The organism is Pseudonocardia sp. DSM 110487 (assembly GCF_019468565.1).
Classification (GTDB): Bacteria; Actinomycetota; Actinomycetes; order Mycobacteriales; family Pseudonocardiaceae; genus Pseudonocardia.
In genome coordinates, this window is sequence record NZ_CP080521.1 from 2,835,851 (window position 1) to 3,062,722 (window position 226,872).

Genomic DNA, 226,872 nt, shown 5'->3' on the forward strand with positions numbered 1-226,872 from the left:
TGGGTCGAGCTGCCGCACCGCGACCTCGCCTACCTGCCGGAGGGCATCGACGAGTTCTGGCACTACATCCGCGAGCTGCGCTGGGCGCAGCGCTTCGCGCTGGAGAACCGCGCCGAGATGCTCGACCGGATCGTCGGCTGCATCGCCGAGTGGGCCGGCCGGGAGATCGAGCGCGCCGAGGACGTCCAGTGCCACCACAACTACACCGAGCAGGAGCGGCACTTCGGCACCGACGTCTGGCTCACGCGGAAGGGCGCGATCGATGCTTCCGAGGGGCGGCGCGGGCTGATACCGGGCTCGATGGGCACGCGCTCGTACGTGGTGACGGGGCTGGGCAATCCGGCCTCGTTCAACTCGGCGCCGCACGGGGCGGGGCGCAACTTCTCCCGGCGGGCCGCGCGCGCGAAGTTCACGGTGGAGCAGCTCGCCGAGGCGATGGCCGGCATCGAGTGGCGGGCCACGAACGCCGAGGCGTTCCTCGACGAGATCCCGGATGCCTACAAGTCCATCGACGTCGTGATGGAGGACGCGAAGGACCTGGTCGCGGTGGATCACACCCTGCGCCAGGTCCTGAACGTGAAGGGCGACTGATGGCTTGACCTTGACACGGATGTCAGCCCTTACGTTCGGGATATGAGCAATTTCGTCGTCCACCGCAACGGCCGCCCGGCCACCACAGAGGACCTGGCCCCGCTCGCATTCGCGGGCTACGCGCACTTCACCGCCGCTCAGGTGCGCGGGGGCCGGGTCCGCGCGCTCGACCTGCACCTCGAGCGCCTGCACACCGCGTCGGTGGAGCTGTTCGGCCGGGCGCTGCCCGACGACCAGGTGCGGTCCTACCTGCGGGCCGCCGTCGAGGCGGGCCCGGCGGACGCGTCCTTGCTGGCCACCGTGTACCAGCCGGCGGGGGAGTTCACCGCAGGTGGGAGCGACCTCGACGTGCTGGTCCGCACGGGGCCACCCGCGTCCGGTCCCGAGGGGCCGCTGGCCCTCACGGCCGTGGAGCACGAGCGCGACCTCCCGGCCGTGAAGCACGTCGGAGAGGTGGCCAAGACCTACCTGCTGCGCCAGGCCGTCGCGCAGGGATTCGACGACGCCGCGTTCGTCGACCGCGGGGGCCGGCTCAGCGAGGCGACGATCTGGAACCTGGCGTTCTGGGACGGCGCCGCCGTGGTGTGGCCCGTCGCGGACGTGCTCCGGGGCATCACGATGGGCATCCTGCGGCGGCAGCTGGACCGCCTCGGTGTGCCACAGCGGGAGAAGGAGGTCACGCTCGGCGACCTGCCGACGCTGCGCGGCGCCGTCGTCATGAACTCGTGGACGCCGGGGGTCGCGGTGCGCCGGATCGGCCCGGTACCGGTGCCGGATGCGCCCGACTTCATCCAGCTCCTCCACCGGGCCTACGACGCGGAACCGCTCGTCGCGCCCTGACTACTGGGTCGCGGACTACTGGGTCGCGGACTACTGGGTCGCGGACTACTGGGTCGCCGGCCGCAGCGCGGCGGCCTGCGAGTAGCGGCAGTTGGGGTCCCACAGGATGAACGAGCGGATGCCGTTGGCCTCCGCTGCCTGGATCTGCGCGCGTACCTCGGCCGGCCCGTAGGCCACCTTGAGGCTGAACGCCTGCAGCCACGGGATCACCGAGGTCGGCGTGCCGTGCGTGAGTTTCACGAAGTCGGCGAGCGAGCGGGCCGTGATGTCGTAGGGCGCCGACTCCGGGCTGGCCACACCGTATTCGCCGCGACCCCAGTGCGACGGGTACACCATCGGCGCCACGTAGTCGGTGTACGGCGCCATCAGCGTGATGTCCTGCGCGATTTGGGTGGGGCGAGTGGCCGCTATCCCGAAAACGGACGCGCCGAGCAGGGTGCCGTGCTTGCGCACCTCCGGGCGGGTCTCCGCGAGGAAGTCGGCAATCGACTGCTCCGGGGTGGTCGTGAGCCCTTCGAAATGCATTCCGCTGACGGGACCGTCGGGCCGGCGGACGTAGTCGTAGAGGATCTCGTCGAACCCGAGGGCGGCTGCTTCCTCGGCGAGCGCCACGTTGTAGGCGCGTACCTCGGGATTGGCGAAGTTCGTGAACGAGTACTGACCGTAACCACTCGTATAGGGGGTGCCGTTGGCGTTCTGCACGAGCCGTTCGTGCTTCCCGCCGCGCCACGAGGCCGCCCCGAGCACCGGGTCGCGGAACGCCACGATCCGACCGACTACGCGAATTCCGGCCGCGTGCAGCTGGTCGAGGACGGCGCGGGGGTCGTAGTAGCCCTTGACCGCCCCGATCTCCACGGCGAGCGGCACCTGGGAGGCGTAGCCGACCTCACCACTCTCGTCCTTGATGTCCAGCTGGATCGTGTCGATCGCGCCGTCCTTCGCCAGCTGCAGCACCGGCTCGCGCAGCGACGGTGCGCTCCACGCCTGCCCGGTCATGTGCACCGCGCGCATGCCCGGGTGCAGGACCGGGATCGGTACCTTCTGCGCCGTCGTGTTGCCGGCGGCGTCCCGCGCGAGCAGGTCGACGTCGGCGGCACCTGCCGGCTCCGTCACGGAGAAGGCGCCGTCATCGTCCAGTTCGTACGGCGTGCCGTTGACGAGGAGCTCGTCGGCGCCCTCGACCCTGCCCTTGACCTCGGCGGACGCGTCGAGCGCCGTCGGCGGCACCGGGTCGACGAACAGGGCGGGCGCGGTGGCGTCCACCGTGAAGTCGATGTTCGTGCCGAGCCCCGGCAGCGGCATGGCCGCGTCGGGGGAGCTGACGGCGAGGGTGTGCTCGCCCTCCGGGAGCGCGGACGCGTCGAGCACGAAGCGGGGCCCGTCGCGGCGCACCGGGGCCGGGGCGCCGTCGAGCAGCACCTCGACCTCGGACGGGTCGGCGAGCGCGGTGATCTGGACGTCACGCAGGGCCGCGGGGGTGAAGGACCCGCCGTCGGCCACGCCGCTCACGGTGACGTCCGGCTGCAGCCATGCCACGACCAGAACCAGCATGCCGGCGACGATCAGCGCGATCGCACCTGGCACGAGGAACCGGTGGGGGGCGGACACCGGACGATCCATCGGAACTCCTTCGACACGGTGGAAGGTGATCACTCTCGCAGTACCCGGACCGTCCGTGTGCCGGAACAACACCATGGTGTGATCAAGTAATGATCCGGGTGGTCCGCTGGGTAGCGTTTCCGCATGCCTCGGTTGCGTATCGTTGCGGCGTCGGTCGCCGTGCTTCTCGCCGCCGGTTGCGGAACGGATTCCGGCAGCACTCGATCCGTTTCCGCGACCCCGGCCCCGGCTCCTGCGCCGGTCGATCCCGCGCAGGTTCAGGCCAACGAGCTCGGCCGCATTCCCGTGCTCATGTACCACCGGGTCATCGCCACAACCACATCGGTCTACGACCGCACGCCGGACGATTTCCGGGCCGAGCTGGAACGCCTCGCGCGCGAGAACTACGTGCCCGTCACCACGGCCGATTTCGCCGCGGGGCGCATCGACATCCCGGCCGGCACGCACCCCGTGGTGCTGACGTTCGACGACGGCGACCCGACCCAGATCACGCTCGGCCCGGATGGCAGGCCCGCGCCGGGTACCGCGGTGCGCACGCTGCTCGACGTCGCCGCAGCGCATCCCGGGTTCCGGCCGGTGGCGAGCATGTACGTCAACGCGGAGCCGTTCGGCGGCGGCCCGGGAGGCGCGGCGGCCCTGCGCTGGCTGCGCGACAACGGCTTCGAGATCGGCAACCACACCTTCGGCCACACCAACCTGCGCACGGCGTCGGCGGAGAAGGCGCGGCAGGACATCGTCCGGGGTGACCAGGCGATCCGGCAGGCGGTGCCCGGTTACCAGCCCGCGACGCTCGCGCTCCCGTTCGGCGCGCGGCCGCGGGACCCGGAGCTGCCGGCACGCGGAGACGGGTACGACTACTCGGGCGTGCTGCTCGTGGGCGCGAACCCGGCCCCGTCGCCGTTCGCCGAGGAGTTCGCGCCGCGGGCCATCCCGCGGATCCGCTCGCAGGGCCCGACCGGGAGCGAGGCCGAGTTCGGGTCGTCGGTGTGGCTCGACAAGATGGCGGCGAGTGCAGGCACCCGCTACACGTCCGACGGCAACCCGGCCGTGATCTCCTACCCGACGGGCAAGGCCGCCCCGGCCGCCCAGTACGCGGCGGCCGCCTCTCCCTACTGAGCGGCCTGTCGCGCCAGCCCGGACCGCAGCGGGGCGAACTTCGCGATGCTGTCGTCCAGCCCGCCGGGGCGGGCGCTGAGCAGCCAGCACACCCGCTGCTCGACGAGCAGCGCGTCGAGGCGGTGCAGCAGTTCGGTGGCTGCCGCCGGCGTCAGCCGGTCGACCCCGCCCGCGGCGATGAGCGCCGCCGAGAACCGGGCGAGCGCGATGGCCTGGGCGGTCTCCCGCACCGCGACATCCCCGTCGGCGGCGGCCGGCCGGGCTCGCGCGAGCGCATCGGCCGCGGCCGAGAGCACCCGCTCGGCCTCGGCCACCGCATCAGGGGCCACCGCGGGCGCGGTCCCGAACAGCCCGGCGAAGAGCACGGAGCCGTTGAGGAGCGGCGCGTCGACCAGGTCGGCGACCGAGCCCGCCGCGGTGAGCACCGCACCGATCCCGGGCCCGTCGAAGACCACGCGGTCGAGCGCCGCGGCGAGGTCGATGTCCCGGTTGCTGTCGAGGCACCAGCTCACGGCGGCCCCGAACAGCAGCCCTGGGTAGGTCACGGTCGGCGGTTCGAGGTGGCCGTGGTCGCCCCACGACGTCACCACGTAGCCGCCGGCACCGTGCTCGCGGCCGATCTCGGCGGCGTCGAGGAGGTTCTCCACCGCGTTGTCGAGCCGCCCGACGATCGAGTTCCACGCCGCGGTGCCCGGCGCGACCCAGAACGGCCGACCGGCCGAGGTGAGCGACTTCGCCCGCGCCCGGAAGCCGCCTGCGAGCGCCTCCATGTCGAATCCGTCGGCCGCCCACTGCCGGTGCTGCGGCGGGGTCGCTCGGTCGAGGGCCGCGCGGGCGTGCGAGGGACCGTCGTACTGCCACACCACCGGGATGAGACCGGCCGTCGGCAGCGCCTCGGCGACCTCGGGATGGTCGGCCAGGACGTCGGCCCAGAACAGGACCTCGTAGCCGTCCTCGAGCAGCGGGGTGGCCACGCGCAGCAGGTGGTCGAGGTACACCTGGCCGAGGCCGCGCTCGGCGGCGTCGTCAGCGCTCCGTCCCTTCCCCAGCTCCCACGGCTCGTCGGCGCCGATGTTCACGCGGCGGGAGCGGACGGTGGCGGCGAGCTCCCGCACCAGCTCGACGGCGAACGCGGCGTTCTCGGGCGTCGGCGCCAGCGTGCTGGGCCTGCGGAGCCGGCCGTGGATCGTGAAGCCCTCCGGCTTCTCGGCGCGCTCCCGGTACGGCTCGTGGGCGAGCCAGCGCTCCATGTGCCCGAGCGTGTTCTGGTTCGCCACCAACGTGATCCCGTGCGCGGCGCACAGTGCGTCGAGCCAGCGCATGTCGTCGGCGGTGAGCGGGCTTGCCCCCGCCCACACCGTCGAATGGTCGGCGTAGGCGAACGTGTGCTCGGTGTAGAGCTCCAGCTGGTTCATCCGCGCGGCGGCGAGGAGCTCGACGTAGCGGCGCAGGGTGCGGCGCGTGGGCACCCGGTCGCGGCTGACGTCGAGCATGAAGCCGCGCACGGGGAAGTCCGGCCAGTCCCGCACCCGCACGGCGTGGCCTGCCAGGCCGGGGTCGGCGCGCACCTGATCGAGGGTCTGGCGGGCGTAGCGCAGCCCGGCGTCGTCGCGGTAGCCGATCCGCGTGCCGTCGCGGTCGCGCACGAGGCTGTAGCCCTGCTCTGGCAGGTCCGGGTCCTGGCGCACCTCGACCGGGGCGTTCGGCCCCGGTCCGGGCCCGGCGAGCACCTCCAGCGAGCGGGGGACGGGGAACAGGGGAGCGGTCGACGGCAGCACCCGATCATGGTGCCTTGTGGGGAGCCGGGCGGGCCGAGGCTCGGCGGAAACGTCGATCTGTCGGGTGGCGCCGGCCGGATCGCGGAGGCCCGGGTGGGGCGGGTGCGGTGCTGCGGTAGCGGTGCCCGGTTACCCGATCAAGGCTCCGTGACAAGCCACTGGCCCGATCTCATCATTTCGGTGGAGCGGTAGACGACCTGAGGGCGATGCCGTCCGCTGGCTCGGCGCGCAGCCTGATGCACATGCCACGCGTGGACACGCAGCCCGAAGCCACAACGTCACGCGCCTGGTGGTGCAGCCCTTCGGCGTGGGGCGTGCTGTTCGCGGTCGGTGTCTGGCATGCGCGCCGATCACCGGGCCGCCCCGCATCGTCTCGGCGCGGCACGCTCCCGCCCGGACAGCGACGAGTGGACGGCTTTCCGCGCTTCGGCACGCACCTGTCCGATCCACCGCCTGTGGTCCCGCCGACCCCGACCATCGACGTCACCGGTGCCATCCAGGCCCCGCTCACCGTCGCGCTGACCGACCTCGACGATCTGCCGCCGGTCGATCAGGTCTCCGACTTCCACTGTGTCGCGGGCTGGTCGGCCACCGGACTGCGTTGGGAGGGCGTCTCCTTCTCCACCTTCTACCGCACCCTGATCGCGCCCCGGCTGACGCCCGGAACGACCGTCACGCATCTCGTCTTTCGTGGGTTGGACGGCTTCGCGTCGGTCGTCCAGCTCGACGACGCGCTGGCCGACGACGTGCTGATCGCCACCCGACTCGACGGGCGGCCGCTCAGCGGTGCACATGGTGCGCCGGTCCGGCTGGTGAGCCCGAGACAGTACGGATACATCAACACGAAGCATCTGTGTTCGATCGAGGTTCATCCGAGCGAGCCGCGTCTCGAGCACCCGCTCAGCCGGTTCCAACTGATCGCGTCGCACCCACGTGGCCGGGTGTGGATGGAGGAACGTCACCCGACGTACCCGATCGCTGTCATCGGGCCGATCTACCGCGCGATCGGCCGTGCCGGGCTATGGCTGATCGCCCGCCGCGCGCGCTGAGGGTCGCGGCGACAGCAGCGAGCCCGGGGCTCGGCGGCGACCACCTCGGCGTCGGCGTCGTGGTCGGCTACTGCGTACGGCGCGCAGAGCACCTCGCGCTGCCGTAGAACGACGACAGCGCATCCCTGCACGTGCTCGAACCGTCGCCGGCCGTGGTTGGCCGAGCCGGGAGCGGCGCGCGACCGGACAATCCTCCCCTCCGGGGTGACAGTGGCAGTGATCGATGTCACGCTTTCCGGCATGACCGCGGAGAGCGAGCGCGTTCGCACCGACGTCGACAAGGCCCTGCTCGGGCACGCCACCTATCGCAGCCTCGGTGAGCAGAAGCTCTCGCCCGCCGAGGAGCGGTTCGAGAAGGGGCGCCGCACCATCGGGCTCTTCCTCGCACCGCTCGTCACGATCGTCTTCCTGCTGTTGCCGCTTCCCCTCGAACCGGCGCAGAAGACGCTCGCGGCGGTGCTGCTCGGCGTCGTCATCCTGTGGGTCACCGAGGCGGTGCCGATCCCGATCGGCGGCCTCCTCGGGGTGGCGGTGGTCGTGTTCCTGCAGGTCGAGCCGGCCGACGACGTCCTTGCGCGGTTCGGCTCGTCCACGGTGTTCACGTTCATCGGGGCGTTCATCCTCGCGCAGGCGATGCTCAAGCACGGCGTGGCGCGGCGGTTCGCGTTCTTCATCCTGGCTCTGCCCAGGGTCGGGCGCTCCACTGCCGGGGTGATCATCGCGTTCGGCGCCATCACCTGCGTGCTGTCGGCGTTCGTGTCGAACACCGCCACCGTCGCGATGCTGCTGCCCACGGCACTGGGCATCCTCGCCGTGATCGCCAAGATGCTGCAGGACCGCGGCATGGTGGCCGTCGACTTCGACCCGCTCCGGTTGCGCGTCGGGGCCGCGATCATGTTGATGCTGGCCTACGGCGCGAGCGTCGGCGGCCTGCTCACGCCGGTGGGTAGCCCGCCCAACCTGATCGGCCGTGGGCTGATCGAGGAGGCCACCGGGCAGCGCATCAGCTTCGCGGCCTGGATGGGCATGGCGATACCGGTGTGCGTGCTGATGTTCGTGGCGCTCGCGGTGGTGCTGCTCCTGCTCAACAAGCCGGAGATCAAGCAGATCGAGGGCGTCGAGGAGTACGTCGCCCAGCAGCGCGCCGAGATGGGGCCGTTGTCGCGCGCGGAGAAGAACACGCTGATCGCGTTCGGCATCACGGTCCTGTTGTGGATCTTCCCCGGCATCGTGGCGCTCGTCGCCGGTACCGAGTCCGACTTCTACGGCGCGGTGTCCGACCGGCTCGACGAGGGCATGGTCGCCGTGCTCGGCGCCTCGTTGCTCTACCTGCTGCCCGTCGACTGGCAGGCCCGCGAGTTCACGCTGCGCTGGCGGGACGCCGCCGAGATCGACTGGGGCACGATCGTGCTGTTCGGCACCGGCATCATCTTCGGCGGGCTGCTGTCGTCCACCGGGCTCGCCGAGACGATCGGCAACGGGGTGTCGAGCGGGTTGGGGCTCACCAGCATCATCCCGATCACGATCTTCGCCGTGCTGCTGGCGATCATCGTCTCGGAGACCACGAGCAACACGGCGTCGGCCGCCGTGGTGGTGCCGATCGTCATCCCGGTGGCGATCGCGGCGGGCGTCAACCCGTTCGTTCCCGCGCTGGCGGCCACGTTCGCGGCCTCGTTCGGCTTCATGCTGCCGGTGTCGACTCCGCAGAACGCCGTGGTCTACGGCTCGGGCGCGGTGCCGATCACCACGATGATCCGGTCCGGGTTCTCGTTCGACATCCTCGGGGCGATCCTCATCATAGTGATCCTGCCGCTGATGGTCGCCGTGATGGGATTCGGTATGTGAGCAGCATTGCCGTGATCCCCGGGGACGGGATCGGAACCGAAGTCATCGAGGCCGCCCGCACCGTGCTCGACGCCGCCTGCGCGCGGCACGGCGTCACGCTCTCCTACACCGAGTTCGACTGGTCCTGCCAGCGCTACGAGCAGGAGGGCGCGATGATGCCGGCCGACGGCATCGAGACGCTGCGCGGGTTCGACGCGATCCTGCTCGGCGCCGTCGGCTGGCCGGGCGTGCCCGACCACGTCTCGCTGTGGGGCCTGCTCATCCCGATCCGGCGCGCGTTCCGCCAGTACGTCAACCTGCGCCCGATCCGGGTGTTCGAGGGCGTGCAGAGCCCGCTGCGGGTCGCCGACGACGTCGACTTCGTGGTCGTGCGGGAGAACAACGAGGGCGAGTACTCCGAGGTCGGTGGCCGGGTGAACCGCGGCTTCCCGGACGAGCTCGCGGTGCAGGAGTCGATCTTCACTCGGGTCGGGGTGAGCCGGATCGCCGACTACGCGTTCGAGCTGGCGAAGGCCCGGCGCGGCTACGTCACGTCGGCCACCAAGTCGAACGGGATCGTGCACACCCTCCCGTTCTGGGACGAGGTCGTGGCCGAGCGCGCGGCGCTGCATCCGGACGTGCGGTTCGACAGCGAGCACATCGACGCACTCGCGGCGAAGTTCGTGCTGCAGCCGCGGCGGTTCGACGTGGTGGTGGGATCCAACCTGTTCGGCGACATCCTCTCCGACCTCGCCGCCGCCGTCGCCGGCTCGATCGGCATCGCCCCGTCGGGCAACTTGAACCCGGAGAAGGAGTTCCCGTCCATGTTCGAGCCGGTGCACGGCTCGGCGCCGGACATCGCAGGGCAGGGCATCGCCAACCCCGTCGGCGCGGTGTGGTCGGCCGCGATGATGCTGGAGCACCTGGGCCACGGCGCGGCGGCCGCCGACATCCTGCGCGCGATGGAGACGACCCTGGCCAAGCCGGAGACCCGCACGAGGGACCTGGGCGGCACGGCAACCACGACGGAGGCGACCCAGGCCCTGGTGGCTGCGCTGGGCTGACGCCTGAACTCACCCGGAGGCGAGGACCTTGCCAGGGTTCAGGATGCCCAGCGGGTCGAACGCTTCCTTGATCTTGCGGTGCAGGCCGAGGCTCAGCTCGCCCAGTTCCGTCTCCAGCCAGTCGCGCTTCAGGACGCCAACGCCGTGCTCGCCGGTGATCGTGCCGCCCAGCGCCAGGCCGAGCCGCATGATCGCGTCGAACGCCTTCTGGGCCCGCTCGACGGCGGCGGGGTCGCCGCGGTCGAAGATCACGGTGGGGTGCATGTTGCCGTCGCCGACGTGGCCGGGGCAGGACACGAGGACGTCGTGCTCGACGGCGATCGCCGTGATGCCGTCGAGCAGCTCCACCAGCCTCGCGCGGGGCACGGCCACGTCGTCGATGAGCGTGGAGCCGAGCTTCTCCACCGCGAAGTGGACGATCCGGCGCGCCTGCATGAGCATCTCCGACTCCGTGGCGTCGGAGGCCACGGCGACGTCGAGCGCGCCCAGCTCGGTGCAGATCGCGCCCATCGCCTCGACGTCCTCGGCCGCGCGGGGGCCGCGGTCGGACTGGGTGAGCAGCAGCGCGCCGGCGCCGGTGGGCAGGCCCATGTCGCGGTAGTCCTGGATCGCGCGCACCGTGACGCGGTCGAGGAACTCGCACAGCGACGGCTGCAGGCCCGCGGCCATGATCCGCGTGACGGCCGCGAGCGCGTCGGCGGCCGACGCGAACGCCGCCGCCATGGTGAGGGCCGCCTCGGGCGCGGGACGAAGGCCGAGCGTCGCTCGAGTGATCACGCCGAGCGTGCCCTCGGAGCCCACGATCAGTTTGGTGAGGTCGTAGCCCGCCACGCCCTTTGCGGTGCGCCGCCCGGTGCGCAACAGCTCCCCGGACGCGGTGACGACCTCGAGGCCGCGCACGAAGTCGGCCGTCACCCCGTACTTCACGCAGCACAGCCCGCCGGCGTTGGTGGCGAGGTTGCCGCCGATCGTCGACATCTCCCACGACGACGGGTCGGGCGGGTAGTACATGTCCTGCTCCAGCACCGCGCGCGACAGCACGGCGTTGAGCACGCCCGGCTCGACGACGGCCACCTGGTCGACCGGGTCGATCTCCAGGATCCGGTCCATCCGGGTCAGCGAGAGCACGATGCCGCCGTCCACGGCGTTGGCGGCGCCGGACAGGCCCGACCGCGCACCCTGCGGCACCACCGGCACCCGGTGCGCCGACGCGACCCGCAGCACGTGCTGCACCTGTTCCGTCTCCGTAGGACGCACGACCGCGAGCGGGGCACCCGCCGCGCAGAAGCTCGCCTCGTCGAAGCGGTAGGCGTCGGTGCTCGTGGAGTCGGTGATCAGCGCTTCGGCCGGAAGGCCTGCGGCCAGCTCATCGAGAACCGTCATGGGTCTCCTCCCTGAGACGGGCGTGTGACAGCTCCAGGTGTTCCCGCATCGCCTCCGCCGCAGCCGCAGGATCGCAGGCGAGCACGGCGTCGGCGACCCGCCGGTGCTCGGCGAGCGCCTGGGGGCCGATGCCGCGGTGGTAGTACTGCCGGTAGATGTGCAGGTGCCAGTTCGTGCGCTGGAACGCCTCCCGCACCTGGTCGCTCCCCGCGAGCTCGGCGAGCAGCAGGTGGAAGCGGGCGTCGTGAGCGGAGAACGCGCGGTAGGCGGCGTAGGTGTCCGACTCGGGGGCGTCGGCGGTGGCGAGCTCGGCCTTGAGCCGGGCGCGGCCGGCCGGGGTGGCTCGCTCCGCGGCGGTGGCCGCCGCCCACGGCTCGATGAGCAGCCGGAACCGGTAGAGGTCGGCCAGCTGGTCGGCCGTGAGCAGCGGCGTGGTGCGGTAGCCGCGCAGCGGTTCCTTCACGACGAGCTGCGCCGACTCCAGTCTCGCGAGGGCCTCCCTCACCGGGGTGGGGGAGACGCCCAGTTCGCGGGCCAGCCCGTCGATGGACACGCGAGCGCCCGGCGCGATCGCGTGATCCATGATCCGCGCCTTGATGGTCTCGTGGACGTCCTCGACCAGTCGCCCTGGCAACACCGGCAAGATCCTATAGGATCCGGGAGCAGCACTGACGCGACGGACAGGAGCCGGTGGAGAACATGGAGATCGTCCGCTACGTCGAGCAAGGGGCAGCGCAGCCGCGGGTGGGGGTGCGCCGGGACGGGAAGATCGCCCCGGTCCGCTTCGGCTCGGTGGCCGAGCTCCTGCGCGAGCCGCTCGACGCCCTGCGCGCCGGGCTCGAGCCCTCCGGAGCGGAGGTGGACGTCACCACCGTCACCTACCTGCCGCCGGTCGACGGGCGCACCGAGGTGTGGGCGTCCGGCGTCACCTACGAGCGCTCGCGCGAGGGCCGGGTGGAGGAGAGCGTCCAGGCCTCGGTCTACGAGCTGGTCTACGACGCGCCGCGCCCCGAGCTCTTCCTCAAGGCGGTGGCCTGGCGGGTCGTCACCGACGGCGAGCCGGTGGGGGTGCGCGCCGACTCCGAGATCGACGTCCCCGAGCCGGAGCTCGCGGTCGTCGCCAACAGCCGCGGCGAGATCGTCGGCTACACGGTCTGCAACGACGTGAGCTCGCGCTCCATCGAGGGCGTGAACCCGCTCTACATCCCGCAGGCGAAGGTCTTCAACGGTTCCTGCGCGCTGGCCACGGGTATCCGGCCCGCGTGGGAGGTCGACACCTCCGACCTCGCGATCACCATGAAGGTCGTGCGCGGCGGCGCCGTCGTGTTCGAGGGCGAGACGAGCACCGCCCGCCTGCACCGCACGCTCGAGGAGTTGGTGGAGGTGCTCTACGCCCCCAGCGACTTCCCCGACGGCGCGATCTTGTCCACCGGCACGGGTATCGTCCCCGAACTGAGCTTCTCGCTCACCGAGGGCGACCGCGTCGACATCGAGATCGCGCAGGTCGGAACCCTGTCCAACCCCGTCGTACGGGGCCGCGAACCGTTGTCATGGCTGGTGGACGCCCTCGAGCGTCCGGCGGCCAGGAGGAAGGGCCAGCAGTGACCGTCACCGATACCACCCCCGAGGAGCTCGAGCGCGTGCTCGCCGCGGCGGCGCAGGCCGCGGGACCGCTCGCCGCGCTGCGTCCCGCCGAGCGCGCCCGGCTGCTGCGCGCGGCCGCCGACGCGCTCGACGCGGCGGCAGGCGAGCTCGTGCCGATCGCGATCGAGGAGTCGGCCCTGCCGGAGGGGCGGCTCACCGGCGAGGTCGCGCGCTCCAGTGGCCAGCTGCGGCTCTTCGCCGACGCCCTGGACGAGGGCTCCTACCTCGAGGTGATCCTCGACTCCGCAGACCAGGACGCGAAGCCGGTGCCGCGCCCTGACCTGCGCCGGATGCTCGTGCCGGTCGGCCCGGTGCTGGTGTTCTCCGCGAGCAACTTCCCGTTCGCGTTCAGCGTGCCCGGCGGCGACACCGCCTCGGCGCTGGCCGCGGGCAGCCCGGTCGTCGTCAAGGCGCACCCCGGTCACCCCCGGCTCTCGCAGCGCACCGGTGAGGTGCTGGTCGAAGCGCTGCGCGCGGCAGGCGCCCCGGAGGGCACGTTCGCCGTGGTGCACGGCATGGAGGCCGGCACGACCGCGCTCACCGACCCGCGGATCAAGGCGGGCGCCTTCACCGGCTCGGTGAAGGGCGGGCTCGCACTGCTGGAGATCGCCACCCGCCGCGAGGAGCCCATCCCGTTCTACGGCGAGCTGGGCAGCCTCAACCCGGTGTTCGTCACGCCCGCGGCGGTCTCGGCCCGCGGTGCCGACATCGCCGACGGCTACGTCGGCTCGTTCACACTCGGCACCGGCCAGTTCTGCACCAAGCCCGGCCTGCTGTTCCTTCCCGAGGGCCACGGCCTGGAGGAGCGGCTCGTCGAGGCGGTCCGCGGCACCGCGCCCGCCGGCATGCTCAACGACCGGATCCGCTCCGGGCACGCGCACGAGCGTGACCGGCTCGAGGGCCTCGGCCCGCTGCGCACCCTCGTGCACGGCGCCGACAGCGACTCCGGCGTGGCGCCCACGCTGCTCGCCACCACGGCCAAGGAGCTCCTCGCCGACCCGGACCCGATCCTGCAGGAGTGCTTCGGGCCCACGTCGATCATCGTCGAGTACGCCGACGGCGACGAGATGCTCGCCGCGGCCGAGACGTTCGGCGGCAACCTCACCGCCACCGTGCACGCCGAGGAGGCCGACGCCGCCACGCTGCCGCCGCTGGTCGACGTGCTGCGCGACCGCGCGGGCCGGCTGGTCTACAACGGCTGGCCCACCGGTGTGGCCGTCGCCCACGCGATGCACCACGGCGGCCCCTTCCCGTCGACGACGGCGTCGATCCACACGAGCGTCGGCACCACGGCGATCCGCCGCTTCCTGCGCCCGGTGTGCTACCAGAACACCCCGCAGGCCCTGTTGCCCGAGGCGCTGCAGGACGGGAACCCGCTGGGCCTGCCCAGGAGGGTCGACGGCGTCCTCACCGGAGCCTGATCCGTTCCGACGAACGGCGCTGTCGGTCGGACAGGTTCCGACGCCATGCATGTCTGAGGGCTGCGCGCGCTGCGGAGCAAGCGCGGAGCCCTCAGTGGCACGACAGCGCCGCTCGTCGGATTCGGGACGGGGCAGTAGGTTCGAAAGCGGAGACCGCCCCCATCCGGGCGGACCGCCGTCCCGCTGGAGCCTGCATGACCACGATCGAGCCCCGCTCGACGAAACCCGTTCTGATGACGGTCGACGACGACCCGGGTGTGAGCCGCGCCGTGGCTCGCGACCTGCGCCGCCGCTACGGCCAGGACCACCGGATCGTCCGCGCCGAGTCCGGCCGCGACGCGCTCGACGCGCTGCGCGAGCTCACCCTGCGCGGCGAGCCGGTGGCGGCGATCCTCGCCGATTACCGGATGCCGGAGATGAACGGCATCGAGTTCCTCGAGCAGGCCATGGACATCGCCCCGCACGCGCGCCGCGCCCTGCTCACCGCCTACGCCGACACCGACGCGGCGATCCAGGCGATCAACCTGGTCGACGTCGACCACTACCTGCTCAAGCCGTGGGACCCGCCGGAGGAGAAGCTCTACCCCGTCGTCGACGCACTGGTCGAGACGTGGCGGGCGGTGGGCCAGCGCCCGGTCGACGAGATCCGGATCGTCGGCCACCGCTGGTCGGCCGAGTGCTTCTCGGCCCGCGACTTCCTCGCCCGCAACTCCGTGCCCTACCGCTACTACTCGATCGACGAGCCGGAAGGCGCGCGCCTGCTGGAGGCTGCAGGCGCAGGCCCGGAGGACGTCCCGGTGCTGATCACCGCCGACGGCACGGCGCTGCGCTCGCCCACCGATGCCGAGATCGCCGCCGCGTGCGGGCTCACCACCGACCCGGTCTCCGACTTCTACGACCTGATCGTGGTCGGCGGCGGCCCGGCAGGACTGGGCTCGGCCGTGTACGGCGCGTCGGAGGGCCTGCGCACGGTGCTCGTCGAACGCCAGGCCACCGGCGGTCAGGCCGGGCAGAGCTCCCGGATCGAGAACTACCTCGGCTTCCCCGACGGCGTGTCCGGCGCGCAGCTCACGGATCGCGCCCGGCGGCAGGCCGCCAAGTTCGGCGCCGAGGTGCTCACCGCCCGCGACGTCGTCGGGCTGGAGGCGCGCGGCTCGGCGCGCGTCGTGAAGTTCGGCGACGGCAGCGAGATCGCCGCGCACGCCGTGGTGCTGGCCACCGGCGTCGCCTACCGCAGCCTTGACGCGCCCGGGGTCAACGAGCTCACCGGCCGCGGTGTGTTCTACGGCTCGGCCGCCACCGAGGCGCCTGCCTGCCGCGGCGAGGACGTCTACATCGTCGGAGGCGCCAACTCCGCTGGTCAGGCGGCCGTGTTCTTCTCCAAGCACGCCGCCACCGTCACGCTGGTGGTGCGGGGGCCGAGCCTCGAGGCGTCCATGTCGACGTACCTGATCAAGCAGATCGAGGCCATCGACAATGTCTCCGTGCGCACCCGCTGCCAGGTCGTGGAGGCACACGGCGACGACCACCTGCAGTCGATCACGCTCTGCGAGGGTGACACGCGGGAATCGGTGAAGGCCGGTTCGATGTTCGTATTCATCGGCGCGGCACCGCGCACGGACTGGCTCGACGGCTTCGTCCAGCGCGACGCCCGCGGTTTCATCCCCACCGGTCCCGACCTCGTCGTCGACGGGCAGCGCCCGCCGGGGTGGACGCTGGACCGGGATCCTTACCACCTGGAGGCGAGCGTGCCCGGAGTGTTCGTGGCGGGAGACGTGCGGTCCGACTCCGTGAAGCGCGTCGCGTCCGCCGTCGGGGAGGGTGCCATGGCCGTGACCCTCGTCCACCGCTATCTGGCGGAGCAGTGATGACCACACTCGACGAAACCACTCCCGCCCGGCTCACGCCGGAGGAGCTGCGCACGCTGTTCCTGTTCGCCGACCTCGAGGACCACCAGGCCGCCTGGGTGATCGAGAACGGCGATGTCGTTCCCTTCCCGGCGGGGGAGAACATCGTCAGCGAGGGCGAGCCTGCGCGCTGCTTCTACGTGCTGCTGTCCGGCGCGATCTCGATGTTCAAGCTGGTCAGCGGCGACCCGGTGGAGACCACCCGCACCGAGCAGCGGGGCGTGTACTTCGGCGCCACGCAGTTCTACCTCGACGACGACACCGCTCTGACCTACCCGGCGTCGGTGCGCGCGGTCACCGACTGCACGGTGCTCGCCCTCCCCGCGAAGGAGTTCGCGCGCGCGTTCGCGTCGTGGTTCCCGATGGCGGTGCACCTGCTCGAGGGCATGTTGATGGGGTTGCGCCGCGGCAACGCGCAGGTGGCCGAGCGGGAACGGCTGCTCGCGCTCGGCAAGCTGTCCGCGGGGCTCACCCACGAGCTGAACAACCCGGCTGCCGCCGCGGGCCGCGCGGCCGACGCGCTGCGCGACAAGGTGTCCGGCATGCGGGCGAAGCTCGCCATGATCGCCGACGGGAAGATCGCGGGCGACCAGCTGAAGAAGCTGGTGATGGCGCAGGACGAGTTCGTGAAGAAGGTCCGCTACGCGCCGACGCTGTCGCCGCTCGAGGCCACCGACCGCGAGGACGAGCTCGGCGACTGGCTCGACGACCACGGCATCGGCGGCGGGTGGGACCTCGCCCCGGTGTTCGTGGCCGGTGGGCTCGGCGTCGAGGACCTGGACGCGGTGGACGCGGCCGCGGGCGAGACCACGCTCGAGGGCGCGATCCGCTGGCTCGCCTACACCGTGGAGACCGAGAGCCTGCTGCGGGAGATCCTCGACGCCACCACCCGGATCTCCGACCTGGTGCTCGCCGCCAAGCAGTACTCGCAGCTCGACCGCGCGCCGCACCGCTTCATCGACGTGCACGAGGGCCTCGACGCCACCCTCGTCATGTTCGGTCGCAAGCTCGCGCCCCCGGAGTCCGGTGCGGAGGCCGGCATCGCGATCGTCAAGGAGTACGACCGGACGCTGCCCCAGATCCCGGCCTACCCCGCCGAGCTCAACCAGGTCTGGACGAACATCATCGACAACGCGATCGACGCCATGGGCGGCACGGGGACGCTCACCGTCCGCACCGGCCGCATCGACGACGACTGCATCTTCGTGGAGATCGGCGACACCGGGCCGGGCATACCGCCCGACGTCCGGCGGCGGATCTTCGAGCCGTTCTTCACGACGAAGCCGGTCGGGCGCGGCACCGGCCTCGGGCTGGACGTGAGCTACCGGGTCGTGGTCAACCGGCACCGGGGCGACATCACCGTCACGTCCGAGCCGGGCGACACCCGCTTCCGGGTGCGCCTGCCGATCACGGAGGAGCCCGCCACGTGACGATGCAGATCCCGCTCGCGTCGGCCGGCGCCGTCCTCGCGTCCGACGCAGGCCGGGCCGTCGGCCTGAAGCTGGGGCCGCACGAGGTCACCTCCGATCACGCCACCTCCGGGGCGGGTGCCGGTCCGACCCCGCTCGAGCTCATGACCGGCGCGCTCGCGGCGTGCAGCGCGATGTCGGCGCGCACCCATCTCGAGCGCGACGGCGATCCGGGGGACATCGAGGTGATCGTCACCCTCGACGCGGGCCCGCCCACGTTGCTCTACCGGCGGGTGCTGCTCGGGTTCCGGCTCGACCGCGACGAGGCGCATCGCCTCGCCGACGCGCTCGAGCGCACCGAGGTGACGATGATGCTCAAGCCCGCGTTTTCCATCCGGACGCAGATCGAGCATGCCGGGGAGCCGCTCGCGTAAATTCCATTGAATTAGGGCATGCTGGCCGGCATGGGTGTTCTCTATGTCGGTTCCGGTCCCTATTGCTACGCGAATTCTCTCGCGATGGTCCTCGGTGTGGACGGCCCGCCGCCGTCGGCGATCGAGGTGCTCAGCGGCTCGCCGTTCGGGTTCCACCCCGGCGGCGGGCTGGCGTGGTTCGACCCGCTGGGCTGGGATCCGGACCGAGGCGTCGACACGGCCCTCGACCTGCTGGGATGGACCTGCGAGCGGGCATCGGGTGGCTCGGCGGCCGACGCCGTGGAGCGGTTGCGGGCCGCCGACGGCCCGGTGTTCGTCGGACCGGTGGAGTTCGGCCTACTACTGCACCACCCGGGATCCGGGCAGGTCCTCGACTCCGACCACTTCATGGTCGTCACCGCCGTGACCGACGGTGTCGTCCATTTTCACGACCCGCACGGATTTCCGTTCGCCACGCTACCCGTCGACGAATTCGTGGCGGCCTGGGAATCGGTCACGTTCGAATATCCCGCCGAGCCGTTCACGATGCGCTCGCGGTTCCGTCGCGTCCGGGAGGTCCCCGTCACCGACGCGCTGCGCGCATCCCTGCCCAATGCGCGACGCCTGCTCGACGACGGGAGCGCAGGCGCGGCCGTCGAGCGGTTTGCCTGCCTCGTCGCCGCCGGGCTGAGCCCGCGGCACGAGGCGCACCTCGTCCACTTCGCGGTCCGGGTCGGCGCCCGCCGCCTCGCCGACGCAGCGGTGTGGCTCGGCCGGCTCGGCCTCGCCGGTGCGGCGGTTGTCGCGGAGGAGCAGGCGCGGCTCGTCGGCGGCCTGCAGTACCCGCTGGTACGGGGCGACCGGGAGCGCGTGATGGAACTGCTCGGTCTCCTCGCACCAACCTACGCCGCGCTGTGCGCGGAGCTCGCGGTCGCCGACGGCGTGACCACATAGGGCTCGCCGAGCGCGGTCGTCACTCGTGCGAGATCGGTAGGGCGTCGGACAACGGGGTACGAGGCCGGAACGCGCGCCGAGTGGCGATGGAGAAGGGGATGGGTCGGATGGTCGAGATCACGGGGAGTGCAGCGATCGAGCGGGATTCGACCGAGCGGCTCGAGCGGAGCCTGCGGGAGCTGCTCGCCACGCTGATCGACCGCGCGTTCGGGCTCGCCCTGGACGCCGTGGAGGGCCTCGCCCGCCAGCTGGACGAGGTTGCCGCCCGGGGAGGGCTCCCACTGAACGCACTGCTCGGCGGGGCCGTAGCCCTCTTCGAGGGGCGTAGCCCGCTCTGGGGCGCGGTCAGGGGCGCGTTCGCGGCGATGAGCCCGGCGGCGAAGGGTGCTTCGATCGCCGCCCTGATCCTCGCGCTGCTCCTGGTGCCGCTGACCGTCGTTCTCCTGCTGCTCGCCCTGATCGGCCTCGCCGTGTGGGGCGCGATCAGGGCTGCCCGGCGGTGATCCTCTCTCCTCCATTCAGCCGGATTTGCCGCAGCATTCGGAGCAAGAGTTGCCGACCAGCGGGCGCTCAGCGTGAGCTGTCACCGAGCGGTCCAGGAGTCGGACGCACAAGCTCGCGGCGCTCGGGCCGATGATCATTGCCGCTCGCATCCAGGGAGCGGTCGAGACGAACCGATGGCCCCCCAGCCTGCTCCGAACGGCCTAATTTTCCGACGATCCCGACGGCGGCGCGTGTGAGATCAGTGCCCGGGGTAATCGCTGGACGCGGCCGTCGGGGACGTGCATTGCGAGAACCACATGGTTTTTGCGATCGCGGAACGGTCGAGCGCCCGACAACCGAAAAAGGAGTTCCAGTGAAGTGTGGGGCACGAGTGGCCCTCGGCGTTGCCGGCGGCTATTTACTCGGACGAACGAAGAAGATGAAGCTCGCATTGATGCTGGGTGGGATGGCCGCGGGTCGACGGGCCGGAGGACCGGGCGAACTCCTGAGCCGAGGTACCAAGCTCATCGACGCCTCGCCGGAGTTGTCACGCCTCGTGGGCGAGGTGCGAGGGCGGCTCCTGGAGGCGGGCAAGGGTGCTGTCGTCGCTGTGGCCACCCGGCAGGTGGAGTCCCTCACCGACCGCGTCGGCAAGCGGGTCGAGGCGCTCGGCGAGACCGGCGATCTGCGGCGGCGCCGGACCGAGAAGCCCGGTCGTGACGAGCCGGAGCACGCCGAGGAGCAGGCGGACGTCGAGGAAGGCGATGCCGAGGAGGCAGAGGCCGAGGAGAGGGACACCGAGGACAAGGACACCGAGGACAAGGACACCGAGGAGAGGGCCACCGAGGACAAGAACGCGGCGCCGCGGGACACCGAGCGCGCTCGCGCCACCGACGGCCGGGAGGAGCAGGGAGCCCGCCGCGCGAGCCGCGCCCCCGCGGCGAATTCTTCGCGCGGTCGCGGCGGCCGGAGCACGTCGGGGACCGCTACCGTCCGGCGCACCGCCTCCGGTGCCGGGAGCCGCAAGCCGCGCGCTCGGCGGGGTGAGGGCGATGGCTGAAACGACGACCAAGAAGGTCAAGGAGGCCGCGCCGACCGACGCGCTGCGCGATGCCGGGCAGCAGTTGCTGGCGCTGCTGGTACAGCGGGCGGCCGAGGCCGCGACGGAGCGCGTGACCGGTCTGTCGGAGCGCCTGAGCGGGGTTGCGGAACAGGGCCTGGGGTTGCGCGAGGCGCTGAACTCCAACGGGAACAACCGCGGTGGCGGCGGTGGCTCCGTCGCCGGGCTGCTGTCCCGCGGGGTCGGTGCGGTCGCGGACCTCGGTGCCCGGAAGGGGCTCGGGGCACTCAAGGAGAAGGTGCAGAGTGCGGTCGGGTCCGTCGGCGGCGCGGGCCAGAAGCTCAAGGTCACGGTGATCAGCGAGGATCTGGAAGTCGGCCTGCCGCTGCGCACCACCTACGACCTGTGGACGCGGTTCGCCGACTTCCCCAGCTTCATGAAGAAGGTGGAAAGGGTCGAGCAGACCGACGACGTGACGACCACATGGACGGCGCAGGTGCTGTGGTCGCACCGCACCTGGGAGTCGACCATCGTCGAGCAGGTGCCGGATTCGCACATCGTGTGGCGGTCGGAGGGGGCGAAGGGGCGCGTCGACGGCGCGGTGACCTTCACCGAGCTCGGACCCAACCTCACCCGGGTGCTGCTGGTGCTCGAGTACCACCCGCAGGGGCTGTTCGAGCACACCGGAAACCTCTGGCGGGCCCAGGGTAGGCGGGCCCGGCTGGAGTTCCAGCACTTCCGCAGGCACGCGATGAGGCACGTGTTGATCCATCAGGACGACGTCGAGGGTTGGCGTGGCGAGATCCGCGACGGTGAAGTGGTCAGGACTCACGAGGAGGCGATCGAGGAAGAGCGCCGCGAGCAGGAGGAATACGAGGAATACGACGAGGCCGAAGAGCCCGACGAATCCGACGAGGTCCAGTCCGACGATGAGGGGCCGGACGACGAGTATTACGCCGACGACGAATTCACCGATGAGGAGAAATCCGCCGACGAGGAGCTCGAAGAGCCGGTACCGGCTTCACGAGCACGTCGGCCGGCCGCGGCGAATTCGACGGAACGGGGGAAGTAGGCGATGACCACATCCGTACCGGCAGGAGGCGGCGGTGGCGTCGAGCGACCGTCGCCCACTGGTCTGGCCGACGTCATCGACACGATTCTCGACAAGGGCCTGGTGATCGATGCCTACGTGCGTGTCTCGCTGGTCGGGATCGAGCTGCTGACGATCGACGCAAGGATCGTCGTGGCGAGTGTCGATACCTACCTGCGTTTCGCGGATGCGGTGAACCGGCTCGACATCTCGGAGACGGAGCACAAGGGCCTCCCTGAGCTCATGGAGGACGTCAACCGCACGGGATCGCGGAGCAAGGCGAAGGGGGCCATCGAGGCGGCCGGTGACGCGCTGCGCGATTTCCTCGGTGAGGACGAGCGGGAGCCGGCGCGCCGGCGGGGGGAGGGACGCTGATGTCTGCCGGGCTCGGTCACCGCGAGGAACAGAACGTGCAGCAGGGCGAGAAGGTCGTGTACGTGTACGGCATCGTCCCGGCCGACGTCGAGGTCGAGCCGGACGTACGCGGCGTGGGCGATCCCCCTGACGAGGTCACGATCATCCGAAAGGGACAGATCGCGGCACTGGTGAGCTGTGTGTCACCGGACAAGCCGCTGGGCACGCCGGAGGACCTGGCAGCGCACGCGCAGCTCCTCGACGCGACAGCGGCGGACGCACCGGTCCTCCCTCTGCGGTTCGGGGCGGTGCTCACGGACGAGCGGGCTGTCCAGGAAGAGCTCCTCGGCGAGCACCACGACGCGTTCAAGAGCGCGCTGGATCAGCTCGAGGGACGCGCCGAGTTCATCGTCAAGGGGCGCTACGAACACGACGCGGTTCTGCGCGAGGTCGTGGACGAATCCGACGACCTGGCGCAGCTGCGCGAGCAGATCGGCGGCCAGCCGGAGGAGGCGACCCGGAACGCCCGGATCGCGCTCGGCGAGGCCGTGTACAACGCGATCGAGGCGAAACGCGAGCGCGACACGGCGAAGCTGACGAACGCTCTCACGGGGACCGTCGTGGAGGTCAACGTGCGTCCAGCGACGCACGAGGAGGACGCCGTCCACCTCGCCTGCCTTGTCGAAACCGATCGCCAGGGCGAATTCCAGAGCGCGGTCGACGAGATCGCTCGGGAGTGGGATGGCCGAATCGAGATGCGCGTGCGCGGGCCCCTCGCTCCCTACGACTTCGTGGTCACGCAGACGCCCGGGGAGTGAGGAATGGGTTTGCTGTCGTTCGTGTTCGGTCTGCCGTTCGCGCCGGTCCGTGCGCTGATCTCGCTGGCAGAGGTCATTCAGGAGCGGGTCGAGCAGGAGCTGCACGACCCGGCCGTCGCCCGGCGAGAGCTCGAGCAGGTCGAGGAGGCGAGCGCGCGTGGCGAGCTCTCGCCGGACGCGGTCGCCGAGGCCGAGTACCGGGTGACCGGTCGGATGACACAGCAAAGTACGGCCGGCGCGATGGCGGCGGAGAGCGAACATGAACGCTGAGCGGAGCTGGCGGAGCGACGATGAAGGCTGAGCGGAGCAGGAGTCAGGATCGCGATGACCGGCCGAGCCGGGTTCGGTCCGAGGAGTCGGAGCCGGCGCTCGCAGCCAACGAGATCGGTGCCATCGCGCTGGGGCGCGTGCGCGAACTGATCTCGAGGGAGCCGGTCGCCGCCACGGCCGTCGAACCGTCCGACGACGGGTGGGTGGTCGACGTGGAGGTGATCGAGGAACGGCGGATCCCGTCGTCGTCGGACATGCTCGCGTTGTACGAGGTCGAGCTCGACCCCGGCGGCGAGCTGATCGCTTACCGCAGGACGAAGCGGTACGCGCGGGGCAGCGCGATCAACGGACGAAACGGGGCATCGTGACATCCGCGTCGGGCCCACCCGGAAATGCGGTCATGAGCCAGCCGCACGGCTCGCCCGGGCATCAACCCGCCAACGTCGGCGACATCCTCGAACGGGTCCTGGACAAGGGACTGGTCATCGCCGGCGATATCCAGGTGAACCTGCTGGACATCGAGCTGCTCACGATCAAGCTCCGGCTGGTTGTCGCGTCCCTCGAGACGGCGCGTGAAGTCGGGATCGACTGGTGGGAGCACGACCCGTGGCTCACCGGCAGGGACGGGAAACTCGAGCGCGAGAACCGCGAGCTGCGCGCCCGTGTGGCGGAGCTCGAGCAGAGCACCCGATCGGATCGCTCACTCGAGGCAGGCGAACCGAGCGGGGCGAGCGATGACGCCTGACGAGCAGGCGGTGTGGGCCTACGCGGTGACCCGGTCTTCCGGGTCCGGTGACCTCGCCCGTGACCTTCGGGGACTCACCGGGGTGGACGGAGAGCCCGTACGGATGGTGCATCAAGGAGATCTGGCCGCGATCGTCGGTTCCGTCGACGGTGAGGTGTTCGCGGCGCAGGCGCTGCACCGCAACTTCGAGGACCTCGACTGGCTCGCGGGAACGGCGCGGGCGCACGACGCGGTCGTGTCCGCGGTCGCCCGCCACGGTGCCATGGTTCCCCTGCGGCTGGCCACGATCTTCCGGGACGACGAGCGGGTCCGCGACATGCTCGCCGACCGTTGGCCGGACTTCGATTTCGCGCTGCTCCAGGTGACAGGGCGGACCGAATGGGGGGTGAAGGCGTACGGCGACCGCGCCGTTCTCGCGGGTCCGGCCGAGCCGGAGCCCGCCGCGGCCGGCGCAGGAACCGCGTACCTCATGCGGCGCAAGGCCCAGCTGTCGGCGGACGTGGAGACCGAACGCCGTGCCGTCGGCGTTGCGGAGCACATCCACGCGACCCTCGCCGGTGTCGCGACCGCGGCGCGGCGGCATCGGCCGCAGGACCCGCGCCTGTCCGGACGGTGCGAGTGGATGCTGCTCAACGGTGCCTACCTCGTCGACGACGACCGGACCGACGATTTCGCCGACGTCGTCGCTGCCCAGGACGGTGCCCACCGCGGCATCCGCCTCGAGCTGACCGGCCCGTGGCCCCCGTACTCGTTCGCGGCGACGGAGGCGGACGGATGACCCGGCAGCCCGCCCGGTACGACGATCGGCGGGTCGCGCTCGTGGATCTGCTCGATCGGGTGCTGGCCGGTGGTGTGGTCATCGCGGGGGACGTGACGATCGGGATCGCGGATGTCGACCTGGTGCGCGTCTCCCTGCGCGCGCTCATCTGTTCGGTGAGCGGTGACGAGAGGAGATCTCCGTGAGTCGGCCGGTGCCGGAGCATGCCGAAGGCGATCCGTCGGACCGGCGCCTTCGGCTTCCCGAGCGGATCGACGCCGACCCCGAATCCGTGGAACGGGACCTGGCGTGCCTGGTGCTCACGATCGTCGAGCTCGTGCGCCAGCTGATGGAACGGCAGGCGCTGCGTCGGGTGGACGAGGGTGATCTCACCGACGAGCAGATCGAGCGCATCGGCGCAACGCTGATGGCCCTCGACCGGAGGATGACCGAACTGCGTGCCCACTTCGGGTTGGACCCCGAAGACCTTGACATCGATCTGGGACCGCTGGGACACCTGGTCTCGACGGACTGAGCGTCGAGCGCGGGGCAGAGGAGGCGCCGACGTGCACGTCGACGACTACAGGACCGCGACCGCGACGGCGGCCGGCGCCGGATTGACCATGAGGCTCGCTCGGCACGGGCAGGCCAGGGTGCTGCGCATGCGGGGAGCGCTCACCTGCGACTCCGCCGCCGCTGCGCGGGACGCGGTCATCGAGCAGCTGGCGCTGGTCCCGGCCGTCCTCGTCCTCGACCTGTCCGGGCTCACGTTCGTCGACCGGGCCGGCGCGGAGAGCCTGTGGTGCGTGGGAGAGCGCGCGGAGCGGGCGGACATCGACCTGCGGTTCGTCGCTTCCGGCCTGGCGTGGATGCATCTGTCGACCGCCGCGGTGCACGCGCTCGGACCGGTGTACGCGACCGTCGAGGAGGCGCTCGACCGGTCGGACCGGTGAGAAAAGGGTGCGTCCGGGCCGTACGCGACCCGGACGCACGCTCGGCGTGGTCAGCCCCTGAGACCGAACCGGGATCGACGCCGTCCGTACATGCCTGCCACCAGAGCCACGCCGATGGCCGCGACCACCACCTGCACGATGAGCTCCAGCCAGTCGATCCCGCCCGTCACCGTCGGGATGCCGAGCGCCCTGGCGATGGCGGTGCCGATGAACGCCGCCACGATCCCGACCACGATCGTGAGCCAGATCGGAATGTGCTGCTTGCCCGGTACGACCAGCCGGCCGAGTGCGCCGATGACGATTCCGACGAGTAGTGCACTGATGATGCCGGTGATGGTCATTTTTCCTCCAACCATCAACTGCCGGATGATTTGTCGGAATACCCGGGCGCGAACCTTCTCAAGCGTTGTCGGAGTGGAATTCACCCCACCCGCTCGGCGCCCGCGGACGGCTCGGTGGCGCGGATGTCCGGTTCGCGGTAGCCGGCCGACGCGAACGCCGCCCGTACCGCTCCCGACACCGTGTCGGCGCCGTCCGCCGGCACGAGTGCGATGGCGGAGCCGCCGAACCCGCCGCCGGTCATCCGGGCGCCGAGGGCGCCCGCGGCCCTGGCCGTGGAGCAGGCCAGGTCGAGCTCGGTGCAGGACACCTCGTAGTCCCCGGCGAGCGAGGCGTGGGAGGCGTCGAGCAGCGGGCCGATCTCGGCGAGCCGGCCGGCATCCAGCAATGCGACCGTGCGGCGCACCCGGTCGATCTCGGTGACGATGTGCCGGGCGCGGGGGAGCAGGTCGGCGTCGAGTGCGGCGAGGTCCTCGAGGGTGGCCTCACGCAGACTGGGCCTGCCGAGCGCGTCCGCAGCCTTCTCCACGGAGGCGCGGCGGGCGCCGTACTCGTTGTCGGCGTGGCTGTGCCGCACCTTGGTGTCGATGACGAGCAGGGTGAGCCCGTACTCCGCCGGGGCGAACGGGACCTGGCGCGTCGACTCGTCGTGGGTGTCGAGCAGCAGCGCGTGCCCCGCCGTCCCGAGCAGCGACGCCGCCTGGTCCATGCCGCCGGTCTGGGCGCCGACCACATCGTTCTCCGCGCGGCGGCACGCGTCGACGAGCACCTTCCGGCCATCGGCCGAGCTGCCGAGGCCCAGCCCGAACAGGTCGTCGACGGCGAGGGCCGCCCCGCACTCGAGCGCCGCGGACGAGGAGAGCCCCGATCCGAGCGGCACGCTGTCGGTGACCAGCAGGTCGATCCCGCCGACCGCGTGGCCGGCCTGCCGCAGCGCCCACAGCACCCCGGCGACGTAGCCCGACCAGCCGTCGGGCCGGCCCGGCCCGACGTCGGTGAGCTCGCCGTCGAACCCGCCTTCCTCCGAGAGGCTGCGCAGCCGGAGCCGGTCGTCGTCCCGCTTCGCGACCTCGACGATGGTGCGCTGCGCGATCGCGAACGGCAGGCACAGGCCGTCGGCGTAGTCGACGTGCTCGCCGATCAGGTTGACCCGGCCCGGTCCGGCCCAGCGGCCGTCCGGCTCGCGTCCGAAGAGCTCCGCGAACGTACTCACGATCCGACCTCCCGCAGCCGCTGGGCGATCCGCTCCGGCAGCGCGTCGTTGATCCAGGCGCCGGCCCCCGACTCCGAACCGGCGAGGTACTTGAGCTTCCCGGGCGCGCGGCGCAGCGAGAACAGCCGCAGGTGCAGCCGGGTGAGATCGCGCCCGGTGTGCACGGGCGCCTGGTGCCAGCCCGCGATGTACGGCGGGTGCGGCGCCTCGTCGAAGTACACCTCGAACCGGTGCAGCAGGTCGCGGTACAGCTCCGCCAGCTCGGCGCGCTCCTCATCGGCGAGGTCGGCGAAGTCGCGGACGGGCCGGTGCGGCACGAGGTGCGCCTCCACCGGCCAGCGCGCCGCGGCGGGCACGAAGACCGTGAAATGCGTGCTCTCGCGGACGACGCGGGTGCCGGCCTTGCGCTCGGCGGCCAGCACGTCGTCGTGAAGGTCCCGGCCGGTGCGCTGGCGGTGCTCGGCCGCCCGGTTCAGCAGCTGGGCGGTGCGCGGGGTGACGAACGGGTAGGCGTAGATCTGCCCGTGCGGGTGCTCGAGGGTCACGCCGATCTCGGTGCCGCGGTTCTCGAACGGGAACACCTGCTCCACGCCGGGCATCGCCGACAGCGCGGCCGTGCGGTCGGCCCACGCCTCGATCACCGTGCGCACCCGCTCCACGGGCAGCGCGCCGAACGAGGAGTTGTGGTCGCTGGTGAAGCAGACGACCTCGCACCGCCCGACCGCAGGGCGCTGCGGCCACAGGGGGTCACCGTCCACCTCGGGCGGAACGTCGGTGGCGACGTCCTGGGCGAACGACGGGAAGCGGTTCTCGAACACCACCACGTCGTAGTCCGATGCCGGGATCTCCGACGGCGCGCGGCCGGGCCGAGTCGGGCACAGCGGGCACGCGTCGGCAGGCGGGAGGAACGTGCGGTCCTGGCGGTGCGCCGCGATCGCCACCCACTCGCCGGTCAGGACGTCGTAACGCATGATCGACCCCGTCTGCACCTTCGGCAGGTCACGGGTGTCGGGTGGCGGCACGCGGTCGGGCGTGACGTCGTCGAAGTAGATCAGCTCGCGCCCGTCGGCCATCAGGGCGGTCGTCCGCCGGATGTTCATGCGGCCAGCACCAGCCGTCCGCAGCTCTGCTCCAGGACCTGGCGGGCCTCCGGATCGAGGCCGTCGTCGCTCACGACGACGTCGGCCTCGTCGAGGGTCGCGATCGTGCTCAACCCCACTACTCCCCATTTCGAGTTGTCGGCCACCACGGCCACCTGCCGGGCACTGTCGAGCAGCGCCCGGTTCGTCTCCGCCTCCGCCAGGTTCGGGCTGGTGAAGCCCGCACCGACGTCCATCCCGTGCACCCCCATCAGCAACCAGTCGACGTGCAGCCCGCGCAGGGCCGCCACCGCGACCGGCCCGACCAGCGCGTCCGACGGGGTGCGCTCACCGCCGGTGAGCACGACCGTGAGGTCGGGGCGCGGCGCCGCGTGCAGCACCTCGGCCACCCGCAGCGAGTTCGTGACGACCGTGAGCCGCGGGATCCCCAGCAGCACCGACGCGACCGCATGCGTCGTCGTACCCGCCGACAGCGCCACCGACGCCCCCGGCTCGATGAGCGCGGCGGCCGCCTCGGCGATGGCCTGTTTCGCGGCCATGTGCAGCGTCGACTTGGCCGCGAAGCCGGGTTCCTCGACGCTACCGCCCGTTGCGGTGGCGCCACCGTGCACGCGGGTGACGAGCCCACGCCGGGCGAGCTCGTCGATGTCGCGGCGCACCGTCATGTCCGAGACGTCGAGCCGGTCGACCAGCTCCGACACCCGCACACCGCCCGTGGCACGCACGGCGTCGAGTATCAGCTCCTGGCGCTGGCGGGCCAGCATCAGCCCTCGTCAGACTCGACGACGGCCGCGGTGCCCGCCGCCACGCGCACCTCGCCGTCGGCGCGGTCACCGGTGAGCAGGTCGACGCCGGTGGCCGGGACGCTCGCCGGCAGGTCGCCGCGGTTGAGCACGAACACGTACCGGCCGCGGCGCACCACCTCCAGGCCCGGCTGCGGCGCCTCCAGCCGCGTGACGCCCGCCTCGCGGGTGAGCCGGTCGGCGAGCGCGGCCGTGGCCTCGTCGTCCAGCCACGTGGCGAGATACCAGGCCGCGCCATCGCCGACGGCACGCCGGGTGAGCGCGGGCGTACCGGGCAGCGGCCCGTCGGTGTAGCTCGCGACGACCTCCGCGTCGCGCGCTTCGAGGAGCTCGGTCCAGACGTCGGCGGTGCTCCCGTCGTCGAGTGCGACGGTGACCCCTGGCATGAGCGGCGCGAACTCCTCGGTGCGCACGCCGAGCAGGTCGCGGAACGCTCCCGGGTAGCCGCCGAGCCGGACGTGGTCGTGCTCGTCGACGATCCCGGAGAAGTACGTGACAAGGACGTGCCCCCCGTCATCGACGTACGCCCGCAGCGCGGCCGCCGTCTCGTCCGTGCACAGGTACAGCGTCGGGACGATCACCAGCTTGTAGCCCGACAGGTCGACCGAGGGGTGCACGACGTCGGCCGTGGCGCCCAGCTCGGTGACCGCGCGGTGCCAGCGCAGCGCCGCGTCCATGTAGCGGACCTTGCAGCTGGGGTGGGAGCCCAGGTCGCAGGCCCACCAAGCCTCCCAGTCGACGAGGAGCGCGACGTCGGCCTCCACCCGGCTCCCGGCCACGTCGCCGAGCTTCCGCAGCGCCGCGCCGAGCTCCACGACCTCGCGGAAGCGCGCCGAGTCCGGCCCGGCGTGCGGCACCAGTGCCGAGTGGTACTTCTCGGCGCCCGCCTTCGACGCGCGCCACTGGAAGAACCCGACGGTGTCAGCGCCGCGGGCGACGTGGCGCAGCGAGTCGAGCAGCAGCTCACCCTGCTTCTTCGCCGGGTTCACCGGCTGCCAGTTCACCGCGCTCGTGGCCGACTCCATGAGCATCCACGGCTCGCCGCCCGCCACGCCCCGCGTGAGGTCGTCGCTGAACGCCTGCTCGGCCCGGGGGCGGGGCAGCCGGGTGTCGATGTAGTGGTCCTGCGAGACGAGGTCGAGCTGCGGCGCCCAGCTGAAGTAGTCGGTGCCCGACTGCCGCGGGTTGACCATCAGGTTCGTGGTGACGGGCACGTCCGGCGAGAGCTGGCGCAGGACGTCGCGCTCCGCGCGGTAGTAGTCCAGCAGCGCGTCGGACGAGAAGCGGGAGAAGTCGAGCTCGTGGCTCGGATTGGTGATCGTGGGCGTGAGCCGGGGCGGCAGCACCTCGTCGAACGAGGAGTAGCGCTGCGACCAGAACGCCGTGCCCCACGCGTCGTTCAGCTTCTCGATCGAGCCGTAGCGGCCCACGAGCCAGCGCCGGAACGCCGCGGCGCTCACGTCGCAGTAGCACCTGACGACGTGGCACCCCAGCTCGTTGCTGACGTGCCACAGCTTCACGGCCGGGTGGCTGCCGTACCGGCGGGCGAGCTCGCCGACGAGCTGGAGCGCGTGGTCGCGGAACACCGGGGAGCTCGGACACCAGGACTGCCGGCTGCCCTGCCACAGTGTGCGCCCCTCGGCGTCGACCGGCAGCACCTCCGGGTGCCGCATCGTGAGCCACGGCGGCGGCGAGGCGGTGGCCGTGGCCAGGTCGACGGCGATCCCGTTCGCGTGCAGCAGCTCGAGGACCTCGTCGAACCGCTCGAAGTCGTACTCGTCGGGTGCGGGCTCGAGCCATGCCCACGAGAACACCCCGAGCGTGACGAACCCGACCCCGGCTTCCTTCATCAGCGCCACGTCCTCGCGCCACACCGAGGGGTCCCACTGCTCGGGGTTGTAGTCGCATCCCATCGCGATGCCGGGGAAGGGGAGCACGTCGTCCTCTCGTCGGGTGACTCGCACACAAGACAACACTTCCGAACAGAAACCCAAGCGACCCTGGTGTGATGTCCGTCAGGTGTCAAGACCGGACGGGTTCCGCCCGCCCGCTGCGCCGAACGTACCCATCAGCGATCGTCCGGTTTCGACGCTCCCGGCTGGGGCACCATGTTCGGACGGGGGACGGCTCGATCCGGGGAGACGAGATGGTGAAGTTCCTGCTGGGTGCCGCCGTCGGTTACGTGCTGGGCGCCCGCGCCGGCCACGAACGCTACGAGCAGCTGCGCCGCACCTACCAGCGCATCGCCGACCACCCCGCCGTCCAGGGCGCCGCGGGCGTCGTCCGCGCCCGCGTGGAGGAGGCGGTGAACGGGCACAAGCACGAGGAGGGCCATGGGGAGGGGGTTCGCAGGCGCGCGGCGGCCGTGCGCTAAGGTTTCTCCTGCCAGCGGGGGCAGCGCCCCCGCACCCGTACGGTCCTCCGTAGCTCAATTGGCAGAGCATGCGACTGTTAATCGCAGGGTTGTTGGTTCGAGTCCAACCGGAGGAGCATCATCCCAGGTCAGCCGCCTGACTGGGACTCCGAATCAAGATCATCCCCCGCTTTACCCCCACTTTTCAGGGCGACTGAGTTGCGATCGAAGATCGCCAGAACCTCGGCTGCGCCCGTCCGAGCGGCCTTCCGGCCCAAGTAGTTGTCCTGCGTCATCGACACCTTCGCGTGCCCGAGCTGGTCGGCTGCCTGACGTGCGCTCAGCCCCAGGCGACGGGCGGCGTAGCCGGTCGGGTGTCGAAGAACCAGGCCATCGTTCTCTCACTGGACTCCGCGCAGTTGGATCAGTCATGCGCAGGGCAGCGGAACCACGGTGATGGAGGATGCCGTGTTTGCACCCGTATGCCTCGCGCTCGGCGCCGTAGCAGGTGTGGTCATCAGTACCTGCCCTGGCAACTGCGGGGTTGTCATGAGGGTCTCGGAGGAAAGTCCGTGGGCTCCCAGGCCGGCAGAGTTGGCCGTCGCACCGGCAGCGGCCCGCTCCGCCCCTGCTCCTGGTGGGTGAGGGGATTTATTAAGGACCGTCGGATGACGGCCGGAAGGGAACGCTAGGCGCTCGTTGGGTTCGTCACCCCAGTCCTGAGATCCGCGTCGCGCCGGAGCGTGGTCCTCAGCTTCAACCAGTCGTGCGCTGGTCGAGCTGAGGGCCGTTGAGGATCCGCTCTCTCGACCAGGAGGAAGCGGAGGGGTCTCAGAACGGTGAGCTACTTTCTTGCTGTTGGCGGTTCCGTCGCGGTAATCGTGGGTGTGATCACAGGGCTGAGTCGGATTGTCGTCGTCTGGCTTGCATTGCGTGGCTCTGAACCGCAGGATCGTCCTGCAATCCTGCGGGCAGTTGCTGACGTGTTCACCACAAGGCATACGGGTCGGCTTGGCAGGCGAGACCGCTGATGTGCTCTTGGTTGGCTGCGGGTGGCCTGCCCGGGCCGGTTGCTCGTCGGGCAGGGCTTGCGCGCGATCTCGTGCGCAGTGCCACGTCCCCGTCAGGTGGCTGTGCGTGCCGAGGACCGTAGTCAGGACGCGAGGGTGGGCGCCCCTGCTTTACCCCCACCTTTCAATAGCAGATGTCGGCAACAGACGCACATGAACGGGCGATCGCGCCCGAATTCCTGCCCAGCTCATAGGGAACACCGGCACATAACCAGCACCTACGAACGTAGTGGATCGTGTTTCGCAGGGTTGTTGGTTCGAGTCCAACCGGAGGAGCCCACCCCGGGTCAATTGCTTGACCTGGTCGGACGGCGTGTCCTTGGGTGTCTGTGTTCAGCGTCCCCTTCCTTGTTCAAGGCGGCGCCGCGGCCGGGCGGCGCCGCGGCCGGGCGGCGTCGAATGCCGGGTGCCATGCGGCGCCGGGGCGTGCGGCCTGGCCGCCGGTTCCCGTCGCCGCGCGCCCGGCAGGAAGGGCGGACCCGGCCGCGGCACCGCGAACAGCAGCGCGCGCACGCGGACATGAGTAGGTGGGCCGGGAGAGGGCGTGGCATCCCGTCGACCTCCACAAGGGCTATCACGCCGCGGACGGAGGGCAAGGCTGGCATCGTGGTCGGGGGTACGGTGGCTGATCTTCGCGGGATGTTGGCCTCCGTCCGCGGCGTGATCGGGCTACGCCAGGTCGACGGGATGCCACACCAAGCCCCCTCGTTACGGAATGCGCGCGGTGGTTACTACGACGCGGGACGGGCGCTCACGTGAAGATACCCGCAACGTTGACCAGGACAGCCGGCCCGCGAATGTTTAGGTCTTCTGCGCTGACGGTTCGATTGGCGATCTGTGGAGCGCCGCTGATCATCTTCTCAAGGCCATCAGCGCCCATCATTCGCCGCATTGAGCGGTTCAGGCCAGGCACCAAGAACTTCTCCAGCGAGTAACTGGAGCCTTCGCGAATGATGCGCTCTGCGAGTCCGAAGATGGCCATGTCGCCAACGAGATCATCGCTCGACGAGTCCAGGTAGTGATCCGCCTTGAGGATCATGTAGAAGTCACTGGAAGCGCCCTCTACCTCCGCCTTCATCACCTGCGGCACTGACTCGTGTGAACCATGGAAGAACTGCTGGGCCAGCTGCTCGTTCGAAGGCCGAAAGTCCGTCTGCCCGCGAGCCAGCGCGTCGAGCATCAAGGGTAGGAACTTCCCAAGTAGCTCGCCGATCTCACTTGCTGGCGCGAGTTCCAGTTCGCCCTCGAAAAGAACCGGGGAGCGGTGGATTAGCTGCTGTCCCGGATCCTGCGTCAGATCGCAAGCCCGGCCACTGACTACCAGCTCATCGATGATGTCATTGAACAGCTTGACCGGCCGCAATTCGGACTGGTAAATCTCAGTCACTTCTTCGCTCGCCGTGCGGTCACGATGCCCTTTAGCGACCTTATCGAACCCGACGCCGCGATCAGTTGATTCTACGACCTTGCGCGTAATCTGCGCGTCATGCGGAACGGGGATATCGTAGTAGTCCGCCATCGTGCGAAGAAGCGGGACGTCCAGGTACTTCGGGGAGCGCATCGCTGGACCTCCTCTAGGAGGGCGCTGAAGAAAGCCGATCTCGATGGGTGCGGGACGGGCAGGGTCTCTCAATGGGCCGTCGTTGCGGCGTTGGAGTCGAGCGCCCGTGGGCGTGACTACGAGCTCACCCTGCCCGTCGCGGGTCAGCGTGGAGGGCTGGGCGGGGCTGGTCAAGCCCGGTTCGGGTTAGGCGATCGCCCAGGCCCCGTCGGTGCGGGTGAGGCCGAGGGTGAGCAGGCGGCGCAGGTTGAGCGCGGCGAGGCGGTGGTGCAGCCACAGGTCGTTGAGCGCGGTTCCGCGGAACCGCAGTCGCCGGTTCCCGCCGGCGACCAGCCAGGCGATCGAGCGTTCGACCATCGGCCGGTGCTGGCGGTAGCTCGCCTGGAACTCGGGGTCTTGGGCGCGTTGTCGATGCGTGCGTTGGAGCGCGTCGTGAGGATGGAGCCGAAGTGTTCTTCCCGATGCCGAGGTGGTGCAGCGGGCGCGTAGCGGGCAGTCCCGGCAGGCCGCCCCGAAGATCACGTTCCGGGTGCGGGTCATCGAGCGGGTGATGCCGTTGGGGCAGGTCACGGTGCCGGCGTGCTCGTCGACGGTGAAGTCGTCGAGGGTGAACCCGCCCTCGACCGCGGGGCGCAGCGGCCACGGCTTGATGATCGGGGTGTGCCCGCCCTGCTGCGCGGCGTCGAGCATCTCCCCGCTGCCGTAGGCGGAATCGGCCAGCACCTCGGCCGGGTCGTCGGTGCCGGCGAGCAGATCGATCCCGACCGCGGCGTCGCTGTTCTCGGGCCCCGAGGCTGGGGTCAGCGCGGCGTCGGTGACGATCCCCGTCTCGGGTTCGACCACCAGATGCGCCTTGTAGCCGTCCTGGCGCCGCGAGCGGGTCTTATGCGCATGCCGCGCCTCGGGATCGACGGTGGAGATCACCCGATCCGGGGCCACCCGACGGGCGATCCGCCACCGCCCGTCGGTGCCGTCCGAGTCCTCGACCGGCTCCACGTCTTGCCCGGCGACCAGCGCCAACAACGCCACCGCCTCCGCCGCCTTCGCACCGAGTTCCTGCTCGGGCAGATGCCCCAACAGTCGGTGCGCATCGCCGACCAGGGCGTCGACCAGCTGCTCACGGGCAGCCGGGTCGTCCCAGGCGATCGACGGCTTCCCCGGCCGCGTGTAGTCGTGGGCCCGGCACTGCTGCGCGATCACGGCGGCGGCGCCGGGCACCTCCCGGGCGACCCGACGGACCGCGGCGATCAACTGGGTGATGGTGTCCTGGGTGGCCACCGCGTCATCCAGCACGGTGGAGTCCAACGCCCGCCGAGTCTTCCCGGTCAACGTCCCGGTCTCGGCCACCACCTGCCGGACCGCGTCGAAGATCCGATTCGGCCGATCCGAGCGCGCGAGCCGGCGCCGCCAGTAGGTCAACGACGTCGGGTGGAACGCCTTCCCCGTCACCGCCAGCCCACACGCGGCCTTCCACCGCAGATCAAACGTCAGCGCCTCCGCGGCCTCCCCGTCCGAGAGCCCGTGCAGGGTCTGCAACACGATCGCCGCCGCGATCACATCCGCCGGGATCGACGGCCGCCCCCGACCGGAGGCGAACAGGTCGACGAACATCTCGTCCGGGAACAACTCGCGGCGGTGCGCGGCCAGGAACGCGAACACCCCACCCTGCGGCAGCAGATGCCCCGCGACCGACTCCACATCCAAGATCTCACGCTGCGGATCAGCCCGTCCCTGCACCAACCGATCGTCCCAACCCGATCACGAACCCAGCGGGACCGACACCGCGATTTTTCAGGGGTCTCCTAGGGCGGCCCGCGGGGTCGAGCCGCATTCAACTTCAACGCTCCGCGTCGACACGAGAGGTTTCCACCGAGGTATGCGGTTCCGCGCCGAACGGACTACGGCAGTAGGCGAACGGCTGTTCGAGCTGTCGCGACCAGTCGCATCCGATCCGGCTGAGACGGTCGGGACGAGTCGCAGCAGCTCGTGATGCTCCCGCCGGTACTCCTGAGACACCGGGACGGCCTCCGCCTGACTCTCATAACCCAGAGACGGTGGCGGTGATCTGGCTCCCCGGGCGGGGCCGTCCGGGCGGTCACTGGGCCGTGGGAAGTTGCCCAACAACGAGAAACCAGTCGATCTTGCTTCGCAGAGTTGTTGGTTCGAGTCCGATCTAACCGGAGGAGTAGAACGCAGGTCAGTCGCCTGACTGGTAATGCGAGCCAATATCGGCCCCCGGGTTGGCCTTCTTGGCTGCGCGCTCGATCTTCGCGCGATGGTTGGCCCGGAAGTCTGCGTCTCGCTCATGAAGGTTCGGCCTCTCGGCATCCGTTCGTATTGCGCCGTCAAGTTGTTCGCGCAGGATGTCGGCGTGGCCGGCGTGCCGGTTGGTCTCGGTGAGCACGTGAATCGGAATGTTGAACAGCTGCACCTCGGGGCGGGCCACCAGGGCACATGGCCGGGTGAGTCGATGTCGAGGTCGGCGATCGTCGAGTCCGCGTGCTCCCATATAGGCCGACACCGGTCAGGTCAGGCCGGTGACGTGCTGGCCCGCCTGAGGCCTCGATGATCGCCGGAACTGGGACATAACCCCCACATATGAGCGTTATGTCCCAGTTCTGCTGATCATGGGCGTCGGTGCGGATGTCGGGACTGGCTCATCGGCGCTCGGGTGGCGTTCCGCCCAGCTTCGCGGCCGCTTTGTGCCGCCAGAGACAGGGTGCACGGAGACTTCATCCGTCCGGACGACGGCGCTCCAGCTGGACAGCGTGGGCAGCGGCCGTCCTGCGCCGCAGCGTGTTCGGCGAGGATCTTCACGGCGGAACCGGGCGGCGCTCTGGGAGCGCCTGTGGGTGGTGGCCGCGCATGGAAACGAAGCCGCGGAGTTGATCCGCCGACTCGGTGCGCCGACTTGAGTTGAGCCTGGAGTGCCTCGCTGCAGATGCAGCCTGAAGGCCGTGTGCGTGAGGTTCCCGGCTCCTGCGTCAGTCCCGTCCGCCGAGCCGGTCGACCGTCTCCTTGGCCTCCCGCAGATCTGCGCCGGTGGCCTCGCGGTAGGCCTTGATCGCCTGGATGGTTTTGCCCTGCCCCAGCAGGACCTCGACCTGCTCCATATGCGGCTCGGGCACCTCGACGCCGAGGTGGTCGAGCACCGCGTCCAGCTTCCGCTCGACGAGGGCCAGCCGCCGCATCTGCCGGCGCTCCGCCTCCCGCCGGCCGGTCGAGGCGGTCACGGCCACCAGCGCGATGACGGCGACCCCCAGCCCGAGGAGCGTGTAGTCCACGCCCGCACCCTATCCGCGGGTCAGCCGGCGGCGGTCACCGTGAGCTCTACGCTGCCTCGGTTGTTCCAGTAGTACCCCCACGCCTCGTTCGCGAAGGCGTACAGGTAGCCGGGCCGGTCGATCCGCTGGGTCGTCCCGGCGCCGATCGGGATGCGCTCGTGCCCGCACCCGGGCCGGATCCGCCCCGACTTGTCGCGCATCTCGTTGGCCACGTACCCGACCAGCGACATCCACGGCAGGTCGTGCTCCCTGCGGCCACCGATGACGCTCGGCGAGTCGTTCTTCACCACCGACCGGATCAGCCCTTCCACCCGGCCGATCGCCGAGCCGATCAGGTTGACGGGGGTGCGCGGCCGGGTGCCGCCGGCAGGGCCCACCGACGTCCCCGCACTGCTCCAGCTCCCCGCGGCCGTGAACGTGTAGGTGCCGGGCTCGAGCCACAGACCCGTCGCCGCCCAGCCGCCGGTGGCCGGCACGTCGACCGTCGCCGAACCACCTGGGGCGAGTGTCCGCGTCGGACGGTACGGCCCGCCGGGCAACGACGTGGCGGCCTGTCGCGCGTATGCGGATGCGTGGACGTTCGGGTCGGGCTCGTCGGCGCGGACCGGTGGAGTGGCTCGGGGCCACGGTTGGAACCCGAACTCGGTGAGCGGCGAGGTGAGCGTCTCCGCGTAGCGCAACAGGTGCGGCGATACGGCGAGCGGTTCTGCCCGGAACCGCTCACGCATCCGGCTGTCGAACTCGATTCCGACAGTCGACTCGGCCTCGTCCATCATCCAGAGCAGCGCCCCGTCGCTGAGGCCCTTCGGGTACCAGCCGCCGCCGACGTCGAGGTGACCGCCGGGAAACCACACCTGCTCGACGTCCTGGCCGGGAGCCGGGTCGGACCAGAGCGTCGGCGCGAACGTGCCGCGCAACTCGTCCAGCGCGACCGCGTGCCGGGCGTGCCGGATCTGCGGATCCAGCGCCACGTCGTGGAACTCGTGGTAGTCGCGGTCGAGTCCGTCGAACAGGTCGAGGTGATCCGGTATGCCGAGCGCACCGACCGTGTCCCAGACCCCGATGAAGTGGACGGGGATCGGGTCCGGGCCGTCGGGCTCGTAGACGAAGGACAGGCCGGTGTGCCACGTGACGTCGTCCGGGTCGTTCACCCGCTCGCGGTAGCGGCGGTAGACGCGGGCCACGCGGGTCTTGACCTCGGTCGGCCCGGTGGCTTCGAGCAGTCCGCAACGGCCGATCATCCCCGCGAGACTGCGCGCCGTGTAGGCCCCCCGGCTGAACCCGAACAACGCGACGAGGTCTCCCGGTCGGTACACCTGAACCAGCCACTCGTACGCGGCCATGATGTTCGACGAGAGGCCTGCTCCGGCCAGGCCACCGGGCAGCCAAGACGCGACGCTCGTGCCCACCCCTTGGATGTACCGGCACTTCTGCTCGACGCCGGTCCGGGTCGTCGCGGCGAGTGCCCTGTGCAGCCGGGCGACGTTGCTGTCGCTCGCGGCAGCCTGCCAGGTGCCGTCGCAGCAGATGATCAGATGCCGCACTTCTCCTCCCACCAGCCCGTTCCACGAGGTGTACCAGTCTCTCGGATCGCGGATTGACGTGCCCGAATTCGGCGGGATGATCTGACGATGATGACCGGCGACGAGATCGTGCTCGGCCCGCTGCCCAAGGGCATCACCCTCGCCAAGGAGGGGATGCGCAAGAAGGTGTGGAACATTCTCGGCCACACGTACTGGATGAAGGCGGCGAGCGACTCCAGCTTCGCCTTCGAGACCTACGACCCGCCGGGCACCGGCGTGCCGCCGCACGTCCACCCGCTCCAGGACGAGCACATCTACATCCTGGAAGGCGTGTTCACGCTCTACCTGGACGGCGAGTGGACGACGGCGGGGCCGGGCGACACCGTGCTCATGCCGCGCAACCTCCCGCACGCCTACTACAACCGCAGCGAGGCGCCCACCCGCGGCCTGTTCTGGGTGAGCCCGGCCGGAAAGCTCGCGGCGCTGTTCGACCACCTGCACAACCTCACCGACCCCGAGGAGGTCGTGCGCCTCTCCGCCGAGCACGACGTCGACTTCCTTCCGCCCGGTTCCGTGGAGGGCGCCTGACCCGCGCAGCGAACGGACCCGGCCAGTAAGAACCCTTCCGTCGTGAGCGGAGCCCGTTGACGACGCAGGCGGCATGGGGAGAGCGTGGTCTCCCACCGACGGCAGGGAGACCCATGGTCGAGCAGACGGTCGTGCGAACGCGACGCGGCGCGGTGCGCGGGGTGCAGGCGGGCGGCGTCGCGGCGTTCCGCGGCATCCCGTTCGCGGCACCTCCGGTCGGCGCGCTGCGGTTCCAGGCGCCGCGGCCGGCCGAGGCGTGGGACGGGGTGCGCGAGGCCGACGTGTTCGGGCCGCCACCTCCGCAGGCCCCGCTGGCCCCGCCGCCGCCGATGCCCGTGCCGACCGGCCCGATCCGGCACGACCCCACCGACTGGCTCACCCTCAACGTCTGGACGCCCGACCCGGGCGCGGCGGGGCTTCCGGTGCTGGTCTGGATCCATGGCGGCGCCTACCGCATGGGCTCGTCCGCCGACCCGGGTTACGACGGCTCGGTGCTGGCCGGCACCGGTGCCGTCGTCGTGACGGCGAACCACCGCGTCGGCATCGAGGGGTACGCCCAGCTCGACGGCGCGCCCGCCAACCGCGGTCTGCTCGACGTCGTCGCGATACTGCGCTGGGTCCGGGAGGAGATCGCGGCGTTCGGCGGGGACCCCGGTCAGGTGACCGTGTTCGGTGAGTCCGCGGGGGCGGGGGCGATCGCCGCGCTACTGGTCATGCCGGCGGCCGATGGCCTCGTCGATCGGGCGATCGCGCAGAGCGTGCCCGGCACGTTCTTCGCCCCGGCGCTGGCCCGTGACGTCAGCGCCGAGATCGTCGCGCCGCTGGGGCTCGCACCGACCGCGGCCGCGCTCGCCGATGTCCCGCCCGAGCGGCTGATCGGCGCGCTGGGCGATCTGGACCGGCGGATGCCGACGATCGACCGCTGGGGCCTCGTCGCCCACACACCCACCCCGTTCTCGCCGGTCGTGGACGGTGAGGTGCTGCCCACGAGCCCGTGGGCCGGGCTTGCGGCCGGCGCCGGGCGGGACGTGCCGCTGATCGTCGGGCACAACCGCGACGAGTGGCGGCTGTTCCTCGTCCCCGGCGAGGCGATCAGCGAGGAGATGGCGGCGAGGGCGATGCGGGCGTTCGGGCCCGGCCCGGGCGCCGAGGAGCGGATCCGGGCGGCGTTCCCGGACGCGGGTGCCGAGGAGCTGCTCGTGGTCTCCTGCTCGGACCGGATGTTCCGCATGCCGAGCGTGCACCTCGCCGAGGCCCACACCGCGGGCGGTGGGCGGAGTCACCTCTACGAGCTGACCTGGCCCACCCCCGCCCTCGACGGCGCGTTCGGTGCCTGCCACTTCCTCGACGTGCCGCTCGTCTTCGGGGTGTTCGACAGCGGTCTGCCGCTCCAGTTGCTGGGTGCCCCGCCCCCACCGGAGGCCGGCGAGGTGTCGGCCGAGATGCAGGGCGCGTGGACCGCGTTCGCCCGTGACGGCGACCCCGGGTGGGCGCCCTACGACGGGCGGCAGCTCACCCGCGTGTTCGACGTGGGCGATCGCGGTGGCGTGCGGCCCTACCCCGAGGAGGCCTCGTGGAAGCTGTGGGCCGACGCGCCACCCGAGGTGCTCGACCTGCGTTGATCATCCGCGGGCTGCCGCCAGGTGGTCCCGGGCCGCCTGTTCGAGGTGCACCAGGTCGCACGCGACGCTCACGTAGGTGAAACCCTGTGCCAGCCGGCGGGCGGCGGTGGCGCCGTCGGGGCAGTGGATGCCCGCGACGATGCCGGCGTCCGCCGCTGCGGCGAGCACGGTGGTGAGGGCCACGTCGAACTCGGCGTCGAGGTCGGGGTCGGTCGAGGTCTTCCCGCCGAGGGCGAGGCGCAGGTCCGACGGGCCCACGTACAGGCCGTCGAGGCCGGGGACGGCGGCGATCTCCTTGACGTTGCGCAGGCCGTCGGGCGTCTCGATCATCACGAGGCAGGCGATCTCGGCGTCGGCCTCGGCCGGGGTGGGGCCCACCCGCAGCTGGGAGCGCATCGGGCCGTAGCTGCGGCGGCCCACCGGGGGGTAGCGGCACGCGGCGACGGCGGCCTCGGCGTCGGCGACGGTGTCGACCATCGGCACGATCACACCGCGGGCGCCCGCGTCGAGGGCCTGGCCGATCCAGAACTGGTCGTTCGCCTGCACGCGCACCAGCGTCGGGACGTCGTAGGTGTCGATCGCGGTGGTAGCGGCGAGGATCGCGCGGTACTCGGTGAGGCCGTGCTGGGCGTCGATGCAGACGTAGTCGTAGCCGGTGCGGGCGATCCGCTCGGTGCCGACGGGGTTATCCAGCACGACCCAGTAGCCGATCGTGCGCTGCCCGTCGCGGAGCCGTTGGGCGAAGCCGGTGGCGGTCATCTCTTCCCTCCGGGGATCAGCGGTTGTAGGCGGGGACGGGGCCGCGCAGGTCGGCCCACACCTCGTCGCAGCGCGCGACGACGTCCGCGTCGAGGGCGCCGCGTTCGGCGGCGGCGATGTTGCGCTGCAGCTGCTCGACGCTCGACGCCCCGACCAGGACGGCGCCGACGGTCTCCCGCGTGAGCAGCCAGCGCAGCGCGAGCTCGGGCAGGGGGAGCCCGGCCTGGTCGGCGATGGCGGCGAGCCGCTCGACGGCGTCGAAGAGCTCGGCGTTCCAGTAGCGGTCCCGGTACATGGTGGCGAGCTTCGAGCTGCCGAACCGGCCGTCGGTGGGGACGTCGTCGAAGCGGTGGCGGCCGGTCAGCAGGCCGCCGCCGAGGGGGTTGTAGACGATGTCGAAGAGCCCGGCGTGGGCGCTGAACTCGACGTACTCCTCCTCGACGCGGCGCGCGAGCAGGTTGTAGAGCGGCTGGGAGAACACCGGCGTCGGCGCGCCGGTCTCCGCGGCGACGCGGCGCAGCTCGGCGATCTGCCACGCGGCGAAGTTGGAGACGCCGAGCGAGCCGATGGTTCCCGCCGCCACCAACTCGGCGATCGCGGAGAGGGTCTCCTCGAACGGGGTGGCCCGGTCGGGCTGGTGCAGGTAGTAGATGTCGACGCGGTGCATGCCGAGCCGGGAGAGGCTGCCCTGGATGCAGGCCTGGATCGCCTTGGCGGAGAGCGGCGGCGCACCGCCCGCGTCCGGGTGCGGGATGCCGACCTTGGTCGCGACGCCGAACCGCTCGGGGCGCAGCGTCCCGAGGATCTCCTCGCAGCGCGACCCCGCGTAGCCGTTGGCGGTGTCGAGCATGGTGATACCGGCTTCCGCGGCAGCGTCGAGCATGCGGGCCGCGGTGTCGGCCTCGACCGTGTCGCCGATGTTCATCGTGCCCAGTACCAGCCGGGACACCGCGAGGCCTGCGACCTCCGTGCTCTCCATGACTCTCCTTCTCATGCCCTGACGGGATTGTGCGGGCGCTCGCCACGCAGCACCCGGGCGATGTCGCGGACGACGGTGGTGCCCATCGCCGCGTTGGCATCGTCGCTGAACGCGCCCATGTGCGGCGTGAGCACGACGTTCGGTGCGGTGAGCAGTGGGCTCCCGCTCGGCGGTTCGGTGGCGAACGCGTCGAGCCCCGCGCCCGCGAGCCGGCCCGACGTGAGCGCGTCGGCCAGGGCACGCTCGTCGATGAGGTCGCCGCGCGCGGTGTTCACCAGGTAGGCGCCCGGCTTCAGCAGCGCGATCCGCTCGGCATCGAGCAGGGGAGCGCCGCCGGTGCCGGGCACGTGCAGGGTGACGGCGTCGGCCCGGCGCAGGCATTCGTCGAGGGGGAGGGGGTGCCCGCCGAGCTGGGCGATCCGCTCGTCGGGCACGAACGGGTCGTGCGCCACGACGGTCATGTCGAAGCCCGCGGCCCGCCGCGCAACGGCCTGGCCGATCCGGCCGAACCCGATCACCGCAAGGGTCCGGCCGGCGAGCTCGGGGCCGTAGAGGCGCTCCCAGCGCCCGGCTGCCGTGGCGGTGTGCGCGGGGACGATGTGGCGGACCGTTGCGAGCAGGAGCGCGAACGCGAGGTCGGCGACCGCGCCGGTGTTGCTGCCGGGGGCGTTGAGAACGGTGACGCCGCGTGCCGCGGCGGCGGCCACGTCGATGTTGTCGACACCGACCCCGTGCTTCGCGACCGCTCGCAGCGACGGCGCCGCTGCGAGGACCCTCGCATCGACCCGATCGAGCCCGACGATGAGCGCGTCGGCGTCACCGACGACCTCGGCGAGGTCGGCAGCGGAGAGTGGATGGCGCTCGGTGTCGGTGCGCACCACCAGGCCTTCCTCCTCGAGCGTTGCCCACGGCGCGTTCGACCGGGCGCCGAAGCTGGGCGTGCTGACCAGCACGGTGCCCGTCATCCGCCGACCTCGATTCCGAAGACGTTCAGGACCGAGTACACGGCGAGCGCGGCGACGGCGACGCTGCTGAATACCAGTGCCGCCGTGAGGGACGGGTTGGCCCGGAACCGGCGGTCGACCTCCACCGTGCGCAGGTACCACACGGCGATCACCACCGCGGCCAGGAAGACCCCGCCCGCGATCCCGCCGATCTGCACCATCAGGACCGGCGACTGGATCAGCAGGAACCCGAGCGCCCACACCGGCGGCATCGCGAAGGTCAGGATGCGAATCATCCGCTCGCGGGAGGCCTGGTCGGCCCAGTCGAGCGCGCCGAGCAGCCCGAGCGTGTGCGTCCAGAGACGCGGGACGGCCGCGGCAGAGGCGACGAACGTGGAGTAGAGCACGGCGACGGCGCCGATCAGGAACGCGTACTGCGCCCATGACCCGAGCGTATCCGTGTACATCCGCGACAGCGTGGTGATCATCGCGTTGCCCGAGGGTACGAGGCCCTGCGGATGCAGGACGGCCGCGCCGATCACGTAGAACGAGAGCGTGCAGAGCGTGCACACGACCCACGAGACCAGCACGTCGAGCCGCATCACCGTGAGCCAGCCCTCGGCGCGCCGCGCGCGCTCCTCGGTGCCGTCGTCCGGGCCGGTCCAGCGGGCGTAGCCCTTCTCGAGGCACCAGTACGTGTAGGTCGTCATCTCGTCGGCGCCCACGCCGGTGATGCCGAACATCGCGACGGCGAACCCGATCGTGCCGGCGGGGATGGCGAACGTCAGCCCGGATGCCAGGTCGTCGCCGCCGTAGGCGAACGGGGTGAGCGGCAGCCCGAGCGCGAGCCCCACCGTGGCGAGCGTGAACAGCACCACCGCGACGAAGCACGCCTTCTCGACGACGCCGTAGCCGTTGGTGCGCAGCATGAACAGGACGCTGGCGACGAGGAGCACCGTCCACACGACCATCGACGGCATCGACAGCGGTTCACCGACGATCGGGAACAGGATGCTGAACGCCGCCGCGGTGCCGCCGATGATGCCGCCGCGCTGCAGGATTTTCGCGCCGTCCATGAGGATCCACAGGACGTTGATCCAGCTGAGGCGGCCGATCCGCGGCGGGACGTGTGCGAAGCCCTCGAGGGCTGGTTTGCCGGTGAGGATCGCCCAGCGGGCCAACTCCATCTGCACCCAGACCTTCACCCCGGTGCTGACGATCACGAGCCACAGCAGGACGAACCCGGCCTTCGAGCCCAGCGCGGTCGTGGTGATCAGCTCCCCGGACCCGACGACGGCGGCGGAGAGGATCAGCCCGGGGCCGAGGCAGCGCAGCCTGCCCCGCAGGGTCGTGGGCGGGGTGCGGACGTCCGCGGGGTCCAGGGCGTACGGGTCGCCCGTCGCAGCGCTTCGGACAGTCGTCATCGACACCTCACCTTTTCGACCGGACGCGTGGGGCGCGCAGTAACGTCGCACATCTGCGCGGTACGCGCAACGGCAAGGATCACGTCGCGCGGATCGCGCAAGTAGCGCATGATGGACCCAGCCACGGAGGGGAGGAACGGTGCCGACCGAGCTGTTCGTCATCGCCGACGACCTGTCCGGCGCCGCGGAGACCGCTGCCGTGCTGGGCCCTACCGCGCTGGGCGCTGCCGCGCGTGTCGTGCTCGCCGGTGGTGGGCGTCCGCCGCGCGTGGCTCCCGGCCTGACGGTGGTCGATCTCGACAGTCGGAGTGCCACGCCCGCCGACGCGGCCCGCGCCGTGCGCGACGCCATCGCGGCCGCGCCCCCGGGGGCCCGGATCGTCAAGAAGATCGACTCGCTGCTGCGCGGCAACCTCGCGGCCGAGATCGGGGCGCTGGCGGCCGCCCGGCCCGTCGTGCTCGCCCTCGCCCTGCCGGTGGCCGAGCGCACCGTCCGGGACGGGGTCGTGCACCTGTCCGGGATCCCGCTGCACGAGACGAACGCGTGGCGGATCGAACCGGTACCCGCCCCGTCGAGCGTCGCGGCGGCCCTGGCGCCCCTGCGCACCACCGTGCTCGGCCTCGACGCGGTGCGGGGTGACGTCGCCGGGGCACTGGCGACGGCATTGCGGCAGGCGCCGGTCGTGATCTGTGACGCCACGACCGACGCCGACCTGGACGCACTGGCCGCGGCCGCGCTCGCCCGCCCCGACGTGGTTCTCGCCGGGTCGGGCGGGTTCGCCGCGGCCATCGGAAGACACCTCGTGAGCGGATACGCACGCGATGGCTCGCGTATCCGCTCACGACACTCCTCGGTGCTCGTCGTGGTCGGGTCGGCCGCCGAGATCGCCGCCCGGCAGGTGGAGCGGCTGCTCGCCGACGGGGCGCGCGAGATCCGGCTGCCCCTCGGCGGGGAGCGCCTCGAACCGGGGGTGACCGTCCTGCGGCCGGCCGCGGTCACCGGCGCGGATCCGCGGGTCGTCGTGGCCGAACTGGCCCGCGCCGTCGCCGACCTCGATCCCGGACCAGACGGCGCCGACCTCGTTCTCACCGGTGGCGAGACCGCGCGTCGGGTACTCGACGAGCTGGGGATCGACGAGCTCGAACCGCTCGCCCAGATCGGGCACGGCGCCGTCCGCAGCCGCACGGCGGACGGGCGCCACGTCGTCACCCGGCCGGGCAGCTTCGGCGGGGTCGATTCATTGCGCGACATCGTCGCGGAGCTGCTGCCACACCCGCCCGAAGATCAGGAAGGCGCTATGACCATCACCGCAGGGACCGCATCGACCGACGCCCGGCCCCTCGTCGCTGTCACGATGGGCGACGGCGCGGGAGTCGGGCCAGAGGTGATCGTCCCGGCCGTCGTGCACCCCGACACCCTCGCCCGCTGCCGGCCCGTCGTGATCGGCGACGCCGCCAGGCTCCGCAAGGCCGCCGGGATCCTCGGACAGCACGTGGAGATCGTCGCGATCGACGAGCCGGCGCAGGCCGAGTTCGGCGCGAACCGGATCAACGTGATCGACCTCGGGCTGCTCCCGGATGACCTGCCGTGGGGCGCGGTGTCGCCGGTGGCGGGGGAGGCCGCGTACCAGTACATCCGCGTGGCGGCGGAGCTCGCGGTCGCGGGCGCCGTGCAGGGGATCTGCACCGCGCCGCTGAACAAGGAGGCGCTGCACGCCGCGGGGCACCGATTCCCGGGCCACACCGAGCTGCTCGCGCACCTCACCGGCACCGAAGAGGTGTCGATGATGCTCACCACCCCGAAGGTCAAGGTCATCCACGTCACCACGCACATCGGGCTGATCGACGCCGTGGCCCGGATCGAGCCGGGGCTCGTCGAGCGGACGGTGCGGCGCGGGCACGAGGCGCTGGTGCGCGCCGGGATCGCCGAACCGAAGATCGGGGTCTGCGGCATCAACCCCCACGCGGGCGAGAACGGCCTCTTCGGCTACGGCGAGGAGGAGGAGAAGATCGTCCCCGCGCTGAAGGTGCTGCAGGCCGACGGCATCGACGCCCGCGGCCCGCTGCCGGCCGACACCGCGTTCTTCCTGGCAGGGCGCGGCGACTACGACCTGATCGTCGCGATGTACCACGACCAGGGGCACGGGCCGGTCAAGGTGCTCGGCATCGAGTCCGGCGTCAACATCACCGTCGGGCTGCCGGTCATCCGCACCTCGGTCGACCACGGCACGGCGTTCGACATCGCCGGAAAGGGTGTCGCCGAGCCCGGCAGCATGGTCGAGGCGCTGCGTCAGGCCGCCGAGCTGTCGTCGCGGCCGGTAGCCTGACCCAGCCCACCGGAAGACGCAGCCCATCCCGACGAACCTGGAGACGCGCCGATGCCGGCACGCGGATCGCAGCGGCGGCGTGACGAGATCGTGCGGCTCGCCACCACGTCGGGGCTGGCCAGCGTCGACGAGCTGTCCGAGACGTTCGGGGTCACCGCCTCGACGATCCGGCGCGACCTGGCGCTGCTGACCACACAGGGCCGGCTCGCCCGCACCTACGGCGGCGCGATGGCGCTCACGGCGCACCCGGAGACGTCGCTGCGCCAGCGGATCGGGGAGGCGTTCGGGGCCAAGCGCGCGATCGCGCGGGTGGCCGCGGCCGAGGTCGGCCCGGGGGAGACCGTGCTGCTGGACGCGGGCTCGACGGTCGGGGCGCTCGCCCACGAGCTGCGGTCGGTACCCGGCCTCACGGCCGTCACGGTAGGCCTGACCGCCCTGCAGGAGCTCAGCGACGCCGAGGGGGTCACCGTCCACTGCCTCGGCGGCACGCTGCGGCCGCTGAGCCAGGGCTTCGTCGGCCCCCTCGCGGAGGCGGCGCTGGAGCGGGTGACGTTCGACCGGGCCTTCCTCGGCGCCGACGGCGTCACGGCCGAGGGCCTGTGCGAGGCCGACCTCGCCCAGACCCGGCTCAAGGAGCTCATGGCCCGCCGGGCCACGGACGTCTACGTGCTCGCCCACGGCGCGAAGCTGGGGCGGTCCCCGTTCCACGCGTGGGCCCGGCTCGAGCCCGGATGGACGCTGATCACGGATGCGAGCGCGGAACCCGCGAGCGTCGGACGGCTCCGCGGCGCGGGGATCACGGTGGTGGTCGCCGGGGTGGCCGAGGGCGTCGAGTCGTCCGCCTGATCTCGCTCCACCTCGGCGCTCAGCTTGATCGTTTCATCCGAGCGGAGCAAGAAATGCAGACGTCGGGCACTCGCTGTAACAGTCGCAGGCAAGTGGTCGAGTCCCAGTCGGCTGTTCGCGTGATGCATGGCCAGTTGATCGCTGTCCTTGCTAACGTGTCGTCACCCCCGGTTACAGCTCCCTGCAATTCGACCAAATGCCAGCGTGTTTCGGCTCGCCGTATGCTCCGCCGTGTCATCCAGCGGACCAGCGGGCGTGCCGGGTGTCGCGCTGCGCTGGAGGATGCGCATGCGTCGCTCGATCTGGGCTTCCCTCGCCGGTCTGTTACCTCACGGCTATCAGCTGGCCGACGCCGACTGGCAACGACGGCACCGGCTCCTGCAATGGGTGCTGCTGCTGCACGTGCCCGGGCTCTACCTGTTCGGCCTGTTCCTGCGCACGCCGCCGGAGGGCGTGCTGTTCGCGGTGACGGTCCCGGCTGCGTGCCTGCTCCTCGGCTGGCTGCTGACAGAGCACCGGCGGGTGGCGGCGTCGTTCGTCACCTTGGGGCTCGTCTACAGCTCGGCGGCGCTGGTCGCGCTGACCGGGGGCACGATCGAGGCCCACTTCCACTTCTTCATCATCATCGGGTTCATCGCCCTCTACCAGGACTGGGTCCCGTTCCTGCTCAACGTGATCTTCACTGTGATCAGCCATGGGGTGGGATCGGCGTGGCCGCAAACGCTGATCTTCAACCACCCGGCGGCCCAGGGGAATCCGTGGCTGTGGTCGTTGATCCACGGCGTCGCGGTGCTGTTCGCCTGCGTGGGGATGGCCCTGTTCTGGCGGATCACCGAGGACTCCCAGCGGGAGAAGGACATTCTCCAGCACCGGCTGGCCCAAGCCGAGATCAATCGGCGGCAGTTCACCTCCGACCTGCTGGTGAACCTGGCCCGGCGCAACCAGAGCATGTTCTACCGGCAGCTGGAGATCATCAACCAGCTGGAGGAGTCGGAGCAGGACCCGGACGCGCTCGCCGAACTGTTCAAGCTCGACCACCTCGCCACCAGGGTGCAGCGCAACGCCGAGAGCCTGCTCGTGTTGTCCGGCGAGCAGCAGCCGCGGGTCTGGCGGGAACCGGTCGCGCTGCGCGACGTGGTGCGCGCGGCCATCGCCGAGACCGAGGACCTCGACCGGGTGTCGACGCTCGTCGACGAGCGCCCGGCCATCGCCGGGCACAGCGTCGCCGACGCCACGCACCTGCTCGCCGAGCTCATCGAGAACGCGGTGCGGTTCTCCCCGCCCGACAGCCGGGTACGCATCAGCCTGATGCCCGACCGGCGCCACGCCGGCGGGCAGCTCCTCACCATCGAGGACTGGGGTATCGGGATGAACGCCGAGGACCTCGCCACGGCCAATTTCATCCTGGCCGAGGCCCCCGACATCGACCTGGCCGTTGCGCAGCGTCTCGGGTTCCATGTCGTCGCCCGGCTCAGCGCCCGGCACGGCATCCGGGTTTCGCTGTCCCCGACACCCGGCTCGGGCACGACGGCCGTGGTCGCCTTACCCGTCGAACTCTTCGACGGCAACCCGAACCACGATCCGAACCGCGACGCGCCGAGCGGGACGACACCCGGGGCCACCGGGAACACGCAGCGCCTCCTGCACCGCGGCGCGACCCCGCCCACAGGAAATCGCACCGACACCGCCCAGCCGGTGATGATGGCGCCCACCAGCGGCGGCGGAGCCCATCGAATCCGGTTGGCGGCCGATGACACCCTCCCCAGTTGGTGGACAGAGGCCAAGGTCATCGCCACCGACCAGCTGGTGCCGGCGCAGCGTTCCGCGCCGGTGGACGACGTGGAAGACGGGGAAGACGGAAAGGCCGAGGTTGCCGGGCTGCGTCACCGGGTCCCGCTGGCCCACATGGCGCCGGAGCTGAGGACGCCGAACCAGGCCGACACCGGCCACACCGCGGTCTCGCCCACTCGGGCGGACGGGGCGGCGATCGCGCGCTTCCACACCGGCCGTCCCGACGCGCCCATCGTCGACAGCGGTCAACCTGACGTGCCGCCGGACAGCCCCAACTCAGAAATCCCCGAGCCCGATGTCGGCGTGAGCGCCTGGTTCGAGCCGACCATCCAGCCCGACCCCGACCCCGACCCCGACCCCGACGTCGAACCCGAGGCGGGGCAGCGGTGAGTACCCAGGCGTACCGATGAACGAAGCGGAGCCACCCCGGCATGCCGCCAACGGTCCGTCGCCCCGGCGGCTCGTTCCGATCTACGCCGTCACCGGCGGGCGCACCCGGTCGGCGGGCCGTGAGCTGCCGATGGAGTCACTCGTGAGCGTGACCGAACGGGCCCGCTGGGCCGGGCACCGGCTCGAGAACGAGTACCGCACGATCCTCGAGCTGGCGCGCCGACCGGTGGCGCTGGTCGAGATCGGCGCCGCGCTCAACGTGCCGGTGACCGTGGCACGCGTCCTCGTCAGCGACCTCGTCGGCGACGGCTACCTCGACGTCCACGCCCCACCACCGGTGTTCGCCGACGGCCGCCCAACCTCCGCCGTGCTCACCCAGCTCCTGGCGGGTCTGCGGGCACGCTGAGGATCACTCGACCGAGCTCGGCACCGACGGGTGCCGGGCTTCAGGTGAGGTGGTCGAAGTCGCCCCGCACCCAGCCGATGTACCGGTCGGCCGACCGGCGGGTGGCCGCGCGGGCGTCCGTGTCGACGGTCTTGCCGAAGTTGTCGTAGAGCCGGTCGAACTCGAGCACCTCGACCGCGCGGGTGATCCGATCCACCACGGCCGCGGAGAGGGGGATGCGGTTCGGGTAGCTGCGCATGAAGGTGGTGGTCGCCCGGTCCGGGTTGGCCTGGATCGTGTCGCCGCCCAGTAGCACCCCGTTGCCGCCTGCGCCGGCCGCCCAGTGGGCCACCGCGCTGCCGGGGAAGTGGCCGCCCAGCTGCAGGAGCCTGACCCCGGGCACCACGTCGAGGCTGCCCGACCACGTGCGGATCACCGGGTCGGGCCGCGCCACCCACTTCTGGTCCGCGTCGGAGACCAGCACCGGCGCATCGCCCAGCGCCCGGCTCCACTCCACCTGCACGCCGTACATGTGCGGGTGGCTGGCCACGATCGCGGCCACCTCACCCAGCTCCCTGACCTGGCGGGCGGCATCCTCGTCGACGTAGCCCACCATGTCCCAGATGACGTTGCCCGCGGGCGTGCGCACGAGGTGGGCCTGCTGGCCGATGCCGAGCTTCGGCTCGACGGTGATGCCGAACAGGTCCGGCTCGAGCTCCCGCACCCGCACCTTGTGCCCTGCCGCGGCCAGCTCGTCCAGGTTGGTCCACTGCTGCCCGTCCGCGGGCACCCATTGCCGCTCGTCGGAGCAGATGGCACACACCTCGACCGCTTGTTCGTGCTCCACCGCGCAGGTGCTGCAGATGTACACGTTCTACCGCCTTGATCTTGTACTATCGTTTGTACAGCCACTGAACAGCAGTGCGCACGGTCGCGTCAAGGGGTGCCGGTGCCAGCAGTGCCACCCCGCCGGGTCACCTTGAAGGACATCGCGCGGGACTCGGGCGTCTCCGTGACGACCGCCTCCCGCGCCCTCCACGGCGCGACCGGCGGGGCGCGGGCGCCGTCGGAGGACACGGCCGCGCGGGTACGGGCGGCCGCGACCCGGCTCGGCTACTCCCGCGACCAGCTGGCCAGCGGCCTGCGCACCCGCCGCAGCTGGCTGCTCGGGATGCTCGTCCCACGCCTGTCCGATTACGTGCTGGCCACGATCTACGAGGGGGTCGAGGAGGCCGCGCGGCTCGCGGGGTACGGCGCCGTCGTCGCGAACACCTACGACGACCCGGACGAGCAGCGGGCCCGCGCCGAGGTCGTGCTCGACCACCGCGTCGAGGGACTGATCATCGGCGACGCCTCCGAGCGCGGCAACCTGCTCGACGACCTCGAGCGAAGGGGCGTCCCGTTCGTGCTCGTCAGCCGGCGGACCGGCAGCCACCCCGCGGTGACCGGGGATGACCTCACGGGCGGTCGTCTCGTCGCGGAACACCTCCTCGACCGGGGCCACGTCCGGGTCGCGGTCCTCGCGGGCGAGGCCTACGCCAGCACCGGCAGGGACCGGACGAGGGGGTTCCTGGAGCGCTGGTCGGCAGCGGGGCGGACCGTGCCGGCGGATCGGGTGGTCCACGGGCCCTTCGACGCGGCCGGTGGGCGCGAGGCGATGCAGCGAGTCCTGGACACTCCCGGGCCGCCGCCGACCGCGGTATTCGCCGTGAACGACTTCGCGGCGATCGGGGCGATGGGCGCCCTGCGCGACGCCGGGCTGCGCGTCGGCCGGGACGTCGCGCTCGTCGGCTACAACGACGTGTCCCTCGCCGCGGAGCTGCCGATCCCGCTGAGCACGGTCGCCACCCCGAACCTCGAGATGGGGCGCAGAGGGGTGGAACTCCTCGTCGAGATCCTGGACGGCGGGCGGCCCGGCTCCGTCCTGCTGCCGCCGGAGCTGCGCATCCGGGCGTCGAGCGGCCCGGGTTGACCCCGCTGGCTGGGGGATCGCGGTGGGAAGGGGTGGTGATCACCCGAGCAGGTGGGCCGCCTGGACGCGGTGCAGGTGGATCAGGATGTCGTGGGTCCTTCCGAGCGCGATCGGACGGTCTGGCTGAGGCCATGCGGTGCCGATGGAGCGGGTCGCCCGAGGCTCCGCCAACCAGGCACGCGCCGCGGCCGGCGCGCTACGCAGGTCGAGCAGGTAGTCGCGCAGCGCCACCTCGTCCAACACGTACTCGTTGCTGCCCGCGCCGGCTGGACTTACCGCGAAGGTGCCGAGCTGGTCGTTCTCGTCCTCGGCGTTGAACGACCCGTGGTGGAACGTGAAGCCGACACTGACGTAGCCCGCGCCCAGCCGGTCGCGCAGGAAGGCGCCCTGCATCCTGGGGTACTGCTCGGGTTCGTGGGACTCGTAGCCGACGTGTCCGTTGTGGGCGGACACGAGGATCTTCGCTCCGGTCTGCTCGTGCCACCAGGCGGTGTTTTCGGCCATGACCTGGTCCCGGTAGAGCATGGCGTCCCGGACCTTCGCGGGGTCGTCCAGGTCGAACGAGTACAGCGTGGCGACCTGTGCGATGGCGCGCGCGTGCTGGACCGTCCACGTGAACTCCTCGCTGGTGGCATGCGTCGCCGCCAGCGCATCCATGGCCTGCTGAGCCGTCCTGGCGACCGCTTGCCGTTGGCCGATCGGTAGCCCCGGATAGGTGGACATCCAGGTGCCGGCGTCCGTGGTCGGGCGCAGGTCCCGGTACGCCTCCATGAACTGCGCCAACAGCGTGGGGTGGTGCGCGCGGACGTACCCGGTCACCCGGTCGAGCAGCTCGGGGCCGGCGTAGCCGAGGTCGTTGCCCATGAACTGGACCTGCGTGGCGTGCCGGGAGTTGTAGTCGCGCATCCACTCGATGAAGTCCCGGTACTCGGTGGTGCGCCAGAACCGGTACGAGTCCTGCAACTCTTCCTGCATGATCTGGTCGAGATCGCCCGTCCCGTGCCGCACGTACTCGTTCAGGCGGACCCCGCCGCTCCAGCCGGTCTCCAGCGAGAACGTGGTGAACCCCTTCTCCTCGACCAGGTAGCGGAACACCCGGTGCTTCATCGTGAAGAACTCGCGCGAACCGTGTGTGGCCTCGCCCAGCCCCACCACCTGGGCGTCGGCGACCATCGCGCCGAGCGGGCGAAGGTCACGCAGGTCGCCGTGCGGCTCGATGGAACGCAGGGCATGCGCGTCACGGCCTAGCGCGGCAACGGGATCGTCCGCGTCGGCGGGTGCCGAAGCGGGCGGGGCCGCGGACGCGGCGACGGCCGACGCGGCGGCGCCCGTGCCTGCGACGCCGAGCCCGAGGGCCAGCAGCGCGCCCACTACACATCGTCGGTAGCTCGCTGTGGCTCGTGTCATCGCCGCTCCGTCCGTCGATCGGGCCTTGACCGTAGAAGCGGAATCGGGGTCAGCGCGGTGTCGCGGTCCCCCGAGGAGTGGGTGGTGCCAGCTGCACCCCCGGTGCAAGGTGAGCTGCACCTACGGGCGGCAGACGGAGCATTGTGCTGTCGCCGCTTCGCTGTTAGGCAGGACTGTTCCGGCATCACGACGAACGGCCGGGTGCGCCCGACCGTCGGTCACGAGGGCAGAGGAGGTCCCCATGACCCAGCCGACCGTCGACCCGACGTTCTACCGCTCGGCGGCCGAAGCCGCCGCCGCCCCGGCCGAGCAGCTGGCCTACGTCGTCGCGTTCGACCGGGCCGCCCAGAAACACGACGCGATGACCGTCGTCGACGTGAACCCGTCGTCCGGCAGCTACGGGCAGGTCGTCGGCTGGACGGACGTCCCGGGTGTCGGCCACGAGCTGCACCACTTCGGCTGGAACGCGTGCTCGAGCGCGCTGCGGCACGAGGGCCACGGCCACGAGCTCTCCCGGCGCTACCTGCTCGTGCCGGGCCTGCGCTCGTCGGACATCCACGTGCTCGACACCCAGCCGGACCCGCGCGCCCCGCGGCTGGTCCGGACTATCAGCGGCAAGGAGCTGTCCGACAAGGCCGGCTACTCCCGCCCGCACACGATGCACTGCGGCCCGGAGGGGGTCTTCATGACGTGCATCGGCGGCCCCGAGGGCGACGACGACGGCCCCGGTGGGATCGCGCTGCTCGACCACGCGACGTTCGACGTCCTACGGGCCTGGGAGACCGACCGCGGCCCGCAGCACCTCGCCTACGACGCCTGGTGGCACCTCAACCAGAACACGCTGATCTCCAGCGAGTGGGGCAGCCCGTCGATGATCGAGGACGGCATCGTCCCCGAGCTGCTCCTCGGCGGGCGCTACGGCCATGCCCTGCATTTCTGGGACCTCGCGGAGGGCCGGCACCTGCAACGCATCGACCTCGGCGCGCAGCACCAGATCACGCTCGAGGTCCGCCCGTCCCACGACCCGGATGCGACGTGGGGGTTCGCCGGGGTGGCGATCTCCACCGAGGACCTGTCCGCCTCGGTCTGGCGGTGGTTCCGGGACGGCGGCGAGTGGAAGGCCGAGAAGGTCATCAGCGTCCCCGCCGAACCCGCCGACCCGGACCGGCTGCCACCCGCGCTCAAGCCCTTCGGCGCCGTGCCGCCGCTCATCACCGACATCGACCTCTCGGTTGACGACCGGTTCCTCTACGTCTCCTGCTGGGGCACCGGGGAGATGAAGCAGTTCGACGTCTCGGACCCGGCGCAGCCCTGGCAGACGGGTTCGATCCGGCTCGGTGGCATCGTGGACCGGGCCGCGCATCCGGCCCGGCCGGACCTGCCGCTCGCCGGTGGACCGCAGATGGTCGAGGTCAGCCGCGACGGGCGCCGCGTCTACTTCACCAACTCGCTCTACGGCGCGTGGGACGACCAGTTCTACCCCGACGGCGTGGGCGCGTGGATGGCGAAGCTCGACGCCGACCCGGCCGGTGGCCTCGCCGTGGACGAGCGGTTCTTCCTGCACGGGGACGACTTCAGGGGCCTGCGGCCGCACCAGGTCCGGCTGCAGGGCGGTGACGCGTCCTCGGACTCCTACTGCTACCGCTGAGCGTGGGGTCCCACTCCTCGCGCAGCAGCACGCACACCGCGTACGGCGCGTCGTCCTGCTCTCCCGCAACCCCTTCGACGATCCCGCGGCTGCGGATCTCACCCGCGTACCGCATGCCGACGCGCTCCATCACCGCCCGCGAACGCTCGTTGTGCCGGACCGTGCACGACACCACTGCGCGCACGCCGAGGACGTCGAACGCGAACGCCAGCCCGGCGCGGGCGATCTCGGCCGCGTAGCCGCGCCCCCAGAACTGGTGCCGCAATGCCCATCCGATCTCGAGCCAGTTCGCGTGCGCGGTGAACGGGCGGCGGACGTCGTGCGCGACGCGCACCCACGGTTCCGCCGGGAGGAACGCGTAGAGCTGACCCCAGTCGTCGTCGACCGGCGTGCGCGACAGCCCGCCGCGACCGACGACCTCGCCGCTCACCCGGTCGTACGCGATCCACTTGTGGACGCCGTGGAAGCGCCACGACTCGCCCATGAACCTCGCGCGCCGCTCCGCCTGCTCGAGGCTCGGCCTCTCGTCCTCGTACCACGGCCACACCTGGTCGTCGTTGTGCACGGCCCAGAGGTCGGCTGCGTTGGCGGGACCGACCGGTTCGAGCCGCAGGCGCGTCGTGAACCGAGCGGCCGGGAGCGGGTCTTCCACGTGGCGCAGTCTGCTCGCCCAGCCGATCACCCGGAGCGCGTGCTCCCGGGTGTCTGCCACTCGGGTGGGTGGTAGCGCAGGGCCACCTCGACGGCGCCGGGGGAGCGCCAGGCCAGGTAGAGGCGGGTGCCGCCGAGCGCGTCCGTGCCCCCGGTGACGGTGTAGGCCTCGCCGGGCCGGTAGACCGGGGGCCGATCGGGGCCGGAGCCAGCGCCGGGACCGATGCGGAGCGTGGCGCCGTCTGCGGTGTAGGTCGCCGTGCCCGCCACGAGTTCGAAGCGGTCGTCGCCGAGCGGCACGGCTCCGGTCAGCTCACCGCCAGGGGACAGGGCGATCTCGAGGGCGTGGGCGGTGGCGGGGCCGTCGGTCGTGACGGTGAGGTCGGCCCCGTCGGAGTGGAGGCGCACATCGACCGTCGTCGTCAGCGTGACGGGGTCGCGGGAGCGCTGACCGAAGCTCATCCGGGCGGCGAATCGACCCTCGTGCTCCAGGGCGTAACCCCCGTCGTCGTGCCGGGCGGCCGGGGGGAGGGGCTGGTAGTACGCGGCGCTCACCGTCTCGCGGAGCACGATCCGGTCGCCGCTCACGGACATCTCCTCGGCGCGGAACGGGCCGAGTCCGAAGAAGTCGCGGGAGAGCCGGACCGACTCGACGGCCACGGCGCCGGCGCGCATCCGCAGGAATGTGGGGTTGCAGGCCAGCCCGGACGCGATCCGCCCTGCCGCGGGGACGTCCGAGCCGCCGTAGACGGTGAACTCGGTGTCCTGCCTGGTCTCGCGGAGCAGGCGGGCGTCGCGGAAGAGGCGCCGGACCCGTCCCGGGCTCGTCCCGGCCGGCAGCGGCGCCGCGAGCGACGGGTCCAGCAACCGCTCGGCGAGCACGTCGACCGCGGGAACGCCGGGCGCATCGGCCGCCCGGCGGGCTCCGTCGGCACAGCGGGCGCAGGAGTGGTGCAGCGCGGCACGCGTGAGCTGACCGAGGAAGGGGCCGAGGGGGAACGGGTCGTGCTGGTCCTGGCGGCGCGAATGCAGCGTCTCCACCGTGCCGTCGCGGCTGGTGAGGTCGAGCTGGGCGTGCAGGTTGCGGTGCACGACGTCGAGCAGGTCGGGCCGGTCGAGCAGGTCGGCGAGGACGGTCAGCGACGGGTTGGAGACGCGCGAAGCGTAGTTCGGGCTCCGCTCGCTGTAGAGGCCGTCGGCGTCGACGTCGATCCCCTCGGAGAGCCACTCCCGGGCCCGGTCCAGCAGCGCGGGGGCGTCGAGCACAGTGCCGGACCGGGCCAGCGCGGCCGCCAGCTCCCACCGGTGGTTGGGCGTGTGCACGCCCCCGGCCAGCAATGCGGGAGCGGCGGCGCGCACGATGCGGGTCAGCCGCTCGTGCAGGTCGTCGGGCCATGTCACGTCCCGCAGGAGGCGGACGGTGAGGGCAGCGTCGTTGATCGTGAACGCCGAGTCGGGCGGCGAGGCCAGGTTGTCGCCGCCCGCGAAGAGCCCGTCGTCGGCCTGGAGGGCTTCGAGCTCCGCGGTCCACTCGCTCGCCGCGCGCACGACGGCCGGGTCGCCGACCTTCGGCGAGTCCGGGTGCAGCGCGAGGACGACGGCCTTCTTGACCGCCCTCATCACGCCCCGGTGGCCGTCGAGCCGGGCGTCCTCCGCCTGGGCGGCGCGCGCCAGGTGCATCAGTCCTTTGCCCCTTTAGTCCTTCAGCCCCGAGTTGATGTCGGCGCTCATGATCTGGCGCTGGAACACGAGGAACATCACGACCATCGGGATCAGCGAGATGATCGAGGCGGACAGCAGCACCGACCAGTCGATGTTGTCGGCCCCGACGGTGTTGCGCAGCGCGACCTGCAGCGTGTAGCGGTCGGGGTCGCGCAGGATCAGCAGTGGCCAGATGTAGTCGTTCCACCGCCATTGCATCGAGAAGATCGCGAGCACCACGCAGATCGGTTTCGCCAGCGGCAGCATGATCTGCAGGAACAGCCTGATCTCCCCGACGCCGTCGATCCGGGCCGCCTCCATCAGCTCGTCCGGCACGGTCGTGAAGTACTGGCGGAACATGAAGATCCCGGTCGCGGTGATGATCGAGGGGACGATGATGCCGGCGAGCGAGTCGTAGAGCCCGAGGTCACGGACCACCGCGAAGGCCGATGGCATGATCACCTCGGTGGGCAGCATGGTCGTCGCGAGGATGCACACGAAGAACACCCGCAGCCACCACGCCCGGTACTTCGCGAACGCATAACCCGTCATGGCGCTGACGAACACCGTGAGCACGGTCGTGACGACCGCGACGATGCTGGTGTTGAGGAAGTACTTCTGGAAGTCGAACCGCGTCCAGGCCGCCGAGTACCCCGACGTCGTCCAGGTCTCGGGGAAGATCGACAGCGGCAGGCTGAACAGCTCCGACCCGGGCTTGAACGAGCTCAGCACGAACCAGAGCACCGGGAACAGGTAGACCACGGCGAGCAGCCACAGGATCGCCGTGCTCGGTAGCGCGCGGACGGCCCTCACGAGAGCGCGCTCTTCTGCTCGAACCGCAGCTGCACCACGGCGATGATCACGAGGATCACCATGAGGACCATCGAGACGGTGCTGGCGTAACCGATGTTCGCCCGCTCGAACCCGGTTTGGTAGATGTACTGGACGACGAGCATGTTCTCGGTGCCGGGGCCGCCGTTGTTGAGCGCCTGGATCAGCGCGAACTCCTTCATCGAGCCGATCGTCGTCAGCAGCACCACCATGAACGACGTCGGGCCGAGCAACGGCAACGTGATCTTGAAGAACCGCTGCCACGCGTTCGCGCCGTCGATCTCGGCTGCCTCGAGGTAGGAACGCGGGATGTTCCGCAGGGCGGCGATGAACAGCAGCATGTTGAACGCCGTGCTCGCCCACGTGCCCGCGACGAGGATGACGAGCAGGGCGAGGGTGCCGTCCGACTCCCATGCCATCCGCCCGCCGCCCAGCGCCTGGACGGCGAAGTTGACGAACCCGAAGTTCTCCCCGAAGAGCCAGCGCCAGACCACACCGGTGACGATCGGCGAGATCAGCCAGGGGAAGAAGAAGATCATCCGGGCCGCGGTCTTGCCGGTCGCCGTGGTGCTGGTCAGCAGCACGGCGATGCCGAGCGACACCACGTAGTGGGCCGGCACGGCGAGCACGGTGTAGAGCGCCGTGCGGGAGAGGGCGGCGTAGAACGCCGGGTCGTCCGCGAGCTCGACGTAGTTGTCCAGCCCGATGAAGTCGAGCCTGCCCACGCCGGAGTAGTCGGTGAACGAGTAGACGAGGGCGAGCGCACCCGGCCAGAGGAAGAACAGCGCGAACAGGACCACGGCCGCCGAGATGAACAGCAGCGGGGCGAGGCCGGCGGAGGTCGTCCTGCGACGGGCCCGTGCCGGCGCGCTTCGCGGTGCGTTCTTCGGGGGAGACGAGACGGCGGTCATCACGGGTGCGGGCCGTGGCCCTCGGTGAGCTGCTGCGACACGTTGGCGATCGTCGTGTCGACGTCCTGCTCGCCGTTGAGGTACCTGACCGTCTCGTCGCGCAGCGGATCGGGGCCGACGATGGCCTTGCCTGCCGCCTCGTACGCCAGCTCCTGTTGCTTGATCTTCGACACGATCGGTGCGGACGCCGCGATCTCCTCGTTGTAGACCGCGAACGCGTCGGCGTGCTCGGGGTAGGTGACCTCGAGCCCCTCGATGGCCGGGAGCATGCCGGACCTCTCCGCGAGCTTGCGGTAGTTCTCCGGCTGGTACATCCACTTCAGGAACGCGACGGCGGCGTCCTCCTGGCCCGTTCCGTCGAACACCACGGAGGAGGCCGCGTTGCCGTACTGGGCTGCGCGGACGGGCTGCTTCGGCAGGCGGACCGACGCCCACTCGAAGTCCTTGATGTTCTTGGCGAAGTCGGCGATCTGCCATGAGCCCGAGTAGTAGGCGACCACGTCACCGCTCTTGAACAGCGCGTTCGGGTCGGCCTTCGTCAACCAGACCGAGCGCGGCATGAACGAGTCGTCGTTGAGCGCTTTGAAGTACTCGAGCGCGGCCTTGGTGTTCGGGTTGGTCTGGAACGTGCCGCTCGCGTCCGGCTGCCAGTACTCGGACCCGAACTCGTAGAGGAGCGACTTCAGGCGGTGCGACGACCGGTCCATCACCATGCCGTAGGTCGTGCCGGTCTTCTGCTGCACCTCCTTGACCTTCGCGACGAACTCGTCCCAGCTCCAGATGTCGTCGGCGCTGGTCGGGTAGGTGACGCCCGCCCGGTCGAAGAGCGACTTGTTGACGTAGAGCCCGACGGCCGTGATGTCCGTGGGCAGGGAGAGCACCTTGCCGTCCTCGTCGATCGCGGCGAGGTCGCGGCGGATGTTGCTGCCGTCGAGGATGCTCTTGAGGTCGACGGTGGCGTCCTGCCAGACCGGGTCGAGCGAGCCGATGCGCGCGAGGGCCGGCAGGTCGTTCGCCTGCGCCGCGTTCTTCAGCTTGGGCTGGAGGTCGGCGTTGGCGATGTCGACGATCTCGACCTTCACGCCCGTCTCCTGCTCGTACTGCGCCGCCAGCGCAGCGATCCCGCCGCCCTGGTTCGCGTCGCCGGAGAGGAAGAACTGGAGCGGCTCGTCCGGTGAGGCCGAGCCGCCGCCTCCGCCGCACGCGGCCACGAGGCTCAGCGCGAGGCCGGCAGCCACGATCCCGATGGTCCTGCGGGGAGTCGCCATGCCTGCTCCTTCTCGGGCCGCGTCGTCGAGGCGACCCCGTCGTCCTGCCGTGCGTCGAGTTCGGCCGCTCGTTCGGGGGGAGCGTGAGCGCTCACATGAACAGCGGTGACATTGAACGGGCCAGGTCGAAGGTATGTCAAGACATACGGGGCAAGCGCTTACCCTTGGGGCGCGTAGCGGCTGGCGTGCCCGGCATGCGGCCTGCACCGTGCATTCCCCTTGCCGCACCGGGCGCGGGGCGCGGATCGGCCGCGCACCCCCGGCTCATCTCGTCAGTCACGGGTCGGCGTCAGCACCTGCCGTCCACGGCATGCGGCGGTGTGTGCGCTGGTCGTCAGTGGGATGCGCCGGAGAGGCGGGGAGTGAGCCGGAACGCGATGAAGGCCGGCGCCGTGGAGAGGCGTGCGTAGGCGTCGGCGTCGCGCTGCGCCATCTCCTCGACGGGGCGGGGCTCGAGCAGTTCGCTGATGAGGAAGCCGGCTTCGCGGAACTCGGCACACATGGCCGTCAGCGATCGATGCCAGAACCGCACCTGCCAGTCCCGTTCCGGGTGCAGGGACTCCGTCACGACTCGCTCGGTGAAGTACGACCCACCGAGTCTCAACCAATCGCTCGTGGGGTGGTGCGTGGAGAGGACGACGGCCCCACCTGGTGCGAGCACGCGGCGGAACTCGCGCAGCAGGGCTACCCGGTCGTCGATGTAGTGCAGCGTCAAGGCGCACACCACGAGGTCGACCGAATCATCAGGCACCCACGTCAGCGGCTCGGACAGGTCGTGGACGCGGAGATCGGCGGCACCGGCGGTGCGCTCCCGGGCGCGGGATACAAGAGCCGGGCTCTGATCGCACCCCATGACCTGGGCTCCTGCGCGGATCAACGCCTCGGCGTAGAGCCCGGGCCCGCAACCGGCATCCAGGACGCGCAGGCCGGCGACGTCGCCGGCGAGCCCCATCACCGCAGGCCTGTCGTACAGCGAATTCCACGGACTGCCGACCGCATGCTTCGCGTACTCGTCGGCGAAGCCCTCGTAGGTGAGATCCTCGGTCATCCAGTCATCGTGCCAGCGCAGGCCACATCGATGAGCCGGATATCTGGGCCTGGGTGCAGCCATTTGTCGCCGGGATGGTGCGACACGCATTGTTCTGCAGGCGCGTTAGCGGCCCGCCACGACCGCGGGCCCGTGGCCTTGGATCCAGGGCAATCGCTTCCCGGATCAGAACGGTGGGGGTTCCGCGTCGTCGGGTGGGACGGTCTCGCCGTTCCAGAGGGCGGTGGCGCGTCGGTTGCGGTCGATCCGTTCCAGGCGTGTGGCGAGGTCTTTCGGCAGGCCCTTTCGCGTGGTTGCTTTGTTGGGGGGCAGGTCGTTGTCGGTGCGGTAGTCGTAGGGGTGGCTGTGGTAGCGGTGCCCGGTGGGGGTGATCCATTGGATGCGTCCGTCGGGTAGTGCGCGGACGGCCCAGCCGGGGGCGTGTTTCATGCGGTGTTCGTGGCCGCAGCAGCCGTGGATGTTGGTCTCGTTGGTGGGGCCGTGCGGGTAGGGGGTGATGTGGTCGAGGTGTCCGTCCAGGGTGCGGCGGCGGCAGATGGGGCTGCGGCAGTAGACGTCGCGGGCGCGGACGTGGTCGGCGAGTGCGGTTGGGGGGCGGTAGGTGGTGCGGCCGTGGTCGAGGATGGTGCCGGAGAGTGGGTCGTACACCAGTCGTTTGAGGGTGGCGTCGGTGGCGATGTGGCGGGCGTGGTCGGCGGTGATGGGGCCGTGTCCGACCAGTTCGCAGGGGTGGTTGTCGGCGCCGAGCAGGGTGGTGAAGGGGATCAGGACCTGGACGAGGGGTTTGCCGGGGTTGACCGGCCGCGGTGGGGCTAAGTGCCCGCCCGCACCGTCGCCGGGCGCATCGGCGTTGCGGGCCGTTGTCGGCGACTGCGGCGCGGGGTCGGTGTCGTGCTCGTCGGTCTCGTCGTGCTCGTCGGTCTCCTCGTGCTCGTCGTCGATGCGGCTCTCGGCTCCGGTCGCGCTGCCGGTTCCACTGGACGTCGAGGAGCCGGTCGGGGCGTCGGTCGGAGTGTCGGTGGGGGTGTCGGGTGCGGCGTTGGTGAGTCGCCCGGACAGCAGCCCGGCGGCCAGGTCGGCGCGGCGGGCGTCCATGCTGCGCGGATCATCTCGGCCGCAGCCGAGGGCGAGCCGGGTCAGCCACTGGTAGCTGGCCTGGGCGTCCGGGGCGGTCATCAGCGCCCACAGCGACGCCATCCCGTCGGGTTCCTCGGTGATCGACACTCGCCGGTCCCGCCGGGCGGCCTGGTGCCGCTCCGCAGCACCCTCGGGGTCGACCGCGATCACCGCGCGTTTCAACGCCGCCTTCAGCTGCCCCACCGTCTGGTCCGGTGCCCGGTCCAGGATGCGTTGCTGCACCGCCCGCGCCTTCTCCACCGACAGGTAGTGGGTGGCCTCGCAGATCGCGGCGACCCGACGCTCGTCCAGGCGGCCCCGCTGCCACAGCGCCAGGGTTTCGGGCAGCACCTGTTCCAGCTGCACCGACCGCCCGATCCGGGTCTTGGCGGTCAGCCGGGCCAGCTTCAGGGCGAGCCCGACCTCGTCGGGGGCGAACCGGCTCATCGCGCACGGCTTGTCGGTGGCCACCATGGTCGAGTCGTCACCGGGACGGCGGCGGGCGAACTCCGCCAGAACCCGGGCCTGGCGGGCCTGCGCCCACGCGGCCAGGCGTTCGAACCCGACCATCGCATCGACCAGCTGCGCATCCGACAGGCCGGCCACCTCACGGGTGTCGGAGTCGATCTCCAGGGCGAACAACCCGGACGGGGCGGTGTTGCCCCAGGTGCGGTCCTCCACACCGGACCGCAGCCCACGTTCGATGGCCAGCCAGTCGAAGGCGTCCTCGAGCTGGGGATCGACGGGATCGCCGACCTCCACCTCGCAGACGCTATCGAACATACGTTCGATCATACGTGGATTGAGCCCGCTTCGCAATGGGTCGATCGGTGACCTCTTGCGTGATCAGAAACAGGTGGGCGCGAAAGTCAACGCCCCAGAGCCTTGATCACTACATCCCCAGGATGGAGGCCCGGACGAATTCGGCAGCCACGCGTTGCGCCACCCACTGTGCTCGGACCGGCGGCCGTGCCGGCCAGGGGAGATCACGAACTCCGGTCGTGGCAGTGGACCCGGCGGCCGCCGCTCAGTTCGCGTCGCCCCGCTCCCAGAGCGCCGCGAGTGCCTCATTGACGGCGGCCGGCTGCTGGACCTGCGGGTAGAAGCCGGGCACCGTGAGCAACTGCGCCCCGAGCCGTTCGGCGATCACCTCGGCCGTGATCATCAACGGCTCGCCAGCCATGCGCCGGTACTCCGCGGGCGCGCCGGACCAGTCGCCGCGCACGACGAGCACCGGGAAGCCCGCATCGGCGATCGGGTCGAGCGGAACCGCCGCGTCCCAGCAGGGTCGCTCGTGCATGGTGGCGTGCGCTGCCCGCAGCCGATCCGCCGTGGGTTCTGGCGCGGGCATGCGGACGGACTCCGTCGACAGGCGCAGGTAGCGCTCCGGGGTGAGGTCGGCGGGCAGCTGTGCGACGGCGGCGCGGTTGCGGGCGAGGACCTCGGCGATCGCGGGATGGGAATCCGCCGCGCGCAGCGAGCCCGGCTGGATGAGGGACAGCGATCGGACCAGGTCGGGACGCGCCGCGGCGGCGAGCATCGCGGCGACCGCGCCGTAGGAGTGCCCGACGAGATGGGCGCCGTCGCCGAGCACTTGCACGACGTCCTCGGCGTCGACCTCGTAGTCGCTGCGGTACGGGCCGGGCGGGAGGTCGGGGCTCGTGCCATGGCCCCTCCGGTCCATGAGCAGCAGGCGGCGGTCCGTGGCGAGTGGCCGCTGCGCACCGAACCCGTACTCGTCGTCGGTTCCCCAGCTGAGCACGCCGTGCACGAAGACGGCGGGTGGGCGCTCGGTGTCGGCCCCGAGCGCGGTCACTGCGACAGGATTGAACACTGCTCAATGATACTGAGCACTGTTCAACGCTAAGGTGCGGCGGTGGCCTCCTCGATCTGGCTGGACGAGTCGAAGCCTGCGAGCTCCGGCCTCAGCAGGGAGTCGCTCGTGCGCGCGGCCGTCGCGCTGCTGGATTCCGATGGCCTCGAGCGCATGTCGATGCGCCGGGTCGCCGCGGACCTCGGCGTCACGGTCGGGGCCCTCTACTGGTACGTCGCGACGAAGGACGAGCTATTGGAGCTGGTCCTCGACGACGTGCTGGGCGAGGCGCAGGCGCCGGACGACCAGGGGGAGTGGCGTGGCGCGCTCGTGGCGCACGCGGGGCGGATGCGGCAGGTCCTGCTGCGACACCCATGGGCGCTGCCGCTGCTGAGCAGGCTGCCGAACATCGGGCCGAACGCGGTGGCGCTCGCCGATGCCGCACTGGGCGTCGCCGTACGCGCCGGGTTCGCCGACCCGCCCGCCGTGGTAGCCGCGCTGCACGACCAGGTGGTGGGCGCCGTGCTCGCCCAGACCGGCCTGCGGCACGCGGCGGCGGTCTCGGGCGAGCTCGGGACCCATCTCGGTGCGGCGGCGGAACGGCACCCGGTTGCGGCGTCGGCGATGCGGGCGGGCGCGGGCGAGGACATCGCAGCGCGCTCCGACCGCCGCTTCGAGTTCTCCCTCGGCTGCTTGCTCGACGGCCTAGCCGCCCGCCTGCCCGAATAGCTTCCGACGAACGGCCCGTTCGTCGGACTCCCGCCCCGCGCTCGCGGCTCGCCCTCAGGGGGGCAGGAGCCCCACGTCCGCGTACCGGCTGAGAGCGTCCGGGTCCAGGTCGATTCCCAGGCCGGGGGCGTCCGGGATGGGCAGCATGCCGTCCTCGTCGAGCCGCCAGGGGGCGGCGACGATGTCGTCGACGTACGGCGAGCCGGTGAGGTACTCGACCAGGTCGGTGTCCGGGAGTGCGGAGGCGAGCTGGAGGTCGGCCGCGAGCCCGACCGCGGTGTTCCACCCGTGCGGGATCAGCCGGACGCCGTGGTCGTGCGCCGCCCAGCCGATGCGCCGCTGCTCGCTCAGCCCGCCGACCTTCGTGACGTCGGGCTGCACGACGTCGAACGCCCCGGCCTCCAGCCACGGGTGGAAGCTCTGCCGTCGGGTCAGCACCTCGCCACCGGCGATTGCGACGGGCGCCTCCCGCCGCAGGGCGGTGTAGTCGGCGAGCGCGTCCGGTGGCAGCGGTTCCTCGAACCAGGCGACCTCGTAGCGCTCGAGCATGTGCGCCGTGCGCAGCGCCCACTTGTAGCCGTGGGACCAGGTGGAGTCGCTCGCACCGGCGTCGACCATGAGCAGGGCGTCCGGCCCGACGGCGTCGCGCGCGGCCGCCACGATCTCCTCGTCCAGCCGCGGGCCGACCCGGCCGAACGGGCCCCACCCGATCTTGAAGGCGGTCCAGCCCCGGTCGAGGAGCCCGCGCAGCTCGGCGGCGAGCCTGCCGGGCTCGTCCATGAGGAGCGAGGCGTAAGGGCGGACGCGGTCGCGGTACCGGCCGCCGAGCAGTCTCCCGACCGGCTGGCCGGTCGCCTTGCCGAGCACGTCCCACAGCGCGGTGTCGATGCCGCTGATCGTGTGCGTGATCGATCCGCCGCGGCCGAGCCAGAACGTCGTCCGGTGCAGGCGTTCGGCGACGCGCTCCGGTTCGAGGGCGTTCTCCCCGATCAGCAGCGGCGAGAGCACGTCCAGCGCGGCCCGCACCAGCGCCTCGCTGGTGAACACGCTGCCGACCCCGACGATCCCCTCGTCGGTGTGCACGGCGACGAGCGTGTGGACGACGTCGTCGCGCTCCAGCTCCTCGGTCCAGCCTCCCGCAGGCGTGGCGCCGCGGAGGCCCGCCGCGCGAACGGCACGGATCTTCATCGGGTATCTCCCCTCGTCGGGAGCGGACCGTAATCGCCACTTTGGCAGATGGTCAACCATTTGCCATGGGTCGAACGCGTCGCCTACGGTGACCCGTCCCCGTCGACAGGAGGACCGTGAGCACGTCAGCCCCGAGCGGCGCCGTACCCGAGTCGCGTCGCGAGTGGATCCTGCGCTGGCTGCGGCAGGTGATCGCGTCAGGTGAGCTGCAGCCGGGCGAGCGCCTGGTCGAGCGCGACATCTCGGCCCGGTCCGGCGTGAGCCGCGGGCCGGTCCGGGAGGCGATCATGATCCTCGAGCAGGAGGGGCTCGTCGTCTCCCACCCCTACCGCGGCGCGCAGGTCGCCCCCGTCTCGGGGTTCGAGGTGCGCGAGGTGCTGGTCCCCATCCGGCAGACGATCGAGCGGTTCGCCTTCGGGAACGCCGCTGGAGATCCGGACCTGCTCGGCAGGCTCGACGGGATCGTCAGAGAGATGCAGTCCGCTGCGCAGCGCGGCGACACCGACCGGCTGGCCGACCTCGACGTCGACTTCCACGAGGCCGTGATCAGGGCCGCCGGCCACCCGCAGACGCTGCAGATCTGGCGCACGATCCAGCCCCGGGTGCGCGCCTACTTCCTGCGCGACACTCCTGCCCACCCGGATCCGGACGAGATCCCGCGCCAGCACGGTGAACTGCTCGACGCCCTGCGCACGGGCGACCCGGCCACCGTGGACCGCGCCGTGACCGCCCACATCGGGCTCCACCTGGACCGATGATCGTGGTCAGGTGAGCGCGCGACGCAGCCAGCCGGCCACCCCGTCTATGTGCACGGTGGCGCGGGCGGCCACCAGCGCGGCGTCGCCGCGGGCGAGCGCGTCGACGATCAGGCGGTGCTCGGTGAGGGTGCGCTCCGTCGAACCCTCCTCGGAGAGCCCACGCCAGATCCGGGCGCGCAAGGTACTGCTGGAGAGCGTCTCGAGCAGGCTCGTGAGGTATGAGTTGCCGGCGTGCTCGGCGATGCGGCGGTGGAACACCTGATCGTGTGCCACGAGCTCGTCGACCGTCGGGGCGTCGCCCAGCGCGGCGAGCAGGCCCCGCAGCTCCTCGACGTCGGCCGCCACGACGTGCGCCGCGGCCATCGCGGCCGCCGCGGGCTCGAGGATGCGGCGCACCTCGAACAGCTCCAGCAGCGACGAGTCCTGGTGGATGTCGACCACGAAGGACATGGCGTCGAGCAGGGTGTCCGGGGTCAGGCTGGTGACGTAGGTGCCGTCGCCGCGGCGGACGTCGAGCACGCGGATGATCTCCAGTGCCTTGACGGCCTCGCGCAGCGAGCTGCGGGACAGGCCGAGCGCCTCGGACAGCTCCTTCTCGGGCGGCAGCCGGTCGCCAGGGCCCAGCTCACCGGAGCGGATCATCTCCTTGATCTTGCCGATGGCCTCGTCGGTGACCGCCATCAGCGGATGTCGAACCCGACCGCGGGCGGCGCGGCGCGGGGAGGCAGCTCCACGGCGATCCCGGCCGGATCGGCCTGTGCCGGGACGGGGGTGCCGTCGGCGAGAGCGGCGGAGGCGAGGCGCAGGCGGTCGGCGCGGGCCGGCAGGAGCACCCTGCCGGCGGCGGCGTCGACCACGGCCCACGCCCGGTCGCCGCTGCGGGTCCACCGCACCCACGGCTCGTCGGACGCCTCGGCGATGCCGGGATCGAGCGGGCGGGAGCCGTGGACGACGCCGGCGTGGGTCGCCATCCAGTCGGCCAGCTCCTCGAGGGTGCTGCGCTGCCCGTCCGGGATCAGACCGCTCGCCGTCGGACCGACGTTGAGCAGCAGGTTCCCACCCCGGGAGACGACGTCGACGAGGTGGCGCACGAGCCGCGGCCCGCTCATCAGGTGCCGGGAGTCCTCCACCTGGTTGTAGCCGAACGAGAGCCCGATCCCGCGGCAGTTCTCCCACGCGGGCGCGCCCTCGGCGTCGAGGTGGTGCTGGTACTCGCTGGTGCGGAAGTCCCAGTGGGTGTCGCCCCAGCGGTCGTTCACGACGCCGTCGGGCACGGTCGCGTAGAAGTGCCGGAACAGCTCGGCGAGGCCGAGTGCCCCGTCGTGCTTGCCGGCGTCGGGCCATTCGATGTCGTTCCAGAGCACGTCGGGCCGGTACTTCTCGACGAGGTCGCGCACGTGGACGTACGCGTAAGTGGCGTAGGCCGCGTCGTTCGGGCGCAGCGCGCGGACGTTAGCGGACGTGTCGATCACCGGGAGGTCCGGCGTGACGCTCCAGTCGAGCCCTCCGGAGTAGTACACGCCGAACCGCATCCCGGCCGCCCGTACGGCACCCGCCAGATCACCGATCAGGTCGCGGCGCGGGCCGCGGTGCACCGTGTTGCGCGTGGCCGTGCCGGGTGCGTCCCAGAGCGCGATGCCGTCGTGGTGCTTGGTGGTCGGCACGACGTAGCGCGCCCCGGCCCGCGCGAAGAGATCGCACCACTCCCGCGGGTCGAACTCCTCGGTATGCCATGCGTCCAGGAAGTCGTCGTAGGGGGCGTCGCCGTAGGTTTCCTGGTGGTGCTTGCGGGCCGGGCTGTCGTCGAACCGGATGGTGTTCCAGTACCACTCGGCGTACGCGTTGTGACGGAACCACGTCCGCTCGTCGACGGCGCCCAGCTCGCCGGTCGGCTCCGCCCACGCCGGCACCGAGTACGCGCCCCAGTGGATGAAAATCCCGAACTTGGCGTCGGCGTACCAGTCCGGGAGGGGGCGTTGGAGCCGGCTCCAGTCGACGGTCACGAGGTCCTCCCGGGAGGTCACCGGCCACCGAGGCCGGACAGGGCGATGCCGCGGACGAGGTGGCGCTGCAGCAGCACGACCATGACGACGGTCGGCAGCATCGAGATCGCCGCCGCGGCCATGAGCAGGTGCCACTGGTTGCCGTTCTGGGAAAGGAACAGGTTGAGCCCGAGCGGCACCGTCGACATGTCGCGGCTGTTCACGACGATCAGCGGCCACAGGAAGCTGTTCCAGTAGTTGATGAACGTGAACGCGGCGAGCACCGCGATGGCCGGCCGGGCGATCGGCACCACCACCTGCAGCAGGATGCGGGTCCGGCTCGCGCCGTCGATCGTGGCAGCCTCCTCCAGCTCCCGCGGGATATTGAGGAAGAACTGGCGCAGCAGGAACGTGCCGAACGCGGTGAACGCCCACGGCAGGATCAGCGCCGCGTAGCTGTCCACCCAGCGGAACTGCTGCATGAGGATGAACATCGGGACCACCGTGACCTCCTGCGGCACCATCAGCGTGCCCAGGTACAGCAGGAAGATCCGGTCCCGGAACCGGAAGCGCAGCCGCGCGAACGCGTACGCCGACAGCACCGACGTCACGCACACCACGACCGTGCCCGCCAAGGCGACGAACAGTCCGTTGAACATGAATCGGCCGAACGGCAGGTAGCTCCACGCCTCGGCGAAGTTGGACCAGCGGATCTCCGACCCGATGAGCCCGCTACCCGCGCCGAACACCTCGGCGGGCGGCTTGAGCGCCGTCGCGATCATCCACATGAACGGCATGAGGAACAGCAGGAGCACGGCCGTGAGCAGCACCTGCGACACCACGGTGCGCGTGCTCGCGTGCCTGCGCGACGGACGCCCGGGAGCCCGGTCCGTCGTCGTGGGGCGGGGGAGGGTCTCAGTCGTCATAGTGCACCCACCGCTTCTGGCCGAGGAACTGCAGCGCGGTGACCAGCATGATGATCATGAAGAGGAACCAGCCGATCGTCGACGCCGTGCCGAGGTCGAACTGCACGAAGCCCTGGCGGTAGAGGTGGAGCACCATCGTCTCGGTGGCGACGCCCGGCCCACCCGAAGTGAGGGCGTATGGCTGGACGAACACCTGGAACGAGGTGATCAACGTCATGATCATCGCGAAGAACATCGACGGCGAGAGCATCGGCAGCGTGACGCTCCAGAACCGGCGCAGCGGCCCGGCCCCGTCGATCGAGGCCGCCTCGTGCAGGCTCTGCGGGATGGCGTCGAGTCCGGCGGAGAAGACCAGCATGTTGTAGCCGAACCCCTGCCAGACCGACATGAGGATCACCGCGGCCATCGCCCAGCGGTTGTCACCGAGGAAGTTGGGCGCCGGCATGCCGAGCACGGTCTGGAACGCCTGGTCGATCGCGCCGCCCGGCTGGTACAGCAGCCGCCACACCAGCGCGTTCGCGATCATGGGCGTGACCGTCGGGATGAAGAACAGCAGGCGGTAGATCCCGCGCCCGCGGATGCGGGGCGAGATCCACAGCGCCAGCCCGAGCGACACGACGATGTTGAGCGGCACGTAGATCACCACGAACACCAGCGTGTTGAGCATGATGCGCTGGAAGATCGGGTCGCTCAGCAGCTCGACGAAGTTGTCCACCCCGACGAACCGCCGCCGCCCGAGCACCGGCCACGCGAAGAAGCTGATGGCGAGCGACCCGACGAGCGGGATGAGCGTGAACAGCAGGAACCCGCTCGTGCTCGGTGCGAGGAATCCCAGTGCCGCGCGTCCGTCGCCGCGGTGGACCCCGCCACCCGGTGCGGCGACGGGTCCGGTGGCCGGTGGCGCGGGAACGGTCAGCGTCACGACGCCGTCACCCCGCCTGCTGCTGCACCGTGTTCAGGAAGTCCGGCACGCTCTGCTGGCCGTTCACCGCCTCCACGCCGTACTGCATGAACAGCTGGTTGACCTGGGTGTAGTTCTCGGTGGCGGGCGCCGGCACGCCATTCGCGATCGCGGCCTGCAGGCCGTCCTTGGCGCCGGCGAGCTCCGGGCTGAACCACGACTCCTGCTGAGCGGTGCGCGACGGGAAGGCCCGGCCCTGCTCGGCGAGGTACTGCAGCGCCTCGGGGCCGGTGAGCACGGCGATGGCCTGCAGCGCCTTGTCCGGGTCCGGACAGGTCTGCGAGATCCCGAACCCGGACCCGGCCACCTGGCTGTGCGAGCCGGAGTCGCCTGCCGGGATCGGCGCCACGCCGACCTCGAACTGCGCCTGGTCCATGACGTTGACGAGCTGCCACGGCCCGTCGACGACCATCGCGGCGTCGCCCGCGATGAACGAGTTCAGGGCGGGCGTGGCGTCGTTGGTGGCCACGACCGGGGGTGCGACCTTGAGCTGGGTGACGAGGTCGGCGTACCACTGGACAGCCTTGACGAAGCCCTCCTGCGTCAGGTCCAGCTCGCCTTGAGCGTTGAGCGGCCCCGTGCCCTGCAGCGAGAGCGACCACGGGGTCACGCTGTCGATCGTGGGGTAGACGGCGAAGCCGTGCTTCCCGCCGCTGGTCAGGGTCTGGGCCGCGGCGAGGAAGTCCTGCACAGTCCAGCTGGTGGTCGGAATCGGCACGCCGGCCTCGCGGAAGCGATCGGCGTTGTAGAACATGAGCAGCGGCCCGAAGTCGTACGGCACGGCGAGCTGCTGGCCGTCGACCTGCAGCGCCTTCCAGATGGACGGATCGAAGTCGGCGCCGTCGATCCCGGCCCCGGCCAGCATGTCGTCGAGTGGCACGAGCAGCTGGCTGATGCTCGGCGCCCGGTACGACTGCACACCGAGGATGCAGCCGGCGTCACCGCCGCTCGCCTGCGCGGCGAGCTTCGTCCAGTAGTCGTTGAAGCTGCTGGTCTGGAAGTCGAGGGCGAGGTCGGGGTGCTTTGCCGTGACCATCTGGGAGAGGTGGTTCCACGCGTCCACCTCGGCGGTGGAGCCGCTCCACATGTTCCAGACCATCGTGGTCTTGCCGTCGCTGGTGGTGCTGCCACCGCCGCCACCGGAGCCGCAGGCCGCCACGCCCAGAGCGAGGGTGGCGGCGGCGGCCACCGCGAGCGCGCGCTTCCGAATCGTCTTGACCGTCATGGTGCTCCTCGGCATTGAGTGAGACATCCGATGTTCGTGCCACTCTGGCGCGCAATACACGGCCAGTCAAGGGACCATGCCGACGAAAGGTCAGATGTCAACCGAGTTTCTCGAAGAAGAACTCGTGCTTGAGGAACGAGACGTCGTATTCGTGCCCCGGCTGCGGCGGGAGGAGCTGCGAGGCCTGGAAGAGGCGCCAGCCGTCCTTGAGCGCGTCGAGCCCGGTTTCGTACGGGGGAAGGTCGCTGTCGCCGGTGGTCGGGGCGGTGTCCCCCGTGCCGTCGTAGCTCGACCAGCCCACGACCTTCGCGTCGAGGGCGGACGAGGCGAGGTAGAGCACCAGCACCTTCTGCCGTGCCGTCGTCATGCCATCTCCTGGACCGGGGCGGGGGCGTGGGGGTTGAGGCTGCGTCCCGCGACCACTCGCGTCGGCCGGTTCGTCACGCGGGTCACCCAGTAGTCGGGGTCGTAGCTGTCGTCGCCGATGAGTGCGCGCCACAGCAGCACCCGGTTGTAGATCTCCAGCCGCCCAGTTGCGTGCTCGTACCAGGGAAAGCGCGTGGAGAGCTCCGAGGCGACGGCCGGGTCGTACAGGTCGTCGGTGTTCCACAGCCGCAGCTGCCGGACCGTCGGGTTGAAGCGGATCTTGAACATGTAGCGGTCGACGTCGCTGTCGTTGCGCCGCCCGCCGTGCCAGATCCCGTGGTGCAGGAACACCACCGTTCCCGCGGGGCAGACGAGGCGGGTCTGGCCGAGGAGGTTCTGGTAGCGGCCGGTGTCGGACTCGTTTGTGCGCCGCAGGTGGCTGCCCGGCACCGACAGGGTGCCGCCCATCTCCAGGGTGACCTCCTGCGGGTAGTACATGAGCTGCACGTCGAACGCGTCCGGCCGGACGTCGATGATCGCGTCGCCGTGCAGGTTCTGGGCCGTGCCCTCGTGGGCCTTCCGGATGTGCACGGCGTGGTGGTCGACGGCCGGGTCAGGGCCCACGAAGCTGTGGATCGCCCCGGCGACCTCGGGCAGCCGCACGAGCCGCTGTGCGAACGAGCCCTCGGCGAACGTCTCCGAGAGCGGGGTGCCATACGGCACCGCCGGGATGCCTGCGCGGAGGACGTCAATCGCCTCGGCGTTCATGTCATGCGGCACGACGCCGTCGATGCGGTGCGAGCCGTACGCGACGAACCGGGCCATCTGCACGGACGTCAGCAGGTGTTTGCGGTGCACGTTCCTCCTCGGAGCCGAGTGGTTCTCGCGCACCGAGGCTAGGGCGGGAGCACGGCGCAGCGCGTGGGTCTGACTCGCCACTGGTGGTAATTTCTCACCATGGAGGTGGAGCGCGTCCCCCTGCGCCTCGCTCGGCCGCCGGTCGTGGCCAACGCCGGCGTCGGGGTGCACGGCGTGCGCAGCCTGCACGACGTCTTCCGGCTGCCCGACCTCTGGCAGGTGCACCTCTACGGCTACTCGGCCGACGTCACGATCGGGGGTCGCACCTATGAGGTGGCGCCCGGCTGGGTGAGCTTCGTGCCGGCGGGCGTGGAGGTGCGGTTTGACTACACCGGCCGCTCCGAACACCTCTTCGCCCACTTCCGGCCGGAGGAGTGCGGCGAGCCGTCGACGGTGCCGGTCGCGCGGGACGCGGGCCCGGCCGCGGCCGGGCTCTCGGAGCTCCTGCGCGCGGCGATCTCCGCCTCGCCGGGCGGGTCGGCGCGCACCGCCGCCGAGGTGTGGACGGCGCTGTGGCGCATCGCGCAGCTCCCGGAGCCCGCCACGGGCCGGACGCATCACACCGCCGTCGCCACGGCCATCGCATACGTCGAGGCCAATCTGGCGCGCCCGCTCGCCGTTCCGGACATCGCCCGCGCGGCCGGGGTGTCGCACAACCACCTCACGCGGCTCTTCCGCGCGGAGACCGGCCTTCCCGTGGTCGGCTGGATCCGGCAGCGACGGATGGCCAGGGCCCGCCACCTGCTCACGGCCACGACGATGTCGATCCCGGCCGTCGCCGCCTCGGTGGGGATCAACGACCTGCAGGCGTTCAACAAGGCCTGCCGGCGGGAGCTGGGGGGCTCCCCGCGCGCGGTGCGGGCGGGTGCCTGACGGCCTTCAGAGCGAGAAGACCTGCAGCCATTCGCCGCTTCTGGGTACGTATCCGTGACGCACACCGAGATGCTTCACGAGCGGCGCGACGTGCGCAGCGCCGTACACCACCGCGACGTTGATGTCCTCTTCGCACCGTTCGGTGTGGATCCGCGTCACGGCGTCGCAGAGGAGGACGTCGCGCTGGTCGGTGATGATCTCGACGAGCTCGAGCCCGCTCGGCTCCTCGATCGCGAGCGTGTCGCTGTCGAGCTGGAGGTGGCTCGCCACCATCTCGCGCGAGGCGAACACGTCGAGGTACAGCCGGAAGGCCGGCGTCATCGTGTACCACATCGCGCGTTCCGGCAGGCCGATCGCGCGCCAGCGCCGCTCGAGCTCGGGACCGGTCATGTCCGGCGTCACGACGGGGATGCCGACGTCGTAGAGGTCTTGTGGTTGCAGCTGCAGCCCCAGCCGGCTCCGGAGCTTTCTCGAGGTGTAGACCTGGGTCATGAACGTGGTCGTCGGGCTCGGGCCGATGATCCCCTCCGCCACGATCAAGTCGTGCCTGGCCAGCCGGGACGACACCTCCCGGTAGAACGACGCCTCCCCGAGATGGATCATCGGGTAGATCGTGAAGCGGCAGGGTGTGCCCTTCCTGCGCAGCTCGAGCACGACCGACCGAACACCGATGTCATTGACGTTGATGATGTCCATGGCGCCCCCCTGCTCCGAGTGAAGCCCGTGCAGGTACCGGCGCGATCTCGGAAGGGCGTCAGTTGGGGAGGGCGAGGCGAGGGACGGGGGCGTCGGCGTCCATTTCGGCCTCGGCGCCGAGGGGCACCGTCAGCTGCCCGCGGCAGTGCCCGAAGCCCAGCTCCTCCACCAGAGGGACCCCGAGCCCGCCGAGCCGATCGAGCACCACGTCGCGCACCTCTTCTGGCGGGCCGCACTCCTTCCACGACCCGAGCGCGATGCCCGCGACGCGGTCGAACCAGCCTGCACGCAGGAGCTGGGTGAGGAGGCGGTCGATCCGGTAGGGCGACTCGGTGACGTCCTCCAACAGCGCGATCGCGCCGTCCGGTGGAGGCGGGAGACCCGGCGCGCCGAGCGCGGAGGCCAGCAGGCTCAGCGTGCCGCCGACCGTCACGCCCGCCGCCCACCCTCCGACCAGGGCCATGGCCCGCGGTCCGCCCCGCAGCTCCGTCGGCGGGTCGAACAGCGCGCGACGCAGTCCTTCCCGCGCGTCCGGGTCGGCAGTGACGGCCGGGGTGGCGACCATCGGCCCGAACAGCGTGACCAGCCCGCACCGGGCGCCGAGCACGGCATGCAGCGCCGTGTTGTCGCTCGATCCCACGAAGTGCTTCGGGCCCGCGGCGGCCATCGCATCCCAGTCGAGCAGGTCGAGGACGCGCAGTGCGCCGTAGCCGCCGCGGGCGCACAGCACAGCGTCGATGTCCGGGTCGCACCACGCTCGCTGCAGCTGCTGGGCGCGCACGTCGTCGTCGGCGGCCAGGTACGGGAGCCGTCCCTCCTGCGCCGCGTCGAACGTCAGCTCCACGTCGAGGCCCCATGACTCGAGCACGGCGACGCCCCTGGCGAGCAGGCGCGGGGATACGGGCCCTGCCGGGGCCACCACCGCCACCCGGTCCCCTGCCCGCAGCGGCCGCACGGCCCGGCGTGTCGACGTCCCCACGCTGCGCCCTCCCGGCTCGGCGCCCGTCAGCACCTTGCCGACGAACGGCGCTGTTGTGCCACTGACGGCTGCGCGCTTGCTTCGCGGCGCGCACACCGTCAGACATGCATGGCGTCGGAACCTATCCGACGAGCGCGCCGTTCGTCGGAAAGGAAAGGGCCTCGGGGCGGCTACGCTGCGGGCGGGATCGGCCGAGAAGGAGATTTCCGTCAGCATGCATATCGCTGCCATGGCCGTGCTCTCCGCGAGTTTCCTCGCGATGGGTGCGGTGGCGTGGCACAAGCACCCGCGCAGCCGCGTCGGTCCGCTCGCGGCGGCCGTCGGGGTGCTCGTGCTGCTGGCGCAACTGCCTCTACCTCCCCTGCCGCACCGCCTGTGCGCGGCCGGGTGGGCCGCCGTGCTGATCCACCTGGTGGCGTCGCTCCCGACGGGACGGCTGGCCTCGCCCGCCATGCGGGGCGTCGTCGGGCTCGCCTATCTGAACAACCTCTTCATGCTCTCGCCCCTCCTGGTCGGCGGGCTGCCGGACGAGCTGGCCAAGGACGTCGGCTCCTCCATCGCGGTGCTCGTCGGGGCCGCGGTGACTGTCATGCAGTGGCTGCGGTGGCGGCGCACCAGCGTGCCGGGCCGCCGGTCCCTGACCCCGGTGCTCGCCGCGGTGGCCGTCGTCGTGGTGCTGCTGCTCGCCGGCAGCCCGCTGTGGACGCCCGAGGAGTCGCTGCTCGACATGGGCCTGCTCAAGGTCGGGCTGGTGGCCGTCCCGCTGGCCTACCTCGCCACCGAGCTGCGCACTCGGATCGAGCGTGGCGGTGTGGCCGACCTGGTGGTCCAGCTGGGCAGCGCGCCGGCGCCCGCGGGCCTGCGGGCGGCGCTCGCCAAGGCGCTGCACGACCCGACGCTCACCGTGGGCTATTGGGTGGCCGAGTCCCGCCAGTACGTCGACGCGGACGGGCACGCCGTGAGCCCGCCGCCCGGTCGCGTGGCGACCCGGGTGGACCGGGCGGGCGAGCCGGTCGCGCTCCTGATGCACGACCCCGCGTTGCTCGAGCAGCCCACGCTGATCGAGGCCGCGTGCACCGCCGCCGCACTCGCCCTCCAGAACGAGCGCCTCACGGCCGACCTGCGGGCGCGCGTGATCCAGCTCGCGGAGTCGCGGCGACACGTGGTGCAGGCGGCGGAGGCGGAGCGGCGGCGCCTGGAACGCGACCTGCACGACGGCGTGCAGCAGCGGCTGCTCTCCATCCCGATGGCGCTGAGCGTCGCCGAGTCGTCACTCCCTCCGGACGCCGGACGGGCCCGCGCCCTCATCGCCGAGGCGAAGGACATGTCGCTCGCGGTGCTGGACGAGCTGCGCGCGCTGTCGCAGGGCATCCACCCGACGATCCTCACCGAGCGCGGCCTCGACGGGGCCGTCCGGGAGCTGACGCTGGTGGCGCCGGTGCCCGTGGCGCTGACGGTGGACGTGCCTGCCCGGCTCTCGGCCGAGATCGAAACCACCGCCTACTACGTGGTGGCCGAGGCGCTCGCCAACGTCACCAAGCACGCCGACGCGAGCCGGGCCGACGTCCGGATCGAGCAGGCGGGCGGCCGGCTGGTCGTCGAGATCTCCGACGACGGGCGCGGCGGGGCCGATCCGGACGGGTCCGGGCTGCGCGGCCTCGCGACGCGGGCGGGGGACAACGGCGGGATCCTGCGCGTGACCAGCCCCGTCGGCGGCGGTACAACGGTCCGGGCGGAGCTGCCGTGCGCGTAGTGCTCGCCGAGGACAACGTCCTGCTGCGCGAGGGCCTGGCGCGCCTGCTCGCCGAGGCGGGCCTCGACGTGCTCTCGGGTGTCGAGGACGCCACGGCGCTGCTCGCCGATGTCGGCCGTCACCGGCCGGACGTTGCGATCGTGGACATCCGGCTGCCACCCACCCGCACCGACGAGGGGCTGCGGGCGGCCAGGGAGATCCGTAGGCGCTATCCGGGAACCGGGGTGCTCGTGCTGTCGCAGTACGTGCGCGTGAGCTACACCGTCGAGCTGCTCGACGGCGGCGCGACCGGCGTCGGTTATCTGCTCAAGGACCGGGTCACGAACATCGCCGAGTTCACCGAGGCGGTGCGGCGCGTCGGCACGGGTGGCTCCGCCTTCGACCCCATCGTGATTAACCAGCTCGTGCAGCGCAGGGCAGGCGTCGACGACCCGTTGCACGCGCTGAGCGATCGCGAGCGGGCGGTGCTCGCGCTGATGGCCGAGGGGCGGACCAACCAGGCCATCGCCGACCGCCTCGACATCGCCGAGCGGACGGTCGAGAAGCACTGCACGAGCATCTTCACCAAGCTCGGCCTGACGGCGAGCCCTGACGACCACCGCCGCGTGCTGGCGGTACTGCGTTACCTGAACGCTTAGGTACGGGTAGCCGCACCCGACGGGCGCGGCTGACCGTCCCCGGCCTGGGGGTCGGCTCGCTGTCGCCGATCCCGAACCGGCCGCAGGCTGTCTCCCGTGAGATGGATCGGCGGCCTGCTCGTGGTGGCGGCCGGGATGCTGGCGAGCGCCACCCCGGCGTTCGCGCACGGCGGGGTGGTCGGCGTCGACCTGCGGATCGCGGCGTCGCTGGGCAACCGGGAGCTGACGGTGATCGTCCGCCGGGTCGAGGCGGTGCCGGGGCCCCTGCGCGTCGACGTCGTCAACCACGCCGGCAGCCCTGGCGGGACGCTCCGGGTCGGTGCAGCGCCCGACAACGGAGTCCCGGGCCCGGCCGCCGAGCTGCGGTTGACCGACGGCGGCGGTTCGGCGGGGATCGACCTGCGCGTCGACCGCGTGGGCGCGTGGGAGCTCGTGGTCGACGACGGCAGGGAGGTGGCCCGGTTCCCGTTCGTGGTGCCCGACGACGCGCCGCCTGCGGCGGAGTGGGCCAGCACCGTCGGCTTCACCGCCGCCGGTGGCCTCCTGCTCGCGGCGCTGGCCGCGGCGGCCGTCGGGCGATGGTCGTGGCCGCCGCTCGTGCTCGGCGGTGGGGCGGCGGCAGCCGTGGTGGTGGCGACGACGGCCGCGCTGCTCTCGTCGAGCCTGCCGGCGCCGCAGGAGATCGATCCCATGACCGGGCGCCGGCAGAGCACCGGCACGACCGAGCCGGGCAGGCCGCACGTCAACCTGCTGGCCGCCGCGACGCTCGTCGCCGGGGAGCGGTCCCCGCTCGACCTCCGGCTTGTCGACGGTGCCACCGGCCGCCCCGTAGACGACCTCGTGGTGCACCACGACGCGCTCGTCCACCTCCTGGTGATCGGGCCCGGCGGGCAGTTCGCGCACCTGCACCCCGTGCGGCTCGCGCCGGGGGAGTTCCGGGTCTGGTTCCGGCCGGCGTCGGGCGGCGAGCACCGCGTCCACACGGAGCTGGAGCGCAGGGGAGGGGGCGTGCAGCTGCTGGACGCCACGGTCACGGCGGCCGGCCCGCCGGTGGCCGAGCCGGTCCCCGGCGGGCCGGGCGACCACCTCGCCGGAGGCATGACCGCGCGGGTCGCGGCGGCGGGTCTCGTCGCGGGTGAGCCGTCGGTGCTCACCGCCGAGTTCAGCGACGGTGCGCCGGTTCGCGACCTCCAGCCGTGGCTGGGCATGGCGGGGCACCTGATCACCGCCGGTCCGGACGGCACGGTGGGGCACGTCCACGCCATGCCGGATGCGTCGGCCGCGGTTGCGGACGAGACCGTCGCCACCGGCGGGCCGCGCGTCGAGTTCGTCTACACCTTCCCCACGCCCGGCCGGCACCGCATGTGGTTCCAGGTCGAGCGCGACTACGAGGTGGTCACGGTGCCCGTCGAGGTCGACGTGGCGGCGCCGGAGGACGGGTCGTGACCGTCCGCGGCCGGTGGGCGCTCGCGATCTCGGCGCTGGCGGCCGTCGCCGCGCTCGCGCTGCTGTTCTGGCCCCGCCCGCTCGAGCCGGCGGACGTGGCAGGGCAGGCCGGGGCGCACCAGGTCCGCATGGTGATCGAGTCGCCGAGCGTCGGCGCGCGGGACGTCACGGTCGACGTGACCGGCGACGTCGGGCGGCTGGTGATCGCCCCGACGATGGCCGAGATGGGCCACGCGAGCCCGCCGGTGACCGCGACACCCGGCGCGCCACCCGGCCGCTTCACGGCCTCCGGCGTCGAGTTCTTCATGACGGGCCGCTGGGACGTGACCGTCACCGTGCACGGCCCCGACGGCACCGAGGACGTCGTCCTGCCCGTGCTCATCGCTCCGAGAGGAAGAGAATCATGATCGACAGACCGTGGGTCCCCGCGTGGATCCTGCTGCTCGGCTCCGCGTCGACACTTGTCGGACTGGCCTGGGATCTGCAGTGGCACAGCGACGTCGGGCCGGACACCTTCTACACGCTGCCGCACCTGTTCATCTACGCGGGCGCGGCCGTGTCCGGGCTGGTGAGCCTCGCCGTCGTGCTCGCCGCCACCGGCGCGACGCGCTCCGGCCGCGCGGTGGACACCGCCGTCGGCGGTCGCCGGGTGGCGGTGCTCGGCGTGTTCCAGGCGCCGGTCGGCTATCTCGTGTCCGGGGTCGGGTCGGCGCTCTTCCTGCTCTACGGGCTGTGGGACGAGTGGTGGCACGGCCTGTACGGGTTCGACGCCGTGATCGCCTCGCCCCCGCACGTCGGCCTGCTGACCTCGGTGATGCTCGCGATGCTCGGTTCCGTGATGACGTGCGCCGCTGCTGCCGGGCAGCGCTGGGCGGGCCCCGCCGTGGTCGCGAGCGTGGCGATCCTGCTGGGCTTCTCGATGGTCGTGCTGGTCGCGATCCCGGACACGAGCGTCCTCGACGAGCGCACGGTGACGGTGTCGCTGCTGTCGATGGCGGCGCTGGCCTGCGTTGCCTCGTTCACCGGAGGCCTGCGTGCCGTGCTCGCCGCGGCGGTGGCGCTGCTCGTCGCGCAGGTGGTTCTCGCGCTCTTCAGCCCGTGGGCCACCCGCCTGTACGCGGCGTCGGAGGGCTTGCCGCTGCGGGACTACACCAACGAGCTGCCGCGCATGTCGCTGCTCATGCCCGCCACGCTCCTGCTCGGGGTCGCGGGTCTGGCGCTCGCCGGTCGCTCTCGATCGTCGGTGCTCGGCGGCGCACTCGGCGGTGCGGCGCTCGCCGCCACCTTCCCGTGGCAGGCGCTCCTTCTCGGTGCCGCGGGCGAGTCGCCTTCCGCTGCCACGATCGTCGCCGGGGCGGTGCTCGGAGCGGTGGGCGGTCTCGTGGGCGAGCGGCTGGGCGGAGCGCTCCGGCTGCTCGTGCCCGCTCGCATGCCGGAGGTGGTCTGAGTGCGGCGCCTCGCGGTCGGCCTCGTCGCCCTCGGTCTGCTGCTCGGGCTCGCCGCCCCGGCACAGGCCGCCACCACCCAGGACTACGCGCCTGTGGCGATCGTCCACCAGGAACACCTCGCCATCGGTCCCTACGAGCTGACGATCGGGTTCAGCGAGTGGCCGGTGCGCGCGCAGCAGTCGCTGGACTTCACCTTCGAACCCACCGGAGGCATCGACCGGTTCACCGGAACGCTCGTCGTCGTCTCGCCCGCGGGGGAGGAGGCGAACCTGCGCCGCCCGCCCGGCGTCGACGGGTTGGCACGTCATCCGCGGCAACCCGACGTGTGGGGTCTCGACGTGTTCGCACTTGACGAGCCCGGCGACTGGACCTTCACGTTCGGACTGGACGGCCCGCAGGGCCCCGCGACCGCCGCGATGACGGTCCCGGTGCTGGAGCAGCCCGGTCCGCCGCTCGGGCTGAGCTGGCTGATCAGCACCCTGCCGCTGTTCGTGATCGTCGGACTGCTCGCGGCCGCGGTCGTCAGGGGCGGGAGGCAACCGGTTCGGACGCGGTAGCGGGCCCCCTGAAAGGTCCGACTCCCTGAGACGGGTGACGGCTGTGCCGCCGACCGAGTGAATCCCCCCATCACGGCGATGCTGTTCGTAATGGGATCCCCTGATCGGGCGATGGCAGATCAGGGGGACGGATCACCGAGTGGGGCTCGAGCCCGTCCCGGCAGGCTCGGGGGAAGGACGACGACATGACCGCAGCCGGTCCACCAGGATCCGGGATGGCCGGACTCCTGCGGCCGCACACCCTGGCGTGGGGGGCGCTGTGGTTCGCGGTCGTCGTGCTCTTCACGGCTGGGGTCGGTGTCATCCAGGCGGCCGGGGCCGCGGGCCAGATGCCGCCGCTCACCTCCGGCGTGGAGGCCGTTGTCCGCCCGGTCGACCCGCCCAGCTCCGCCCCGGAGCCGCCGAGGGTGATCGACGTCGATCGGTCCCGCTGACCCGTCACCCGGTCACGAGACCGCTCCCGCGGGGCTGCCGGCACGCTGCAGCAACCGGTTCACGACGCGCGCCAGCGCGGCGGCATGGTCCGGGTCGGCGAGTGAGCCGTCCGCGGTGAACGCGCTGTCCGCCATCCCGATCGGCAGCTCGTCGTCGAGGACGTCCGCACCCGCGGTGTGCAGCACCTTGCGCAGCTCGGCCTGCGCCCACACCGCCCCGAACAGCCCCGTCGACGCTCCGACGACCGCGGTGGGGCGGCCGCGCAGCGCGTTGTCAGGGAACGGGCGCGACGCCCAGTCCAGCGCGTTCTTGAGCTGGCCCGGCACCGAGCCGTTGTACTCCGGCGTCGCGAACAGCAGGCCGTCCGCGTCCGCGAGCGCCGCACGCATCCGCTGTACGGCGGAGGGTGCGCTCTCGTCCTCGATGTAGGGCGGGATCTCCGCCAGGCCATCGAACACGCGCAGCGTGACCGACGACGGCAGGCACGCGGCGGCCGCGTCGAGCAGCTTGCGATTGTGGGAGCCGCGCCGCAGGCTCCCGGACACGCCGAGGAGCAGCACCGCTCAGGCCTCCTCGACCAGCTCGAGGTGCGCCGTCAGCCGCACCTCGTTGCCGAGGGCGTCGCCACCGGCCGGGAGCGGCGCCTGCCAGTCGATGCCCCAGTCCCTGCGGTCGACGGTGGCGGTGAGCTCGAGGGCGCCCCTGCGCTGACCGCCGAGGCCCTCGATGGGCGCGTGGTAGGTGCCGGTCGCGATGACCGATCGGGTGACGCCGCGGATCGTGAGGTCGGCCCGGAGGGCGGCGGTGCCGTCGGCGTGCAGCGCGACGTGGTCGGCGACGACCGTGATCTCGGGGTGGTTGCCCGCGTCGAAGAAGTCGGCGCCGTTGACGACGTGCTCCCGGAACTCGCGCGGGCTTCGGATCGAGACCGACTCGACCGGCGCCGACCCCTCGAGCCGCACCTGCGCGTCGCCGGCCACGAGGCGGGCCGAGAGCTCCTCGAACCGGGCCCGGAAGAGCGAGACCCCCATGTGCCGGACGGCGAACTCGACCGTCGAGTGCACCGGGTCGACGACGTAGGTCCCGACGAACGGGCGCGTGCTGACCGTCATGATCATCCTCCGTAACTGGAATGTTCTCCGATTCGGCTGTGACACTAAGCGGAGAACTCTCCGATTGCAAGGTGGGTCCGGTAGTGTGACGAGCGGAGCGGGAGGGGTGCGGCGATGGCGACCACGGCGGCGAGACGCGTGCTGCTGCCGGTCGTCGGCCAGGAGCCCCCTGAGCGCGCCGACGCGGCGCGCAACCGGCGTGCGCTACTCGCCGCTGCGCACGGGATCATGGTCGAGAGCGGCATCGACGGGCTGACCATGGACCGGGTGGCGGCCGCGGCCGGAGTCGGGGTGGGCACGGTCTACCGGCGGTTCGGCGATCTCGGCGGCCTCGCCTTCGCGCTGCTCGACGACGAGGAGCGGGAGTTCCAGAGCGCCTACCTGTCCGGTCCGCCACCGCTGGGGCCCGGGGCCCCGGCCGCCGAGCGGATCCGGGCCTTCCTGCACGCGACGGTGGACCGGATGGAGACCGCGGGGGAGTTGCACTCCCTCGCCGAGTCCCGGTCGCGGATCGCGCGTTACACCAGCGGTGCCTACCGCACCTCCCGCACGCACCTGCTCACGCTGCTGCGCGAGGTGCAGCAGCACGACCCGGCCTACTGCGCCGACGCGCTGCTCGCCGTCGCCGGCACCAACCTGATCCTCCACCAGCGCCGCGAGCTCGGGTTCTCGCAGGCTCGTATCAAGGCCGGGCTGGACTGCGTGCTCTCCGCGCTGCTGAGCCGGGGTGCCTGCCCCGGAGCGGGGCTGCCCGGCTGATCGGCGGGTGCGGAGGAGGTGTGGATCCCGCACCGTCCGGGCACTCCTGCGCCGAGGCCGGCACCAACCTGCGCCGGCTGTTGCGCTACAGCTGAGGTTCGCGCGATGTCGTCCAGCGTCCACGTCGATGTACGCGGGGACGCCGAGCCGAGCCCGCTCGCTCGGCAGTTCGCGCTGCTCGCCCCCCGGCTGATCGTGGCATCCACGGCGTCGGAGGTGCTCACGCTACTGGCGGAGGCCGCGCTGCGGCTGTTCCCCGCGGCCGACTCCGTCAGCGTGACGGCGCGGGTCGGGGGCGGCGCCCTGCACACGCAGGTCAGCATCGGCCCGGCCGCCGCGGAGCTCGATCGGATCCAGTACGACGCGGGGGAGGGTCCCTGCGTCGACGCCTCGCGCATGATCGGTCCGGGCATGGCCGCCAGCTTCGACCTCGCCACCACGCGGGCATGGCCGGTCTTCGGGGCGGCGGCCGTGGCGAAGGGGTACGTCGCGGTGGTGTCCGCCGCGCTCGCCCCCGATCCGGGGGTGCCCGCGCTCGGTGCGCTGAATGTCTATGCCCGGCGCGGGCCCGCGCTCGCCGCCACCGACCACGATGTCGCGCTGCTGCTCGCCACGCACGGCGCGCTCGCGCTGGCGCACGCCCAGGCCCTCTCCTACGCCGAGGTCCAGCACGGCCGCCTGGTCAGGGCGGAACATCCCCGTTGACGTGCCTGGGATCGTCATCGGCGTGATCGAAAAGCGCGAGGGCGACAACCTGCACCCGACCTCCGGATACCACCACGTGACCATCGCCAGTCCGGGCCGGCTCGCCTTCCTCGCCGGTCAGATGCCGATGGACGGGACGGGAACGCGGGTCGTGGGCGTCGGCGATCTCGATCGCCAGGTCGACGTCACCGTCGAGCACACCCTCAAAGCGCTCGCGACCGCCGGTGCGCGTCCTGAGGACGTCGTGCGGTCGGTCGTCTACGTGGTGGGCGGCCAGGAGGCGGCCGCCCGTGCGTGGCACCGCTTCGCGGAGTCGTCGATCGGCGCGGCGTTCACCAGCGCAAGCACCCTGCTCGGGGTGGCCGCGCTCGGTTTCCCGGATCAGCTGGTGGAACTGGAGCTGACCGCGGCTCTTCCCTGATCAGGCGCAACGGCCTTGCGCATCGTGCGCAGGCAGAGGGCGAGGGCGTCGTGCTCGGGCACGTCGTTGTCGCGGGCGTGCATCCACGCGGCGTAGAGCAACGACCACAGCACGTCCTGGACCCACTGCGGGGTGAGATCGGGATCGATCGTGCCCTCGGCGTGCCCGCGTTCCACGAGCCGCAGCAAAGCCCGATCGGGCTCGCTTTCCGCGTTCCAGGCCGGGTCGGTGAACAGGTGCGGCTCGTTCAAGGTGAGCAGGAGCCCGTCGCCGAGAGCGAAGTAGGCCTGGCACAGTCGCTCCAGCGCGGCCACGGCCGATCCCGACTCCGGGCGGGCGCGCTCGGTGGCGGCGGCGACCTGTTCGAGGAGGTCGTTGCTGATGCCGGTGAGCAGGTCGGCCCGCTCCGGGAAGTAGCGGTGCATCGTCGTGCGCCCGACGCCGGCCGCGGCGGCCACCTCGGAGAGCGACGCGCTCGTGTGCTGGGACAGCACCCGCACGGCCGCGTCGAGGATGGCGCGCCGCGTCCGGGCGCGCGTGTTGCTCTCCGGAGCGGCGCCCGGCTCGTCGACCACGGCCGGAAGAGTAGCAATGGCCCCAGAACGGAACCAGCTTGACGAAAACGGAACAGTGATGCTCCACTGCTGAGCATGAGCACTCCGGTCCCCGCCTCCGGGTTGAGCATCCTCCGGTCGTTCGCCCGGCCGCACCTGGGCACGCTCGCGCTGGGGCTGGTGCTGGCGCTAGCCGGGTCGGCGATGAGCCTGGCCACGCCGCTCGTCACCAAATGGGTGCTGGATTCCCTCGGCGCGTCCGGGTCGCTCGCCGGTCCGATCGGCGCCCTGCTCGCGCTGCTCGTCTTCGGCGCAATGATCTGGATCGGGCAGTGGACCCTGCTCGGCACGCTGGGCGAGCGGGTCGTGCTGGAGGCGAGGGAGTCGATGGTGCGCCGGTTCCTGCGCGCCACGGTTCCGGCGCTCACCCGCAGGCCGGCCGGCGAGCTGATCACGCGGGTCACCTCCGACACGGTGCTGCTGCGCGAGGCGGTCTCGTCCAGCGTGATCGGGCTCGTCAACGGGGTCGTGATGCTCGTAGGCACGCTCGTGCTGATGGCGGTGCTCGACCTGGTGCTGCTGGCCACGACGGTGGCCGCGGTGCTCGTCGTCATCGTGCTGTTCGCGGCGCTGATGCCGGGGATCGCGAAGGCGCAGGAACGGGTGCAGGAGCACGTTGGGCGGCTCGGCGGCGTGCTGGAGACGGCGCTGCGGGCGATCCGCACGGTGAAGGCGAGCCGCGCCGAGGAGCGGCTGGCCACTGGCATCCTCGGCCATGCAGGGGAGGCGATGCGCCACAGCGTCCGCGGGGTGCGCCGCGAGGCGGTGGCCTGGACGATCGCGTGGTCGGGGATCCAGCTGGCGATCATCGTGATCCTCGGCGTCGGCGCATGGCGGGTGGGGCTCGGGCTGCTCGAGGTCTCCACCCTGATCGCGTTCCTGCTCTACGCGTTCGGGTTGATGGAGCCGATCACGGAGCTCAGCCAGAACCTCACGGCCCTGCAGGCCGGGATCGCCGCGGCCAAGCGGATCCGGCAGGTCGAGGAGCTCGAGCTGGAGACCACCGGGGGAGCGGTGGCGCACGTCGCAGCGCCCGTCAGTGAGGGGCCCGTGCTGGAGCTGCCCGTGCTCGAGTTGCCCGTGCTCGAGTTGCGCAGCGTCACCGCCGCCTACGGGCCCGGCCGGGCATCCGCCGTGCAGGACGTCGACCTGGTGATCCCCGCGCGCGGGCACACCGCGATCGTCGGCCCGTCGGGTGCGGGCAAGACCACGATGTTCGCCCTGCTCCTGCGGTTCCTCGAACCGCAGGCGGGTGAGATCCGGCTGGCCGGGCGCCCGTATCGCGAGCAGACGCCCGACGAGGTGCGCGCCCGCCTCGCCTACGTCGAGCAGGAGACACCGGTGGTGCCCGGCACCATCGGCGGCAACCTGCGCTTCACCCACCCCGACGCCACCGACGACGAGCTGTGGGCGGCACTGGAACGGGTGCGGCTACGGGAGGCGGTGGAGGCCCTCGACGGCGGGCTCGACGCGGCGCTGACCTCGTCATCGCTCTCCGGCGGGCAGCGGCAGCGCATCGCGCTCGCCCGCGCGCTGGTGCGTACCCCGGAGGTGCTGCTGCTGGACGAGGCCACTGCCCAGGTCGACGGGCTCACCGAGGCCGCCGTGCACGACGCGATCCGGGAGCAGGCCCGCCTGGGCGCGGTGGTCACGGTGGCGCACCGGCTGTCCACCGTTGTTGACGCCGACACGATCGTCGTGATGGAGGGCGGCCGCATTCGGGCCCGTGGGACGCACGACGAGCTGCTGGCCTCCGACGACCTGTACCGCGGCCTCGTGGCGGCCCTGCGGATCGACCCGCAGCTCGTGGTTGCCGGGTGACTCCTCAGCCCGTCTCGCCGGTGTCTGCGTGCGCGGCGCCGACCGGCTTCGACTCCGGTGAGCCGCGCTGGCGCAGGTAGACCGCGAGCACGGCCATGGAGCCCACCGCCAGCATCTCCGACTGCCAGTTCTGCAGGGTGCGGTTCCAGAAGTCGGGCTCGCCGAGGTAGGCGAGCCACGTGACCGGGTCCTCCCGGTTGCCGAGCTGCTCGGAGTTGTAGGCCGCCCAGCCGGCCACCGACTGCGCGAGCCAGGACAGCACGAAGATCGTGCCCATCACGATGCCCAATGAGCGGGAGAACAGCGCGCCGCGCCAGTCCTGGCGACGGGCCCACGCCGGGGAGTCGTCCCTGGCGAACGCTCCCGTCTTCTGGTCCTGGTCCGACTCGGGGCCGACCTTCTCGATGTCCTTCGACTCCGCCGAGCCGCGCTGCACGAGCCAGACCGTGAGGAAGATGTAGAGGAAGAACTGCAGGTACTCCGACTGCCAGTTCTCCACGACGTCCACGGCGAACGTCGAGGACGTCACGTACTGCAGGACCGTCACGGGCTCTGCGCCGTACGCGGCCTGCTGGTCGTTGTACTGCGCCTGTCCGGCGAACGCCTGCCCGGCGAGCGTGAGCAGGAACAGGGCGCCGAAGCCCAGGCCGACGCCGTTGTCGCGCAGGATGCGCCGCACGCCGCTCACCGCCCCAGCAGCCCGAGCAACGTGAAGTAGCCCAGCCCGATGCCGATCACGGCCAGGTAGGCGACGAACAGCGCACGCACGGCTCTCACGGCCCCTCCACGCGGCACTCGTAGGGCAGGTCGCCGTTCGGCGCGCAGCCGGCGGCGGCGATCTTCCACCCGCCACCGGTGCGGGTGAGGAACAGCGTGTCGCCGGACAGCCGGACCTGGGCTTGGTCACCCCACACCGAGGTCTGCAGCACCTGTGCGCCCGACGGCACCGACGGGCCGACCACGGCCATGCACGGCCCGTCGCGTTCCACGGCCGCGAGGGTGGCCGGCGCGAGCAGGGCGCAACGGGCGGTGGGATCACCCGAGGTGAAGTCGGCGGCGACCCGCTCCACGTCGGGGCGCTCCGTCGCGGCGCACCCCGCGAGCATCGCGACCGTGGCACCCAGGACGAACGCCCGGATCACGCTCATGATCGGTGCTACCCGTGGGCCCTGGGGGTGAAACGGCACCGCTCACCGGATCGGATGCCTGCGGGACTCCTGAGGGTGAACCATGCCGTGCCGCACTGCCTCCCTCCTGGGCGTTCATGATCCTATCCGGGCCAAGGAGATGGGGGGTGACCTGCGGTGATGGGAGCGGTTCTCGCCGTGGTGCTGGCGTTCAGCACCGGCGTCGGCGATCCGCCGCCCGAGCACGGCGCCGAGCGGGCACTCGCCGAGCTCGGGGCGCGGACCCAGCTCGCCCCCGGCGTCACGCACCGCGGCCTCCGCACCACGGCGGCGGCCGGCCAGGTGCTCGGCGACGTCGTCGAGGTCGACCTCACCGACCCCACCGTGCACGCCGATCTGATCATGCCCGGGGCGATCGCCGCCCGTAGCCCGGTGGCGGACATGGCGAACCGCTCCGGTGCCACCGCGGCGATCAACGGCGACTTCTTCGACATCGGCCGCACCAACGCGCCGTCCGGCCCCGCCGTTGCCGACGGCCGCCCGCTGAAGTCCGCCGTGCCGCCCGGGCGCCGGATGGGGCCGCTCGTACCCGGCGCCGAGATCGACTCCGTGTTCACCGTCGGGACGGACCGGGTGGCCCGCATCGACCGGCTGCGGCTCGAGGCGAGCGTGCACGGCCCGTCCGGGACGCACGAGGTCGTCGCGCTCAACCAGTACGCCGTGCCGGTGAACGGGATCGGCATCTTCACCCCGGCATGGGGCGACGTGGACCGGGCCCCCACGCTGTGCGGCACCGACGGCGACCGCACTGCCCCGTGCGCCGTCGAGCAGGCCGAGGTGCTCGTGCGCGACGGCACCGTCGTGCACGAGGGGCGGCCGGGCCGCGGCCGCATCCCCGACGGCGAGCTGGCACTGACCGGCCGCGAGAAGGGGGCGGCGGTGGTGCGGTCGCTCGAGGTGGGCGACCGGGTCGACGTCGAGTACGAGCTGGTGCCGGAGAGCGGGCACTGGCCCGAACTCGCCGTCGGCGGCAGCCCGATCATGTTCGACGGCACGCCGGTGCGCGGCCTCGACGACCGCGAGCGCGCACCCCGCAGCGCGGTCGGGACCAGCGCCGAAGGGCGCCACATGTGGCTGCTGACCCTCGACGGACGCCAGTCCGACAGCGTCGGGGCCACCCTGCACGAGCTCTCGAAGCTGCTGCGCGAGCTGGGGGTGGACGACGCGGTCAACCTCGACGGCGGCGGCTCGTCGACGCTCGTGCTGCGCGATCCCGGTGCCACCGCGGTGACGATCGTCAACGATCCGTCCGGCCGCTCGCCGCGCCTCGTCCCCAACGGGATCGGGATCTACACCGGATCGAGCGAGCTGGCCTTCAGTCCTGCCGGGTACTGGTCGTTGACGTGGGGTGGAGGTGAACGAGGGTGTCCATGGGAGTGTCCAGCCGTACCGAGTCCAGTAGGGCCGTCGGCATGACGTGGCAGCGTGCCCGGTCGCGTTCGGACGACCGCGCTGCGCGGCTGCTGCAGGCGGCGGAGCAGGACGCCGAGGTCGCCGCCGCCCGTTACCGGGCGCTGAAGGAGGCGGCTGCCGCACCCCCATCCGGCGACGGGGCCCGGCACCCGATGCCCAGCTGGCAGCAGATGCTGCTGCTCGTCGTGGGCGGCGGCCTCCTGTTGGGGCTGCTCGTCATCTGGCTGCTCGCCACGGCCTACCTCGGTCCCGCCGCGCTGCTCGCACTTCCGGCCGGGGCGGGGCTCGTGGCCGGCTTCGTCGCGCTGCGGCGACGCAGGCCGCCGCCGGTGGCAGCGCGGCGTCGCCCGCTCGTTGCGGACCTGGTGCGCGCGGCACAGGAGATGCACGACGCCGAGGCGGTGCTGCAACGGCTGCGGCAGGAGTGTCCCTGACCGGTGGTACCAGACACACCCTAGGGCCGCTGGACACGATGCGTTAGATTCACCGCGCACGAATACCCCGTTCGGGCCCTGGCCCTCACCCGGTCAGGTGTCTTTGCTCCCCAGGAGTGCGCAGGGTGGACACGCACGGTAACAACTCGGCGACGCCGGGCGCGGCTCGCCCTCAGCGTTCGCGGCGGGGCGGAGTCAGCGTCGAGTCGCTGCTGAGCCGCGAGTCGGGTAGCACCACCACCCGCCCCGCGGGCGCCCACCGGCGCGGGGCCGCTCTCGGCATCGCGCCGGCCCCGCTGCTCGCGGCCACCGCCGTGGCGGGTGCCGCCGCGGCCAGCGTGTCCTCGGTCGTCGTGCTCTCCACCGGGAACGCGCCGATCGACCTCGTGCACGGCGAGGTGCAGGCGGCGGGGAACGTCACCGACGACCGCTACCCGAGCCTCTTCGCCGCCGGGGCCACCGACACCGGGGCCAGCGTCGATCACGACGTCACGGACGGCAGCCGCATCGCCGCGCTCGCGCAGCTCGCCGCCAGTGCCCCGACCGTGCTCGCCTCCGCCGTGTTCCCACAGCTGTTCCAGGGAGCTCCGCAGGAGCCACTCGCAGCGGCGCCCATTGCGGCCGCGCCCGTCACTCCGCCCGCGTCCGCCGTCACCGACCCGACGGTCGTGCCGACGACCCCGCCCGCGGGCGACGACCACTCGTCCTCGTCCGGCCGGTCCGGCGACTCCGGTGACGACTCCGGCGGTCACAATTCCGGCGGTCACAACTCCGGCGGTGACGACTCCGGCCGGGGCGACTCCGGTAACGACCACTCCGACCACGGTTCGCGCCCGTCCGACCCGCCGAGCTCGCGCCCGGACCCGAGCCCATCGCCGGACCCCGACCCCACGCCGTCTCCAGGCCCCGCACCGTCTCCGGACCCGACGCCGTCCCCCGATCCCGAACCGGACCCCAGCGGCCCGCCCACGGATGACCCGGGCGACGACGACCCGAACCCGCCCGGCGATGGTGGCTCGGGCGGCGGTGGCTCGGGCGGCGGTGGTTCGGACGACGGCGGGTCCGACAGTGGCGGTGGTTCCGGCGGCTCCGGCGGCGGTGGTTCCGGCGACGGCGGCGGTTCCGGCGGCGGTGGCTCCAACGACGGTGGCTCCGGCGGTGGTTCCGGCGAGGGCGGTTCCGATGGGGGCGGCTCGGATTCCGGAGGCTCTGACAGCGGTTCCGGCGGCGGTTCCGGCGGCGGTGGTTCGGACGACGGTGGCTCTGGCGGAGGCGGATCTTCCGACGGTGGCGGCTCGGACGGTGGCGGCTCGGACGGTGGCGGTTCCGGCGGGGGAGACTCGTCCGGAGGCTAGCGCTCCAGCCGGACTTCGTGATCATTCCTATGGCCGCGGGGCTATGGCCCCCGCGCGGCACGGCGGAAGCCGTTGGCGCATCCCGTGTCGGCCGGCGCAGCCCGTCGTAGGTCAGACACCCCGTCGACCGGGCGCGCCGGCCGAGAACGAGCGCGCCGGCGACACGGGGTGGGCCTGTGCGCCCGGGTGCCGGACGCTTTCGTGGGCGCGCCGTTCCCGGCCCCGGGTAGCCCCCGGGCCTCACCCACCAGCCGAGGGCTGCCGGCGTAGCGATCCGGTTCACCTCGACCCCGTCGCCTTCCGGGGGTGGCTGGGTTGGGTGCACTACCGGATCATGTGGTTGCTCGGGCGGCCGTCCCCGACGCGGGGGCACGCCCGTCCGGGACGAGACCGCCGCGGTTTGGGTGCTACGCATCTGGCTGTGGTCCCGTCGGCGCCCTCTGGCCACGCCTGGAATCTGGGGTGTAATCGGGGCCTGGGCTGCACCCCTGCGGCTGGTGTTCTGACCGGGGAGACACCTCTGCAGCGGGTGTCCGGTCCTGCTGATCATGGACCTGCGCGTGGGGCCCTGTCCCTGGGGTGGTCTGGCCGTGATCATCCAAGCGCGGGGCTGGGTGTGGAGGGTCGGGACCACAGCCGGTCGCGTGGCACCCGGCAGGACGGTCTCCTCGGGAACGGGCGTGCCCCCGCGTCGGGGACGGCCGCCCACGCAACCCCAGGGGACGGTAGTGCACCCAACCCAGCCACTTCCGCAAGGCGAAGGGGTCGAGGCGAACCGGCGGACACACCCGCGAAGCCCGGATCACGGGGCGGGTGCCGGGCGGCCCGGGCCGGGAACAGCGCGCCCACCGGCAGGCAACCCGACCAGGCCGACTCGATGGATCGACACGATCGCACCCCGGCCGCCAGGCGCCCGATCGGCGGCGGGCAAGATCCGAACTATCGGTTGTCTATGGCTGCTCGCACGACCATGAGCACCCGTAACTTCGGATCATGGACGCGAAGATCGCGAGTATCGGTTGAGTCAGTGCAGCCAGCGGTCGCTGCTCGGGAGCAGCGCCTCCAGCTCCGGCCACAGCTCGTCGGGGATCGGGGTGCCGGCCTGCACGACGCATTCGTCGATGCGCTCCGGGCGGGAGAAGCCGACCACCGTCGACGCGATCCGGGGATCGCGCAGCGAGAACTGCAGCGCCGCCGCCGCGAGCGGGACCCCGTGCCGCGCGCAGGCGGCCTCCATGCCGCGCACCGCTTCGAGCACCTCCGGGTGTGCCGTCCGGTAGGCGTATCGGTCCGATCCGGCGCTGCCCTTCACCAGGATCCCGCCGCCGAAGCAGGCCGCGTTCACCACGGCGACTCCCCGCTCCACGGCGGCGTCGATGAGCCCGCCTGCCGAGCGGTCGAGCAGGGTCCAGCGGTTGTGCGTGATGAGCACCTCGAACGCGCCGGTGCGGACGTAGCGCTCCATCAGCGCGGCGGGGCCGCCCGCGACACCGACGTGCTCGGCGAGCCCCTCGTCGCGGATGCGCAGCAACTCCTCCACCGGCCCGCCGGGCGCCGTCGCGTCGTCGAACGAGATCCGTTCGGGGTCGTGCAGGTACAGCAGCGGCACGCGGGACATGCCGAGCCGGTCGAGGCTCTCCTCGAGCGAGCGCCGCACGCGGGCGCCGGAGAAGTCGTCGCCGTCCGGGTCGACCTTCGTGGCCACCACGAAACCGTCGGGCACCCCACCGGCCGCTGCCAGCGCCGCCCCGACCCGCCGCTCGCTCTCGCCGTCGCTGTACCCGTTGGACGTGTCGAGGCAGGTGATCGGCCCGGCGAGCACGCGCGTGACCGTGTCGATCCCGCGCTGCGCAGGCACCTCGTAGCCGAACGCCCCCGGCATGCTCCCCAGCACGCCGGTGCCGGCGCACACGGCCGACACGGTGAGCCCGGTGCTGCCCAGCGGCCGCTGCCATTCGATCATGCGGCGACCGTACCCGGCGGACCCTCGGGACTCCTCAGCTCGCCGGGCGGATCCGCGGGGCGGTCGCCATCGTCGCCGCCGCAGCGAGGGCGTCGAGGCCGGCCGCGATGTGCGGCTGGGCGCGGCAGCCGCGGCGGGTGCAGGTGAGCAGCCGTCGACTCGGGGTGACCGCGCCGGCGAGCGGTACGGCCACCACCGGCAGCTCGGCCGGCACCCGCACGAGCCGCGGCTTGAGGCACACCCCCAGCCCGCAGGCGACGATCGCGGCCACCGCGGGCCAGTCCATCGCCTCGTGCGCCACCTTCGGGGTGAAGCCGGCGGCGGCGCAGGCGGCCGCGGTGATCTCCTGGTGGTCGCAGGTGTCGGGGGCCGGCAGGATCCACGGTTCGTGCGCGGCCTCTTCGAGGGCGACCTGCCCGACGCCCGTCAGCCGGTGGCCGCGCGCCACGAGGAGGTCGAGGGGCTCGTCGAGCAGCGTCTCCTGCTCGAAGCGCGGGTCGTCGAGCGGGGGACCGCCCTGGTTGGGCAGCGTCACCGCGATGTCGATCTCGCCGGTGAGCAGCCTGCCGAACGCCGAGGCGGTCTCCACTTCCATGATCCGGACGCTGAGGCCGGGCTCCTGCTCGCGCAGGTGTGCCACCGCGGGGACGACCAGCGTCCGCAGGCTGCTGGTGAACCCCGCCATCCGCAGGACCGCCGGGGCACGACCGGCGCCCGCCTGCAGGTCACCCCGGGCGGCCTCCCACCGGGCAGCGATCTCGTCCGCGTGGCGGAGCAGCGTGAGCGCGGCCGGGGTGAGCCGGACGCGGCGGCCGTCGGGCTCGAGCAGCGGCACGTCGAGCTCGTGGGCGAGCTGGCGCAGCTGCTGCGAGACGGCCGACGGCGTGAGGTGCAGCGAACCCGCCGCGGCCGTGACCGTGCCCAGCTGGTGGACGACGCGCAGGACGTGCAGGCGGCGCAGGTCGAACATGTAGCTGGATTGTACGGTCACCTGAAAGAACGTGAAATGGACGTGACGGATCGGCCGCGCGACCCTGGACGCATGGATCGCCGTACCGACGACTTCTGCCCGTGCTGCGGATGGCCCACCGCCGAGCCCTACCAGGTGGTCTCGCGCCACCAGACGTCCGAGGGCACGATCATCTGGAGCCGGTGCGCGTGCGGCAGGCTGCAGGTGCACCGGGGCGCGACCCTCGTGCTTCGCGCGACTGCCCGGCCCTGATCGGCGTCAGGTGTCCTGGTCCACCGGCTGGTCGTGGTCGTGGATGTGGGCCTCGCCCGCGTGCTCGCTGTCGAAGTCCACGTGCGGCACGTGGGAGTGAGTCAGCTCGGCGTGATCGTGCGGATGGCTGTGCTTGGACGCGAGGTGCTCGAACGTGCCGGCCGTCTCGCTCCAGTTGTGTGTGACGTGCCAGTGCTCGTGGTCGTGCACCAGCGACTCGTGCGTGTGCTGCTCGAACTCGGTACCCGCCATCTCGCCTCCTCGGTCGGCTCCTCGGTCGGCTTGGTCACGGGGTGCCCGCTGGTCCGGCCCGGCAACCTCGGCGGTGAGCGCGTGCCGCTCGCGCCCGATGCCGGCACAGGCGGGGTCGGTGCACTCGAGCGTCCCATCGGCGTGCAGGACGAGGGTGCCGTGGCAGTGGTCGAGCGTGCCGACGCACTCGGCGCAGGTCACGACGCCTTCCGGCGTCGCTGCGGCGCCGCCCCCGATGCCGCGGCGATCGCCTTCTCCAGCTTCGGCCTGCTCATCGAGGAGCGCCCCTTGATGTCGAGCTCGCGGGCCATCGCCGCGAGTTCGCTCTTGCTCAGCTCGGACAGGTCGGGCGCCCCGTCGCTGGTGGCCTTCCCCTTCTTCCCCTTCTGCGACTTCCCCCCGCCCCTTGCATCGGCGACGCTGCGCTCGAGAGCGGCGATCAGGTCGGACATCGCCGTCGGCTCAGGCGGCTCCGCCTCGGTCACGATCTCTCGGCCCTTCCGCTTGTCCTCGATCAGCTTCTCGACGCGCTCGGTGTAGGTGTCGCGGAACTCCTTCGGCTTCCACGCCTCGCTCATCGCCTCGATGAGCCCGGTCGCCATGTCCAGCTCCTTACCCTTGGGCTTGGTACTCCCGGGGAGGTCGAGGTTCGAGCGGTCCCGGATCTCGTCGGCGAAGAACAGCGTCTCCAGCGCGAGCACCTCGCCGTCGGCCCGTAGCGCCGTGAGGTACTCCTTGCCGCGCATCACGAACGTGGCGATGCCGGCCCGGTTCGTCCGGGTCATCGCCTCGCGGAGCAGGGCGTACGGGCGCTCGTACCGCTCGTCGGTCGGGGCGAGCCAGTACGTCTTCTGGAAGAAGATCGGGTCGATCTCGTCGAGGTCCACGAACGTCTGGATGTCGATCGTGCGGGACCGGCCGGGCGCGATGTCGGCCAGCTCGTCGGGCTCCACGAGCACGTACTCGCCGTCGCCCACCTCGCGGCCTTTCACGATGTCGGAGTACTCCACCTCTTTGCCCGTCCGCTCGTTGACCCGCTGGTAGCGGATGCGGTCGGACGTGCCGCGCTCGAACTGGTGGAAGTGGACCGTGTGGTCCTCGGTGGCGCTGAACAGCCCGACGGGGATGGAGACCAACCCGAAGGAGATCGCGCCTGTCCAGATAGCCCGTGCCATGGGGCAGTGGTACCCGTAGGAGAAGATCGTTGATCGCGTGCGCTCCGCGTTGTTCCGGCAGCGCTGAGCGCACCGGATCGGCGATCACCGGAACCGGCGAGCGGCCAGCAGCGCCGGCGTTGCCCCGGTCTCGTCGTGCGGCGCGGACAGCTGGATCCCGCCGAAACCACATGGCGGCGCGGCTGCCGGCTCACCACTCCGGTGCGCACGGCGTTCGACCTCGCCCGCTGGGCTCCGACGCTCGTCGAGAAGGTGGTCGCCGTCGACGCGCTCGCGTACCGGCACCGGTTCACTGTCGATGTCGTCCGCGAGTTGGCACGGCGCCATTTCGGCGTGCACGGGAGCGCCGACCTGCCTCGCGTGCTGGCGCTCGCGAACCCGCTCGCGGAGTCGCCGATGGAGACCCGCATCCGCGTCGCGCTCGTCCTCGCCGGGCTTCCCGTCCCCGCAGTGCAGCACCGCGTCAGGGGATTCGGCCGCTCCCACCGGCTGGACCTCGCGTACCCGGACGTCCTGCTCGCGATCGAGTACGACGGCGCCAATCATCTCGACCCCGGCCGCGCTCGCCGCGACCTCGCCCGAGAGGCGGTACTGACCCGCTTGGGGTGGACGGTGCTGCGATTCGATGCCCACACCGTGCTCCACGATCCGGACCGGGTGGTCGCGGTCGTGCGAGCTGAACTCCGGCGTCGCGGAGTGGACTGCTGATCGTCGATCGAGTGCGGTCAGCGCTGCCTGCACCGCGCTGATCGCACTCAATCGCTGATCACACCCGCACGACGCCCGCCGCTCCGTCCAGCGTCACCTCGTCGCCGGTCGTGATGCGGGTCGTCGCGTCCGCCACGCCCACCACCGCCGGGATGCCGTACTCCCGCGCCACCACCGCGCCGTGGGAGTTGGGGCCGCCCATCTCCATCACCAGCCCGCCGGCCGTGAGGAAGAGCGGGGTCCAGCCCGGGTCGGTGGACGGGGCGACGAGGATCTCGCCCGGCTCCAGGCGCGCTCCCACCGGGTCGAGTACCACGCGGGCCGGCGCGGTGACGGTGCCAGCGGAGGCCGCCGTGCCGGTGAGGGCGCCGTCGGTGACCGTTCCCGGGCGGGCCACGGCCTCCGGCTCGGTGCCGTCCGACAGCAACACTCGGGGGACGCGCCGCCGCCGCAGCTCCCGGTCGTACTCGGCGCGGCGGTCGGCGACGGTCTCCCGCAGGTCCGCGCCGGCCAGCGCGGTTCGGGACTCGGCGAGGTCGAGGAAGAACACGTCGTCCGGGCGGTCGAGCAGGCCCCGGGTGGTGAGTTCGCTGCCGACCGCCGTCAGCAGCGCCCTGGCGTGCGTGAAGATCCGGATGAGGTAGTCCTTGTGCTCCTCCCGCAGGCCGGCGAGCCTGCGCACCCGCCCAAGGGCGAACCGCACCGCGACGGCGCGCAGGCGGGAGCGGGCCCGCACCCGGTCGACCACGGCCGCCACGGCGGCGTCGGCCGCCTCCGCCCCTCGGGCGAACACGGCGTCCGGGGCGAGGGCGCTGTCGTCGAGGCGCAGGTAGTTGGCCAGCACGCCGAGCACGTGGGTGGGGTCCTCCGACCAGCGCGGCATGCCGATGTCGATCTCGGCGACCGCGCGGTGGCCGTAGCGCAGGAGGAATGCGGCAAGGCCGCTCTCCAGCGCAGGCGGCAGCACGCCGTCCCGGTAGCGCCGGGCCAGTTCCCGGGGCGGGGTGCCGCGCAGCACGGCGGCGGACGCCGGGTCGCAGCGCAGCTTGCGGGCGAGCGCCCACAGCCGCAGGTCCATCTCGGTGGTGCTGTTGTGCGGCAGCGACCGCAGCACGTCGTTCACCGCGTCGGCGTGCAGCTCGGCGCCCGCGATCTTCCGGGCCGCCCCGAGCATGGCGAAGCCGGCGCCGGCCGCCGGCACGGTCAGGGGCAGCATCGGGAAGGCCTGGCGGAGGACGTGCACCGCGCGCTCGAGCCGCTGGTCGGCGGTGAGCTCCTCGGGTGCGTACGTGAGCGCGCGCACCCGGTCGCCGACCCGCTCGACGCGCCGTCGCGCGGCATCGGGCAGCGCCAGCGCCAGCGCCATCAGCACCGGCACCCGGAAGCGAATCAGCGTGCGCACCAGCCTGCGGACGAACGGCGCCCATGACGTGGTTGTAGGCGCCAGCCGCGGGTCGTCGAGCAGCCCACGCAGCACGACGGCCGACCGCGACTCCATCATGTCGAGGGCCCGGGGCAGGATCGCCCGGCCGGGGGCGCTGCGCAGCGCGGGCGTGATGTCGATGAACGCCCGCCCGCCCGCCGTCCGCAGGGCGGATGGTCCGGCGACCGGGTCGGGGACCGGCGCGCCGAACGCGAGCGCGGACGCCGTGGCGGCCAGCACCTTGATCCCGGACAGGCCCATCGGGGTGACGGGCCGGGTGAGCCCCTGCGCGAGGGTCGCGCACAACAGGACGCGCAGCCCGTCGCCTGCCGGGGCAGGCAGCGGGTGCAGGGTCGTGATCGGCCGGGCCTGCGTGAGCCACAGCTCGCCGTCGCCGTCGATGGCCCACTCGATGTCCTGCGGCGTGCCGAAGTGCGCCTCCACGCGTCGCCCGGTGGCGGCGAGCGCGGTGGCCTGCGCGTCGGTGAGGCACGAGCCGGCCGCGTCCGTCACCGGTACCTGCTCGACCCCGCCACCGGGAAGCGGGCGCACCTGCACCGCCTTGTCGCCGAGGGTCACGTGGACGGTGTCGGCGTCGACGACGATGTGGTCGGGATTCACCGCCCCGGACACCACGGCCTCGCCGAGCCCGGGGCTCGCGTCGATCACGCTGCGGCCGCGGGTTCCGATCACCGGGTCCGCCGTGAAGAGCACGCCCGCCACCTGCGAATCGACCATCCGCTGCACGACCACCGCGATGTGGACTCCCCGGTGGTCGATGCCCTGCGTCTCGCGGTAGCTCACCGCACGGTCGGTCCAGAGCGACGCCCAGCAGCGCCGGACGGCGTCCAGTACGGCGTCGGCGCCGACCACGTTGAGGTAGGTGTCCTGCTGCCCTGCGAAGCTCGCCCACGGCAGGTCCTCCGCCGTGGCCGAGGAGCGCACGGCGACGGGGACGTCTGCGCCCAGCGCGGCGTACGCGGCCCGTACGGCCTCTGCGGCCGCAGCGGGCAGCTCCGCGCCCGCGAGCGCGTCCCGCGCGCGCCCCGGATCCGAGAGGTCGAGCGTCTCCGCAACGCGCCGGTACGCGGCGGTGGTGACGGCGAATCCTGGCGGCACCGGGAAACCGGCGGCGAGCAGCTCCCCGAGGTTCGCGGCCTTGCCGCCCACCCGCGGAAGCGCCTGCGCGTCGAGCGCCTTGAGCTCGACGACGAAGTCCTCGTTGGCCATGGACGGCACGGTAGACCGGTTCGACGGATAACTCAACAGCTGATGAATATCGACCGAACGGCTCACCGTGTACTCCACGAGGGAGGTGGTATTCCTCCATCAGCGCAGGATCGGCATGGCGCTCGCGGTGCTCGTGGACGCCACGGTGATTCGCGGCGTGTTCGTCCCGGTCGCGACGCGCTCGCCGGGAGGGGCTACGGGGCTGCTGCGCCGCCTGCACGAGCGGTCGGACTGCGTGAGGAGGCAGCATGGTTCCTGCCAGCAGGAATTCGCGGAGCGTGATCGGGTTTTCCACGTGTGGTCGCTGGTAACAGGGGGCCGATGGGTGTCAGATTGTCGGATGCCCCGACGCGCTCCCCTCACCATCGGAACTGCTCCGCTCACAGCGCTGGAGGTCGTCGCCGTCGCACGGGACGGTGTGCCCGTCACGCTGTCGGCGGAGGCGCTCGCGGAGATCGCGGCGAGTCGCAAGGTTGTCGAGGCCCTCGCCGACGACGTGGAACCGCACTACGGCGTCTCCACCGGTTTCGGGGCGCTCGCCGTGCGTCACATCCCGGTCGAGGCGCGGGTCCAGCTGCAGCGCAGCCTCGTGCGTTCCCACGCGGCGGGCAACGGCTCCGAGGTCGAGCGCGAGGTGATCCGGGCCCTCATGGTGTTGCGCCTCGCGACGCTCGCCACCGGCCGCACCGGAGTGCGCACCGAGACCGCGGTCGCGTACGCCGACATGATCTCCGCCGGGATCACGCCCGTCGTGCGCGAGTACGGCTCGCTCGGCTGCTCGGGCGACCTCGCCCCGCTGGCGCACTGCGCACTCGCGTTGATGGGGGAGGGTGAGGTCCGGGACGCGGACGGAGTGCTGCGGCCGGCGTCCGAGGCGCTCTCCGCCGCCGGGATCACGCCCGTGGAGCTGGCCGAGAAGGAAGGGCTCGCGCTGATCAACGGCACGAGCGGGATGCTCGGCATGCTGCTGCTGGCCTCGGCGGACCTGCACCGGCTCCTCGCCACCGCCGACCTCGCCGCCGCGATGAGCGTCGAGGCGCTGCTGGGCACCGACGCCGTGTTCGCCGCCGACCTGCAGGCGCTGCGCCCGCATCCCGGCCAGGCCGACAGCGCGGCCAACCTGCGCGCGCTGCTGAAGGGCTCGGCGATCATGGCGGGCCACCGCGCGGAGGCCACCACCCGGGTCCAGGACGCTTACTCGTTGCGCTGCGCCCCGCAGGTGCACGGCGCGGCCCGCGACACGCTCGCCCATGCCGACACGGTCGCGGGGCGGGAGCTGGCCGCCGCCGTCGACAACCCCGTCGTCACCATCGACGGGCGGGTGGAGAGCAACGGCAACTTCCACGGCGCCCCGCTCGGCTACGTGCTGGACTTCCTCGCGATCGCCATCGCCGACGTCGCGTCGATCAGCGAGCGGCGCACCGACCGGTTCCTCGACGTGGCCCGCAACCACGGGCTGCCGCCGTTCCTCGCCGACGACCCAGGGGTCGACTCGGGCCACATGATCGCCCAGTACACGCAGGCGGGGATCGTGTCGGAGCTCAAGCGACTGGCCGCGCCCGCGTCGGTCGACTCGATCCCGTCCAGCGCGATGCAGGAGGACCACGTCGCGATGGGCTGGGCCGCCGCGCGCAAGCTGCGCCGCGCCGTCGACGGGTTCACGAGGGTGGTGGCGATCGAGCTGCTCACCGCGGCCAGGGCCCTCGATCTGCGTGCCCCGCTCGCCCCGGCTCCGGCGACCGGCGCCGCCCGCGACCGCCTGCGTGAGTCCGTCGCCGGTCCCGGTCCCGACCGCTGGCTGGCGCCGGAGATCGAGGAGGCCGTGAAGCTGGTGGCCTCTGGTGAGCTGCTCGCCGCCGCCGAGTCGGTGACGGGCCCGCTGCACTGATCAGTCACGACCAGCGGCCGGGCGCACGGCCCACAGCCGGACCGTGACCACCACCGCGGCCGCGGCCAGCAACGCCGATGCGGCCGCGGCCGCGGTGGTGAAGCCCGCCGTGAAGGCGCACTCGGCGGCGCCGAGCACCGCGGCGCGGAGTGGGTCGGGGAGCCCGTCGGCGATGGCGACGGCGCCGCCGAGGGTCTCCGTCGCGGTGTCGGCGGCCGCGGGCGGCAGGCCGGTGGGCAGGGTGTCGCGGGCCTGTCCTGCGTAGATCGCGGCCGCGACGCTGCCGAGGACGGCGATGCCGAGTGCGCCGCCGAACTCGGCCCCCGTCTCCCCGAGCCCGGCCACCGAGCCCGCCCGGTGGGCCGGTGCGGTGCCGACGATCAGGTCGATGGCCAGCGGCGCGACCATCCCGGTGCCGATCGTCACCACGGCGTAGCCGGCCATCAGGGCGGCGGGGCCGGTGTCCACGCCGACCCTGGTCAGGAGGAGGAACCCGACGGCGGCGACGAGGAGGCCTGCCCCTGCGAGCACGGCGGGGCGCACGAACCGGGCCAGCACGGTGGCCAACCCGATCCCGAGCATCGTGCCGGCGACCGCGGGCAGCTGCCACAGCGCCGCCGCGAGCGGGCGCAAGCCGATGACGACCTGCAGATACTGCGCGGCGAGGAAGCCAAGGCCTGCGCTGGCAAGGACCATCACCACGTAGGCGCCGAACGCCGCGGTGAAGGCGCTGCCGCGGAACAGCGAGACGTCGACGAGCGGGTCGGCCATCCGGGCCTGCCGCCGGACGAAGACCACGGCGAACGCGAACCCGACGGCGATCGCGAGCAGCGCGGGACCCTGGGCCGCGCCCGCGTGCACCAGCTCCTTCACCCCGTAGATCACCGGGAGCACGGCCGCGATCGACAGCAGTGCGCTGACCGGGTCGAACCGGGCGGGACGGGCCTCTCGGGACTCGGGCAGCAGGATCGGCCCGAGGATCAGCAGCAGCGCCATGACGGGCACGTTGATCAGGAAGATCGCGCCCCACCAGAAGTGCTCCAACAGGAGCCCACCGGCGACGGGACCCACGGCGAAGCCGCTGGTGAACGCGGCGGTCCAGACCCCGATGGCGAGCCGGCGCTGTGCTGCGTCGGGGAACATGCCGCGCAGCAGCGCGAGGGTCGACGGCGCGAGCGTCGCGCCGCCGACCCCGAGCAGCGCCCTCGCCAGGATGAGCAGCTCGGCGCTCGGCGCGTACGCGGCGAGCACGGAGGCGGCCCCGAACGCCGTGGCCCCGATGAGCAGCAGCCTGCGCCGCCCGATGCGGTCGCCCAGCGCCCCCATCGTGAGCAGCAGGCCGGCCATCAGGAAGCCGTAGGCATCCATGATCCACAACAGTTGCGGGCCGGTCGGGGCGAGATCGCCCGCGAGCCATGGCGCGGCCATGAACAGCACGGAGAGATCCATGGAGGCAAGCAGCGCCGGGAGGGTGAGCACGGTGAGGCCGATCCACTCGCGGCGTCCGGCCCGTATGTCGGTTGCGGTCACGCCGGTGATGGTACGAGCGTCCTAAACAGTCGTCTAGGACGTACGTCAAGGACGCTCGTACACGGAGATCGGGTAGGGTGCCTGCATGGGCAATCGGGAGGCGCTGCTTGCCGGAGCGAAGCGCTGCATCGCCGAGAAGGGCTATGCCCACACCACGGCCCGCGACATCGTGGCGGCGTCAGGCACCAACCTGGCGTCCATCGGCTACCACTTCGGCTCCAAGGACGCCCTGCTCGACGCGGCCATCCTCGACTGGTTCAACGACTGGGACGGCGACGTCGAGGCGGCCCTGCGCGATCAGCACGACGGGTCAGCCGTCGATCGGCTGGCGGCGTTCCTCGACGTCGTGATCGACAACACGCGCACCGAGCGCTCGCTCGCCGCCGCGAGCCTCCAGTGGGTTGCGCAGATCGAGTTCTCCGACCAGGTCCGAGGGCGGCTCGCGGAGACGTACGCCCGCGCCCGGCGCGACTTCGCCGCGATGCTGCTGGGTGTCGCCGAGGACGAGGTCGACGACGACACCGCGCGAACGCTGGGTTCGCTCGGCCTCGCGCTGGTCAACGGCGTGGTGCTGCAGGCGCTCATCGACCCGGACCGGGCGCCCTCCGGTCGGGACGTCGCCGCCGCGGTGCGCGCAGTCGTCCTGCCCGCCTCAGTGGCTCGCCAGTGAGCGGGCGATCACCAGTCGCTGGATCTGGTTGGTGCCCTCGAAGATCTGCATCACCTTGGCCTCGCGCATGTACCGCTCCACCGGGAAGTCGCGCGTGTAGCCGTAGCCGCCGAGCACCTGCACCGCGTCGGTGGTGACCTTCATCGCCGCGTCCGTGGCCACGAGCTTCGCGACGCTCGCCGCCCGGCGGTGATCCCTCCCGGCGTCGCGGCGGCGGGCGGCGTCGAGGTAGGTGGCACGCGCGGCGTCGACGGCGGCGGCCATGTCGGCGAGCAGGAAGCCCAGCCCCTGATGGTCGACGATCTTGCGACCGAACGCCGTGCGCTCGTTCGCGTACGCGGCGGCGGTGTCGAGCGCGGCCTGGGCGAGGCCGGTGGCGACGGCGGCGATGCCGAGCCGTCCGGAGTCGAGCGCGGCGAACGCGATCTGCAGGCCATGGCCCTCGGTGCCGATCAGCCGGTCGGCCGCCAGCACGGCTCCGTCCCAGTGCGCCGTGGTGGTGGGGATCGCGTGCAGGCCCATCTTCTCCTCCGGCCTGCCGAAGGAGAGCCCGTCGGCCTGCCCCGGTGCGAGGAAGCAGGAGACGCCGCCCGGGCCGGGCGCCGTGCGGGCGAAGAGCGTGTAGCAGCCCGCCCGGCCGCCGTGGGTGATCCAGGCCTTGGTGCCGGCGATGCGGTAGCCGTCGGGAACGCGCTCGGCCTTGCAGGCGAGCGCCGCCGCGTCCGAGCCCGCTTGCGGCTCGGACAGGCTGTAGGCGCCCACCACCTCGCCGGCCAGCATGTCCGGCAGCCAGCGCTCCTGCTGTTCCGGCGTGCCGAACGTCGCGAGCGGGTAGCACGCGAGCCCGTGCACGCTCACCGCCACGGCCACGGCGGCCCAGCGCGCCGCGAGCTCCTCGAGCACCTGCAGGTAGACCTCGTACGGCTGGGCTCCGCCGCCGTGCTCCTCCGGGTAGGGCAGGCCCAGCAGGCCCGCGGCGCCGAGCGTGGCGAAGAGCCCTTCCGGGTAGGTCTCGGCCCGCTCGTGCTCGTCGACGCGCTGCGCGAGCTCCTTGTCGGCGATCTCGCGGGCGAGCGCGATCAGGTCGGCGGCTTCCGTGGTGGGCAGCAGGCGGTCGACGGCCATGGCCGCTCCCTCGTATCGGTACTGAGAAAGGAACGTCAGTACCAGATAGAATAGCCGATATGAGTGTGGTTCGGCGTGGTGCGGTTCGCCGGGAGGAGCTCTTCGACGCCCTTGTGGCCTTGCTGCTCGCCGAGGGTTTCGCGCACCTGACCCTCGACGACGTCGCCACGCGCCTGCACTGCTCCAAACGCACGCTCTACGCGCTGGCGGGCAGCAAGGAACAGCTGGTCCGCGCCGCGGTGGTGCACTTCTTCCGCGGTGCGACCGAGCGGGTCGAGGCCGCCGTCGCCGACGGGGCCGAGGCCGCCGAGCGGGTGGGCGCGTACCTGCGCGCCGTCGCCACGGAGCTCGCGCCCGCGTCCGCCCGGTTCTTCGACGACGTCGCGGGCTTCCCACCCGCGGCCGAGGTGTACGAGCGCAACACCCGTGCCGCGGCGGCCCGGGTGCAGCAGCTCGTGGCCGACGGGGTCGCGTCCGGGGCGTTCCGCGACGTCCACACCGGCTTCGTCGCGGACGTCGTGACGGCGACGATGGTGCGGATCCAGCAGCGGCAGGTCGCTGCCTCGACCGGGTTGGACGACGCGGAGGCATATGCCCGCCTCGCCGAGCTGCTGCTGCACGGCCTCGCCACCGGCAGTGATGTGCCCTCCGCCTGATCTCGCTGCGCCGATCGGGTGAAGCACCGTCGGAGCGTGCCGCGCCGGGACGATGAAGGGACGTGAACAGCAGCGGGAAGGTCCGGCCTGACACCGGTGCCGCGCTGCTCGACCTGTACGACGAGGCACTGCCCGAGGTCTACGGCTACCTGCTGGCCCGCTGCGGCAGCCAGTCCCTCGCCGAGGACCTCACGGCGGAGACGTTCCTCGCGGCCGTCGCCGCCACGCGCAGACAGCCACCGCCGCCGGCGTCCACCGGCTGGCTGATCGGGATCGCCCGGCACAAGCTCGTCGACCACTGGCGGACCACCGAGCGTGAGCAGCGCGGGCTGCGCGCCGTGGAGGCCGAGCCGGATCCGCCCGACGACCCATGGGACCAGCGGCTCGACGCGCTGCTCGCCCGCGAGGTCCTGGAACGGCAGACCGGCGCCCACCGCGCCGCGCTCACCCTGCGCTACCTCGACGGGCTCCCGGTTCCCGAGGTCGCCAGGGCGCTCGGCCGCACCGTCCACGCCACCGAGGCGCTGCTCGTCAGGGCCCGCGCCGCGTTCCGCCGCAGCTACACCGCACTCGGGGAGGGAGGATCGCGATGATCGACCCGTTCGACGCCCTGCGCACCCCGCAGGCGCCCGTCGCGCCCGACCCGGAGTTCGCGCGTGCCCTGCGTGCCCGCATCGAGCGCGCGCTGCTCGCCACCGACGAGGAACCCGCGCCGTCCGAGCGCGTGGCCCTGCACGCCGTCACCCCCTACCTGACCGTCGCCGACGCCACGGAGGCGATCGCGCTCTACGTCGAGGCGTTCGGCGCCCGCAGCCGCGGTGAGCGGATCCTGATGCCGGACGGGCGGATCGGGCACGCGGAGATCGTCATCGGGGACAGCGTGCTGATGCTCGCGGAGGAGTTCCCGGAGATGCACCTGCTGGCTCCGGTCCACCGCGGCGGCGCGAGCCAGTCGCTGCACCTGGAGGTGCCCGACCCGGACGCCGCGGTCGAGCGCGCCGTTGCCCGTGGCGCCGTCCTGGAACGGCCGGTCGCCGACGGCCCGCACGGCCGGGGCGGCGTGGTGCGCGACCCGTCCGGCCACCGCTGGATGGTGTCCGCCCCCTCCGGCCCGCGCCCCGGGCAGATCACCTACGCGGCCCTCTGCACGCGCGACATCGCGCTGGCCGAGCGGTTCTACGCACGGGTGCTCGGTTGGAGGACGGTCCCGGGCCCGATTCGGCAGGTGCGCGACCGAGCCCTCCCGCTCGGACTCCGCGGCGCCGACCGCCCGCCGACGCTCGCTCCCTACTACGCCGTGCCCGACGTGGACGCGGCAGTCGCGCTCGTGCGGGCCGCGGGTGGAACTGCGGACGAACCGGCCGACCGCGCCTATGGGCGGGCCGCCGACTGCGTCGACGACCAGGGGCTGCCGTTCACCCTCGTCGCGCCGACCGGTCCCGGCCCTGGACGGCCCGACGGGCCGGGCGAGCTCGACTACGTGCTGCTGCGGGTGCCGGACACCACCCGGGCCCGTGCTTTCTACGGCACCGTCCTCGGCTGGCGCTTCCGGCCCGGCGCCGGACCGGGCTACTGGCACCCGGAGCCTGCGGCCGGCCCGACCACCCCCGGGTTCGGGCTGGAGGGCGGGCACGCCGACGCGGTCGCCGTGCCGTGGTTCCGGGTGCCGGACCTGGACGGCGCCCTCGCCGCCGTGCGGGCCGCGGGCGGCCGCGGCGTCGGTGCGGTGCGCCACCAGCGCGGCGGTCCCCGCGCCGAGTGCGCCGACGACCAGGGCGCCCGGTTCGGCCTCGCACAGCTCTGACCCATCTCCGAAAGGTCCGCCCGTGTTCGTGCGGCTGCTTCCGCTCTCCCTCGCCCTGTTCGCCGTCGGTACCGACGGGTTCGTGATCGCGGGTCTGCTCCCCGCGATCGCCCGCGATCTCGACGTCGACATCCCCGCCGCGGGCCAGCTCGTCACGGCCTTCGCGCTCGCGTTCGCGGTGTCGGCGCCGGTGCTGGGCGCCGCGACCAGCGCGCTCGACCGGCGCCGGACGATGTTGATCGGGCTGGCCGGGTTCTCGGTGGGCAACGCGCTCACGGCGCTCGGGCCGACCTACGCGGTCGTGCTCGGCTCCCGCGTGTTCACCGCCCTCGGTGCCGGCCTCATCGGCGCCGCGGCGTTCAGCACGGCCGCGGCCATCGCCCCGCCCGAGCGCCAGGGCCGCGCGCTCGCCACGGTCATGGGCGGGCTGAGCATCTCCATGGCGCTCGGGTTGCCGGCCGGCACGCTGATCGGCTCTGCCGACTGGCGGGTGACGCTCTGGGCGGTCACGGCGGTCGGCCTCGTCGCGGCCGCGGGGGTGGCGTTCGGGGTGCCGCCCGTCTCGTTGCCCAGCACGTCGTTGCGCGCACGACTGCGCCCGCTGCGCGACCCGTCGGTGCTGGGCATGCTCGCGGTCACGCTGCTGGCGCTCGCGGGCACCCACGTGCTCTACACCTACATCGGCCCGGCACTCGAGGGTGCAACCGGCGGGTCCGCAACGACCCTCACCGTCGTCCTGCTCGCGTGGGGCGTCGGGAACGTCGCGGGCAACGCCCTCGGCGGCGCGCTGTCGGACCGCCACGCGCCGAGCCGCGTCGTGCTCGCCGGGCTGGTCGCCGCCGCGCTGGTGCTCGCGGCCGCCCCACTGGCCGCAGGAGCGTTCGTCACCGCGGTCGTCTGGGCCATCGCGTGGGGCGTTTTCGTCTCGATGCCCATCGTCCCGCAGCAGCACCGGCTGGTCGCCCACGCGCCGGGCGCGACCCCCGTGCTGCTCGGGTTGAACAACTCGGCGATCTACGCCGGGGTCGCCGCGGGTGGCGCGCTCGGCGGGATCCTGCAGCAGGCGATGCCGGTCACCCTCCTCGGCCTCGCGGGAGCGGCACTGAGTGCTGCCGGCGCGCTGCTCACGTGGGCAAGGTTGCCTCAGGTGCGCAGCCAGCTCAGGAGCTGCGTGTAGACCGCGTCGTGCGTGAGCAGGTCGCGATGATGCAGGCCGGGGATCGTGCACCGGCGGGCCGGGGGCGTCGGCGCCAACGCGCTGGCGGTGGGGATCAGCAGGTCGCCGACCCAGTCGGACAGCGGACCCGGCGCGCGCCAGGCCGTTGCGGCGAGGTTGCTGTGTTCGACACCGTCGGGCGGGCGGTAGGGATGCCGCGAGGAGGCGGGGTGCAGGGCGTCCGGATCTCTTCCGTGCCAGTCCTTGCGGTGGAGGCTCCCGTGCCGCAGGTCCTTGATGCCGGCGCTCCGCCCGGCGAGCAACGCGGCGATCGGGGCGGACTCGTCGAACCCGCCGAGCACCGCGGTGAGGATGTTCGCTCCGCGTTCCAGCGGTGCGCCGGTGTGCGGCGAACCGAGGCATACCAGGTGCCGGGTTCGGCCGGACCAGGCGAGGTGCCGCGCGTACGCCTGGTGGAGCGCGCTTCGCGCGACGAGACCGCCCATGGAATGCCCGACCAGTGCGAGTTCCCGCACCGGCACCGGCCACGCGGTGACGAGCCGCTCGAGCAGGTCGGCGAGATCGGCGCCGTTGTCCGAGATGTGCCGCCCGCTGTTGTAGCGGACGTGAACGCTGCTGCAGCCCAGATCGCGGGTCAGTCGCGCTCCGAAGTCTTGGGAGATCGCGGCCGGATCGGCGGCGTGCGCGCGGGCCGGGGTGTTCCACCACTCCTCGGTCTCGATCACCCCGTGCACGAACACCACGACCTTCCCGGTCGCTGCCGGGAAAAGCCGGGGCAATGTCGCGACGTCGGGTTCGGCATCCACGCCGTCGACGCGGATGCGCATCGGGCTCGCCAGCCCCGGGTAGTGGTCGTGCAGCCGGTCGCCGACCGCGCCGTTGAGCACTCCCGCGAGATGGCGGCCGCGCGGTGTGGTCGTGAACGGCCGCGCGGTCCGGGTTCGCTCCACGGAGTCCAGCACCTCCACCACGGCGGTGCCCACGACGGTGATCCCCGCCCACACGAGGCCGTAGACGCTCGCCGTGACGATGTCCTGCACCGCGCGCACCGGCGCCGGGAGGAACCTGGCGAACCCGCGGCGGGCCACGGCGCGGTGGACCCGCTGCGTCGTGACCGTGAGGTGGCCGAGGAGGTCGCTGACGATCTCGGCCGACGTGGCGACCTCGCCGAGTTCGTTCGGGACGGCGGCCACGGCCTCGCCCTCCCACCAGCACGCGCGACTACGGCTCCCGACAGTATCCGCTGTTCTCAGGCATGGCGGGAGATCGCCAGCTCGGACCGCGGGTCGTGGGGGATGTCGGGCGCGCCGGACACGATCAGCCCGGCCCGCTCCCACGGCCGCTGCTCGGCCTGGAACGGATCCTCGGCCGCCTGCCACTCGGCCCAGAAGCCCGCCGCGTCGGCGCCGTCGCGGGCGAGTCCACGGCGACGGGCCTCGTCCTCGTCGGTCTGCACCCAGAGCAGCGCGTCGACGTACGCGGAGAGCTCGCGGCGGCCGATGCCGACGCCCTCGACGATCACCAGCGGGCTCGCCGCGCTCGCCGTGATCGCGCCGTCGCGGCCCCGCTCGTCCCACGCAGGCGGGCGGTACGCGACGTCCTCGCCCGCGCGCAGGGGAGCGAGGATCCCGTCCCGCATGAGATCGGCCCAGTCGAAGAACGCGTGGTACCAGGCGACGTCGTCGGTGTGCAGCACGATCGCGCCCGGTACGGCGGCCGCGAGCCGCCGCGCAACGGTGGTTTTTCCGCCGCCGGAGCGCCCGTCGACGGCGAGGACGCGCGGGCGCCCGAGCAGGGCGAGGACCTCGGTGACGGGAACCGCCCGCCATCTGCCGACGGCGGGTTCCCCGGCGTACAGCCGGGTCACACCAGGAAGCGGTACGCGGTGGTACCCGGCGCGATGTGCTGGATCTTCAGCGGACTGGCCTCCATGCGCTTCCACAGCGGCTCGTAGCCGTCGCGGCCGGCCAGCTCGATCCCGACGAGCGCCGCGCCGGTCTCGCGGTTGTCGCGCTTGACGTACTCGAACAGCACGATGTCGTCGTCCGGGCCGAGGACCTCGTCGAGGAACCGGCGCAGCGCGCCCGGCTCCTGCGGGAACTCCACGAGGAAGTAGTGCTTGAGCCCGCGGTGCACGAGCGAGCGCTCGATCACCTCGGCGTAGCGGCTCACATCGTTGTTGCCGCCCGAGAGCAGGCAGACGACCGTGGCGCCGGACGGCAGGTCGAGCTCGTCCAGCGCGGCGGCGGCGAGCGCCCCCGCGGGTTCGGCGATGATCCCGTCGACCTGGTAGAGGTCGAGCATCTCCGTGCAGACGCGGCCCTCGGCCACCGTCGTGAGCTCGGCGCCGCTGTCGCGGACGAGCGGGAAGCTCACGTCGCCGACGCGGCGCACGGCTGCGCCGTCGACGAACGTGTCCAGCTCGGGCAGCGTCACCGGCTCACCCGCGGCGAACGCGGCCGTCATGCTCGCTGCGCCAGCGGGCTCCACCCCCACGACCCGGACCTGCGGGTGCCGCTCCGCGAGGAAACCGCCGACGCCTGCCAGCAGGCCACCGCCGCCCACCGGCACCACGACGACGTCCGGTGCGCGGTCCAGCTGCGCCACGATCTCCGCGGCCACCGTGCCCTGCCCGGCGATCGTGCGCAGGTCGTCGAACGCCGGGACGACGGTCGCCCCGGTACGGGCCGCGTGCTCGGCGGCCGCCGCGGCGGCCTCGTCGTAGGTGTCGCCGCCGACCACCAGCTCCACGGCGTCGCCGCCGAGCGCGGTGATCCGCTCCCGCTTCTGCCGCGGTGTCGTGCTCGGCACGTGCACCCGGCCGCGGATCCCCAGCCTGCGGCAGGCGTACGCGACGCCCTGGCCGTGGTTGCCCGCGCTCGCGCACACCGCCCCCGCCGCCCGCTCCGCCGCGCCGAGCTGGGCCAGGAGGTTGTACGCGCCGCGCAGCTTGTACGAGCGCCCGACCTGCAGGTCCTCCCGCTTCAGCCAGACCTGCGCCCCGGTCGCGGCCGACAGCCGCTCGCTCGGCTGCAGCGGGGTGGGGAGCGCGACGCCCTCGAGCCGTGCGGCGGCGGCGCCGACGACGTCGGCGAGGGATGGGGCGAGCGGAGCCGTGCGGGAGACCACCCGTCGATCCTGCACCCGCCACGGCGCGTCGCCGCGGTTGGGGCGTGTCGCCCGATCCGGGGTCAGCGATTCTCGAGGATCTCGAGGATCCGGTCGAGCTTCGCGCCCTGCTCGGCGAGGGCCGCGGTCTGCTGCGCCTGCATACCGACGAGCGCCGCCAGTGTGGTGGTGTGCTGCACCGCAACGCTCGCGAACTCGTCGACCCTGGCGCTGTGCTTATCCTGTGCGGCCGCGATCGCCGAGAGATACGCGTAGATCGCCATCGGGTCAATGCTCCGCTGGCGTGTCGGTCTGTCGTCCCCCGCAGCCGTCATGCCGGCGAATCTAGCGACTGGAGATCCACCGCGGGGTAATTTCAGACAACCGGCGCCGAACGCGGTCGGAGATCGAATCCCGCTGCCCGGTAGCAGTCGTCGATCAGCTCGGCGGTGGCCACGGCATCATCGGCGTCGGTGGGGACCGGTGCCCCGTCCCGGACGGCGGCGGCGAACGCCTCCAGCTGGTAGGCGTACGACGGGCGCAGGCCCGGCCGTTCCTCCCGCTCGGTGCCTCCTGCCGTGACCCAGACGCGGTCGTCGCGGTGGGGGAGCACGAAGTTCGCGGCGCGGACCTCGCCCGTGTCACCGACGAGCCGGGCCGTCATCCGCACCTCGTCGGCCGCCATGGAGCTGTGCAGGACGCCGGTGGCCCCGCCGGGGAAGGCGAGCTCCGCTCGCACCCACTCGTCCACGCCCGGGCTCGCGGCTCGCTCGCGACCCTCGGCGCCGGTGACGCGCGGGGCACCGCCCGCGAACCGGCCAAGCACCCGGAGCAGGTGGATGGCGTAGCAGCCGACGTCCATCAGCCCGCCGCCCGCGAGCGGGAGCGACCAGCGCAGGTCGCCGTCCGGCGGAGGCGGGATCTCCATGTGCACCTCGACGTGGCGCAGCTCGCCGATCTCGCCGGAGCCCACGACCTCCAGCAGCCGCTGGGCCACCGGGTGGTACAGGTAGTGGAAGGCCTCCATGAACACCACGCCCGTCCGCGCGGCTGCGTCGCGCACCTCCCGGGCCTCCGCGGCGTCGCTCGCCGAGGGCTTCTCGGTGAGCACGTGCTTGCCCGCGGCGATCGCGGCGAGGTTCCATGGGCCGTGCAGGCCGTTGGCGAGCGGGTTGTAGATCGCCTCGACCTCGGGGTCGGCGAGCACGTCGGCGTAGGAGCCGAGCACCCGCTCGACCCCGTGCTCGGCGGCGAAGGTCTCGGCCCGGCCGCGGTCGCGGGCCGCGACGGCGACGAGCCGGGCCCCGGTGAGCTGCGCCGGGGCGACGATGGCGGCGACGGCGATCCGGGAGGCGCCGAGGACTCCGATCCGAAGAGGTTCCACGGGCACGATCATGCCCTGCCGGCCCTAGTGGATGTGGGCGCGCCAGTCCGCTGGGACCCGCTCCGCCGGGCCGGGGACTGCCTGGTCCAGCGGGCGGTGCTGGGGTTCTGGCAGATCGGGGCCGTCCAGCATCTCGTTCGAGCGGTAGTCCCAGTACCAGCTCTCGCCCGGCTCGAAGCTGCGGACGATGGGGTGGCCGGTGGCGCGGAAGTGTTCGGTGGCGTGCTGGGCGGGGGAGGTGTCGCAGCAGCCGACGTGGCCGCACTGGGCGCACCGGCGCAGGTGCACCCACCAGCCGCCGACCTCGTCGCACTCGCTGCAGCCTGCACCGCTCGGCACGGCCGCCATGTTGATACCGGCGTCGATCCCGTCCGTCATGCGCCCATCATGGCGCTTCGGGAGCGCGCGGTGACGATGCGCCAGGTCGCGAACGCCAGCGCGAGCAGCAGCGCGGCGGCGAACGCGTACAGCGCGACCGTCACCGGGAGGCTCTGCGCGGCGAACCCGAGGCCGAGGACCGGCACGGTGAGCCCCACGTACGCGGACAGGAACAGCGCGGCGGCCGTCTCGCCGCGCCGGTTCGCCGCCGCGGTGGCGAGCACGGTGGACATGCTGCCCTTGAACGTGATGCCCGCGCCCGCTCCTGCGACGGCCCCCCCGGTGAGGAACAGCGCGAGCAGGCCCAGGTTCACCGCGAGGACGAGCACGACGACCCCGGCGGCCATGACGGCGAGGCCGCTGACCAGCTGCCGGTGCGGGGTGAGGCGGTGCAGCGGGATCTGGGCCGCGGCGGCCGAGCCGAAGGCCAGCAGCGCGGCGAGGCCCGCCATGACGCGGCTCCCGCTGTGGAACAGCGTGCTCAAGACGATGGGCGCGAGCGAGGTGAACAGCCCGAAGACCGCGAAGGCGACGACGGAGGCCGTCGCGGCGCCGACGAACGTTGGCCGGTGCTCGGGAGCCACGGCGGTGCGTTGCGGGCGGTACGCCGGCATCGGGTCGGGGCGTTGCACGGTCTCCGGGACCACCGTGAGCGCGGCCAGCCCGATCGTCAGCAGCACCACCGACACGACGTACGGGACGCGCAGCGGGGAGCTCGTGAACTCGGCGAGCAGGCCGGAGATCAACGGGCCGAGGCCGAGGCCGCCCAGGTTGGCCGCGGTGGCGACCACCTCGGCGCGTCGCAGGCCTTGGCCGGGGCGCGCCCGGCCGTTCAGGTCGGCCAGGTGGGCGGTGGCGGTCGCGGTGACGAGGCCGACGCTCAGCCCGGACAGCACCCGGCCGGCGATGAGCGCGGGCAGGGCGGTCGAGACGACGAAGGTGATGCCGGACGCGATGCCGGCCAGCAGCCCGAGCGCGAGCATCCGCCTGCGGCCCACCCAGTCGGAGACGTGGCCCCCGAGGAACAGCGCGGCCAGCACGCCGACGGCGTACACGGCGAACACGACGGTGACCATCAGTGCGCCGAAGCCCTCTTCGCGCTGGTAGAGCGGGTACAGCGGGGTCGGAAGCGTCGACGAGGCCATCGCAACCGTGAACAGGTACGCGATCAGCCAGAAGCCACGTCCGTGCCTGCTGTTCGTGCGCGGAGGCGCATACGAGGTCTGCACGCCCCTACCAACATCGGGCGACGGACCCGGCTTCCCCTGTCGGCGCGATGATTGGAGATATCGGTTATCTCCAACGAAGATAGGCGCCGTGGAGCTCCGGCAGATGCAGGTCGTCGTCGCGGTGGCCGAGGCGGGTGGGTTCTCGGCGGCGGCGAGGCGGCTGCGGCTGGTGCAGTCGGCGGTGTCGGCGACCGTGCGCGCGGTCGAGCGGGAGCTCGACGTGCCGCTGTTCGACCGGACGACCCACCGCGTCGTACCCACCGCGGCAGGGGAGGCGTTCGTGGCGGCGGCGCGCACCGCCCTGTCGGCCGCCGACCAGGTGCGGGGCGCCGTCGATGCGGCGCGCGGCGTGCTGCGCGGCCAGGTCACGGTGGGCGTCATGCAGGGGCTGCTGGGCCGGCTTCCGCGGGCGATCGGCGCGCTGCGGAGCGCCCATCCGGAGGTGGTGGTGCGCCTGCGCCAGGCCCCCGCCGACCAGATCGTCGACGCGGTCCGGGAGGGCACGGTCGACATGGCCGTCGTCGCGCTGACGGGACGGCGGCGCGGGCTGGTCAGCGTCGAGCTGATCCGAGACCGGATGGTCGCGCTCGTCGGCCCGCATTCGGAACTCCCGGACGCTCCGGTGACGCTCCCGGAGCTGGCGCGCCATCCGTTCGTCGACTTCGTGCCCGGTTGGGCGGTCCGGCAGGAGGTCGACCGCGCGTTCCGCGCGGCGGGCGTGGAGCCGGCTCGGGTGTTCGAGACGAACGACGCCATGACCGCTGCCGAGCTCGTCCGGGCCGGTCTGGGCGTGACGATCGTGCCGACCACGCTCGCGGCCGGGTTTCCCGACCTGCGGTCCGTTCCGATCGCCCGGCACGCTCCGACGTGGACGGCCGGGGTCGTGCACCGCCGCGCCCCGCTCGTGCCCGCCGCGGCCGCGTTGCTCGAGCACCTGCGCTCGAATGTGTTTGAGAAGCCCGCATGTGGGCCGCCGGCTCCGCTGATCCAGCATGTCCCGGCTGCCGAGGGGCGGCCCGCTCCGCGCTTCTCAAACACATTCTCAGGCCGGTAGGGCGGCTCCGGGGATCGCGTCGAGCAACGCGCGCGTGTACTCGTCCTGCGGGTCGTCGAAGACATCTGCGGCGCTGCCGTGCTCGACGATCCGGCCGCGCCGCATCACCAGGACGTCGTGGGCGATGAGGCGCACCACGGCGAGGTCGTGGGCGATGAACAGGTAGGACAGGCCCAGGTCGCGCTGCAGCTGGGTGAGCAGCTCGAGGATCTGGTCCTGGACGATGACGTCGAGCGCGGACACGGCCTCGTCACAGATCACGAGCTTCGGCCGCAGGGCCAGTGCCCTCGCGATGGCGACGCGTTGCCGCTGCCCGCCCGAGAGCTCGACGGGATGGCGCTGGGCGGCCCCGCGGGGGAGCGCGACGTGGTCGAGCAGCTCCGCCACCCGCTGCCGTCGCGCCGCGGTGTCGCCGATCCCGAAGACGCGCAGCGGCTCGTCGATCAGCCGCTCCACGGGGAGCACCGGGTCGAGGGAGCCGTACGGGTCCTGGAACACCGGCTGCATCTCGCGACGGATGGCCCGCCGCCCGCTCCGGTCGGCCCCGCGGAAGGTCCGCCCCGCGATCGCGATGTGCCCGGACGTGGGCTGCTCCAGCCCCAGCACGAGCCGCGCGATCGTGGTCTTGCCCGAGCCCGACTCGCCGACGATCGCCGTGGTGGTGCCCTCCCGCACGGTGAACGACACCCGGTCGACCGCGCGCAGCGCCTCGCGCTGCCCACGCACCTTGTAGGTCTTGACGAGGTCGGTGACCTCCAGCGCGGGGACGGGATCAGCCGCGGGCGGCGGTGCGGGAACGGCCCGGGACCGCGCGGCCACCGACGGGGCCGCCGCCACCAGCCGCTGCGTGTACGCGTGTTGCGGGTCGCGCAGGATCTGGGCGGCCGGACCGGTCTCGACCACCCGGCCCTGCCACATCACGACGACGTCGTCGGCCCGCTCGGCGGCGAGCCCGAGGTCGTGCGTGATCAGCAGCAGCGACGTGCCGTGCGCCGCGATGAGTCGCTCCAGGTGGTCGAGGATCTGGCGCTGCACGGTGACGTCGAGCGCGGACGTCGGCTCGTCGGCGATGAGCAGCTGCGGCTCGCAGGCCAGCGCGATGGCGATGAGCACGCGCTGGCGCATCCCGCCGGAGAACTCGTGCGGGTACTGCCGGGCGCGCCGCGCGGCGTCCGGAATGCCCGCCTCGGTCATCAGCTCGACGGCCCGCTCCCGCGCCGCCCGACCACGCGCCAAGCCGTGCATCACGAGCGTCTCGGCGATCTGCCGCCCGACCCTGGCCACCGGGTTGAGGTTCGACATCGGGTCCTGCGGCACGAGGCCGATCTGGCGGCCCCGTAGCCTGCGCAGCCGTCGCTCGCCCGCCGCGGTGACGTCCTCGCCGTCGAACTCGATCGCCCCGCTGGTGACGCGCCCGGTGCCGGGCAGCAGCCCGATCGCGGCGGCCGCGGTGGTCGACTTCCCCGAGCCCGACTCACCCACGATCGCGACCCGGTGCCCGCGCCGCACGGTCAGGTCGACGCCGTGCAGCACGGGGGCGTCGTAGGAGACCTCGAGCCCGTGGATGCGCAGCAGCGGCGTGCCGGTCATCAGCGCCCCGCCGCGTAACCCTGGGCGCCTCGCGGGTTGGCCGCGGCGGTCATCACCCCGGTCTCGGGGTCGCGGCCCACGCTGGAGAGCCGCCCGAGCTCCCAGTCGCCCGCCCGGGTGACCTGGTGCCCGCGCCGCTCCAGCTCGCTGATCACGTCGTCGCCCAGCCGGTTCTCGACGACCGCGCCGCCGGGCGTCCAGGTGCGCGGCCAGAACGAGCCGGGCATGGACGTGGTGTGCATGGCCGGGGCGTCGATGGCCTGCTGCGGCGAGTAGCCGCCGACGAGCGTGCGCAGCAGGTAGAGCAGCTGCCACTGGTCCTGCTGGTCGCCACCGGGGGAGCCGAGCGCGCCCACCGGCTTCCCGTCGCGCAGCAGCAGTGTGGGCGTGAGGGTGGTGCGCGGCCGCTCGCCCGGCGCGAGCGACGACGGCGCGCCCTCTTCGAGCCACGTCATCTGCAACCGGGAGCCGAGGCAGAACCCGAGCTCGGGGATCGTCGGGGAGGACTGCAGCCAGCCGCCGGACGGCGTGACGGCGACGACGTTGCCCCACTTGTCCACGACGTCGACGTGGCAGGTGTCGCCGCGGGTCTCCCCGGACAGCACGACGGTGGGCTCACCGACGCCGGCGGTCGCCGCCTCGTCGGGTTCGGCCATGAGCGGAGGCAGGAACGGCTCGCGCCCGCCCGGTCGGCCGGGCCGGAACTCGTGCGAGGCGTCCTTGCCGATCAGCTCCCGGCGCTCGCTCGCGTACTCGGGGGACAGCAGGACGTCCAGCACGCCGTCGGCGATGGCCTCGCCGTAGTGCGCGTCCCGGTCGGCGAGGGCGAGCTTGAGCGCTTCGAGGACGTGATGGGCGCCCTCGGCGGTGGACGGGTCGAGGGCCTCGTCGGGGAGGCCGTCAAGGATCATGAGGGCCTGCAGCAGGATGGGGCCCTGGCCCCACGGCCCGGTCTTGGCGATCGTCGTGCCGCGGAACTCGGCCGTGACGGCGGGTTCGAACGATGCGGAGAACGAGGCGAAGTCGGCCACGTCGATCACGGCGGCGTGGTCGGCGCCGGACGAGTGCCGGTGCGGGGTGCGCAGGAACGCGACGGCCTCCCGCGCGACGAACCCCTCCTTCCACTCCCGGCGCGCCGCTTCGATCCGGCCGCGCCGGTCGCTGGCGCCCGAGCCGGCCTCGAGCAGGCGGTCCAGGGTGCGCGCGTATGCCGGGAGGCGGATGATCTCGCCCGCGCGCGGCGGGCGCCCGTTCGGCATCCACAGCCGCGCCGACGTCGTCCAGTGCTCGGTGAACAGCTGGGCGACGGTCTCCATGGTGCTGCCCACCCGCCCGACGACCGGGTGGCCGTCGCGGGCGTAGCCGATGGCGTAGGCGAGCACGTCGGCCAGCTCCCACGTGCCGTGCTCGGCGAGCAGGAGGAGCCACGCGTCGACGGACCCGGGGACGGCGGTGGCGAGCCCGCCCGCGCCCGGGACGAGGTCGAGCCCTTCTCCGCGGTAGTGCGCGATCGTGGCGGCGGCGGGTGCTGGGCCCTGGCCCATGAGGACCTGCGGGGTCGGATCGGTGCCCGTGGCGAAGACGCCGGTCAGGTCGCCGCCAGGGCCGTTGAGGTGCGGCTCGACGACGTGCAGCACGAACCCGGCCGCCGTCGCGGCGTCGAACGCGTTGCCCCCGCGCTCCAGCACCGCCTGCGCGGTGGCGGTGGCCAGCCAGTGCGTGGTGGCGGACATGCCGAACGTGCCCTGCAGCGTGGGGCGGGTGGTGAACTCGGGCGGCGGGACGAAGCTCACGAGGGGTCCTTTCCTCCTTCAGCGGCGGGAGCCGGGGCTCAGCACGTCGCGCAATGCGTCACCGAACAGGTTGAAGGCCAGGCAGATCACGACGATCGCGAGCCCGGGGAAGAACGCCGCGTACGGCGCGCGGACGATGTACTGCTGGGCGTCGGACAGCATGATGCCCAGGCTGGGGGTCGGCGGCTGGATCCCGAGCCCGAGGAACGACAGCAGCGCCTCGCCGATCACGGCAACCGGCATGATCACGGTGGCCTGCACGATGATCGACGAGAGCGCGTTGGACAGTACGTGCGTGGCCAGGATGCGCACGCCGGACGCGTCCATCGTCCGGGCGGCCAGCACGAACTCGTGGCCCTTGAGCCGCAGCGTCTCGGCGCGCACCACCCGGATCATGGTCGGTACCTGGGCGAGGCCGAGCGCGATCGCGGCGTTCGTCAGGCTGGCTCCGTTGATCGCGGCGAGGCCGACCGCGACGATGAGGAACGGGAACGCGAGCAGCAGGTCGGTCAGCCGCGACACGAGCGCGTCCAGCCAGCGCCAGTACCCGGCGAGCAGCCCGAGCGGGGTGCCCACCACGATCGCGAGCGCCACGGCGAGCGCGCCGACCTGCAGCGACGCCCGGGTGCCGTGGAGGATCCGGGAGAGGATGTCGCGACCGAGGTCGTCGGTGCCTAGCGGGAACCCCACGGTGCGCGGCAGCTGGAACGGCGTCTCGAAGTGCACCTCGTCGGGCGGGTAGGGCGCGATCCACGGGGCGAGCAACGCGGCGAGCACCACGACGAGCAGCAGCCCGCCGCCCACGACGCCGAGCCGGTGGCGCAGCAGGCCGGACAGCACGCGGCCGCGGCGGGTGCCGAGCTCGTCGTCGGTACCGATCTCCGGGGTGATCAGGGCCATCAGGCGTTCCCTCCCGCTGCCACCCGGATCCGTGGGTCGATCACCGAGTACAGGACGTCGACGGCGAGGTTGATGAGGATGTAGGCGAGCGTCACCACTAGCACGACCCCTTGGATCACCGGGTAGTCGCGGGTGAAGACGCTGTCGAGGGTGAGTTTCCCGAACCCGGGGAGGGCGAAGATCCGCTCCGTCACGACGGCGCCGGAGATCAGCCCGCCCAGCTGCAGCCCGACGATCGTCACCACGACGATCAGGCTGTTGCGCATGGCGTAGCGGACCAGCACGGTGCCGCGGGACGCGCCCTTCGCCCGGGCGGTGCGCACGTAGTCGGCGGCAAGCTCGTCGATCATCGAGGAGCGGGTCTGACGCATCACGATCGCGGCGAGGCCGGTGCCGAGGATCAGCGCGGGCAGTGTGAGGTGCCACAGCGCGCGCAGCGGCTCCTCGGTGACGGCGACGTAGCCGGACGCGGGGAACCAGCCCAGCCCGACGGCGAGGTAGAGGATCGCGAGCAGCCCGAGCCAGAAGTTGGGCACCGACAGCGACAGCAGCGACACCCCGCCGACGGCCAGGTCCGGCCAGCGGCCACGGTTGGCGGCGGCGAGCGCGCCCGCGGCCATCCCGAACACGACGGCGATCACGATCGCGTAGAGCGACAGCCACGCCGTGACCGGGAGCGTGGTCGCGATCAGCTCGGTGACGGGCGTGCCGGTGCGCACCGAGTCGCCCAGGTCGCCGGACAGCGCGTTGCCGAGGAAGCGGAAGTACTGCACGACGATCGACTGGTCGAGCCCGAGCTGGGCGCGAATCGCGGCCAGGGTCTCCGGGCTCGCCTCCTCGCCCGCCATCGCGAGCGCCGGGTCCCCGGGCAGTGCGCGTACCCCGGCGAAGACGACGATCGAGGCCAGGAACAGCGTCACCGCGCCCTGACCGAACCGGATGAGCAGGTAGCGGGCCAACTCAGTCGCCCTCCTCTGCCAGGAATCCGGCTCGTCCCAGCCGCACGACCCCGTCGGCGTACGCCTCGATGCCCGCCACGTTCGTGGTGTACGCGGTCAGGTTGCGCAGCCGGTAGACGTAGAGCAGGGGCAGGTCCCGCTGCACGATCTGCACGACGCGGCCGTAGGTCTCGGCGCGTGCCGCCGGGTCGGTGAGCTGCGCGGCTTCGCGCAATAGCCGATCGACCTCCGGGTTGCTGTAGCCGGAGTAGTTGCTGGAGGCCTCGGTGGTGAGGAAGTTGAACATGTTCCCGTGCGGGTCGATGCGCCCCGACCAGCCGAGGTGCAGGACCTCGAAGTCACCACGCTCCTGCACGTCGAGCAGCGTGGAGTACTCGACCGGCTGGATGGCGATCTCGAAGCCCCCCGCGCGGACGCTGGCCTGCAGCGCCTGGGCGAACCGCAGGTTGTCGGCGTCGTTGCTCACGAGCATCGTGAGCCGGTACGGCGTGGGCACACCCGCCTCGGCGAGCAGCTGCTGCGCCCTCGCCGGGTCGTAGGGCTGGCAGGCCTCGCTCGCGGGCGTGGAGAACGGGCTGTCCGGGGAGATCGGCGAGCACGCGGGGTCGTACCAGTTGTTGAACACGGAGTAGACCAGCGCGGTGCGGTCCATCGACAGCGCGAACGCCTGCCGGACGCGCGGGTCGGACGCGATCGGCGTGTCGATCGGCTGCGGTGGCTCCCCGGTGCCGTCGACGTTGCCGACGTTGAACGTCACGGCCTGGTAGCCGAGCGAACCGATCTGCAGCACGCCGATCCCGTTCTCCAGCTGGAGCGCGTCGACGTCCTGCGGCGAGATCCGGTCGGCCACCTGGACGTCGCCGGAACGCAGGTTGGCGGCGCGGATGTTCGGTTCGGTCATGATCCGGTACGTGATCGAGTCCAGGTGGACCTGGTCGGCGGCGTAGTAGTTCGGGTCGCGCACCACGGTGATCGACGTCTGCGGCACCCGCTCCGCGAACCGGAAGGGCCCCACGCACACCGGCGACCGGCCGAAGTCCGCGCCCAGCTCGGCGATCGCCTTCGGCGACATCATCATCCCGGCGCGGTCGGCGAGCGAGGCGGTCAGTGGCGCGAACGGCCGCTCGTAGCGGATCACCACCGTGCTCGCGTCGGGCGCCTCCATGCCCGCGATCGGCCCCAGCTCGCCTCGGCGCGTCGAGCCTTCGAGGGTGAGGTGGCGCTGCAGCGTGGTGACCACAGCCGACGCATCGAACGGGGTGCCGTCGGCGAACCTGATGCCGGTGCGGACGGGGATCGTCACCGTGAGCCCGTCGGGCGAGATGTTCGGAAGCGCCGTGGCCAGCTGCGCGACCAGGTCGCCCTCGGCGTCGATGTCGTAGAGCTTCTCGCACATCGTGTTCATGACGTAGCGCGTGTAGAGCGACGACGACGTGGTCGGGTCGAGCCGGTCCGGCTCGCTGGACAGGGCCATCACCAGGTCGCCGCCCTGGCGGGCCGGACGGCCGTCGAACGCCACGCCCGGGACGTCCGGGCGGGGCGGCGCGGGCACCACCGGCTGCACCGGGATGCAGGCGGCGAGTGCGATCGCCAGCAGGCCTGCGATGGCCCCGGCGGCCGCGCGGCGGAGGGGGTGGGACACGGGGCGGCCCTTCGGCATGATCAATGGACCTCAGATGTATACAAAGCGGCCGCGGGCCGCAAGGTTTCCGCCGAGTTAAGCCCACTGTGAGCGTGACCGCATGGCGGCGATGAACATCGGCGGCGGCGGGAGTCCTACGGATGTGAACCGAAAACTCGTGATCACCCAGAACGTGACCCTCGACGGCTCGATCGAGATGCTGGGCGACTGGTTCGACCCGCAGGGGCAGGCCGACGTCGACAACTCCGACCTGATCGCGGAGCTGCACCGGCAGGACAGCACCGCCGACGCGTTCCTGACCGGCCGGCAGACGTTCGAGGACATGCGCGGGTACTGGCCGAAGCAGGAGGACGACGCCACCGGCATCACGGACTACCTCAACCGCGTCCAGAAGTACGTCGTGTCCTCGACGCTGACCGATCCGCAGTGGCAGAACTCCACGATCCTGGCCGGTGACCCGATCGCCGAGGTGAGTGCCCTCAAGGAGCGGCCGGGCCAGGACATCGTGGTCACCGGGAGCATCACGCTCTGCCACGCCCTCGTCCGGGCCGGGCTCGTGGACGAGTATCGGCTCTTCGTCTACCCGGTGGTGCAGGGCCGCGGCCGCCGCCTCTTCCCGGACGGCTACGAGCTGCCGCGGCTGCGGCTGATCGAGGCGAAGTCGTTCCGCGGGGGCATCACCTACTTGCGTTATGCCGCCCGGTAGCCGCGGTAGACGCAGGCGCCTGCACGAAGACCGCGACTCGCGCGCACGGAGACCGCGACTCGCGCGCACTCACCCCGCGACTCGCGGAACGTGGGGCTGCGCCCCGTCCGCGAGTCGCGCTCTGGGTGCACGCGAGTCGCGCTCTGTGTGTACGCGAGTCGCGGTCTGAGTGCGCGCGAGTCGGGGTTCCTACGGGGGCGAGCCCGAGCGCCGCTCGTCCAGCAGGCCGGCGCGGCCGGCGAGCGCGGCCGCCTCGGTGCGATTCGCGACGCCGAGGGTGCGCAGCAGGCCGGCGGTGAGCCGCTTGACCGTGCGTTCGGACACGTGCAGGGCCCGCGCGATCTGCGCCGTGCTGGCGCCGCCCGCGATGAGGGTCCACACGTGCCGCTCCTTGCCGGTGAGCTGCGGGCCCGTCCGCTGCGGCGCGGGCCGCGTCGCGGCGCCGGTGGCCGCGAGCAGCGACGGGACCAGCCCCGCGGGCGAGCGGGTCCGCAGCAGCACCCCGCTTGCGCCGGCGCCGAGGAACTCGAGGACGCCCTGGACGTGCCGGGTGAGCGCCAGGACCGGCAGGCGCGGCTGTGCCCGTCGGATGGCGGCGAGCGCGGCGAGCGGGCCCGGCGTGTCGAGCTCGAGATCGACGATCACGACGTCCGGCTGGTGGCGCCGCACCAGCATCGCGGCGGAGTCGGCGCGGTCGGTGCCGGCCACCACCCGCACCCCGCCGTCGCTGGCCGCCGGCAGCGCCTCCTCGAGGCCGCGGCGGAACAGCGGCTGTTGATCGACGATCAGCACGCGGACCACCATGCTGCCGGGTTCCCGGCACGCCGCGATTCCTATCGGTGTGCCGACCGATCGGAGGACGGAGCACGCCCGCTCGTGGTACCGACCCGCAGCGCGACGGGCAGCATGAGGCTCACCGGGTCGCCGCCGTCCACGAGATCCATCGCGGCCCGGGCCGCGGCCCTGCCCTTCTCCTCGCTCGGCTGCACGACGGTCGTGAGCCGGGTCGGGGCGAGCCAGTGCAGCTCCGCGCCGTCGAAGCCAGCGACGGACAGGTCATCGGGTACTAGGAGCCCGAGCTCGGCGGCGGCCTGGACCACACCGGCGGCGAGCACGTCGCTCTGGGCGATGATCGCGGTGGGCCGCCGGTCGGCGGGGACGTCCAGCAGGATGCGTGCAGCGGCGGCGCCCTCGTCCACGGCGTTGCTCGAGGTCTCGTAGATCGGGACCGGGCCGAAGACGTCCTCCACGCCCTCCATGCGGTGGCGCACGTCCCGGTAGTGCGCCCGCGCCCGCCGCTGCGGCGTGACCGGGCCGCGGGTGCCGTCGAGGCGCAGTGGCATGGCGATGACCTCGACCCGCCGGTGCCCGAGCTCGTACAGGTGACGGGCGAGGTCGCGGGTGCCGCCGCGGTCGTCGATGTCGATCATCGCGACGCCTTCGACGGCGGGCCCCTCCACGGCGACGATCGGCACGCCGCGGGCCTGCAGCTGCGCGAGCGCGGGATCGTCCTCGAGCCCGCAGGTGGCGAAGATCGCCGCGTCGAGCGGGATGCGCGCGATCTGGTTCGTGGACGGGCGCCCGATGTCGCCCGCGAGCAGGAGCAGCCCCACGTCGTGCGCGCTGAGCACCTCGCTGATCCCGTCGAGCAGCTGCAGGGCGACCGGGTCGCGGAATGCGTAGAGCAGTCGCTCGCCGATGAACGCGCCGACCACGCCGCTGCGGCCGCGGCGCAGCGAGGCCGCGAGGGGGTCGGGGCCGCCGTAGCCGAGCTCGGCGGCGGCGGCGAGCACCCGCTCGCGGGTGGCGGGCGCGACGCGGGGGCTGTCGGCGAACGCGAGCGAGGCCGTCGACGAGGACACGCCGGCGCGGGCCGCGACGGCGGCGAGCGTCGGACGGGTGGACACCCGGGAACCGTAGCGGGCACGGGACGAACCTGGTTGAGCCAGGCGCCTCCGTCGCGTAGCCTTAAATCGAATCGATTCGACACCACTGATCCGACACTGCGACAGGAGCCGATGTGACCACGACAGGGGCGCTGCCCTCCGCCCAGCTGCTGAGGGCGCGCACGGCCGTGGTCGTCGCCTTCGTCGCCGCGGGCCTCGCGTTCTCGTCGTTCATCGCGCGCACGCCTGCGCTGCGCGACACGCTCGACCTATCCACGGCGCAGCTGGGCCTCCTGCTGCTGTGCATGTCGGGCGGGGCGGTGGCCGGGCTGCCACTGTCGGGCCCGATCGTGCACCGCCTCGGGCCGGGCCGTGCGGTGCTCGCAGGCGCGCTGTCGATGACGCTCGGGCTGGCGCTGCTCTCCATCGGCATGTTCGCAGGGCTCGTGCCGGTCGCGGCGGTCGGCCTCGTCGCCGCCGGCCTCGGCACCGGCGTGTGGGACGTGGCGATGAACGTCGAGGGCGCCGACGTCGAGCGCAGGCTCGGCCGCTCGCTCATGCCCCGCCTGCACGCCGGGTTCAGCCTCGGCACCGTGGGCGGCGCTGCGCTCGGCGCGGCCTGCGCGGCGCTCGGCATCCCGCTCCCGGTACAGCTGATCGGCGTGGTCGTGCTGCTCCCGATCGTCGTCGCGGTGGCCGTGCGGCACTTCCTGCCGGTGCCCGAGGTCACCCCCGGGGAGGCGAAGTCGAGCTCGGGAGTACTCACGGCGTGGCGGGAACCGCGCACGCTCGTCGTCGGGCTGATGGTGCTCGCCTTCGCCTTCACCGAGGGCTCGGCGAACGACTGGGTCGCCATCGCGATGGTCGACGGCCACGGCACGAGCGAGACGGTCGGCGCGATCGCGTTCGGGTTCTTCGTGGCAGCTATGACGGCAGGCCGGATGGTCGGCGGCACGGCACTGGAGCGCTTCGGGCGCGTCGCGGTGGTGCGTGCCACCGCCGTCGTCGCGCTCGCCGGGCTCCTGCTGATGCTGCTGGGCGGGTCCGTCCCCATTGCGCTCAGCGGGGCCCTGCTCTGGGGGGTCGGGGCCTCGCTGGGCTTCCCGGTCGGCATGAGCGCCGCCGCCGACGACCCGGCCCGCGCGGCCGCCCGCGTCTCGGTGGTCAGCTCGATCGGCTACACGGCCTTCATCGCCGGCCCACCGCTCATCGGCCTCCTCGGCGAGCACGCCGGCATCCTGCGTGCCCTGTTCGTTGTGCTGGGTGCGCTGCTCCTCGGCTTGCTGGCCGCGGGCTCGGCCCGCCCCCTGCCCTCGCGTCCGCTGGACTGAAAGGCTGATTGCAGCAAAGCCACTTTCATGCCATCTGGTTGCATGAATGTGGCTTTCCTGCAACAGGAGAAGCCACCGCTTGACGTCCGGCCGTTCGCGAGGACGATCGGCGCGTGCACAGCCTCTACATCGACGGGACCTGGACTTCCGGGTCCGGCGGCAGCGCCGAAGTGATCAACCCGTTCGACGCAGGCGTGATCGAGACGGTCGACCAGGCCGGCCCCGACGACGTCGAGCGCGCCGTGGCCGCGGCCAGGGCGGCCTTCGACGGCGGCCCGTGGCCACGGACCTCCGCCGCCGAGCGGGGCGCGCTGCTGCGCCGGGTCGCCGACCTGCTGGTGCGCGACAAGGAGGAGATCGCCCGCGTCGAGACCCTCGACACCGGCAAGACGCTGGTCGAGAGCCGGATCGACGTCGACGACGTGGCCGCCGTCTTCCGCTACTACGCCGATCTCGCGGGGCATGACGCGGGCCGGCTCGTCGACACGGGCAACCCGGCGGTGGTCAGCCGCATCGTGCACGAGCCCGTCGGCGTCTGCGCGCTGATCACGCCGTGGAACTACCCGCTGCTGCAGCTGTCGTGGAAGGTCGCGCCCGCGCTGGCGGCCGGCAACACGGTGGTGATCAAGCCGAGCGAGGTCACCCCGCTCACGTCGGTGCTGCTCGTGCGGCTGCTGGAGGAGGCGGGCGCGCCGCAGGGTGTGGTCAACATCCTGCTCGGTGACGGCCGGTCCGTCGGCGCCCCGCTCACGGAGCACGATGCCGTCGACATGATCAGTTTCACCGGCGGTCTCGCCACCGGGCAGGCGATCATGCGAGCCGCCGCAGGCACCGTGAAGCGGGTCGCGGTGGAGCTGGGCGGCAAGAACCCGAACATCGTCTTCGCGGATACGGACTTCGAGACCGTCGTCGACAACGCGCTCACCGCCGTCTTCCTGCACGCGGGTCAAGTCTGCTCGGCAGGCGCCCGGCTGATCGTCGAGGACGCGCTGCACGACGACCTGGTCGCCGAGCTCGGCAGGCGCGCCGACCGGATCCGGCTGGGCAACGGCCTGGACGAGGGCACCGAGTCCGGCCCCCTCGTGTCGGCGGCCCAGCGGGCGAAGATCGAGGACTTCGTCGCGTCGGCCCACGCGGAGGGCGCGCGCCTCGTGGCAGGCGGGCACCGGCCCGAGGAACCCGACCTGCAGAAGGGCTTCTTCTACCGGCCGACGGTGTTCGCCGACGTCCGCCGCGACATGCGGGTGATCCGCGAGGAGACCTTCGGGCCGATCCTCACCGTCGAGCGCTTCACCACCGAGGACGAAGCGATCGCGCTCGGCAACGACACCGAGTACGGGCTGTCCGGTGGAGTCTGGACCGGCGACGCGGGGCGGGCCGAGCGGGTCGCCCGCGCTCTGCGGCACGGCACGGTGTGGATCAACGACTTCGGCCCGTACGTGCCAGGGGCGGAGTGGGGCGGCATGAAGCGCTCGGGCAACGGGCGCGAGCTCGGCCCCACCGGACTGGCCGAGTACCAGGAACACAAGCACATCTGGCACAACACGCAGCCGGCCCCAGCCGGGTGGTTTGGCGCTGACACCGGAGGTGGCACGTGAGTACGACGGAGCATCGCGCGGGCGACGACGGGATGGCCGAGTTCGGCTACTCCCAGACGCTCGACCGCAGCATCGGCAAGTTCGCGAGCTTCGCGGCCGGCGTCAGCTACATCTCGATCCTGACCGGCACGTTCCAGCTCTTCTACTTCGGGTTCGGCACGGGCGGGGCGGCCTACTGGTGGTCGTGGCCGCTCGTCTTCGCCGGGCAGATCATGGTGGCGCTGTCGTTCGCCGAGCTGGCCGGGCGCTACCCGGTGGCCGGCTCGGTCTACAACTGGTCGAAGCAGCTGGCCGGTCCCGCCACGTCGTGGCTGGCGGGCTGGATGATGCTCACGGCATCGATCGTCACGATCACCGCCGTCGTGCTGGCCTACCAGCTCGTGCTGCCCCAGATCTGGTCCGGTTTCCAGGTCATCGGCGACGCGGCCGATCCGACGGCGGCAGCAGCCAACGCCGTGATCCTCGGCGGGCTGCTCATCGTCTTCACCACCGTGATCAATGCGATCGGCGTCAAGCTGATGGCCCAGATCAACAGCACGGGGGTGTTCATCGAGCTCATCGCGGCCGTGCTGATTATCGTGCTGCTGGCGTTCAACATCGTGAACCCGCCGTCGGTGCTGTTCGACACCTCGGGCTTCGGCGAGGGCACGAGCATGGGCTACTTCGGCGCGTTCCTGGTCGCCGCGCTCGCGTCCGCATACGTCATGTACGGCTTCGACACCGCCAGCTCGCTCGGCGAGGAGACCGTCGACCCGCGCCGCACCGCCCCGACAGCGATCCTGCGCGCGGTCATCGCGTCGTTCGTCATCGGCGGGTTGATCCTGCTGCTGCTGATCCTCACCGCCCCCGACCTGAGCAACCCGGACTACGGCGTGAAGTCCGGCGGCGGCCAGCTGATCCTGCTCCAGGTGCTCGGCGGCCCGGTCGGCACGGTCTTCCTCGTCGCGATCGCGATCGCGATCACCGTGTGCGCGCTCGCAGTGCACACCGCGGCGATCCGGCTCATGTTCGCGATGGCCCGCGACAACGCCCTTCCCGAGGGCGCTCGGCTGGCGAAGATCGACCCGGTGCACAAGACGCCGGTCATCCCGTCGATCGTCGTCGGCGTGCTCGCGCTGATCATCCTCGTGGTGAACATCGGATCCCCTGAGGTCTTCACCGCGGTCACCAGCGTGGCCATCATCATGATCTACATCGCGTACCTGCTGGTCACGGGTCCGATGCTGCTGCGAAGGCTGCGCGGTCAGTGGCCGGATGCGGCTGCGCGAGGCAGCGGGTACTTCTCGCTCGGCAAGCTCGGGCTGCCGGTGAACATCCTCGCGGTGCTGTGGGGCGTCGTGATGTCGATCAACCTCGCGTGGCCTCGCGAAGCCGTGTACGGCGCCGGGTGGCTGGCATGGAGCGCGTTCATCTTCATCGGCGCGATCATCGTCGTCGGCCTCGCCTGGTACGGGCTCCGCGGCCGGCACCGGGTCGGCACGCTGCCGGAGCACATGGCGCAGCAGCTGGAGGAAGCGCACGAGGTGGATCCGACGCTGCCGGCGCCCGGCCCGCGGCCGGAGGGGAGCCAGGCATGACGGACCCGGGTGACGCCTTCGACTACGTCGTCGTCGGAGGCGGGTCGGCGGGCTGCGCGCTCGCCGCCCGGCTGTCCGAGGACCCCGCGGTCTCGGTGTGCCTGCTGGAGGCCGGCCCGTCCGACGTCGACGATCCGGCGATCCTCAAGCTCACCGACTGGATGGCCCTGCTCGACTCCGGCTACGACTGGGACTACCTGGTCGAGCCGCAGGAGCGCGGCAACAGCTTCCTGCGCCACGCCCGCGCGAAGGTGCTCGGCGGCTGCTCGTCGCACAACTCGTGCATCGCGTTCTGGCCGCCGCGCGAGGACCTCGACGAGTGGGCCGCCATCGGCTGCGACGGCTGGAGCGCCGACGAGTGCTGGCCGCTCGTCACGCGGCTGGAGAACAACGACGGGCCGTGGGACGGACACGGCCGGTCCGGCCCCGTCTCGATCATGCAGGTGCAGCCGGACGACCCGTGCGGCGTCGCCGTGCTCGAGGCGGCCGCCGTCGTGGGGCTGCCGACCGTCCGGTTCAACGAGGGCGCGACGGTCTGCGAGGGCGCCGGGTTCTTCCAGATCAACCGCGAGCCCGACGGCACCCGCGCGTCGTCCTCCCGGGCCTACCTGCACCCGATCATGGGCAAGCGGCCGAACCTGGAGGTCCGCACGGGGGCGTGGGCCTCGCGGGTGCTGTTCGCGGGCCGGCGCGCCACCGGCGTCGAGTACCAGCAGGACATCGGGCCGGGCCGGCGCACCGTCACCGCCCGCCGGGAGGTCGTGCTCAGCGCGGGCGCGATCGACACCCCGAAGCTGCTGATGCTGTCGGGCATCGGGCCGTCCGAGCACCTGCGGGAGTTCGGGATCGACGTGCTGGTGGACGCGCCCGGCGTCGGGGCGAACCTGGACGACCACGTCGAGGGCCTGGTGATGTGGGAGGCGGCGCAGCCCATGGTCACCCGCTCCACGCAGTGGTGGGAGATCGGCCTGTTCACCCGCACCCGGGACGGCCTGGACCGGCCGGACCTGATGATGCACTACGGGTCGGTGCCGTTCGACCTGAACACCGTCCGCTGGGGCTACCCGACCACCGACAACGGCTTCTGCCTCACGCCGAACGTCACCCGCGGGCGCTCCCGGGGCACCGTGCGGCTGCGCACCCGCGACTTCCGCGACCGGCCGCGGGTCGACCCGCGCTACTTCACCGACCCGGACGGCCACGACATGCGGGTCATGCAGACCGGTGTGCGGCTGGCCCGCCGCATCGCCGAGCAGGAGGCGCTCAAGGAGTGGGTGGCCCGCGAGCTCACCCCCGGCCCGGACGCCGTCACCGACGACGAGCTGGCCGACTACATCGCGAAGACCCACAACACCGTCTACCACCCGGCAGGCACCGCGAAGATGGGCCCGGCGAGCGACCCGGCCGCCGTCGTGGACCCGCAGCTGCGGGTGCGCGGCGTCGACGGGCTGCGGGTGGCCGACGCGTCGATCATGCCGTTCCTGCCGGCGATCAACCCGAACATCACCTGCTACATGATCGGGGAGAAGGCGAGCGACCTGCTCACCACCGAGAGGTGACAACGGGGAGGATTGCCGGCGTGGGCGACATCGTCGGCTTCCTCCGCGCACATCCGCCGTTCGCGGCGCTGGACGCCGCCGAGCTCGCGGCGCTGGCGGCCGTCGCGGAGCCGGAGGAGCACCCCGCGGGCGCGACGATCCTCGCCAAGGGCGGCCCGCCGGTCACGCACGTGCGCGTGGTGCGCACCGGCGCCGTGGAGATCGTGCTCGACGGGCGGATACTCGACCTGCTCGGACCCGGCGAGCTGTTCGGTCACGCGTCGATGCTGTCCGGGCTACCGCTCGGGTTCGCCGCCGTGGCCGTGGGTGCCACGACGTGCCTGCGCATTCCCGCCGACGCGATGCGCCCGGTGCTCGGCCGGCCCGCCGGACTGCGCTATGTGACCCGGTCGCTGATGTCCTCGGCGCTCCTCGACCCGGCGGGCACCGAGGATCGCGCCGCCGACTCCGCTCAGCGCCCGGTCCGTGAGCTGCTGCGGACACCGCTCGTCCGGGCGTCCCCCGCGCTGCCGATCCGGGAGGCCGCACAGCGGATGACGGCGTGCCGCGCGTCGGCTCTCGTCGTCCCGCTCGACGGCGGACGGCTGGGCATCCTCACCGACCACGACCTGCGTCGCGTGATCGCCGATGGCGTGGACACCGCCGCGCCCGTCAGCGCGGCGATGTCGGCGCCCGCATGGACGGTCGCCGCCGACCGCCTCGGCGGCGAGGTGCTGCTCGACATGCTCGACCGCGGCGTGCGGCACGCCCCGGTGCTCGACGCGACGGGGGAGGTGCTCGGCGTGCTCGCCGACGTCGACGTCGTCGCCGCCACCACGCGCAGCAGCTTCGGGCTGCGCGCGGCGATCGCCCGTGCCGGCTCGGTGCCGGAGCTGGTGACGGCGGCCGCAGGGCTCACCCCCACGGTGATCGCGCTGCACGACGCGCGGGTGGCGGCCACCGACATCGCGGGCATCACCTCCGTGGTGGTCGACGCGCTCACCCGGCGGCTCATCGAGCTGGTCGCCCCCGGCCCACCGCCGCGCCCGCTCACCTGGCTGGCGCTGGGCAGCCTCGCGCGGCGCGAGGCCGTCCCGTCCTCCGACGTGGACAGCGCGCTCGTCTGGGCGGGGGATGGACAGGGTCGTGCGGACAACGCCGCCGAGTACGCCCACGCGCTGGCCGAACAGGTACTGGCCGGGCTCGCGGCGTGCGGGTTCCGGGCCGACGCCAACGGGGCGGTGGCGACTAACAAGCTCTTCGCCCGCTCCTACGACGGCTGGGTGGCCGCCGCCCGCAGCTGGCTCGCCGACCCCACCCAGGAACGCGCCCCGATCCTCGTCTCGCTCGCGGTGGACGCCCGCCCGGTGTGGGGCGTGCGCGCGGGCCCGTCGGTGGCCGACGTCTTCCGCGACGCCCGTCGCCACCCCGACCTGCTACGGCTGCTCGGGCGCTACGCGCTCGCCCACCGGCCACCCACCGGCTTCCTGCGCGACTTCGTGGTGGAGCACTCCGGGCGGCGCCGCGGAAAGCTCGACCTCAAGCGCGGCGGCCTCGTCCCGATCGTCGACCTGGCCCGCTGGGCGGGGATGGCGGCCGGCGTCACCAGCGCGTCCACCCCGGCCCGGCTGCGCGCCGCCGCGGCTGCGGGCACCCTGGACGCCGGGCCGGCCGCCACCCTGGAGGAGGCATTCCACCTCGTGCTGCAGCTGCGCATGGCCCACCAGGTGGAGCAGCTGCGCGCCGGTGCGGAACCCGACGACCTGGTGCGGCCGGCCGACCTCAGCCCGGTCACCCGGGTGTCGCTGCGCGAGGCGTTCCGGACGGTCGCGACGGTGCAACGGCGGATCGACCGGGAGCTGCAGCTCGGAGTGCGGTGAAGGCAGCTCGCGCCGCACCCTGACCGGTTGATGCCGTGCGGGAGACTCTCGGCCGTGAGTACCGAGAGCGGGGCGCCGCCCACGAGCCCGTCGGTTGTGCTGCTCACGGTGGCGCACCGGATCGAGTCCGAGCTGGGTGCCGCGCTCGCCCCGCTCGGCCTCACGGTGAGCCGGCTGGGGTTGCTCGGGCACATCTCGGGGGTGCCGGGCGTGTCCTTCAGCGATCTGGCGCGGATGTCGGGGATCAGCGTCCAGAGCGTGCACACGGCGGTGAAGGCGCTGGTCGCGGCCGGGCTCGTGCGCGACAGGACGGCGCGGGCCGGGGCCGCGTCGACCATCGAGCTCACGCCGGAGGGTGCCCGCCTGCTGCGGGAGGCGATGGCCGCCGTGGACGCCGTCGACACCCAGCTCTTCGGCCCCGACGCCGATCCGGCTCTCCGGCAGGTCGGCGACGCCGTGCGTGCCGCCTTCTCCCGGCTCTAGCACTACATCCTGCGGTCGCCTTCAGGGCTACTGAAGGTCCTGCTAGCCTTCATGCAACCTGAAGCTTTGGAGGTTCCGTGGAAGGTCTGCTGCTGTCGGTGCACGTGCTCGCGGGCATCGTCTTCGTCGGGGGCTCGGCCGTGGCGGCCAGCCTGTTCCCGCGGTACGCGCCAATCGCGGCGGCGGCAGTGCCGGCCGGCGCTCCCGCATCCGGCGAGCCGGCGGGGGAGCGCAATGAAGCTGTGGCGGTGCTGCTGCACCGCATCACGCGGGTGTACGGCCTGCTCGGCATCGTCGTACCGGTCGTCGGGATCGTGCTGGGCGTCGTCCAGGGCCGCATGGCCGAGATCTGGATCAACATCGCGATGCTCCTCACGGCGGCAGCGGGCCTGCTGCTGGCGCTCGTGATCTACCCGAGGCAAAAGGCCGCGCTCGCCGAGCCGGACGGCGGTGCCCGGCTGCGCTCGCTCGCCATGTACGCCGGGATCTACAACCTGCTGTGGGCGGTCGTCGTGGTGCTGATGATCGTGCGTCCGGGCGCGGAATAGTGCGCTGTAACATCAACTTCGGGCGGTGCGATACGCCGGTATCGCGCCATCCACGGGGGTGGCGTGTGGAATATCGGGGGAAATCCATGCGCAAGATCGCCACGTTTCTCGCCGTAGTGGCGGGGATGCTTCTCATGACGGGCCTCGCCGAGGCTGCACCGCGCACCTATGAGATCAGTCGGACGTGGTCGCTCCAGAACGTGAACGGAAGCCCGACCATCGTCCCGCGCATCCAGGACGACTATGTCGAGGTCCGGTGCAAGCGTGCGGACCAGGTGGACGACTACTCGGTGAGCAACCAGGACTTCGTGGCCTGGGAAGGCGTCACCACCAACGGTCGCGCCGTTCAGGTTCAGCCTGATTTCCAGGAGTTCGGCCAGCGTCTCACGCTCACGGTGACCTGCCGGCGGGTCTGAGCTCGGCACAACAGTGCGGATGGTGCATTCACTCCTTTAATGAATGCACCATCCGCACGCTGCACTAATGGCATGCGGCATGACAGGGCTGCGGCTATGGTCGTGGCGCTGTAGATGCGGTTCGGTCGGGCACGGACGCGAGCTCGTCAGGATCGGTGACCGCGCCCCGGACGAACTCCTCCGCGAACTCACCCTCACCGAGGGCGGCGGTGGCCACTGCCGTGATCCGGTCGACGTCACCGCGCTCGGCGGGCGGCAGCGGCGCGCCGACGCTCTCCCGCGCCGCCGCGGCAGCCCCGAGCAGCCGTGCGGCGTGCCCGTGCACCCCGGTGAGCGCGATGGCGCCCGCGAGCCCTTCCAGCGCGAGCGCAAGTGCGCGCGGGTCGCCGCTGCGCCGGGCGACGGCGTACCCGGTGAGCTGGCGTCGCACTGCGCCATCGGCGTCGCCGCGCAGCTCCGCGACGAACCCCAGCTCCGCGTGGATCAGCGTGGTGGCGATGTCGGCGCCCGCTGCGACGTGCCAGTCGAGCACCTCGTGCAGGTGCCGCTCGGCCGCGTCCAGCTCCCCGGTGCGGCGCTCGCCGAGCGCGAGGCCGGTGAGGGCGTAGATGCGGCCGGGCGCGAAGCCGTGGGCGACCGCCATGTCGACGGCGCGCCGGTGCAGATCCTCCGCCTCGGCGAACCGGCGTTCCAGCAGGGCCACCCGGCCCAGCCAGGACAGCTGGTAGGAGACCTCGGCCCACAGGCCGAGCTCCTCGGCCATCCGCAGGCCTGCGCGGTGCTGCTCGGCGGCGTCGGCGTACCGGCCCGTGAGCTCGGCGATGGCGCCGAGCGCGAACGTGGTCTGCACCTGGCCCCAGCGGTCGCCCACCTCGCGGAACAGCGTGGCCGCCCGCTCGGCCTGCTCCCGGGCGCCCGCGTAGAAGGACTGGCTCACGCGGTCGGCAAGCGCGGCGGCGATGCCCCACCGGTCGCCCACGGCCTCGAAGGTGGCGAGGGCGGCGCGCGTGAGCGCCGCGGCCCTGGCATCGGCCACGGTGCTGAGCGCGTAGCCGAGGAACCACTGGGTGCGGGCCTTCGCCACCGGGTCGGCGATGGCGGACACATCGAGCGCTGCGTCGTCGGGCCGCTCCCCGTCGAGCACGCGCAGCGCGGTGAGCCAGGCCGCGGCCTGCGCGCGGGCGCCCGCAGGCGCTGCACCAGGCACGGCGAGGGCGGCGCGCAGCGACCGGACCGCCTCCCCGGTGCGCCCGCGCAGGAACCAGTACCAGCACAGCGCCTGCACCAGCCGCAACGCCTGCTCCGCGCCGTCTGCCTGCTGCACGAGGTGGTCGACGGCCGCGCGCAGGTTGGCCGCGTCCGCGTCGAGCCGTTCCAGCCAGCGCTGCTGGTCGGCGCCGCGCAGCTCCGGCTCGGCCCGCTCGGCGAGCGCGAGGTAGTGGGCGCTGTGCCGCTGCCGCACGCGTTCGAGCTCGCCCGCATCGGCCATGCGTTCGAGCCCGTACGCCGCGACCGTCTCCAGCAGCCGGAACCGTGGAGGCCTGCTCACCACAAGGGAGCGGTCTACGAGGCGGGCGAGCAGGTCGAGCACGTCGCCGGGCCGCACCCCGTCGCCCGCGCAGATCGCCTCGGCCGCCTCGAGGTCACAGCCATCCGCGTGCACGGCGATGCGCCGCAGCACCACTTGCTCGGCGGGGGTGAGCAGCTCCCAGCTCCAGTCGATCACCGCGCGCAGCGTGCGCTGCCGGTCGGGCGCGTCGCGCGGGCCGCCCGCGAGCAGCGCGAACCGGTCGTCGAGCCGGGCCAGCACCTCGTGCACGCCCAGCGCCCGCACCCGTCCGGCGGCGAGCTCCAGCGCGAGCGGCAGGCCGTCGAGCCGTCGGCAGATGGCCGCGACCGCGGGGGCAGTGCCGGCGTCGAGGACGAACCCGGGCGCCGCCGCCGCGGCCCGCTCCGCGAACAGCCGCACCGCGCTCGACGCGCGCATCGAGGCATCGTCGGCGCCTGCGGGCAGGTCGAGCGGCGGGACCTCGTGCAGCACCTCGCCCGCCACCCCGAGCGGCTCGCGGCTCGTGGCGAGAACCCGCAGGCCGGGCACGGCCCGCAGCAGTTCTCGGGCGACCACGGCGACGGCCGCGACGACCTGCTCGCAGTTGTCGAGCACTAGGAGCAGCCGCGAGCCGGCGAGCGCCTCCGCGATGCTCTCGACGAGATCGCCCGAGTCGCGCACCCCGAGCGCGGTGCCAACGGCGGCGACGACCCAGTGCTCGGCAGGGCAGGCGTCCTCCGGGCACACCTGCCGGTCGAGCCCGGCGAGCTCGACGAGACAGGCGCCTGCGGAATCCGACTCGGCGTGCTCGCGCGCCACGGCCACCGCGAGGCTCGTCTTGCCGACCCCGCCGGGCCCGGTGAGCGTGACGAGCCGCGCGGTGCGCAGCTGCTCGCGCACCCGCGCGACGGTCTCGTCCCGGCCGACGAGCTCGGTGAGCGGGGCCGCGATCGCGTGCCGCCGCGGCGCGGGCGGGCCCTGCAGCTCCGGGTCCTGCGCGAGGATGGCGCGCTGCAGAGCGGTGATCTCCGGACCGGGTTCGAGGCCGAGCTCGGAAACGAGCGCCGACCGAAGCTCGGCGAACCCGGCGAGCGCCTCACCCTGCCGGCCCGAGCGGTAGAGCGCGCGCATGTGCAGCCCGCGCAGCCGCTCACGCAGCGGGTGGCGCGCCACCAGATCGCCCAGCTCGGCGACGAGCGGGCCCAGCTCTGCGCCACCCAGCGCGAGCAGCGCCTCGGCGCGTTCCTCCTCGGCGACCAGCCGCTCCTCGTCGAGCCGCTGCGCGGCCGCGACGGCGAACGGCTCGTCGCGCACGTCGGCGAGGGCCGGGCCGCGCCACAACGCGAGCGCGTCGGAGAGCAGCGCGACCCGGTCGGACGCGTCGGAGGCATCCCTGGCCTGCGCGGTGAGCGCGCGGAACCGGTGGACGTCGAGCGCGCCGGGCTCGAGACGCAGCAGGTATCCCGGCGGCTGGCGGACCACCGCATCGTTCCCCACCGTGCGCCGCAGCTGCGAGACCTTGGTCTGCAAGGTGTTCAGCGGGTTGCCGGGCTCCTGCCCGCCCCACAGGTGCTCGACGAGCCGCTCGACGGCCACCGGACGCCCTTCGTGGACGAGGAGGTCGGCGAGCAACAGCCGGACCTTCCGCTCGGGCACCCGCACCGGGCTGCCGTCGTCGGCCCACACGGCCACCGGCCCGAGCACCCCGAATCGCACAGCGGCCACGGTATCCGCCCGCTCCGACCATTTCCGACGAGCGGCGCGTTCGTCGGATAGGTACCGACGAACGCGCCGCTCGTCGGAATCGTGCGCGGAGCGTGCGGGAGCCGTGCGCGGCGCCTCCGATGCTCGAGGCATGGCAGAAGACAAGGCCGTGACGGTGCTCGGTCTCGGCGCGATGGGATCGGCACTCGCGGGGGCGTTCCTCGCGACGGGCCGGCCGGTGACGGTGTGGAACCGCACCCCCGGCAAGGCGGGGGACCTGGTGGCCGGCGGGGCCACCGAGGCCGCGACGGTGGGGGAGGCCGTGGGGGCGAGCGGCCTGGTGGTGGCCTGCCTGTGGGATCACCGGTCCGTCCACCAGACGCTCGACCCCGTGACGGGCGCGCTCGCCGGGCGCGTGGTCGTGAACCTGACGAACGGCACCCCTGGCCAAGGCCGCGAGCTGGGCGAGTGGGCGGGGGAGCACGGGTTCGCGCTGCTCGACGGCGGCATCATGGCCGTCCCCCCGATGATCGGAGGGCCGGGGGCGTTCGTGCTCTACAGCGGCCCGGAGGAGGCGTTCGAGGACCACCGGGAGACCCTCGACGCCCTCGGTGAGAGCCGGTACGTCGGCACCGACCACGGGTTGGCTGCGCTCTACGACATCGCCCTGCTCAGCGCCATGTACGGCGCGAGTATGGGGGAGCTGCACGCGTTCGCGATGGTCCGCTCTGCGGGCGTCGAGGCGGTCGAGTTCGCGCCGCTGCTGCGCCGCTGGATGGCTGCCGTCGGCGGGTTCCAGGAGCGCACCGCCGAGCTCGTCGACGCCAGGGACTACGCCCGCGACGTCGTCTCGAACGTCGGCATGCAGGCCGCCGCCTACCACAACCTGATCGACGCGGCCCACGAGCAGGGCGTGAGTCCCGAGCTGCTCGCGCCGCTCTACCCGCTGATGTTGCGCCGTACGGCCGAGGGCCACGGCCACGAGGACAACGTCGGCCTCATCGAACTCCTCTTCACGAGACGGAGCACCACTTGAACATCACCATGATCGGCTTGGGACCGATGGGCCAGGCCATGGCGCGGGCGTACCTCGCGGCAGGCCACCCGGTCACGGTCTGGAACCGCACGGCGAGCCGCGCCGACGAGCTCGTCGCGGCGGGTGCGACCCGGGCCGCCACGCCGGCCGAGGCGGTGGCGGCGGGCCCGCTCGTGCTGCTCAGCCTCACCCACTACGCCGCCATGTACGAGATCCTCGGCGACGTCGGCGACGCGCTGGCCGGAAAGGTCGTCGTCAACCTGAGCTCAGATACGCCGCAGGCATCGAGGGACGCCGCGGCCTGGCTCGCCGAGCGCGGGGCCGAGCTGCTGGTCGGCGGGATCATGGTGGGCGCCGACACGGTGGGCACGGAGGACGCGTACGTCTTCTACAGCGGGCCGAGGTCGGTATTCGCCGACCACGAGCCCACCCTCCGGGTGATTGGGCGCCCGGACTACCGCGGCGCCGACCCGGCACTGGCTCAGCTGTTCTACCAGGCACTCGTGCACGTCTTCGTCACCACGTTGGCGGCGTTCGTGCAGGGTGCGGCGCTGCTCGGCACGGCGGGTGTCGCCGCGCGCGAGTACGCGCCGCTCGCGGACGAGCTCGTCCAGCTGGCGCGGTCGGCGTTCGGGATGGCGGCCACGAACATCGACGCGGACGACCACCCGGACGATGGCGCGTCCGCGCAGATGATGGCGGTGGGCGTCGACCACATCGCGGGCGCCGTAGCGGCCGCGGGCCAGGACGCGGCGCTCCCGGATGCCGTGAGGTCGCTCTACGACCGCATGATCGCGGCCGGCTACGGAAAGGACTCCTGGACCCGCATGATCGACGTGATCAGGCCGGCTTGAGCGGGTCGTGCCCCAGCGACATCAGGCGGCGCCGCCATCCGGCCTGGCCCGCCGTCGGCTCCAGGTCGTCGCGGCGCTGGGCGTGCACACGGTCCACCACGCGGCGCATCACGTCGGTGTCGTGCGGGGTGAGGTCCTGGCGGCGCTTGCCCAGGATGGCGAGCACCTGCTGCCCGGTCGGGGTTCCGGCCTGGTCGGGCAGCTCCTCGCCCTCCTCGCCCGCGTCGCGGGTGCGCAGCCACTCGGACAGCTCGCGCGAGGTCATGTTGACCACCCGGTGGAACTCGTCCCACAGCTCGTCGTCGACATCGGCCATGCCCATCGCCTACCCGCGATGGGGTGGGTCGACGCCTCAACATCGGCCGGCGTTACATCCGGGTGCGGGCCGCTCCCACCGGCGACGGTGGCGCGGCCGCTGATCACCGCCGGTCGCGGCGCGTTCCGGGGTTCCAATACGCAGGACTCGACCGCGCAGCAGCCGCACGACCGGCTCGCGGCTCGGGTGGCAGAGCCTAGGATCGGCGCCGTGACCTGGACCGACCGCCTGGATCGGTGGATGCGGGCACACCCGGTCGTCCCGGACACCCTGCTCGCCCTGGCGATCGCCGCGGTCGTGGGGCCGCCTTCGCTCGACATCCTCCAGGCGGCCAGGTCCCCGGCCTGGGTGCTGTGGGTGGCCGGTATTTGCGGGTCTGTCGTGGTTGCCACTGTCGCGATACGACGGATCGCCACCGGGGCCGCGTTCTTCCTCGCCAGCCTGGCCATGGTGGTGACCGTTGCGCTACCGAACACGATGGTGAACCCGGCAGGGCTGGGTCTGGCAGGGGCGAGCGGGAACATGGAGATCCCGCTGTTCTTCCTGCCGTCGTCGGCGGTCTACCTGGTACTCCTGTACGCCGTCGCCGCGCAGCGCCCCCGGCCCAAGAGCCTGCTCGCCCTCGGGATCGGCGTGACCGGAGCGTTGCTGTGCACCGCGAGAACGGCGACGGGCTACGGCGCCCTCCCCGCAGGGTGGCTCACGTTGCTGCTGGCTGTCCTCGCACTGGTTGCGGCGGTGGCCGGCACGTGGGCCGTGGGCTGTTCGCATTTCGACCGGCGGCAGCGCCTGGTCGAGGCGGCTGCTCGAGCCGTCGAGCGCGCCGCGGCCGACGAACGCCAACGTATCGCCCGCGACATGCACGACATCGTTGCCCATTCCTTGGCCGTCATCGTGCGACAGGCCGAGGGCGGCTCGGCCATCGCCGCCAAGTCACCGGAGCGTGCGGCGCAGGCATTGTCCGTCATCGCCGGCGCCGCCCGGGAGGCTCTGGCCGACATGCGCGGCACGCTGCAGGTGTTGCGGGAGGCGGCTGCTTCCGACGGTGTGCAGCCCTCGCTCCGAGAGGTGGTGGCCTTGGTGGAGCAGGTACGTGCGACAGGTATCGATGTCCGCCTGGTCGAGCGGGGTTCAGCTCATGCCTTGACCGGGGGCGCGGGCGTCGCGGTGTACCGCCTGGTCCAGGAGTCGCTGACCAACAGCATCAAGCATGCGGGCTCGCATCCCACGGTCACGGTCACGGTCTCGCACGGACCGGATGCGTCGGTCGTGGTTGTCGAGGACGACGGTGGGGACGCCGAGGATCAGTCGGCGGTCCCCGGAACGGGGGCCGGTCTGCGCGGTGTCCAGGAGCGTGTGCACGCTGCGGGCGGTAGGTTCGAGGCCGGTCCCCTCGATGGCGGCGGCTTCAGGGTGCGTGCGGAGTTTCGTCGGCGACAGGGAGCTTCGAGATGACGATCAGAGTCGCCCTTGTCGATGACCAGGAGCTGGTCCGTGTGGGCCTGGCCATGGTGATCGACGCCACCGACGACATCCAGATCGTCATGCAGGCCGCCGACGGTGCGGAGGCGGTCGCGAAGCTCGCCGACACACCGGTTGACGTCGCGCTGATGGACGTACAGATGCCGCGCATGAACGGCGTCGACGCCACCAGGTTGGTGACTGCCCGCGAGAATGCGCCCAAGGTGATCGTCCTGACGACGTTCGACCTCGACGAGTACGCCTTCGCCGGACTGCGCGCCGGCGCGAGCGGGTTCCTGCTCAAGGACGCGTCGGCCGCCGAGGTGCTCCACGCGATCCGCGCCGTCCACGCCGGCGATGCCGTGCTCGCGCCCTCCACGACCCGTCGCATGCTGGACCACCTCGCGACCACACGGCTCGCACGCGACGCTTCTCCGCTGCTGAAGCGGCTCACCCCGCGCGAACGCGACGTGCTGCTGGAGATCGCTCGAGGCCACTCCAACGCCGAGACCGCGCAGCGGCTCTTCCTCTCCGAGGCCACCGTGAAAACCCACGTCGGCCACCTCCTGGCCAAGCTCGAGGTTCGCGACCGGGTGCAGGCGGTGATCTTCGCCTACGAGAACGGGCTCGTTCCTCCAAGCTAGCGACGAGGTCGGTGTGGAGACCTCGCAGATCACCAGTGGAGCGACTACGGGCGCCGCCGGGCTCGCCTGCGGGCGATCCAGGCCAGCGGGTAGAAGAGCCAGAACCCGGACTGGGGGTCCAGCGCGACGCCTACTGTCCCCATGCCTGCGAGGACGGCGGGCAGGACTGCAGGCAGGGTGCCTCCGTTGCGCTCGGCGTGTCCGGTCATCCACCCGAACGCGGCGATCGCGACCCCGGCCATCGCATACCAGAATCCCGCTTTCCGCACGGGCATCGCGCTGGGCTCCGCGCTCAGGGTGCCGAGGATCCGGCCTTTGACGATGCTCCGCACCGACTCGGGAAAGAACACCGGCGTGGAGGCGACGTGTACGACACCGAGAGCCGTGATCAGGGGGCCGACGCGCCTCGCACGCCGCTGCAACTCGGTCATGAACCAACCATTCCATTCTGTATTGTCCGGTTTGAGCGCACGGCCCGTCGAATCGGCCCCGGCGGCAGCCTCGAGCAGCGTGATCACGAATTCCCGCTGCGGTACTAGGGATTCCGCTTCGTGTCGACGTAAGGCCGCAGGGTGCCGCGGCGGACCCCGATCAGGAGCAGGATGTTCGCAAGCAGGATGATCAGCCATTGTGCGGGCAATGGCCCGGACCCGACGATGTCGACCACGGTCCACATCCCGAGGGTCCATGCAATGAACCGTGGCGGCGTGATGCCACGGCGGTCCAGCCACAGCACGGTGAGGCCGACCACGATGAGTGGCACGCCGAAGCTGTTGACACTCAGCCAGTACGCGCTCATGGCCGGGCTCATGGTGACGAGGTCACCTCCCCACAACCCTCCGCTGAACCACACCCCGGCGTGGCCCGCGGCGCCCAGCACCGTCAGGGCACCGAGTGTGTGCGCGGCTCCGTACAGCGTGATGAGCCAACCCGCCCACCGGATCATTCCGACTCTCCATTCTTTACGCTGGGCCGGGTGGCTCCGTCTGGGATTGTCTCCGCGGCTCGCCAGGCGCGTTCCCATTGCCGGGTCAGCGCGGGGTAGACGATCAGATACCGAAACGGCTTGATCGCGGCCATGTACAGCCGTCCGAGCAGGCCGTTGGGCCTGACCAGGGCCGCCATTCGCAGTTCGTGCTCGCCGTCGTCGGCCGGCACCCAGCCCAGGTGGCAGATGGTGTGCACGGTCTTGTTGACCAGCTCGCTGACGCACTCGTCGGGCAGCTCGTACACCATGGTGAACGGGATGTTCGCCATTGCGGTACCGGTCCCGTCCTGGCGGAGGTCAGGCGGCAGCCGATCGCACAGCGACTCGACCCGCCTCGCGAGGCCTGCGTCGGGCCCGTCCCAACCGAACAGGGCGCCGAGCTTCCAGCGCAGGGCGAACAGGAAACGGACCAGCGGCGGGTCCCGGTTCAGCCCGCCGGCCGCCCGCAGTGCAGAAAGCATGACGGGAAAGTCGTCCGGCCCGGCACCGGGCGTGTGGAACGCCCAGACGTCCTCCACCTGGAAGTCGGGCGCGATCTCGTGGATCCGCCACGGGCGGCTGGTGTGCTCGGTGGCGGGAAGTCTCATCGACATCACGGCCTCCCCGTCACCGCGGCATGACCCAGCCGAGTGTGACCGACCGCAGCGAGGAGCACGCCGGGCGTTGCCATGAGCAGAGCTGCCGGTCCACGACAACTCCATGCCCAGCTCACGTGGGGTGGGTACGGTCGGCCGGTGCTCGGCGGGCATTCCAGCCGCCGACCGCCAGCAGCACGCCGATGGACAGCAGGCTGATCGATCCGGAGTCGAAAGTGCCGAGCAGCCCGAGCAGGACGGCCCACGCGGCGACGCCGCATCCCACCCATCCGGGCACGCGTACCCCGCGCCGGGTCAGCCCGGTCACGAGAGCGCCGAGCAGGAGCAACGGCACGCCGAAACTACCCGGGCTGAACCAGTACGCCTCCGCCACGGCGAGCCGGTCGGCGGAGGGGTCCAGCGTGACGGTGTTGAAGAATCCTTCGTCGACGATCTGCGCCCAGACTTCGTAGCGCTCCAGAGCGGCGACCATGGTGTGGAAGAAGCCGCCGCAGACCGCGAGGAGCCCACCCCATGCGGAGAGGTTGCGCCACCACGCACGTGACGTCGTGGCCTCGGGATGCGTATCGATGAGTGGCATGTACGCCAGCCTGGGCGCGGAGCCGGCGGAAATCGTCGACCTCAGGTCGTCGGCCTCTCCACCGAAATGATGAGCGAAGGCTCTGTATGAAGCCACCGGCGGGCAGCCTTCGCCCCATGAGTGATGCTGGCTACTGGTGGCAGCTCACCGGCCTTGGCTCTGAGAACGGCCCTCGCCGCGTTGGACAATCGCACCGATACAACAGCGGTATCGGCGCGATCGTCCGCCTTGCGAGGACACCACCTGTACGCCGCTCGCTACGGCCTGAGTTGTTCAGGACCTCCTAGCAGTTGTTCTCGATCTCCTGCGCCATGTCGCAGGCATCGGTGCGCTCGTCGCCGGTCGCGACGGCGACCCGCTGCAGGAGGGTGCGCAGGGTGTCGCGCTCTTCAGGGTTGAGCGGCCCGAGCACGTGTTCCTCGACCCTGCGCAGCCTGCGTTCGACGTCGCACAGCCGGGCCGTGCCGTCCTCGGTGAGCACGACCCGTCGGGCGCGGCGGTCGGCGGGATCGGGCTTGCGCTCGACCAGCCCGGCCTTCTCGAGATCGTCGAGGAGGTAGGTCATCACGGTGCGGTCGACGCCGAGGCGCTGGGCCATCGCGAGCTGGGTGCCCGCATCGCCACGGGCCGCGGACGAGAGGACCTGGTAGCCGCGTGGCCCGCCGGGGACGTCCGCCACCGCTTGCGCGGCGATGCGCAGGTAGGAACGCGTGATGGTGCCCAGCACCCAGCCGAGGTCGGACTCGACGTTCGGGGGGCTGGTCACAGGCCGATCGTACCGGGAATGTGGTCCGTGAGACGCTCTGTTGACACGATCGTCTGAATCACAGACGATCTGGGTGGCAGCACGCATCTCTTGGGAGGAATCCTCGATGACCTTGTTCCGTGTGGACAGCAGCATCCAGGGCGACGCGTCCGTGAGCCGGGCCGTGGCCGACGCCGTGGAGCACGCATGGCGTGACCACCATCCCGAGCCGAAGGTGGTCCGCCGCGATCTCGCCGCGCACCCGGTGCCCGCCGACGCGTGGCAGCTCGCGGTGTCCGGGTTGTTCACCCCCGAGGCCGAACGCACGCCGCAGCAGCGGGCCGCGGGCACGCTGGCCTCGTCGCTCGCGGACGAGCTGCTCGACGCCGACGCCGCCCTCATCGCCGCGCCGCTGTACAACTTCGGCGTCTCGCAGCACCTCAAGACCTGGATCGACCTCGTGCTCACCGACCCGCGTTTCGCTCCCGGCTCGGCCCCGCTCGCGGGGCGGCCGGTCACCGTCGTGGTCTCGCGGGGCGGCGGCTACGGTCCCGGCACCCCGCGCGAGGGGTGGGACCACGACACGCCCTACGTGCGGCGGATCTTCGGTGACGTGTTCGGCGCCGACGTCACGGTGGTGACCGCGGAGCTGACGCTGGCGGCGATGAAGCCGGAGATGGCGCACCTGCGCGAACTCGCCGCCGCATCCCGCGCCAAGGCGATGGAGGACGCCGCTGCCAGCGGTCGGGCCCTCGCCGAGCGCGTCGCCCCTGCAACCGCCGCCCGGTAACGGACGAGCGGGGGGCTCGTCGGATAGGTGAGGCGCGCGCGGGGTACCGCGAGGAGATGGTGGCCTTCGGATACTCCCTGCTCTGCGAGCAGCGTGGACCACGCGAGCTCGTGTCCGACGCCGTCGCGGCCGAGGACGCGGGCTTCGACTTCGCGGTGATCAGCGACCACTACTTCCCATGGCTCGACAGCCAGGGGCACGCGCCGAACGCGTGGCCGGTGCTCGGGGCGGTGGCCGCGGCCACCGAGCGGATCCCGCTGATGACGTACGTGACGTGCCCGATCATGCGCTACCACCCCGCTGTCGTGGCGCAGAATGCGGCGACGGTGGCGCTGATCGCGGGCGAAGGGCGCTTCTGCCTCGGGCTCGGGGCGGGGGAGAACCTCAACGAGCACGTGATCGGCGCAGGCTGGCCGCCGGTGAACGTGCGGCACGAGATGCTCGGCGAGGCCGTCGAGATCATCGGGGAGCTGTTCGCCGGCGACTACGTCAACCGCAACGGGGCGCACTACCGCGTCGACTCCGCGAAGCTGTGGGACTGCCCGGACGGCGGAGTGCCGATCGCGGTCGCGGTGTCCGGAGACCAGTCGGTGGAGTCGTTCGCCCGGGTAGCGGACGCGATGGTCTCCGTCGAGCCGCTGCCGGAGCTGGTGGGGCGCTTCGACGCCGCCGCGGGCACCAGCCTGCCCAAGATCGGCCAGCAGCCGATCTGCTGGGGGCCGAACCGCGACACGGCGATCGCGCGCGCCCACGACCAGTTCCGCTGGTTCGCGGGCGGCTGGAAGGTCAACGCCGAGCTGCCCGGCACGGCCGCGTTCGCCGCGGCCACCCAGTTCGTGAGGCCCGACGACGTGGCGGGTGCCATCCCGTGCGGGCCCGACGTGGCGGCCCACGTGGAGGCGGTGCGCCCGTTCGTCGACGCGGGGTTCACCCACGTCGCACTGGTCCAGGTGGGCGGTGACACCCAGCCCGACTACGTGACCTTCGCGGAGCGCGAGCTGCTCCCCGCCCTGCGGGAGGAGTACGGCAAGACGGAGGCGCCCGCGATCCGGGTGCGGTGACGTTCAGGAACGCCATGTTCCTGTCCTGCAGGTTCGCCGAATGTGGCGTTCCTGAGCCGCACCAATCGCTGGAAAGGATTGCAACGCTTACATCGCGAGCGTCGCGCGGGAGATCGACTCTCCTGGAAGAGGGGGGTTGACGAGGGCCGTAAACGGTTTCAGACTTCCGCACGCAACAGCCGACCAACGACGGAGGCTCCGTGGCGCCCACGATCCGCGACGTCGCCCGTGCGGCGGGGGTCTCGCAGGCAACCGTGTCGCGGGCGCTGTCGATGCCCGACCTGGTGCGACCGGCCACGCGGGTGCGGGTCGAGGCGGCGGCGCGCGACCTGGGCTACCGGCCCAACCGCGCGGCCAGGGGCCTGATCACCGGACGCACCGGCAACCTCGGGCTGATCGTCCCGGACCTCTCCAACCCGTTCTTCGCGGCCGTGGTCAAGGGCGTGCAGGCCGCGGCGCGAGCGGCGGACCACTCGGTGTTCATCGCCGACACCGACGAGGAGCCCGGCGTCGAGGCAGACCTGCTGCGGGCGCTCGCCAAGCAGGTCGACGGCCTGATCCTCTGCTCGCCGCGCGCCCCCGACGAGGAGCTCGCCTGCGTCGGCTCGGACACCACCGTCGTGCTGATGAACCGCGAAGCGGGGGAGCGGCCCAGCGTCACCGTCGACAACGCCGACGGCATGCGGCAGGCCCTCGAGCACCTCGCGGCGCTCGGGCACCGCCGGGTCGCGTTCGTTGCCGGGCCGCGCACGTCGTGGTCGAACGCCCAGCGGGAGAAGGGGCTGCACCGCACCGCGGAGGCGGGCGAGATCGACCTGGTGCACCTCGGGCACTTCCCGCCGCAGTTCGAGGGCGGGGTCGCGGCAGCCGACCTGGCGATCGCGTCCGGCGCCACCGCCGTGATCGCCTACAACGACCTCGTCGCGCTCGGCCTGCTCAGCCGCCTCGGCGCAAGGGGCATCCCGGTGCCGACGGCGATGAGCGTCGTCGGGTGCGACGACATCGGGATGTCCGCCATGAGCCACCCCGCCCTCACCACGGTGTCCGTGCCCAAGCGTGCGGCGGGCCGGGCCACCGTCGGATTGCTGCTGTCGCTGCTCGACGCGGGGGCGGACGCGGGCCCGATGCACCGCGAACTGCCCACTCAGCTCATCGTGCGCGGCACGACCGGGGTCGCGCCCAACTCCTGAGACGAAGGGAACCAGCCGATGACCATGCACTGGCGCAGGGCATTCACCGCGGGCGGGATCAGCGCGATCCTGCTGCTGGCAGGCTGCGGGGCGCCCGAGGGGCCCGGCACCGCCCAGGTGCCGGCCGGCGACGTGCCCGAACGCCCGTCCCAGGCGGTCACGCTCAACATCCTCGACGTCGCCGGGAACCTGCAGCTCACGCAGGGGATGATCGACGACTTCGTGGCGAAGAACCCGGACATCGTCTCGCGCGTGACCACCGAGAAGGCGGCGGCGCCCGAGATGGCCGGCAAGATCAAGGCGCAGCAGGACGCGGGCCGGCTCGGCATCGACATGGTGCTCACCGGCACCGACGGCTTGTCGGCCGGCTCCGAGCAGGGCCTGTTCACACCGCTGCTGCCGCAGTTCGCCGACCGGCTCTCCAACATGGACAACTACCAGGAGCCGGCCGCCGCGATGCAGGAGCTGGCCGCCGACCACGGCGTGGTCGTCACCTACTACCCGTCGGGGCCGCTCATCGAGTACGCGCCGGACCGGGTGCCGAAGCCGCCGAAGACGGCCGAGGAGCTGCTCGCCTACGCGCAGGCCAACCCTGGCAAGGTCGGGTACGCGCGCCCGTCCAACTCGGGGCCGGGGCGCACGTTCCTGATGGGCCTGCCCTACATCCTCGGCGACTCCAACCCGAAGGACCCGATGGGCGGGTGGGAGAAGACATGGGCGTACCTCGCCGAGCTGGACAAGACGATCACGTCCTACCCGTCGGGCACGTCCGACACGATGAAGAACCTGGCCAACGGCACGTACGACATCATCGTCAGCACCACGGGCTGGGACATCAACCCGCGCGCGCTGGGCACCGTTCCCGCCGAGTACGCGGTCGGCACGCTCGAGGGCTTCACGTGGGTCACCGACGCGCACTACGCCGCGATCCCGAAGGGCGCATCGGCCGACAAGCAGGCCGCCCTGCTCGCGCTGATCCAGTTCATGCTCACCCCTGAGCAGCAGGCCAAGGCCTACGACAAGGGCTACTTCTACCCGGGGCCCGCGGTCGAGGGCGTCAGCCTCGACATGGCTCCGCCGGAGTCGCAGCAGGTGATCCAGCAGTACGGCCGCCCCGAGTACGAGGCGCTGATCGCGAACCACCCGAAGGCCACCCCGCTCGCCACGAAGGACATGGTGGCGGCGTTCGACCGCTGGGACCGCGAGATCGGCGGGGGCAACTCGTGACTTCGGATTTCCGCGAGCTGCGGCTCGACGGCGTCGGGCGGCGGTTCTCCGGCAAGGACGCGCTCGCCGACCTCGACCTCACGATCCGGGCGGGCGAGTTCATCGCCCTGCTCGGGCCGTCGGGGTGCGGCAAGTCGACGGCGCTGAACTGCCTGGCGGGCCTGCTGCCGCTCACGGCCGGGAGCATCTGGCAGGACGAGAAGCGGATCGACGTGCTGCCGCCGGAGAAGCGCGGGTTCGGCATGGTCTTCCAGAGCTACGCCCTCTTCCCGCACATGTCGGTGCGCCGCAACGTCGCCTTCGGGTTGCAGATGCGCAAGCTGGCGCGCGCGGAGGTCGCGCGGCGCACCGAGGAGGCGATCCGCCTCGTCCAGCTCGAGGAGCACGCTGCCAAACTGCCGGGCCAGCTGTCGGGCGGGCAGCAGCAGCGGGTGGCGATCGCCCGCGCGATCGTGCTGGAGCCGTCGCTCGTGCTGATGGACGAGCCGCTGTCCAATCTCGACGCCAAGCTGCGGCTGGAGATGCGCACCGAGATCCGGCGGCTGCACCAGTCGCTCGGGCTCACCACCGTGTACGTCACCCACGACCAGGAGGAGGCCTTGTCGCTGGCCGACCGGCTCGTCGTCCTGCGGGCCGGGCGCGTGCAGCAGGTCGGCACGCCGGAGGAGCTGCACACCCGGCCGGCGAACTGGCACGTCGCCGATTTCATGGGCTTCCGCAACATGATCGAGATGACCGCGGTTCGTGCATCGGGTGACGAGGTGGTGCTCGAGGGCGAGGGCATGCGGCTCGTCGGCACTGCGATGTCCCCCGTCGAGGCGGGGGCGGCGGTCGTCGCTGCTGTGCGGCCCGATGACGTACGGGTCGTCGGCGTCGACGCGGAGAACCGGATCGACGCCACCGTCGAGGTGGTCGAGTACCAGGGCCGGGAGCTCGCCGTGGAGGCTCGTACAGCGGGCGGCCGGGCGCTGCACCTGCGCACCGAGCAGCGGCTTGCACCCGGCGACGCCGTGACGCTCGCGGTGCCCCCTGAGCGGTTGCTGGTCTACGAGAGGTCCCCCACAGACAAGGCCCCTGCGGAGCTGGCGGAGGTGACCCGATGAGGCACCGGTATCCGGACGCCAGCAAGGTGGCCTTGCTGCCATCGGCGCCAGGGGGCGGCGCGTGACCGCCACCCTGGAGCGGGCCGAACGCACTCCGCAGACGCCTGCCCTGCGCCACCGGCTCGCCGAGCGTGGCGTGGACCGCCAGTTGCTCCTGCTCGCCCCGGCCGTGCTGTTCGTCGCGCTGCTGTTCCTCTACCCGTTCTTCTACGGGCTGCAGCTGTCGTTCGCGCCGGAGGAGGGCGGGCCGCTCGCCAGCTACGCAGCGTTCTTCACCGACCCGTACCAGCGGAACACGATCTGGATCACGCTGGGGCTGTCGCTGCCTGCGGCGCTGCTCAACGTGCTGGCGTCGGTACCCATCGCCTACCGGATGCGGGGCAGCTTCCGCGGCAAGCGGCTGCTCACGACCGTGCTGGTCGTGCCGATCACGCTCGGCACCGTGCTGACCGCACAGGGCCTGCTGAACTTCCTCGGGCCGGCCGGCTGGTTCAGCAAGATCCTGTTGAGCCTCGGGGTGGACGATCCGGTGCGGCTGGTCGGCAACTACTGGGGCGTGTTCTTCTCCCTGGTGATCACCGGGTTCCCGTTCGCGTTCCTGCTGATCCTGTCCTACCTGTCGGGCATCGACCCCACCCTCGAACAGGCGGCGGCCACGCTGGGCGCCGACTGGAAGCAGCGGTTCCGCCACATCACGCTGCCGCTGCTCGCGCCAGGGCTCGCCACCACGTTCTGCCTTGCGTTCGTGCTCGCCTTCAGCGTGTTCCCCTCAGCCATCCTGGTCGGGAACCCGGCGGGGGAGACGCGCGTGCTCGCCATCGCCGCCTACCAGGCCCAGTACGAGCAGTACAACTACTCGCTCGCAGCGGCCATCGCGATGGTGATGGGGGCGGTCGAGCTGATCGTCATCGCCGTGGTGCTGCTGTGGCGGTCGCGGCTCTACACCGGCTCGACGGGAGGCAAGGGCTGATGGTCGCGCTCCAGCCGGGAAAGCGCCGGATCGTCGCGAGCCCTGGTGCGTGGCTCGTGTGGGGCGTGGTCGCGTTCTTCCTGGTCAACCTGGCGGGCGTGGTCGGGTCGGTGCTGGTCAGCTCGTTCGGCACGCGCTGGTTCGGCACCTGGGTGCCCGAAGGCTTCACCGTGCAGTGGTACGCCGACGCATGGCGCAGCTTCGGGCTGCTCGACGTCGTGATCGTCACGTTGCAGGTGTCGCTCCTCGTCGTGCTGATCTCGGTACTGATCGGCCTGCCCGCCTCGTACGTGCTGGCCCGGCGCAGCTTCCCGGGCAAGCGGCTCGTGTACTTCGCGTTCCTGCTGCCGATCCTCATGCCGCCGATCACCTACGGCATCCCGCTCGCCACCGTGCTCTACAAGTACGGGTTCGCCGGCAACATGTCCGGCGTCGTCCTGGCGAACCTGGTGCCGTCGGTGCCGTTCGTGATCCTGACGATGACCCCGTTCATCGAGCAGATCAACCCGAGCATCGAGTCGGCCGCCCGGATGTGCGGGGCCGGCATGCGGGCGCTCTTCCTGCGCGTGCTCGGACCGCTGCTCGTCCCGGGGATACTGGCGGCGTCGATCCTGGTGCTGGTCCGGACCGTTGGGATGTTCGAGCTGACCTTCCTGACGGCGGGCCCGGACTCCCAGACGCTGGTCGTGGCGCTGTACTACTCGATGTCGGCCGCCGGGATCAGGGCGCAGCAGTCGGTGGACGCCATGGCCGTGATCTACACGTCCACGATGCTGGTGTTGCTGGTGATCGCGTTGCGGTACGTCAACCCCACCCAGCTCGTGGCGCGGGTGAAGGAGGCGCCGGAGCCCTGACGCAATGACAGCGCCCGTTCCCCGGAACGCAGGGTTCCCGGACCCGAATCGTAGGACAGGCAAGCGCGGATCAGAGGGTGCTCGGTCGCGAATTGCAGGAGCCTCGAGCGCCGCGCCCATGATCCGAAGTATCGGTTGCTCATGGTTGTGCCGGCAGCAATGAGCACCCGATACTCGCGATCTTCCCGTGCATGATCCGGAGTTTCGGGTGCTCATGGTTGTGGGGGCAGCCGTGGACAACCGCTAGTTCGGATCATGCTCGCCGCCGGTCGAGCGGCCGGGGTGGCGCGATCGCGTCGGTCCATCGGGTCGAGTCTGGTCGGGCGGCTGCCGGTGGGCGCGCCGTTCCCGGCCCGGGCCACCCGGCGCCCGCCCCGTGAGCCGGGCCTCGCGCGGGGTTCCGCCCGTTCACCTCGACCCCGTCGCCTTGTGGAGGTGGCTGGGTTGGGTGCACTACCGAACCCTGGGGTGGCGTGGGCGGCCGTCCCCGACTGGGGGGCACGCCCGTTCTCGACGAGACCACCGCGGGTTGGGTGCCACGCAACCGGCTGTGGTCCCGACCCTCCACACCCCAGCCCTCTCCCGGATGATCGAGGCGAACGACCCTGGGGCAGGGCCGCGGGCAGGTCCGTGATCAGCAGGAACGGGATGCCACCCGCAGGGGTGCCGCTCAGGTCCCGATCCCGCTGATCACGCCCCAGGTTCCCGGTGCGGCCAGTGGGCGAGAACGGGACCACAGCCAGTCGCGTGGCACCCACACCGGCGGTGGTCTCGTCCGGAACGGGCGTGCCCCCGCGTCGGGGACGGCCGCCCGCGCAACCACATGATTCGGTAGTGCACCCAACCCGGCCACCTCCATGAGGCGGGGGTTGCGGTGAACCGGCGGGAACTCAACGGCGGCCGAGGGCTGGTGGGTGAGCGCCGGGTGGCCCGGGCCGGGAACGGCGCGCCCACGAAAGCGTCCGGCACCCGGCCGCACCCCCTGGGGGCGTTCCGCGGAACGCAGCGCGACCGGAGCGGTGATCAGCGGTTCGGCGCGAAGGCCGACGCCCCGCGTCGGGAAACGCGCCGGTCTGGTGATCACAGGCTTATGCCGGGTCGGCCAGGGCCCTGTGTCGCCCGGCGCGTTCGTTCTCGGCTGGCGCGTCCGGTCGACGGGGTGTCTGACCTGCGACGGGCTGCGTCGACCGGCACGGGTTGCACCGGTGGCGGCTCCGCCGTGCCGAGATGCTCCCCCAGCCCTGCGATTCCACGACCGGGATCGGGTGCACGCCTCCGCGGCCCTGCCCAAGGTCTGACGGCCGTTGGGCGGTCGCACGCCGCCGCGGGGTTCAGCGAGCCGCGGCGACCGGTCCGAACGCCGAGAGCGCGACGTCCTGCCAGCGCTCCCACTCGGCGATCCGCGCCATGTGCTCGTCGCGCACCGGCTCGAAGGACCTGCCGAAGAAGACCCGCAGCGGCGGCTCATCGGCGTCGACGACGGCGAACAACGCCGAGGTCGTGGCCTCGGGGTCGCCGATCTCGAAGGCGCCGGTGTCGGCGCGGAGCGGGTCGTACGCGGCGATGGGCGGGCTGTGCCGCGAACCGACGGCCAGCCAGTCGGTGGCGTACGGCCCGGGCTCGACATTGGTCACCCGGATCCCGAGGTCACGCACCTCCTTGTCGAGGGACTCGCTCAGCCCTTCAAGTGCCCACTTCGACGCGTGGTAGGCGCCGATGCCGGGGTAGGCCCGGACCCCGCCCTCGCTGGTGACGTTCACCAGGTGCCCGGAGCCCTGCTCACGCATGATCGGCAGCGCGGCCTGCAGGACCCAGAGCGCGCCGAAGAAGTTCGTCTCCATCTGGGCGCGGATCTCGGACTCGGTGAGCTCCTCGACCGCGCCGAAGTGCCCGTAGCCCGCGTTGTTCACCACCACGTCCAGCCGGCCGAACCTGTCGGCGGTCCGGCGGACCGCCTCGAACACCGCGCTCCGGTCGGTGACGTCGAGGCGCAGCGGCAGCAGCGCGTCGCCGTGGGTCGCGACCAGGTCGTCGAGGGAGCGAGGATCGCGCGCGGATGCGGCCACGAGGTCCCCGCGCCGCAGTGCCGCCTCGGTCCAGATGCGGCCGAATCCGCGGGATGCGCCGGTGATGAACCAGACCTTCTCGTTCGTTGCCATGCACCCACCCTCCGTCCGTACGAGGTGTGCGACAAGCGAGGGTTTCGCACGTTTGCCATTACCGATTCGCATATGCTCTGGCCATGGCCGAGATGACGCTCGTCGGGCTCCGCGTCGTGCACGAGGTAGCGCGGCGGGGCTCGTTCAGCGCCGCGGCGCTCTCACTGGGCTACACGCAGTCCGCGGTGTCCCGCCAGGTCGGGGCCATGGAGTCGGCCGCGGGCACCGCGTTGTTCGAACGCCTTGCGCGTGGCGTGCGGCCGACGGCGGCGGGACAGGTCGTGGCCCGGCGCGCGGCACGGATCCTCGGCGAGGTCGACGGTGCGCTGGAGGAGGTCTCCGGCGTCCGCAACCGGCTGGCCGGGCGCCTGGTGGTCTCGGGTTTCCCCTCCGCAGCAGCGGTCCTGCTGCCACGCGCGATCGCCCTGCTCGGGCAGCGACATCCCGATCTCCAGGTGGAGCTGCAGGAGGCGGCGAGCCCGGTCCAGGTGCGGCGCTTGCGGTCAGGGCGGATCGAGGTCGCGCTGATGGCGACGGGGGAGGTCGTGCCGGAGCGGGACCTGGCCGGGCTGCGCCACGAGGTGGTGGCGATTCCACGCGGCCCTGGGATCGCCGTGGCGATCGGCCACCGGCTGGCGGACCTGGAGGTCGTCACCGTCGCCGACCTGGCCGACGAGACCTGGATCGTGGGGACCGGCCCGGTGGGCGAACCGCAGTTCGGGCCGTGGCCAGGGCTCGACCGGCCTCGGATCGGCCACGCGGCGCGGAACTGGGCCACCCGGTTCGGACTGGTCGCCGCCGGTATGGGGATCACGAGGGTCCCGGGACTGGCGGCGGACTCCGTCCCGGCCGAGGTGCGCTGGCTTCCCGTCCACGACCCGGTCGTGACCTCGAGCGGATCGCTCGAGGTCGTCACCGCGGAGTCGCCGTCAGCGGCTGCGCGGGCGGTGGTGCAGGCCGTTCATGCGGAGGCCTCGCGAATGGTGGCATGAGGCGCTGCTGCCCACGGGTGATCCCGGCGGGCTACCGTGACACGGTGACCTGGGCGCTCGGTGAGTTCCTGCGCAGCAGACGGGACGAGGTGCGGCCGGACGAGGTCGGCCTGCCCGCTGGCCGGGCACGGCGGGTACCGGGGCTGCGGCGCGAGGAGGTCGCCCTGCTGGCCGGGGTGAGCGTCGACTACTACGTCCGGCTGGAACAGGGACGCGAACGCGGTCCGTCGGCGCAGGTGCTCGACGCACTGGCGGAGGCGCTGCGGCTCGACGACGACGCCCGCCACCACGTGTTCCGGCTGGCCGGGCTCGCGCCGCGCCCGGTGTCGGCCCGCCCCGAACACGTGTCCCCGCACCTGCTGCAGCTCATGGACGGTTGGCCCGACAACGCCGCGCTGGTGATCAGCCGCTGCTACGACGTGCTGGCCCGCAACCGGCTGGGCGCCGCGCTGTTCGACGCGTTCACCTACTCGGACAACCTGCTGCTCAACGTGTTCCGCGATCCGGCGGCGCGGGCGTTCTACGCCGACTGGCAGCACGCGGCCGTCAACACGGTGGCCGGGTTCCGCCTGTCCACCGGGCCCGCGCCGGACGACCCGCGGACCCTCGCGATCGTCGAGGAGTTGCACGCCTCCAGCCCCGAGTTCCGCCAGATCTGGGGCCGCAACCAGGCCCGCGGCAAGAGCGCCGAGGTCAAGGCGTTCGTCCACCGGGATGTCGGCCGGATCACTGTGAGCATGCAGACCTTCGACATCCGGGAGGCGCCGGGCCAGCAGCTCGTCGTCTACCACGCCGCGCCGGGGTCGGCCGATGCCCAGGCCCTTGCCCTGCTGGGCAGCATCGCCGCCACCCGCGAGTCGCTCGCCTGATCCTGGGTGTGCCGCACCCAGGAGGTGCGCGGCCTCCTCCACCGGCCCGGTCCCAGCCAGTCTGGAGACCGACCCCAGAGGAGGAGCAAGAAATGAGCAAAGTGGTTGCGGTGACCGGCGCGAGCAGCGGCATCGGGGAGGCCGCCGCGTTGCGGCTGGCCGCCGACGGACACCACGTCGTGCTCGGCGCGCGGCGCGAGGACCGGCTCACGTCGCTTGCGGAGAAGATCCGTGCCGCGGGCGGCAGTGCCGACGTGCGGCGGCTCGACGTCGCCGACCGGCACGACGTGGCGGCGTTCGTCGACGCGGCCGTGGACGCACACGGCCGGCTCGACGTCCTGGTCAACAACGCCGGCCTGATGCCGCTGTCGCGACTGGACGCGCTGCTCGTCGACGAATGGGACCGGATGATCGACGTGAACGTCCGCGGTCTCCTGCACGGCATCGTCGCCGCGCTGCCGCACTTCCAGCGTCAGCACAGCGGCCACTTCGTGACCGTCGCCTCCATCGCCGCCCACACCGTGTCGCCGACCGCCGCGGTCTATGCCGGCACCAAGCACGCCGCGTGGGCCATCACCGAGGGCCTGCGCCAGGAGGCCGACCCCAGCATCCGGGTCACCACCATCTCGCCCGGGGTGGTCGAGTCCGAGCTCGCCGGCACCATCACCGACCCCGCCGCACAGGCCCTGATGGTCGGCTACCGCGCCAACACCATCCCCGCCGCCGCGATCGCCGACGCCATCGCCTACGCGATCGCCCAACCCGCCGACGTCGACGTCAACGAGATGATCATCCGTCCGACCCGCCAACGGTGACCTCAACGCGCACGCCGGTCACCGCGGCGTGGCGAGGTAGTCGCCGTGCTCCAGGTCGTCGAGCAGCGTCGGATGGGTGGGCGACCAGCCGAGCAGTTCCTGGGTGTAGGAGCTGGAGGCGGGCGCGTCGATGCCGTAGACGGTGGCCATGAAGGGGCTTTCGAAGCCGCCGACAGCTGAGGCGGACCCTCCTAGTCCAGGTGGCTGGTGTCTTTCGGTGGTTGGCGTCCTGAGCCTGAACCGGCCTCCTGACACAGCGCCGCGCATGGTGCGGGGCCGCCCCTCACAGCTCGAGGGCGCTCAGTGTCGCTTTGCGAGCCGCTTCGCGGTCCCTTGATCCGTGAGCCTCTGCGGCCCTCGGGCATGCGTCGGGGCAGTCCGGGGCCTGCCTTTCTGGGCGCGGCGCCGCCAGGAGGTGGTCTCGCGGATCTCCCCGTGCCGTCCCGCACCCGGTTCAGTGCTGTGTGGACGCCCCTTTTCGGCCCACGCGCCCCGCCAGTGGCTCATGATCGTCGGAAGTGGTGTGGGGACGACAGATCTGTCGTCCCCACACCACTCGCCGTGATCACCGCCCTAGCGGCGTCCCGGTCACGACCGGTTCCGCCCGCTTTCGCGCCGAGGCCTTGATCATGTGCGTCGGACCGGCCTCCGGTGCGCCACCGGAGGTCCTACCGAGACCACCTCCGGAGGCCGGACCGCCACGTGAAAGACACCACCCACCTAGGGAGCCAGTGCGGCGGGGAGGGTGCGCGCTGCCTCCGTCAGGCTCGGGCCGTACCAGGTCAGGAGCCGCCCGCTGACCAGCGCCGTCGGCACCCCGGGGAACGCCTCCGGCCCGTCGTCGGCGGTGAAGAGGTACGGCTCGTCGGGCAGCACCACGAGGTCGTGGGGCGGCAGGTGCTCGGGGTGGATGCGCGGGTAGCGCTCGTCGGCGTCGGCGAGCACGTTGTCGACGCCGAGGCGGTGCAGCACCGCACCCGTGAACGTGTCGCGGCCGACGGCCATCCACGGCCTGCGCCAGATCGGCACGACCGCCTGGCGCCGCACGGCCGGCTCGGGCAGTGCCGCCCACGCGGCCTCGGCGTCGTCCAGCCATGCCGGCCGGTCGAGCCCGCACGCCGCGAGCATCCGGCTCAGTGACGCGAAGGCGCCGTCCAGGGTCCGGATGTCCGTGACCCAGACGGCGATGCCCGCGGCGCGCAGCGCGTCGAGGTCGCTCGCCCGGTTCTCCTCCTGGTTCGCGACGACCAGGTCGGGCGCGAGCGCGACGATCTTGTCGACGTCCGGGTTCTTGGTGCCGCGCACGCGCTCGACGTCGAGGCCGGGCGGGTGGGTGCACCAGTCGGTGGCGCCCACGAGCAGTCCCGGCGCGGTGACGGCCACCGCCTCGGTGAGCGACGGCACGATCGACACGACCCGTGTCACCCGCTCGGGCACGGCGACGGTCGTGCCGAGGTCGTCGATCATCGCGGGTCGCCTGCCAGCACGGACATGACCAGCTCGTCGTGCCACTGCCCGTCCCAGAGCAGGGTGTCGCGCAGGCGGCCCTCCAGCACGAAGCCGCACTTCTCGTAGACCCGCCGGGCGCGCGGGTTGAAGGCGTAGACGCCGAGGCTGAGCCGGTGCAGGCCCACTCCCAGCGCGTGGTCGACGACGAGCCGGGTGATCTCGGTGCCGTAGCCGCGGTCGGTGTAGGGGCTGCCGAGCAGGATGCGGTAGTTGGCGGAGGCGTTGTCGACGTCGAGCAGGTTGATCACGGCCTCGCCGAGGAACGCGCCGTCGGCGATGCGGACGGCGGCCCAGTCGGCCCGGTCGTGGTGGTCCTGCCGGGTGGCGAGCCACCACTTCACCTCGTCGGGGTCGACGGGCTCGTGGCTGCCGGTGAGCCGCTGCACCTCCGGGTCCCGCAGGGTCGTGAGGTAGTCCTCCTGCACGGCCTGGGTCAGCGGCTCGAGCCGGACGCGCTCGCCGGTGAGCGTCTGCTGGTCACGGAACACCTGGGCGCCGATCACAGCGTCCAGCATGCCCCAGCCGCTCAGGGCCGGGGCCGGGGCCGGGGGAGTGGCCCTCGTGGGCGAGGAGGTAGACGATCACAGTAGGCCGGAGAAACCGCTGTTCAGGGCCCCTCCGGCGGCGCGAGCAAGGTCGGGCCGGACCGGCGCAGGAAGTCCCGGAACACGCGCACGGCCGGGCCTGCCGGCCGGTCGGCAACCCAGACCAGCCCCACGGTGCGGGTGGTCCGCGGTTCGGTGACGGCCAGCTCGACCACGCCGGGCGTGACGTGCGTCGAGGGGGCGAGCAGCGCCACCCCGAGGCCGGCGCCGACGAGGCCGCGCAGCGTCTCCCCGTCCTCGCCCTCGAACGCCATCCGCGGCACGAAGCCGGCCTCCCGGCACCAGGCCTCCGTGAGGCTGCGCAGCCCGAACCCCGGCCGGTAGCCCACGAACTGGGCGCCCGCCGCGGCGGACAGCGGCAGCCCGTTGCGGTGGGCCGCGAGCGGGTGGTCGGCGGGCACGACGAGGCGCAGCTCCTGCTCGTACATCGGGGCGCTGACGAGGGCGGGGTCGGCGGGCAGCGGCGAGGTGACGCACACGTCGACCTCGCCTGCCCCGAGCCGCTGCATGATCGCGTCGTTGCCGCCCTGCGCGAGATCGAACCGCACATCCGGGTGCGTCCGGCGGAACTCACGGAGCAGCCGCGGCACCGCCTCGGCGCCGAACGTGTGCAGGAATCCGAGCGCCACGCGGCCGCGCACGGCGTCGGCGTCCGTGACGATCTCGCGGGCCGCCGCGTCGAGCTCGGCGACCGCGCGCTCGGTGTGCCGCAGCAGCGTGCGGCCCGCGCGGGTGAGCCGCATGGTGCGGCCGGTTCGGACGAACAGCGCCACGCCGAGGTCGTGTTCGAGGCGGGCGATGCCGCGGCTGAGCGTGGACTGCGGCACACCGACCGCGTCGGCGGCGCGGGTCATGTGCTCGGTGCGGGCGACGGCGGTGAACTGGCGCAGCCGGGGAGCGAGCGCGGCCAGCAGCTCTGACTCATCCACTTCTTCATCGTATGGCAAGCAAAGATGCATTGGACGCATCAAAGGCACGCTCCTACCGTGGTGAGCGATGACAACGACTGCCCCGCCACGCGCCGGCCACGAGCGCGGCACGCCCACCTACCGGCGGCTCGGCGCCGCGATGTGGTGCGCGGGGCTGGCAACGTTCGTGCTGGTCTACTGCGTGCAGGCGCTCCTGCCGACCCTCGCGGCCGAGTTCGCGGTGTCCTCGTCGGCGGCGAGCCTCGCGCTGTCGGCGACCACCGGGACGCTCGCGCTCGCGATCGTCCCGCTATCCGCGGTGGCCGAGTCGTGGGGCCGCACGCGCGTGATGACGGCCGCCCTCGCCGCGTCCGCGGTGCTGGGGGTGCTCGCCCCGCTCGCGCCCACCTTCGGCGCGCTCGTCACGGTCCGGGCGCTGCAGGGCGTCGCGCTGGCCGCCCTGCCGGCACTGGCAATGGCACACGTGACGCGCGAGGTGGCCCCGCGCTGGCTCGGCGGCGCCGTCGGGCTGCTCATCGCGGGCAACACGATCGGCGGCCTGTCCGGGCGCCTCGTGGCGGGCGCCGTCGCCGACGTGGCGGGCTGGCGGGTGGCATTGGCCGTCATCGGCGGGCTGTCGCTGCTGTGCACGGTGGCGTTCCGGCTGCTGCTGCCGCCCGCACTCGCCCCGGCCCCGGCGCGCGTGCGGCTGCGCGAGTTGGGCGGCCCGCTCCGCGCGCAGCTGGCCGACCCCGGCCTGCGGTGCCTCTTCGGCATCGCGTTCCTGCTCATGGGCGCGTTCGTGACGGTCTACAACTACCTGGGCTTCCGGCTGCTCGCGCCGCCGTTCACTCTGCCGGCCGCGCTGCTGGGGCTGGTCTTCCTCGGCTACCTCGCCGGCACGTGGGCGTCTACGGGGGCAGGGCGCCTCGGTGACCGGTGGGGCAGGCGCCGCGTGCTCTGGGCCGCGGTGCTCGTGGCGGTGGCAGGGGCATGGGCGACGCTGCCCGACTCGCTGCCCGTGGTGCTGGCCGGGCTAATCGTCGTGACGGTCGGATTCTTCGCCGCCCACTCGGTGGCGAGTAGCTGGGTGGGCAGGCGCGCGTCGATGCTGCCCGCGGGCTCCCCTGCCGTCGCGTCCTCGCTCTACCTCTTCGCCTACTACCTGGGCAGCAGCGTCGGCGGCGCGCTCGGCGGCATCGCATACGACCTCGGCGGTTGGCCGGCCGTGGTGGCGTACGTGACGGCGCTGTTCGCGGGGGCACTCGGCCTCGCGCTCACCCTCCGCCGCGTCACCGCCCTAACGTGACACAGCCCTAACGTGACACCACCTCGTCGTGCGCGAGCGCGATCCGCGGGGCAAGGGCGCCGGAGGCGGCCGTGATCAGGGCGATGACCACCAGCAGGAGCGCGGCCGACCAGGACTGCCCGTCGCTGACCGTGAGCAACGCGGTGGCGAGCAGCGGGACGAACCCGCTCACGATGCCCGCGACGTTGGCCGAGAGCGCCACGCCGCTGTAGCGCAGGCGCGCCGGGAAGAGGTCGGTGAGCAGCGCCCCGGACACCGCGTACGGGATCGAGAGGCACGCGACGGCGAGCGTCACGCCGATGATCACGAGCGCCGGGTTCGTGGTGTCGATCATCCAGAACGTCGGGAACGCGACCAGCGCCGAGACCACCCCGCCGATCAGCGTGATGTGCCCGGGCCCGAAGCGCTCCGCCATCCGCCCGCCGACGACGAGCACGACGATCTCGACGGCGGCCGCGACGAGCGTGGCGGTGAGCAGGAGCGACCGGGGCATGCCGAGGTTGGCCGTGCCATAGCTGATCACGAAGGTGGTGATGAGGTAGAAGCCGCCGATACCGAGGAACGCGGACCCGGCGCCCACCAGGAGCTGGGGGAGGGCGTGGCGGAACACCTGGGTGACGGGGGAGCTGGCGAGCTCGTCCTCCTTCAGCAGCTGCTCGAAGAGCGGCGACTCCTCGACCCTGCGCCGGATCCACAGCGCGATGTAGAGCAGCGGGAACGCGGCGAGGAACGGCAGCCGCCAGCCCCACGCGTCGAAGCTCTCCGGCGGCAGCAGCGAGACCAGCAGGAACGCGCCCGAGGACAGCAGCGTGCCGATCGGGGAGCCGATCTGCGGCATGGCGGCGTAGCGGCCGCGGTGCTCCTTCGGGGCGTGCTCGACGGCGAGGGTCACCGCGCCGCCCCACTCCCCGCCGACCGCGACGCCCTGCAGCAGCCGCAGCAGCGTGAGCAGCACCGGAGCGGCGACGCCTATCGAGAAGTAGGTGGGCAGGAGCCCGATCGCACCGGTGACGAACCCGATCAGGGCGACCGTGATGATCAGGCACTTGCGGCGCCCGATGCGGTCCCCGAGGTGGCCGAACACCGCCGCGCCGAGCGGGCGCGCGAGGAAGCCGACCGCGAACGACGCGAAGGCGCCCGCGGTGGCCACGACGACGTCGTCGCTCGCGAAGTAGAGCCGGTTGAAGACGAGCGACGCCGCTGTGCCGAAGAGGAAGAAGTCGTACCACTCCAGCGCAGTGCCGACGAACGCGCCGAACGCGACCTTGCGCGCCTCGGCTTCGGTGACGGTGACCGCCATGTGTCATCCCTCCTGGTCCAGGGCCAGCTTCTCGGCGCCTGTTTCTTCGGCGCCGTGGGTGCAGCGCCCTCCGACGAACGTGGCGACGACGCCGACCTCGCCGATCCGGTCCGTTTCGACGGCCGTGACGTCGTCGGTGAGCAGCACGAAGTCGGCGAGCTTGCCGGGCGTGAGGCTGCCGCGATCCCGCTCCTCGCCCGCGATCCACGCGGCGTCGAGGGTGTAGGCGCGCAGGGCGGTGGCGGCGTCGACGCGCTCGTCGGGGCCGATCACGGCCCCGTTCGACGTCCGTCGCTGCACCATCGACTGCATGCCCAGCAGCGGCGCACCGGCCGCGACCGGCCGGTCGGAGCTGCCCGGCACCCGCAGCCCCGCGCGCAGGAAGCTCGCGTGGCGGTACAGCCCGGCGGCCCGGTCCGGCCCGACGGCGGCGGCCATCGTGTCGCCGATCTCGTACAGGAACCGGACCTGCGGCACCGGCGTGACGCCCAGCTCCGCCATGCGCGCGATCTGCTCGGGTGCGGTGACGGCGGCGTGCTCGATGCGTGGCCGGGCGTCGGGGCGCAGGTATGTGCGCTGCATCTCGGCGAACGCGTCGAGGGCGAGGTCGATCGCGCGGTCGCCGATGGCGTGCGCCGCGATCCGCCAGCCTGCGGCGTGCGCGCCGAGGATGCGGGAGCGCAGCAGGTCCGGGTCGTCCTGGAAGTAGCCGTGCGAGTGGCGGTCGCAGAAATCCTCGTGCATGGCGGCGGTGCGGGCGACGAGCGAGCCGTCGGTGAAGATCTTCATCGGCCCGATGCGCAGCCGGTCGTCGCCGAAGCCGGTGCGGATGCCCAGATCCAGGCCGATGCCGTCCGGATCGCTCGCGTGACCCGCCACCGGGTGAAGGGCGTCGGCCACCGGCATGAGCTGCACCCGCACGGTGAGCGTGCCCGCCTCGCGGGCCTGGTGGTAGGCGGCGAGCTCGCGCGGGGAGCGCCCGACCCAGCCGCCGCCGATGCCGCACTCGGTGACGTGGGTGAGCCCCTCGGCCGCGTACACCGCGGCCGCCTTGCCGATCGCACGGGCGAGATCGTCGGTGGCGTACGGGACCAGCAGCGCGCTCGCCAGGTTCTGCGCCTGCTCCTCGAGGGTGCCCGTGGGACCGTCGTCATCACGCACGACGACCCCGCCCTCGGGGACGACGGCCGTTCCGTCGAGCACGCCGATACGGGCGAGCACCGGACTGTTCACCGTCGTCACATGGCCGGAGCGGTGCTTGAGCACGACCGGTCGCCCGCCCGCGGCCCGGTCCAGCTCGCGGCGGTGCGGGTGCCCACCGATCGCTGTGTCGTCGTAGCCGGCGCCGATGACGAACGCGTCGGGAGCGAGCGCCGCGGCGCGCTCCGCGACCCGGTCGTAGAGCGTGGCGAGGTCGGTCAGGCCGGAGAGGTCGACCTCGTCGAGCGACGACCCGAACCACGCCATGTGGTTGTGCGCGTCGCCGAACCCTGGCACGAGCGCGGCGCCCTGCGCGTCGATCTCGACCCTGCCCCGCAACCCGTCGGCATCGAGGGCGAGCACCCGGCCGTGGTGCACGGCGAGCGTGTGCGCGCGGGGCACCGCGTCGTCGACCGTGACGATCACGGCGTTGCGAACGACCAGATCGACGTCCATACCCCTCATCCCAGGTGGTGCAGCCGCGTGAGCGGCAGCGTCGCGGACCGGTGCAGCGGGATCTCCCGGCCGTCGACGCGCACCGGGATCGGCTCGGGCGCCACCTCGACGTCCGGGGTGGCGGTGTTGTGCAGCATGTCGGCGCAGGTGAGACCGCGGCTGTCGGCGATGGGGGAGTACGTGCGCCCCGCCGGTAGCGCGGCAGGATCGGCCTGCCCGGACACGAACACGTGCGCCAGCCGGGCCGGTGCGCCGCCGTGCCCGCCGTAGAAGGCGCGCATCCGCCGCGGCTGCGTGAGCCGGGTGGAGCCGGAGCCGGACCCGGCCGCGCCCCACGCCACGAACCCGGACTTGATCACGAGCTCGGGCTGGGCGCCGAACCACGCCGGGTTCCACAGCGCGATGTCGGCGAGCCTGCCCGGCTGCAGCGAGCCCACGTGCGCCGCGATCCCGTGTGCGACGGCGGCGTTGTGGGTGAGCTTGGCCAGGTAGCGCAGCACGCGCACGTTGTTCGCGACCTCCGGGCCGGTCTCGCCGGCGAGCGCGGCCTGCACGGACGCGAGCTGCCAGGTGCGTCGCGCGGTCTCGGCGATGCGGCCCATGCCGAGCGCGTCGGAGTTGACGATGCTGATCGCGCCCTGGTCGTGCAGCCAGTTCTCGGCCGAGATCGCGTGCTCCCGGATGCGGCTGGCGGCGATCGCGGCGTCGCTCGGGACGTGGGCGTGGCCGCGGTGCACGGTGAGCGTCATCGGGCCCAGCTCGGCCACGGTGGACGGGGTGAGCGGGAGCGTCGGGGTCGTCGAGCTGGTGAGCACGTTGGGCCGGGACACGATCGACAGCAGGTCGGGGTGCCCGCCGCCGCCCTCCACGTGATAGGCGTGTACGGTGCGGCCGCCGACGGCGTCGAGGGTGTCGGCGAGGTAGCCGGACTCGTTGAGCGTGTCGGTGTGCAGGGCGACCGGCAGGTCGGCGGACTCGGCCACGCCGAGGCAGGTGTCGATCACGTCCGGGGTGGCGCCCCAGTCCTCGTGCACCTTGAACCCGGCGCAGCCGGAGAGGACCGCCTCTTCGAGGAGCCCTGCCGACGTGGACGACCCGCGGGCCAGGAACGCGGCGTTGACCGGCACGTCCGCCCAGCCGGCGATGAGGGAGTGCAGGTTGTGGCGGGGGTTGGCGCCGACGTCCCACACGCCGCCGATGCCCATCCCGACGATCGTGGTCACGCCGGCGGAGAGCGCGGCAGCGGCGAGGTCGGCGTTGGACAGGTGGACGTGCGAGTCGACGATGCCCGGCGTCGCGAGCAGGCCCTCCCCGGTGATCATCGCGGTGTGCGCGTCGACGTCGAGGGTCACGCCGTCCAGGACGTCCGGGTTGCCGGCGCGTCCGACGCCGACGACGCGGCCGTCCTTGATCCCGATGTTGGTCTTGCGGATGCCGAGCACCGGGTCGAGCAGCACGACGCCGAGCACGATCATGTCCAGCGCGGAGGAGCGGTCGGCCGAGCTCGAGACGAGTGCGCCGTGGCGGGCGGTCTTCCCGCACCCGCCGAGCAGTTCCTCGCCGGCCTCGGTGTCGTCGGCCTCGACCTCGACCCAGAGCTCGGTGTCGGCGAGGCGGATTCGGTCTCCCGTGGTGGGCCCGTAGCGGCGGGCGTATTCGGCGCGGTCCATCGCGGTCACGCCGTGCCCCCGATCCGGACGACGGCGACCTCGCGCTCCGCCCCGGCGTCCACCCGCACCGCGGTGCCCGCCGGGACGTCGAGCCGGTAGCGGCCTTCTGGCCCGTGGATGTGGAGCGCCGGGTTCAGCTGATCGAGGGGTACGTGCGAGGAGACCCAGATCGGCAGGTGGCCGGTGTTGCGCAGCACCGCCGTGGCCCGCTCGCGGCCGGGCGCCAGCTCGACGTCGCCTGCCGCGGCGCGCACCGCGCCGGGACCGTCGGTGGGCGGCGGCCCGAACGGGGCGTCCACGTGCACCAGCACCGAGCCGTGCGGGAACAGCGCCTCGACCTGCAGCGCGGGCACCGCGGCCGGGACGCCGTCGACGAGCTGCCCTGGCTCGATCAGCTCGCGGGCGCGGGCGACGACCTCCTCGTGCGACAGGCCGTCCCACGCGAGCTCGCAGATCTCGTCGCACACGAGCGCCACGGCCTCGGGCGCCCCGAGGAGGGCGCCGCGAGCGAGGCGGCGACGGGCCAGGTCGGCACCCGCGGCCAGCAGCAGTCGCTCGTGTTCGCGGGGCGTCAGGTGCATCGGCCCTCCGAGGTCGGCGTTCCGCACAGCATGGTGGCCACTCCTCGCCCAAGAAAGCCGGATGGCCCACGAGATCTGCCTCCCGAACTGTGCATATGCACAACCTTGATGTACGAGTGACTCAATCAAACAGTTGGATGATAGGCTGCGGGCATGACTCGCATCCTGATCAGCGGTGGTGGCATCGGCGGCTTGGCGCTCGCGCAGGCGCTGCGCCGTACGAGCCTGGACGTGGCGGTGTACGAGCGGGATCCCTCGCCGGAGCTGCGCAACCAGGGCTACCGCATCCACATCGACCGCGACGGCAACGCCGCGCTGGCGGCGTGCCTGCCGCAGGAGGTCCTCGACCTGGCGCGGCGCACCAGTGGCGTCAACGGCGACCTCGTGGCCGGCTACACGCACCAGCTGGAGCAGCTGATGGCGCAGGTCTTCACCCCGACCGACGACGAGCTCACCTGCGTGGACCGGTACACGTTCCGGCAGGGTCTGCTGACCGGCATGGCCGACATCGTCCACTTCGGACAGACCGTGGCCTGCTACGAGGTGCTGGCGTCCGGGCGGGTGCGCGTGGACTTCGCCGAGGGCGGCAGCGACGAGGGCGACCTGCTGGTCGGCGCCGACGGCGTCGGGTCGGCGGTGCGGCGGCAGCTGCTCCCGCACGCCACCGTGCGCGATATCGGCGTCCGCTGCCTGTACGGCCGGATGCCACTCACGGGGGCCACCGACCCGCTGGTGCCCGCGGACTTCGACCGCGGGTTCTCCTGGGTGGCCGACCGCACCGGGTACGGCGCGGGGTTCGCGCCGGTCCGGTTCCGCACGCCGCCCGGGAACGGCGCGTCCGACTACCTCATGACGACCCTCACCGCCACGCCCGAACGTCTCGGAGTGTCGGACGAGAAGCTCTTCCGGATGGCGCCGGAGGAGCTCTGGAGGCTCACCATCGACGCGACGGCGGCCTGGCACGCGGACGTCCGCGAGCTCTTCGCGCACGCCGACGCGAGTACGTTCTTCCCGATCACGATCCGGGCAGGCGAGCGCGTCGAGGCGTGGGAGCCCGGCCCGGTCACGCTGCTCGGCGACGCGATCCACACCATGCCGCCGACCGGCGGGGTGGGCGCGAACACCGCGCTGCGCGACGCGCAGACGCTCGCCGGTGAGCTGACCCGCGGCTCGTCGCTCGTCGACGCGGTCGCGGCGTACGAGCGGGTCATGCTCCCGCGCGGGTTCGAGGTCGTCGACAGCTCGCTGCGGATGGCCGGTCAGCTGTTCGGGACACCCAGCGTCAGTACGGGCGGAAGCCGGTGATCAGCCAGCCGCGCCCGCCGTAGGCGGGCGGGCATCAGGGGTCAGGCGGCCGCCCGGCTCGGGTGAACGGCACCGACCACGGCAGCCACGACGAGCAGAACAGCGCGATCGCCGCCTACGTGCGCTGGCGCAACGCCCGCGCCCGCCCCAAGTCCAACTTCGCGGTCGGCTCACCAATCCGGATCTGGACCAGCTACCCGGTCAAAGCTGCGTGACAAGCCATCAGTGACACCTGCGGTCCCCTTCCTGGCGCCCGCAGTCCTCCTGTGCGCCCGCCGTCGTCCGTAACGTTCCAGCACGATCACGCAGACGATCATCGGTGAGGAGGGAGCAGGCCATGCATGCCCGTACGCGGCAGAGCCACCTGACTTGCCTGGACGAGGTCTTCCTCGCCCTCACCGACCGCCCGGCGACCGCCGAGGTGCACGAAGAGGCGGCAGCATGAGCAGTGCCGCCGAGACCTCCCACACCGACGACCTCGCGCCCACCACGCCGTTCCGCAGAAACGAACACAGTGAGGCCATGAACATCACCGACAGCCCTGACCGGTCCGTCGCCGAACACGTCCGCCGCTACCTCGCGACGGACGGCCGGGACGGCTACCTCGAAGGCGGCACCACCAACCTGATACTCACCACGACGGGAAGAAAGACCGGCAAGCTCCGCCGCACGGGACTGTTCTTCGGGTCGGACGGCGACCGCTACGTGCTCGTGGCCAGCGGCTCGGCGTTCGGTCACCCCGAGCTACCCAATTGGTATTACAACCTCGTCGCCAATCCCGAAGCGGAGGTGCAGATCCGCGCAGACCGCTTCCGCATCCGAGCCCGTACGGCAAGCGGGGCCGAACGGGTACGGCTGTGGGACCTGATGACGGCGCAGGCGCCCGTCTACCACCGCTACGCCCGGATGGCCGAGCAGGAGATTCCCGTCGTCGTGCTGGAGAAAGTGTCATGACCGAGTTCAGCGAGATCAGGGAGGCATTCGACGCCTACGTCGGCGACATCGTGTACGCCACCATGACCACAGTGGACGCGAAGGGACGACCACGGGCCAGGGTGCTGATCCCGGTGTGGGAGGTGCTGGACGGGCTGCCACTCGGCTGGCTGGCCACCTACCGGACCCCGGTGAAGGCGGCCCATCTGGCGGGCAACCCGCACACGACGTTCTCCTACTGGTCGCCGCGCCAGAACGCGGTGAGCATCGACACCGTCGCGGAATGGGTCGAGGACCTCGACGTCAAAGCCCGGGTATGGGACCTCTACCGCACAGGCAGCCCACCCGGCGCGGGCTACAATCTGGGAAAGTTCTGGAAGAGCCCCGCGGACCCCGAACTGCACGTTCTCCGCCTGGAGCCCTGGCGAATTCAGGTGATCCGCGGCAGCGACATCAACAGCCGAATCTGGCGCAGCCCCGCGGGTTGGGCTGCTCGGCGCTTCGGCGCGGAGGCGGGGGAGAGCACTAATCGATAGCCTCGCCCGGTGGCTTACGTCCGGAAGGTGAAGACGGCTTCCGGTGCGACGGCGGTGTGGTAGTGACCGGCTCGGCCAGCGAGGTCCTCTGGCACGTCTTGGCTCGATGCCTACCGCCGGCTCGGAGTCGATGCCGTCGCCGACGAAGCCTTCCGGGCGTTGGTGCTGGCAAGGATCGTGGAGCCGACCTCGAAGCTGGCCGCGGTCGGAGTGCTCACCGAGGTCGGGTCCCGGCGCCGCACCGCTACACCGTCACTGCAGGACGCCACCGGGGCCTCGATCAAGAAGCTCGTCCGGCCGCTTCGGACCGTCCACATCGACGTCGGCGGGCGCCCGATCACCGCCGCCCCGCAGATCATCGGCGACGCCCGCGCCCTATTCGACCGGCTCCTCGCCATCACCGCGCCGGGGTGAACCTGTGCAACTCGGGTCAGAACGGACGGCCGCCGGGCCATGGCCGTACCAGCGGTGAACGGCGCGGCGTAGCGCGCGAGGGTCGGAGTAACCCACTCGTGCGGCGATCGTTTCCACGCTCAACGAGCTCGCCCGCAACATCTGATCCGCTCGCTGCTGTCGGAACCCGTCCACTTCCTCGCGCCAGCCCGTGCCCTCCTGGCGCAGGCGGCGCTGGAGCGTCCGCGGGCTCATGGCCAGCCGGTGCGCGACCTGGCTCAGCTCAGGAGGGCCGGCGGCGAACGCGCTCTCGAGCACGGCGTGGAACCGATCCAGCCAGCCCAGCACCCGCCGGGCGGTGGCGACCGTGCGCTGAGCATGGCTGCTCAGAATCCCCGCGAGTACCGGGTCGGCTCGCGGGAGCTGCGCCTCGGCATCGGCTGCCGAGAAGGTGATCGACGGACGGTCGGAGTCGAAGTCGATGCGGCGGGTGCCGTACAGATCGATCAGCCGTCGATGCCGGGCCGGGGCACGGTGCGGCAACTGCACGCTCACGGGTGTCAGCGGGCGCCCCGCACCCCAGGCGGCTGCCGTGAGCAGCATGGACGGCACGAACTCGGCGATCAGGGGGTAGGAGACGTCGTCCCGGTACGGTCCGTCCCAGCCGAACGTCACGCCTTCGTCATCGCGGACGACGGTGACCTTGTCGATGGGGTCGGCGATAGCGTCGAAATGACGAGCGCTGGCGCGCAGCGCGTCGCCGAGTGTGTCGGCGGTGGCGAACAGGTAGTCCCACACGCCCAAACTGCCTGGCCGCCACAGCTCCATCGCCCGCCCGCTCCCGCCCGCATCCCGCAGAGGCACGGACACCAGGTCCCAGGCCCGCAAAATGGCGGCGGTGGGGATCCGGACCGAGTTCCAGTCCTGGAGTGTGAGGCCGGGAACACGTGCGATCGCCGACCGATCCAGACCGGCGGTGACACCCGCTTCGAGCAGCAGCCGTGTCAGATGCGGCGAGACGGTGTGCCTCGCCGACGGCGTCGGTGCGCCAGCATCGCTGGTCACGACCCGCTTGGAGGGGTGAGTTGTGCGGTCGAGTTCACGCCCTCCTCCCTCCCATCAGAAGAGTCTGCACGATAGAACCTCTCATCCGTCGGCCCTATGGACATCGTCGACGAGACGTGTTCGAGGACCACCAGCCGGTACTCACGAGCCTGGGGAACGCGGTGCACCTCGGCGCGGACCCGGGATTGGCGTCGCTCTACGACGCCGCGCTGTTCGGCGTCGCGTGGGGGGCTCTCGACTACTACCACCGCCTAGCTTGCTGGGGAGCGCCAACGGGTGGTCGGCGGCGGCCGGGTGAATCGGGCGATCACCCCTTCCCGCGGAACGTGACCCAGAACACTCTGGGAGCTTCCGTCGAGCGAGGAGGCGCGCCAGATGACCCAGACCGCCGAGACCCCGAGCTTCGTCGGGCAGAGCGTGCCCCGCCGCGAGGACGCCGCGCTGATCACCGGCCGGGCCACGTGGACCGATGACATCGCTCCGGCGGGCACGCTCCACATGGCGGTCGTCCGCAGCCCGCTCGCGCACGCCCGGGTCCGCGGTGTCGACACGGCCGCCGCCCGTGCGTTGCCCGGCGTGGTGGCCGTCCTCACCGGCGAGGACCTCGCGGGCGAGTTCGCGATCGGGCTGCCCTGCGGGTGGCCGGTCACGGAGGACATCAAGATCCCGGAGCACCCGCCGCTGGCGCGGGGCGAGGTCAACCACGTCGGCGACGGGGTGGCCGTCGTGCTGGCGACGAACCCGCACACCGCGCAGGAGGCGCTCGGCCTGGTCGAGGTCGACTACGAGGAGCTCCCCGCGGTCGTCGACATCGAAGCCGCCCTCGAACCGGGCGCCCCGCTCGTGCACGAGGATCTGGGCACCAACCACTGCTACACGTGGCCGCTCGCCGTCGGCGACGTCGACGAGGCGTTCGCGCAGGCCGACGTCGTCGTCGAGGGCCGGTACCTGCAGCAGCGGGTGCTGCCCTCCGCGATGGAGCCCCGCGCGGTCGTGGTCGTCCCGGAGCCGGTGGGCGGCGCGTTCACCGTCTACACCTCCACCCAGGTGCCGCACTTCGTGCGCGACCTGCTCGCCCTGATCTGCGGCGTGTCCGACAGCAAGATCCGCGTCGTCGCCCCGGACGTCGGCGGCGGGTTCGGCTCCAAGCTCAACATCTACGCCGAGGAGGCCCTCGCGTTCGCGCTGGCGCGTCGCATGGGCAAGCCGGTGAAGTGGACCGAGACGCGGTCGGAGAACCACATCGCGACGACCCACGGACGGGGCCAGGTCCAGAAGATCGCGGTCGCGGCCACCCGCGAGGGCAAGATCCTCGGGATGCGGGTGCGGCTGCTCGCCGACATGGGCGCCTACCTGCAGCTGCTCACACCCGGCATCGCGGTGTTCGGCGCGTTCACCTACTGCGGCCTCTACGACTTCGGCGCCTACTCCTTCGAGTGCAAGGGCGTGTTCACCAACCTCACCCCCACCGACGCCTACCGCGGCGCCGGTCGCTCCGAGGCGGCGTACGCGCACGAGCGGATCATGGACGACCTGGCGCGCGAGCTGGGGCTGGACCCGGCGGAGGTTCGGCTGCGCAACCTCATCCCCCCGTTCTCCGAGCCGCGCACCGCGCCGTCCGGCGTCATGTACGACTCCGGCGACTACGAGGCCACGATGCGCCGGGCGATGCAGCTGGTCGACTACGAGTGGCTGCGCGCCGAGCAGCGCGAGCGCCGCGACTCGGGCGACACCGTGCAACTCGGCATCGGCATCGGGAACTTCACCGAGAGCGGCGGGCTCTCGCCGTCCAAGGTCGCGGCCGGGGTGCGGCTGCAGAGCGGTGGCTGGGAGGCCGCGACCGTGCGCATGACGGTCGGCGGCAAGGTCGAGGTCGTCACCGGCACCTCGCCGCACGGTCAGGGCCACGAGACGGTGTGGGCGCAGATCGCCGCCGACGCGCTCGGCGTGCATCCCGACGACGTCGAGGTGCTGCACGGCGACACCGCGATCGCCCCGTTCGGCCGCGACACGTACGGCTCGCGCAGCCTGCCCGTCGGCGGGGTCGCGGTCCACGTGGCGGCGGGGAAGGTCGCCGCGAAGGCCCGCGCGATCGCCGCGCACCTGCTCGAAGCGGCCGAGGACGATCTCGAGTTCACCGGTGGCCGGTTCTCGGTGGCCGGGACGTCCGGGCCGGGGATCACGATCCAGGAGGTCGCGCTCGCCGCGTCCCTTGCCAACAACCTGCCCGAAGGGATGGAGCCGAACCTCACCGCCGACCACCACTTCGACCCGCCCAACTTCACGTGGCCATTCGGCACGCACATCTGCGCGGCCGAGGTCGACACGCACACTGGGCGCGTCGAGATCCGCCGCTACGTGGCCGTTGACGACTGCGGCCCGATCGTCAACCCCGCGATCGTCGAGGGCCAGCTGCACGGCGGCATCGCCCAAGGCGTGGCGCAGGCGCTCTACGAGGAGGCCCTCTACGACGCGGCGGGCAACCCGAAGACCGCCACGCTCGCCGAGTACCACGTCCCGACCGCGATGGACCTGCCGAGCTTCACCCTCGACCAGACGGTCACCCCGTCGCCGACCAACCCGATGGGGGTGAAGGGGATCGGCGAGTCCGGGGCGATCGGTTCGTCACCCGCTGTGGTGAACGCCGTGATCGACGCCGTCGCCCACCTCGGGGTCACGCACCTCGACATGCCGATCACTCCCGAGAAGGTCTGGCGGGCCGTCAGCGGGGCGGGTCACACTGCCAGGGCGCGCCAACAATGACGGGAGTCCGACAATGGTGGCGATCAACTGCGACATGGGTGAGGCCTTCAGCATCTACCGCTGCGGCGACGACGAGGGCCTGATGCCGTGGATCACGCTCGCGAACGTGGCCTGCGGGTTCCACGCCTCCGACCCCAAGGTGATGCGGCGCACGGTGGCACTCGCGAAGGAACACGGTGTGCGCGTGGGTGCGCACCCGTCGCTTCCCGACCGCGAGGGCTTCGGCCGCCGCGAGATGAAGATGGAACGCGACGAGCTGACCGCGGCCGTGATCTACCAGGTCGGCGCGCTGGCCGGCTTCCTGCGCGAGCAGGGGATGGAGCTCAACCACATCAAGCCGCACGGCTCGCTGTACGGGATGGCGGCCCGCGACGAGCAGGTGGCCGAGGCCGTGGCCGACGCGGCGGCGGTGTTCGGCGTGCCGCTGATGGGCATGTCGGGCACCGTGCACGAGCGCGTCTGGGGGTCGAGCCCCGGCGGGTTCATCTCCGAGTACTACGCCGACCTCGACTACCGCCCCGACGGCTCGCTGATCATCACCCGCGAGCACGCCGCGTTCGACCCCGCCTCGTCGGCGCGGAAGGCGCTGCGCGCCGTCACCGACGGGGTCGCCACGGCCGTCGACGGTACCGAGATCCCGGTGCGCGCCGACTGCGTCTGCGTCCACTCCGACACCCCCAACGCCGTCGACCTCGCGAAAGCCGTTCACGAGGCGTTGCGTCCCCACCTGTCCTGATCCCCGACGGGGTCGTGAGTGGCAACGCGCGCTCCAGCACGCATAACCACTCACGACCCGAGAGGAGCCCACGTGAGCCGCCGCCATGAGGTCGTCTCGCCCATACCCGGCGTCTTCTACCGGAGGCCCGACCCCGACAGCGACCCGTTCGCAATCGAGGGCCAGGTCATCGGGGCCGACGACACCGTCTGTCTGGTCGAGGTCATGAAGTCCTTCCACCAGGTCCCGGCAGGCGCGGCGGGCACGCTCGTGCAGTTCCTCGTGGAGAACGAGGACGTCGTCGATGCGGGCCAGCCGGTCGCGGTGATCGAGGCAGGGTGAAACGGCTCCTCGTCGCCAACCGCGGGGAGATCGCGGTGCGGATCATCCGTGCCGCGCGGGACCTCGGGATATCCACGGTGGCGGTGCACAGCACCGCGGACGCCGAGGCCCGGCACGTCCGGCTGGCCGACACGGCCGTGGAGATCGGGCCGCCGCAGGCGGGCAAGAGCTATCTCGTGATCGACGCGATCCTCGACGCCGCGCGTTCGGCGGGCGCCGACGCCGTGCACCCCGGGTACGGGTTCTTGTCCGAGCGGGCCGGGTTCGCCGCGGCCGTCGCCGACGCCGGGCTCGCCTTCGTCGGCCCGGACGCCGCGGTGATCGATCAGATGGGCGACAAGGTCCGCGCGCGGCAGGTGGCCATGGCCGCGGGCGTGCCGACGGTGCCGGGCACACGTGGCGGCGTCGAGAACGTCGAGGCGGCCGTCGCGGCAGCCGTTGAGATCGGCTACCCGATCATGCTGAAGGCCGCCGCGGGCGGGGGCGGGCGTGGCATCCGGGTCGTCGAGGACGAGGCCGGGCTGCGCACCGCGTTCCCGGCCGCGTCCCGGGAGGCGGCGAGCGCGTTCGGGGACGGGCGGATGTACCTCGAGCGCTTCGTGCGCCGGGCCCGGCACGTCGAGGTGCAGGTGCTCGGCGACGGGAGCGACGCCGTGCACCTGTTCGAGCGGGAGTGCTCGCTGCAGCGGCGGCGGCAGAAGGTGGTGGAGGAGGCACTCGCCCCGGGCATCGACGCCGCGGTGCGCGACGCGATGACGGCCGCGGCCGCTCGGCTGGCCCGCGAGGTCGGCTACCGCAGCGCGGGCACGGTCGAGTTCCTGGTGGACGACCAGACGCACGAGTTCTTCTTCATCGAGATGAACACCCGCATCCAGGTGGAGCACCCGACCACCGAGCTCGTCACCGGGATTGACCTTGTCGCCGAGCAGCTGCGGATCGCGGCGGGCGAGCGGCTGCGTCACGCGCAGGACGGCATCGCAGCCCGCGGCTGGGCGATCGAGTTCCGGGTGAATGCGGAGGATCCGGCGCGGGGCTTCCTGCCCTCGCCGGGGAAGGTCGGGCGGGTGGAGCTGCCTGCCGGGCCGTGGGTCCGGGTCGACACCTGGCTGGAGCCCGACGTCACCGTACCGCCGTTCTACGACTCGCTGCTCGCGAAGGTCGTGGTGTGGGGCGAGGACCGGGAGTCGGCAATCCGTCGCTCCCGCCGCGCGCTCGCCGAGTTCGCCGTCGAGGGCGTCCCGACGACGGCCGGGCTGCACACCGAGATCCTCGACCAGGACTGGTTCGCGGCGGGGGAGTTCCACACCGGGACGCTGGAGCAGTGGTTGTCCGACCGCGAGGAGGCAACGCCATGACCGTCATGAGCGAGGTGACGCCGGCCCGGTACAGCTGGGGCGGCGACGAGTTCATCTTCGTCGAGCTGGCCGAGGAGATGAGTCTGCAGGCCAACTTCCGGGCGATGGCCATCACCAAGAAGCTCTCCGACGCGCGGCCGGACGGGGTGCTGGAAATCTGCCCGGCGAACGCGTCCTACCAGGTGCGGTTCGACCCGGACGTGTTGGAGCCGGCCGAGCTGCTCGCGCTGCTGCAGGATCTGGAGCAGCAGGTTGGCGACGCGCACGAGCTCGCGCTGCCCACCCGGGTGCTGGAGATCCCGGTGCTCTACCGCGATCCGTGGACCACCGAGACCCTCATGCGGTTCCGCGACCGCCACCAGGACCCGAACGCCACCGACATCGAGTACGCGGCGCGGATCAACGGCTACGCATCCGTGGACGACTTCATCGGCGCGCACTCCGGCTCACCGTGGTTCACCTCGATGGTCGGGTTCGTGGCGGGGCTGCCGTTCCTGTTCCAGATGGTGCCGCGGGAGCGGCAGATCATCGTGCCGAAGTACCTGCGGCCGCGTACCGACACCCCGAAGCAGACGGTCGGCTACGGCGGCTGCTTCGCCTGCATCTACTCCGTCCGCGGCGCGGGCGGCTACCAGATGCTCGGCATCACGCCCGCCCCGATCTACGACCCGACGCAGACCCTGCCGGACTTCACCGAGTTCATGGTGCTGTTCCGCCCGGCCGACATCGTGAAGTTCGCGCCGATCGATCGCGAGCGCTATGACGAGCTCCTCGCGGAGGTCGAGGCCGGGAGGTTCCACGTCAAGGCGCGACCCGTCGAGTTCCACCTGCAGTCGTTCCTCGACGACCCCGACGGCTACAACGCCCGTCTTCTGGAGGTGCTGAAGTGATCGAGGTCGTCAAGCCGGGGCTCTCCACCACCGTGCAGGACGGCGGCCGCACCGGCTACTACCACCTGGGCATCCCGCCGTCGGGCGCGCTCGACCAGTACTCGCTGCGCGCCGCGAACCTGCTCGTCGGCAACCCGGCGGGCGCCGCGGCGCTCGAGGCGGTCTACATGGGACCGGAGCTGGCGTTCACGGCCGACGCCGTCGTCGCGGTCGCGGGCGCGAGCATGGTGCCGAAGGTGAACGGCGAGGAGCGTCCGCAGTGGGAGTCGTTCGCCGTGTCCGCGGGGGACGTGCTCGGGTTCGCCTACCTCACCGCGGGGGCCAGGGCGTACATCGCGGTGTCCGGCGGGATCGACGTCCCGGAGGTGCTCGGGAGCCGCTCGACGTACGCCCTCGGCGCCCTCGGCGGCTACTTCGGTCGGCCCCTCGCGGCGGGGGACCGGCTGCCGGTCGGCTCCGCCCCGGGTGCGGTGCCCGGCCGCAGCGTGCCGGCCGACCTGCGGCCGAACCTGGCCAAGGACGTCGAGGTGCGGGTCGTCATGGGGCTCTACGACCACCGTCTCAGCGAGGCGGGTCGCGCGGCCTTTCTCGACACCACGTGGGACCTCACGCCGGTCGCCGACCGCATCGGGTTCCGTTACGCGGGCCCGGAGCTGGAGACGGTGCCGCGCGAGCCCCCGTTCGGCGCCGGGCAGGACCCGTCGAACATCGTGGACGCGCCGTACCCGATCGGCTCGATCCAGGTGCCGGGCAGCGTCGAGCCGATCATCCTGCACCGCGACGCCGTCTCCGGAGGCGGCTACATGATGATCGCGACGGTGCTGTCGGGCGACCTCGACGTCGTCGCCCAGTCGGCGCCGAAGACCCGCACGCGGTTCGTCGAGGTGGACCTGGACGGCGCGCTCGCCGCCCGCTCCGACTACCGCAAGCGCACCCGCCGGCTCGCGGAGGCGCTCGGGGGCTGAACCTCGCGGTGGTCCCCCCTTTAACGTGTGCGGATGCAACAGCCGTTGGACGGCACGGGGGCCGCGCGGTGGGCCGCGCTCGTCGGGCGGCTCCGCGCGGACGCCGACGCGCTCGTCACCGAGTTCGTCGATCGGGTGCGCGCGATCGGCCCGTACGGGCGCGGCGTCGTGCCGGCGGAGGTCCTCGAAGCCGACGCCGACCGCACCTTCGACTACCTGCTGCGCCGGGTGGCCCGGCAGCCCGTCCCGGAGCGGTTGCTCGACATCGGCCCGTCCATCGGCCGGGACAGGGCGCGCCGAGGGGTTCCGCTGAACGACCTGCTCACGGCCGTGCGGCTGGACTTCCGGGTGCTCTGGGCCGGTCTGGTCGAGCGCGCCGAGCCTGCCGACGAGCCGCTGCTGGTCACCCACGTCGAGGACGTATGGGCCGCGGTCGAGGACTACACCACCCAGATCCAGGTGAGCTACCAGGCCGAGGCGGCGCTGCTCGCCCGCGAGCGGCAGGGCGAGCGCACGATGCTCGTCGCCTCCCTGCTCTCTGGCCATGACCCCGACCCCGACGAGGTGGAGCGGCTGGCCGTCGCGCTCGACGTGGACGTCGACGCCGACCTGCTCGTCGCGGCGTCGGCCGCCGCGGCGGGGCCTGCCCTGCGGAGGGCGGCCGACCGGCTCGGTGCCGACGGGCGGATGGTCCACGTGCAGTCCACAGGCCGGCACGTCGTGCTGATCGCACGCTGGGAGGGCGGGACCGGTGCCCCGGTGCGGGCCGTGCTCGCCGGAGCGCCCTGCGGGGTCGGCCCGCTGGCGCACGGCCTGGCCAACGTGCCGCGCAGCGCGCGGATCGCGGGCGAGATCGTCGACGTGTCGCCCGGCGCGGACGGCCCGCGCGAGCTAGCCGACGCCTGGCTGCCACTCGCCGCCGCGCGCATGGCCGACACGGCCGCCGAGCTCGTGGGCGCCGAGCTCGGCGGCCTCGCCGACGTGCCTCCGAGGGAACGGGACCGGCTGCTCGCGGCCGTGCGGGCCTACACCGCCACCGGCTCGGTGGCGCAGGTCGCGGCCAGGCTGTACTGCCACCGCAACACCGTGCGGGGTCGCCTGCACCGGTTCGCCGAGCTCACCGGGCGCGACGTCACGGTCCCGACCGACGCGGCCGTGGTGCTCCTCGCCCTGCAGTGTGCGGAGTGACACGTCCGGCCAGGAGGGCGAGCAGCAGGGCCGCGACCGCGACCGACCCGAGCGCGATGCGCAGCCCGACGAGACCGCTGAGCGCGCCGATCAGCGCAGGCGCGGCAATTGATCCGCCCGGCATCTGTGCGATTTCCACGACCGAGACGCCCTCGCTGGCCGTCAGCTTCTGCTGGTTGCCGGCGAACGTGTAGACGAGCGGGTTGACGCACGCCGTGCCGATGCTGAGGAGCGCGAACCCGATGATCGCCGCAAGTGGGCTCGTGATTGTGAGACATACGCCGAGTCCGATAGCGGCGAGCAGCGTGGAGGCCCGGAAAAGGCGTATCGCACCGAATCGGTGCGTCGCGCGGTCGACGAGCAGCAGTGCCGCGATTCCGGCCGCGGTGGCGGCGGTGTAGGCGACTCCTCCGAGGATCGGGCCGCCGCGCAGGGTGTCGGCGACGTAGATCGAACTCCAGAGGATGGTCGCCTCCGTGATGTACGCCGACAGGAACGCCATGGCGGCGACGGGGAGGATCTGCCGGTCGAACCTCCTCCACGGACGGGTCGGCGGGGCCGGTGGATCATCGGGCAACCGTCGTGCGACCGTGATCAGCGCCAGTGCGAGGAGACCGCTGGTGACGGACAGTTGGCCCACCGGGTGGACGCCGAGCGCCGCGGACCCGGCGCCGGCCGCCCCACCGGCCAGCACTCCCGTGCCGAAGCACATGTCGAAGCCGCCCATGATCGGCCGGCCGCACCGGCGCTGGGCCTCCAGCGCCATCGCGCCCATGGGGACGGCCATGACGTAGGCGGCGAAGGCCCATGTCGTGAGCCCGAGCACCACACCGGTGAGGCTGGTCGACGCGGCGGTGAGCGGTGCCGAGAGCAACACGACCGCGGCTGCGGATGGCGCGAGCACCGTGCCCCGGACCCGCCCGACGAGAAGAGCGATCACGCAGATTCCCATCGCGTTTCCCGCCGCCGGAACCGAGTTCGCGAGACCCCATTGCTCGTCGTCCGCTCCTATCTGCCGGCGCATTTCCGGTACGCGCGCCGCCCACCCTCCGATGGGCGCGCTCATGCTGAGGTAGAGCACGCCGACGGCAAGTCGGGAGCGCCGGATTTCGGGCACGACGAAATCGCCTCTCGAGAGGGAGTCTCTCATTCGGAATCGGTTGCACATGACGCTACGAGTGGGGCCGCGGCCCGTCAAGGAAAGCCGTTCCAGGCCGTGAACTGCCCGTGGCAGCGAGCGCCTCTGGCACGTCGCCGACCTGTCTGGGCTACTCGGTCTCCCCTGAGCGCGCCGGGCGTGCCAGGCTGGCGCCATGGACCCCGAGAACCGCTCGGACGAGGACGATTCCGGACTCCTCGAACCGGAGGACAGCCTGGACGACCGCGGCGTGGGCGACGTGCTCGACGAGGGCTACTCGCCGCCCGAGAAGCCGTGGGCGAGCACCGGCTGGGGCACCACCGCCCGCGAAGAGGCGGGTGACGAACCCCTCGACGCGCGGCTCGCCCGCGAGCTCCCCGACGGCGACGCGTGGCTGGGCGACGGGCTCGGCGACGCGTCCGACACCGACGGAGAGCTGCTCGACGACGAGGTCGGCGACATCCGCGCCGGCCGGCTCGTCGCGGCGGGTGGCGCGTTCGACGACGACGAGGAGCTGTACGCGCTCGACGCCGGCATCGACGGGGGTGCGGCGTCGGCTGAGGAGGCCGCGGTGCACGTGGTCTCGGAGGAGCGCAGGCTGAACGACTGATCACCGCGTACCGTCACCGGCATGAGTGACGTGGAGGCCACCGACACCGCTTTCTGGCATCCGTTCGCGGCGATGGGCGCCGTGCGCAGTTCCGAGCTCGTGATCACGCGGGGCGAGGACGTCTGGCTCTGGGACGAGGCCGGGCGCCGCTACCTCGACGCGACCGCGAGCCTCTGGTGCGTGAACGTCGGCCACGGGCGGGCCGAGATCGCCGAGGCCGTCGCGGCGCAGATGCGCGAGCTGGCCACGTACCACACGTTCACCGACTTCGCGAACCGTCCCGCGCTGGAGCTCACCCGCAGGCTCGCCGGGCTCGCCCCGGTGCCCGGGGCGAAGATCTTCCTGGTCAACGGTGGCGGCGAGGCGATCGACACCGCCGCCAAGATCGCCCGCGAGTACCACGTGCGCACCGGGCAGCCCGAGCGCACGGTGCTGATCAGCCGCCGGCACGCCTACCACGGAACGCACGGCTTCGGCACCGCGCTCGCCGGGATCCCGGCCAACCGGCTGGCCGCCCCGTTCGTGCCCGACGTCGTGCAGGTCGAGTGGGACGACCCGGAGGCGCTCGAGGCGGAGATCGAGCGGATCGGCCCGCAGCGGGTGGCCGCGTTCTTCGTCGAGCCGGTGATCGGCGCGGGCGGCGTGTACCCGCCGCCGCCCGGCTACATAGAGCGCGTGCGCGAGATCTGCACGCGGCACGGGGTCCTGCTCGTCATCGACAGCGTGATCTGCGGATTCGGCAGGCTCGGCGACTGGTTCGGCGTCGACCGGTTCGGGATCGTGCCGGACCTCATCACCTTCGCCAAGGGCGTCACCAGCGGATATGTGCAGCTGGGCGGGGTCGTTGCGCACGAGCGGGTGGCCGAGCCGTTCTTCGCGGACGGGGCGGCCCCGTTCCGGCACGGCGCCACCTACTCCGGCCACCCGACGGCATGCGCCGCCGCGCTGGCGAACCTCGACGTGATGGAGAACGAGGGCCTGCTCAAGCGGGCCGACGGGCTGGAGCTGCCGCTGCACGAGGCGGTGCAGTCGCTCGCCGACCACCCACTCGTCGCCGAGGCCCGTGGCGGCACCGGCGTGCTCGCCGCGGTCCAGCTCGACCCGGAGCGACTCGCCGCCAACCCGGGGTTGCCGGCGGTCGTGGCCGCCGGCGCGCGCAAGCGCGGAGTGCTCGTGCGCCCGATGGTCTCGGCGGTTGCCGTGTCGCCGCCGCTCACGTTCACCGAGGAGCACATCGACCTGCTGACCGACGCGCTCAGGGGCGGCCTGGACGACGCGGGCTGACCGGCCCCGCGCGGCCACTCGGCACGGGCCGGCCGGCTGTGATCGCCAGAAGAGGTGTGGCGGCGACAGATCTGTCGCCCTCGCACCACCTGCGCTGATCATGGGGTGTCGGGCAGCGGACCGCGTCGGATAATCGCTACCGATTCGGCGGCTTGCGGCGTCAGGATCGCGGCCGTGGTCCTCGACCCGAACCATCGGCTGCAGTCCCTGTACGTCCCGGTCGGCGATGGCGTACGACTTGCGGTCGACGTCTGGCTCCCGGTCGAGCGGATCGCCGCAGGCGAGGCAGTTGGTGCGGTGGTCCGGACCACCCGCTACTACCGCGCGGAGGAGCCTGCTCGCGTCGGCCCCGAGTTCGACACCAACCGGGCGGAAGGCGAGCTGTGGACCGCCGCGGGGTTCGCGTTCGTCGTGGCCGATGTGCGCGGCACGGGCGCGTCGTTCGGGGCCCGGAGCAGCGAGCTCGGTGAACGCGAGATCGCCGACTTCGGGGAGTTGATCGACTGGGTGGCGGCGTGGCCGTGGTCGAACGGCCGGGTCGGCGTCTACGGCACGTCCTACGAAGGCCAGGCCGCCGAGCTGGTCGCGCGGCTGCGCAACCCGCACCTGGTTGCCGTCGCGGCATTGTTCAGCCCGAACGACCCGTACCGCCAACTCTTCTATCCGGGCGGAGCCGCCACCGCGGGCCGGTTCGCGCGGTGGATGTGTGAGAGCCAGCTCAAGGACGGCGTGGTCGGGGCTCGCGAGCGACTCGGCGAGATGCAGGGGCTGCCAGCGGAGTCGATCGAACCTCCGACGCCGGTCAAACCCGTCGACGGACCGGACGGCCGGGCGCTGCTGGCCGAGGCGGTCGCGGAGCACCAGTCGAACACCGACGTGCACGAGCTGATGGACCAGGTGCCGTTCCACGACGACCGGGTGGAAGGGCTCGACTGGGCGATCACCACACCGGCCGCCGCTCACGAGGCGATCGCCTCGACCGGCGTCCCCATGTTGGTGCGCGTCGGCTGGGTCGACGGCGCCTTCGTCGCCGGCGCTCTGACCAGGTTCGCCACCCTGCCCAACCATCAGACGGTCGAGATCGGGCCTTGGGGACACGGCGGTCGCACCTACGCCGACCCCCTGCTGCCCGCCGGTCCGCTCGACGACAGTGGTTTCGCAGGCCCCGAGGCCCAGGACCGCCGCCTGGTCGAGTTCTTCGCGCGATACCTCGAAGCGGATTCGGCGCCGCCGGCCGGAAGCGGCACGCTGACGTACAGCACGCTCGGCACGGATCGGTGGCGAACCGTGGACGCATGGCCGCCCACGAACCTCGAGGTGCTCCGGCTGTATCCGGATGCGGACGGCGAGTTGGCGGACGATGCGGGGCGCGAGTCGTCCGTGCGGTACGTCGTCGATCCCGGCTCGTCGACCGGTCCCACCAATCGATGGCTTGCCGGCGAGATCGGCCAGGGTGCGGCCTACCCGGATCGACGGGCCGCCGACGAGACGCTGCTGACCTTCACCTCCGCACCGCTCTCGGCCGGCATCCACGTTCTCGGCTTCCCGGTGGTGACGCTCCACCTGGCGACGAGTGGGGCCGACGGCGTGGTCTACGTCTACCTGGAGGACGTCGCTCCTGACGGTTCGGTGACCTACCTGACCGAGGGCTGCCTGCGGTTCCTCCAGCGTGCGACGGCCGGGCCGGCCGAGCCCGCGGGTCTGGGCGTACCGCGCAGCTTCGCCCGCGCCGACCGTCTCCCGGTCGAACCTGGAGAGAACCTCGATCTGGTCGTCGAGCTCCTACCGGTGTCGGCATCGCTCCGTTCCGGTCACCGGCTCCGGATCGGGATCGCCGGTAACGACGCCTCGTGTTTCTCCTACCACGGCTCGCCGGGTGAGACCTTCACCCTCACCCTGGGCGAATTCACGCACCTGGACCTTCCCGTCCTGCGCCGCGGGCGCCACGAGGGTGTCGGGGTGTGAGCAGAAGGAGGCCCGCGGATGTGGGTCAGCTGCTCGGTTCGAGCCAGGCCGTCGTGTCGGACGGGAGCAGGCCACCCCGCAAAGGGCCGCTCGACAGGACCACCCGCCCGGCCGGGAGCGGCGCGGGCGCCTCGCCGAAGTTGGTGACGCACGTCCAGCCACCAGGACGGCTGAACCGCACGACGTCGTCGGGGCCCTCGGCGTGCCACTCCAGCGCTTCGGACGACTGCAGGCGGCGCCGCTCCGCGAGCGCGCGGCGGTAGAGGGAGAGGGTGGAGTCCCCGTCCGCATCCTGGCGCTCGACCGACAGCTCGGCGAAGCCCGCGGGCTGGGGGAGATGCGCCGAGCCGGGCCCGAAGCCGAACAATGGGCCGGTGGCCGTCCACGGCAGCGGCACCCGGCAGCCGTCGCGCCCCTTCTCCGTGCCCTCGGAGCGGACCCAGGTGGGGTCCTGCAGCTCGTCCGCAGGCAGGTCGGCGACCTCGGGGAGGCCCAGCTCCTCGCCCTGGTAGAGGTACGTGGACCCAGGGAGCGCGAGGGCGAGCAGGGTGGCGGCGCGGGCGCGGCGCAGCCCGCGCTCGGTGTCGGCGGGCGGGTTCGCGCCCTGGCCGAGGAGCCACTCCTTGAGATCCGTGCCGGGCGGCAAGGCGTAGCGGGTGGCGTGGCGCACGACGTCGTGGTTGGAGAACACCCACGTCGACGACGTGCGGGCCGACCGGGCGAGCGCCAGGTTCTCCGCGATGATCTTGCGGAACTCGGTGGCGTCCCACGAGGCGAGCAGCAGGTCGAAGTTGAAGGCCTGGCCGAGGCCCTCCGGCGATGCGTAGCGGGCCCTGCGGTGGGCGGAGCGCACCCAGGCCTCCGCCACTGCCGTGCGCGGCGGGTCGTAGGCGTCGAAGAGCTCGCGCCACTCCTTGTAGATCTCGTGCACCTCGTCCCGGTCGCGCAGCCGGTGCACGCCGTCGGGCAGGTCCTCGGCGTCCAGTTCGGCCTGGCTGGGAAGCGGCGGCGTGAGGTCCTTCGCGAGCGCGTTCGCGACGTCCACCCGGAACCCGTCGACCCCACGGTCGGCCCAGAACGTCAACGTCTTCAGGAAGTCGTCCCTGACCTCGCGGTTCTCCCAGTTCAGGTCCGGCTGCTCGGGCGCGAACATGTGCAGGTACCACTGTCCGTCGCCGGCCGGTTCCCACGCGGGCCCGCCGAAGGCGGCTGTCCAGTCGCTCGGCGGCCGCTCGCCGTGCAGGCCCTCGCCGCGGCGGAAGACGTATCGGTCCCGCTCCGGCGAGCCGGGTGGGGCCGCGAGCGCGGCGCGGAACCACTCGTGCCGGTCCGAGGTGTGGTTGGGGACGATGTCGACGATCAGCCGGATGCCGGCCGCCTTCAGCGCGGCGACGAGCTCGTCGAACTCCGCGAGGGTGCCGATCTTGGGATCGATGTCGCGGTGGTCGTCGACGTCGTAGCCGCCGTCCGCGAGCGCGGACGGGTAGAAGGGCGAGAGCCACACCGCGTCGACGCCGAGGTCGCGCAGGTACCCGACGCGGCTCGTGATCCCCGGCAGGTCGCCGATGCCGTCGCCGTTCGAGTCGGCGAAGCTGCGGGGATAGATCTGGTAGACGACGGCCTGCCGCCACCACGCCGCGGGGTCCGACACGGTCGCTCCTTTTGTTCAGGCGTTAAATCTAAGCTCCGGCCCGAACATAGGCAGCTCCCTCGGCGGTATCAAGCGGATCGCGCGCCTCGCGAAACCACCCGTTCCGGGCATTCCGCCATCCGGACGCATCGATTGCGGCCGGACAGTCGAACGCGCGGTGTCCGGTCGACCCGACCGGGGTGACCGGAGGTGACGAGAGGGGTACAGACCGCGTGACCTGCGCGTACCTGGTGTGACCGACCTCACTCACGCGAGCGTCGTGACGCGGGTGACCGCGCCTTCCCCGTGATCCGCTCGTTGTACAAGCACGGCAAGGAACTGTTTTGGGGGACGGGAGCGAGCGATGGCCGGTGAGGCGGTGAGTGGGCGCTACGGCGCAGCGCGGCATGCCGTGGCGGACGGGGGCGGACCACGGCACCCGGCCTCCGATGACCGGTCGCTGGTCGACCGGTTGCTGGCCGGGGACGGTGAGGAGCACGCCTTCGACTGGGACTGGGGGGACTCCGCCACCGGCGACCTCGTCTCGGATCGGGAGCCGCTGCACGACATCCCCGAGCTCTGGGGGACGGACGAGCGCCCCGCGCGGGGTTCCGGCGAGGCGGAGTGCGCCGAGGAGAAGCCCTTCCCGACGCCGCGTGCGCACGACGAGAACTCCCTCGACGAACGTCTCGATCCGGACGGTCCCGGCTCCCGCGCCGACGACCGCGACTGGTCCGACCGCAGCCCGGCCGACCGGGGCAGCGACGACCGGGGCAGTGACGACCGGGGCAGCGACGACTGGGGATCACCGGCCCTCGGCAGCGAGGACCGGCGTCCCGGCCGCGGCCCGTTCGCCGACCGTGAAGGTGAGGACCGGGAGCACGGCGCGGGCGACCGTCGGTCCGACGGTGGCGCGCTGGGCGGTGACCCGCTCGATCGTGACCCGCTCGACGCCCTCTCGACAGGACGGGTCCACGCCGAGAACGGCCCGCTCGGCGACAGCGGCCGCGACCAGGACATGACGGACCGCGGTCAGCAGCACGATGTCCCCATGGACGGTGACCACGTCGGTTCCCGGGCCGGTGCGGACTCGCTGGAGCGATCGCCGCTCGCGCCACCGCTCCCGAAGCGCGATCCGCTCGACGGGGAGCGGCTGAGCTTCGAGCCATTCGGCCGCGAACCGGGGGCGGACCTCGACCGGGACCCCCGCGACCACGAGCAGGTGTACCGCGGGTTGTTCGACAGCGGCCCCCTGAACGGCGACCCGCTGGGTCAGGACCCGCTGAATCCCGACTCGTCGGACCGCGGCTGGCCGGAGCGGGACCAGCGTCCTGCCGGCGGCGCGTCGGCCGGTGACTCCGCCGACCACCTGTCCCCGCATCGGGATCAGTTCGAACGACCCCGGACCGACGACGACCGGTTCGCGGTCGGCCCCTCCCACGATCTTGATCGCTTCGAGCGGGACCACGAGGAGCGCGGTTCGGCCGACCGCGACGCCATCAGCCCCGAACCGCCGGACCGGAAGCTGGTGGACGTGGACCCGCGGCTGCGCCGCTGGGCCGATCGCGATCGGCCCAGCGGCCCGTCCCGCGCCGACCGACCTGCCACGCCGGCGCCGTCCGTCGACGGGAACACCGCATCCGACCCGCTCCGCTCGGACGCCCTCGCCACCGGTCGCGAGGACCGGGCCGGTGACGCTCTCGGCACGGACCGGCTCGGCTCGGACCGGCTCGGGCCGGACGCGTTCGGCTCGGACCAGTTCGGCGCTGACCTGCGCGGCGCCGGCCCGGACGAGCGGGATCGTTCCGACGCGGGACCGGCTCAGCGCGACGCGGACCCGTTCGCCGAGTCCGACTCCACCGAGAGCGTCCTCACCGGGCGCATCCGCGTCGCCGACGCGGACGGTCCCGGCCCCGATCGCCCCCGGCAGGAGCCGGCCGGCGGCGACCCGGCGGGCCGGGATGTCCTCGGCCATGCACCGTCGCCGGTCCCCGGCCCGCTCGACGTGACACCGGATCCCACCACCGCGCTCCCGGTGATCGCCCCGCCCGCGCGCCGCGCCGCTCCGGAGGAGCACGCGCTCCCGCTGGAGGAGTACGCCGCGCGGCGCCGCGCCGCCGAGCAGGCGGCCGCGTCCGCGGAGGAGGCGGCGTCGTTGGCCGCCGAACGCGCGTCCGCGGCCATCGCCGCCGCGGCGGCGGCCGCCGAGGAGGCCGAGGCGGCGGCCGAGGCCGCGGCCAAGGCGGCCGAGCAGGCCAACGAGGCGGCCGATGTCGAAGTGCGGGCAATCGCCGACGCCGTCGCCCGCGGTGACGCGCCCGGCCAGCAGGACGCGCGCGCCGATGCCCCCGAACCGCCCACCCAGGCCGTCCCGCTGATCGCGCCGGCCCGCGCCCCCGGCAGGCGGCCCCCGCCGCGCCGCCCGGCCGGGCCCCCGCCCCGCGCCTCCCGGCCCGACGAGCCAGGCCGCCCCAGCGGACCTCCGCCCCGTGCCGCCCACCAGAACGGCCCTGCGCGCGGAGGTTCGGACGGGGAGGCCACCGCCGTCCTGACCGGGCTGGACGCGCTGCGCGACCCGGTCCGTCCGCGGCGCAAGGAACCGGCATCCGCCGAAGCGACCGCGGTCACCCGTCGCCGGCCCCCCGCCGAGCCCCTCCGTGTGGCGGACGACGTCGACGACGTTGATGACGCGGAACCCGACAACGAGCCGGAGGAGCGGGGCCTGGTCGGCCGGCTCACCTCGCGGCCGGTCATCGCCGCCGTCGGGGTGGGGGCGGTGCTCGTGATCGCCGCGATCGTCGCGATCTTCACGACGTCCGAGCCCGAGGCGGCGCCGGCCGAGGCCACCCCGGCGGCTCTGAGCGCCCCGGTCGCGCAGCAGGCCGAGCCGACCGCTGCCGCCGTCGACCTCCAGAGCAAGAAGGCGGTCGCCTTCCTCACCGCGCTGCGTGACGCCGACATCCCCACGAGCAGCAGCGGCCAGGCCGAGGTCGAGGCCGCCGACGCGATCTGCTCCCAGCTGGACCAGGGCGCCGACGAGGCGCAGCTCGCGCGGTCGGTGCCCGCGGTGCTGCCGAACGTCACGCGGGGTCAGGCGAGCGACGTCGTGGACTTCGCGCAGCAGTTCTACTGCTGATCCAGGCACCGCGCGGACTGTCCTCGGGCCGGGCGCCCCGGCTCCCGGCGGTCGAGTAGCGGCGGCCCGCCAGGGCGGGCCGGCGCTGGGGCGCCGGCCCTACTCGACCACCGGATACTGGTGTCAGGGCGGGCAGAGGGTGCCGGAATCGGGCATCACGCCGTCGAGCAGCATCGAGTCCACGACGCCGGAGATGCACGGGGTGCGCGGGTAGGCCCCGGTGCCCGCGCCCTGCCAGCTGATGAACCGTGCGGTGGCGAGGGAGTCGGCCGTGCGCCGGGAGCCGTCGAGCGCGCCGCGCGGGTCGGCGGCCGTGCCGATCACGAGTATCGGCGGCGCGGCCTCGGCCTGCCCGGTGAGCGGGCCCTCCCGCCCGGTGGGCCACGGCGCGCACGCCAGCAGCCGCAGCGCGAACGTCGCGCCGAACGTCGGATACGCGGCGGTCCACCGCTGCGCGACTTCCTCGACCTCACCGGGAGCGAGGCGCCGCTGGGTGTCGTTGCAGGTGGTGGCGAGCATCCCGTCGTACAGGCCCCGCGGACCCGTGATCGGCGCGAGGATCGTCAGCATCGGCACCGGGTCGCCCGCGTTCGCCGCGGCCAGTGCCGCCGTCAGCCCCGGCCACCGCCGCGGTTCGCCGAGCCCGGACAGCAGCGCGGTGACGGTGGCGCCCGCGGTGAGCCGGCTGCCGTCGGTAGTGACCAGCGGCTGGCGTTCGAGCCGCCCGAGGAGCGCCGCCACCGTGGCGCGCGGATCCGGTCCGAGCGGGCAGTCCGGGCGCGCGGAGCAGGCCACCCCGAACGCCCCGAGGGCGGCTTCGGCGGCCGCCGCGCGGCTGTCGGTGAGGTCGGGCTCGTCCTGCGTGGGGTGCGGCGGTCCGTCGAGCACCAGCCGCCCGACGGAACGCGGCGCCGACCTGGCCCACATGGCGAGCGCGGCCGCGCCGTCGCCCACGCCCACCGCGGACAGCCGCTCCACGCCGAGTGCGGCGCGCAGCAATTCGACGTCGGAGGCGCTCGCGGCCGTCCGGTAGCTGCCCAGGCCGCCGTCGAGGGTGAGGTTGCACTCCTGCACGACCGCGCGCGCCCGTTCGAGCAGCAGGGCGAGGTCGGCCTCGCCTGCGGATTCGGTATCGGCGTCCACGAGGGCCGAGCGGGCGATGTCGGGCGCGCAGTGCAGGATGTCCTCGCCCGCGCCGCGCCGGTCGAGGCCCACGAGCGTGTAGCGCTGCAGCAGGGCCGGGTCGACCTGCCCGGCGAGGATGGCGGCGTGGCGGGTGGACGGCTCGCGGGTGCTGTCGCCGAGCACGAGCAGCGGCGGCCGGTCGGCGGGTGCTCCGGCCTCACCGACGCGGATCACCCCGAGGGTCACCGCGCCGAGCGACGGCTGGTCGGGATCGGCGGGCACGGTGAGGTCCCCGCAGTCCACCTGGAGGTGCCGGTCGGCGGGCACCGGCTCCACGAGGGTGACGAGGGTGTCCTCGGTGCATTCGAAGAACGGGATGCTCGCCCGCTGCGGCTCAGGTTCCGGGAGGACCGGATCGGCGGTTGGCCCGGGCACGCCGGGCGCCGCCGGGACGTTCTCGCCGCGCACGGCCACCGGCGGACGTTGTGAGGGGCCGACCGTGCAGGCGGCGAGCGCGGCGACGAGGCAGAGGAGCGCCACGAGACGGGGGAGAGCCGCCGCCCCGACCGCATGACGCGGTGGTCGTGCCACTTGCCCCTCCCGGTCGTGCTGGATGCGAGAACAGCGTGCCGCACACCCGGTGTGAGGGAGGTGAACCCTAGGAGCGCCGAAGCCAGCCGCGCACCGTCGCGGGATAGCCTGACCCGAAGATCGTCACGGTGGCGGCGCCGACGACACGGTCGGCACGACTCGCCCGGCACCATCCAAGATCTGCACGCTCAACGGCACCAACCCGGCACTACGTCGTCATCCTGAGCGGCGGTCCACAAACGGGCGACCACCACGGGCCCTCACCCGGCTCTCACCGGCACCCAACCACGAACCTCCCAACGAAGCCCGCAGCAAGGAAGGTCCACCAGTGACCACCGCAAGCCAGGTCCTCGCAGGCATCGCCGTACTCGCCAGCGCGTGCATCTATGGCGCCGATCTCTTCGCCGGCCTCGTGCTGCGGGCGGCCCTCTCCCACCTCGACGACCACACCCTGACCACCACGATGGGCTATATCCACCGCTACGGCGACCGCCGCCTGCCCGCCCCATTCCTGATCGGCCTCGCAGCCACCATCTTGACGACGGCGACAGCAGCCCTGGACGGACGCACAACAGCCGCGGTCGCCGGCGGCATCGCCGTGACCGCCTTCGTTGTCTGGATCGGGCTGTTCTTCCGAGTCAGTGCGCCCATCAATCGCGAACTCATCGCCGCCGCCCTGGCCGGCGAGACACCGGCCAACGTGCGAGCCCTCCAGCAACGGTGGGATCGCATCATCCCCATCCGCTTCGGCCTCCAGACAATCGCTCTCGCCGCGCTCTGCACCACACTCGCTCTCGCCTGACCCCAGCCGCGACGATGATGATCCGGTGCTGGCCGGGACGGCGTGGCCGACGCGATCGCGGCGGTCACTGCCGCCGCTGCGGCACGCCGCTGAAACCCTTGCTGAGCTGCGCCAACTTCGTCGAGCCCTGCGAGAACACCACCTGGACGCCGCTCGCTACGGCCTGAGTCGTTCAGGACCCTCCTAGGCGACACGCGGTCCCGGCTGGAGGTGATCGAGCTCCAGCCGCACCGCCGCGGGCAGGTCGGTGAGACCGAGGGAGCGGCGGGCCGTGGTGAGCACCTCGGAATCGAGGCGGGCGAGCACGTCGCGGACGTCGGCGTCGTCGGCGAGCCAGAGCGTGACGCGTACGGCGGGCGCGGCCTCGGTGCCGACGAGCCGGGCCCGTGCCCTGCCGACCCCTGGCAGGTCCGCGGCCTGCGCGGCGACGGCCTCTGCGGCGGCGTGGGCGCTCACGACGATCGAGGTGTCCCCGCCTTCGAGTGTGCCGCCTTCGAGTGTGCCGCCGTCGAGCACGAGGTCCGGCCGCCGCTCCGGTCGCAGGGCGTGTGCTGCCCAGACGAGCCCGAGCACGGCGAGCAGCAGGCCGCCGACGATCGCGGCGAACCGGCCGATGAGCGGTTGGGTGCGCAGCGCCTCGACGATCATCGGGTCCAGCAGCGGCCTGCCGGCGCGGCCGGTGCCGAAGACCCCGTATGACAGGAGCGTGACGAGGGTGCCCGCGGCGAGCAGGACGAACCCGGTCACCACGGCGAGCGTGCGCTCGCCCGCGGTGGAGCGTGCGATCGCCGCCGTCGCCCTGCGGCGTAGCGCGGCCGAGCCGGCGGCGGTGGACTTGTTCAGATCGACGGTCACCGGGGCCCCTTCCGGTCCTGCACGGTCACGGTGACCCGCGGTCGGTGGTGCAGCGGCACCTCGTCGAGCAGCGCTTCCACGCGGGCGCGCACGCTGTCGGCGAGTTCGGGACCGGCGTCGTTCCAGGCTTCCGCGGCCACCGACACCCTGCGTCGCGATGCCGTGACGGACGCGGCGGCGACGTCGTCCGCGGCGCGCACGCGGCGGCCGACGAGGCGCGCGAGCACGCGGGGCGATGTGGTGACGGTGATCTCGGGGGCCGGCCCGTCGACCGCGATGTCGGGGCGCCGGGCCAGCAGCCCGACGAGCACGAGCAGCAGCCCGAGGACGGCGGTGCCGATCGCGATGGCCGGCACCGGGCTGTCGGACCACGCGGTCCGCCCGAGCGTGGCGTACCAGTCCGGCCACGGCACGACGAGCCCGTCGCCCTCGTCGGGCCGCACCCAGGCCGCGACCACCTCGAGGAGCACGAGCACCCCGACCAGCGCGACGGCGAGGCCGAGCAGCGGGGCGAGCACCCGCAGCAGCACGCGCACGACATTCCTCCTAGCTCACATGCAGCCCAGTGCAGCCGGTCAGTGCGGCCGGTCAGTGCAGCCGGGCTGCCGCGGGACGCGCCGAACGCAGGCCTGCGATCGTCACGGTCATGGCGCGCACGCGGTGCCCCGCGACGCGCGCGAGCTCCTCGCCCACCTTGGCCCGCACGGCCGCGACGACGGTGCGCACCGGGGCGGGGTACTGGAGCGTGAGCTCGAGCCGGATGTCGACGGTGGGCGGATCGCCGGGCCCGGTGGTGATGCGAGCGCTCGCCCCGGCCTCGCCGATGCCGATGTCGATGCCGGCGAGGCGCCGCTCGTGGCGCAGCGTGCCGGGCACCTGGTCGGCGGCGTGCTCGACGATCTTGCGCAGCACGGCGGGATGGATCTCGAGCCGGCCACGCTCCTCGACGGCCGGGAGCTGGGTCACCGGTCGCGGCCCCGTCCGAGCAGCGCGTTGAGGTCGAGCCGGCCGTCGAGTGCGCGGCCGACGATCAGCCCGATCGCGCCGAGGACCAGCACGATCAGGAATGCGCTGAAGCCCCCGAACGCCGCCGCGAGCCCGAGGGCGAGGCCTGCCAGCAGGCCGGTCTGAGTGGCATTCATCCGGTTCTCCTCCGGGACACTTAAAGAACTCTCTGGTTGCGCCTGCGGTGCCAGGTGCGGATCAGCGCGACGCCGACGCGCACCGGGAACGGCATCGTCCGCACCACCTCGACGGGAGCGTCGAAGCGGGGATCGTCTGCAGCGGGCTCCGCCTCCTGGAACCGCGCCAACCCGGCGACGAACACCTCGGGATCGCCACCGCGGTCCGGGTGGTTCTCGCGCACGAAGGCCCGGTAGGCGGCCCGCTCCTCCTCGTTCACGGCACCTCACCCGGCAGCGCTCTGTCGTCGGGTAGGGCGATGTCGCCGGGTAGGGCGATGTCGCCGGGTAGGGCGATGTCGGCGACGGTGATGTCGACGGCCGCCCCGCCGCAGAGCCGCGAGACCTCCCTGCGCAGCGACCGCACCGCCTCCGGGATCGGCCGGTCGGCGCGCAGCACGACGGCCACCTCGACGGGCTCGTCGCCCTCGCCGATGCGGACGCCGATGAGCCTGCGCCCTGGCAGGTAGGTGGTCACCGAGCCGTAGATGCCGCCGTGCATGCCCGCGACGGCGGGGTGTGCTGCGACGGCGGCGGCCACCCGTTCGGCCAGCGCGACCGGGTCGGGTGGGCTCGGCACGACGGTCGTCATCCGATCGGGAGCGGTCACTCGACCCGCGCGGACTGCACGGGCGGCGGCGCGTCCTCTTCGACGGCCAGCGGCAGGTGGATGTCGTTGACCGCGATGTTGACCTCGATCACCTCGAGGCCGGTCATGCGCTCGACCGCCGTGATCACGTTGCGGCGCACGGCCCGCGCCAGCTCGACGATCGACGCGCCGTACTCGACGATGATGTCGAGATCGATCGCGGCCTGCTTCTCGCCGACCTCGACCTGGACACCCGAGATGTTCGCCGCGCCGACGCCCCCGCCCGGGATCCGCTCCCGGATCGCGCCGAAGGCCCGGGACATCCCGCCGCCCATCGAGTGCACGCCGGAGATCTCTCGCGCGGCGATGCCGGCGATCTTCTGCACGACCGAGGCGGCGATCGTGGTCTTGCCCTGCGAGGTGTCGTCGGCGAGCCGGGCCGGCGACGAGACGGTGGTGGTGGGTGTCGTCGTCGTGGGAGTCGCGGTGCTCTCGCTCATGCGGTTGATTCTTCTCCATCGGCGGTTCGCCCGCGCGTATCGGCAGAGTGTTGGCCCGCGACGCGCGGATTTGCGGGCCGGCCCACCCGGAAGTCGTCACTCGATCGGGGTATCGCCACGGATGCGGCGGTACCGCAGCAGCAGGGTGTCGTTCTCGTGCAGGACGTCGGCGAGCTCCATGCGGCGCAGGTGCTCGCCAGCGGGCCCGGACGCGATGCGGCCGGCTGGGCCGCCGACGAGCAGCGGCGCGACCGAGAGGCACAGCTCGTCGACGGCGTCCGCCGCCACGAGCCGGCCGAACAGGTTGGGCCCTCCCTCGCAGAGCACGCGGTGCAGACCGCGGCGCGCGAGCTCGGCGAGCACCACGTCGGGGGTGAGCCGCTCGAGCACGACCACGTCGGCGCCCGCGGCGGCGAGCCGCTCCCGGCGTTCGGGTGGCGCCTCGGGGAGGGTGAGGATGATCGGTGGCACCCGGGTGTCGGTGAACAGCCTGCCGGCCGGATCGAGCTGGGCCGATCCGGTGACGACCGCTATCGGGGGAGGTGTGTCCCGGCCGAGGGTGGGCCTGCGGGCTCCCCGGTAGTCCTCGGCGCGGACCGATCCCGCGCCGACCAGTATCACGTCCGCGAGCCGGCGTAGCAGCAGGAACACCCGCCGGTCGGCGGGTGAGCCGAGACCCTCGGAGCGGCCCTCGACCGATACCGCACCGTCGGCGCTCGCCACCAGGCCGACACGCACGAACGGCGCGCCAAGGTTCTCCGGGTAGGCGTAGCGGACCGCGAGCTGCTCGTCGTCAAGGGCGTGATCGGCGGATAGCAGCGCGTGCACCGCGCCATCATCTCCTCTTGGAGCGCGCTGAAGAGCTCCGACCTACTGCACGACGCCCAGGCGGCGCCCCGATCCGGAACGCTGGCGAAGGCGGCCGAGGCGAAGAAGCCCTCGAGCCGCTGTTGCGTCGCCATCGAACCGACCCATTTGGACATCAGGGTGCCGTGGCGGTGCGCGTCCGGTGTTCGCGGATTTGGCTGTGGTGGTCCGCGACCCATGTGATCAGGGACGTGACGATCTGGTGGAGGCTGCGGCCCATGGGGGTGAGGGCGTACTCCACACGCGGCGGCACCTCCGCGTAGGCGGTCCGGGTCACCAGGCCGTCCTGCTGGAGCTGGCGCACGGTGAGGGTGAGCATCCGCTGGGAGATTCCGGGGACTTCGCGCTGCAGGTCGGTGTAGCGCAGGGGGCCGGCCTCCAGCACGGCGATCACCAGCATGCTCCATTTGTCGCCGATCCGGTCCAGTATCTGCCGGACGAAGCCCATCTGCTCAGCGGGGATGGCGGCACACGGCCCTCGGCCTGCGGCGGTATCGGGTCGGTCTGGGGTGTCCATGGCGCACATCCCCCTCCGGCACGGACATCGATGTGCCTTTTGTACGGGCTTCCATACTGGTCCATCATGGCGCTACGCACAAACAGTAGGAATTGGAGCCGGCTACGCCGCCCACGCCTGATCCACACGCCTGATCAACCCGCCTGCCGGGCATCTCCGCATGTCCCGGCGGTCACGACACGGAAGAGATCTGACTGTGCCCACTCTCGCCATCGTCGGCGCCGGCCCCGGCATGGGCCTGGCCATCGCCCGCACCTTCGGCAGCCGTGGCTTCGACGTCGCTCTGATCGCCCGCACCAAGGAGAAGCTGGAGACACTGGTCGACCAGCTCGGCCAGGAAGGCATCAAGGCCGCCGCGTTCCCCGCCGACATCCTCGACCGCGCCTCACTGACGGATGCCCTGGACGCGGCCAAGGCCCGCTTCGACGGCATCGACGTACTGGAGTACTCGCCGGCCCCGCACTCCCCGGTGCCGGGCTTCACCTTGGCCGCTCCCTCGGAGGTCACGGTGGACAACCTGCAGCTGCAGATCGAGTACAGCTTCTACGGTGCCGTCACGGTGGCCCAGGCGGTACTGCCCGCCATGCGGGAGGCCGGTGCCGGGACCCTGTTGTTCACCACCGGCGGGGGCTCCGTGGACCCGGTACCGATGCTGGGCAACGTCAACGCGGCCCAAGCGGCACTGCGCAACTGGGTGATCAACCTGAACAAGGAGCTGGCCGGCAGCGGCGTGTACGCCGGCCACGTGGCGGTCAGCGTCTGGATCGGCGGGGGTGCCGTCGCGCGCGACGGCGCCCCGGAGGGCTTCCCGACGGCCACGCCCGAGCAGATCGCCCCCCTGTACTGGGATCTGCACGAAAAGCGCGACCGCCCCGAGGCAATCTTCAGCGCCTGACCTGCACCAACCTCCGGTTCTGGGGCCGGATCTCCGAGCGTGCCGGACAGTCAGCACGCGCCTCGGTGTAGGAGGCGGCTCGCGCGTCTCGCTGGTGAAGAGGGTTGTTCCTGGTCAGGAGCCCTTCTCCCAGCGGTCGGCGAACTCCCCGGGCCGGGGCGGCGGGCCGGGCAGGGGTGCGTGCTGGGGCGGAGTGCGCAGGGAGTCGAGCAGGAGCGCCAGGTAGCGCTCTCGCAGCTCCGCCGTCCGCGCCGGCGAGCCCCGGCGCACCGTGGACAGCTGCTCGAAGAGCAGGCCGAAGTCGGTGTGCGTCACGTCGGTTCGCAGGACGCCTGCCGCGTGCGCCTTATCGATCACCGTGCGCACCTGTTCGTCGCAGCGCCGGGCCAGTTCCATCAGCTCCGGGGTCGGGGTGAACGTGCCGGCGAGGGAGATCGTCATCGCGTGCGTGTCGGCGGCCACCACCGCGCGCGCGAACGTCACGAACGTGTCCCATGGCGGATCCGTGCCGGCCAGCGCGGTCTCGGCGATCCGGATGTAGGTCGCGAGCCCGTCGGCGCACAGCCGCCGCAGCATGTCCTCCTTGCTGCCGAAGCGCCGGTAGAGCGCGCTGATCCCGACCCCGGCCCGCTCGGCGACGGCGGCGATCGGCGCCGTCGGATCGGCCACGAACACCTCGCGCGCGGCGTTCATGATCAGCTCGTCGTTGCGGGCCGCCTGCGCGCGGCGGCCGCTCATGGGTGCGGCTGGCATGAGCCGAGACTACCACTTGACCGGAACGTTCCGTTCCGCTACCTTGAAAGGGAACAGTTCATTCCGTTCCGCGAGGAGTCCGATGACCGCGACGCTCGACCGGCCGCTCCCGGTTGCTTCCCCCGCCGCCCGCTCGACGCGCTCGTCGTGGCTCGGCTTCTCCGCCGTGCTGGGCGCGGCCCTGATGAACCTGCTCGACTCGACCGTCGTGTCGGTCGCGGCCCCGGTCATCCGCGACGAGCTGGGCGGCACCAACGCCACGCTGCAGTGGACGACCGCCGGCTACACGCTCGCGCTCGCGGTGCTGCTGATGGTCGGCGGCCGGCTCGGCGACATGGTCGGCCGCCGGAGGATGCTCCTGATCGGCACCGTCGGCTTCACCGCCGTGTCGATGCTCTGCGCCTTCGCGTGGTCGCCGGAGGTCCTCGCGGGCGGGCGGGTCGTGCAGGGCGCGTTCGCCGCACTGATGCTCCCGCAGGGCTTCGGCCTGATCCGGGACGCGTTCCCGCCCGCCGAGATGGCCAAGCCCCTCGCGGCGTTCGGTCCGGTGATGGGCATCGGCGCGGTGCTCGGCCCGATCGTCGGCGGCTTCCTGGTCGACGCGAACCTGTTCGGCACCGGCTGGCGGATGATCTTCCTGATCAACCTGCCGCTCGGTGTCCTCACCGCCGTGCTCGCATGGGCGCACCTGCCGAAGGTCGCCCCCACCGCCGCGGGCACCCGGCTGGACTGGATCAGTGTCGCGCTCTCGGCCGCAGGCACCGTGCTGCTGATCCTCCCGCTGGTCCAGGGCCACGAGCTGCACTGGCCTGCGTGGACGATCGTCTCGCTGGTCGCGTCGGTGCCGGTGTTCATGATCTTCGTCCGCGGCCAGTCGCTGCTCGCCCGCACCGGCCGCTCCCCGCTCGTCGAGCCCAGCCTTGCCGGGAAGCGCTCCTACGTGGCGGGCGTCGGGTTCGCGACGATCTTCTTCGCGGCCATGGGTGCGATGTTCACCATCGGCATGATGCTGCAGATCGGTCTGGGCTACTCGGCGATCGGCGCCAGCCTGATGATGGCGCCGTGGGCGTTCGGCGCGCTGGTCGGCTCCGGTGTCTCCGGGGTGCTGATGGCCAAGCTCGGGCGCACGCTGCTGCACGTCGGTCTAGCGCTGATGGGGGTGGGCGTGCTCGGGCTGGCCGCGGTCTACCAGGTGGTGGGCGTCGAGCTCGGGTTCGCCGCGATGGCGCTGCCGCTGCTCGTCGGTGGTACCGGCATGGGGATGATCTTCGTTCCGCTGTTCGACATCGTGCTCGGCGGAGTGGAGGACCACGAGGTCGGTTCCGCGACGGGCGCGCTCAGCGCGATCGAGCAGCTGGGCGTCACGCTGGGCATCGCGATCCTCGGCACGGTGTTCTTCGGCATCATCGGCGCTGAGCCCACCGCCCAGTCGGCAGTCGACGCCGGCAGCGTGACGGCACTTGTCGCGGCCGGGCTGATCGCGATCGGGTTCGTGATCGGGTTCGCGCTCCCGCGGCAGGCACGCGCAGGCGCGCACGGCTGATCAGCACGGAATGCCGAGGCCGGGTGGCACATGCCACCCGGCCGGGCATGCATGGCCACTATGGAGTGAAGGTCAGCCTCACCTATGGTGTGTCCGTGTTGACGACGCCTGCCGCTCCCGCCCCCGCGGTCGGCGGCCTGCGCAGGCGCCGGCTCGCCGGGCTCGCCCTGCTCGCGGCCTTCCTGGTGGCCGCCTGCCTCGCGAGCATCGCCGTGGGCGCGAAAGCCATCCCCCTCGACGGTGTGTGGCACGCCCTCTTCACGCCGACGGGCACCGAGGACGACATCGTCGTGCGCTCCCTGCGGATGCCCCGCACGCTGCTCGGCGTGCTCGCGGGCGGCGCGCTCGGCCTCGCGGGCGCGCTGATCCAGGGCCACACCCGCAACCCGCTCGCCGACCCGGGGCTGTTGGGCGTGAACAACGGGGCGGCCTTCTTCGTCGTCATCGGGATCTACGCGTTCGGCGTCACCAACCTCTACGGCTACGTCTGGTTCGCCTTCGCAGGGGCGCTCGTCGCGAGCGTCGCTGTCTTCGTGCTCGGGTCGGTCGGCCGCGGCGGGCCCACCCCCGTCACGCTGGCGCTCGCGGGCGCGGCCGTATCGGCGCTGCTCGCCGCGCTCACGTCGGCCGTCGTCCTCATCGACGTCCAGACCCTCGACGCCTACCGCTTCTGGGCCGTCGGCTCGCTCGCCGGGCGCGAGGTCGAGATCGCCGGGCAGGTGCAGTGGTTCCTGCTCGCGGGAGCCCTGATCGGGCTGGCGAGCGCCCCGGCCCTCAACGCGCTCTCGCTCGGTGACGACGTGGCCCGCTCGCTGGGGCACTCGGTGCGCCGCACCCGCACGATGGGCGTCGTCGCGATCACCCTGCTCGCCGGGTCGGCCACGGCGGCGTGCGGGCCGATCGCGTTCGTCGGGCTCGTCGTCCCGCACATCGTCCGGTCGTTCACCGGCCCGGACTACCGGTGGCTGCTGCCCGCCTCCGCGCTCGCGGGTTCCACCCTGATGCTCGCCGCCGACGTGGTCGGCCGCGTGGTCGTGCGCCCCGGCGAGTTGCAGGTCGGGATCGTGCTGGCGCTGATCGGCGGCCCGTTCTTCGTCTGGCTCGTCCGGCGCCGCAAGATGGTGGCGATCTGATGGCGGTACTGGAGAAGCAGCGCGTGGCCGGACGTCCCGCGCTGCGCACGCGGGGTGTGTCGCTCGTATGGCGGCCGCGGTACGTGATCGTGCTCGCGATCGGCATCGCCGTGCTCGTGCTCGGCATGGCGGCCAACATCGGTCGCGGCGAGTACCCGATCAGCATCCCCGAGGTGCTCGCGGTGCTGATGGGCGGCGGCGACTCCGGGCAGCAGTTCATCGTCCTGGAGCTGCGGTTGCCCCGCTCGCTCACCGGCGCGCTCGTCGGCGGCGCGCTCGCCGTGGCGGGCGCGATCACCCAGTCGATCGCGCGCAACCCACTGGCCAGCCCCGACATGATCGGCCTCACCGCGGGCGCCAGCGCCGCCGCGGTCTTCGTCATCGTGCTCGGGGGAGGGTTCGGCGCGGTCGGCGGGTTCCTCGCTTCCGCGGGTCTCCCGATGGCCGCCCTCATCGGAGGTCTGGTCACCGCCACCCTGATCTACGGGCTGGCCTGGCGGCGCGGCGTGCAGGGATTCCGGCTCGTGCTCGTCGGCATCGGGCTGCAGGCGATGCTGCTGGCCATCGTGCACTGGCTGCTCGTCGTGGCGGAGGTGTTCGAGGCGGCCCGGGCCTACGTGTGGCTCAACGGCAGCCTCAACGCGCGCGGCTGGGAGCACGTCCTGCCCGTGTCGGTCGCCCTCGCTGTGCTGCTGCCGGCGGCGTTCCTGCTGGCGCACGTTCTCGGCGCACTGCAGTACGGCGACGACACCGCCCGCGCACTCGGCGTCCCCGTCAACAAGGCGCGGTCCCTGCTGCTCCTCGTCGCCGTCGGGCTGGCGTCGGTCGCCACGGCGAGCGCAGGGCCGATCGCGTTCGTCGCCCTCGTGGCCCCGCAGATCGCGCAGCGCCTCGTCGGGGGAGCGCGCCCGCCCATCGGGATGTCGCTCGTCGTCGGCGCGGCGCTCACCGTGATCTCCGACGTCGTCGCCCGCACCGCGTTCGGCGCCACCGAGCTGCCGGTCGGCATCGTCACCGCCGTGCTCGGCGCGCCCTACCTGCTCTACCTGCTCGCCCGTTACGGCCGGGAGGCTCGTGCATGACCCCGCTCACCAAGACCGACGCCGCTCCGGACGGTGCCGCCGCCACCACCGACCCCGCCGTCCGGCTGCGGGCCGAGCACGTCCGGCTGGCCTACGGCGAGCGCACCGTGGTGGACGGGCTGGACCTCGACGTCGTCGCCGGCACCATCACGGCCGTGATCGGGCCCAACGGATGCGGCAAGTCCACCCTCCTTCGGGCGCTCGGCCGACTGCTCAAACCGACCGCGGGGCACGTCCTGCTCGACGGCAGGCGCATCGACAAGATGCCCACCCGCGAAGTCGCCAAGATCCTCGGGTTGCTGCCGCAGGCACCCACCGCCCCGGAGGGCCTCACCGTGGCCGACCTCGTGGCGCGCGGCCGGCACCCCCACCAGGCGTGGTACCGGCAGTGGTCGGCCGACGACGAGGAGGCCGTGGCACAGGCCCTCGAGTGGACCGGCATCGCCGACCTCGCCGAGCGCCCCGTCGACGAGCTGTCCGGCGGCCAGCGGCAGCGGGCGTGGATCTCGATGGCGCTCGCCCAGGGCACCGACCTGCTCCTGCTCGACGAGCCCACCACGTTCCTCGACCTCGCCCACCAGGTCGACGTGTTGGAGCTGGTCCGGCGGCTGCACCAGGAGGCCGGCCGCACCGTCGTCATGGTGCTGCACGACCTGAACCTCGCCGCCCGCTACGCCGACCGGCTCGTCGCCATGCGGGACGGCAGGATCGTCGCCGCCGGCAAGCCCTCCGAGGTCGTCACCGAGTCCATGCTGGCCGAGGTGTTCGGACTCGCCGCCCGCGTGATCCCCGACCCGGTGGCAGGCACCCCCCTTGTCGTGCCGGTCGGCGGTCACGCTCAGTCGTCCTGAGCTTCCCGCGCGTCACGTGTCACCATGTGACCTGCGACGGCCGGGAACGAGCGAGAGGAGGCCGCAGTGGATCACTCCCTCTTCGGCCATGAGGGCCCCTGGACCGAGGCCGCCTACCTCGCCCTGAGGCACGACGGTCGCGTCGAGGTCGTCGACGGCACGCTGCTCATCGGCCCCGGTGCGGGCCCGCGGCGGGCACGGGCGATCGAGCGCATACGGGCGGTGCTGGCCGCCGCGCTCCCGGACGGGCTGGTCGTGCGCGGCCCGCAGCCGCTGCGCCTCGGCATGGACTGCGTGCTCGTGCCGGACCTGATCGTCACGGCGGCACCGGCATCCGACGACGACGCCGAGGAGGCCGACGACGCCGAGGAGGCCGACGGCGACGGCGTCGACGAGGCCGCGGAGGAGGAGCCCTCGGCCGAGGACACGGACCCGGACACGGCGGTTCTCGAGACCGTTTCCGAGACCACGGCCGTCGAGACGGCTGTACTCGACGCGGCCGCCGCTCTGATGGTGATCGAGGTGGTCGGCTCCGACCACGGCGCCGCCGACCGGAGCTTCAAGCTGCAGCTGTATGCCCGCAGTCGCATCCCGTACTCGCTGCTGATCGACCACGACAGCCCGTTCGCGGTCGCGGACATGATCATCGGTGGCCGCTATCACGAGTACGCCCGCGCGGGGGGCGAGGAGACGCTGCTCATCGAGGAGCCGTTCCGGCTCGAGCTCGACCTCGGGGAGATCACCGCACCAGAGCAGTCCCAGCCTCCCGCGTCATCCGCGGAGTCGTCCGCGGCCGAGGCCGCACCGACCCAGGCGCTCCCGGTGGTGCCGACCCAGGGGCCGGGCGTCAAGACCTGACGGCCCCGGCCGACGCGCCCCGTCGTCGCTCGCTCGACCGGTCGACGGGTCGCGTCCGTTGATTCGGGCTGCGTGAGCGAACCCCTTGACGGAAGATCAGCGGCGACCTACGGTCGGACATCGTATATGAGATATGAGAGGCAGCCGTGCCGCTGACCGACGCCGGGCTCATGCCCTCGCGCACCGCGCGGGTGCTCGAGATCATCCGAAACGCGATCCTGAGCGGGGAGCTCGCGCCCGGGAGCGCGCTCGTCGAACAGGAGCTCGCCGCGCAGCTGGGGGTGTCCAAGACGCCGGTTCGCGAGGCGCTCAAGACGCTCGAGGGCACCGGGCTCGTGGTGATGGTCCCGTACCGGGGCGCCGCGGTCCGGGAGCTGACGCGCGCCGACGCCGTCGCGATCTACGACCTGCGGCTGCTCCTGGAGCCGGAGGCCGTGCGGCGGAGCGTGGCCGCAGGCACGGATGTCTCCGGCGCCGCGGAGTGGCTCCGGAAGGCACGCACCGCCGCGGGCAACGCCGAGCGGAGCATCGCCAACCGCGAGTTCCACCGGCTGCTCTACGCCGGGTGCGGCAACGCGCTGCTCGTGGTGACCCTCGACGGGCTGCGCGACCGCACTGCGCTCGTGTCGGCGGCGTCATGGGCCAAGAGCGCCACATGGGAGACGGAGGCCGACGAACACGAGGCGATCCTCGCCGCCGCGGCGACGGGCGACGCCGACACCGCCCGCAGGCTCACCGCGGAGCACGTGGCGGGTTTCCTGCAACGACTTCCCTGACCGGGAAAGCACAAAAGGAGTGTGGCCCAGCCACCGCCAAGCGTCCAGGCCACACTCCCCAACCGTCACTCACGAGGAGCAACGATGCCCTACCCTAGCACGGCCAAGACAATTCACGATTCATCTGCCGCGCGGCAGCGCAGCCACTTCAGATGGACGATCGTCGCCTTTTCCGCGCTCGGATTGACGATCGCATATCTCGACCGGGCCGCATTGAGCGTGGCCCTGCCGTTCATCAACCGCGAATTCGAGATCAGCCCGGCCGTGCAGGGTGTGGTGCTCTCGTCGTTCTTCTGGAGCTACGCGGTCTTCCAGGTGCCATCCGGCTGGCTGCTCGACCGGTTCGGCCCGCGAGTCATCTACCCGGTCGCCGTCGGCTGGTGGTCGATCTGGACGGCGCTCACCGCGTTCGCGGGCGGCGTGGCCAGCCTGATCGTGTTCCGGATCGGCCTCGGCATCGGCGAGGCACCGGTGCAGCCGGCGAACATCAAGGTCGTCTCCAAGTGGTTCCCGCGCAGTGAGCGGGCGTTCGCCTCCAGCCTGTTCGACATGGGGCAGCAGATCGGCCTCGCGCTCTCGGTGCCGGTGGTCACGGTGCTCGCCGTCTCGGTGGGCTGGCGCGCCGTCTTCATCGTGATCGGGGCCGTCGGCCTGCTGTGGATCCTCGGCTGGCTGCGGATCTACCGCGCGCCGGAGCAGCACCCCCGCGTCAGCGCGGCCGAGCTCGCGCACATCCGCTCCGACCAGGCGGAGATGATCGGCGACGAGACGGCGCACGATGCCCGCAGCTGGCTCCCCCTCCTGCGCAACGGCCAGGTGTGGGCGTTGCTGTCCGGCTACGTGTTCCGCTCGCTCGCGGGCGCCTTCTTCCTCACCTGGTACCCGAGCTACCTGCTCGACGAGCGTGGATTCTCAGAGGCCGATTTCGGAATGGTGGGTGCGATTCCGGCGGTCATCGGAATCGGCTCGACCGTTCTGGGTGGAATCGTCTCCGACCGGATGCTCGCATCGGGGATCTCCACGAACATCGCGCGGAAGGTGCCGATCATCACGGGCCTCGGGATCAGCGCGTGCATCGCGTTCACGCCGTTCGTGGAGAGCAACCTCGTCGTCATGATCCTGCTGACCGTGAGCAGCGCCGCGCATTCGTTCGCGGGTGCGGCGATCCTCAGCCTGCCCGCGGAGGTGGCCCCGTCGCCGGACGTGGTGGGCTCGATCGCGGGATTCCAGAACTTCGGCTCGCAGCTGGGCAACATCATCAGCCCCATCGCTATCGGCCTGTTCCTGACGGTCAGCGGCGGCTCCTACCTCGGGCCGCTGGTCTTCGCAGGTGCCAGCTGCATCATCAGCGCCCTGATCTACGGATTCTGCGTCCGCATCAAGCCAGTCCGCACGTTCGAGGAGCGCAAATGAGCCTGGTGGAGCGCCTTGCCACCGCGGTCGTCATCCCGGTCACGCCGTTCGCCGAGGACGGCAGCGTCGACGCGAGCTGTTACACGAAGCTCGTCACGCGGCTGCTCGACGGCGGCGTCACCGCCGTCACGCCGAACGGCAACACCGGCGAGTTCTACACGCTGACCCCGCGGGAGCGGCAGATCGTGCTCGAGACCTGCACGGCTGCTGCCGCCGAGCGCGCGGTCGTGGTGGCCGGGGTCGGCCTCGACGTGCACACCGCCGAGGCGGAGGCGCGGGCGGCGCGCGACGCGGGCGCACACGCGATCATGATCCACCAGCCGGTGCACCCGTACGTCTCCCCGGCCGGCTGGGTGGACTACAACGTCGCCGTCGCCTCGGCCGTCCCCGAGCTCGGCGTGCTGCCGTACCTGAAGAGCCGTGCGATCAGCGGCGGGCACATCGCGGAGCTCGCCGACCGCGCGCCGAACGTGATCGGGCTGAAGTACTCGGTGGACGACCCGGTGCTGTTCGCCGCCGTCCGCGCCGACGCGGGCGGCGACCGGCTGCTCTGGATCGCCGGGCTCGCCGAGCCGTACGCGCCTGCGTACTGGCAGGCGGGCGCGCGGGGGTTCACCTCCGGCCTGGCGAACGTCGCGCCGCGGGTCGCGCTCGACCTGCTCGCCGCGCTGCGAGCGGGGGACGGCGTGGAAGAGGCGTGGCTGCGGGTGCGGCGGTTCGAGGAGCTGCGGGCCAGGGGCGGCGCGGCCGACAACGTGGCCGTCGTGAAGGAGGCGCTGCACCAGCGCGGGCTGTGCCGGCGCGACGTCCGGCCGCCCGGCCACGTGCTCGGGCCGGAGGCCGCGGCGGAGGTGGCCGCCGCGATCGCGGGATGGCCGTCGTGAAGATCGCCCGCCTCGAGACGTTCATGCAGCGGGTCGGCGACCGGCCGCGGCTGCTCGTCAAGATCACCACTGACGACGGGATCAGCGGCTGGGCCGAGGCGTACAACCACGGCCCTGACCGCGCGCTCGTCCCGCTGCTGGAGTACCTGTTCGCGCAGATCGAGGGGGTGGACGCCCGGCGGGTCAGCTACGTCAACCAGTACCTGCTGCAGTCCTCGCGCTTCCCGCCCGGCGCGCTGGGGCTCGCCGCGATCGCGGCGATCGACCACGCGCTGTGGGACATCGCGGGCAAGGCGGCCGGCCTGCCGGTCTACCAGTTGCTCGGTGGGGCGGTGCGCGACCGGGTGCGGGTCTACGCAGGGCTGTACTCGGCGCCGGACCTGCCGCGGCTGGCCGAGTGGACCGCCGAGCTGAACGAGCGGTACGGGTTCACCGCCTTCAAGCTGAGCCCGTACCGCGGGGACATCCACGGCACCCGCTGGGGCAAGGTCTGCCGGGACATCGGTGAGTACTTCGGCGCCGTCCGGGAGCGGCTGCCGGACGCCTGGGAGTTCGCCTTCGACGCCCACGCCTGCATCTGGGAGCCGGGGCAGGCGGTGCAGCTCGCCGCGGCGCTCGCGCCGAACGAGCCGCTCTTCCTCGAGGAGCCGATCCGTCCCGAGCACGTGCCGGCGTGGGCGCGGATCCGCGGCGAGATGCGGGTGCCGCTCGCGACGGGCGAATCGCTCTACACCCCGAACGAGTTCCTCGCGCTGCTCACGGCGCAGGGCGCGGACATCGTGCAGCCCGACATCTGCGTCGTCGGCGGGCTCACCCAGATGCGCAAGATCGCCGTGCTGGCCGAGGCGCACTACGTCGGCGTCGCCCCGCACAACCCGATGGGCCCACTGGCCACGGCCGCGAACCTGCACTTCGCGGCGGCCACCACCAACTTCGACATCCTGGAGCTCAAGCCCGACGACACCAGCTGGTGCGTGGACCCGTACCTGCCGCAGGACGGATACCTGCAGCTGCGCCCCGACCGGCCCGGATGGGGGTTGGAGATCGACGAGTCGGCCCTCGCGCGCGACGACTACGTCCACTGGGAGCGGCGCGTGCCACGACGTCCGGACGGGTCGACGGCCTACATGTGATTACGCTCCCGGCATGGGGAAGTCCGTGCGCGAGACGTTCCGGGTGCCGGTTGACCAGCTCGACCCGCGGGCGCGGCCGCTCGGGCCGCGGGACAAGGCCACCGCCGCCGAGGAGATGGTCGAGCTCGGCGAGCGCCTCGACCAGCTGCAGGAGGCGCTCTACGCCGAGGCCATCGGCGGGGGCAGGCGTGCCGTGCTGCTCGTCCTACAGGGTATGGACACCTCCGGCAAGGGCGGGGTGATCCGCCATGTCGGCGGCCTCGTCAACCCGCAGGGCCTGCACATCGCCACGTTCAAGAAGCCCACCGACGAGGAGCTCGCGCACCACTTCCTGTGGCGGATCCGCCGGCAGGTCCCGGTGGCGGGCCGCATCGGGATCTTCGATCGCTCTCACTACGAGGACGTCCTGATCGCCCGCGTCGACGAGCTCGTACCCGAGGACGTCTGGCGCGGCCGATACACCGAGATCACGGCGTTCGAGTCGGAGCTCGCCGCGCAGGGCGTCACGATCGTGAAGTGCATGCTCCACATCTCGGAGAAGGAGCAGGCCGAGCGGCTCGTCGCGCGCCTCGACGACCCGGCGAAGCGGTGGAAGTACAACCCGGGTGACCTGGACGCCCGCGCCAAGTGGCCCGCCTACCAGGAGGCGTACGCAGAGGCACTGCGGCGCACCGACATCGACGCGGCCCCCTGGTACGTGATCCCGTCGGACCGCAAGTGGTACCGCAACTGGGCCATCGCGGCGCTGCTGGCCGAGACCCTCACGGAGCTGGACCCGCAGTTCCCGCAGCCCGACTTCGACGTGGACGCCGAACGCGCCCGGCTCGCGGCGAGCGGGGTGTCCTGAGGCTGAGATGGCAGTCCCGCGCGACGGTTCCCGGATCCGGACTTCGACGTCGAACGGGCCTGAGGGGGTGTTCGGTACGGCCGCTGGCGGGAACAAGGGTCGCAACGAGCAGCGGCCGAGGAGCATCCATGACCGAGTCCAAGATCGCCAAGCGGGTCGAGTTCTACGTCAACGCGACAGGGACGACGGTCTTCAGCGTGGAACTCGACCCGGATATCGTCTACTTCCCCAACGACGAGATCGAGCTCCCGACGGTCGGCATCTTCCGCATGGTCCAACGCCGCTGGCACGTGGACTCCGAGTCGCGGGTGCTGATCCTGCAGCTGGAGGAGCTGCACTGACCGGGGGCCGCCTCGGCGCTACCCCAGCAGCTCGCGCCCGATGATCTCCTTCATGATCTCGTTGGTCCCGCCGAAGATCGCCTGCACGCGCGAGTCGACGAAGGCCTTCGCGATGGGGTACTCCAGCATGTAGCCGTATCCGCCGTGCAGCTGGACGCAGCGGTCGACCACCCGCTTGAGCACGTCGCTCGCCCACCACTTGGCCTTCGCCGCGTCCGCCGCGTCCAACCGGCCGGCCACGAGCTCGGTGATGCAGCGGTCGACGAAGGCCTGGGTGACGTCGACCTCGGTGGCGATCTCCGCCAGCTCGAAGCGGGTGTTCTGGAAGGTCGACACCGGGCGGCCGAAGGCGGTGCGCTCCTTCGTGTACTCGACGGTCAGTTCGAGGGCCCGCGCCGCGCCCGCCGCGCAGCCGACCGCGATCGAGAGCCGCTCCTGCGCCAGGTTCTGCATCAGCGCGATCAGCCCGCCACCCGGTTCGCCGAGCACGTTCGCGTCGGGCACGTGGACGTCGGTGAACGAGAGCTCCGCGGTGTCCTGTGCCTTCAGCCCGACCTTGTTCAGGCGGCGGCCACGCTCGAAACCGGGCATCCCGCGCTCCACGACGAGCAGCGTGAAGCCGCGGCTGCCTGCGTCCGGGTCGGTGCGCGCCACCACGATCACCAGGTCGGCCATGATCCCGTTGGTGATGAACGTCTTCGCGCCGTTGAGGATCCAGCCGTCGTCGCCGCGGCCGGCGTTCGTCTGGATCCCCTGCAGGTCGGAGCCGGTGCCCGGCTCCGTCATCGCGATCGCAGTGATGATCTCGCCGGAGCAGAACCCGGGCAGCCAGCGTCGCTTCTGCTCGTCGCTGGCCAGTCGCAGCAGGTAGGGCGCCACCACGTCGTTCTGCAGCGGGAACCCGACCCCGCTCGCGCCCGCCCTCGTCAGCTCCTCGGTGAGCACGGCGTTGTAGCGGAAGTCGGAGACCCCGCCGCCGCCGTACTCCTCGGGTACGTCGGTGCCCAGCAGCCCGGCCTTGCCCGCCGCGAGCCAGACGTCCCGGCTCACCTGGCCGTCGCGCTCCCACTGCTCGTGGAAGGGGGTGATCTCCTTGGCGATGAAGGTCCGGGCCAGGTCGCGGAAGGCGTCATGTTCGGCGTCGAAGATGTCGCGCTGCATCGCCGGAGTCTCACATACCGGCCGGTAACAAGAAATGGGCTAGTAGTACGACGAGGGTGCCGCGGCCGCGAAGAAGACGAAGAAGAACAACACGAGGGCCAGCGTCGCGACCCCGATCCAGCCGAGGACGATTCCCGCTGTCGCCAAGCCGTTGCCGGACTCACCCCGCTGCCTGATCTGCTGCTGGGCGATGTATCCGAACACCAGCGCCATGATGCTGCCGACCCAGTAGAGCCAGAGGATCCCGAGGATGAGCGACGCGATCGCCATGCCGTTCGTGGGGGCGGTCGGCGCGTACCCGCCGTAGCCCGGGGGTGGGTACCCGCCGTAGTTCTGCGGGCCATAGTTCTGCGGGCCATAGTTCTGGGGGCCGTAGTTCTGGGGGCCGTAGCCGGGCGGGGGGCCGTAGGGGGACTGGTAGGCGTTCTGCGGGCCGTTCGGTGAGACGGGTGGTGGGCTCAGGGGGAGACCGGTCCGCGGGTCGTACGCCTGACCGGGCAGCGGTTCGTAGGGCAGTGCTCCCTGCGAGCCGTACGTCGGCGCGGTCGGCTGGTCGTAGGACGACGGGCCCTTGTCGAAGGACACCGTCGCCGACTCCTCCGCCCGGTCCGGCGGCGGATCGGACGGCTGCTGTGGACCCGGTGTGCTCACCTTGTTTCCCCCCTTGACAGAGCAAGTTTCCCATGGAGATCGTTCCCTCTCCGCCCCAACCGGGTGACGGCGGGGTTCGGCGGGTGATCGGTAGCGTGTCGCCCCGTGGACCTCACCGCCGCCGCGGTCAACCTCGTCGGCATGGCGCGCGGCGGAGTCGCCGACCTGCGCCGGATGCCGCGGGAGCTGGTGGACGACGGGCCGCGCGGCGCCCTGTACCGGTACCTGCCGATGTCAGGTGTGACGCCTGCGAGCGGCGAGCCGGTGCTGCTGGTTCCGCCGCTCGGCGCGCCCGACTTCGCCTACGACCTGCGCCGCGGCTGCTCCCTCGTGGAGCACCTGCTGTCCGAGGGTCGCCTGGTGTACCTGATCGACCACGGCCCGAAGTCGTTCGCCGACCGCCGCCTCGGCATGGAGCACTGGGTGGACGACGTCGTGCCGTGGGCCGCGCGGCTCACCGCCGAGGACGCCGGGCCGGACGTGCACCTCGTCGGCTGGTCGCTCGCGGGCATCTTCTGCTCGCTCGCCGTCGCCGCGGGGGCACAGGCGGGCGAGCCGCTCCCGGTGCGGACCCTCACGATGATCGGCAGCCCCGTCGACGTGTCGGCCGTGCCGTTCGTGGCCCCGCTGCGACCGCTGGCCGTGGCGACCGGCGGGCGCGGCCTGTCGACGGTCTACCGCGCGATCGGGAGCTTCCCCGCGCCCGTGGTGAGCGCGGCGTTCCAGCTCGTTGCCGTCGACAAGCTGGTGACGAAGCCGCTCACGGTGCTGTCCCAGCTCGACGACCGCGACGCGCTCGCCCAGATCGAGGCCGTCGAGTACCTGATGCGCAACATGCACGGCTACCCGGGCCGGGTCTTCGGCCAGATCTTCCACCTGATGCTGCGCCGCAACGACCTCGCCGACGGCGAGCTGTCACTGGGCGGGCGGGCGATCCGGTTGGCCGCCGTGCAGGTCCCGGTGTTCGTCGTGGGCGGGCGGGGCGACGTGATCGCGCCGCTGCCGGCCGTGCAGAAGGTGCTGGGCCTGCTGACCGGCGCCCCAGAGGTGCGGTTCACCACCGCACCCGGCGGGCACCTCGGCGTGCTCACCGGGCGCGGGGCGCGCACCACCACGTGGTCGGCGCTGGACGAGTTCCTCGCCGACCACGGCTGAACCCCTCGTGAGTGGATACGCGAGCTATAGCGCGCCTATCCACTCACGACTCAGAGGTGCGTGCGGAGGAACTCCAGCGTGCGGTTCCAGGCGATCCGCGCCTGCTCGGCATCGTAGGTGCCGAGGTGGTTCTCGTCGTTGAAGAACGCGTGGCCCGCCGGGTAGATGTGGAACTCGGGCTGCAGGCCGGACTCGGACTCGATCCTTCCGGCGAGCGCGCGCACCGCATCCGGGTTCGCGTAGTCGTCCTGCTCGCCGAAGTGGCCGAGGAGCGGCGCGGTGAGCCCGGAGAAGCTCGGGTAGTCCTCGCCCAGCACGCCGTAGAACGGCACGGCCGCGCCGATCTTGTCGCCCTGCTGCGCGGCGAGCACGAGCACGAAGCCGCCGCCCATGCAGAAGCCGACGGCGCCGACCTTCTGCGACGTGACGGACTCGTGGGCGAGCAGGTAGTCGACGGCGCCCGCGAGGTCGCGGGCGGCCTGCTGGACCGGCAGCTTCTGCATGAGCTCGCCGGCCTCGGCGGCGTCGTGGGTGGTGCTGCCGCCGTAGAGGTCGGGTGCCAGGGCGACGAAACCCTCGGCGGCCAGCCGGTTGGACACGTCGGCGATGTGGTTCGTCAGTCCCCACCACTCCTGGATGACGACGACACCCGGGCCGCTGCCGGACGCCGGAACGGCGAGGTAGCCGTGTGCCGTGCCGCCGTTGGAGGGGAACGTGACGTTCTGGAGTGGGTTCTCGGTCACGGCCGACATCTCACCACGGCCGAAGGGGCGCCGCCGGATCCCCCACATCGGGACGATCCGGACGGTGTGACGAATGGTGCTGGTCGGAGGCTTGGGCGAGGCGAGGAAAGCGGACTAGCGTCGCTTACATGACCTTGACGCCCAGCCGGCACGACGCAGCGGTGGCCGATCTGGTCGGTCGATACCGGGCGCTGCCGCCTGACACGCGGGTGCGGCTGGCCAAGAAGACCTCGAACCTGTTCCGCTTCGGCGATGCCCAGCCCACCGGCCTGCTCGACGCGTCCGCTCTCGCGGGCGTGATCTCCGTCGACGACGTGGCCCGCACGGCCGACGTGCAGGGCATGACCACCTACGAGGACCTGGTCGAGGCCACCCTGCCGCACCGGCTGATGCCGCTGGTGGTGCCGCAGCTGAAGACGATCACGCTGGGCGGGGCGGTCACCGGGCTGGGCATCGAGTCCACGTCGTTCCGGCACGGGTTGCCGCACGAGTCGGTGCTCGAGATGGACATCCTCACGCCGGAGGGTGAGCTCGTCACGGCGACGCCCGACGGCGAGCACGCCGACCTCTTCGCCGGCTTCCCCAACTCCTACGGCACCCTCGGCTACGCGCTGCGGTTGAGGATCGAGCTGCAGCCGGTCTCCCCGTACGTCCGGCTGGAGCACCGGCGGGTGTCCACGGAGGACCTCGCCGCCACGATCACCGAGGTCTGCGGCCCTGACGGGCCTGACTTCGTCGACGGCACGGTCTTCGAGCCGGGGGAGCAGTACCTCACCCTTGGCACGTTCACCGAGGATCCGGGGCCAGGGGTGAGCGACTACACCGGCCAGCAGATCTTCTACCGCTCGATCCGCGAGCGCGCCTCCGACGTGCTCACCGTGCACGACTACATCTGGCGCTGGGACACCGACTGGTTCTGGTGCTCCCGCGCGCTCGGCGTGCAGCACCCCGTGGTGCGCCGGTTCTGGCCGCGCCGCTACCGCCGCTCCGACGTCTACCGCCGCATCGTCGCCCTCGACCGGCGCTACGGGGTCTCCCGGCTCGCCCACCGCGTCACGCGGACTCCGCAGGAGGAACCGGTGATCCAGGACGTCGAGATCCCGGGCGACCGGCTCGCCGAGTTCCTCGACGCGTTCCACCGCGACATCGGGATCCGCCCGGTGTGGTTGTGCCCGCTGCGGCTGCGCGGCGAGCGGACGTGGCCGCTCTACCCGATGCAGCCGGACGAGTTGTATGTCAATGTCGGCTTCTGGTCGGGCGTGCCGCAGGTCCCCGGTCGACCGGACGCGCACAACCGCCGGATCGAGGAGCTCGTCGCGGATCTCGGCGGGCACAAGTCGCTGTACTCCACAGTGCACTACGACGAAGGTGAGTTCTGGAAGCACTACAACGGGCCCGCCTACCGCGCACTCAAGCAGCGCTACGACCCGCACGGCAGGCAGCCCGATCTGTACTCCAAGGTCACCAGGTGAAGGGGGCAGTCATGCAGGTCGCAGAGATCATCTCCGACGTCCTCGGCCAGGATGTACCGATCCGGATCGAGGCCTATGACGGCAGCAAAGCCGGGCCGGACCGCTCGGACGTCGCGCTGAAGATCCTCACGCCACGAGCACTCGCCCGGCTCGCCACGGCACCAGGAACGCTCGGGCTCGCGCGTGCGTACGTCACGGGCGAGCTCGAGGTCGACGGCGACGTCTACGACGTGCTGAACGCCATGGCCGACCTCACACTGCACGACCTCACGCGCAAGGAGCAGCTGCAGCTCGCGAGCAAGCTGTTCCCGGTGTGGCTGCGCCACCGGCAGCCGCCGCCCGAGTTCGAGTACCGCCCGCCGGGCCGGCTGCACTCGAAGTCTCGCGACAGCAAGGCGATCTCGCACCACTACGACGTGTCCAACCGCTTCTACGAGTGGGTGCTCGGCCCGTCGATGGCGTACACGTGCGCGGTCTACGCCACCGAGGACGCCACGCTCGAGGAGGCGCAGGCCGCCAAGCACGAGCTGGTGGCGCAGAAGCTGGCGCTGAAGCCGGGCATGCGCCTGCTCGACGTCGGCTGCGGCTGGGGCGGCATGGTGATGCACGCGGCCGCCGAGCACGGCGTCAAGGCGCTTGGCGTCACGCTGTCGCGCAACCAGGCCGCGTGGGCGCAGGCCGAGATCGAGCGCAGGGGCCTGTCCGGTCTCGCCGAGGTGCGCCACCTCGACTACCGCGACGCGCCCGAGTCCGAGTTCGACGCGATCAGCTCGATCGGGCTCACCGAGCACATCGGGAAGGACAACCTGCCGAGCTACTTCTCGTCGTTGTACGCCCGGCTCAAACCGGAGGGGCGGCTGCTCAACCACTGCATCACCCAACCGCGCACGCCCACCCGCAAGCTCGACGCGTTCATCGCGCGCTACGTGTTCCCCGACGGACAGCTGGAGCCGGTCGGACACCTGATCTCCGTCATGAATGACAGCGGGTTCGAGGTCCGGCACGAGGAGAACCTGCGCGAGCACTACGCGCTCACCCTCGCGGGGTGGTGCCGGAACCTCGAGGACCACTGGGAGGAGGCCGTCGCCGAGGTCGGGCTCGGCCGGGCGCGGGTGTGGCGGCTCTACATGGCGGCCAGCCGGCTCGGGTTCGAGCGCGACAACATCCAGCTGCACCAGGTCCTCGGGGTGAAGCTCGGTGAGCGCGCGAGGTCCGGGTTCCCCCTGCGCGGTTGGTAGCCACTCCATCGCTGAGCGGATACGAGTGCTCCGGCGCGCGTAGTCGCCACGGGCGCGGGAACCGGGAGAATGGCGGGGTGGTCGACCGCCTTTCCCCGCTCGACGCGTCGTTCCTGTTCGCCGAGCACCGGACGGCCGCCATGCACGTCGGCGCCGTCATGACGTTCGCGCCGCCGGAGAACGGCCCGTTCGATCCCGACGCCTTCACCGAGCTCATCGGACGCAGGCTCGCGCTCGTGCCGCGGTACCGGCAGAAGGTGCGCGAGGTGCCGGGCGGGCTGGGGCTGCCGGTGTGGGTGGACGACCCGGACTTCGACCTCGCGTTCCACGTCCGCCGGTCCGCGCTGCCGGCGCCCGGTACCGAGGAGGAGTTGCTCGACCTGGTCGGGCGGCTGCTCGCAAGGCAGCTGGACCGGTCGCGGCCGCTGTGGGAGGTCTACCTGATCGAGGGGCTGGCCGACGGCCGGTTTGCCGTGGTCACCAAGACCCACCACGCCATGGTCGACGGCCTCGCGTCCATGGACATCGGGGCCGTGCTCCTCGACCTCACGCCGGAGCCGCGCGAGACCCCCGAGGACGAATGGGAGCCCGCGCCAGAGCCGTCCGGGCTCGAGCTCGCCGCGTCCGCGGCCGCGCACGCCCTGCGCAGGCCCCGCGACGTGCTCGACGTCGCCGGGCGGGCCCTCACCGACGTCCGCGAGGCGGTGTCCACGGTCGGCAAGACCGTCGAGGGGGTGCTCGCCGCTGGGCGCAGCGCCGCCACCGTCCGGCCGGTGCAGCCGCTCAACGCCGCCACCGGCCAGCAGCGGCGCTACGGCATGTGCCGCACCGCGCTCGCCGAGCACCGCGCCGTCCGCAAGGCGCACGGCGGCACCGTCAACGACGTCGTGCTCGCGGTGGTCGCGGGCGCCCTGCGCCGCTGGCTGATCAGTCGGGGCGAGCCGCTGACGGCCGACACCTCCGTGCGCGCGATGGTGCCGGTCAGCGTGCGCGCCAGGGCCCGCGGCGGGTCGGGGGCCGGCAACAGCATCTCCGCCTACCTCGTGGACCTGCCCGTCACCGAGGACGAACCGCTCGCCCGGCTCGCGGTGCTGCGCGACGCCATGGAGGTGCACAAGCGCAGCGGGCAGGCGGTGGGCGCCGCGAACCTGATGAAGCTCGTCGGGCTCGCCCCGCCGATCGTGCACAGCCTCGGTGCGCGGCTGGCCAGCCAGTACTCGAGCAACTTCTACAACGTGCTGGTCACCAACGTGTCCGGCCCGCCCCGCCCGCTCTACGCGATGGGCGCCCGGATGCTCGACATGTACCCGGTGGTGCCGCTCGCGGGCGGTCAGGCGGTGGCCATCGGCATCACGTCCTACGGCACCGGCATGCACTACGGCCTCACTGCCGACCGCGACGCCCTCCCCGACGTCGACGTTCTCGCCGGCTACGTCGCGGATTCCCTGGCTGAACTCGTCGACCTCTCCTGACGCCGCGCTCGACTCGCCTGCACCGAGAGCGCGACTCGCGCAAGGCGGGGATCTCGGCTGTCGGGTGGGCCAACCGGATCGACCGGGTGGCGGAGGCGCATTAGTGCCTGGGTTGTCTCTGCTTCCGTTGATCGCGTCCAGTCGACCATCCATCCGATCCGGTTCGGAGTCGGTGAACTGCGCGGTGGGAATCGGCCGTGGTCCACGGTGACGCGTCCGATACTCGACTGGCTGACCGAGCAGAAATGAGCAGCGGTGTTCGAAGGTTTCAGCAAGGCGTTTGTCCGCGAGGCAATCAACCGCAGTGCCGAGAACGACGTAGACCGAAGAAGATTCCTGCGGGTCGCTGGACTCAGCACGGCCGGCGTCGTCGGCGGTGGCGCGCTGGCCGGCGGCGGGCTGTACGCCCCACCCTCAGCGGCCGCGATCCGCACCGTGTCCGAGGTGGCCGATGACGCCGCGATCAGCGACGCCGCCGTGCTCAACTTCGCCCTCAACCTGGAGTATCTCGAGGCCGAGTTCTACCTGCGCGCCGTCACGGGTGAGGGCCTCGACGACAACCAGATCGACGGTGTGGGCACCGTCGGCGGGGTCATCGGCGGCCGCCAGGTGGAGTTCAGGGACAACGTGCTGAAGGCCAACGCGACCGAGATCGCGGCCGACGAGCGCGCCCACGTCGATTTCCTGCGCAGCGCGCTCGGGGACGCCAAGGTCGCCCGTCCGGCGATCGACCTGGACGAGGCCTTCACCGCCGCCGCATTGGCCGCGGGACTCATCGCGGAGGGGGAGAGTTTCGACGTATTCGGCAGCGAGGACAACTTCCTGCTCGGCGCCTTCGTGTTCGAGGACGTGGGGGTCACCGCCTACAAGGGCGCCGCTCCGCTGATCGAGAACAAGACATTCCTGGAGGCCGCGGCCGGAATTCTTGCGGTCGAGGCGTACCACGCGGGCCTGATCCGCGCGACGCTGCAGGCGCGTGGGGCCGAAGACGCGACGGTCGCCATCTCCGACGCCCGCGACGGACTGGACGGCGAGGCCGACCTCGACCAGGGCCTCGTGCTCGACGGGGTAGCGAACATCGTCCCGACCGACGACAACGCCATCGCCTTCAGCCGCAGCGCCGGACAGGTCCTCAACATCGTCTACCTGAACCCGGACAGCGTGACATCCGGCGGCTTCTTCCCGGACGGCGTCAACGGCGACATCAACGCCAGTGACGACAACGCCTGACCCTTCCGGTGGCTCTGCGGGTGGCGGCCTCAGCTGGCGAGGGCCGCCACCCGCTCCGCGCGGGTGACCTTGGTGCTCATCGGTGCTCGTCGTCCGAGCGTGCGGACGCGACGAGAGCGGCGCCGGGGATCGCGTAGCCGCCGTCGGTCGCGAACGGTGCCAGGGCGTGTTCGAGGGCCGCGGCGAGGTCCACACGGTCGGGATCGGACAGTTTCTGCAGCACGACGGCGAGCGGGCCGGCGGTGTCGGCCATGAAGCCGAGGTAATCGTCGACGTCGTGGAAGCGGAACGCCAGCGGGATCTCGACGACGGTGATCTCGTCGAAGCAGGCGGCCTCGAGCAGGGATCGCGTGCGGTCCGCGTCCGCCATGCTGAACGGGTTCGGCACGCCGTCGGGTGGCCGGGTCACGTGCCCGCGCTCGACGAGGGTCACGGCGATGACCGCGAAGAACGGGTTGCGTTCCGCGGCGGCCCACACGGCCAGCGCGACGCGCCCACCAGGTCGGAGCACCCGGCGGGTCTCGGCGAGCGCGGCGGCGGGGTCGGCCACCAGCATGTAGCCGAGCCGGCACAGGACGCCGTCGACCGAGGCGGTGTCGAGGTCGAGGCGCTCGGCGTCCATCACCCGGAACTCCACGTTCGTGATGCCGAGTTCGGCTGCCCTGGCGCGGGCCACGTCCAGCATCGCGGGCGAGAAGTCGGTGCAGATCACGTGGCCTGCGTCCGCCGCGGCGGCGAAGCCCGTGTCGCCTGCCCCCGCCGCCAGTTCGAGCACCGTGTCTCCCTCCCGGGCCGCGAGCTCGCGGACCATCCACTCCCGCACCGGCGTCATCGCCGTCTCGAACTGCGACCGCCTGCGGGACCAGCCGGGCGCGATCGCCTGCGAGATCTCGTAGCTGGTGCGGCGGTACTCGTCGATCGGTGTCGTCGTCATACGGGTCGAGACACCCCGGAACCCGGAATCGGACCGGTCCCCTTCGCCTACGCTCGGTGTCATCACCGATGTGGAAACCCAGACACTCGCGCTCGCCCGCGCGGGCGACGGCGCGGCATTCGGCGAGCTGGTCGAGCCCTACCGTCGCGAGCTCCAACTCCACTGCTACCGCATCCTCGGCTCCCTCCAGGACGCCCAGGACGTGCTCCAGGAGACCCTGCTCGCCGCGTGGCGCGGGCTCGAGGGTTTCCAGGAGCGCGCCTCGGTCCGCGCCTGGCTCTACCGCATCGCGACCAACCGCTGCCTCAACGCCCTGCGCGACCGCGGCCGCCGCCCAGCCGTCCGCCAACCGATGGCCGAGCCGCCGGAACCCACCCGGCGCGCTGAACCGATCTGGCTCCAGCCCTACCCCGACGCACTGCTCTCCGACCTCCCCACGACAGCGCCCGGCCCGGACGCCCGCTACGAGACCACGGAAACGGTGGGGCTGGCGTTCGTCGCGGCTCTGCAGCACCTGCCCCCGCGCCAGCGGGTGGTGCTCGTGCTCCGCGACGTCCTCGGGTTCACCCGGACCGAGGCGGCGGCCATGCTCGGCACGAGCGAGGCGGCGGTGAAGGCCGGCCTGCAGCGGGCACGGGCGACGCTCGAGGCGAACCGTCCCACCCGGCCGGCCGCGCCGCGCTCCGCCCGCGAACTCGCGGTGGTGGGCCGGTTCGCCGGTGCACTCGAGAACGGTGACATCGACGCCCTCGTCTCGCTGCTCACCGACGACGCATGGCTGACGATGCCGCCCGAGCCGTACGAGTACCAGGGCCCCGCCGCGATCGCCGGGTTCCTCCGTTTCCGGGCCTCGCTGCTCGGCGGCCGCCTGCGGCTCGTGCCCACCTGGGCCAACGGCCAGCCCGCGTTCGGGTGCTACCTCCCCGAGGAGGACTACGGGCTGCTCGTGCTGGCGGTCGAGGGCAGCCTCGTCTCGGCCATGACCTGGTTCGGTGACCGCAGCCTGTTCCAGCACTTCGGCCTTCCGGTGGTGTACTCGCCTCCATGAGCGAGGACCGGCTGGCCAGCCACCTGCGCTCGTGGCTCGGCCAGTGGCCCGGCACGGGTGTGGGGCTCACGGTCGTCGGCTCACCCGCCCGCGACGAGCCGGCGTGGGACGGCGGGCTGCACCGCGTCATCGGGGTCGCCGAGCAGGGGCGCGGGGTGCTCTCCGTGCCACCGCCGGTCGCGGACGTCGTGACGGCGTGGCTAGACGCCGGTGGCGCTCGGACGCAGATCCCGGGCGTGGCGGGGCTGCCGGGGGCCTGGTTCGACGGGGTGTTCCGATGGACCGACCGGCCCGCGTCGCTGCCGGACGCGGGGGAGTGGATCGCCGCCGACCACCCCTCGGTGCCGCTGTGGCTGCGCCGGTTCGGCGGCGATGTGCTGGTGGCCGTCGACGATGACACGGGCGAGCACCTCGCGGGCGTCGGGGTCAAAGAGCACGACATCCATGGCCGCGAGCTCGCCGTGGTCACGGCGGAGGCCGCGCGCGGGCGCGGGCTGGCCCGCAGGCTGGTGGCGCAGGCTGCCCGCCGCGTCCTCGACGAGGGCGCGGTGCCGACGTACGTGCACGCGCGGGGCAACGCCGGTTCGGCGAGCGTCGCGACGGCCGCCGGTTTCCCGGATCGCGGGTGGTCCTTCCTCGCCGTCGACCCCCAATAGTGGCGATCTGGAGTAACCCCGCCGTCCGTTCAGCGCAGTGGCACGGCATCCTGCCCACGTGGACATCGAGGTTCGGCCGCTCGAAGTGGCCGACGTGGACGCGGCGGACGACGTCTTCCGCGACGCGTTCTCCACCGTTCTCGGCGCGGGAATACACCGGGACACCGAGCTCGTGCGCACCCGGTTCCGGGCGCAGCACACGACTGCGCTCGCCGCGTTCGTGAACGGTGAGGTGGCCGGTTCGACGATCGTCACGCGCTGGGGCAGCGTCGCCTACTTCGGCCCGCTGTCGGTGACCCCGAAGCTGTGGGGCCACGGGATCGGCACCCGGCTCGTCGCAGCGGCCGTCGAGGTGCTCGACGGGTGGGGCGCGGGGCACCAGGGGCTCTTCACCTTCGCCCAGAGCCCGCAGCACCACGGCTTCTACCAGCGGTTCGGCTTCTGGCCACGGTTCCTCACGGCGATCATGTCCCGGCCGCTGACGGGCGCGGAGCCGGAGCTGGGTTGGCGCCTGTCGGCCGTGCCACCCGCCGACCGGGCGGCGCTCGTGGCGAGCTGCGCCACCGTCACCGACGCGATCCAGCCGGGTCTGGACGTGAGCGGCGAGATCGCATCCGTGCTCGACCAGGGCCTCGGCGACGTCGTGCTGATCGGCGAGCCGGACGCGCCACGCGGTTTCGCCGTGTGCCACGCCGGGGCCGGCACGGAGGCGGGCAGCGGGGTGGCGTACGCCAAGTTCGCGGCGGTGCGTCCGGGGCCGGGCGAGGCGCAGGCCTTCGACTCCCTGGTGGCGGCCTGCCAGGGGTTCGCCGCGGACGCGGGGGCGGTGCGGCTCAGCCTCGGGGTGAACACCGCGCGCCACGAGGCCTACCGGCAGCTGCTCGCGGCCGGCTTCCGAACCGACAGCCCCGGAATCACGATGCACCGCCCCAACGAGCCGGGCTACGACCGGGAAGACGTGCGGCTGCTGGACGACTGGCGCTGATCCCGGGTCAGGCCGCGCGCAGTGCCGCCCGAGCCGCGGAGATCGCTTGCGCGGCGTAGCCGGCCCCGAACAGCACCACGTGCACGAGCAGCGGGAAGAGCTGGTGCAGTGGGACGCGGTCGCGCCATCCGGCCGCGAGCGGCGCGGCCTCGTCGTACGCGGCGAGCACGGTGTGCAGGTGCGGGCAGCCGAACAGGGCGAGCATCGCGAGGTCGCTCTCCCGGTGCCCGCCGTGCGCCGCCGGGTCGATGAGCACGGCACCCTCTGCCGACCACAGCACGTTCCCCGACCACAGGTCGCCGTGCAGCCGCGCCGGTGGTTCCTCGCGCCCCGCGAGCGCGGGCAGCCGATCGGCCACCGACTCGATGATCCACGCGGCATCGCCGGTGAGGCTGCCCGCGTCGCGGGCGGTGCGCAGGTAGGGCATGAGCCGGTCGGCCGCGTACCACTCGGGCCAGCCATGGGCGGGCTCGTTGCGCATCGGGGCGGCGCCGATGCGGGCGTCCGCCGGACCGCCGGGTGGCGCGGCGCCGAACGCGGGCGCACCGGCGGCGTGGGTCCGGGCGAGCGCGCGCCCCAGTTCCTCGGCCGCCCGAGCGCCGGGGGCGCCGCTCTCGACCAGCTCGGTGACCAGGCGCCCGCCGGTCACCTCGAGCACGGCGGGCACCGGCGCCCCGCCCGCCTCACCCAGCCAGCGCAGCCCCGCCGCCTCGGCCGCGATGGCCTGCCCGTCCCCGTCCTTGACGACGACGGTCCGCCCGTCGGCGAGCCCGACCCGCGCGGCCCCACCCCCGAGCGGCACCCGCTCGAGCACGGGGACGCCCATCACCTGTTCTCGCGCACCCACTGGATCATCCCCGGCATCGCGGCCCTGATCATCTCCAACACGGTGGTGAAGCCCTCGTCGTCGCCGTAGTACGGGTCGGGCACCTCGGCGCCTTTCGGCGCGTCGGGGTCGAACGAGCGGAGCAGCCGCACCCGGTCCGGCTCGGGCACCAGCGACCGCAGCGCCCGCTCGTGCGAGCGGTCGAGCGCGATGATGAGGTCCGCTCCGAGCTGCTCCGCGTCCACCTGCCGTGCGACGTGCGCGAACTTGTAGCCGGCGGCCAGCAGCACGGCCTCCGCCCGCTCGTCGGCGGGCGACCCGACGTGCCAGTTGCCCGTGCCCGCGCTCGACACGTGCACGGCATCGGTGAGACCCGCCCGCTCCACCTCGTGGACGAACACCTTCTCCGCGATCGGCGACCGGCAGATGTTGCCGGTGCAGACGAACACGATGGACAAGCGGTGGTCGGTCACGCTTGCAGTCTCCCGGACGTGGTCCGCCACGACTTCACACACCCAGCTCGCACCTCACACAAGGCCCGCCTCATGTGAAGTCCGCACGGGGTGTGTGAAGTGGCGGCGAAACCCGCTTTCGGCGCCGCCGTACCCTTCCCGCCATGGATCTTGCGTCCTTGCGGCATCACGGGGACGTCGATGCCGGCCCGGGGTTGCTGGACTTCGCCGTCAACGTTCAGGGGAGTGGGCCGCCGCCGTGGTTGCGGGATCGGCTCGTCGTCGCGCTCGACGGGATCGGGCGTTACCCGGCCGCCTCCCATGACCTGCTGGCGCGGGAGGCGGTGGCGCGGCGGCACTCGCGCCGGCCGGAGGAGGTGCTCGTCCTCGCGGGGAGCGCAGAGGGGTTCGCGCTGCTCCCTGCGCTGCGGCCGCGACTGGCCGCCGTCGTGCACCCGGGGTTCACCGAGCCTGAGGCGGCGCTGCGGGCCGCCGGGGTCGAGGTCGTCCACGTGCTCACCGACGAGGCCGACGGCCACCGGCTGCACCCCGACGCCGTACCCGCCGAGGCCGACCTCGTCGTGATCGGCAACCCGACCAACCCCACGGGCGTCCTGCACCCGGCCGCGGACGTCCGCGCGCTCGCCGCCCCGGAGCGCGTGCTGCTCGTCGACGAGGCGTTCGCCGACGCGATCCCTGGCGAGCCCGAGTCCCTCGCGGGCGCCGCCGACGTGCCAGGGCTGCTGGTCTTCCGCAGCCTCACGAAGACATGGGCGCTCGCAGGCCTGCGCGCCGGGTACGCGCTGGGCGATCCGGAGCTGCTCGCACGGCTGGCCGCGCCGCGCCCGCCCTGGCCCGTCTCGACGCTCGCGCTGGAGGCCGTGATCGGGTGCTCGATGCCGTCGGCGGTGGAGGAGTCCCGCAACGCGGCGGAGCGGCTGGCCGATGCGCGGGCCGAGCAGGCCGAGCGGCTGGCGGACGTCCCGGGCGTCACGGTGCTGCCCGGCACCGCGCCCTACCTGCTGCTGCGGCTGCCGGACGGGCAGGGCGAGCGGGTACGCGCGGCGCTGCGCGCGGCCGCGATCGCGGTCCGGCGCGGTGACACGTTCCCCGGGCTCGGGCCGGACCACATTCGGGTCGCCGTGCGTCCCGCGACCCAGGTCACGCGCCTGGTGACGGCGTTGACCGAGGCGCTCGCGGCGGTGGCGGCGTGACCGCGACCGTCGGCGACGTCATCGCCGCGCTGGAGGCCGCCTACCCGCCCGCGCTCGCGGCGGAGTGGGACGCCGTCGGGCTCGTCTGCGGCGATCCGGCCGAGCCGGTCGACTCCGTGCTCTTCGCGGTGGACCCGGTGCCGGAGACCGTCGACGAGGCGGTCGGCCGCCACCAGCTGCTGGTCACCCACCACCCGCTGCTGCTTCATGGCGTGCACGGGGTGGGTGCCGACACGCCCAAGGGCGCCCTGCTGCACCGGCTCATCCGGGGCGGCACCGCGCTCTTCACCGCGCACACCAACGCCGACTCGGCCGACCCCGGCGTGTCCGACGCGCTCGCCGCCGCGATCGGGCTGGACGTCAGCGGCCCGCTGGTCAGCGAGCCGTCCGAGCCGCTCGACAAGATCGTGACGTTCATCCCGACCGGGCCGGTGATCACCGCGGTGCACGAGGCGATGTCGGCGGCGGGCGCGGGCCGGATCGGCGACTACAGCCACTGCTCGTTCGCGACCGCCGGCACCGGCCAGTTCAAGCCGCTGGAAGGCGCGAACCCGGCGATCGGGACCGTCGGCAAGCTGGAGCGGGTGGCCGAGACGAAGCTGGAGATGGTGCTGCCCCGTGCGCGCCGGGAGGCGGTGGTCGCGGCGCTCCGGGCCACGCACCCCTACGAGGAGCCTGCGTTCGACGTGTTCGAGCTCGCCGACCTGGCGTCGTCGCGCGGCCTGGGCCGGATCGGCACGCTGCCCGGGCCCGAGCCGCTGTCGGCGTTCGCGGCGCGGGTGCGCGCGGCGCTTCCCGAGACGGCGTGGGGCGTGCGCGCGGCCGGTGACCCGGACCGGCCGATCCACTCGGTCGCGGTCTGCGGCGGCGCGGGCGACTCCGCGCTGGATGCGGCCACCCGCGCCGGCGTCGACGCCTACGTCACCGCGGACCTGCGCCACCACCCCGCGTCCGAGCACCTCCTCGCCGGCACGGTCGGCCGCGCGACCCCCGCGCTCGTGGACGTGGCGCACTGGGCGTCGGAGTGGCCATGGTGTGCGCAGGCGGCCGGCGTGGTGCACGCGGCGCTCGGGGACCGCATGGAGGTCACGGTGTCCACGCGCCGCACCGACCCGTGGAGCATCGGCGACGCCGGCTGACGGCACCGGGGAGTTCATGACGGTGCTGCTCGTCGCCCGCGACCAGATCGGCACCCGCGCGGCGGCGAGAGTTCATCCGGCTCAGAACGGACGTGGAACGCCTGTTGCACGGTTCCGCGACCGGAGGCGTTGCAGCCATCAACTCCGAGAGACTGCCAAACGTGACGATCGGCGCGCCCCCTGGCACCGTGGAACCGGAGTAGGCTGGTATGGCACGGGACTTTCAGCTGCGGCCTCCGGATCTGCGTCGGAGTTCTGTGTCGGTAGATTCGATCATCCTCGGGACCGAGAAGGGGGAGCGCCGACAATCGTCGGCCCTCGATCGCCTCATCCGGTCCGTTGTGACGCGCCGTCATCGACCGCGCAACACCCGCGGCCGGTAGGCGGTGTCGACTTCGGACGGCGTCGGCGCCTCGTCCGATCCCGAGCTGCGCCAGGAAGGAACGGCAGCGATGATCACGTTTTTCGGGGCGATTATTTTCGCGACGGTCATCGCCATCGGCGCGCTCGACCGCAACAGCGGCCTGCGCCTCCTTCAGAAGTATGAATCACCGTGGCGTGCACATTCCCGACCTCCGCGACGTAATACGCCCAAGTCGGTACGGCGAGGTCGAGCCCGCGACTCCTGAGTGTTCTGTCCACAGCGCCCCGCAATCGAGCGGTCATCGCAGATACTGGCGGCCGACTCACATGCTTGCGTGTTGGCATGGACCGTCGTTGCCTTCGGCCTCCGATGGCCATGGATCAACTGTTCTAGGTCCTGCTCTTCACTACGCCGGCGACGGGGTGCAGGTCTCGCTCGAGAAGGGCGTACGCCTCGGCGAGGTCGCGAATTCCTGCCGGGCTGTTTCCCACGTTCGGAGCTGACTTGATGATCGCCTTGAGGACGGCCTCGCGGGCTTGCTCGCTGAGATTCTTGTCGACCATGAGGGCTGACGCTACTCGTCGGCGCAGGTCCGAGCACGATCGTGGAGATCGTCCGTGGACGTCGAGTGCCAAGATCGGTTCGCAGAGACGCCGGAGGGTCGCACTGAA

At 72.1% G+C, this 226,872-nt stretch carries 224 protein-coding genes and 1 tRNA gene (1 of these 225 running past the window's edge); 123 read left to right on the top strand and 102 right to left on the bottom strand.

The window, feature by feature from the left end:
- Together K1T35_RS13025 and K1T35_RS13030 are read left to right on the top strand one after the other, a co-directional pair.
- A protein-coding gene (locus K1T35_RS13025) for an RtcB family protein (RefSeq protein ID WP_220260432.1) crosses the window boundary here: on the top strand, positions 1–591 show its 3' portion. Its footprint begins 588 nt before the window's first position; the window shows 591 of its 1,179 coding nt (coding positions 589–1,179); its start codon lies beyond the left edge, outside the window; its stop codon occupies positions 589–591.
- Between the two features lie 42 nt (positions 592–633).
- Positions 634–1,431, top strand: a complete 798-nt coding sequence (locus K1T35_RS13030) for an aminotransferase class IV family protein (protein WP_220260433.1) — start codon at positions 634–636, stop codon at positions 1,429–1,431.
- Between the two features lie 45 nt (positions 1,432–1,476).
- On the opposite strand, the gene K1T35_RS13035 is transcribed toward K1T35_RS13030, so the two are convergent.
- Positions 1,477–3,051 carry a putative glycoside hydrolase gene (locus tag K1T35_RS13035; protein WP_255621832.1) on the bottom strand — a complete coding sequence of 525 codons (1,575 nt, stop codon included), beginning with the start codon at positions 3,049–3,051 and terminating at the stop codon, positions 1,477–1,479.
- Positions 3,052–3,174: 123 nt separating this feature from the next.
- Here K1T35_RS13035 and K1T35_RS13040 point away from each other — a divergent pair, with 123 nt between their 5' ends.
- Positions 3,175–4,167 (top strand): polysaccharide deacetylase family protein, encoded by a 993-nt coding sequence (locus K1T35_RS13040; RefSeq protein WP_220260434.1) that lies wholly within the window; start codon positions 3,175–3,177, stop codon positions 4,165–4,167.
- Here the strand turns inward: K1T35_RS13040 and K1T35_RS13045 are convergent.
- Positions 4,161–5,945, bottom strand: a complete 1,785-nt coding sequence (locus K1T35_RS13045) for a family 20 glycosylhydrolase (RefSeq protein WP_220260435.1) — start codon at positions 5,943–5,945, stop codon at positions 4,161–4,163. The genes K1T35_RS13040 and K1T35_RS13045 overlap by 7 nt on opposite strands.
- Before the next feature lie 314 nt (positions 5,946–6,259).
- On the opposite strand from K1T35_RS13045, the gene K1T35_RS13050 reads away from it, so the two are divergent.
- The 3 genes from K1T35_RS13050 (at position 6,260) to K1T35_RS13060 (ending at position 9,882) form a co-directional block, all read left to right on the top strand.
- The gene (locus K1T35_RS13050; protein ID WP_255621833.1) at positions 6,260–6,994 is read left to right on the top strand and encodes a molybdopterin-dependent oxidoreductase; all 735 of its coding nucleotides are present in this window, start codon (positions 6,260–6,262) and stop codon (positions 6,992–6,994) included.
- A gap of 240 nt (positions 6,995–7,234) precedes the next feature.
- A complete protein-coding gene (locus K1T35_RS13055) occupies positions 7,235–8,839 on the top strand; it encodes a DASS family sodium-coupled anion symporter (protein WP_220260437.1) in 1,605 nt (534 codons plus the stop codon).
- Positions 8,836–9,882 (top strand): tartrate dehydrogenase, encoded by a 1,047-nt coding sequence (locus K1T35_RS13060; RefSeq protein WP_220260438.1) that lies wholly within the window; start codon positions 8,836–8,838, stop codon positions 9,880–9,882. The genes K1T35_RS13055 and K1T35_RS13060 overlap by 4 nt, the downstream gene beginning before the upstream one ends.
- Positions 9,883–9,891: 9 nt before the next feature.
- Here K1T35_RS13060 and K1T35_RS13065 read toward each other — a convergent pair whose 3' ends face one another.
- Both K1T35_RS13065 and K1T35_RS13070 read right to left on the bottom strand, forming a co-directional pair.
- On the bottom strand, positions 9,892–11,265 hold the full coding sequence (locus tag K1T35_RS13065; protein WP_220260439.1) for an FAD-binding oxidoreductase: 1,374 nt from the start codon (positions 11,263–11,265) through the stop codon (positions 9,892–9,894).
- Positions 11,249–11,902: a GntR family transcriptional regulator gene (locus K1T35_RS13070; RefSeq protein ID WP_220260440.1), complete on the bottom strand. Its 654-nt coding sequence runs from the start codon at positions 11,900–11,902 to the stop codon at positions 11,249–11,251. Before K1T35_RS13070 ends, K1T35_RS13065 begins: the two co-directional genes overlap by 17 nt.
- Before the next feature lie 62 nt (positions 11,903–11,964).
- On the opposite strand from K1T35_RS13070, the gene K1T35_RS13075 reads away from it, so the two are divergent.
- The 18 genes from K1T35_RS13075 (at position 11,965) to K1T35_RS13160 (ending at position 25,543) form a co-directional block, all read left to right on the top strand.
- A complete protein-coding gene (locus K1T35_RS13075) occupies positions 11,965–12,870 on the top strand; it encodes a fumarylacetoacetate hydrolase family protein (protein ID WP_220260441.1) in 906 nt (301 codons plus the stop codon).
- Positions 12,867–14,330, top strand: coding sequence for an aldehyde dehydrogenase (NADP(+)) (locus K1T35_RS13080; protein ID WP_255621835.1), 1,464 nt, complete (start codon positions 12,867–12,869; stop codon positions 14,328–14,330). Before K1T35_RS13075 ends, K1T35_RS13080 begins: the two co-directional genes overlap by 4 nt.
- Before the next feature lie 194 nt (positions 14,331–14,524).
- Positions 14,525–16,198 (top strand): FAD-dependent oxidoreductase, encoded by a 1,674-nt coding sequence (locus tag K1T35_RS13085; RefSeq protein ID WP_220260443.1) that lies wholly within the window; start codon positions 14,525–14,527, stop codon positions 16,196–16,198.
- Positions 16,198–17,667: an ATP-binding protein gene (locus K1T35_RS13090; RefSeq protein ID WP_220260444.1), complete on the top strand. Its 1,470-nt coding sequence runs from the start codon at positions 16,198–16,200 to the stop codon at positions 17,665–17,667. Before K1T35_RS13085 ends, K1T35_RS13090 begins: the two co-directional genes overlap by 1 nt.
- A gap of 2 nt (positions 17,668–17,669) precedes the next feature.
- Positions 17,670–18,080: an OsmC family protein gene (locus K1T35_RS13095; RefSeq protein WP_255622586.1), complete on the top strand. Its 411-nt coding sequence runs from the start codon at positions 17,670–17,672 to the stop codon at positions 18,078–18,080.
- A 30-nt stretch (positions 18,081–18,110) separates the two neighbouring features.
- The gene (locus K1T35_RS13100; protein ID WP_220260446.1) at positions 18,111–19,013 is read left to right on the top strand and encodes a hypothetical protein; all 903 of its coding nucleotides are present in this window, start codon (positions 18,111–18,113) and stop codon (positions 19,011–19,013) included.
- 98 nt (positions 19,014–19,111) lie between these two features.
- Complete coding sequence (locus K1T35_RS13105) at positions 19,112–19,516, top strand: hypothetical protein (RefSeq protein ID WP_220260447.1); 405 nt, start codon at positions 19,112–19,114, stop codon at positions 19,514–19,516.
- A gap of 419 nt (positions 19,517–19,935) precedes the next feature.
- Positions 19,936–20,556: a hypothetical protein gene (locus tag K1T35_RS13110; RefSeq protein ID WP_220260448.1), complete on the top strand. Its 621-nt coding sequence runs from the start codon at positions 19,936–19,938 to the stop codon at positions 20,554–20,556.
- A complete protein-coding gene (locus K1T35_RS13115) occupies positions 20,507–21,628 on the top strand; it encodes an SRPBCC family protein (RefSeq protein WP_255621837.1) in 1,122 nt (373 codons plus the stop codon). The genes K1T35_RS13110 and K1T35_RS13115 overlap by 50 nt, the downstream gene beginning before the upstream one ends.
- A 3-nt stretch (positions 21,629–21,631) precedes the next feature.
- On the top strand, positions 21,632–22,021 hold the full coding sequence (gene gvpJ, locus K1T35_RS13120) for a gas vesicle protein GvpJ (RefSeq protein WP_220260449.1): 390 nt from the start codon (positions 21,632–21,634) through the stop codon (positions 22,019–22,021).
- Positions 22,021–22,818 (top strand): GvpL/GvpF family gas vesicle protein, encoded by a 798-nt coding sequence (locus K1T35_RS13125; RefSeq protein WP_220260450.1) that lies wholly within the window; start codon positions 22,021–22,023, stop codon positions 22,816–22,818. Before gvpJ ends, K1T35_RS13125 begins: the two co-directional genes overlap by 1 nt.
- Positions 22,819–22,821: 3 nt before the next feature.
- Entirely contained in the window at positions 22,822–23,088 is a 267-nt protein-coding gene (locus K1T35_RS13130) for a gas vesicle protein GvpG (protein ID WP_220260451.1), read from the top strand.
- Between the two features lie 20 nt (positions 23,089–23,108).
- The gene (gene gvpO, locus K1T35_RS13135; protein ID WP_220260452.1) at positions 23,109–23,456 is read left to right on the top strand and encodes a gas vesicle protein GvpO; all 348 of its coding nucleotides are present in this window, start codon (positions 23,109–23,111) and stop codon (positions 23,454–23,456) included.
- Between the two features lie 32 nt (positions 23,457–23,488).
- Positions 23,489–23,833 carry a gas vesicle protein gene (locus K1T35_RS13140; protein ID WP_220260453.1) on the top strand — a complete coding sequence of 115 codons (345 nt, stop codon included), beginning with the start codon at positions 23,489–23,491 and terminating at the stop codon, positions 23,831–23,833.
- Complete coding sequence (locus K1T35_RS13145; RefSeq protein WP_220260454.1) at positions 23,823–24,611, top strand: GvpL/GvpF family gas vesicle protein; 789 nt, start codon at positions 23,823–23,825, stop codon at positions 24,609–24,611. The genes K1T35_RS13140 and K1T35_RS13145 overlap by 11 nt, the downstream gene beginning before the upstream one ends.
- On the top strand, positions 24,608–24,796 hold the full coding sequence (locus tag K1T35_RS13150; protein ID WP_220260455.1) for a gas vesicle protein: 189 nt from the start codon (positions 24,608–24,610) through the stop codon (positions 24,794–24,796). Before K1T35_RS13145 ends, K1T35_RS13150 begins: the two co-directional genes overlap by 4 nt.
- Positions 24,793–25,125: a gas vesicle protein K gene (locus tag K1T35_RS13155; RefSeq protein WP_370645363.1), complete on the top strand. Its 333-nt coding sequence runs from the start codon at positions 24,793–24,795 to the stop codon at positions 25,123–25,125. The genes K1T35_RS13150 and K1T35_RS13155 overlap by 4 nt, the downstream gene beginning before the upstream one ends.
- An 88-nt stretch (positions 25,126–25,213) precedes the next feature.
- Positions 25,214–25,543 (top strand): STAS domain-containing protein, encoded by a 330-nt coding sequence (locus K1T35_RS13160; protein ID WP_220260456.1) that lies wholly within the window; start codon positions 25,214–25,216, stop codon positions 25,541–25,543.
- Positions 25,544–25,593: 50 nt separating this feature from the next.
- Here K1T35_RS13160 and K1T35_RS13165 read toward each other — a convergent pair whose 3' ends face one another.
- The 5 genes from K1T35_RS13165 to K1T35_RS13185 form a co-directional block, all read right to left on the bottom strand.
- Complete coding sequence (locus K1T35_RS13165) at positions 25,594–25,884, bottom strand: GlsB/YeaQ/YmgE family stress response membrane protein (RefSeq protein WP_220262567.1); 291 nt, start codon at positions 25,882–25,884, stop codon at positions 25,594–25,596.
- Positions 25,885–25,964: 80 nt separating this feature from the next.
- A complete protein-coding gene (gene galK, locus K1T35_RS13170) occupies positions 25,965–27,095 on the bottom strand; it encodes a galactokinase (RefSeq protein ID WP_255621839.1) in 1,131 nt (376 codons plus the stop codon).
- Positions 27,092–28,189 carry a galactose-1-phosphate uridylyltransferase gene (gene galT, locus K1T35_RS13175; protein WP_220262568.1) on the bottom strand — a complete coding sequence of 366 codons (1,098 nt, stop codon included), beginning with the start codon at positions 28,187–28,189 and terminating at the stop codon, positions 27,092–27,094. The genes galK and galT overlap by 4 nt, the downstream gene beginning before the upstream one ends.
- Before the next feature lie 2 nt (positions 28,190–28,191).
- Positions 28,192–28,959: a DeoR/GlpR family DNA-binding transcription regulator gene (locus K1T35_RS13180; protein ID WP_220260457.1), complete on the bottom strand. Its 768-nt coding sequence runs from the start codon at positions 28,957–28,959 to the stop codon at positions 28,192–28,194.
- The gene (locus K1T35_RS13185) at positions 28,959–30,935 is read right to left on the bottom strand and encodes a beta-galactosidase (RefSeq protein WP_255621841.1); all 1,977 of its coding nucleotides are present in this window, start codon (positions 30,933–30,935) and stop codon (positions 28,959–28,961) included. Before K1T35_RS13185 ends, K1T35_RS13180 begins: the two co-directional genes overlap by 1 nt.
- 209 nt (positions 30,936–31,144) lie before the next feature.
- Between K1T35_RS13185 and K1T35_RS13190 the strand changes: the two genes are divergently transcribed.
- The gene (locus tag K1T35_RS13190; protein WP_220260458.1) at positions 31,145–31,372 is read left to right on the top strand and encodes a hypothetical protein; all 228 of its coding nucleotides are present in this window, start codon (positions 31,145–31,147) and stop codon (positions 31,370–31,372) included.
- A 43-nt stretch (positions 31,373–31,415) separates the two neighbouring features.
- Positions 31,416–31,488 (top strand) — tRNA-Asn (locus K1T35_RS13195).
- A 1,684-nt stretch (positions 31,489–33,172) separates the two neighbouring features.
- Here K1T35_RS13195 and K1T35_RS13200 read toward each other — a convergent pair.
- The 5 genes from K1T35_RS13200 to K1T35_RS13220 all read right to left on the bottom strand — a co-directional run bounded on the left by K1T35_RS13200 (position 33,173) and on the right by K1T35_RS13220 (position 38,810).
- Complete coding sequence (locus tag K1T35_RS13200) at positions 33,173–33,982, bottom strand: hypothetical protein (protein WP_220260459.1); 810 nt, start codon at positions 33,980–33,982, stop codon at positions 33,173–33,175.
- A gap of 186 nt (positions 33,983–34,168) precedes the next feature.
- Positions 34,169–35,719: an IS1182 family transposase gene (locus tag K1T35_RS13205; RefSeq protein ID WP_220254237.1), complete on the bottom strand. Its 1,551-nt coding sequence runs from the start codon at positions 35,717–35,719 to the stop codon at positions 34,169–34,171.
- A gap of 460 nt (positions 35,720–36,179) precedes the next feature.
- Positions 36,180–36,428, bottom strand: a complete 249-nt coding sequence (locus tag K1T35_RS13210) for a DUF664 domain-containing protein (RefSeq protein WP_255621842.1) — start codon at positions 36,426–36,428, stop codon at positions 36,180–36,182.
- Positions 36,429–36,966: 538 nt separating this feature from the next.
- On the bottom strand, positions 36,967–37,266 hold the full coding sequence (locus K1T35_RS13215; RefSeq protein ID WP_220260460.1) for a hypothetical protein: 300 nt from the start codon (positions 37,264–37,266) through the stop codon (positions 36,967–36,969).
- Between the two features lie 20 nt (positions 37,267–37,286).
- Complete coding sequence (locus K1T35_RS13220) at positions 37,287–38,810, bottom strand: DUF2235 domain-containing protein (RefSeq protein WP_220260461.1); 1,524 nt, start codon at positions 38,808–38,810, stop codon at positions 37,287–37,289.
- Between the two features lie 87 nt (positions 38,811–38,897).
- Between K1T35_RS13220 and K1T35_RS13225 the strand changes: the two genes are divergently transcribed.
- Both K1T35_RS13225 and K1T35_RS13230 read left to right on the top strand, forming a co-directional pair.
- Entirely contained in the window at positions 38,898–39,377 is a 480-nt protein-coding gene (locus K1T35_RS13225; protein ID WP_255621843.1) for a cupin domain-containing protein, read from the top strand.
- A gap of 113 nt (positions 39,378–39,490) precedes the next feature.
- Positions 39,491–40,999, top strand: a complete 1,509-nt coding sequence (locus tag K1T35_RS13230) for a carboxylesterase/lipase family protein (protein WP_220260462.1) — start codon at positions 39,491–39,493, stop codon at positions 40,997–40,999.
- Here K1T35_RS13230 and K1T35_RS13235 read toward each other — a convergent pair whose 3' ends face one another.
- The 4 genes from K1T35_RS13235 to K1T35_RS13250 are packed head-to-tail and all read right to left on the bottom strand — an operon-like array spanning position 41,000 to position 45,105.
- Entirely contained in the window at positions 41,000–41,758 is a 759-nt protein-coding gene (locus K1T35_RS13235) for an HpcH/HpaI aldolase/citrate lyase family protein (RefSeq protein ID WP_220260463.1), read from the bottom strand. It lies immediately after the preceding gene.
- A gap of 16 nt (positions 41,759–41,774) precedes the next feature.
- Positions 41,775–42,737, bottom strand: coding sequence for an aldo/keto reductase (locus tag K1T35_RS13240; protein WP_220260464.1), 963 nt, complete (start codon positions 42,735–42,737; stop codon positions 41,775–41,777).
- An 11-nt stretch (positions 42,738–42,748) separates the two neighbouring features.
- Positions 42,749–43,702, bottom strand: coding sequence for a phosphoglycerate dehydrogenase (locus K1T35_RS13245; RefSeq protein WP_220260465.1), 954 nt, complete (start codon positions 43,700–43,702; stop codon positions 42,749–42,751).
- A complete protein-coding gene (locus K1T35_RS13250) occupies positions 43,699–45,105 on the bottom strand; it encodes an Nramp family divalent metal transporter (RefSeq protein ID WP_220260466.1) in 1,407 nt (468 codons plus the stop codon). Before K1T35_RS13250 ends, K1T35_RS13245 begins: the two co-directional genes overlap by 4 nt.
- Positions 45,106–45,244: 139 nt before the next feature.
- Here K1T35_RS13250 and pdxA point away from each other — a divergent pair, with 139 nt between their 5' ends.
- The 4 genes from pdxA (at position 45,245) to K1T35_RS13270 (ending at position 50,864) form a co-directional block, all read left to right on the top strand.
- The gene (gene pdxA, locus K1T35_RS13255) at positions 45,245–47,431 is read left to right on the top strand and encodes a 4-hydroxythreonine-4-phosphate dehydrogenase PdxA (RefSeq protein WP_220260467.1); all 2,187 of its coding nucleotides are present in this window, start codon (positions 45,245–45,247) and stop codon (positions 47,429–47,431) included.
- A gap of 51 nt (positions 47,432–47,482) precedes the next feature.
- Positions 47,483–48,277: a DeoR/GlpR family DNA-binding transcription regulator gene (locus K1T35_RS13260; protein WP_220260468.1), complete on the top strand. Its 795-nt coding sequence runs from the start codon at positions 47,483–47,485 to the stop codon at positions 48,275–48,277.
- A 204-nt stretch (positions 48,278–48,481) separates the two neighbouring features.
- Positions 48,482–50,458, top strand: a complete 1,977-nt coding sequence (locus K1T35_RS13265) for a sensor histidine kinase KdpD (protein ID WP_220260469.1) — start codon at positions 48,482–48,484, stop codon at positions 50,456–50,458.
- A 16-nt stretch (positions 50,459–50,474) separates the two neighbouring features.
- Entirely contained in the window at positions 50,475–50,864 is a 390-nt protein-coding gene (locus K1T35_RS13270) for a DUF742 domain-containing protein (RefSeq protein ID WP_220260470.1), read from the top strand.
- A 40-nt stretch (positions 50,865–50,904) separates the two neighbouring features.
- On the opposite strand, the gene K1T35_RS13275 is transcribed toward K1T35_RS13270, so the two are convergent.
- Complete coding sequence (locus tag K1T35_RS13275; RefSeq protein ID WP_255621845.1) at positions 50,905–51,690, bottom strand: hydrolase; 786 nt, start codon at positions 51,688–51,690, stop codon at positions 50,905–50,907.
- Positions 51,691–51,792: 102 nt separating this feature from the next.
- Here K1T35_RS13275 and K1T35_RS13280 point away from each other — a divergent pair, with 102 nt between their 5' ends.
- Complete coding sequence (locus tag K1T35_RS13280; RefSeq protein WP_220260472.1) at positions 51,793–52,815, top strand: LacI family DNA-binding transcriptional regulator; 1,023 nt, start codon at positions 51,793–51,795, stop codon at positions 52,813–52,815.
- A 39-nt stretch (positions 52,816–52,854) separates the two neighbouring features.
- On the opposite strand, the gene K1T35_RS13285 is transcribed toward K1T35_RS13280, so the two are convergent.
- Entirely contained in the window at positions 52,855–54,186 is a 1,332-nt protein-coding gene (locus K1T35_RS13285; protein WP_220260473.1) for an erythromycin esterase family protein, read from the bottom strand.
- Between the two features lie 277 nt (positions 54,187–54,463).
- Here K1T35_RS13285 and K1T35_RS13290 point away from each other — a divergent pair, with 277 nt between their 5' ends.
- Positions 54,464–55,870, top strand: a complete 1,407-nt coding sequence (locus K1T35_RS13290; protein WP_220260474.1) for a selenium-binding family protein — start codon at positions 54,464–54,466, stop codon at positions 55,868–55,870.
- Here K1T35_RS13290 and K1T35_RS13295 read toward each other — a convergent pair.
- The 8 genes from K1T35_RS13295 to K1T35_RS13330 all read right to left on the bottom strand — a co-directional run bounded on the left by K1T35_RS13295 (position 55,797) and on the right by K1T35_RS13330 (position 65,230).
- Positions 55,797–56,582, bottom strand: a complete 786-nt coding sequence (locus K1T35_RS13295; protein WP_220260475.1) for a GNAT family N-acetyltransferase — start codon at positions 56,580–56,582, stop codon at positions 55,797–55,799. The two genes, K1T35_RS13290 and K1T35_RS13295, sit on opposite strands and share 74 nt — an antisense overlap.
- A complete protein-coding gene (locus K1T35_RS13300) occupies positions 56,549–58,201 on the bottom strand; it encodes a hypothetical protein (protein WP_220260476.1) in 1,653 nt (550 codons plus the stop codon). The genes K1T35_RS13295 and K1T35_RS13300 overlap by 34 nt, the downstream gene beginning before the upstream one ends.
- A gap of 15 nt (positions 58,202–58,216) precedes the next feature.
- Complete coding sequence (locus K1T35_RS13305) at positions 58,217–59,035, bottom strand: carbohydrate ABC transporter permease (RefSeq protein ID WP_220260477.1); 819 nt, start codon at positions 59,033–59,035, stop codon at positions 58,217–58,219.
- Entirely contained in the window at positions 59,032–59,964 is a 933-nt protein-coding gene (locus K1T35_RS13310) for a carbohydrate ABC transporter permease (protein ID WP_220260478.1), read from the bottom strand. The genes K1T35_RS13305 and K1T35_RS13310 overlap by 4 nt, the downstream gene beginning before the upstream one ends.
- Positions 59,964–61,232 carry an ABC transporter substrate-binding protein gene (locus K1T35_RS13315; protein ID WP_220260479.1) on the bottom strand — a complete coding sequence of 423 codons (1,269 nt, stop codon included), beginning with the start codon at positions 61,230–61,232 and terminating at the stop codon, positions 59,964–59,966. Before K1T35_RS13315 ends, K1T35_RS13310 begins: the two co-directional genes overlap by 1 nt.
- A gap of 334 nt (positions 61,233–61,566) precedes the next feature.
- A complete protein-coding gene (locus K1T35_RS13320) occupies positions 61,567–62,280 on the bottom strand; it encodes a class I SAM-dependent methyltransferase (RefSeq protein WP_220260480.1) in 714 nt (237 codons plus the stop codon).
- Between the two features lie 165 nt (positions 62,281–62,445).
- Complete coding sequence (locus K1T35_RS13325) at positions 62,446–64,179, bottom strand: HNH endonuclease signature motif containing protein (RefSeq protein ID WP_220260481.1); 1,734 nt, start codon at positions 64,177–64,179, stop codon at positions 62,446–62,448.
- Positions 64,180–64,423: 244 nt separating this feature from the next.
- The gene (locus K1T35_RS13330; RefSeq protein WP_220260482.1) at positions 64,424–65,230 is read right to left on the bottom strand and encodes an alpha/beta fold hydrolase; all 807 of its coding nucleotides are present in this window, start codon (positions 65,228–65,230) and stop codon (positions 64,424–64,426) included.
- A 42-nt stretch (positions 65,231–65,272) separates the two neighbouring features.
- On the opposite strand from K1T35_RS13330, the gene K1T35_RS13335 reads away from it, so the two are divergent.
- Entirely contained in the window at positions 65,273–65,938 is a 666-nt protein-coding gene (locus tag K1T35_RS13335) for a TetR/AcrR family transcriptional regulator C-terminal domain-containing protein (protein WP_220260483.1), read from the top strand.
- A 54-nt stretch (positions 65,939–65,992) separates the two neighbouring features.
- Here K1T35_RS13335 and K1T35_RS13340 read toward each other — a convergent pair whose 3' ends face one another.
- Positions 65,993–67,126 (bottom strand): mandelate racemase/muconate lactonizing enzyme family protein, encoded by a 1,134-nt coding sequence (locus K1T35_RS13340; RefSeq protein ID WP_220260484.1) that lies wholly within the window; start codon positions 67,124–67,126, stop codon positions 65,993–65,995.
- 116 nt (positions 67,127–67,242) lie between these two features.
- On the opposite strand from K1T35_RS13340, the gene K1T35_RS13345 reads away from it, so the two are divergent.
- Positions 67,243–67,884, top strand: a complete 642-nt coding sequence (locus K1T35_RS13345) for a GntR family transcriptional regulator (RefSeq protein ID WP_220260485.1) — start codon at positions 67,243–67,245, stop codon at positions 67,882–67,884.
- Between the two features lie 6 nt (positions 67,885–67,890).
- Here the strand turns inward: K1T35_RS13345 and K1T35_RS13350 are convergent, their stop codons facing one another.
- From K1T35_RS13350 to K1T35_RS13380, 7 genes are all read right to left on the bottom strand, one after another.
- Complete coding sequence (locus K1T35_RS13350) at positions 67,891–68,565, bottom strand: FadR/GntR family transcriptional regulator (protein WP_220260486.1); 675 nt, start codon at positions 68,563–68,565, stop codon at positions 67,891–67,893.
- A complete protein-coding gene (locus K1T35_RS13355; protein ID WP_220260487.1) occupies positions 68,565–69,887 on the bottom strand; it encodes an alpha-L-fucosidase in 1,323 nt (440 codons plus the stop codon). Before K1T35_RS13355 ends, K1T35_RS13350 begins: the two co-directional genes overlap by 1 nt.
- A 17-nt stretch (positions 69,888–69,904) precedes the next feature.
- On the bottom strand, positions 69,905–70,792 hold the full coding sequence (locus K1T35_RS13360) for a carbohydrate ABC transporter permease (RefSeq protein ID WP_220260488.1): 888 nt from the start codon (positions 70,790–70,792) through the stop codon (positions 69,905–69,907).
- A complete protein-coding gene (locus K1T35_RS13365; RefSeq protein ID WP_220260489.1) occupies positions 70,782–71,714 on the bottom strand; it encodes a carbohydrate ABC transporter permease in 933 nt (310 codons plus the stop codon). The genes K1T35_RS13360 and K1T35_RS13365 overlap by 11 nt, the downstream gene beginning before the upstream one ends.
- Before the next feature lie 7 nt (positions 71,715–71,721).
- Positions 71,722–72,978, bottom strand: a complete 1,257-nt coding sequence (locus K1T35_RS13370) for a sugar ABC transporter substrate-binding protein (protein ID WP_220260490.1) — start codon at positions 72,976–72,978, stop codon at positions 71,722–71,724.
- 97 nt (positions 72,979–73,075) lie between these two features.
- Positions 73,076–73,345 carry a hypothetical protein gene (locus tag K1T35_RS13375; protein WP_220260491.1) on the bottom strand — a complete coding sequence of 90 codons (270 nt, stop codon included), beginning with the start codon at positions 73,343–73,345 and terminating at the stop codon, positions 73,076–73,078.
- Positions 73,342–74,202 (bottom strand): phytanoyl-CoA dioxygenase family protein, encoded by an 861-nt coding sequence (locus tag K1T35_RS13380; RefSeq protein ID WP_220260492.1) that lies wholly within the window; start codon positions 74,200–74,202, stop codon positions 73,342–73,344. Before K1T35_RS13380 ends, K1T35_RS13375 begins: the two co-directional genes overlap by 4 nt.
- 99 nt (positions 74,203–74,301) lie before the next feature.
- Between K1T35_RS13380 and K1T35_RS13385 the strand changes: the two genes are divergently transcribed.
- Positions 74,302–75,075 carry an AraC family transcriptional regulator gene (locus tag K1T35_RS13385; RefSeq protein WP_220260493.1) on the top strand — a complete coding sequence of 258 codons (774 nt, stop codon included), beginning with the start codon at positions 74,302–74,304 and terminating at the stop codon, positions 75,073–75,075.
- Between the two features lie 6 nt (positions 75,076–75,081).
- Here the strand turns inward: K1T35_RS13385 and K1T35_RS13390 are convergent, their stop codons facing one another.
- Both K1T35_RS13390 and K1T35_RS13395 read right to left on the bottom strand, forming a co-directional pair.
- A complete protein-coding gene (locus K1T35_RS13390; protein WP_220260494.1) occupies positions 75,082–75,771 on the bottom strand; it encodes a hypothetical protein in 690 nt (229 codons plus the stop codon).
- A gap of 58 nt (positions 75,772–75,829) precedes the next feature.
- Positions 75,830–76,750 carry an LD-carboxypeptidase gene (locus tag K1T35_RS13395; protein WP_255621847.1) on the bottom strand — a complete coding sequence of 307 codons (921 nt, stop codon included), beginning with the start codon at positions 76,748–76,750 and terminating at the stop codon, positions 75,830–75,832.
- A gap of 214 nt (positions 76,751–76,964) precedes the next feature.
- Between K1T35_RS13395 and K1T35_RS13400 the strand changes: the two genes are divergently transcribed.
- The 7 genes from K1T35_RS13400 to K1T35_RS13430 all read left to right on the top strand — a co-directional run bounded on the left by K1T35_RS13400 (position 76,965) and on the right by K1T35_RS13430 (position 83,026).
- Positions 76,965–78,503 carry a sensor histidine kinase gene (locus K1T35_RS13400; protein WP_220260496.1) on the top strand — a complete coding sequence of 513 codons (1,539 nt, stop codon included), beginning with the start codon at positions 76,965–76,967 and terminating at the stop codon, positions 78,501–78,503.
- Positions 78,494–79,141 carry a response regulator transcription factor gene (locus tag K1T35_RS13405; RefSeq protein WP_220260497.1) on the top strand — a complete coding sequence of 216 codons (648 nt, stop codon included), beginning with the start codon at positions 78,494–78,496 and terminating at the stop codon, positions 79,139–79,141. Before K1T35_RS13400 ends, K1T35_RS13405 begins: the two co-directional genes overlap by 10 nt.
- 96 nt (positions 79,142–79,237) lie before the next feature.
- Positions 79,238–80,587 (top strand): hypothetical protein, encoded by a 1,350-nt coding sequence (locus K1T35_RS13410; RefSeq protein WP_220260498.1) that lies wholly within the window; start codon positions 79,238–79,240, stop codon positions 80,585–80,587.
- The gene (locus K1T35_RS13415) at positions 80,584–80,994 is read left to right on the top strand and encodes a hypothetical protein (RefSeq protein ID WP_220260499.1); all 411 of its coding nucleotides are present in this window, start codon (positions 80,584–80,586) and stop codon (positions 80,992–80,994) included. The genes K1T35_RS13410 and K1T35_RS13415 overlap by 4 nt, the downstream gene beginning before the upstream one ends.
- Positions 80,991–82,034 (top strand): hypothetical protein, encoded by a 1,044-nt coding sequence (locus K1T35_RS13420; protein ID WP_220260500.1) that lies wholly within the window; start codon positions 80,991–80,993, stop codon positions 82,032–82,034. Before K1T35_RS13415 ends, K1T35_RS13420 begins: the two co-directional genes overlap by 4 nt.
- The gene (locus K1T35_RS13425) at positions 82,035–82,592 is read left to right on the top strand and encodes a hypothetical protein (RefSeq protein WP_220260501.1); all 558 of its coding nucleotides are present in this window, start codon (positions 82,035–82,037) and stop codon (positions 82,590–82,592) included.
- Between the two features lie 185 nt (positions 82,593–82,777).
- Positions 82,778–83,026 (top strand): hypothetical protein, encoded by a 249-nt coding sequence (locus K1T35_RS13430; protein WP_220260502.1) that lies wholly within the window; start codon positions 82,778–82,780, stop codon positions 83,024–83,026.
- 12 nt (positions 83,027–83,038) lie between these two features.
- Here the strand turns inward: K1T35_RS13430 and K1T35_RS13435 are convergent, their stop codons facing one another.
- On the bottom strand, positions 83,039–83,587 hold the full coding sequence (locus K1T35_RS13435) for an NADPH-dependent FMN reductase (protein ID WP_220260503.1): 549 nt from the start codon (positions 83,585–83,587) through the stop codon (positions 83,039–83,041).
- Between the two features lie 3 nt (positions 83,588–83,590).
- Positions 83,591–84,139 carry a YceI family protein gene (locus tag K1T35_RS13440; RefSeq protein WP_220260504.1) on the bottom strand — a complete coding sequence of 183 codons (549 nt, stop codon included), beginning with the start codon at positions 84,137–84,139 and terminating at the stop codon, positions 83,591–83,593.
- A 114-nt stretch (positions 84,140–84,253) separates the two neighbouring features.
- Between K1T35_RS13440 and K1T35_RS13445 the strand changes: the two genes are divergently transcribed.
- The 3 genes from K1T35_RS13445 to K1T35_RS13455 all read left to right on the top strand — a co-directional run bounded on the left by K1T35_RS13445 (position 84,254) and on the right by K1T35_RS13455 (position 86,024).
- Positions 84,254–84,898 carry a TetR/AcrR family transcriptional regulator gene (locus K1T35_RS13445; protein WP_220260505.1) on the top strand — a complete coding sequence of 215 codons (645 nt, stop codon included), beginning with the start codon at positions 84,254–84,256 and terminating at the stop codon, positions 84,896–84,898.
- A gap of 105 nt (positions 84,899–85,003) precedes the next feature.
- Entirely contained in the window at positions 85,004–85,603 is a 600-nt protein-coding gene (locus K1T35_RS13450) for a hypothetical protein (protein ID WP_220260506.1), read from the top strand.
- 22 nt (positions 85,604–85,625) lie between these two features.
- Complete coding sequence (locus K1T35_RS13455) at positions 85,626–86,024, top strand: RidA family protein (RefSeq protein WP_255621848.1); 399 nt, start codon at positions 85,626–85,628, stop codon at positions 86,022–86,024.
- Here K1T35_RS13455 and K1T35_RS13460 read toward each other — a convergent pair.
- Entirely contained in the window at positions 85,985–86,599 is a 615-nt protein-coding gene (locus tag K1T35_RS13460; RefSeq protein WP_220260508.1) for a TetR/AcrR family transcriptional regulator, read from the bottom strand. The two genes, K1T35_RS13455 and K1T35_RS13460, sit on opposite strands and share 40 nt — an antisense overlap.
- A gap of 75 nt (positions 86,600–86,674) precedes the next feature.
- On the opposite strand from K1T35_RS13460, the gene K1T35_RS13465 reads away from it, so the two are divergent.
- Positions 86,675–88,459: an ABC transporter ATP-binding protein gene (locus K1T35_RS13465; RefSeq protein WP_220260509.1), complete on the top strand. Its 1,785-nt coding sequence runs from the start codon at positions 86,675–86,677 to the stop codon at positions 88,457–88,459.
- A gap of 4 nt (positions 88,460–88,463) precedes the next feature.
- On the opposite strand, the gene K1T35_RS13470 is transcribed toward K1T35_RS13465, so the two are convergent.
- Together K1T35_RS13470 and K1T35_RS13475 are read right to left on the bottom strand one after the other, a co-directional pair.
- Complete coding sequence (locus K1T35_RS13470) at positions 88,464–89,138, bottom strand: DUF6766 family protein (RefSeq protein ID WP_255621851.1); 675 nt, start codon at positions 89,136–89,138, stop codon at positions 88,464–88,466.
- A gap of 94 nt (positions 89,139–89,232) precedes the next feature.
- Positions 89,233–89,607 (bottom strand): hypothetical protein, encoded by a 375-nt coding sequence (locus K1T35_RS13475; protein ID WP_220260511.1) that lies wholly within the window; start codon positions 89,605–89,607, stop codon positions 89,233–89,235.
- Positions 89,608–89,766: 159 nt separating this feature from the next.
- On the opposite strand from K1T35_RS13475, the gene K1T35_RS13480 reads away from it, so the two are divergent.
- From K1T35_RS13480 to K1T35_RS13490, 3 genes are all read left to right on the top strand, one after another.
- Positions 89,767–91,062, top strand: a complete 1,296-nt coding sequence (locus K1T35_RS13480) for a phosphodiester glycosidase family protein (RefSeq protein WP_220260512.1) — start codon at positions 89,767–89,769, stop codon at positions 91,060–91,062.
- Positions 91,059–91,493 (top strand): hypothetical protein, encoded by a 435-nt coding sequence (locus K1T35_RS13485; RefSeq protein ID WP_220260513.1) that lies wholly within the window; start codon positions 91,059–91,061, stop codon positions 91,491–91,493. Before K1T35_RS13480 ends, K1T35_RS13485 begins: the two co-directional genes overlap by 4 nt.
- 125 nt (positions 91,494–91,618) lie before the next feature.
- Entirely contained in the window at positions 91,619–92,848 is a 1,230-nt protein-coding gene (locus K1T35_RS13490; protein WP_220260514.1) for a hypothetical protein, read from the top strand.
- Positions 92,849–93,872: 1,024 nt separating this feature from the next.
- Here the strand turns inward: K1T35_RS13490 and K1T35_RS13495 are convergent.
- On the bottom strand, positions 93,873–94,811 hold the full coding sequence (locus tag K1T35_RS13495) for an aldo/keto reductase (RefSeq protein ID WP_220260515.1): 939 nt from the start codon (positions 94,809–94,811) through the stop codon (positions 93,873–93,875).
- Between the two features lie 34 nt (positions 94,812–94,845).
- Positions 94,846–95,802, bottom strand: coding sequence for a LysR family transcriptional regulator (locus K1T35_RS13500; RefSeq protein WP_370645368.1), 957 nt, complete (start codon positions 95,800–95,802; stop codon positions 94,846–94,848).
- Between the two features lie 51 nt (positions 95,803–95,853).
- Between K1T35_RS13500 and K1T35_RS13505 the strand changes: the two genes are divergently transcribed.
- Positions 95,854–96,033 carry a hypothetical protein gene (locus K1T35_RS13505; protein ID WP_220260516.1) on the top strand — a complete coding sequence of 60 codons (180 nt, stop codon included), beginning with the start codon at positions 95,854–95,856 and terminating at the stop codon, positions 96,031–96,033.
- A 6-nt stretch (positions 96,034–96,039) separates the two neighbouring features.
- On the opposite strand, the gene K1T35_RS13510 is transcribed toward K1T35_RS13505, so the two are convergent.
- Complete coding sequence (locus K1T35_RS13510; protein ID WP_220260517.1) at positions 96,040–96,486, bottom strand: hypothetical protein; 447 nt, start codon at positions 96,484–96,486, stop codon at positions 96,040–96,042.
- The gene (locus K1T35_RS13515; RefSeq protein WP_220260518.1) at positions 96,483–97,460 is read right to left on the bottom strand and encodes a Ku protein; all 978 of its coding nucleotides are present in this window, start codon (positions 97,458–97,460) and stop codon (positions 96,483–96,485) included. The genes K1T35_RS13510 and K1T35_RS13515 overlap by 4 nt, the downstream gene beginning before the upstream one ends.
- Before the next feature lie 135 nt (positions 97,461–97,595).
- Here K1T35_RS13515 and K1T35_RS13520 point away from each other — a divergent pair, with 135 nt between their 5' ends.
- The gene (locus K1T35_RS13520) at positions 97,596–98,168 is read left to right on the top strand and encodes an endonuclease domain-containing protein (RefSeq protein ID WP_220260519.1); all 573 of its coding nucleotides are present in this window, start codon (positions 97,596–97,598) and stop codon (positions 98,166–98,168) included.
- Between the two features lie 58 nt (positions 98,169–98,226).
- On the opposite strand, the gene K1T35_RS13525 is transcribed toward K1T35_RS13520, so the two are convergent.
- Positions 98,227–100,899 carry a PEP/pyruvate-binding domain-containing protein gene (locus tag K1T35_RS13525; protein ID WP_255621854.1) on the bottom strand — a complete coding sequence of 891 codons (2,673 nt, stop codon included), beginning with the start codon at positions 100,897–100,899 and terminating at the stop codon, positions 98,227–98,229.
- 262 nt (positions 100,900–101,161) lie between these two features.
- Here K1T35_RS13525 and hutH point away from each other — a divergent pair, with 262 nt between their 5' ends.
- Positions 101,162–102,709 (top strand): histidine ammonia-lyase, encoded by a 1,548-nt coding sequence (gene hutH, locus K1T35_RS13530; RefSeq protein ID WP_220260520.1) that lies wholly within the window; start codon positions 101,162–101,164, stop codon positions 102,707–102,709.
- Here hutH and K1T35_RS13535 read toward each other — a convergent pair whose 3' ends face one another.
- A complete protein-coding gene (locus tag K1T35_RS13535; protein WP_255621855.1) occupies positions 102,710–104,239 on the bottom strand; it encodes an MFS transporter in 1,530 nt (509 codons plus the stop codon).
- Between the two features lie 85 nt (positions 104,240–104,324).
- Here K1T35_RS13535 and K1T35_RS13540 point away from each other — a divergent pair, with 85 nt between their 5' ends.
- A complete protein-coding gene (locus tag K1T35_RS13540) occupies positions 104,325–104,909 on the top strand; it encodes a TetR/AcrR family transcriptional regulator (protein ID WP_220260521.1) in 585 nt (194 codons plus the stop codon).
- Here K1T35_RS13540 and K1T35_RS13545 read toward each other — a convergent pair.
- Positions 104,892–106,034 (bottom strand): acyl-CoA dehydrogenase family protein, encoded by a 1,143-nt coding sequence (locus K1T35_RS13545; RefSeq protein WP_220260522.1) that lies wholly within the window; start codon positions 106,032–106,034, stop codon positions 104,892–104,894. The two genes, K1T35_RS13540 and K1T35_RS13545, sit on opposite strands and share 18 nt — an antisense overlap.
- Positions 106,035–106,093: 59 nt before the next feature.
- Here K1T35_RS13545 and K1T35_RS13550 point away from each other — a divergent pair, with 59 nt between their 5' ends.
- The 4 genes from K1T35_RS13550 to K1T35_RS13565 all read left to right on the top strand — a co-directional run bounded on the left by K1T35_RS13550 (position 106,094) and on the right by K1T35_RS13565 (position 109,671).
- On the top strand, positions 106,094–106,690 hold the full coding sequence (locus tag K1T35_RS13550) for a TetR/AcrR family transcriptional regulator (protein ID WP_220260523.1): 597 nt from the start codon (positions 106,094–106,096) through the stop codon (positions 106,688–106,690).
- A 62-nt stretch (positions 106,691–106,752) separates the two neighbouring features.
- Complete coding sequence (locus tag K1T35_RS13555; RefSeq protein WP_220260524.1) at positions 106,753–107,283, top strand: RNA polymerase sigma factor; 531 nt, start codon at positions 106,753–106,755, stop codon at positions 107,281–107,283.
- Positions 107,280–108,494, top strand: coding sequence for a VOC family protein (locus K1T35_RS13560; RefSeq protein ID WP_220260525.1), 1,215 nt, complete (start codon positions 107,280–107,282; stop codon positions 108,492–108,494). The genes K1T35_RS13555 and K1T35_RS13560 overlap by 4 nt, the downstream gene beginning before the upstream one ends.
- A 22-nt stretch (positions 108,495–108,516) precedes the next feature.
- Entirely contained in the window at positions 108,517–109,671 is a 1,155-nt protein-coding gene (locus tag K1T35_RS13565; protein ID WP_220260526.1) for an MFS transporter, read from the top strand.
- Here K1T35_RS13565 and K1T35_RS13570 read toward each other — a convergent pair.
- The 7 genes from K1T35_RS13570 to K1T35_RS13600 form a co-directional block, all read right to left on the bottom strand.
- Positions 109,638–110,864 carry a triacylglycerol lipase gene (locus tag K1T35_RS13570; protein ID WP_220260527.1) on the bottom strand — a complete coding sequence of 409 codons (1,227 nt, stop codon included), beginning with the start codon at positions 110,862–110,864 and terminating at the stop codon, positions 109,638–109,640. The genes K1T35_RS13565 and K1T35_RS13570 overlap by 34 nt on opposite strands.
- Before the next feature lie 56 nt (positions 110,865–110,920).
- Entirely contained in the window at positions 110,921–111,538 is a 618-nt protein-coding gene (locus K1T35_RS13575) for a uridine kinase (protein ID WP_220260528.1), read from the bottom strand.
- Positions 111,535–112,800, bottom strand: a complete 1,266-nt coding sequence (gene ilvA, locus K1T35_RS13580; protein WP_220260529.1) for a threonine ammonia-lyase IlvA — start codon at positions 112,798–112,800, stop codon at positions 111,535–111,537. The genes K1T35_RS13575 and ilvA overlap by 4 nt, the downstream gene beginning before the upstream one ends.
- A 62-nt stretch (positions 112,801–112,862) precedes the next feature.
- A complete protein-coding gene (locus K1T35_RS13585; RefSeq protein ID WP_220260530.1) occupies positions 112,863–113,063 on the bottom strand; it encodes a hypothetical protein in 201 nt (66 codons plus the stop codon).
- Positions 113,064–113,155: 92 nt separating this feature from the next.
- Positions 113,156–114,163, bottom strand: coding sequence for a Gfo/Idh/MocA family protein (locus tag K1T35_RS13590; RefSeq protein ID WP_255621856.1), 1,008 nt, complete (start codon positions 114,161–114,163; stop codon positions 113,156–113,158).
- A gap of 24 nt (positions 114,164–114,187) precedes the next feature.
- Positions 114,188–114,541, bottom strand: a complete 354-nt coding sequence (locus K1T35_RS13595) for a UBP-type zinc finger domain-containing protein (protein WP_220260532.1) — start codon at positions 114,539–114,541, stop codon at positions 114,188–114,190.
- Positions 114,538–115,770, bottom strand: a complete 1,233-nt coding sequence (locus tag K1T35_RS13600; RefSeq protein WP_255621858.1) for an MFS transporter — start codon at positions 115,768–115,770, stop codon at positions 114,538–114,540. Before K1T35_RS13600 ends, K1T35_RS13595 begins: the two co-directional genes overlap by 4 nt.
- A gap of 88 nt (positions 115,771–115,858) precedes the next feature.
- Here K1T35_RS13600 and K1T35_RS13605 point away from each other — a divergent pair, with 88 nt between their 5' ends.
- Positions 115,859–116,824 (top strand): LysR family transcriptional regulator, encoded by a 966-nt coding sequence (locus K1T35_RS13605; protein WP_255621859.1) that lies wholly within the window; start codon positions 115,859–115,861, stop codon positions 116,822–116,824.
- On the opposite strand, the gene K1T35_RS13610 is transcribed toward K1T35_RS13605, so the two are convergent.
- The 5 genes from K1T35_RS13610 to K1T35_RS13630 form a co-directional block, all read right to left on the bottom strand.
- On the bottom strand, positions 116,813–118,414 hold the full coding sequence (locus K1T35_RS13610; RefSeq protein WP_220260533.1) for an ABC transporter ATP-binding protein: 1,602 nt from the start codon (positions 118,412–118,414) through the stop codon (positions 116,813–116,815). The two genes, K1T35_RS13605 and K1T35_RS13610, sit on opposite strands and share 12 nt — an antisense overlap.
- Complete coding sequence (locus K1T35_RS13615) at positions 118,414–120,147, bottom strand: gamma-glutamyltransferase family protein (protein WP_220262577.1); 1,734 nt, start codon at positions 120,145–120,147, stop codon at positions 118,414–118,416. The genes K1T35_RS13610 and K1T35_RS13615 overlap by 1 nt, the downstream gene beginning before the upstream one ends.
- A 78-nt stretch (positions 120,148–120,225) precedes the next feature.
- Positions 120,226–121,107, bottom strand: coding sequence for an ABC transporter permease (locus K1T35_RS13620; protein ID WP_220260534.1), 882 nt, complete (start codon positions 121,105–121,107; stop codon positions 120,226–120,228).
- A complete protein-coding gene (locus K1T35_RS13625) occupies positions 121,107–122,066 on the bottom strand; it encodes an ABC transporter permease (protein ID WP_220260535.1) in 960 nt (319 codons plus the stop codon). The genes K1T35_RS13620 and K1T35_RS13625 overlap by 1 nt, the downstream gene beginning before the upstream one ends.
- A 1-nt stretch (position 122,067) precedes the next feature.
- Positions 122,068–123,708 (bottom strand): ABC transporter substrate-binding protein, encoded by a 1,641-nt coding sequence (locus tag K1T35_RS13630; protein WP_255621860.1) that lies wholly within the window; start codon positions 123,706–123,708, stop codon positions 122,068–122,070.
- 142 nt (positions 123,709–123,850) lie between these two features.
- Here K1T35_RS13630 and K1T35_RS13635 point away from each other — a divergent pair, with 142 nt between their 5' ends.
- Positions 123,851–124,414 carry a dihydrofolate reductase family protein gene (locus K1T35_RS13635; protein WP_255621861.1) on the top strand — a complete coding sequence of 188 codons (564 nt, stop codon included), beginning with the start codon at positions 123,851–123,853 and terminating at the stop codon, positions 124,412–124,414.
- Positions 124,415–124,603: 189 nt separating this feature from the next.
- Here K1T35_RS13635 and K1T35_RS13640 read toward each other — a convergent pair whose 3' ends face one another.
- Positions 124,604–125,206, bottom strand: a complete 603-nt coding sequence (locus K1T35_RS13640) for a response regulator transcription factor (protein ID WP_220260537.1) — start codon at positions 125,204–125,206, stop codon at positions 124,604–124,606.
- A 41-nt stretch (positions 125,207–125,247) separates the two neighbouring features.
- Positions 125,248–126,321 carry a LacI family DNA-binding transcriptional regulator gene (locus K1T35_RS13645; protein WP_255621862.1) on the bottom strand — a complete coding sequence of 358 codons (1,074 nt, stop codon included), beginning with the start codon at positions 126,319–126,321 and terminating at the stop codon, positions 125,248–125,250.
- 113 nt (positions 126,322–126,434) lie between these two features.
- Here K1T35_RS13645 and K1T35_RS13650 point away from each other — a divergent pair, with 113 nt between their 5' ends.
- From K1T35_RS13650 to K1T35_RS13685, 8 genes are all read left to right on the top strand, one after another.
- Complete coding sequence (locus tag K1T35_RS13650) at positions 126,435–127,631, top strand: MFS transporter (protein ID WP_220260538.1); 1,197 nt, start codon at positions 126,435–126,437, stop codon at positions 127,629–127,631.
- A gap of 113 nt (positions 127,632–127,744) precedes the next feature.
- Positions 127,745–129,229, top strand: a complete 1,485-nt coding sequence (locus tag K1T35_RS13655) for an aldehyde dehydrogenase family protein (protein WP_220260539.1) — start codon at positions 127,745–127,747, stop codon at positions 129,227–129,229.
- A 32-nt stretch (positions 129,230–129,261) separates the two neighbouring features.
- The gene (locus K1T35_RS13660; RefSeq protein ID WP_220262580.1) at positions 129,262–130,806 is read left to right on the top strand and encodes an APC family permease; all 1,545 of its coding nucleotides are present in this window, start codon (positions 129,262–129,264) and stop codon (positions 130,804–130,806) included.
- On the top strand, positions 130,803–132,365 hold the full coding sequence (locus tag K1T35_RS13665) for a GMC family oxidoreductase (protein ID WP_220260540.1): 1,563 nt from the start codon (positions 130,803–130,805) through the stop codon (positions 132,363–132,365). Before K1T35_RS13660 ends, K1T35_RS13665 begins: the two co-directional genes overlap by 4 nt.
- Positions 132,366–132,385: 20 nt before the next feature.
- Entirely contained in the window at positions 132,386–134,224 is a 1,839-nt protein-coding gene (locus K1T35_RS13670) for a putative nucleotidyltransferase substrate binding domain-containing protein (RefSeq protein WP_220260541.1), read from the top strand.
- Between the two features lie 54 nt (positions 134,225–134,278).
- Positions 134,279–134,707 carry a MarR family winged helix-turn-helix transcriptional regulator gene (locus tag K1T35_RS13675; protein WP_255621863.1) on the top strand — a complete coding sequence of 143 codons (429 nt, stop codon included), beginning with the start codon at positions 134,279–134,281 and terminating at the stop codon, positions 134,705–134,707.
- A 77-nt stretch (positions 134,708–134,784) separates the two neighbouring features.
- Positions 134,785–135,255 carry a hypothetical protein gene (locus tag K1T35_RS13680; protein WP_220260543.1) on the top strand — a complete coding sequence of 157 codons (471 nt, stop codon included), beginning with the start codon at positions 134,785–134,787 and terminating at the stop codon, positions 135,253–135,255.
- An 86-nt stretch (positions 135,256–135,341) separates the two neighbouring features.
- Positions 135,342–135,671, top strand: a complete 330-nt coding sequence (locus K1T35_RS13685; protein WP_220260544.1) for a hypothetical protein — start codon at positions 135,342–135,344, stop codon at positions 135,669–135,671.
- Positions 135,672–135,765: 94 nt separating this feature from the next.
- On the opposite strand, the gene K1T35_RS13690 is transcribed toward K1T35_RS13685, so the two are convergent.
- Positions 135,766–138,936, bottom strand: coding sequence for a BTAD domain-containing putative transcriptional regulator (locus K1T35_RS13690; RefSeq protein WP_220260545.1), 3,171 nt, complete (start codon positions 138,934–138,936; stop codon positions 135,766–135,768).
- A 139-nt stretch (positions 138,937–139,075) separates the two neighbouring features.
- Here K1T35_RS13690 and K1T35_RS13695 point away from each other — a divergent pair, with 139 nt between their 5' ends.
- Together K1T35_RS13695 and K1T35_RS13700 are read left to right on the top strand one after the other, a co-directional pair.
- Positions 139,076–139,960 carry an NAD(P)-dependent oxidoreductase gene (locus K1T35_RS13695; protein ID WP_220260546.1) on the top strand — a complete coding sequence of 295 codons (885 nt, stop codon included), beginning with the start codon at positions 139,076–139,078 and terminating at the stop codon, positions 139,958–139,960.
- Positions 139,957–140,814 (top strand): NAD(P)-dependent oxidoreductase, encoded by an 858-nt coding sequence (locus tag K1T35_RS13700; RefSeq protein WP_255621864.1) that lies wholly within the window; start codon positions 139,957–139,959, stop codon positions 140,812–140,814. Before K1T35_RS13695 ends, K1T35_RS13700 begins: the two co-directional genes overlap by 4 nt.
- On the opposite strand, the gene K1T35_RS13705 is transcribed toward K1T35_RS13700, so the two are convergent.
- Positions 140,801–141,130 (bottom strand): DUF3140 domain-containing protein, encoded by a 330-nt coding sequence (locus K1T35_RS13705; protein ID WP_220260547.1) that lies wholly within the window; start codon positions 141,128–141,130, stop codon positions 140,801–140,803. The two genes, K1T35_RS13700 and K1T35_RS13705, sit on opposite strands and share 14 nt — an antisense overlap.
- A 210-nt stretch (positions 141,131–141,340) precedes the next feature.
- Between K1T35_RS13705 and K1T35_RS13710 the strand changes: the two genes are divergently transcribed.
- Both K1T35_RS13710 and K1T35_RS13715 read left to right on the top strand, forming a co-directional pair.
- Positions 141,341–142,585 carry a sensor histidine kinase gene (locus K1T35_RS13710; protein ID WP_220260548.1) on the top strand — a complete coding sequence of 415 codons (1,245 nt, stop codon included), beginning with the start codon at positions 141,341–141,343 and terminating at the stop codon, positions 142,583–142,585.
- Entirely contained in the window at positions 142,582–143,235 is a 654-nt protein-coding gene (locus tag K1T35_RS13715; RefSeq protein WP_220260549.1) for a response regulator transcription factor, read from the top strand. Before K1T35_RS13710 ends, K1T35_RS13715 begins: the two co-directional genes overlap by 4 nt.
- A 44-nt stretch (positions 143,236–143,279) precedes the next feature.
- On the opposite strand, the gene K1T35_RS13720 is transcribed toward K1T35_RS13715, so the two are convergent.
- From K1T35_RS13720 to K1T35_RS13740, 5 genes are all read right to left on the bottom strand, one after another.
- Entirely contained in the window at positions 143,280–143,666 is a 387-nt protein-coding gene (locus K1T35_RS13720; RefSeq protein ID WP_220260550.1) for a DUF6463 family protein, read from the bottom strand.
- Between the two features lie 104 nt (positions 143,667–143,770).
- Positions 143,771–144,181 (bottom strand): DUF6463 family protein, encoded by a 411-nt coding sequence (locus tag K1T35_RS13725; RefSeq protein ID WP_220260551.1) that lies wholly within the window; start codon positions 144,179–144,181, stop codon positions 143,771–143,773.
- Positions 144,178–144,816: a DUF2867 domain-containing protein gene (locus tag K1T35_RS13730; protein ID WP_255621865.1), complete on the bottom strand. Its 639-nt coding sequence runs from the start codon at positions 144,814–144,816 to the stop codon at positions 144,178–144,180. Before K1T35_RS13730 ends, K1T35_RS13725 begins: the two co-directional genes overlap by 4 nt.
- A gap of 115 nt (positions 144,817–144,931) precedes the next feature.
- Positions 144,932–145,399, bottom strand: a complete 468-nt coding sequence (locus K1T35_RS13735; RefSeq protein ID WP_220260552.1) for a DUF6463 family protein — start codon at positions 145,397–145,399, stop codon at positions 144,932–144,934.
- Between the two features lie 283 nt (positions 145,400–145,682).
- Positions 145,683–146,165, bottom strand: coding sequence for a MarR family winged helix-turn-helix transcriptional regulator (locus tag K1T35_RS13740; RefSeq protein WP_255621867.1), 483 nt, complete (start codon positions 146,163–146,165; stop codon positions 145,683–145,685).
- Between the two features lie 106 nt (positions 146,166–146,271).
- Between K1T35_RS13740 and K1T35_RS13745 the strand changes: the two genes are divergently transcribed.
- From K1T35_RS13745 to K1T35_RS13775, 7 genes are all read left to right on the top strand, one after another.
- On the top strand, positions 146,272–146,934 hold the full coding sequence (locus K1T35_RS13745) for an FMN-dependent NADH-azoreductase (protein WP_220260554.1): 663 nt from the start codon (positions 146,272–146,274) through the stop codon (positions 146,932–146,934).
- Positions 146,935–146,993: 59 nt separating this feature from the next.
- The gene (locus K1T35_RS13750; protein WP_220262583.1) at positions 146,994–147,995 is read left to right on the top strand and encodes a TIGR03557 family F420-dependent LLM class oxidoreductase; all 1,002 of its coding nucleotides are present in this window, start codon (positions 146,994–146,996) and stop codon (positions 147,993–147,995) included.
- A gap of 200 nt (positions 147,996–148,195) precedes the next feature.
- A complete protein-coding gene (locus K1T35_RS13755) occupies positions 148,196–149,185 on the top strand; it encodes a LacI family DNA-binding transcriptional regulator (RefSeq protein WP_220260555.1) in 990 nt (329 codons plus the stop codon).
- Between the two features lie 18 nt (positions 149,186–149,203).
- Complete coding sequence (locus K1T35_RS13760; protein WP_255621868.1) at positions 149,204–150,412, top strand: extracellular solute-binding protein; 1,209 nt, start codon at positions 149,204–149,206, stop codon at positions 150,410–150,412.
- Positions 150,409–151,515, top strand: a complete 1,107-nt coding sequence (locus K1T35_RS13765; protein WP_220260556.1) for an ABC transporter ATP-binding protein — start codon at positions 150,409–150,411, stop codon at positions 151,513–151,515. The genes K1T35_RS13760 and K1T35_RS13765 overlap by 4 nt, the downstream gene beginning before the upstream one ends.
- A gap of 61 nt (positions 151,516–151,576) precedes the next feature.
- Entirely contained in the window at positions 151,577–152,485 is a 909-nt protein-coding gene (locus K1T35_RS13770) for an ABC transporter permease (RefSeq protein WP_220260557.1), read from the top strand.
- Entirely contained in the window at positions 152,485–153,339 is an 855-nt protein-coding gene (locus K1T35_RS13775) for an ABC transporter permease (protein ID WP_220260558.1), read from the top strand. Before K1T35_RS13770 ends, K1T35_RS13775 begins: the two co-directional genes overlap by 1 nt.
- A 1,331-nt stretch (positions 153,340–154,670) precedes the next feature.
- Here the strand turns inward: K1T35_RS13775 and K1T35_RS13780 are convergent.
- Positions 154,671–155,498 (bottom strand): SDR family NAD(P)-dependent oxidoreductase, encoded by an 828-nt coding sequence (locus K1T35_RS13780; protein ID WP_220260559.1) that lies wholly within the window; start codon positions 155,496–155,498, stop codon positions 154,671–154,673.
- An 83-nt stretch (positions 155,499–155,581) separates the two neighbouring features.
- On the opposite strand from K1T35_RS13780, the gene K1T35_RS13785 reads away from it, so the two are divergent.
- The 3 genes from K1T35_RS13785 (at position 155,582) to K1T35_RS13795 (ending at position 158,174) form a co-directional block, all read left to right on the top strand.
- Positions 155,582–156,490, top strand: a complete 909-nt coding sequence (locus K1T35_RS13785; RefSeq protein WP_220260560.1) for a LysR family transcriptional regulator — start codon at positions 155,582–155,584, stop codon at positions 156,488–156,490.
- A gap of 44 nt (positions 156,491–156,534) precedes the next feature.
- A complete protein-coding gene (locus K1T35_RS13790; protein ID WP_255621869.1) occupies positions 156,535–157,359 on the top strand; it encodes a helix-turn-helix domain-containing protein in 825 nt (274 codons plus the stop codon).
- Positions 157,360–157,451: 92 nt separating this feature from the next.
- Positions 157,452–158,174 carry an SDR family oxidoreductase gene (locus K1T35_RS13795; RefSeq protein ID WP_220260562.1) on the top strand — a complete coding sequence of 241 codons (723 nt, stop codon included), beginning with the start codon at positions 157,452–157,454 and terminating at the stop codon, positions 158,172–158,174.
- An 18-nt stretch (positions 158,175–158,192) separates the two neighbouring features.
- Here K1T35_RS13795 and K1T35_RS48810 read toward each other — a convergent pair whose 3' ends face one another.
- From K1T35_RS48810 to K1T35_RS13810, 4 genes are all read right to left on the bottom strand, one after another.
- Positions 158,193–158,324 carry a hypothetical protein gene (locus K1T35_RS48810; RefSeq protein WP_255621870.1) on the bottom strand — a complete coding sequence of 44 codons (132 nt, stop codon included), beginning with the start codon at positions 158,322–158,324 and terminating at the stop codon, positions 158,193–158,195.
- Positions 158,325–158,894: 570 nt separating this feature from the next.
- Positions 158,895–159,641, bottom strand: a complete 747-nt coding sequence (locus tag K1T35_RS13800) for a helical backbone metal receptor (protein WP_220260563.1) — start codon at positions 159,639–159,641, stop codon at positions 158,895–158,897.
- Complete coding sequence (locus K1T35_RS13805) at positions 159,638–160,198, bottom strand: GNAT family N-acetyltransferase (protein ID WP_220260564.1); 561 nt, start codon at positions 160,196–160,198, stop codon at positions 159,638–159,640. The genes K1T35_RS13800 and K1T35_RS13805 overlap by 4 nt, the downstream gene beginning before the upstream one ends.
- A 92-nt stretch (positions 160,199–160,290) precedes the next feature.
- The gene (locus K1T35_RS13810; RefSeq protein ID WP_220260565.1) at positions 160,291–161,217 is read right to left on the bottom strand and encodes a LysR substrate-binding domain-containing protein; all 927 of its coding nucleotides are present in this window, start codon (positions 161,215–161,217) and stop codon (positions 160,291–160,293) included.
- 67 nt (positions 161,218–161,284) lie between these two features.
- On the opposite strand from K1T35_RS13810, the gene K1T35_RS13815 reads away from it, so the two are divergent.
- Entirely contained in the window at positions 161,285–162,505 is a 1,221-nt protein-coding gene (locus tag K1T35_RS13815; protein ID WP_255621871.1) for an MFS transporter, read from the top strand.
- A gap of 7 nt (positions 162,506–162,512) precedes the next feature.
- Here the strand turns inward: K1T35_RS13815 and K1T35_RS13820 are convergent, their stop codons facing one another.
- Genes K1T35_RS13820 through K1T35_RS13835 form a run of 4 tightly spaced genes read right to left on the bottom strand, consistent with a single transcriptional unit; the run spans position 162,513 to position 167,712 of the window.
- Positions 162,513–163,805, bottom strand: a complete 1,293-nt coding sequence (locus K1T35_RS13820; protein ID WP_220260566.1) for an MFS transporter — start codon at positions 163,803–163,805, stop codon at positions 162,513–162,515.
- A gap of 3 nt (positions 163,806–163,808) precedes the next feature.
- Positions 163,809–165,461 carry an amidohydrolase gene (locus K1T35_RS13825; protein ID WP_220260567.1) on the bottom strand — a complete coding sequence of 551 codons (1,653 nt, stop codon included), beginning with the start codon at positions 165,459–165,461 and terminating at the stop codon, positions 163,809–163,811.
- 5 nt (positions 165,462–165,466) lie between these two features.
- Entirely contained in the window at positions 165,467–167,131 is a 1,665-nt protein-coding gene (locus tag K1T35_RS13830) for an urease subunit alpha (RefSeq protein WP_220260568.1), read from the bottom strand.
- 5 nt (positions 167,132–167,136) lie between these two features.
- A complete protein-coding gene (locus K1T35_RS13835) occupies positions 167,137–167,712 on the bottom strand; it encodes an urease subunit gamma (protein WP_220260569.1) in 576 nt (191 codons plus the stop codon).
- Positions 167,713–167,865: 153 nt separating this feature from the next.
- Here K1T35_RS13835 and K1T35_RS13840 point away from each other — a divergent pair, with 153 nt between their 5' ends.
- From K1T35_RS13840 to K1T35_RS13860, 5 genes are all read left to right on the top strand, one after another.
- The gene (locus tag K1T35_RS13840) at positions 167,866–169,017 is read left to right on the top strand and encodes an NAD(P)/FAD-dependent oxidoreductase (RefSeq protein WP_220260570.1); all 1,152 of its coding nucleotides are present in this window, start codon (positions 167,866–167,868) and stop codon (positions 169,015–169,017) included.
- A gap of 62 nt (positions 169,018–169,079) precedes the next feature.
- Positions 169,080–169,232 carry a hypothetical protein gene (locus K1T35_RS13845; protein ID WP_220260571.1) on the top strand — a complete coding sequence of 51 codons (153 nt, stop codon included), beginning with the start codon at positions 169,080–169,082 and terminating at the stop codon, positions 169,230–169,232.
- 226 nt (positions 169,233–169,458) lie between these two features.
- Complete coding sequence (locus K1T35_RS13850) at positions 169,459–169,971, top strand: nitroreductase family deazaflavin-dependent oxidoreductase (RefSeq protein ID WP_255621872.1); 513 nt, start codon at positions 169,459–169,461, stop codon at positions 169,969–169,971.
- On the top strand, positions 169,968–170,486 hold the full coding sequence (locus K1T35_RS13855; protein WP_220260572.1) for a pyridoxamine 5'-phosphate oxidase family protein: 519 nt from the start codon (positions 169,968–169,970) through the stop codon (positions 170,484–170,486). Before K1T35_RS13850 ends, K1T35_RS13855 begins: the two co-directional genes overlap by 4 nt.
- A 177-nt stretch (positions 170,487–170,663) precedes the next feature.
- The gene (locus K1T35_RS13860) at positions 170,664–170,900 is read left to right on the top strand and encodes a hypothetical protein (RefSeq protein ID WP_220260573.1); all 237 of its coding nucleotides are present in this window, start codon (positions 170,664–170,666) and stop codon (positions 170,898–170,900) included.
- Here K1T35_RS13860 and K1T35_RS13865 read toward each other — a convergent pair.
- Positions 170,862–171,944: an AraC family transcriptional regulator gene (locus K1T35_RS13865; RefSeq protein ID WP_220260574.1), complete on the bottom strand. Its 1,083-nt coding sequence runs from the start codon at positions 171,942–171,944 to the stop codon at positions 170,862–170,864. The genes K1T35_RS13860 and K1T35_RS13865 overlap by 39 nt on opposite strands.
- A gap of 375 nt (positions 171,945–172,319) precedes the next feature.
- Between K1T35_RS13865 and K1T35_RS13870 the strand changes: the two genes are divergently transcribed.
- The 7 genes from K1T35_RS13870 (at position 172,320) to K1T35_RS13900 (ending at position 180,162) form a co-directional block, all read left to right on the top strand.
- Entirely contained in the window at positions 172,320–174,707 is a 2,388-nt protein-coding gene (locus K1T35_RS13870) for a xanthine dehydrogenase family protein molybdopterin-binding subunit (protein ID WP_220260575.1), read from the top strand.
- Positions 174,708–174,720: 13 nt separating this feature from the next.
- On the top strand, positions 174,721–175,443 hold the full coding sequence (pxpA, locus tag K1T35_RS13875) for a 5-oxoprolinase subunit PxpA (protein ID WP_220260576.1): 723 nt from the start codon (positions 174,721–174,723) through the stop codon (positions 175,441–175,443).
- Between the two features lie 72 nt (positions 175,444–175,515).
- Complete coding sequence (locus tag K1T35_RS13880; protein WP_220260577.1) at positions 175,516–175,764, top strand: acetyl-CoA carboxylase; 249 nt, start codon at positions 175,516–175,518, stop codon at positions 175,762–175,764.
- Positions 175,761–177,119 carry an acetyl-CoA carboxylase biotin carboxylase subunit gene (locus K1T35_RS13885; protein WP_220260578.1) on the top strand — a complete coding sequence of 453 codons (1,359 nt, stop codon included), beginning with the start codon at positions 175,761–175,763 and terminating at the stop codon, positions 177,117–177,119. The genes K1T35_RS13880 and K1T35_RS13885 overlap by 4 nt, the downstream gene beginning before the upstream one ends.
- Positions 177,116–178,009 (top strand): allophanate hydrolase subunit 1, encoded by an 894-nt coding sequence (locus tag K1T35_RS13890; RefSeq protein ID WP_255621873.1) that lies wholly within the window; start codon positions 177,116–177,118, stop codon positions 178,007–178,009. The genes K1T35_RS13885 and K1T35_RS13890 overlap by 4 nt, the downstream gene beginning before the upstream one ends.
- On the top strand, positions 178,006–178,974 hold the full coding sequence (locus K1T35_RS13895; protein WP_220260579.1) for a biotin-dependent carboxyltransferase family protein: 969 nt from the start codon (positions 178,006–178,008) through the stop codon (positions 178,972–178,974). The genes K1T35_RS13890 and K1T35_RS13895 overlap by 4 nt, the downstream gene beginning before the upstream one ends.
- 33 nt (positions 178,975–179,007) lie before the next feature.
- The gene (locus tag K1T35_RS13900; protein WP_220260580.1) at positions 179,008–180,162 is read left to right on the top strand and encodes a CdaR family transcriptional regulator; all 1,155 of its coding nucleotides are present in this window, start codon (positions 179,008–179,010) and stop codon (positions 180,160–180,162) included.
- Here the strand turns inward: K1T35_RS13900 and K1T35_RS13905 are convergent.
- Complete coding sequence (locus K1T35_RS13905; RefSeq protein WP_220260581.1) at positions 180,107–181,279, bottom strand: MFS transporter; 1,173 nt, start codon at positions 181,277–181,279, stop codon at positions 180,107–180,109. The two genes, K1T35_RS13900 and K1T35_RS13905, sit on opposite strands and share 56 nt — an antisense overlap.
- A 196-nt stretch (positions 181,280–181,475) precedes the next feature.
- On the opposite strand from K1T35_RS13905, the gene K1T35_RS13910 reads away from it, so the two are divergent.
- The 3 genes from K1T35_RS13910 to K1T35_RS13920 all read left to right on the top strand — a co-directional run bounded on the left by K1T35_RS13910 (position 181,476) and on the right by K1T35_RS13920 (position 185,159).
- The gene (locus K1T35_RS13910) at positions 181,476–181,910 is read left to right on the top strand and encodes a DUF5709 domain-containing protein (protein WP_220260582.1); all 435 of its coding nucleotides are present in this window, start codon (positions 181,476–181,478) and stop codon (positions 181,908–181,910) included.
- 21 nt (positions 181,911–181,931) lie between these two features.
- On the top strand, positions 181,932–183,194 hold the full coding sequence (locus K1T35_RS13915; protein ID WP_220260583.1) for an aspartate aminotransferase family protein: 1,263 nt from the start codon (positions 181,932–181,934) through the stop codon (positions 183,192–183,194).
- Between the two features lie 174 nt (positions 183,195–183,368).
- Positions 183,369–185,159 (top strand): CocE/NonD family hydrolase, encoded by a 1,791-nt coding sequence (locus K1T35_RS13920; RefSeq protein WP_220260584.1) that lies wholly within the window; start codon positions 183,369–183,371, stop codon positions 185,157–185,159.
- A gap of 25 nt (positions 185,160–185,184) precedes the next feature.
- On the opposite strand, the gene K1T35_RS13925 is transcribed toward K1T35_RS13920, so the two are convergent.
- On the bottom strand, positions 185,185–186,810 hold the full coding sequence (locus K1T35_RS13925) for a glycoside hydrolase family 13 protein (protein ID WP_220260585.1): 1,626 nt from the start codon (positions 186,808–186,810) through the stop codon (positions 185,185–185,187).
- 343 nt (positions 186,811–187,153) lie between these two features.
- Between K1T35_RS13925 and K1T35_RS13930 the strand changes: the two genes are divergently transcribed.
- A complete protein-coding gene (locus tag K1T35_RS13930; protein WP_220260586.1) occupies positions 187,154–189,925 on the top strand; it encodes a DUF732 domain-containing protein in 2,772 nt (923 codons plus the stop codon).
- Between the two features lie 123 nt (positions 189,926–190,048).
- On the opposite strand, the gene K1T35_RS13935 is transcribed toward K1T35_RS13930, so the two are convergent.
- Complete coding sequence (locus K1T35_RS13935) at positions 190,049–191,641, bottom strand: alpha/beta fold hydrolase (protein WP_220260587.1); 1,593 nt, start codon at positions 191,639–191,641, stop codon at positions 190,049–190,051.
- A 328-nt stretch (positions 191,642–191,969) separates the two neighbouring features.
- Here K1T35_RS13935 and K1T35_RS13940 point away from each other — a divergent pair, with 328 nt between their 5' ends.
- Entirely contained in the window at positions 191,970–192,443 is a 474-nt protein-coding gene (locus K1T35_RS13940) for a DUF1772 domain-containing protein (protein WP_220260588.1), read from the top strand.
- Positions 192,444–192,626: 183 nt separating this feature from the next.
- On the opposite strand, the gene K1T35_RS13945 is transcribed toward K1T35_RS13940, so the two are convergent.
- The 9 genes from K1T35_RS13945 to K1T35_RS13985 form a co-directional block, all read right to left on the bottom strand.
- The gene (locus K1T35_RS13945; protein WP_255621874.1) at positions 192,627–193,298 is read right to left on the bottom strand and encodes an alkaline shock response membrane anchor protein AmaP; all 672 of its coding nucleotides are present in this window, start codon (positions 193,296–193,298) and stop codon (positions 192,627–192,629) included.
- Complete coding sequence (locus K1T35_RS13950) at positions 193,295–193,834, bottom strand: DUF6286 domain-containing protein (protein WP_220260589.1); 540 nt, start codon at positions 193,832–193,834, stop codon at positions 193,295–193,297. Before K1T35_RS13950 ends, K1T35_RS13945 begins: the two co-directional genes overlap by 4 nt.
- A 52-nt stretch (positions 193,835–193,886) precedes the next feature.
- On the bottom strand, positions 193,887–194,264 hold the full coding sequence (locus K1T35_RS13955; protein ID WP_220260590.1) for an Asp23/Gls24 family envelope stress response protein: 378 nt from the start codon (positions 194,262–194,264) through the stop codon (positions 193,887–193,889).
- Positions 194,261–194,440 carry a hypothetical protein gene (locus K1T35_RS13960; RefSeq protein ID WP_220260591.1) on the bottom strand — a complete coding sequence of 60 codons (180 nt, stop codon included), beginning with the start codon at positions 194,438–194,440 and terminating at the stop codon, positions 194,261–194,263. The genes K1T35_RS13955 and K1T35_RS13960 overlap by 4 nt, the downstream gene beginning before the upstream one ends.
- A gap of 20 nt (positions 194,441–194,460) precedes the next feature.
- Entirely contained in the window at positions 194,461–194,700 is a 240-nt protein-coding gene (locus K1T35_RS13965) for a hypothetical protein (protein ID WP_220260592.1), read from the bottom strand.
- Positions 194,697–195,071 (bottom strand): hypothetical protein, encoded by a 375-nt coding sequence (locus K1T35_RS13970; RefSeq protein WP_220260593.1) that lies wholly within the window; start codon positions 195,069–195,071, stop codon positions 194,697–194,699. The genes K1T35_RS13965 and K1T35_RS13970 overlap by 4 nt, the downstream gene beginning before the upstream one ends.
- A 14-nt stretch (positions 195,072–195,085) precedes the next feature.
- Positions 195,086–195,568 (bottom strand): Asp23/Gls24 family envelope stress response protein, encoded by a 483-nt coding sequence (locus tag K1T35_RS13975; RefSeq protein WP_220260594.1) that lies wholly within the window; start codon positions 195,566–195,568, stop codon positions 195,086–195,088.
- 96 nt (positions 195,569–195,664) lie between these two features.
- Positions 195,665–196,396, bottom strand: a complete 732-nt coding sequence (locus K1T35_RS13980) for a pyrimidine reductase family protein (RefSeq protein WP_220260595.1) — start codon at positions 196,394–196,396, stop codon at positions 195,665–195,667.
- Positions 196,397–196,550: 154 nt separating this feature from the next.
- Positions 196,551–196,961, bottom strand: coding sequence for a helix-turn-helix domain-containing protein (locus K1T35_RS13985; protein WP_220260596.1), 411 nt, complete (start codon positions 196,959–196,961; stop codon positions 196,551–196,553).
- A gap of 187 nt (positions 196,962–197,148) precedes the next feature.
- Here K1T35_RS13985 and K1T35_RS13990 point away from each other — a divergent pair, with 187 nt between their 5' ends.
- Entirely contained in the window at positions 197,149–197,847 is a 699-nt protein-coding gene (locus tag K1T35_RS13990; protein ID WP_220260597.1) for an SDR family oxidoreductase, read from the top strand.
- A 114-nt stretch (positions 197,848–197,961) separates the two neighbouring features.
- Here the strand turns inward: K1T35_RS13990 and K1T35_RS13995 are convergent, their stop codons facing one another.
- Positions 197,962–198,600, bottom strand: a complete 639-nt coding sequence (locus tag K1T35_RS13995) for a TetR/AcrR family transcriptional regulator (RefSeq protein WP_220260598.1) — start codon at positions 198,598–198,600, stop codon at positions 197,962–197,964.
- An 82-nt stretch (positions 198,601–198,682) separates the two neighbouring features.
- Between K1T35_RS13995 and K1T35_RS14000 the strand changes: the two genes are divergently transcribed.
- The 11 genes from K1T35_RS14000 (at position 198,683) to K1T35_RS14050 (ending at position 209,461) form a co-directional block, all read left to right on the top strand.
- On the top strand, positions 198,683–200,143 hold the full coding sequence (locus K1T35_RS14000; RefSeq protein ID WP_220260599.1) for an MFS transporter: 1,461 nt from the start codon (positions 198,683–198,685) through the stop codon (positions 200,141–200,143).
- A 98-nt stretch (positions 200,144–200,241) separates the two neighbouring features.
- A complete protein-coding gene (locus K1T35_RS14005) occupies positions 200,242–201,276 on the top strand; it encodes a FecCD family ABC transporter permease (RefSeq protein WP_370645503.1) in 1,035 nt (344 codons plus the stop codon).
- A complete protein-coding gene (locus tag K1T35_RS14010; protein WP_220260601.1) occupies positions 201,276–202,358 on the top strand; it encodes an iron chelate uptake ABC transporter family permease subunit in 1,083 nt (360 codons plus the stop codon). Before K1T35_RS14005 ends, K1T35_RS14010 begins: the two co-directional genes overlap by 1 nt.
- On the top strand, positions 202,355–203,209 hold the full coding sequence (locus K1T35_RS14015) for an ABC transporter ATP-binding protein (RefSeq protein WP_220260602.1): 855 nt from the start codon (positions 202,355–202,357) through the stop codon (positions 203,207–203,209). Before K1T35_RS14010 ends, K1T35_RS14015 begins: the two co-directional genes overlap by 4 nt.
- Before the next feature lie 66 nt (positions 203,210–203,275).
- Positions 203,276–204,067, top strand: a complete 792-nt coding sequence (locus tag K1T35_RS14020; protein WP_220260603.1) for a Uma2 family endonuclease — start codon at positions 203,276–203,278, stop codon at positions 204,065–204,067.
- A 152-nt stretch (positions 204,068–204,219) separates the two neighbouring features.
- Positions 204,220–204,843: a GntR family transcriptional regulator gene (locus K1T35_RS14025; RefSeq protein WP_370645505.1), complete on the top strand. Its 624-nt coding sequence runs from the start codon at positions 204,220–204,222 to the stop codon at positions 204,841–204,843.
- 21 nt (positions 204,844–204,864) lie between these two features.
- Positions 204,865–206,256 carry an MFS transporter gene (locus tag K1T35_RS14030; RefSeq protein WP_220260604.1) on the top strand — a complete coding sequence of 464 codons (1,392 nt, stop codon included), beginning with the start codon at positions 204,865–204,867 and terminating at the stop codon, positions 206,254–206,256.
- Positions 206,253–207,140 carry a dihydrodipicolinate synthase family protein gene (locus K1T35_RS14035; RefSeq protein WP_220260605.1) on the top strand — a complete coding sequence of 296 codons (888 nt, stop codon included), beginning with the start codon at positions 206,253–206,255 and terminating at the stop codon, positions 207,138–207,140. Before K1T35_RS14030 ends, K1T35_RS14035 begins: the two co-directional genes overlap by 4 nt.
- A complete protein-coding gene (locus K1T35_RS14040; protein ID WP_304940854.1) occupies positions 207,128–208,273 on the top strand; it encodes a mandelate racemase/muconate lactonizing enzyme family protein in 1,146 nt (381 codons plus the stop codon). The genes K1T35_RS14035 and K1T35_RS14040 overlap by 13 nt, the downstream gene beginning before the upstream one ends.
- A 13-nt stretch (positions 208,274–208,286) precedes the next feature.
- A complete protein-coding gene (locus K1T35_RS14045; RefSeq protein WP_220260606.1) occupies positions 208,287–209,120 on the top strand; it encodes a PPK2 family polyphosphate kinase in 834 nt (277 codons plus the stop codon).
- A 128-nt stretch (positions 209,121–209,248) separates the two neighbouring features.
- On the top strand, positions 209,249–209,461 hold the full coding sequence (locus tag K1T35_RS14050; RefSeq protein ID WP_220260607.1) for a hypothetical protein: 213 nt from the start codon (positions 209,249–209,251) through the stop codon (positions 209,459–209,461).
- A gap of 18 nt (positions 209,462–209,479) precedes the next feature.
- Here the strand turns inward: K1T35_RS14050 and K1T35_RS14055 are convergent, their stop codons facing one another.
- Positions 209,480–210,622: an acyl-CoA dehydrogenase family protein gene (locus tag K1T35_RS14055; protein ID WP_220260608.1), complete on the bottom strand. Its 1,143-nt coding sequence runs from the start codon at positions 210,620–210,622 to the stop codon at positions 209,480–209,482.
- A 39-nt stretch (positions 210,623–210,661) separates the two neighbouring features.
- Complete coding sequence (locus tag K1T35_RS14060; RefSeq protein WP_220260609.1) at positions 210,662–211,273, bottom strand: DUF4190 domain-containing protein; 612 nt, start codon at positions 211,271–211,273, stop codon at positions 210,662–210,664.
- A gap of 141 nt (positions 211,274–211,414) precedes the next feature.
- On the opposite strand from K1T35_RS14060, the gene K1T35_RS14065 reads away from it, so the two are divergent.
- On the top strand, positions 211,415–212,428 hold the full coding sequence (locus K1T35_RS14065; RefSeq protein ID WP_220262591.1) for an alpha/beta hydrolase: 1,014 nt from the start codon (positions 211,415–211,417) through the stop codon (positions 212,426–212,428).
- Between the two features lie 50 nt (positions 212,429–212,478).
- On the opposite strand, the gene K1T35_RS14070 is transcribed toward K1T35_RS14065, so the two are convergent.
- Entirely contained in the window at positions 212,479–213,180 is a 702-nt protein-coding gene (locus K1T35_RS14070; RefSeq protein WP_220260610.1) for a dienelactone hydrolase family protein, read from the bottom strand.
- Between the two features lie 119 nt (positions 213,181–213,299).
- Here K1T35_RS14070 and K1T35_RS14075 point away from each other — a divergent pair, with 119 nt between their 5' ends.
- The 4 genes from K1T35_RS14075 to K1T35_RS14090 all read left to right on the top strand — a co-directional run bounded on the left by K1T35_RS14075 (position 213,300) and on the right by K1T35_RS14090 (position 218,583).
- Entirely contained in the window at positions 213,300–214,643 is a 1,344-nt protein-coding gene (locus K1T35_RS14075; protein WP_220260611.1) for an FAD-binding oxidoreductase, read from the top strand.
- 11 nt (positions 214,644–214,654) lie between these two features.
- Positions 214,655–215,881, top strand: a complete 1,227-nt coding sequence (locus K1T35_RS14080) for a cyclopropane-fatty-acyl-phospholipid synthase family protein (protein ID WP_220260612.1) — start codon at positions 214,655–214,657, stop codon at positions 215,879–215,881.
- A 77-nt stretch (positions 215,882–215,958) separates the two neighbouring features.
- On the top strand, positions 215,959–217,353 hold the full coding sequence (locus K1T35_RS14085) for a wax ester/triacylglycerol synthase family O-acyltransferase (RefSeq protein ID WP_220260613.1): 1,395 nt from the start codon (positions 215,959–215,961) through the stop codon (positions 217,351–217,353).
- A 255-nt stretch (positions 217,354–217,608) separates the two neighbouring features.
- Positions 217,609–218,583, top strand: a complete 975-nt coding sequence (locus K1T35_RS14090; RefSeq protein ID WP_220260614.1) for a ferritin-like domain-containing protein — start codon at positions 217,609–217,611, stop codon at positions 218,581–218,583.
- Between the two features lie 76 nt (positions 218,584–218,659).
- Here the strand turns inward: K1T35_RS14090 and K1T35_RS14095 are convergent, their stop codons facing one another.
- Positions 218,660–219,517 (bottom strand): class I SAM-dependent methyltransferase, encoded by an 858-nt coding sequence (locus K1T35_RS14095; RefSeq protein WP_220260615.1) that lies wholly within the window; start codon positions 219,515–219,517, stop codon positions 218,660–218,662.
- Between the two features lie 70 nt (positions 219,518–219,587).
- Between K1T35_RS14095 and K1T35_RS14100 the strand changes: the two genes are divergently transcribed.
- Genes K1T35_RS14100 through K1T35_RS14110 form a run of 3 tightly spaced genes read left to right on the top strand, consistent with a single transcriptional unit; the run spans position 219,588 to position 222,206 of the window.
- Positions 219,588–220,565: an RNA polymerase subunit sigma-70 gene (locus K1T35_RS14100; RefSeq protein WP_220260616.1), complete on the top strand. Its 978-nt coding sequence runs from the start codon at positions 219,588–219,590 to the stop codon at positions 220,563–220,565.
- A complete protein-coding gene (locus K1T35_RS14105) occupies positions 220,562–221,221 on the top strand; it encodes a GNAT family N-acetyltransferase (RefSeq protein ID WP_220260617.1) in 660 nt (219 codons plus the stop codon). Before K1T35_RS14100 ends, K1T35_RS14105 begins: the two co-directional genes overlap by 4 nt.
- A gap of 58 nt (positions 221,222–221,279) precedes the next feature.
- Positions 221,280–222,206, top strand: a complete 927-nt coding sequence (locus tag K1T35_RS14110; protein ID WP_220260618.1) for a GNAT family N-acetyltransferase — start codon at positions 221,280–221,282, stop codon at positions 222,204–222,206.
- Positions 222,207–222,213: 7 nt separating this feature from the next.
- Here the strand turns inward: K1T35_RS14110 and K1T35_RS14115 are convergent, their stop codons facing one another.
- Together K1T35_RS14115 and K1T35_RS14120 are read right to left on the bottom strand one after the other, a co-directional pair.
- On the bottom strand, positions 222,214–223,032 hold the full coding sequence (locus K1T35_RS14115) for a fructosamine kinase family protein (protein WP_220260619.1): 819 nt from the start codon (positions 223,030–223,032) through the stop codon (positions 222,214–222,216).
- The gene (locus tag K1T35_RS14120; RefSeq protein WP_220260620.1) at positions 223,032–223,505 is read right to left on the bottom strand and encodes a low molecular weight protein-tyrosine-phosphatase; all 474 of its coding nucleotides are present in this window, start codon (positions 223,503–223,505) and stop codon (positions 223,032–223,034) included. Before K1T35_RS14120 ends, K1T35_RS14115 begins: the two co-directional genes overlap by 1 nt.
- Positions 223,506–223,648: 143 nt before the next feature.
- Between K1T35_RS14120 and cobC the strand changes: the two genes are divergently transcribed.
- Both cobC and K1T35_RS14130 read left to right on the top strand, forming a co-directional pair.
- On the top strand, positions 223,649–224,698 hold the full coding sequence (cobC, locus tag K1T35_RS14125) for an Rv2231c family pyridoxal phosphate-dependent protein CobC (protein WP_220260621.1): 1,050 nt from the start codon (positions 223,649–223,651) through the stop codon (positions 224,696–224,698).
- On the top strand, positions 224,695–225,837 hold the full coding sequence (locus K1T35_RS14130; protein ID WP_220260622.1) for a Nif3-like dinuclear metal center hexameric protein: 1,143 nt from the start codon (positions 224,695–224,697) through the stop codon (positions 225,835–225,837). Before cobC ends, K1T35_RS14130 begins: the two co-directional genes overlap by 4 nt.
- 352 nt (positions 225,838–226,189) lie before the next feature.
- Here K1T35_RS14130 and K1T35_RS14135 read toward each other — a convergent pair whose 3' ends face one another.
- Together K1T35_RS14135 and K1T35_RS14140 are read right to left on the bottom strand one after the other, a co-directional pair.
- Positions 226,190–226,336, bottom strand: coding sequence for a hypothetical protein (locus K1T35_RS14135; protein WP_220260623.1), 147 nt, complete (start codon positions 226,334–226,336; stop codon positions 226,190–226,192).
- A gap of 254 nt (positions 226,337–226,590) precedes the next feature.
- The gene (locus tag K1T35_RS14140; protein ID WP_220260624.1) at positions 226,591–226,764 is read right to left on the bottom strand and encodes a hypothetical protein; all 174 of its coding nucleotides are present in this window, start codon (positions 226,762–226,764) and stop codon (positions 226,591–226,593) included.
- Positions 226,765–226,872: the final 108 nt, after the last annotated feature.

Excerpts from the sequence above, each read along its gene's own strand:
- K1T35_RS13850 (WP_255621872.1), top strand. The coding sequence starts at position 169,459 with ATGAGCAGTGCCGCCGAGACCTCCCACACCGACGACCTCGCGCCCACC.
- K1T35_RS13795 (WP_220260562.1), top strand. The coding sequence starts at position 157,452 with ATGAGCAAAGTGGTTGCGGTGACCGGCGCGAGCAGCGGCATCGGGGAG.
- K1T35_RS13430 (WP_220260502.1), top strand. The coding sequence starts at position 82,778 with ATGACCGCAGCCGGTCCACCAGGATCCGGGATGGCCGGACTCCTGCGG.
- K1T35_RS14045 (WP_220260606.1), top strand. The coding sequence starts at position 208,287 with ATGGGGAAGTCCGTGCGCGAGACGTTCCGGGTGCCGGTTGACCAGCTC.
- K1T35_RS13485 (WP_220260513.1), top strand. The coding sequence starts at position 91,059 with ATGACGTGGCAGCGTGCCCGGTCGCGTTCGGACGACCGCGCTGCGCGG.
- K1T35_RS14000 (WP_220260599.1), top strand. The coding sequence starts at position 198,683 with ATGACCGCGACGCTCGACCGGCCGCTCCCGGTTGCTTCCCCCGCCGCC.
- K1T35_RS13985 (WP_220260596.1), bottom strand. The coding sequence starts at position 196,961 with ATGTGCGCCATGGACACCCCAGACCGACCCGATACCGCCGCAGGCCGA.
- K1T35_RS13445 (WP_220260505.1), top strand. The coding sequence starts at position 84,254 with ATGGCGACCACGGCGGCGAGACGCGTGCTGCTGCCGGTCGTCGGCCAG.
- K1T35_RS13420 (WP_220260500.1), top strand. The coding sequence starts at position 80,991 with ATGATCGACAGACCGTGGGTCCCCGCGTGGATCCTGCTGCTCGGCTCC.
- K1T35_RS14135 (WP_220260623.1), bottom strand. The coding sequence starts at position 226,336 with ATGGCGATGACCGTCGCGAAAATAATCGCCCCGAAAAACGTGATCATC.
- K1T35_RS14115 (WP_220260619.1), bottom strand. The coding sequence starts at position 223,032 with ATGGGCGTCCCCGTGCTCGAGCGGGTGCCGCTCGGGGGTGGGGCCGCG.
- K1T35_RS13250 (WP_220260466.1), bottom strand. The coding sequence starts at position 45,105 with ATGACGACTGTCCGAAGCGCTGCGACGGGCGACCCGTACGCCCTGGAC.
- K1T35_RS14095 (WP_220260615.1), bottom strand. The coding sequence starts at position 219,517 with ATGACGACGACACCGATCGACGAGTACCGCCGCACCAGCTACGAGATC.
- K1T35_RS13260 (WP_220260468.1), top strand. The coding sequence starts at position 47,483 with ATGCCGGCACGCGGATCGCAGCGGCGGCGTGACGAGATCGTGCGGCTC.
- K1T35_RS13225 (WP_255621843.1), top strand. The coding sequence starts at position 38,898 with ATGATGACCGGCGACGAGATCGTGCTCGGCCCGCTGCCCAAGGGCATC.
- K1T35_RS13130 (WP_220260451.1), top strand. The coding sequence starts at position 22,822 with ATGGGTTTGCTGTCGTTCGTGTTCGGTCTGCCGTTCGCGCCGGTCCGT.
- K1T35_RS13125 (WP_220260450.1), top strand. The coding sequence starts at position 22,021 with ATGTCTGCCGGGCTCGGTCACCGCGAGGAACAGAACGTGCAGCAGGGC.
- K1T35_RS13930 (WP_220260586.1), top strand. The coding sequence starts at position 187,154 with ATGGCCGGTGAGGCGGTGAGTGGGCGCTACGGCGCAGCGCGGCATGCC.
- K1T35_RS13725 (WP_220260551.1), bottom strand. The coding sequence starts at position 144,181 with ATGATCCGGTGGGCGGGTTGGCTCATCACGCTGTACGGAGCCGCGCAC.
- K1T35_RS13145 (WP_220260454.1), top strand. The coding sequence starts at position 23,823 with ATGACGCCTGACGAGCAGGCGGTGTGGGCCTACGCGGTGACCCGGTCT.
- K1T35_RS14070 (WP_220260610.1), bottom strand. The coding sequence starts at position 213,180 with ATGTCGGCCGTGACCGAGAACCCACTCCAGAACGTCACGTTCCCCTCC.
- K1T35_RS13375 (WP_220260491.1), bottom strand. The coding sequence starts at position 73,345 with ATGACGACGGCACGGCAGAAGGTGCTGGTGCTCTACCTCGCCTCGTCC.
- K1T35_RS13040 (WP_220260434.1), top strand. The coding sequence starts at position 3,175 with ATGCCTCGGTTGCGTATCGTTGCGGCGTCGGTCGCCGTGCTTCTCGCC.
- K1T35_RS13055 (WP_220260437.1), top strand. The coding sequence starts at position 7,235 with ATGACCGCGGAGAGCGAGCGCGTTCGCACCGACGTCGACAAGGCCCTG.
- K1T35_RS13370 (WP_220260490.1), bottom strand. The coding sequence starts at position 72,978 with ATGACGGTCAAGACGATTCGGAAGCGCGCGCTCGCGGTGGCCGCCGCC.
- K1T35_RS14050 (WP_220260607.1), top strand. The coding sequence starts at position 209,249 with ATGACCGAGTCCAAGATCGCCAAGCGGGTCGAGTTCTACGTCAACGCG.
- K1T35_RS13240 (WP_220260464.1), bottom strand. The coding sequence starts at position 42,737 with ATGGAGAGCACGGAGGTCGCAGGCCTCGCGGTGTCCCGGCTGGTACTG.
- K1T35_RS13270 (WP_220260470.1), top strand. The coding sequence starts at position 50,475 with ATGAACGAAGCGGAGCCACCCCGGCATGCCGCCAACGGTCCGTCGCCC.
- K1T35_RS13035 (WP_255621832.1), bottom strand. The coding sequence starts at position 3,051 with ATGGATCGTCCGGTGTCCGCCCCCCACCGGTTCCTCGTGCCAGGTGCG.
- K1T35_RS14065 (WP_220262591.1), top strand. The coding sequence starts at position 211,415 with ATGGCGCGCGGCGGAGTCGCCGACCTGCGCCGGATGCCGCGGGAGCTG.
- K1T35_RS13715 (WP_220260549.1), top strand. The coding sequence starts at position 142,582 with ATGACGATCAGAGTCGCCCTTGTCGATGACCAGGAGCTGGTCCGTGTG.
- K1T35_RS13960 (WP_220260591.1), bottom strand. The coding sequence starts at position 194,440 with ATGAATGCCACTCAGACCGGCCTGCTGGCAGGCCTCGCCCTCGGGCTC.
- K1T35_RS13360 (WP_220260488.1), bottom strand. The coding sequence starts at position 70,792 with ATGACGACTGAGACCCTCCCCCGCCCCACGACGACGGACCGGGCTCCC.
- K1T35_RS13825 (WP_220260567.1), bottom strand. The coding sequence starts at position 165,461 with ATGGACGTCGATCTGGTCGTTCGCAACGCCGTGATCGTCACGGTCGAC.
- K1T35_RS13480 (WP_220260512.1), top strand. The coding sequence starts at position 89,767 with ATGGGAGCGGTTCTCGCCGTGGTGCTGGCGTTCAGCACCGGCGTCGGC.
- K1T35_RS14040 (WP_304940854.1), top strand. The coding sequence starts at position 207,128 with ATGGCCGTCGTGAAGATCGCCCGCCTCGAGACGTTCATGCAGCGGGTC.
- K1T35_RS48810 (WP_255621870.1), bottom strand. The coding sequence starts at position 158,324 with ATGGCCACCGTCTACGGCATCGACGCGCCCGCCTCCAGCTCCTACACC.
- K1T35_RS13085 (WP_220260443.1), top strand. The coding sequence starts at position 14,525 with ATGACCACGATCGAGCCCCGCTCGACGAAACCCGTTCTGATGACGGTC.
- K1T35_RS13760 (WP_255621868.1), top strand. The coding sequence starts at position 149,204 with ATGACCATGCACTGGCGCAGGGCATTCACCGCGGGCGGGATCAGCGCG.
- K1T35_RS14035 (WP_220260605.1), top strand. The coding sequence starts at position 206,253 with ATGAGCCTGGTGGAGCGCCTTGCCACCGCGGTCGTCATCCCGGTCACG.
- hutH (WP_220260520.1), top strand. The coding sequence starts at position 101,162 with ATGCCCCGACGCGCTCCCCTCACCATCGGAACTGCTCCGCTCACAGCG.
- gvpJ (WP_220260449.1), top strand. The coding sequence starts at position 21,632 with ATGACCACATCCGTACCGGCAGGAGGCGGCGGTGGCGTCGAGCGACCG.
- K1T35_RS13720 (WP_220260550.1), bottom strand. The coding sequence starts at position 143,666 with ATGACCGAGTTGCAGCGGCGTGCGAGGCGCGTCGGCCCCCTGATCACG.
- pxpA (WP_220260576.1), top strand. The coding sequence starts at position 174,721 with ATGGTGGCGATCAACTGCGACATGGGTGAGGCCTTCAGCATCTACCGC.
- K1T35_RS13890 (WP_255621873.1), top strand. The coding sequence starts at position 177,116 with ATGACCGTCATGAGCGAGGTGACGCCGGCCCGGTACAGCTGGGGCGGC.
- K1T35_RS13065 (WP_220260439.1), bottom strand. The coding sequence starts at position 11,265 with ATGACGGTTCTCGATGAGCTGGCCGCAGGCCTTCCGGCCGAAGCGCTG.
- K1T35_RS13665 (WP_220260540.1), top strand. The coding sequence starts at position 130,803 with ATGACGGACCCGGGTGACGCCTTCGACTACGTCGTCGTCGGAGGCGGG.
- K1T35_RS13245 (WP_220260465.1), bottom strand. The coding sequence starts at position 43,702 with ATGACGGGCACCGTGCTGGTCAGCACGCCCAGCTTCGGCGCCCGGTCG.
- K1T35_RS13165 (WP_220262567.1), bottom strand. The coding sequence starts at position 25,884 with ATGACCATCACCGGCATCATCAGTGCACTACTCGTCGGAATCGTCATC.
- K1T35_RS13075 (WP_220260441.1), top strand. The coding sequence starts at position 11,965 with ATGGAGATCGTCCGCTACGTCGAGCAAGGGGCAGCGCAGCCGCGGGTG.
- K1T35_RS13475 (WP_220260511.1), bottom strand. The coding sequence starts at position 89,607 with ATGAGCGTGATCCGGGCGTTCGTCCTGGGTGCCACGGTCGCGATGCTC.
- K1T35_RS13975 (WP_220260594.1), bottom strand. The coding sequence starts at position 195,568 with ATGAGCGAGAGCACCGCGACTCCCACGACGACGACACCCACCACCACC.
- K1T35_RS13735 (WP_220260552.1), bottom strand. The coding sequence starts at position 145,399 with ATGCCACTCATCGATACGCATCCCGAGGCCACGACGTCACGTGCGTGG.
- K1T35_RS13545 (WP_220260522.1), bottom strand. The coding sequence starts at position 106,034 with ATGGCCGTCGACCGCCTGCTGCCCACCACGGAAGCCGCCGACCTGATC.
- K1T35_RS13315 (WP_220260479.1), bottom strand. The coding sequence starts at position 61,232 with ATGGCGACTCCCCGCAGGACCATCGGGATCGTGGCTGCCGGCCTCGCG.
- K1T35_RS13855 (WP_220260572.1), top strand. The coding sequence starts at position 169,968 with ATGACCGAGTTCAGCGAGATCAGGGAGGCATTCGACGCCTACGTCGGC.
- K1T35_RS13140 (WP_220260453.1), top strand. The coding sequence starts at position 23,489 with ATGAGCCAGCCGCACGGCTCGCCCGGGCATCAACCCGCCAACGTCGGC.
- K1T35_RS13620 (WP_220260534.1), bottom strand. The coding sequence starts at position 121,107 with ATGGCCCTGATCACCCCGGAGATCGGTACCGACGACGAGCTCGGCACC.
- K1T35_RS13910 (WP_220260582.1), top strand. The coding sequence starts at position 181,476 with ATGGACCCCGAGAACCGCTCGGACGAGGACGATTCCGGACTCCTCGAA.
- K1T35_RS13840 (WP_220260570.1), top strand. The coding sequence starts at position 167,866 with ATGACTCGCATCCTGATCAGCGGTGGTGGCATCGGCGGCTTGGCGCTC.
- K1T35_RS13105 (WP_220260447.1), top strand. The coding sequence starts at position 19,112 with ATGGGTCGGATGGTCGAGATCACGGGGAGTGCAGCGATCGAGCGGGAT.
- K1T35_RS13095 (WP_255622586.1), top strand. The coding sequence starts at position 17,670 with ATGCAGATCCCGCTCGCGTCGGCCGGCGCCGTCCTCGCGTCCGACGCA.
- K1T35_RS13780 (WP_220260559.1), bottom strand. The coding sequence starts at position 155,498 with ATGGCAACGAACGAGAAGGTCTGGTTCATCACCGGCGCATCCCGCGGA.
- K1T35_RS13190 (WP_220260458.1), top strand. The coding sequence starts at position 31,145 with ATGGTGAAGTTCCTGCTGGGTGCCGCCGTCGGTTACGTGCTGGGCGCC.
- K1T35_RS13030 (WP_220260433.1), top strand. The coding sequence starts at position 634 with ATGAGCAATTTCGTCGTCCACCGCAACGGCCGCCCGGCCACCACAGAG.
- K1T35_RS13835 (WP_220260569.1), bottom strand. The coding sequence starts at position 167,712 with ATGCACCTGACGCCCCGCGAACACGAGCGACTGCTGCTGGCCGCGGGT.
- K1T35_RS13995 (WP_220260598.1), bottom strand. The coding sequence starts at position 198,600 with ATGCCAGCCGCACCCATGAGCGGCCGCCGCGCGCAGGCGGCCCGCAAC.
- K1T35_RS13350 (WP_220260486.1), bottom strand. The coding sequence starts at position 68,565 with ATGGCGGTCACCGACGAGGCCATCGGCAAGATCAAGGAGATGATCCGC.
- K1T35_RS13100 (WP_220260446.1), top strand. The coding sequence starts at position 18,111 with ATGGGTGTTCTCTATGTCGGTTCCGGTCCCTATTGCTACGCGAATTCT.
- K1T35_RS13160 (WP_220260456.1), top strand. The coding sequence starts at position 25,214 with ATGAGGCTCGCTCGGCACGGGCAGGCCAGGGTGCTGCGCATGCGGGGA.
- K1T35_RS13915 (WP_220260583.1), top strand. The coding sequence starts at position 181,932 with ATGAGTGACGTGGAGGCCACCGACACCGCTTTCTGGCATCCGTTCGCG.
- K1T35_RS14140 (WP_220260624.1), bottom strand. The coding sequence starts at position 226,764 with ATGGTCGACAAGAATCTCAGCGAGCAAGCCCGCGAGGCCGTCCTCAAG.
- K1T35_RS13615 (WP_220262577.1), bottom strand. The coding sequence starts at position 120,147 with ATGTCCGCCACCACGCACTGGCTGGCCACCGCCACCGCGCAGGCGGTG.
- cobC (WP_220260621.1), top strand. The coding sequence starts at position 223,649 with ATGGATCTTGCGTCCTTGCGGCATCACGGGGACGTCGATGCCGGCCCG.
- K1T35_RS13560 (WP_220260525.1), top strand. The coding sequence starts at position 107,280 with ATGATCGACCCGTTCGACGCCCTGCGCACCCCGCAGGCGCCCGTCGCG.
- K1T35_RS13465 (WP_220260509.1), top strand. The coding sequence starts at position 86,675 with ATGAGCACTCCGGTCCCCGCCTCCGGGTTGAGCATCCTCCGGTCGTTC.
- K1T35_RS13610 (WP_220260533.1), bottom strand. The coding sequence starts at position 118,414 with ATGACCGGCACGCCGCTGCTGCGCATCCACGGGCTCGAGGTCTCCTAC.
- K1T35_RS13785 (WP_220260560.1), top strand. The coding sequence starts at position 155,582 with ATGGCCGAGATGACGCTCGTCGGGCTCCGCGTCGTGCACGAGGTAGCG.
- K1T35_RS13815 (WP_255621871.1), top strand. The coding sequence starts at position 161,285 with ATGACAACGACTGCCCCGCCACGCGCCGGCCACGAGCGCGGCACGCCC.
- K1T35_RS13310 (WP_220260478.1), bottom strand. The coding sequence starts at position 59,964 with ATGACCGCCGTCTCGTCTCCCCCGAAGAACGCACCGCGAAGCGCGCCG.
- K1T35_RS13730 (WP_255621865.1), bottom strand. The coding sequence starts at position 144,816 with ATGTCGATGAGACTTCCCGCCACCGAGCACACCAGCCGCCCGTGGCGG.
- K1T35_RS13515 (WP_220260518.1), bottom strand. The coding sequence starts at position 97,460 with ATGGCACGGGCTATCTGGACAGGCGCGATCTCCTTCGGGTTGGTCTCC.
- K1T35_RS13685 (WP_220260544.1), top strand. The coding sequence starts at position 135,342 with ATGCGCAAGATCGCCACGTTTCTCGCCGTAGTGGCGGGGATGCTTCTC.
- K1T35_RS13300 (WP_220260476.1), bottom strand. The coding sequence starts at position 58,201 with ATGCACCTGGCGCGCGCCGCCCAGGCGGAGGACGCCCGGCTCGACGGC.
- K1T35_RS13745 (WP_220260554.1), top strand. The coding sequence starts at position 146,272 with ATGACCTTGTTCCGTGTGGACAGCAGCATCCAGGGCGACGCGTCCGTG.
- K1T35_RS13970 (WP_220260593.1), bottom strand. The coding sequence starts at position 195,071 with ATGACGACCGTCGTGCCGAGCCCACCCGACCCGGTCGCGCTGGCCGAA.
- K1T35_RS13705 (WP_220260547.1), bottom strand. The coding sequence starts at position 141,130 with ATGGCCGATGTCGACGACGAGCTGTGGGACGAGTTCCACCGGGTGGTC.
- gvpO (WP_220260452.1), top strand. The coding sequence starts at position 23,109 with ATGAAGGCTGAGCGGAGCAGGAGTCAGGATCGCGATGACCGGCCGAGC.
- K1T35_RS13900 (WP_220260580.1), top strand. The coding sequence starts at position 179,008 with ATGCAACAGCCGTTGGACGGCACGGGGGCCGCGCGGTGGGCCGCGCTC.
- K1T35_RS13495 (WP_220260515.1), bottom strand. The coding sequence starts at position 94,811 with ATGATCGAATGGCAGCGGCCGCTGGGCAGCACCGGGCTCACCGTGTCG.
- K1T35_RS13830 (WP_220260568.1), bottom strand. The coding sequence starts at position 167,131 with ATGGACCGCGCCGAATACGCCCGCCGCTACGGGCCCACCACGGGAGAC.
- K1T35_RS13440 (WP_220260504.1), bottom strand. The coding sequence starts at position 84,139 with ATGACGGTCAGCACGCGCCCGTTCGTCGGGACCTACGTCGTCGACCCG.
- K1T35_RS13595 (WP_220260532.1), bottom strand. The coding sequence starts at position 114,541 with ATGACGGACGGGATCGACGCCGGTATCAACATGGCGGCCGTGCCGAGC.
- K1T35_RS13775 (WP_220260558.1), top strand. The coding sequence starts at position 152,485 with ATGGTCGCGCTCCAGCCGGGAAAGCGCCGGATCGTCGCGAGCCCTGGT.
- K1T35_RS13200 (WP_220260459.1), bottom strand. The coding sequence starts at position 33,982 with ATGCGCTCCCCGAAGTACCTGGACGTCCCGCTTCTTCGCACGATGGCG.
- K1T35_RS13235 (WP_220260463.1), bottom strand. The coding sequence starts at position 41,758 with ATGACCGCCACCGGCTTCGCCCAACGGCTCCGCGACGGGCAGCGCACG.
- K1T35_RS14075 (WP_220260611.1), top strand. The coding sequence starts at position 213,300 with ATGACCTTGACGCCCAGCCGGCACGACGCAGCGGTGGCCGATCTGGTC.
- K1T35_RS13505 (WP_220260516.1), top strand. The coding sequence starts at position 95,854 with ATGGATCGCCGTACCGACGACTTCTGCCCGTGCTGCGGATGGCCCACC.
- K1T35_RS14015 (WP_220260602.1), top strand. The coding sequence starts at position 202,355 with ATGACCCCGCTCACCAAGACCGACGCCGCTCCGGACGGTGCCGCCGCC.
- K1T35_RS13180 (WP_220260457.1), bottom strand. The coding sequence starts at position 28,959 with ATGCTGGCCCGCCAGCGCCAGGAGCTGATACTCGACGCCGTGCGTGCC.
- K1T35_RS13800 (WP_220260563.1), bottom strand. The coding sequence starts at position 159,641 with ATGATCGACGACCTCGGCACGACCGTCGCCGTGCCCGAGCGGGTGACA.
- K1T35_RS13820 (WP_220260566.1), bottom strand. The coding sequence starts at position 163,805 with ATGGCGGTCACCGTCACCGAAGCCGAGGCGCGCAAGGTCGCGTTCGGC.
- K1T35_RS14010 (WP_220260601.1), top strand. The coding sequence starts at position 201,276 with ATGGCGGTACTGGAGAAGCAGCGCGTGGCCGGACGTCCCGCGCTGCGC.
- K1T35_RS13695 (WP_220260546.1), top strand. The coding sequence starts at position 139,076 with ATGGCAGAAGACAAGGCCGTGACGGTGCTCGGTCTCGGCGCGATGGGA.
- K1T35_RS13290 (WP_220260474.1), top strand. The coding sequence starts at position 54,464 with ATGACCCAGCCGACCGTCGACCCGACGTTCTACCGCTCGGCGGCCGAA.
- K1T35_RS13870 (WP_220260575.1), top strand. The coding sequence starts at position 172,320 with ATGACCCAGACCGCCGAGACCCCGAGCTTCGTCGGGCAGAGCGTGCCC.
- K1T35_RS13385 (WP_220260493.1), top strand. The coding sequence starts at position 74,302 with ATGGAGGTGGAGCGCGTCCCCCTGCGCCTCGCTCGGCCGCCGGTCGTG.
- K1T35_RS13090 (WP_220260444.1), top strand. The coding sequence starts at position 16,198 with ATGACCACACTCGACGAAACCACTCCCGCCCGGCTCACGCCGGAGGAG.
- K1T35_RS13550 (WP_220260523.1), top strand. The coding sequence starts at position 106,094 with ATGAGTGTGGTTCGGCGTGGTGCGGTTCGCCGGGAGGAGCTCTTCGAC.
- K1T35_RS13320 (WP_220260480.1), bottom strand. The coding sequence starts at position 62,280 with ATGACCGAGGATCTCACCTACGAGGGCTTCGCCGACGAGTACGCGAAG.
- K1T35_RS13110 (WP_220260448.1), top strand. The coding sequence starts at position 19,936 with ATGAAGCTCGCATTGATGCTGGGTGGGATGGCCGCGGGTCGACGGGCC.
- K1T35_RS13325 (WP_220260481.1), bottom strand. The coding sequence starts at position 64,179 with ATGTTCGATAGCGTCTGCGAGGTGGAGGTCGGCGATCCCGTCGATCCC.
- K1T35_RS13660 (WP_220262580.1), top strand. The coding sequence starts at position 129,262 with ATGGCCGAGTTCGGCTACTCCCAGACGCTCGACCGCAGCATCGGCAAG.
- K1T35_RS13150 (WP_220260455.1), top strand. The coding sequence starts at position 24,608 with ATGACCCGGCAGCCCGCCCGGTACGACGATCGGCGGGTCGCGCTCGTG.
- K1T35_RS13540 (WP_220260521.1), top strand. The coding sequence starts at position 104,325 with ATGGGCAATCGGGAGGCGCTGCTTGCCGGAGCGAAGCGCTGCATCGCC.
- K1T35_RS13400 (WP_220260496.1), top strand. The coding sequence starts at position 76,965 with ATGCATATCGCTGCCATGGCCGTGCTCTCCGCGAGTTTCCTCGCGATG.
- K1T35_RS13230 (WP_220260462.1), top strand. The coding sequence starts at position 39,491 with ATGGTCGAGCAGACGGTCGTGCGAACGCGACGCGGCGCGGTGCGCGGG.
- K1T35_RS13805 (WP_220260564.1), bottom strand. The coding sequence starts at position 160,198 with ATGCTGGACGCTGTGATCGGCGCCCAGGTGTTCCGTGACCAGCAGACG.
- K1T35_RS13585 (WP_220260530.1), bottom strand. The coding sequence starts at position 113,063 with ATGGCGATCTACGCGTATCTCTCGGCGATCGCGGCCGCACAGGATAAG.
- K1T35_RS14055 (WP_220260608.1), bottom strand. The coding sequence starts at position 210,622 with ATGCAGCGCGACATCTTCGACGCCGAACATGACGCCTTCCGCGACCTG.
- K1T35_RS13450 (WP_220260506.1), top strand. The coding sequence starts at position 85,004 with ATGTCGTCCAGCGTCCACGTCGATGTACGCGGGGACGCCGAGCCGAGC.
- K1T35_RS14105 (WP_220260617.1), top strand. The coding sequence starts at position 220,562 with ATGAGCGAGGACCGGCTGGCCAGCCACCTGCGCTCGTGGCTCGGCCAG.
- K1T35_RS14080 (WP_220260612.1), top strand. The coding sequence starts at position 214,655 with ATGCAGGTCGCAGAGATCATCTCCGACGTCCTCGGCCAGGATGTACCG.
- K1T35_RS13340 (WP_220260484.1), bottom strand. The coding sequence starts at position 67,126 with ATGAAGATCCGTGCCGTTCGCGCGGCGGGCCTCCGCGGCGCCACGCCT.
- K1T35_RS13390 (WP_220260494.1), bottom strand. The coding sequence starts at position 75,771 with ATGGACATCATCAACGTCAATGACATCGGTGTTCGGTCGGTCGTGCTC.